Here is a 228988-nt window from a genome sequence, read left to right on the forward strand (position 1 = left end):
GCGGGATCAATATTTCCATGGAGGTTATGGTTCCGGCGATCCATGACCCGCTTGAACGCCCTATACTCATCGCGATTCGGGTCGACCCCTGCTCTGAAGTAGTTGCATTTCAAGTGCAGGTCAAAGACCCGCGTATCAATCGGCTGTCTGATATAGTGGTCATACTGCCTCGGATTGCGCTTTAGTTCGTCTTTACGACACGAGAATATTATAAAATTGATGAAAGACTCAGCCAGCACCGGCGTAATTAGATCAAGAGATAGAGATGCACTAAACACTCTATTCGCCCGATTCCTAATTTTCTTTATATGCTTGTGATAGCGCTTGATGCCCGCCTCGGATCTGCGCTTTCCCGGCGCGAAGTCCGGAGCATCTTGCTCGTCGATCAATACCTCGTGAAAGCCGGCACAGGTATCCGCGATCAAGGCAAATCGGTTCGAGATAATGCTCCATTTTTCGAATGTCGCGCCGGCTACTGCCATTTCTCGACCACAGCGAACAAAGTCACCCTTTAAAGCATTTGCGAATTTCACCCATTTCTTGGGCGACATATGTAATCCAAAAATCGCGACCTGAACGTCGCGGTTCCCACCTTGGATGTGAATCCACGCGTCGCCAGCTTTCAGCAGGTAGTCCCAATGAAAAAGGTTGTCGCTGTCGGGTGGCTTCTTCGCCATAGTTTGAAAACCATAGGGTTGGCCAAAGCGGGCAACGAGGTACTTGTAGACAGAGAGCGGTGAGAGTTGCTTACGAAAGACCAGAATACCGCCAGTGGCTTTCCCCGGCTTCTTTTTGCGATCCATGAAATCTAGCATCTCTCTTGGAGACGGCTTTTCCCATTGTTTGGGTTCAAAAATCATCGGTGCCCATCAGCTATTCACGCTCACTTATTTTCAATGAAGATATCCGACATCTGAATAGGTTGCAGTATCGGTCGATTCGGGCTCAAAGCCAACGTCGATCTGCCCGCGGCTGAAGCTGTGTTTGGGCCAGAAATCTGACCGAAAGCCAAGAACATCTGACAAACACCATGTTCGAAAGCCACGCCACATGAACCGATTCGACGTTGCCGGGCGCACATCGTAGCGTGACCCTGACTCACGCAAGCGTGACGAATCGGAGGGAGTTATTATGGCGACAGGGATCTGGATCAGTTTGATCCTCTATTTTGTGTTGATGCTGGGGATCGGGGTCTATGCGTGGCGCAAGTCCACCTCGAATTCCGAAGAATATGTGCTGGGTGGACGCAACCTGTCGCCCGGTGTGGCGGCGCTGTCGGCCGGCGCCTCGGATATGAGCGGCTGGCTGTTGATGGGCCTGCCCGGCGCACTTTATGCGGCCGGTCTGGTCGAGGCATGGATCGGCATCGGCCTTTTCGTCGGCGCCTTCCTGAACTGGATCATCGTCGCGCCACGCCTGCGCGAACAGACCGAGCGCTATGACAATTCGCTGACCATCCCGGCGTTTCTGGCCAATCGTTTTCCCAGCCGGGCGACGATGCTGCGGGTCACCTCGGCCATTATCATCGTGGTGTTCTTTGCGGTCTATACGGCCTCGGGTCTGGTGGCGGGCGGCAAGCTGTTCGAAAGCGCCTTTGGCGGCAGCTACATGACCGGCATCTGGCTGACCCTTGGCATCGTTCTGGCCTATACGGTGGTCGGGGGCTTTCTGGCCGTCAGCCTGACCGATTTCGTTCAGGGCGTGATCATGATGCTGGCGCTGGTCATCATGCCGCTGGTCATCCTGTACGGTCCCGGCGGCGGCGGGATCGCACAGGCGCGCGAAACGCTGTCCACCCTTGGCGATGATTACCTGTCGCTGACGACGGGGCTGACGCTGTTCGGCTTTCTGTCGGCGACCGCCTGGGGACTGGGCTATTTCGGCCAGCCCCATATCATCGTGCGCTTCATGGCCGTCCGCAGTGTCGAGGCCGTGCCCACCGCCCGCAATATCGGGATGAGCTGGATGGCGATCTCGCTGCTGGGGGCAATCGGCATCGGCATCTTCGGCCGCGCCTATGTGATGCGCAACGGGATCGAGGTGACGGACCCGGAAACCATTTTCATCGTGCTGGCCAATCTGCTGTTCCACCCGCTGATGACCGGCTTCCTTTATGCCGCGCTGCTGGCCGCGATCATGAGCACGATCTCCAGCCAGCTTCTGGTCGCCTCGTCCTCGCTGACCGAGGATTTCTATCACCTCTTCCTCAACCGCGAGGCCAGCGATGCGACGCTGGTGATGGTCGGTCGTTTCGCGGTTCTGGCGGTGGGCGTGGTGGCGGCGCTGATCGCGCAGAACCCAGATTCCAACGTGCTGGGTCTTGTGTCCAACGCCTGGGCCGGTTTCGGCGCCGCATTCGGGCCGCTGATCATCCTGTCGCTGACATGGTCGCGGATGACCGGCGCAGGGGCGGTGGCCGGGCTGATCGTCGGGGCGGTGACGGTGATCCTGTGGATCGCGCTTGGGCTGAACAGCAGCATCATGGGCGGGCCGGGCCTTTACGAGATCATCCCGGGTTTCATCCTGTCGATGATCGCGATTGTCGTGGTCAGCAACATGACGCAATCGGGCAACGAATTCCGCCCGCTCGGCTGACGCGGATCAGGATTCCAAATCAGAAGGGGCGACCCGTCACGGGTCGCCCTTTTTGCAATCCGGGCGCCGCCCGTCGCCTTTCGGGCGTGACATCGCCCGTGTTTTCGTGATCAATTCCGAACAGATCGGGGCATGGCGCGGGATATCGTCAGATCGCGCAGTATCCTGACATCGCATTGTTTTCCCCAAGGCCACTCTTCACGGCGACAACAGGCAGAGGTTCGGATGACACAGAACTTGGATCATAAATTCCTGGGCATCGCGCTGGCCGAGGCCGAAATGGGGCTGGCCGATGGCGGCCTGCCCATCGGCTCGGTCCTTGCGCGCAATGGCGAATTGGTGGCCAGCGGGCATAATCAGCGCGTCCAGCAGGGCGACCCGATCGCCCATGGAGAGATGGACTGCCTGCGCAAGGCCGGGCGCCAGCGCAGCTATCGCGATACGGTGCTTTATACCACGCTCAGCCCCTGCATGATGTGCAGCGGCACCATCGTCCAGTTCGGCATCCCCCGCGTCGTCATTGGCGAGGCCGAGACCTTCGCGGGCAATATCGATTTCCTGCGCCAGAACGGGGTCGAGGTGCTGCTGATGGATGATGAGGGCTGCAAGGATGTGATGCGCCGCTTCCTGTCCAGTCCCGAAAACAGGCAGATCTGGCTGGAAGATATCGCCGAGGATTAAGCCGCGAAAGGAACCCGAAGAATGCGACGATCCGCTGCCACCGAAGACCGACAGGATTTCCCTCTGTCCGAGGTGCCGCCCTCCGCGCGCAAAAGCTTTGCATCGCTCTGCGTCGTGCTTCTGGGCTTCACCTTCTTCACCGCGACCATGTTCGCGGGCGGGCGCATCGGCGTGGCCTTCCCGCTCTGGCCGGATCTGGTGCTGATCATCCTGACGGGCAACCTGCTTCTGGGCGCCTATGTGGCCATCCTCGGCCTGATCGGATACCGCACCGGGCTGAACACCGCGCTTCTCAGCCGCTTCAGCTTTGGCCGCATCGGCGCCAGGCTGCCCGATCTGGTGCTGGGCCTGACGCAGATCGGCTGGTACGGCTGGGGCACGGCGACCATGGCGGTGGTCCTGCTGCGCCTCATAGGCTTTGACCCGGAAGCCAATGCTGCCCTGACGACGATCCTGATCCTGTTCTTCGGCATGGCCTTCTGCTGGACCGCCTATATCGGCTATCGCGGGCTGGAAATCCTGTCGCGCATCTCGGTGCCGCTGATGGTGCTGCTGCTGGCCGTCTCGCTCTGGATCGCGATTGGCGATGCGGGCGGCATCGCCGGACTGTCCGCCATCGCGCCGACGGCGGCGATGGGCATCGGCACCGCCATCACCATCGTCTTCGGAACCTTCGTCTCGGGCGGAACCCAGGCCACCAACTGGACCCGCTTCGCACGCAGGCCCAGCCATGCCGTCTGGGGCGCGCTGGCCGCCTTTTTCATCGGCAACGGGCTGATGATCGCCACCGGTGCAATCGGCGCATTGGTCTATCAGCAACCCGATGTGGTCGATATCCTGGCGGCTCAGGGGCTCACCTTCCTGGGCATCATCATGCTGGTCCTGAACCTCTGGACTACCCAGGACAACACGATCTACAATTTTTCCGCCGTCGGATGCGCGGCACTGGAAACCGACCGGCGCCGACAGGTCACGCTGATCGGCGCGGTGATCGGCACGATCCTGGCGCTGATGCGGATCGACCTCTATCTGATCCCCTTCCTGCTGATGCTAGGCACCTTCATCCCACCGATCGGAGGCGTCATCATGGCCGATTACCTCTACAAACATCGCGGCAAATACCCGCTGCTCGCACAGGCCTCTATCCCCGCAATCAATATCCCCGGCCTCGCAGCCTATGTCCTCGGCTGCCTGACGGCATATCTGACGCCCGGCATCCCGCCGCTGAACGGCATTCTGGCCGCGATCATCGCCTATATCCTCGCCGACAAGATCCTCGCCCGCAGCACAGAGGCCAACTGATCCCATATCTTTTGTGCCGAAATATCCCGGGGGTCCGGGGGCAGCGCCCCCGGTGCCTATTCCGCCGCCCGCGCCATCGGGTTATTGGGATGCGTCGTCCAATTGGCATAGCTGCCACGCTTCAGCCCTGTCCTCGGATCCAACTCGCCCGGATCCAACTCGCGCATGGTGATGCAATCCTCGACCGGGCAGACATCGACACATAGATTGCAGGCCACGCATTCCTCTTCGATCACCTCGAAGACCCGGCCCGGCTTCATCGCAATGGCCTGATGGCTGGTATCCTCACAGGCGGCATAGCAGCGCCCGCATTTGATACAGGCCTCCTGATCGATCACCGCCTTGGTCACGTAGTTCAGGTTCAGCTGGTTCCAGTCGGTCACATTCGGCACCGCCCGCCCGATCAGATCGGAGAGCTGCATCTCATGACTGTCCAGATAGTCGCGCAGGCCCGAGATCATCTCCTGCACCACCTTGAACCCATAGGTCATGGCGGCGGTACAGACCTGCACATTGCCCGCGCCAAGCGCCATGAATTCGGCCGCATCGCGCCAGGTCGTGACCCCGCCGATGCCGCTGATCGGCAGTCCGCGCGTCTCGGGGCTGCGGGCGATCTCGGCCACCATGTTCAGCGCGATGGGCTTGACCGCAGGCCCGCAATAGCCGCCATGCGCGCCCTTGCCGTCAATGGTCGGCTGCGGCGCGAACAGATCCAGATCGACCGAGGTGATCGAGTTGATCGTATTGATCAGGCTGACCGCATCGGCCCCGCCGCGCCTGGCCGCCTCGGCCGGTTTGCGCACATCGGTGATATTGGGTGTCAGCTTCACGATACAGGGCATGCGGCTGTATTGCTTGACCCACCGGGTCACCATCTCGATATATTCGGGCACCTGACCGACGGCGCTGCCCATACCGCGCTCGCTCATCCCATGGGGGCAGCCGAAATTCAGCTCGACCCCGTCGGCGCCGGTATCCTCGATCTGTTTCAGGATGGTCTTCCAGCTTTCCTCATCGCAGGGCACCATCAGGCTGATGATCAGCGCGCGGTCGGGATAGTCGCGCTTGACCGACTTGATCTCGCGCAGGTTCACCTCCAGCGGGCGGTCGGTGATCAACTCGATATTGTTCAGCCCCAGAACCCGCCGGTCGGCCCCATGGACCACACCATAGCGCGGCCCGTTCACATTGACGACCGGAGGCCCCTCGGCGCCAAGCGTTTTCCAGACGACACCGCCCCAGCCGGCCTGAAAGGCGCGGCGGACGTTATATTCCTTATCCGTTGGCGGGGCAGAGGCCAGCCAGAAGGGATTGGGCGATGTGATCCCGATAAACTCACTGCGAAGATCCGCCATGGTTCAGTTCTCCTCCTCGATCTTGCGGGCGTCGGCAGGGCAGGGCGATCGGCCCGCCCGGCGTCACCGTGCAAGGCTATTGCCGCAAATTCTGGTCGATATCCTCGGCCGCGTCACGCCCTTGCGCCACGGCGGTGACGGTCAGATCGTCGCCGCCCGCCGTGCAGTCGCCACCCGCCCAGACCCCGTCCAGATTGGTGCGACCGGGACCGTTCACCGCGATCTTGCCACCCTCCAGCGCCAGTCCGGCGGGCATCAGGTCCAGTTTCTGCCCGATGGCGCGGAACAGTTGATCGGCCTTCAGGCGAAAACGCTGATCGGTGTCCAGCAGCCGACCTTCGACCTCTTCGGTATAGGCGAATTCGACCTCGGTCACGGCGCCATTGCCATGCACCTTCAGCGGCGCGGCGTTGTGAATGATCCGCACCCCGGCCGAGGTCGCGTGATCCTGTTCATGCGTGCTGGCCCCCATGCGGGACTGATCGCGGCGATAGACGATGGTGACGTTTTCCGCGCCCAGCAGGCGGGCCTGCACCGCCGCATCCACGGCTGTCATGCCGCCGCCGATAATGACCACATCGCGACCGACCGGCAGGGTGGTCAGATCCGCAGCCTGACGCAGATCGCGGATGAAGCTGACCGCGTCCAGCACATTCTCGCGATCCTCGCCCTCGGCGCGCAGGGCATTCACGCCGCCCAGACCCATGCCCAGAAACACCGCGTCATATTCGTCGCGCAGCGATTCAAGCGAGATATCCTTGCCCAGTTTCTGATCATAGCTGATCTGGATGCCGCCGATGCGCAGCAGCCATTCGACCTCGGCCTGCGCAAAGCCGTCCACGGCTTTGTAGCTGGCAATGCCGAATTCGTTCAGACCGCCGGGTTTCCGGCGTGCTTCGAAGATCGCCACGTCATGGCCCTTGGCGGCCAGCCGATGGGCCGCCGACAGACCGGCCGGGCCCGCGCCCACGACTGCGATACGCTTGCCGGTCGCCTCGCCGCGCCGGAAGGGATGGCCCGGCTGCGCCATCAGCCCATCGGTGGCATAGCGTTGCAGGGCGCCGATCTCGACCGGCAGGCCCTCGGCCTCCATCCGCACGCAGGCGCCTTCGCACAGGTTTTCGGTCGGGCAGACACGGGCGCACATGCCGCCAAGGATATTCGAATGAAAGATCGTCATCGCCGCCGCATCGGGCGTTCCCGTCGCGATCTGGCGGATGAACAAGGGAATGTCGATGCCGGTCGGACAGGCCGTGATGCAGGGCGCATCATGGCAGAAATAGCAGCGGTCGGCGGCGACATGGGCCTCGTGATCGTCAAGCGGCGGTGCCACATCGACGAAATTCGCGGCAAGTTCCTGACGGGTCAGACGACCGGGGGCGACCCCGGGCGCAAGTCTGGCTTGGGACATATTCCTGTCTCCTGGCTCACCTGTTGGTCATAATCAGGCTGGCACAGGTTCGATTTTTTATCAAACGGTAAAATCACGTCCCGCCGCGGGATCCGCGAATTTCAGGCCGGAAGGACCAGTTTTGCGGCCAGACCGCCCAGATCCGAACGCTCCAGCCGCAATTCGCCGCCATGCAGCGCGGCCAGATCCGCGACAATGGCCAGCCCAAGGCCCGAGCCAGAGGCTCCGTGTTCATCCAGCCGCCCGCCCCGGATCAGCGCACGCGGCCTGTCGGTTTCGGCCATGCCGGGGCCGTCATCCTCGATCACGATATGCAGGGCCTGATCGTCGCTGGTGACGGTAATGCGCAGGGCCTTGCGTCCCCATTTCACCGCATTTTCGGTCAGGTTGCCGATCATCTCTTCCAGATCCTGCCGCTCTCCGGCGAAGGCCGCGTCTTCGGGGCAGTCGATCTGCACCTGCATCTCCTTGTCCCGGATCGGCCAGCGCAGGACCAGCAGGATATCGTCGATCACCGGGCGCAGCGGGCTGCGTTGCCCCAGAAGGCGCGGGCCGGCGGTGCGGGCGCGGCGCAGATGCCAGCCGATCAGCCGGTCCATGCGGGCAATCAGCGCCTGCCCGTCATGGTCGGGCGGCAGCAGGTTGGACAGCGCCGCCAGAGGGGTTTTCAGCGAATGGGCCAGATTGCCCAGATGCTGACGCGCGCGTGCCAGCAGGCTGGCATTCTGATCCAGGCTGGCATTGATCTCGGCCGTCAGGGGCTGCAATTCGGTCACATCGGGCATGGTCAGGCGTTCCGCCGTGCCCGCCCGGACCTCCGACAGGTTGCGCCGCATCCGGTTCAGGCTGTTCAGCCCGGCCAGCACCTGCACCAGACTGGCCAGCGCAAGGCCCAGACCCAGCACCGCCAGAGAGATCGCCAGCGGTCGCCTGATCTTGGACAGGCTCAGATCAATCTCTTGCTGCGGGGCGGTGACGGTGACGGCGATCCGGGCATTGCTGAAGGGGATGCTCAGCTGGCGTCGCGTGACGCGCAGCGCGGCGCCATCCGCGCCGATGCCATGGCCGCCGGTGTAATCGCCCGTCGGGCCCTCCAGCTTGCCATCCAGCAGCGAGGCGGAGCGGGCGACCACGCGCCCATCCGCCCCCACCTGCCAATACCAGCCGGTAAAGGGCATGGCGAAGCGCGGATCGACGGGGCGGTCCTCCAGCTCGATCCGGTCGCCGTTCACCTTCAGGCTGGCAATGACGCCATCGGCCATGGCGCCGGTTTCCGCGTCGAAGCGGTCGGTCACGAAATCATTCAGCAGGGACGAGATGAACAGGAACGCCGCCAGCAAGGCCGCCGTGATCCAGACCGCCGCAAGCAGCAGAAGGCGCCCACGAATGGACCGCATCAGACGCTGTCCTGCAAGACATAACCCTCGCCCCGCCGCGTTTCGATGACGCCATTGCCGACCTTCTTGCGCAGGCGGCCGATGACAACCTCGATGGATTTGAAGTCACGATCGGTATCGGCCTCGTACAGATGTTCGGAGAGTTCGGTCCTGCTGACGACGCGGTTCTTGTGATGGATCAGATAGCTGAGGATGCGGTTCTCGAAGGCGGTCAGCTTCAGCGTGGTGCCGTCCAGCGTGATGACCCCAAGCTGGCCGTCCAGCTTCAGCATGCCCGCCTGAATGACCGGACGGGCATGGCCCGCCGCGCGCCGGATCAGGGTCTGGCAGCGCAGGACGACTTCATCCAGACGGAACGGCTTCACCGCGTAATCATCCGCGCCCGCCCGAAAGCCCGCCACCTTGTCTGTCCAGTCGCCCCGTGCGGTCAGGATCAGCACCGGCATGGTGACGTCATGTTCGCGCCATGCGGTCAGAACCTCGATCCCCGACATGCCCGGAAGCCCCAGATCGAGGATCGCCACATCATAGGTTTCGGTCGAGCCCAGAAACTCTCCCTCATCGCCATTCGCCGCACAGTCGGTCACGAAACCCGCATCCTGCATTGCCGAGACAAGCTGCTGCGACAAGACCGGGTCATCCTCGATGATCAAAGCCCGCATAGTTTAAATCCTGATTACTCTCTAAGTTAATTTTTACCGCGCCGCTTGCCTGGCTTTCGTTGCGCGGCAAGCTGTCCGCGCCCGCCGACGTCCAGAAAACGGCCATCGCGGGCATCCATCCGCACGATCAGCAGATTGCGCTGCGGCGTGACCAGCCGGAACTCATAGACCAGCGCGGCGCCCAGTTGATGTTCCTGTTCGGTCGGGGGCTGGATCTGCGCCGCGATCATGCGCCCGGCATAGCGCGCGCCGACCTTTCTGGCCATCTCGTGAAAGGGCAGGGGCCGGAACTGCTGGATCTCCTGCGGCACCGGCGACAGATCCTGCGCCGCAAGGGGCAGGGCCAGCATCGCCGGAATCAGCAGGAAGGAAAGGTATCTGCGCATTTGTCGTGACTACTACCGGGATCCCCAACGGAAACCAAACGGGCTGTTGCCGGTTCATTCGGTCTCTGGCAGGTAAAAGCGATTCGTCCGGTTGCGGCAAGTCTGCAACCCGTATCGAAGAAAGGTAGTCAAAGATGACCAAAGCAAAATTCACCAGCTCGGCCGCAATTCTGGCAATTGTCGCCAGCCTTGGCGTTGCGGCCCATGCGCAGACCGCCCCCGCCCAGACCACGCCCGCCACGGATGCCGGGTCGCTGCCGCAACCGCTGAGCGCGCTGAACCTTGGCGATCTGCAGATCGAGACCAAGCGCGACGGGCTGCGCGAAATCGAGGGCGTGACCGCAGATGGCGTCAAGATCGAAGCCATGATCGACATGGCGGGCAATGTGCTGGAGATCGAGGCCGATGACGGCGCCGTTCCGCAATCCCTGATCGAGGCCTATGTTCCGCAGGCGGCCCGCGATCACGCCTTCATGTCGAATTTCACCGAGGTCGAGGAAATCAACCTTCTGCCCGATCTCGTCGTCGTCAACGGCAATCGCGAAAACGGCGATGACGTCGAGGCCGTGTTCAACCGCGACAACCAGCTGGTCAAGGCCGATTTCGACGATTCAGCGCTGCCTGCCCAGATCATCGAAGAGATCGTGCCGCAGTCTGTGCGGCAGGGCGACATCTTTGCCCAATTTGCCAGCGTGAATGAGGTCGGCCAGATGCGCGACATTCTGGTGGTGAAGGGCCAGGATGCCGAGGGCAAGGGCATGGGCGCAGCCTTTGATCAGGATGGCCGCGTGCTGCGCTTTGGCCGGGCCGATGACGATCATCGTCGGCGCGGCGGCAAGGATCGCGGCGAACGCTTTGGCGACAAGGGTCCGCGCGGCGGTGACCACCGTGGCGGCGATCACGGCGATCATGGTCCCCGTGATGGTGGGCCCCGCGATGGTGGACCTCGGGGTCATGGGCCGGACGATCGCGGACCGGGCGGCAAGCATGGGCGCGATATGGGCCGTGACGGCGACCGCGGCGGTGATCGGGGCGGGGATCAAGCCCGCCTGTCGCCTGCCGCCCCCACAGGCTTTGACGCCGTTGCGGTGAACAAGGCGCTGAGCGATGCGGGCTATGGCAATTTCGGCTTCCTGCGCCCGCAGGGCGACACCGTGCTGATCGAGGCCACCAACCCGCAGGGCGAAGCGGTGCTGCTGGAACTTGGCGCCGATGGCGACGTGATGCGCGAAACCGCACGCTGATCTCGATTGGCAGGACAGTCGCGACGAAGGGGGCGGGCGACCGCCCCTTTTGCTTATTGAACGATATATCTGTCGCGGCGGTGATTGATGGCGATGGTCATGTTCAGCACGACCGCGCCAAGAAAGCTCCAGGCGATGGTCATGGGGTCGCGCAAGGTCAGCGCGATCAGGAACAATGCGGCGTCGAAGATCAGCTGCACCCAGCCTGCCTTGAAGCCCGTCGCGTCCTGAATATACAGCCCGACGATGCCGACCCCGCCCAGCGAGGATCCGTGCCGGAACAGCGCCAGAAGCCCGGCGCCGCACATGCAGCCGATCAGCGCCGCCGCCACCGCCGGATGGATCCTGCCGAACTCCAGATAATTCGGCAGGATGATGGTCATGGCCGACAGCATCGCCACCGCGACAAAGCTTTTGGCGACGAAACGCGTGCCAAAGCGTTTCCAGCCCAGCCAGTAGAAGGGGATGTTGATGACGAAGAAGACGAGGCCAAAGGACCAGCCGGTGGCATAGCTGATCAGCAGCGCCAGCCCCGCCGTCTGCCCGGTGACAAAGCCCATATGCGTCAACAGCAGCACGCCCACGCTGGACATGAAGCTGCCGAAGGTGATGCCCTGAAGGTCATCGACGAAACCATGCGTCTGTGTGGTGATGTCCGAATTCTGCATGGCCCTGCTGATGCCGCGTCGCGACCTTTCAGGCAAGAGGGAAAGGCCGCGAACCAGCCTTTCCCGTCGCGGCGTTATTCCACGGCGCGTTCGGTGACGACATGGCTGAATGCGCCTTCTGGCGCGGCCGAGATCACCGGGTCAGAGCCGCCCGACAGCAGCGTATCGACGGTGCGCTGGTAATCGGCCTCGTCCAAAGCGCCGGTGCTGCCCTCGGTCAGCTTGGCAATCTCTTGCACCATGCGCAGCTGGTGATCCATCGTCTGGGCGCCGGTTTCGTCGTTATCCAGCACGATCTCGGCCGCTTCCTCGGGGTTCTGGGCGGCATAGTCCCAGCCTTTCATGCTGGCGCGCACGAATTGCACCAGACTGTCCACCATGGCCGGATCCTCCAGCGTGCTTTCCAGCACATAAAGCCCGTCCTCCAGCGTGGCGACGCCCTGATCCTCGTATTTGAAGGTGACCAGATCCTCGGGCGTCAGACCGGCGTCCAGCACCTGCCCATATTCGTTATAGGTCATGGTGCTGATGCAGGCCGCCTGCTTTTGCAGCAGCGGATCGACGTTGAAGCCCTGTTTCAGCACGGTCACCCCTTCTGCACCGCCCTCGGTCGACAGGCCCAGATGGTTCATCCAGCTGAGGAAGGGATATTCATTGCCGGAAAACCAGACGCCCAGCGTCTTGCCCGCGAAATCGGTCTTGGGATCGGTGATGCCGCTTTCCTTCAGGCAGGTCAGCATCATGCCCGAGCGTTTGAAGGGCTGTGCGATATTGACCAGCGGCAGCCCCTTTTCCCGCGCGGCCAGCGCGGCGGGCATCCATTCGACAATCACATCCGCGCCGCCCCCGGCCAGCACCTGCGTGGGCGCAATGTCAGGCCCGCCGGGCAGAATCGTCACATCCAGCCCTTCCTCTTCATAAAAGCCCTTGTCCAGCGCGACGTAATAGCCCGCGAACTGGGCCTGCGTGACCCATTTCAACTGCAGGGTCAGTTCGCCCTCGGCCCAGGCGGCGCTGCCACACAGGGCGGCTGCTGCGGCTCCCAGTATCAGTCTTTTCATGTCGTCCTCTCCTGTTGGGCCGTGGCCCGGTTAAGCGCGCTGCGACGGGTGCCAGAATGTCACCTTCTTTTCGATCAGCGCGACAAGTCCGTAAAACAGCGATCCGGCAATGGCGGCGGCCAGGATCTCGGCCCAGACAAGGGGCAGATCCAGCCGCCCCACGGCGGTCGAGATGCGAAAGCCCATGCCCTTGGTCGGGCTGCCAAAGAATTCCGCCACGATGGCGCCGATCAGGGCCAGCGTCGTGGTGATCTTCAACCCGTTGAACAGAAAGGGCATGGCGGCGGGCATGCGCAGCTTCCACAGCGATTGCCAATAGGGCGCCGCCCAGGTCCGCATCAGATCGCGCTGCATCGGATCGGTCGCGGCCAGCCCGGCGACCATGTTCACCAGAATGGGAAAAAACACCATGACCACGACGACGGCGGCCTTGGATTGCCAGTCAAACCCGAACCACATGACCAGAATCGGCGCGATGCCGACGATCGGTAGGGCGGCGACGAAATTGCCGATGGGCAGCAGGCCGCGACGCAGGAAGGGGCTGCGGTCGATGGCGATGGCGGTGGCAATGGCGGCCAGCGCGCCGATGATCCAGCCGGTTAGCGCGCCCCTGAGGATGGTTTGGACGAAATCGGTCCACAGGATCGCGCGGTTTTCGACAAAGCTGGCGCCGATCTGGCTGGGCGCGGGCAGGATGACCGAGGGCACATCATAGATCCGGACGATCATCTCCCACAGGATCAGGATCGTCGCGCCAAAGATCAGCGCGACCAGCAGACGTGTCAGCCGGGTGTCGAACCGCGCCAGCCATGTATTCAGGCCCCAGGCCCCCAGCCAGACGATCAGGATCGGCGCGGCGGTCAGCATGCGGGCACCATCTGTCCTGCGTCCCGGATCATCGCGCCAATCCCATGCGCTGCAGGACCAGCCGCTCGATCAGCCCAATGACCATGACCAGCAGGGCGGCCAGGATCGCAGCGGCAAAGAGCGCCGCCCAGATCTGAACCGTCTGCCCGTAATAGCTGCCCGACAACAGCCGCGCGCCCAACCCCGCCGTGGCCCCTGCGGGCAGTTCCCCGACAATCGTGCCGACCAGCGCCGCCGCCACCGCGACCTTCAGGCTGGCGAAAAGATAGGGCAGCGACGCAGGCAGCCGCAGCCGCCAGAACACCTGCGCGGCCGAGGCATTCCAGGACCGCATCAGGTCAAGCTGCATCTGATCGGGCGTGCGCAGCCCCTTGACCATGCCCACCAGCACCGGAAAAAAGGACAGCCAGGCCGCGATGATCGCCTTTGGCAGCAATCCGGTCACGCCCGCGCTGGCAAAGACCACGATCACCATCGGCGCAATCGCCAGGATCGGCACGCTCTGGCTGGCCACCGCCCAAGGCATCACCGACTGATCCATGGCGCGGCTATGCACGATGCCGACAGCCAGCAGGATCCCGGCAAGGGTGCCGATGGCGAAACCCGCCATGGTCGCTGACAGGGTGATCCCGCCATGCCAGACAAGGCTGCGCTTCGAGGTGATCTTTTGTCCGAAAAGCCCCTCCCACAGGCCCAGGGCGACCTGATGCGGGGCAGGCAGCACCGGGCGGTCCTGCGTCAATGTCTGCCTGACCAATTCCGCATTGCTGAGCGTCACATCCGCCCGCGCCGCCTGATCCCGCGCCCATGTCGCGTTCATCGCCACCGCCGCGACATACCAGACAAGGATGATCGCCAGCAGAACGGTCAGGACGGGCAGGGCGGTCCTCATGGCATTGCCCCTACCGTCGGGGTCGGCACAGGTGGGCACCGCCTAGTCATGGCCGTGCCCCTCTCGCAGGCCCTCGCGGACCTCATGGGCCAGCGCGATGAATTCCGGCGTGTCGCGGATTTCCAGAGGTCGTTCGCGCGGAAGCGGGCTGTCGATTATCTTGGTAATGCGCCCGGGTCGCGGCGACATGACCACGATACGGGTTGAAAGATAGACGGCCTCTGGAATGGAATGTGTCACGAAACCAATGGTTTTTCCGGTTTTCCTCCAAAGTTCCAGTAATGCCTCATTCAGCTTGTCGCGGACGATTTCATCCAGGGCGCCAAAGGGCTCATCCATCAGCAGGATATCGGCGTCAAAGGCCAGCGCGCGGGCAATGCTGGCCCGCTGCTGCATCCCGCCCGACAATTGCCAGGGGTATTTCCCGCCGAACCCCGCCAGATCGACCAGATCCAGCACCTGGTCAATGCGGTCCCGCCTGTCTGACCTGGAAAATCCCATGATCTCAAGCGGCAAGGAGATATTCCTTGAAATCGTCCGCCACGGATAAAGGCCCGGCGCCTGAAAGACATAGCCATAGGCCCGCGCCCGCCGCGCCGCATCCGCGGTCATCCCATTGACGGTCAGACTGCCGCCCGTGGGCACTTCCAGCGCGGCAATCGTGCGCAGAAAAGTCGTTTTCCCGCAGCCGCTTGGACCGATAAAGCTGACAAAATCTCCGCGATCGATCGTCAGATCCACACCCTTCAGCGCATGGACCGGCCCATCCGCCGTCTGAAAGGTCAGGTCGATATTCCGGGCCTCTATCACGGGGACGGTCATGCGGATCTCGCGATGCCGCGCCAGACAGCAATCACCGCAATCTTCCTCATGCGCTAGACCCCGCTTGCCGGAATGCCCGAGCGCTCTACCGGCCTCGGCGCCGTCAACTCCTTCCATTGCGACAGCGCCCGGTTCACCTGACCGCGCGGTTCGCGCGCAACGAATTCGCCATGCCCCTCGCGGCTGTCCACCTCGCCCTCGCGCACTGCCACCACGCCGCGCGTCAGCGTATAGCGCGGCAGGCCCTTCACATGCTGTCCCTCGAAGACATTGTAATCAATGGAAGATTGCTGCGCACCTGCGGTGATCCTCTTCTCGGCCTCGGGGTCCCAGACCACCAGATCGGCATCGCTGCCCACCAGAACCGCGCCTTTCTTCGGATACATGTTCAGGATCTTGGCGATATTGGTCGAAGTCACCGCCACGAATTCATTCGGCGTCAGCCGCCCGGTATTCACGCCATGTGTCCATAACATCGGCATCCGGTCCTCAAGACCCCCGGTGCCGTTGGGTATCTTGGTGAAATCGCCGACGCCATAGCGTTTCTGCTCGGTTGTAAAGGCGCAGTGATCGGTGGCCACCACCGACAGGCTGCCCGATTGCAACCCGGCCCAGAGGCTGTCCTGATGCTGCTTGTTGCGGAAGGGCGGCGACATGACGCGGCGCGCGGCATGGTCCCAATCGGCGTTGAAATATTCGCTCTCATCCAGCGTCAGATGCTGGATCAGCGGCTCACCCCAGACCCGCTTGCCCTGCTGGCGCGCGCGCCGGATCGCCTCGTGACTGTCCTCGCAAGAGGTGTGAACCACATAAAGCGGCACGCCGGCCATATCGGCCACCATGATGGCGCGGTTCGTCGCCTCGCCCTCGACCTGAGGCGGGCGGGAATAGGCATGCGCCTCTGGCCCCGTATTCCCCTCGGCCAGCAGGCGCGCCGACAGTTCCGCCACCACATCGCCATTCTCGGCATGAACCAGCGCGATCCCACCCAGATCGCCCACCCGGCGGAAGCTGGCGAAGAGTTCGTCATCATTCACCATCAGCGCGCCCTTATAGGCCATGAAATGCTTGAAGCTGGTGATGCCGCGCCCGACCACCGCCTCCATCTCGTCAAAGACCTGCTCGCCCCACCAGGTGATCGCCATGTGATAGGAATAATCGCAATGCGCGCGCCCGGATTTGTTATCCCACATCTGCAACGCATCCAGCAGCCCCTGTCCGGGTGAGGGCAGGGCGAAATCCACCACCATCGTGGTGCCCCCGGCCAGCGCCGCGCGCGTCCCGCTTTCGAAATCATCGGCGGAATAGGTGCCCATGAAGGGCATCTCCAGATGCGTATGCGGATCGATCCCGCCCGGCATGATCAGGCAGCCGGAGGCGTCCAGCACCTCATCCCCGCTCAACCCCTCGCCAATCGCGGCAATACGCCCGCTCTCGATCAGCACGTCGGCCTTGTAGGTCAGATCGGCGGTGACGATGGTTCCGTTCCTGATAACCGTGCTCATGGCCCTCCCTTTCTTCTTTGTCCAAATATCCCGGGGGTCCGGGGGCCGCGCCCCCGGCCATCAACCGCCTCAGCGAACGACCTCCGCCGCTTCCAGCACCGCATGCAGCAGCACATCCGCGCCCGAGCTGGCCCATTCCGGGCTGATCTCTTCGGCCTCATTATGCGACAACCCGTCGACGCAGGGGCACATGATCATCACCGTGGGCGCGACGCGGTTGATCCAGCAGGCATCGTGACCCGCGCCCGACACAATATCCCTATGCGAATAGCCCAGACGATCCGCCGCATCGCGCAGGCTTTGCGCCAGATCCGCGTCAAAGGTCACCGGGTCGAAATGGCCGACCGGTTCGATCTCGATCCCAAGGCCAAGATCGGCCGCAATCTCCGTCGCCTCTGCCTCCAGCGCGCTCCGCATCGAGGTCAGTTTCTCAAGATCGGGGCTGCGAAAATCGATGGTGAAGACCGCCTTGCCGGGGATCACGTTGCGGCTGTTGGGATAGACATTCGCCTGACCGACCGCGCCGACGGCATTCGGCTGATGATCCATGGCGATGCGATGGACGGCCTCGGTGATCCGCGCCATGCCCAGACCCGCATTCACCCGCATATCCATGGGGGTCGATCCCGTATGCGCGTCCTTGCCGGTCAGGGTGACCTGCAGCCACCATAGCCCCTGACCATGGGTGACAACGCCGATCTGCCTGTCTTCGGCTTCGAGGATCGGGCCCTGTTCGATGTGATATTCGAACATGCAATGCATGGGCCGACCGCCCACATCCTCGGTCCCGCGCCAGCCGATGCGGTCCAGCTCATCCCCGAAACGCTTGCCCTCGGCATCCTCGCGGCTGTTGGCGTAATCCTCGTCATGCATCCCGGCATAGACGCCGCTGGCCAGCATGGCGGGGGCGAAACGGGTGCCTTCCTCATTGGTCCAGTTCACCACCACGATGGGGCGACGGGTCTGCAAACCCATATCCCTGATCGAGCGCACCACCTCCAGCCCGGCCAGCACGCCCAGCACGCCGTCATATTTGCCGCCCGTTGGCTGCGTATCCAGATGGCTGCCGATATAGACCGGGTCCAGATCGGGTTCCGATCCTTCGTGGCGCATGAACATATTGCCCATGCGGTCCAGACCCATGGTCATGCCGACCTCCTCGCACCAGCTTTTGAACAGGCTGCGGCCTTCGGCATCGGCATCGGTCAGGGTCTGGCGATTATTGCCACCGGCGACACCGGGACCGATCTTGGCCATCTCCATCAGGCTGTCCCACAGCCGGTCGCCATCGATCTTCATATTCGCGGCAGGGGAGGTCTCGCGGGTCACGCTCATTCTGTGTCCTTCCTGTCTGGCCATCCCGTCTTGACGCAGGATCGGCTGGATACGGCGCCCATGCGCCACCAGGCCGCCGCGCCTCAATCTCTGCAAGGTTGCATTTTAGCGACTGTTTACAGGACGCTATGCGGATGCCTATCATCCGGGGAACCTGACAGAATATTGACCGGACGGTCAAAGTCAGGCTAGCACGGACCAGAAACCAGTCAAGCGCTCTGGCTTGTCCAAGGCGACAGAAGTTCGCAATTGCCCGGATTTGAACCAGCATGGAACATGACAGCGTGATGCCCGAAGAGAACGAGCCGCGTTTCACACGCATTCAGCAGGAAAAACGCGATGTCATCCTGGGTGCGGCGCTGAATGTGTTTTCGGCAGGCGGGTTCCGGGGCTCGACCATCGACCAGATCGCCGAGGCTGCAGGCATGTCCAAGCCGAACGTGCTGTATTATTTTGCCTCGAAAGATGCGATCTATCGCAGCCTTCTGCAGCAATTGCTGGATACCTGGCTGGCGCCGTTGCGGCAATTGGATCCCGAGGGCGACCCGCTGGAGGAATTGCTGAAATATGTTCGTGTAAAGCTTTATATGTCCAGAGATTTCCCGCGCGAAAGCCGCTTGTTCGCGCATGAGATCCTGGAGGGCGCGCCGCAGCTTCGCGATGTGCTGGAGACCGAGTTGAAAGCCCTGATCGACGCGAAGGTCGCGATTCTGAACGACTGGATAGAACGCGGCGCGATTGCACGCAGCGACCCGCATCATCTGATCTTTTCGATCTGGGCGCTGACCCAGCATTACGCCGATTTCGAGACGCAGGTGGATGCCGTCCTTGGCGCGGGCCATGATCCCTTCGCCGAGGCTGAACTGTTCCTGGATAACCTGTATCGCCGGATGCTGGCCGTCAGAGAGTAGCCGTGCAGGGCTCTTCCAGCAGTTCGGATGAAGGGCCGATCATATCCAGATAACCGTCCACGGTGGTTACGAAATCCTCGACCACATGATGCGCCCAGTGCCGCATCGCCAAATTCGTTGCGGCGATGATGGAAGAAGAGAGCAGCTCGACCTGGACCTCATGCCCGGGCGGAAGGCGACGGCGCAGCAGGTCACACATCTCGGTTCGGCTCGCCAGGACAGAGGTGCTGCGAAGCGCTTCTAGCTTCGGGTCGTTCTCGGCCAGGGTCAGGACATGGCCAATCAGCTCGCGCTCATTTTCGAAGCGGCGGAAATGGGCGAAAATCATCGCCTTCAGATCCTCGATCAGCGGCCCGCGTGAGATCACGAATTTCTCGGATGCATCTCTGGGATAGCCCGGTGAAGGGCCCATGATCGCAGCTTCCTTATAGGGGTAATAGTTGAAGAAACTGCGCGTGCTGATGCCCGCCTCGCGGGCAATCGCTTCTGTCGTAGTGTGCGCCAGCCCGTCGCGTATCGCGAGCTGGACCGCCGTCTGCTGGATCTTTTTAGCCGTACGGTACCGCCTGGTAAGCACGGTGGGCATGGTCGTATTCCTGTTCTCATAGGCATCGCTTGGCCGATATGCCGGACGCCGAAATATCTTCGTCCGAAACAACGCAATCGGAACAATTGGATGATTTTTGGAAAACAGGTAACCGGATAAAACGGCTACGCCACCCGCTGTGAAGCGGGCAGCGTTGCAGGCACAGGTATTGCTTTACGCCAGGCCCGGGGTTAGGCGCCCCAGGTCCGAATCGGCCCACAATCCATATGGACAAAGTTCGAACGAGAGTATTTCCCGACGCCGCCAGCTTTGCAAGAGATAGCAGCCCTGTACATTTGCGCAACAGAGCGCGATTTCAGACGCAGATCGGCCGCTTTGCCGGTCATATGCAGCGAATTGCGCGCAACGCCCGAGGAACGGCGGCGCAGCATCGCATTGGTGCGCGGCGAGCGATAGCCAGACAGCATCATGTAGGGTTCATTGGTTTGCAGCAGCCGGTGCGATGCGGCGGCAACGTCAATGGCGCGCGGATCGATCCCGATCGTGTCGCCGCTGCGCCAGTCGCGCATGAAGACGTTGATTTCGTTCAAAGCTTCCCGGACGTATTTGCCGTCAACCCAGTAGACGGTATCGATGCTTTCGCCGGTTCTTCCGGAATACATGCGGATGCGCCGCACATCCCCGGCACCGCGGAGGAAGCCGAATGCATTTGCCATTACCGGCGCCGCAGCGACGGAGGTTGCCGCAAACACACCCAAAACACCCCGGCGGGAGAGAAGGTCAATTGTCATGTCAGATCGCCTGTCCTGCTTCGTTTTTTGTCGCCAATCAACGTGGCGAGACCGAATTTACCTTCGGCTGGTTAAGAATATGTCAAAAAGAATCTGAAGCAGAAATAGATTCTTCATCATTGTTCCTCTTGATGCTTGTAAGCGGCGAAATTTTGCCGATGACTTGAAACTGTGGCAGGATGGTCGCCGACTGTGATTTGCGGGACACAGCTGTGATTTCGCCGTCCTCCGGCCTCTGCCAGCGGTGGCGGCGGCGATGGCGGAATGTCATAGCGTGGCAGGATTTTGAGGTTTTTGAATGTTCACGACGAAAAAGGCCGCGGCATTTTTTCTGGCCGTGGCGCTGCCCTTTTCGGGCCCCGCTGTCGCGCAGCAGGCACAGTCGCTGACCACGGTTGCGGCCCCCCGGCTGGACTTCTCGGCCAAAGAGATGGCTCTGGCGCAGGCGGCCGCGCGCTTTCCCGATCTGGCGTCCTTTTATGGCGGCAATGATCTGAAGCCGATATTTGCGGGTGATCGAGGCGATCTGTTGCGGCAGGCGCTGTTGCAGGTGACCTCGATGGCGCCGACCCATGGCATTCCGGTGTCGCGCTATCGTCCCGAAGATCTGGCGCAGCCCGCCGATGATGCGCAGTCCGAAATCAGGCAGGCGCAGATCCTGTCGCTGTATCTGCGGGACATGACGGGCGGCGTGCTTCGCCCGACCTCTGTCGCGCCGACCATCAAGCGAGAGGTCCGTCGCCCGCGCATCGACGGCCTGATCGCGGGCTTTGCCCAAGCCCCGGATCCGGCGCGCTTTCTGGCGGATCTGGCGCCGCGGAACCCGGCCTATCTGGCGTTGCAGGACGCGCTGAACATCGATCAGGACCTGACGGTTCCCGCCGATCTGCCCCGCGCGCCCGAAGCGGTCTGGCGTATCGGTATGAAGGGTCCGGGCGTCCTGCCGCTGCGTGCGCGTCTGGACAGCATCGGCTTTGCCGCCCCCTCGGGCGATCCCGGCAGCTATGACGCGGCGCTGTCGCAGGCCGTCGCGCGTTATCAGGATGCGGTGGGCCTGCCCGCCGACGGGATCGCCGGGCCGAACACGATCCGCAGCCTGAATGGCGATCTGGGCGGTGACCGGCGCACGCGGGCCATCATCATCTCGCTGGAGCGGATGCGCTGGCTGGCGGGAGAGGATCTGAACGCGCGTCATGTCTGGGTGAATATCCCCGAATTTACCGCGCAGATCATGGATCAGGGGCAAGAGGTCTTTCGCACCCGCGCCGTAGTCGGCAATCTGGGCCCGGATTACGAAACGCCCGAGTTTTCGGATCAGATGGAATATGTCGTGGTCAATCCACGCTGGAATGTGCCCCGCTCGATGACGGTGCGCGACTATTTGCCACGGCTGAAAGCCAATCGAAATGCGGTCTCGCATCTGGATGTGGTCGATGGCAGGGGGCGGGTCATTCCGCGCGATCAGATCGATTTCTCACGCTATAATGCCTCTAATTTTCCTTATCGGCTGCGACAGAAATCCGGCGACGATAACGCGCTTGGGCTGGTGAAATTCATCTTTCCGAACAGCTGGAATATCTATTTGCACGATACGCCGACCAAACATCTGTTCGGTCAGCGTAATCGGGCGCTGTCCAATGGCTGTATCCGCATCAGCGATCCCTTCGATCTGGCCTATGCGCTGCTTTCCCGGCAGACAGATAATCCGCAGGCCATGTTTCAGCGCGCGCTGGACAGTGACAAGGAAACCTGGCTGGCGCTGAAACCGAACGTGCCCGTGCATCTGGTCTATTTCACCGCCTTCCCCGATGCCTCGGGCCGGATCCGGACCTTCAACGATGTTTATGGCCGTGACGATCTTGTTTGGGCCGCGCTGCAGAAGGCGGGGTGGAATTGATCCGGCGGAAGCACTAGATCCTGTTCCGGACAAGGGGAATGACGATGGCTGACAATGGAATGGTGAGCGTGGGCGATCTGGCGCGGGCGCTGGATGCGCGAAGTTGGGGCGATACCGCCCTGCGCGTGACCGGCGCGGCCGAGCCTGCCGCAACCCAGCCCGTCAGCGCCGGGGGCGGCACCATCGCCATGGCCATGGCCCCGAAATATGCCGAGGCGCTGAAGCCCGGCAGCATGGCCATTCTGGCCGAGGGGATGGACCCCGAGGCTTATGGGCTGAAGGCCGCGATCTTTGCGCCGCGCCCGCGCCTGCTGATGGCGGGGCTGACAAAGGCCTTCGATCCGGGGCCGGACATTCCGGCGGGCATTCATGCGACGGCGGTGATCGACGCTTCGGCCAGGATCGGACCGGGCGCGGCCATCGGGCCTTTCGTGGTCATCGGACCGGATGTGATGATCGGCGCCAATGCCCGGATCGCGTCGCATGTGTCGATCGGGCGTGGCTCGGTTCTGGGCGACGATATCGTCCTGCATCCCGGCGCGCGGATTGCACATGGCGTGCGGGCGGGACACCGGCTGATCCTGCAGCCGGGCGCATCGGTGGGCGGCGACGGGTTTTCTTTCGTCACGCCCGAGGAATCGGGGATCGAGGAGATCCGCCGTACACTTGGCAGCCGCGAGGATATCCGTCAGCAGCATTACACCCGCATCCATTCACTGGGCGGGGTCGAGATCGGCGACGATGTCGAGGTCGGCGCCAATGCCACCATCGACCGGGGCACGATTCGCGCCACCAGGATCGGCTCGGGCACCAAGATCGATAATCTGGTTCAGGTCGGCCATAATTGCATTGTCGGCGATGATTGCCTGCTCTGCGGGCTGGTCGGGATTGCCGGCTCTTCCAAGATCGGCAATCGCGTGGTTCTGGCCGGGCAGGTCGGCGTGTCCGACAATATCGAGATCGGGGATGACGTAATTGCCGGCGGGGCCTCGAAAATCTTTACGCGCGTGCCCGCCGGGCGCGTCATTCTGGGCCATCCCGCCGTGAAGATGGAAACCCAGATGGAGATCCAGAAGGCCATGCGCCGCCTGCCGCGTTTCGCACAACAACTGGCAAAACTTCAGGAAACTGTTACACGGCTGTTGGACAAGACTGGAAAAGACGCTTGAGGGTAATATGACGGTCAGGACACGCATCAAGGAAATCATTGCCGAACAGGCCATGTTAGAGCCAGATCAGGTGACCGATGACGCCACCCCGCAGGATCTGGGCATCGACAGTCTGGGGCTGGTCGATTCCATTTTCGCCATCGAGGAAGAGTTCGACATCTCGATCCCGTTCAATGCGAACGAACCCGGCAAATCGGATTTCGACATCACGAATATGGGCACGATCATCTCTGCCGTCGAACGGCTGGTGGCCCAGAAAGCCGCATGAGTCCGAAGAAGTCAAAGACGTCACCGTCCGGAAAAGCTGCCTCGGTCACGACGCCTTCGGGCCTGCGTCGGGTGGTGATTACCGGCGCGGGCACGATCAACGCCCTGGGCCATGACGTCGCCACCACCTTCGAGGCATTTCGCGAGGGCCGCTGCGGGATCAGCCAGCTTGATTTCCGTGATGTCGACCGGCTGTCGATCCAGATCGGCGCCCAGGTCCATAACTGGCGGGCCGAGGATTACTTCAACCGCCAGCAGATCCTGCTTTACGACAAGTTCACGCAATTCACCCTTCTGGCGGCGAAACAGGCCGTGGCGCAGGCCGGGCTTGATTTTCAGGGCGCGCTTGGCCTGTCCTCGGGCGTCGTGCTGGGCACGGCGGCGGGCGGGCTGAATACCTGGGATGAGAATTATCGCACCGTTTATGAAGAGGGGAAGAACCGCGTCCACCCCTTCGTGGTGCCGAAGCTGATGAACAATGCGGCCGCCAGCCATGTCTCGATGGAATACGGGCTGCGGGGTCCGGCATTCACCGTGGCGACGGCCTGCGCCAGCAGCAATCACGCCATGGGGCTGGCCTTCCAGATGGTGCGGTCGGGCGCGACCAAGGTGATGCTCACTGGCGGGTCCGAGGCGATGCTGTGCTTTGGCGGCGTGAAGGCCTGGGAAGGGCTGCGCGTCATGTCCAAGGATGCCTGCCGCCCCTTCAGTGCCAATCGCAACGGCATGGTGCAGGGCGAGGGCGCCGGCGTCTTCGTCTTCGAGGATTACGAACATGCCCGCGCACGGGGTGCCAATATTCTGGCCGAGGTGGTGGGATTCGCCATGTCCTCGGACGCGCAGGATATCGTCATGCCCTCGGCTCAGGGGGCGGAACGCGCGATCCGCGCCGCCATGCAGGATGCGGGCCTGAACCCGGAACAGATCGACTATATCAACGCCCATGGCACCGGCACCGCCGCGAATGACAAGACGGAATGCGCCGCCGTGGCCCATGCCTTTGGCCATCACGCCGACAGGCTGATGATCTCATCCACCAAGGCCATGCATGGCCATATCATCGGCGGAACGGGAGCGGTCGAATTGCTGGCCTGCATCATGGCACTGCAGGACGGGATCATCGCGCCGACCATCGGCTATGAAGAACAGGACCCGGAATGCGCGCTGGACGTGGTGCCCAATGACGCCAGAGAGGCGAATGTGGACGCGGTCATGTCAAACGCCTTCGCCTTTGGCGGGTTGAACGCGGTGATCGCTCTGCGTCGTATATAAAGCGTTTCGGGTTGGCCGATAAGAAAGGACCGCGCGGTGATCGCGCGGTCTTTTTTGTCTTGATGTCGGCATGTCTGAGTGCCGGAGCAGATCAGTTCGCCGGGGCGGGTTCCGCATCGGCGGCCGGGGCCGGGGCCGCAGCATAGGTCTGCAATTCATCAAATGCGGCGGTGAAGCCTGCCAGCGACAGTTGCAGCTGAACCGGCTCATCGGTGTTCGCGCCAAAGGGGCGCAGCGAGACTTTGGCGACATTGCCGCGCTTCAGCGATGACAGCTCGCCCGCGGTAAAGCCGATCCGCGCGACACAGCCGACCGGCGCGCAGAAGCTGAACGGATAGGCGCGCGCCTGTGCGTTGTCGATGCCCAGACCAAGGCCCTGGATCAGATCGGTTTCCAGCGGGGCGATCAGCGTGGCACCGGCGGCGATCTCGCCGTTCTTCAGCGGGATCAGCGTGATTTCCGCGACCGAGTTGCCCTCATTGTCTTTCATCAGCTGATACAGTTCGCAGGGATCCTTGCCCTGACCGGCGCGGATGCAGCGGGTCGTCCAGTCGCCATTGGTCGATTTGGCGTAATATTGCCCGACCTGCGATTCCCCGGCGCTGGCGGCGGTGTCACCTGCCTCTGCGGGCGCCTCCGCCGCAGGAGCGGCCCCGGCCTCTGCTTCGGCGGGGGCGGCCTCGGTCGCGGTTTCAGCGGCTTGCGTCTCTGCCTCGGCGGCGGGCTGTTCGGCGGGTGCCTCGGCCTGCGCTTCGGCCGGGGCTTCTGCCGGGGCCTGTTCCGGCGTTGCATCCTGGGCGAATGCGGGGGCTGCAATCAGGGCGAGCGCCGCAATAAGCGCCTGCGAATGTTTGATTGGCATGGTTGTTTCTTCCCTTTGCTCAATGCGTTGAGGCGGCCTAGCACGTCCTGTCGGCTTTGTCAGGCGGCATTGGCAGCAACCGTCTTCACCTTGGCTTGACGTGTTTGACAGACGGCAGTGTTTCGCTGGTTTTCGGGATAATCAAGCGGCTCTGCGCAAAGCGTCGGCTTAATTTTCACGACATTCCATTTGTCTAAATTAATAAATGTGTATAAAAAGGGCCGCAGCAGTGCTGCGACCCTTCGTGACGCAATGAAGCGTCCTCTCCCTGCCGGACTGGCCGGTCTTCATTGCCGGCACGCTAATCGCGCTGTCGTGATCCGTCAACTGTTCAATTGGACAGTTGCGATCACATTCGCTGTGGTGATGGATTCCCCCGGGGAAAAAAGTCGCGCCCGAAGGCGCGACAGTCCAACAGGGAGGAAGGTCCGCCGGTCGCGATAGCGACCCTTGGACGATTCGAAGACTGACACAGATATGTTAACATTGTATTTTCATGCCGCACGCAGCAGGGTGCTGCACAGAAAAACGATGCAGGGGACAGGGCATGGCCAAGGTGCTTGATGATGCGGCGAACACGATTTTCGTCGGGGGCGGCGGTGCGGATTACGCGACGGCGCAGAACATGCTGCTGAAATATGCCAATCGTCACGGTCTGATTGCGGGCGCGACCGGGACCGGCAAGACGGTCACCCTGCAGACGCTGGCCGAAAGCCTGTCACTGGCCGGGGTGCCGGTCTTTCTGTCGGATGTGAAGGGCGATCTTGCCGGTCTGTCGCAGCCGGGCGGCGATAATCCGAAACTGGCCGAGCCGTTTCAGAGGCGCGCCGGGCAGATCGGCGTTGATCTGGATTATCAGGCCTTCCCGGTGACCTTCTGGGATGTCTGGGGCGAAAAGGGGCATCCCGTGCGCACCACCCCGGCCGAGATGGGGCCGCTGTTGCTGTCGCGCCTGCTGGAACTGACCGATGCGCAAGAGGGGGTGATGAACATCGCCTTCCGCGTCGCCGATGAAGAGGGGCTGGCGCTGCTGGATCTGAAGGATCTGCAATCCATGCTGGTCTGGGTCGGGCAGAATGCCGGGGATCTGTCGCTGAAATATGGCAATGTCAGCGCCGCCAGCGTGGGGGCGATCCAGCGTGCCCTGCTGGTTCTGGAAAATCAGGGCGGTAAGAACCTGTTCGGGGAACCGGCGCTGGAACTGGCGGATCTGATGCGCACGGACGGGTCGGGCCGGGGGATGATCAATATCCTGGCCTCGGACCGGCTGATGCAATCGCCGCGCCTTTACGCAACCTTCCTGTTATGGCTGCTGTCCGAACTGTTCGAACAATTGCCCGAAGTCGGCGATCCCGACCGCCCGCGCATGGCCTTCTTTTTCGATGAGGCGCATCTGCTGTTCGATGATGCACCCAAGGCCCTGGTCGATAAGGTCGAGCAGGTCGCGCGGCTGATCCGTTCGAAAGGGGTCAGCGTCTGGTTCATCAGCCAGAATCCGGCGGATATTCCCGAAGATATTCTAGGCCAGCTTGGCAATCGCGTGCAGCACGCCCTGCGCGCCTTTACCGCCAAGGATCAGAAGGCGTTGCGGATGGCGGCGGAAAACTATCGCCCGAACCCGGAATTCGACACGGCCGATGCGATCCAGCAGGTCGGCACGGGCGAGGCGGTGACCTCTCTTCTGGAAAACAAGGGGGTTCCGGGCGTGGTCCAGCGCACGTTGATCCGTCCGCCCTACAGCCGTCTGGGGCCGGTCACCGATGCCGAACGGGGCGCGGTGATGACGGCCTCGGCCATGGGCGCGAAATATCAGCAGGTGCTGGATCGCGAATCGGCAATGGAGATCCTGACGAAGCGGGCCGAGGATGCGGCGCGGCAAACGGCGCAGGCCGAGGAAAAGGCCAAGGCCGATGACGCGCTGTTCGACCTTAGCCGCGACGAATATAAAAGCGCCCGCCGTTACGAGCCGCGCAAGGAAGCCAAGCCAAAGCGCAGCAGCCGCAGCGACACGATCGTGGAAACCTTTGGCAAAAGCCTTGCCCGTCAGTTGGGAACCAAATCCGGGCAGGCTCTGGTCAGGGGTGTTCTGGGCTCGCTGTTCCGAGGGCGATAGCGCCGCTGGCGCGCAGGGCCGCGTTCTGCGCGCCCTGGCGCAGCCGTTCCACGCCGGTGACCGGGGCGGCCACGGCCGCACGCATTTCGGCCAGAATGGCGATCATCAGAAGAACATGGCGATTCATGTCGTAATCCGCCCGCCGTTCCAGCCGGGCGGCGTTCAGCATATCCTCTTCGGCCCGCAGGCGTTTCAGGCAGGCACCGGGCTGCGGACAGCGGTCGCTGCGCAGCAGACGCGGCAGATCGCGTTCGCGCCGCCAGCGCGACTGACCCTCGCGCGCGGCGCGGATCAGGATTCGGGGACGACGCAAACCGGCTTCGGCGATGCGAGGCTGGAACTGGATGATATTGGGCATGTAGCTCATCTGGGATATCTCCGTTCTGGGTTGTGAACACAGCTTCACACAACCCAAGCGGGTGTTGCCTGATATCGCCCAGCAGCGTGCGCCGCCCCAAGGAATCTTTAGGATTTGTTAGTGAATGTTGTCCCTATGTGAAGAAATTGTCCGGGAATTAACCGGAGTTAAGCAACCCAGGTGGCGGTCTTCCACTGGACTGCCCAAGGCTCACGAGGGAACACTTATGACGATACTGACCGGTGATTTCGCGACTGACAGCTGCCTCGCGGATCGCTGTGGCAAAACGCAGCAGCTGAATCGTGACCTGATGCCCGAAGATGCAAAGCTGTACCTGAGGCATGTCGAAGATGGCGAGTCGATCCGCGCCCTGGCCCGCGAGGCCGGGTGCCACCCCTCGACGATCCTGCGCCGCATTCGCCGCTTCGAGGCCCGTCGCGACGACCCGCTGGTTGACCGCGCGATCGCCCAGGCGCAGCGCAGCAAACCCGAATTCGATGACAGGCAGGGCATGCGCGTGCTGCGCCGTCTGGCCGAACCCTCGGCGATGATGGTGGTGGTCGAGGCCATGCCCAAGGCCATCATCACCCGAAACGATATCCGCACCGCCGTGCTGGAGCGGGAACTGGCCGAATCCATCGCGCTGAAAGGCTGGGTGATCCTTGTGCCGGGGACCTCCCGTTACCGGCGCTATGTCATCTCGACCGCGGGGCGGGCGGCGCTGCGCGATATGTTGCAGCCTTCCCATAAACGCGGGGCAATGCCGAATCCGGCGGATTTCAGCGATGCCGAACCCGTCGCGGATACCAACGGCTTCGCCGAACAGCATCGCGTCTGGCAGCATAAGGTGCTGAGCGACCCCGAGGATGGTCAGCGCCGCCGGATGCGCGTCAATATCGCCGAAAGCCCGCTGCTGCTGCTGGCGCGGCGCAAGAACAGCAAGGGTGAGGCTTTCCTGACCCCGGATATGGTCGCGGCGGGCGAACGTCTGCGCGAAGATTTCGAGCTGGCCCAGATGGGGGCGCGCGTGACCCAGAACTGGGACGGGTTCATGACGGCGGGCATCAGCACCAGCCGCCACGGCGACGGCTACGGCGGCGGATCCGAAAAGGCGCGCGACCGCGTTGCCGTGGCCTTGCGCGAGCTTGGCCCCGGCATGGGCGATATCGTGCTGCGCGTCTGCTGCTTCCTTGAGGGGATAGAGATGACCGAGCGGCGTCTGGGCTGGTCGGCGCGATCCGGCAAGATCGTGCTGCGCCTGGCCCTGATGCGGCTGGAGCGGCATTATCAGGACACTTATGGCAGCGGATCCCGGCTGATCGGATAGTGATCGGGCCAGTTCGGAACGACAGAGGCGCTTCGGCGCCTCTTTGTTTGCGTGCGTCCAGGGTATAAAGAATATACATTTGAATTTGTCGCCGAGCGTGGTTACAACGCGCTCAGCCTGGACATTCAGATTTATACGTATAAATTTTATTGTTATTATTTAGTAAAGACGATAATTAATGTTTATGAATATTACTTTGCGACAGCTTCGTTATTTCCTGGCCTTGGCCGAACAAAGACATTTCACCCGCGCCGCCGAGGTGATCCACGTCACCCAACCCGCCCTGTCCATGCAGATACGCGCGCTGGAAGAGAGCGTGGGCGTGAAACTGGTCGAGCGCACCACCTCGGGGGTTGTGCTGACGCCGCAGGGTCGTGCGCTGGAACATCACGCGCGTCAAGTCATGGCCGCCATGGCCGGGCTGGATCAGGGGCTGCGCCGTCCGGGGCAGGGCGGTCGGCTGATGCTGGGGATGATTCCCACCGTCGCACCCTATCTGCTGCCCGGCGCCTTGCCGGTGCTGCGCGCCAGCGATATCGGCCGCGATCTGCACCTGCGCGAGGCGCAGACCGAACGGCTGCTGGATGAACTGGCCGCGGGACGGCTGGACGCGGCTGTCATCGCCTCGCCCCCTGACAGCAATGACCTCATCGCAGCGCCGCTGTTTCGCGATCGCTTCCTGCTGGCGGGCAGCGAATCCCGAATTGATCAGCTGCGCGATCGCGCCTTGCAGCCCGATGATCTGGATCCGGGCACGCTGCTGTTGCTGGATGAAGGGCATTGCCTGGGCGATCAGGCGCTGGAGGTCTGCGGACTGAACCGGCGCAGCAGCAGGCTGGATCTGGGCGCGGCCTCGCTGTCCACGCTGTGCCGACTTGCGGCGCAAGGCATGGGGCTGACCTTCCTGCCCGAGATCGCCATGCGCCAGGAAACCGCCGCCGCCCCCGGTCTGACCGCCATCCGCTTTCCCAATCCGCAACCGGCCCGAGAAGTTTTGCTGGTTCGTCGTGCCTCGACCGAAACCAGTGGCTGGTTTGATGAGTTGGTCGAGGTGCTGCGCCGCACGGGACGCGAACTGATCAAGGGCTGAAGGCCCCGGTGTCCTGTTCCGGCGTGATTGCGCATCACCGACCGGATCACATATGGCTGTGATCACCTCAACGTGGACAAGGACGAATGGACAATATTCTTGCGCTGATGAACGACCCGGCCGCCTGGGTCGCTCTGGCAACTCTGGTGGTGATGGAGGTCGTGCTGGGCATCGACAACCTGATCTTCATCTCGATTCTGACCAACAAGCTGCCCGAACATCAGCGAGAACGCGCCCGCCGTATCGGCATCGGCCTGGCCCTGATCATGCGGCTTGCGCTGCTGGCCACGGTGGCCTGGATCGTACAGCTGACAGAGCCTGTCTTTACCGTCATGGGCAACGAATTCTCGTGGAAGGATATCATCCTGATCGCGGGCGGGCTGTTCCTTGTCTGGAAGGCGACCAAGGAAATTCACCACCATGTCGATCCCGACGATCACGAGGACACGATGGTGGGCGCAGCGACGACGACCTTCGCGGGCACGATTGCGCAGATCCTGGTGCTGGATCTGGTCTTTTCCATCGACAGCATCATCACTGCCGTCGGCATGACACCGCATGTCGAGATCATGGTCGTGGCCGTGGTCGCGGCGGTGACCGTGATGCTTGTGGCCGCAACGCCGCTGGCGAATTTCATCGAAAAGAACCCCACCATCGTGATGCTGGCTTTGTCCTTCCTGCTGCTGATCGGCACGACGCTGATCGCGGAAGGCTTTGGCGTGCATGTGCCCAAAGGATATATCTATGCTGCGATGGCCTTCTCGGCGCTGGTCGAGGCGCTGAACATGTGGGCGCGCAACTCTCGTCAGCGCAAGAAGGGGCAGGAATAGCCCTGCACCGGGCGGCGCGCTGCCATGCGTGGCGCGCCGCCCGGAGCGCGTTGCCTTAACGTCAGATATTGTTTAGGTTTGCCTGAACCGCGACCGAAAGGAAGTCACCTTGCGCGATCTTCGGATTCCAGACCAGAGACACCCGGAAAAGGCCCATCGTCCGGATCAGGAACAGCCCAAGAAGCCGTCCTGGATTCGCGTCAAGGCGCCGACCTCCGAAGGCTATAAAAGAACCCGCGACATCATGCGCGAAAACCGCCTGTCGACGGTCTGCGAAGAGGCGGGCTGCCCGAATGTGGGTGAATGCTGGTCGCAGGGCCATGCGACGATGATGATCATGGGGGAAATCTGCACCCGTGGCTGTACCTTCTGCAATGTCGCCACCGGCCGCCCGGATGCGCTGGATGTGTTCGAACCGGGCCGCGTTGCCCATGCGGTGCAGAAACTGGACCTGAAACATGTCGTCATCACCTCGGTCGACCGTGACGATCTGGACGATGGCGGGGCCGAACATTTCGCTCAGACGATCCGCGCGATTCGCCACCGCTCGCCCGCATCGACCATCGAAGTGCTGACGCCCGATTTCCTGAAATCCAAGCCCGGCGCGCTGGAAGTGGTGGTCGAGGCCCGTCCCGATGTCTTCAACCACAACCTTGAAACCATCCCCGGTCTTTATCCGACGGTCCGGCCCGGCGCGCGCTATTTCCACAGCCTGCGCCTGCTGCAGAAGGTCAAGGAACTGGACCCGACCATGTTCACCAAATCCGGCATCATGGTCGGCCTGGGTGAGGATCGCCAAAGCGTGCTGCAGGTCATGGATGACATGCGCGCCGCCGATATCGATTTCATGACCATCGGCCAATATCTGCAACCCACGCCCAAGCATCATGCGGTTGACCGGTTCGTCACCCCGGAAGAGTTCGCCAGCTACGAAAAAGCCGCGTTTGGCAAGGGTTTCCTGATGGTTTCGGCGACGCCGCTGACCCGCTCGTCCTATCACGCAGGCGACGATTTCGCGCGACTGCGCGATGCGCGCATGGCCAAGCTGGGGCGCGCCTAGAAGCGCGCGGGACGGCTGATCGCGAATTTCCGGCAGGGGCGATAACAGAGCTTGCCCAAGCCGGAATTCCCCGATATGCCATCCGACGTTGCCCGAGTGGCGGAATGGTAGACGCAGCGGATTCAAAATCCGCCGCCGCAAGGCATGCCGGTTCGAGTCCGGCCTCGGGTACCAGCCTTCAGAATGAATGATCTGACAGGGATCGGCCTTTGTGCCGGTCTTTCGGCGCCACAGGCGAATCGATTCGCCCTGCGCGACCGGATATTTATGTTCGGTTTTTCAGCGGCTTCCCCGCCGATTCGGGCAGGATCGGATCAGCACCGGCGCCAAACGCCGCCTTGCGCTACTTAGAAGCGGTCTCGGCCTCTTGCAGCACCTTGCGGGCGGCGCGGAAACATTCAAGCGCCTGCGGGACACCGCAATAGATCGCAACGACATGGATGATCGCGCGGATCTCTTCCTGGCTGACACCATTCCGGATCGCGCCCCGGCAATGCAATTCCCATTCCTGCATCTTGCCAAGCGCGCCGATCATGGCGAGGTTCATCATCGACCGCGTTTTGGGGTCGATCACATCATCGCCCCAGCCAAAGCCCCAACACCAGGCGGTCATCGCCTCCTGAAAGGGGCGGCTGAAATCATCGGCGGCGGCAAGGTTGCCTTCGACATATTCCGCCCCAAGGGTTGCCTTGCGCTGTTCCAGCCCTTTCAGGAAAAGATCTTCGTCGAAAATGCTCATATGCTGGCTCTTTGATGATTGGTCGGGTGTAGGGGTTACCGGATGCCTTCGACGATGAAGACCTCGGCCCGGCAGGCGTTCTGACGGTGTTCGCGGGCCGCGCGATATTCCTCTGACTCGTAGCAGGCATATGCATCGGCCAGGCTGTCAAACTCGATCACCACATGCCGTTCCCAGATGCTGCCCTCGCAGATCCGTGTCTCGCCGCCGCGCGCCAGAAAGCGGCAGTTGTATTTCGCGAAGGCCTGCGGCGCCAGCGACTGATACCCGGCATAAGCCGCGGGGTCGGTGATCGTGACGCGGGCGATCCAATAGGCCTTGGGCTGCGTCGTCATGTCGGGGTGCCTTCCTGCGCCAACAGCTTCTTGGCAACGGCGGTCGCATCGGTCAGATGGTTTTCCACGGCGCGAAAGGCTGCGCGTGGATCGCGGGCAATGATCGCCTCGCAGATCATGCGCATATGGGCGGGGCCCGAAATCTCGCGGTCGTTGCAGGTCAGGGTCATGATCCGCAGCCGCGAGATACGACCGTTCAGACGCTGCACGACCTCCCAGGCGATGTCATGGCCGGCACCTTCGAAGATGACGCCGTAAAATCGGGTCGATGCCTTGAACAGCGCGCCCGGTTCGCGCGCCTTGCTGGCGGATTCCAGATCGGCAAGGGCGGCGCGCAGGCGGCGTTCCAGATCGGTTGTCATATTCGCGGCACAGGCCATCGCCGCATCGGTTTCAAGCTTGCGGCGTATATCATAGATCTGTCGCGCCTCGGCCCATGTCATCCGCGCGACAATGGGCCCACGATGCGGCACATGCTCCACCAGCCCCTCGGCGTCCAGATAGCGCAGGGTTTCGCGTACCACGGTCCGGCTGACGCCCAGCTGTTCACACAGCACGCGTTCGACCAGCCGGTCCCCCGGCTTGAAGATACCATCGATGATCGCATCACGCAGTCGGTCCAGCACGACATCTCTCAATGTCGCGGGCTGCTGATCTATCCTGCTGAGTCCGGCTTGTTCCATGGCGTTTGATTATCAGGGCGGCCCCGCCGCAGCAAGATTGATTGTAGGATTGTATTACGGTACACCATAATCCCATAAGACGAATCATCCGAGAGGGGGGGCGGAATGCCGGCTGAAATCCGCAAGACATTGCTGCATGTCGAAGAGACATTGATCGAGGGCGGGAAGGCCGCGCCGGTGCCGCTGAAGATGATCGCGGCCGTCGCCGTGATCAAAAATCCCTGGGCCGGTCAGGGCTTTGTCGAGGATCTGCGCCCGGCCATCCTGGATTGCGCCCCCGGCCTTGGCGCCCTGCTGACAGAGATGATCCTGAAGGCTGCAGGCGGCGGTGAGCATGTCGAGGGTTACGGGAAATCGGCCATCGTCGGGACGGATGGCGAGGTCGAGCATGCCTCGGCGCTGATCCACACGCTGCGTTTCGGCAATCATTACCGCGAGGCTGTCGGCGCCAGATCGTATCTGGCCTTCTGCAACACGCGCGGCCCGGCCAATGCGCCCCTGCTGATCCCTCTGATGGACAAGAACGATGCCGGCAGGCGCAGCCATTACCTGACGATCCAGCTCTCGGTGGCCGATGCGCCCGCAGCGGATGAGATCGTGATCGCGCTTGGCGCCTCGATCGGCGGGCGGCCGCATCACCGCATCGGCGACCGTTACCAGGATCTGAAAGAGCTTGGCCATGACGTTGAAAACCCTGCCGCTGTCTGATCCCTATGGCTCGGTCGCCTATCGGGCGGCGGGTCAGGGTGAGCCGGTCGTGCTGATCCACGGCGTCGGCATGCAATCCGCCGCATGGGGCCCCCAGATCAAGGCGCTGTCGCAGACCCACCGGGTGATTGCGCTGGATATGCCCGGCCATGGCGGCAGCAGCGCCCTGCCACAGGGCAGCACGCTGACCGATTACGTCGCCTGGCTTCATGCGGTGTTGGTTGCGGCTGATGTGGACAGGGTCAGTCTGGCAGGGCATTCCATGGGGGCGCTGATCGCGGGTGGCTTCGCGGCCAGCCATCCCGGGATGGTCAGCCGTGTGGCGCTGCTGAATGGCGTCTTTCGCCGCGACGCCCCGATGCGCGCAGCCGTCGAGGCGCGGGCAGCCGCGATCCGCGCGGGGCGGCTTGATACCGAAACGCCCTTGCAGCGCTGGTTTGGCGACAGCGATCTTGAGGCATCGGCACGCAGGCAGGTCGCCCAATGGCTGAACGCCGTGGACCCGGTCGGCTATGCGACGGCCTATACTGCCTTTGCCGGTGGCGACTCGACCTATGCCGAACGTTTCGGCGCCATTTCCTGCCCCTTGCTGGCGATCACCGGCGACAACGATCCCAATTCTACCCCGGCCATGGCCCGCGCCATGGCCGACGCCGCACCGCAGGGCAGGGCCGTCATCGTCGAAGGGCACCGGCACATGGTCAACCTGACCGCGCCGGAGCTGATCAATGCCGAACTGCGCCGCTGGCTGGAAACCGATTGCACCCTGGAGGAGACGTCATGACGCAACACGACCCGCGCGCCCTGCGCAACGCTTTTGGCACCTTCATGACAGGTGTCACCGTCGTGACTGGCAAGACCGCCGATGGCACGCCGATCGGATTTACCGCCAATTCCTTCACCTCGGTGTCGCTTGATCCGCCGCTTGTGTTGGTCTGCCTTGCCAACAGATCCAGCAATTTCGACCATTTCGCGGCGGCCGGGGGCTTTGCGGTGAATGTCCTGTCAGAGGAACAGAAAGACATTTCCAACACCTTCGCACGCCCGGTCGAGGATCGTTTCGCAGCCGTTGACTGGCGCGACGGGCCGCATGGCGCGCCGGTGATCGAGGGGGTGTCGGCCTGGTTCGATTGTTCGATGCACGATACCGTCAACGCTGGCGATCATCTCATCCTGATCGGTCGGGTCGAGGCGTTCGATACCAGCCCGGCGCCCGGTCTTGGCTATGCGCGCGGCGCCTATGTCACGCCTGCGTTGGAGAAGGCGGCGCTGGAACAGGGCGTGGATGTGGTTCTGGCCGCCCTGATCCGGCGCGAGCACAAGGTGCTTTTGGTCGAGGGCCGCGATGGTGCCCTGACCCTGCCCGAGGCGCGCGTCGGCAAGGTCGGCGTCTCGGGCACCCTGGCCGCGCTGCTGGAACGCACAGGCCTGAGCGCCGAGCCGGGCTTCATCTATTCGGTTTACGACGATGCCATTCGCGGATGTCAGCAGATCACCTTCCAATGCGCCGCCGAACAGGGCGCGCCGGGCATGGGCGCATTCACCGAACTTGACCCGGCAATGCTCGGCCGCGTCGCCGATCCCGCGATGCGGCAGATGCTGACGCGCTTTGCCGAGGAAACGCGGATCGGAAATTTCGGCATCTATTACGGAAATCAGGACAGCGGCCAGGTTCGCAGGGTTTCGGCAGGGGGCTGATGGCATGAAATTCTCACTCTTCGCGCATATGGAGCGGATCTCGGCCGAACAGGATCAGCGGCGGATCTATGACGAATTTCTGGCGCTGTGCCGGATTGCCGACGAAGGCGGCATGCATGCCATCTGGACAGGTGAACATCACGGCATGAATTTCACCATCGCTCCGAATCCGCTGATCAGCCTTGTCGATATTGCCCGACAGACAAGAAATCTGCGGCTTGGCACCGGCACCGTGATCGCGCCCTTCTGGCATCCGATCCGTCTGGCGGGCGAAGCTGCGATGGTCGACATCATCACCGATGGTCGGCTTGAACTAGGCATCGCGCGCGGGGCCTATAATTTCGAATATGAGCGGCTGCTGCCGGGCCTTGACGCCTGGGGCGCGGGCCAGCGCATGCGCGAGCTGATCCCGGCGGTAAAGGCGCTGTGGAAGGGCGATTATACCCATGAGGGCGAATTTTATACCTTCCCCAAGACCACCTCGGCCCCGCAGCCCGTGCAACCGGGCGGCCCGCCGATCTGGGTCGCGGCGCGCGATCCCAACAGCCATGAATTTGCCGTCTCGCAAGGGTGCAATGTGCAGGTCACGCCACTGTGGAAGGGCGAAGAGGAAATCGCCTTCCTCATGGAGACGTTCAAGGCCGCCTGCCAGAAATATCCAGACCAGCCCCGTCCCAGGATCATGCTGTTGCAGCACACCTATGTCGCGGACAGCCCGGCGGATGTGAAGGTCGCCGCGCAAGAGCTGAACCGCTTCTACTGCTATTTCGGCGCGTGGTTCATGAACAAGCGCGAGATCGAACAGGGCCTGATCGCGCCGCTGAGCGATGCGGAAATCGCCGCCCATCCCTTCTATTCGCCCGAGGCGATGGAGCGCGATCTGGTCATTGGCGAGCCGCAGGACGTGATCCGCCGGCTGAAGCATTACGAGGCGCTTGGCTATGACGAATATGCCTTCTGGATCGATTCCAGCATGACATTCGCGCGCAAGAAAGCCTCGCTTCAACGCTTCATCGCCGAGGTCATGCCCGCCTTTCAGTAAGAGGTCACAATGCAGCGCTTTCAGCACTATATCGACGGCGAATTCTTGGACGGATCGGCGCAGTTCGAAAGCCTCGATCCGGCGACCGGTCAGCCCTGGGCGCTGATGCCAGAGGCGCGGCGCGACGATGTGAACCGCGCGGTCGATGCCGCCGCGCGGGCGTTCAATGCGCCCGAATGGGCCGACATGACGGCCAGCCAGCGCGGCAGGCTGCTGATGCGGCTGGCCGATCTGCTGGCCGAAAACGCGCCGCGACTGGCGGCGCTGGAAACCCGCGATACCGGCAAGATCATCCGCGAAACCAGCGCGCAGATCGCCTATGTCGCGGAATATTACCGTTACTATGCAGGTCTTGCCGACAAGATCGAAGGCGCGCATCTGCCCATCGACAAGCCCGATATGGAGGTCTGGCTGCGGCGCGAACCGATTGGCGTGGTGGCGGCCATCGTGCCCTGGAATTCGCAGCTGTTCCTGTCGGCGGTCAAAATCGGCCCGGCCCTTGCCGCGGGCTGCACCGTGGTGCTGAAAGCCTCGGAAGAGGCGCCGGCGCCGCTGCTGGAATTCGCGCGGATCTTTGATCAGGCGGGCTTCCCCAAAGGCGTGCTGAACGTGATCACCGGCTTTGGTGCGGAATGCGGCGCGGTGCTGACAAGCCATCCCAAGGTGGCCCATGTCGCCTTCACCGGCGGTCCGGACACGGCGCGGCATATCCTGCGCAACTCGGCCGAAAATCTGGCCTCGACCTCGCTGGAACTTGGCGGCAAATCGCCCTTCATCGTCTTTGGCGATGCGGATATCGACAGCGCCGTGAATGCGCAGGTGTCGGGCATCTTCGCGGCGACCGGGCAAAGCTGCGTGGCCGGGTCGCGTCTGATCGTCCAGAATTCGATCAGGGATGCCTTTCTGGATGCGCTGCGCCGCAAGGCCGAAAGCGCGGTGATCGGACCCCCGGACGAGATGGCGACCGAGATCGGACCGCTCTGCACCCTGCGTCAGCGCGAGCATGCCATCGGGTTGATCGAACGTTCCGTTGAACAGGGCGCGCGGCTGATCACCGGCGGGCGGGCGCTGGATCGCGAGGGCTTCTATTTCCCGCCCACGATCCTTGATTGTTCGGCGACGCCCGATGCGCCCTGCGTCACGCAGGAATTCTTTGGCCCGGTGCTGTCGGTCGTCGGCTTCGATACCGAAGACGAAGCGGTCGGGATCGCCAATGCGACGGAATTCGGTCTGGCGTCTGGGGTCTTTACCCGCGACCTGGCCCGCGCGCATCGCCTGATCCGCCGTATCCGGGCGGGGATCGTCTGGGTCAACACCTATCGCGCCGTCAGCCCGATCGCGCCTTTCGGGGGCTATGGATTATCCGGACATGGCCGCGAAGGGGGGATCGCGGCGGCGCTGGATTACACGACGGTCAAGGCCGTCTGGCTCAGGACAAGCGAGGATCCGATCCCGGATCCATTCGTCATGCGCTGAGCGGGAATGAACGTCAGGGAGGAGCAAATGACGTCTATCAAACCACCTGTAACGGATCTTGATATCCCGACCGAAGAGAAAGGTTTCTACGAAGGCTTCTCGAAGGCGGTGACGCTTGGATCCAAGGCCTTGATCGGTATCCTGATCGTCTGGGCCATCGCCGTGCCAGAGAATGCCGGCGCGGTCCTGAGCGGCATCCGTTCGACCATAGATGCCAATACCGGCAGCTGGTACATGTATGCCATGGCCTTTTACCTGATCGTGTCGATCGCATTGGCCGCCTTGCCCGCAACCGGCCGCATCCGTCTGGGCGGTGCAGAAAGCAGGCCTGAATTTTCCGCATTTTCATGGATCTCGATGATGATCGGCGCGGGAACCGGCATCGGGATGCTGACATATTCCAGCGCCGAGCCCCTGTTCCATCTGGCCTCCAACCCCGAAGTGATTATGGGCGAAGCCACCGCCATGGCAGCGGATAATGTGCGCAACGCGATGAAATGGTCCTTCTTCCACTGGGGCCTGTCGGCATGGGGATGCTATGCCATGATCGGGCTGGCCCTGGCCTTCTTTGCCTATGTGCGGGGCTTGCCACTGACGATCCGCTCGGCGCTGACGCCGCTCTTCGGGCGCTCGCTTGAAGGTCCGCTGGGGCATCTGTTCGACATCCTGTCGGTGATCGCCACGGTTCTGGGCGTCGCAGTCACATTGGGCTATGGCGTGTCGCAATTTGCCGCCGGGGTCCACAATATCACCGGCATGGGCTGGCTGATGAATGACGAGGGCACGCCCACCGTAACGGCGATGCTGGTCGCGCTGCTGATCGTCATGGGCCTGTCGACAGTGTCCGCGCTGTCAGGGGTCGGCAAGGGCATCAAATGGCTGTCGAATATCAATATGGGCCTGTCCTTTTTCGTCCTGGCCTTCCTGCTGATCTTCGGTTCGACAATCTTCGCGCTGAAATCGCTGTTCTTGGGGATTTGGGATTATGTCATCGCCATGCCCGGCATGGTGACAACCATCTGGCGCCCGGACGGTGTCGAGGGCAGCGTGGCCACCCAGCTTGCCGAATGGCAGGGCGCCTGGACGATTTTCTACTGGGCCTGGTGGATCGCCTTCGCCCCCTTTGTCGGGCTGTTTCTGGCCCGCATCTCGCGCGGGCGGACGATCCGCGAATATGTGCTGGGCGCCATGATCGTCCCGACGATCATCCATTGCGTCTGGTTTTCCTTCGCCGGCGGCACGGCCATCGACCTGACCCTGAATGGCGGGGCGGGCGATCAGATCACCGGGGCCGGTATCAGCTCGCAACTGTTCGAAATCATCAATTATCTGCTGACGCCGGTGCTGGCCAAGATGATGTCCGCCCTGATCGTGGTGCTGTTGCTGACATATCTGGTCACCTCGGCGGATTCGGCGGTGCTGATCGTCAACACGATCTCGGCCGCGGGCGATGAAAGCCCCAAGGGCCGGATCCACATCCTGACATGGGGCGCGATCTTCACGCTGGTGATCGGCGGGCTTCTGGTGGCCGGCGGGCTTGATGCGATCAATACCGCGATGATTATCGGCGCGCTGCCCTTTTCGGTGGTGATGGTGTTGATGGGGGTTTCCCTGATCAAGGCGCTGATCCGCGACGGCATGCGCAGGCGGCGGGGCGAGGCCGTCAAACCAGAACTTGCGGAATAAGGGTCACCCGCATCCTGCCGCCAGATGAGGGGCAGCCATGTTGCGGCACCTCACCGACCATCGACAAAGCGGCAGGCGCCGCTTTGTCGCACAGAAGACGGCGATGGCGCGCCTGTCGGGGAACCAGCCCGACACCTTATCCAAGGTCCAGATCAAGCCGAAAGGCGGGGGCGAAGGTCAGCCCCTTGTCGGCTTCTGCCACATCGGTATAGGGCGCCATGCAAAGCAGCCTGTTCGCCTGATTCTCGTGCCGCAGCACCGTCATGCCGAACAGGAAATCCAGCCCCGTCAATTCGCTGCCCTTGTTGCCGCAGGGCTGCCATGGTCCGTCGACTGAGGCAGAGCGGTAGATGCGCATCATCTTTTCCACCTCGGAATCGGGTTGGTTCTCGTGGCGGCGGCTGCAGGTGGATCCGATAAGGATATAGTTGCCCAGTGTCGCGTCCCGGTAGATCTTGGGCAATTCGAACTGGGTGAACTGCGCGCTGTCGGGCAGGGGGATCGGCGGGAACAGCCTGTCCAGCTGAAAACCGTCACCCTCTGGTCGCAGCGTCGCGCGGCCCATCGCGCCTGTCGTGGGATCTGTCTTTGCGCTGAAGAACAGGTTTATCACGCCCTCGTGATCGATGAAGATGAACGGATCGCGCCATGCCATGATCGGTCCGCCCGCCTCACCAGAGCTGTGGCCCAAAGCCTCGCGATCGGCCAGATAATAGCCCGCCTGCGTGATCATGTCCCAATCGCGGCGCGGGCAAAGCACCGGTGTGGACGCGCGCCAGGTCACCTTGTCACCATCGGTCAGCGCCAGCATGAGGTTTTGCAGAAAGCACTGCTCGGGGCCAAGCTCGTAAAGCCCGGTATAGGCCAGAAGAATCCTGCCATCGGGCAATGGCGCGATCGAGCCGCTCCAGATCGTGCGCGCGTCGGGCGATTCCGGATCGCTGCGCGGCTCCAGCAGGCTTCCCCGATCCGCCCAGCTTGCCCCGTCATCGGTCGAGGTGAAATGGCGGATGTGAAAGGGAAAGCTGTTGCGCTCGGCCGGGGTCAGGCGCGATCCGTCGGCCTTGGTCCGGCTGACGGCCAGCGAATAAAGGTGGATGTCACCTTCTGGCGCGACAAAGGACCACGCATCCCACAGGTAAAGATCGGGATGCCGGATTCCGTCGGTAAAGTGTTCCGCGACGGGCGGGGGAATGGTTACGGGCATTGTTCGGTCTCCGCGAAAAGTCTTAAGGCGAAATGTCTGACATGCGCGCCCGTCTGAAATCCGGGCGTGAAAGGGCGACCGGGGCCGCCCTTCGCGGTTCGCCCTCAGGCCTCGCCGCGGCGCTGAAGCAGATCGGCCTCGACCTTGTCCATCGTCGGACCGTCCAGCCGGTAGAAAACCATCAGAATGGCGGCGCCAAGGAAGAAGAAGGCGGGGATGATGTTCCACATCATGCCGATGCCCGACAGCGCCTGTTCGGTCTGCTGCTGATCCTTCACGAAGCCATAGTAGCCCAGCACGAATCCGGGAACCGCGCTGCCCACGGCAGAGCCGAATTTCAGCGCGAACATGGATGCCGACACGGTCAGCCCGGCGCTGTTGTGACCCGACACCCACTCCCCGTATTCGGCGCAATCCGTATACATCGAAAAGACCAGCGTGATGATGATCCCGAAGGCGAAGATCCCCACCGCGTAAAGCAGCATGGTCGGCATGAACATGGTGGGCGGGATCATGTAGGTGGCAAAGATCGACGCGGCGAACAGCAGGTTGCTGCCGATCATCAGCTGACGCTTATCCGCCCATTTCAGCAGCGATGGCGTGACCAACGCGCCCAGAAGCTGCGCGACGAAACCGCCGGTGATGATCAGCGTCGTGGAATCCATCCACCACAAGGTCTTTTCGGTTCCCAGCGACATATTGTATTTGGTGAAGAAGGCGGTCGACGAAATCCGCGCGACCAGGCCGACCACGATCAGGATGCTGCACAGCGCAAGGATGATCCAGGACGTGTTGTTGCGCAGGACCGTCAGATCCTCCTTGATGCTGGTGTCATGCTTTTTGGGGCGCACCCGCTCGGTCGTGGTGAAGAAGGTGAACAGGAACAGGATGACGGTCAGCGTTGCGAATACCAGCACCGCGCCGCGGAAGCCCAGCAGCTCGTCCCCGCCGCCGATCCAGTCAACCAGCGGCTTGGCCGTCGCGCCAATGATGATCGTGCCCATCGAGGCCATGACAAAGCGGTATTGCGTGGCCTTGGTCCGCTCGGCCGAGACCGGAGAGATCACCGCCAGAAGGGCAGAATAGGGCACGTTGATCAGGGTATAGCCCAGCATGATCAGCGAATAAGAGACATAGGCAAAGATCAGCTTGCCCGCCGAGGGAAAGTCGGGACCAAGAAACAGCAGATAACCCAGGGCGGCATAGGGAACCGCGCCCCACAGAAGATATGGCCGGTATTTGCCCCAACGGGTATCCGTCCGGTCCGCGATGATCCCCATGGCCGGATCGCTGATCGCATCGATCACCTTGGTGACCAGAAACATCGTCGCCACGCCGGTCGGCGACACGCCCCAGACATCCACATAATAATACAGCAGGAAGATGTTGAAGAATCCCATGTAGAACTGGGATGCCATGTCGCCGCTGCCATATCCCACCTTTTCCAGGAAGGATAACGGGGCAGTTGCGCTGCCCTTGCGTGGCACGGCGGCCGCGCTTTGATCATTAGCGGTAATACTCACGGTCAAATATCTCCTGTAAATCTGGGTTACATCGAAGGCAGTTCGTCGTGGCTTGTCAGGGTGGCTTCCGGCATCCGAGTTCCGCGCGGAGGTTGCGGCTTCCCTTTTAGTTGCGCCCCGATAAGGGGCATGGATGGTGGTTGGATCGGCAAAATCCGTCCCCGGCCAGCGCCTTTGAATGCGCTGACCCTGGCCCGGATCCGGGCCCGAAATCCTGAAATGAATGGCTCCCCCTCAACCGGCGCCGCATCGCGGTCGAGCACCGCCCCCTCCCAAAGGCGTGGTCTTTCGGCATGATCCAGAGGACGGATGCCGAACTGTTGATTTGTCGAAGGTTAATGATTTATGACATCGGTGTCAATGCTTGACTGAACCAGCGGGATTGCGTCGAGTAGGAACAGCGAGGGAAGCGATTGCCAACGATTTACGATGTAGCCCGCACGGCCGGAGTGTCGCCCAAGACCGTATCGCGCGTGATCAACCGCGATGCGCTGGTGCGCGACGAGACGCGCGAGCGGGTTGAAAAGGTGATCGACGAGTTGGGCTATACGCCCTCGCGCGCGGCACGCAGCATGCGGTCCAGCCAGTCCGGGCTGGTCGGCATCCTGACCGGCGCCATCAATGGCCGCCATTCCGAAGGCGCGGCAAGCGGTCTGCCCGCCTTTCTGATCGTGCAGAAGATCCAAAGCACCCTGGCCGAGCATGGCATCACGGCCCTGATCTCTGACATCGGGGCGCAGACCGACAAGATCCCGCGGTTCCTGCGCGATCTGGGCGAACACCGGGTCGAGGGCATATTCTATATCGCGCCGCATCATCAACGCGTCGCCCTGCCACAGGGCAGCGGCAGCCCTGTCGTGCTGGTCAATGCATTCGACGATCTTGGCACGCCCTGCATCCTGCCCGACGATGCCACCGGCCAATATGAATTGACTGCCGCCCTGATCGCGCAGGGGCACCGCCAGATCGGCTATCTGACCCTGCCCGAGGATTTCGTCGCGCAGAAATTGCGGCTGGACGGTCACAACCGCGCGCTGCGCGAGGCCGGGATCGCCCCGGATCCGGGCCTGATCATCATCGGCGATGAAGAAAGCGCCATATCGGAACGCGACCACCTGGCCGAGGCCATCGACCGGCTGCTTGCCCGGCAGGATCCGCCGAGCGTGCTGTGCTGTGCGAATGACAGGCTGGCCATTGCCGTATTCGGCATGCTGCGCGCGCGCGGCGTGTCCGTGCCGGGACAGATGTCGGTCGCGGGCTATGACGATTACCGGGTGATATCGGAAACCCTCTATCCCCAGTTGACCACGATGGAACTGCCCTATCAGAGCATGGGCGAGGCCGCCGCGCGGTTGATGCTGGGCCAGTTGCGCGGTGAAGAGCCGCTGACACCGGGCACGCGGATCGAGGTGAAGGGGCAGCTTCGCTGGCGCGCCTCGGTGATCCCCGGCCCGCACAGGTGACCATCCCCGCAATGCGCCCTTATCCGCAGCCCTGACGCAGACACCGTTGTGCCAGTCCCGGCGGCTGTCCATCGACAGCGCGCAATATCCTTCCCGCCACGCCACTCAACAGGAGCCTTCATGACAATCGCCTTGGAACATAAATGGATCTGGGACAGCTGGTATATCCGCGATGGCAAGACCTGGCATGCCTATTTCCTGCAGGCCGACAAGTCGCTGGTCGATCCCGATCTGCGCCATTTCAATGCGACGCAGGGGCATGCGACCAGCACCGATCTGGTCAACTGGACCCATCACGGCACCTCGTTCGGACCGGCCGAGGGCCCCGCATGGGACGATTACACGACCTGGACAGGCTCGGTGGTCAAGGGCGATGACGGGCTGTGGCATCTGTTCTATACCGGATCCTGCCGGGCGGAAAACGGGCTGAAACAGCGGATCGGCCATGCGACCAGCCGCGATCTGCACCATTGGGAGCGGGTGGGCGACGGTCTGGCGCTGGATATCGACCATCGCTACGAGGAATTGACGCCCGCGCATTGGCCCGATCGCGCGATGCGCGACCCCTGGGTCATGCGCGATCCGTCGGGCGAGGGCTGGTTGATGTATTTCACCGCCCGCGTCCCGAATGTGGCCGAGCCGAATGCCGGGGGTGCCATCGGCTTCGCGACCTCGCCTGACCTGAAGGTCTGGACCCTGCAGGACCCGGTATTCGCGGGCGGGCTGTTCGGCCAGATGGAGGTGCCGCAGGTGTTTTCGGCCGAGGGCCGTTGGTATTGCCTGTTCTGCACCGATGTTCAGCATTATTCGGCGGGCTACGCGGCCTCTTATCCCGGTGCGCCCGTGCGCGGGATGCATTATCTGGTGGCCGACGATCCGCGCGGCCCCTGGCAGATTGCGCCCGGCCCGTTTCTGGACGGCGACCCCGCGCTTGACCGATACGCCGCCCGCATTCTCGATACCGGCGACGGTCTGGCGCTGATGGGGTTTCTGCACAATCCCGGCGGCGGCAGCTTTGTGGGTGAGATCGCCGACCCGGCCCCGGTCGCAATTGATGCCGATGGCTGGCTGCGGCTTGACGATCCCGCGCTGGCCGTGCCCCGGACAGCGTCGTTCGCGTGATGGAACGCGCCGTCATGCGCTGACGCGGTGCAGCGCGTGACGGCCGCTTTCACCAGGTCAACATGCTGCTGCGGGCTGACCCGGTGGGGGCAGTTGATCAATCCGTGAATTGAATGAATGTGGTCGTATCATTACCATATAGGCGAATATTCGGAATCCGAGGGGTCATGATTCTCCGCTGGATAGGTTCAGTGTTGATTTTTCTGATCGCCGCAGGCGGCATGATGCAGCATGGCCAGACGGCAGAGGCGGGAAACATGCCCGATATGCATATCGTCGTCTCGATGGCCAAGGCGGTCAGTCCCGACGCGCAGGATGACCGTACCGCGCATCAGTCGCCCTCGACTGGGATGTCCGATCTTTGCGCGATCATCTGCCTTGGAACACCGACCCATTGGCTGACGGCGGCGCCATTCGCGCCCGTCGAGACGGAACGATCACTGAAGCGCCAATTCGCGGCGGTGACGCATGAGGGCCGCCTTGTCGGGCCGGGATATCGCCCTCCAAGATCCATCTGAACATCGGCTTTGCCGCACCGTCCGACGGTGCACGACCTTGTTCGCCCCACGGGGCATGATGGATAAATCAGATGACACACAGACCGACACGCCGTGGTTTTATGGCCGCATCGGCCGCCACGGCGGCGATCTTTGCGATGCCGCGCCGAAATATGGCTCAAAGCGCCGCCCTGACCCTTCGCGCGACGACCCGCACGCTGGATGTGGACGGGCGCGCCGCCACCGTCTTTGGCCTGACAGACGGCGCAGGATCCCCCGGCCTGACGCTGCAGCCGGGCCAGCCCTTCCGCCTTGATCTGAAGAACGATCTGGCCGAACCCACGATCATTCACTGGCACGGGCAGATCCCGCCCAATGTGCAGGATGGCGTGCCCGACCTGCCAATGCCGCCGCTGCAACCCGGCGAGACGCGATCCTATGACTATCAGCCCGCAGCGGGAACGCATTGGATGCACAGCCACATTCCGTTGCAGGAAATGCGCCAGCTGGCCGCGCCGCTGATCGTCCTTCGGCCCGAGGATCTGCGGGCGGACCGGCAGGAGGTGGTGATGTTCCTGCATGATTTCTCATTCCGCTCACCCGAGGAGGTTCTGGCAGAGATCGGGTCGGGCAAGGGGCATGGCGACGCCGATGGCATGGTCGATGGCGCGATGAGCGCGCAGGGCGGCGGGCATGATATGGCCGCGATGGGCGCGCCGACCGGGGACGGCATGTCGATGGCGGGCATGCAGATGGATCTGAACGATTTCGATTTCGACGCCTATCTGACGAATGATCGCACCCTGAACGACCCGGATATCCAGCGGGTTGAAAAGGGCGGTCGCATCCTGCTGCGCGTCATCAATGCCGCCGCCGCGACCGTCTTCTGGATCGACAGCGGAGAGCTGGCCGGTCGGCTTGTCGCCGTGGATGGCCAGCCGATCCGGCCTGTGCCGGGGACACGCTTTGGCCTTGCCATGGGCCAGCGTCTGGACATCGCGCTTGATCTGCCGGACGGGCAGGGCGCCTGGCCGATCCTTGCGCTGAGAGAGGGAGCCCGCGAACGCACCGGCCTGATCCTGGCGACCGCCGGGGCAGAGGTGCCGAAGATATCGGATATGGCGGATCAACCGGCCCCGGCCTTCGATCTCGATCTGACGCAGGAAGCTGCCCTGCAGGCCGTGACGCCCCTGCCGGATCGCGCCGCCGACACCACGCCCATGCTGATGCTGGGCGGACAGATGCAGCCCTATCGCTGGACCATCAACGATCGCGTTTTCGCGGACCGGGTGCCGGTCGCCGCAGTCTCGGGCCAGCGGGTGGAGATGACGTTCCATAACATGTCGATGATGGGACACCCGATGCACCTGAATGGTCACCATTTTCAGGTCGTCGCGATCAATGGCACTCGCCTTGCCGGTGCGCTGCGCGACACGGTCTATGTGCCGCCCATGGCCCGCGTGACCGTGGCGCTGGATGCGGGCGAGGCGGCAGAATGGATGCTGCATTGCCATCACATGCCGCATATGGCCAGCGGCATGATGACCACCCTCGCGGTCGCGGCCTAGATGACCGCCATGCAGGAAACCCCGTCATGCGGCCCGGAAAATCCACCTGCGGGATGCCTGTTTGGGACGATGCCCAAGCGCCGCGCACAAATGACATGCCGAACACTCAAGGGTCGCAACCCTTGGATTATCTGATCAAAACACGTAAGGAGTAGCACCATGCTAACACGTAGACATTTTATCCGAACGACGACCGCGCTGTTCTCGGCGGCCGCCGCGACCCCGGTCTTTGCCTCATCATGGCCCGATGCCGCCCAGAAGGCGGCCTGGGATGCCGAGGTGACGCCGTCCTATCCCAACCCCTGGGGGCTGCATCCGCGCTTTCTGCCGCAGCGGGTTCTGGCCAATGACGGGCTGGTGCCGGGCGACGTCCATGTCGATGCGGTGGCCCGATATCTCTATCACATCGAGGAAGGCGGCACCGCGATGCGCTATGGCGTCGCGATTGGCCGGGATGATCTGTACGAGCCGGGCACCTACAAGATCAAGCGCAAGGTCGAATGGCCGCACTGGACGCCGACGCAGAACATGATCGACCGCGAGCCAGAGATTTACGCGCAATATGCCAACGGCATGGAGCCGGGACCGAAAAACGCCCTGGGTTCGCGGGCGCTGTATCTTTATGTCGGCGACCGTGACACCTATCTGCGCATCCACGGCACGCCATTCCCGACATCCATCGGCAGCCGCGCCAGCTCTGGCTGTGTGCGCATGGTCATGGCGCATATCAACCAGCTTTATCCGCTGGTGAAGCTGGGCTCGACCGCCTATCTGTATTCGCCGGAAGGCAGCGTCACTGCGATGAGCTGATCGCAGCCCTCCGACGGCGGCCCGATCAGCTTGGTCGGGCGTTGCAGATCTGGTTGCCGTTCGCCGCGCGCAGCGGCACCAGCGTCGTCTCGACCGGGCCTGCGTGATAGTACCAGTAGCAATCGTCCGAGGGATCCAGCCGCGCCGTTGTCAGGTCCTGATTGGGACCGGCAATGGCGACGACCTCATTCGGGATCGGATAGGGCGATTCCGCATCGGCGGCCTTTTGCGTGGTGGGTGCGGTACAGCCTGCGGCGATCAGCAGCGTCAGGGCGATGGCGGCGGTTCTTTTCTGCATGAAGTTCAATCCTCTGATTGGTTCTTGGGTTGGGCGGGCAGCATTCGATCGGCGCTGGCCGCTGTGAAGTGGTGCAGGATTGCGCGGCCCCGACCGGGCCATTGGTGATGCGATTAGGGCCAGACCCGGCCCCGCAAAGCAAGCAGGCGATCCGACCCGCATCTGCGTCAGCTTTCAAAAGCGAAGGGGTGCGCCGCCCCGGCCGTCCCGCCCCAGGCGGTGACGCGGGCTGTCGCATCGACCCCGCCACCCATTCCGGGGGATCCGTCGGGCATGCCCGGAACCGCGATTCCGGTGATGTCGGGCCGCTGGTCCAGCAGGTGACGGATCGCGGCAAAGGGCACATGCCCTTCGATCACATAGCCGCCGATCCTTGCCGTGTGGCAGGACCAAAGCGCCTCTGGTACATTCGCGGCGCGTTTCATACCGCCGTAGTCGCTGGTTTCGCTCACCTCGATATCAAAGCCTGCCTCAACCGCAAGCTCGGCCCAGGTGACGCAGCAGCCGCAATTCGGATCCTTGACGATGCGAAGAAGATTTGGTGCGGCCGCCTGACCGCTGGCCGCCAGCGAGGCCCCGGATGTCGTGGCCAGAATTGTGGCAAGGCCCAACATGGTCTGACGACGCGAAAGCTGTCGAATACTCATATCTGCTTTCCTGTTCAAAACATCGCGCCACTGTCGGTGTGCCACCGGAAAGGCGCGGGTGAAATCTTTCGGCCCAAGGGGCGACTGGCGGAATCAGGCTCCGGCAGATCGGGGAGGAGGCAGCGGCAAACGCTGGAAGGCCGTTCGGACCGGTCGCGACGGTCGCTCATAGCGGATCACGCGCGGTAGCGCGATCACCTGGGGCTTTGCGTTGGCAAGATCCAAGGCGGCACAGGCATTGCAGTCACCGTGAAAACTGCCCTGCGGCCCGGTGCAGCAGGCATGTTGCTCGTTCAGATCTGCCATCATGCTTACCTGCGCCTCTGCCGCCGATGCTGTGCCGGCCGAAGCCATGGGCATCGCAACAGCCAGCAGCAGCGCCAGCGCGAATGACAGCAGCGCAGGCATCATTCACGCACCTTTTCCAGCAGCCCGACCACCTCGCGGAACATGATCCGCTGACGGTCCTGATCGCCGGACTGGATAGCGTCTTCCATGCAGTTTCTGGCGTGGTTTTCGATCAGCAGACGTTCGACCGCCCGCAGGGCAGAGCGGATGGCGGCGGTCTGGTTCAGGACATCGATGCAATCGCGCCCGTCCTCGACCATGCGCGACACGCCCTGGACCTGCCCGTTCAATCGCGACAGGCGCTTCAGGATCGCATCCCTGTTCTGCATGCCGCGCGCCAATGCCTGCCCCTTCGCCGGATATCCAAGATTTTTGCTATACCCAGACGGGGTATATGGCAACCGGATTGTGGATGCGCTGTCTTTGGGGATGAAGGCGGCTGAGCCGGGATCGCCAAGGGTCCGCGCAGCCGGTCGCAATGCTTCGCTTTGCCACCCTTCACCGTAGCCCGGTAATTTCGTTTGACTATGTACAGTATACTGACTAGATATGCAGTATACGCACAAATATGGAAGGGGAGCCATATGTCGTTCATGTCGAAATTTGCATGGGGAAGCGTTGCCGTTCTTCTGGGGGCCGGTGGCGCATTGGCGCAAGAGGTGTCGCTGCGGATCGGTCATGTGGAATCGCCACATTCGACCACGCAGGTCCTGCTGGAGCGGCTGTCAGAGAAGGTCGGCGAAAAGACCGGCGGCGCAGTCAGCTTTCAGATCTATCCGCAAAGCCAGCTTGGCGGACAGCGCGAAATGACCGAGGCCGTGCAGTTCGGCGCGCTGGATGCGACGGCGGGGCCTGTCGCCTTCATGGGCGGGTTCAATCCGCTGGCCTCGATCATGGATATCCCGTTTCTTTATCCCGGCGATCCGCAGCAGGCGCAGGCCGTGCGCGACAGCGGATTTGCCGATGCCTTCTGCGACAGCTTCAATCTGCGCGGCGTGACCTGCATCGGACTGTACCCGAACGGCACCAAGCAGTTCACCTCTGACCGGCCGATTTCGACCCTTGAAGAGTTCTCTGGCCAGAAGTTCCGGGTGATGGAGTCCGCGGTGCTGGTCGAATCCTTCAAGCCCGTCGGCGTGACGGCGGTGCCCATTCCGTTCAGCGAGCTTTACACCGCATTGCAGACCGGGATCGTCGACGGCGAGGAAAACCCGCTGGACACGATCTTCAACATGAAATTCTTCGAGGTTCAGGACTATCTGACGCTGTCGGGGCATGGCGCCATCGAGAATGTCATCCTGTTCAACCCGGCCGTCTGGGACAGGCTGAGCGACGATCAGCGTCTGGCGATCACAAGTTCCTTCGACGAGGTGATCCCCGAGATGATCGCCCATAAGACCGCCGCCGCCGAAACCTCGCTGGCCGCGATCCGCGAGGCCGGATTGACCGTCACCGAACTGACCGATGATCAGCGCGCGCGCTTTCGCGATGCCATGTTCCCGGCGGCCCGCGACGCCTTTCTGAAGCAGGCAGGATCCGAGGGTCAGGCTTTGTTCGACGCTTATCAGGCGGCCTATGACACGGTCATGAACTAGACCTCCGGACACCAGACAAGCACCTGATATCAGATGAAACAGTTACTCTCGATCATTCGGATGTTCGAGCGGACCAGCCTTGTCGTGCTGCTGTTCGCGATGACCGGGCTTTTCGCCTTCAATGTGCTGATCCGCCTGTGGGGCGGGTCGGCCGCCACCAGCTTCGGCTGGATCGACAAGGTCGTGCGCACCATGAACATCTTTCTGGTGTTCCTTGCCGCAGGGCTTGCGCTGGAACTGGGCAAGCAGGTGGCGGTCGACAGCTGGCGCCAGCGCATCGCCGCCCGCACCGGCCTGCCGCTGACCCGGATCATAGATGCGACGGGTCTGGCCTTCTCGCTCTATATGGCCTGGCAATCCTGGAATATGGCGCAGTTTGTCTTTGCCTCGGGGCAGGTCAGCGCGACCATGGGGATTGCCATCGGCTGGATCTATGTCGCGCCCTGCATCGGCTTTCTGCTGCTGGCCCTGCGCTATGGCTGCAGCCTTTTCGGCCTCATCGACCGCTTCAACACAGCATCGGAGGCAGGCCAATGATCCTGGGTATCGGTATCGGGTTTCTGGCGCTGATCCTGCTGATCTGCGGTTTTGAAATGCTGATGGTGCTGGGGATCCCGACCCTGGCGGTAAAGGCGGGGCTGTTTGCGAACCTGCCCCAGATCATCGTGCCGCAGCGCATGACCAGCGGCATCAACCAGTCGCTGCTTCTGGCGATCCCGTTCTTTCTGTTTGCGGCCGAACTGATGGGGCAGGGGCAGATCGCCAAACGGCTGACCGGGCTGGTCCGGGCATTGGTCGGCCATGCGCGCGGCGGCATCGGCTATACGACCATCGGCGGCGCCATGGGCTTTGGCTCGGTCTCGGGCTCGGCCCCGGCGACGGTCGCGGCCATGGGCAAGATCCTGTATCCGGAATTGCGGCGGGTGAAATTCACCGACCGATTTTCGCTTGGGCTGATCGTCTCCAGCGCCGAAACCGCGCTGCTGATCCCGCCCTCGATCACCTTGATCGTCTATGGCTGGATCACCGGCACCTCGATCGCGGCGCTGTTTGCGGCGGGCCTGTCGGTCGGCGCGGTTCTGGGCCTTGCCTTCGCGGTGCTGACCGCCATCGAGGCGCGGCGGACCGGCGTTCAGGGCGATCCGCGCGCCAGCCTGTCCCAGATCTGGCAGGCCTTTCGCGATGCCGGCTGGGCCTTGGGCATGCCGGTGCTGATCCTGGGCGGCATCTATAGCGGCCTGTTTACCCCGACCGAGGCGGCGGTGATGAGCGTCGTCTATGCCATCCTTGTCGAGGGTTTCATCTATCGCAGCCTCGATCTCCGCGCCTTCGTCGCGATTGCCGAAAGATCGGCGATCCAGAACGCGGTGATCTTCCTGCTGCTGGCCCTGGGCACGGCGCTGTCCTATTTCATCGCCATGGCGCAGATCCCGAACGCGCTGATCAATGCGCTGGCCTATTTTCAGGTCGGGCCGGTCGTCTTTCTGATGGTGGTGAACATCACCTTCATCATTGCAGGCATGTTCATCGACCCGAACTCGATCCAGCTGATCCTGGTGCCCGCGCTGTTCCCGGTGGCGGTCAGCCTGGGCGTCGATCCGGTGCATTTCGGCATGATCGTTGCCGTGAACATCGCCCTTGGCATGGTGTCGCCGCCCTTTGGTCTGGACCTCTTCGTGGCCTCATCGACGCTGCAAAAGCCGGTGACCGAGATCATCGCCGGGGTCTGGCCCTTCATCATCGTGAACCTGATCGTGCTGCTGCTGGTCACCTATGTGCCGGGAATCGCGACGCTGGTTCCTGATCTGCTGTTCTGAAAGGATTTTTCGTTTCGGTCACTGATGTGACCCTATGTCTGACACCGCGGTATTGCTGTCATAATAAATACAGTATACTGCATTAATAAGCGGCCCACGAGTCGCATAAGGAGGATACATGACGCCGAAAATCACCTTCGAGGAGCATTTCCTTGCGCCCGGCTTTGAACGGCATTCCGAGGCGTTCCTGAAGCTGATCCCGACGGATCAGGCCCAGACATTGCGTCGGCGGCTGGTCGATTTCGACGGCGAACGGATCGAGGCGATGGACCGTGACGGCATCACCCATTCGGTGCTGTCGCTGACCGGTCCCGGTGCGCAGGGCGAGCCGGTCGAAACCGCTGTCCATATGGCGCAGCGGGCGAATGATTTCCTGGCCGACAAGATCGCGCCGCGCCGTGACCGGCTGTCGGGCCTGGCCGCCCTGCCGATGCATGACCCGGATGCGGCGGCTGCCGAATTGCGGCGCGCGGTGGACGATCTGGGTTTTCGCGGCTGTCTGGTGAACGGGCATAGCCAGGGCAGCTATTACGACGATCCGAAATACGATGTCTTCTGGGCCGAGTTGGAACGGCTGCAGGTTCCCTTCTACCTTCATCCCGGCAATGCCTTTGCCACGCCCCATGTGCTTGAGGGCCAGCCGGTGTTGCATGGCGCGGTCTGGGGATGGGGCGTCGAAACCGGCAGCCACGCCCTGCGGCTGCTGTTTGGCGGTGTGTTCGACCGCTATCCCGGTGTCAGGCTGGTTCTGGGCCATATGGGCGAGGCGCTGCCCTTCCTGCGCTGGCGCTTTGATTCCCGGTTCAATGCCTATCCCACCGGCATCGATCTGCAACGCGCGCCATCCGACTATTTCACCCGGAATATCCTGATCACCACATCCGGGGTGAACTCGCATGCGGCGCTGATGGGCGCCCTGGGCGAGATGGGACCGGATGGCGTGATGTTCTCGATCGATTATCCCTACGAGGACAGCGCCGAAGCGACCGCATTCATCGAAACCGCGCCCTTGGACGCGGCCACGAAACGCAAGGTCTGCCACGACACGGCCGCCCGACTTCTGGGTCTGCCGCTGCTGGCAGACGGTAGCTGAGGAGTTCCCATGACCTGGCATCCATCCATTCCCGCCGCCGAGGTTCACGCCAAAGGCTCGGTCGGCGTCGAAGTTGACGGGCTGCGGCTGGCGCTGTTCTCGCTGGAGGGCGAGATCCACGCCACCGGCAATATCTGCACCCATGCTTTCGCGCTTCTGACCGAGGGCCATGTCGAGAATGGCTGCGTCGAATGTCCGCTGCATCAGGGCCTGTTCGACATCCGCAGCGGCAAGGCGCTGTCGGCGCCCGTGACCCGAGACATTGCCACCTATGACGCGAAGGTCGAGGACGGCATCGTCTGGATCGATACCGAGGCGCGCGTGCCCGAGGTCTCGGACTGCCCGCAGAAGATCGCCAGCGGCAGTCCCGATTTCCGTCGGCTGGTCATCGTCGGCGCCGGGCAGGCCGGGGCCGAGACCGCAAGGGCGGCGCGGGCACATGGCTTTGGCGGCAAGATCACCATGTTGGGCGAAGAGGCGCATCCGCCCTACGAGCGCCCGCCCTTGTCCAAGGATCTTCTGCTGGGACAAAAGACGCTGGCCGAGGCGCATGTCCTGACCGGGGACGAACTGGCGCAAATGCAGGTCGATCTGCGGCTGCAAGCCTGCGTCACCGCCATTGACCGTCAGGCCCGGACGGTGACACTGGCCGATGGCGAGGCCGTTCCCTATGACATGCTGGTGCTGGCCACCGGCGCTGCGGCGCGCAGGATCGCGCTGCCCGGCGATGACCGGGTGACGCTGCATTACCTGCGCGACGTGGCCGATTCCCGCGCGCTTGGGGCGGCGCTGGCGCAGGCCGACCGCGTGGCGGTGATCGGCGGCGGTTTCATCGGTCTGGAACTGGCCTCTGCCGCGCGCAAGCTGGGCAAGGCGGCCACGGTGATCGAGGCGCAGGACCGGCTGCTGAAGCGGCTTTTGCCCGACGAGGCCGGCAATTTCCTGGCCTGGGTTGCGCAGCAGAACGATGTGGCGCTGGAGATCGGCAGCGGCGTCCGGTCCGTCGCGCCCGAGGGCGTCACCCTGACCGATGGCCGGGTGATCAAGGCCGATTGCATTATCGTGGGCGTCGGCGCGGTGCCGAATGACGGGCTGGCCAAAGCCGCCGGGATCGAGACGGCGGCGGCGGGCGGTATCGTGGTCAATGCGCGCAACCAAAGCTCGGATTTCTCGGTCTATGCGGTGGGCGATGTCGCGGTGACGCGCGATGAGATCTCGGGCCAGGAAACGCGCGTCGAAAGCTGGCAGAACGCCCGTCTCTCGGCCGACCGCGTGGCGCGCGCCATCGCCGGTCAAGAGCCGGTGGAACAGGAACAGCCCTGGTTCTGGTCCGACCTCTTTGGCGGCACGATGCAGATCGTCGGCCAGCCCGGTCCCGATCTGCGCACCGTGCGGCGCGACGGTGCGGCCCCGGTCTTCTTCTGCCTTGACCAGACCGACCGCGTCACCGCCTGCATTGATTTCGGCGATGCCGCCACGCTTCGCGCCGCGCGCGGGCTGATTGCTGCGGGCATGCCGGTCGATCCGGCCGCGCTTGCCGATCCCTCAACCGACCTTTCCAAGCTAGAGGACGAAGATATGAAGATGTTGCCTGTCGAAAAGCGTTTCGTCTGGCCGGCATCCGGTCTGGACCGGGTTCCGGACTGGGTCTACACCAGCCAGGAAATCCACGAACGCGAGATCGAGAAGATATTCCACGGCAAGACGTGGAACTATGTCGGCCTTGAGGCCGAGGTCGAGAATGCCGGCGATTTCGTCCGCTCTTTCGTCGGGCCGACGCCGGTGGTGATGGTCCGCGACCACGAGGGCGGGATCAATGTCTTTGAAAACCGCTGCGCCCATCGCGCCGCAGAATTCTGCCGCGAATTGCGGGGCAATGCCGAGGAATTCGTCTGCCCCTATCACCAGTGGAGCTATGACCTGAAAGGCAATCTTGCCGGTGTGCCCTTCCGCCGTGGCGTCGATGGCAAAGGGGGCATGGGCCCCGACTTCCGCCCCGAAAACCACGGCATCAAGAGGCTGAACGTCGCCCGCCGCAATGGCGCGGTCTTTGCCTCTTTCAGCCAGGATATGATGTCGCTGGAGGATTATCTGGGCGAGGAGATGCTGAAGGATTTCGACACGGTGTTTTCCGGTCGCAACCTGAAGGTTCTGGGCCATTACCGCCACACCCTGATGGGCAATTGGAAGCTGTATCCCGAAAACCTCAAGGATCCCTATCACGCCACCCTGCTGCACACTTTTCTGGTGACCTTCGGCCTTCTGGTGGCGGGCAACAAATCGGCCATGATCGTCGATCCCAAGGGCTGCCATTCCACCATGGCCTCGGCCAAGAGCGAGAACACCGTGTCCGAGGAAAACAAGGCAGAGATGCGGGCCTATCGCGACGGCATGGTGCTTGAGGATCCACGGCTGATGGATTTCATTCCCGAATTCGACAGCCCCTGGTCGGTGACGATGCAGGTGGTCTGGCCGGGCCTGATCGTTCAGCGAGAGATGAACACGCTGGGCGTGCGCCAGATCGTGCCCAATGGGCCGAACGAATTCACCATGATCTGGACCATGTTCGGCTATGCCGATGATGACGAGGACATGACGCGCCACCGCCTGCGTCAGGGCAATCTGATGGGGCCTGCGGGCTTTCTTGGCCTGGAAGATAACGAGGCGATCAAATTCGTGCAGGATGGCATGCTGAATTCCACCGGCGGCTCGCATCTGGTGGCGTTGGATCCAAAGGTGCCTGCGGGAACTTCGGACACGCTGATTTCGGAAGCGGCCATCCGGGCCATGTACAAATACTGGCGCAAGGAGATGGAACTGTGACCCAGATGCGCAATCAATTCGTCCCCGCATCCGCGCTTGACACCCCCGCCGCGCGCCGCGAGGCCCGGCTGGCAATCGAAGAGTTCAACGCCGATTACTGCGCGGTGCTGGATGATGGCGATCTGATGGACTGGCCGTCCTTCTTTGCCGATGAGACCTTCTATACCATCACCAGCCGCGAGAACTGGGATGACAACAAGCCGGTGGGCCTGATCTATTGCGAGGGCCTGCCGATGGTCAAGGACCGCGCATTGGCCATCGCCAAGACCTCGATGTTCGGGCCGCGCTATCTGCGTCATTACATGACCAATACGCGCGTTCACGGGATCGAGGCCGATGGCACCATTCTGGCCGGGGCGAATTACATCCTGATCGAGACGCTGGCCGAACTGCCCGAGGGGCGACTGCATCAGGCGGGGCGGATGGTGGACCGCTTCCAGCCGCAGCCGGACGGGCGGCTTCTGCTCAGTTCCCGTATCGCCATCTATGACACCTTGCTGGTTCCCAACGCCCTGGTTCTGCCGGTCTAAACAAGGGGCAAGGGAAAGGAAGGCCCGCCATTGGCAACAGTGGCGGGTTTTTCTTGTGGCGCGCGCGGGGGGCGTTTTCCGATGCCGGCAGGATCTGCGATTGCCACGGTGCCGGGCCAGCGACGGAGCGCGGAGTTCTTGACGCCGGAATGTCGCCCGATATTCACCTGTCCGGTTTTGACCAGTCGGCGCCCGGGACATTGCGGCGCTGCAGCCGGAGCGCCAGTCCAAAGGCCACACCGACGCCGATGGCGAAGGTAAGGTCAGCCAGCACCGTCAGGATCATCGTCACGGCGATCAGGAACACATCCGACCTCCGCTCTTGAAGATGGGTGCGCCATTTGTGCGGCTCGCTCATGTTCCACGCGGTCAGGATCAGTAGCCCGGCCAGGGCGGGCATGGCGATATATCCGACAAGACGCGAGGCCAGCAGCATGACCAGAAGCAGCGCAAGCGCATGCACGATCCCCGCCACCGGTGTCTTGCCGCCCGCCCGAATATTGGTCGCCGTGCGGGCAATCGCGCCGGTTGCGGGCAGCCCGCCGAAAAGCGCGGACCCGATATTGGCCGCGCCCTGTGCCAGAAGCTCGGCATTCGGGCGGTGGTGGCCCTGGATCATCCGGTCGGCGACCATCGCCGAAAGCAGGGATTCGACACCCGCCAGAAAGGCAATGATCAGCGCGGAGGGCAGCAGTTCCGCGAACCTGTCCAGCGACAAGGCGGGCACAGCAGGCCAGGGCAATCTGTCCGGCAGATCGCCGAATTGCGCATGGATCGTCGCCACGGGCAAATGCAGGACCGACACCAGGACAGAGGTAATCGCGACGGCGACGATCAATCCCGGTGCCCTTGGCGCGGCGCGACGAAACACCACGATCATCGCCATGGTCCCGATGCCGACCAGCGCCGAGGGCAGAGAGAAGCTCGCCCGCGCGGCCCACAACGCCTCGATCTTGGCGATGAATTCGGCGGGCACGGTCGTCATCTGCAGGCCAAGCAAGTCCTTCAACTGGCTTGCCGCGATGATGACCGCGATGCCGATGGTAAAGCCGTTGATGACCGGTTCGGGCACCAGTCTGATCAGCTTGCCCGCCTGCAGATAGCCGGCGATCAGCAGGATGATCCCGGCCATGAAGGTCGCCATGACCAGCCCGTCATAGCCATGATCGGCGATCACGCCGAACACGACGACGATAAAGGCGCCGGTCGGGCCGCCGATCTGAACCCGGCTTCCGCCCAGAAGGGAAATCAGAAAACCCGCGACAATCGCTGTGACAAGACCGGTTGCCGGGTCGGCGCCCGAGGCGATGGCGATGGCAAGGCTGAGGGGCAGGGCAACCATCGCGACGCTGATACCCGCAAGCAGGTCCTGCAGGAAAAGAGCGGATGAATAGTCAGCGAGTGTCGTGAGAATCTTGGGCCGCATGTGCAAGTCTTAAAACGACAAAACACGTCTGTCATTTCAGAAAACGGCCCGCTGAAAACCTGCCTTAGCCGTCAGCGTCGCGCCCGGTCCGATCACGCGTCAGCCTTTGCGCCGAAAGAACCCCATGATCACCGCACGCAGCACCGCCCAGGCACTGACGCCCTTGCTTTCGCGGATCTCGCCGCCCGAAAGCACGGCATTACAATTCGCCACGAATTCGCCAAGGATGTAATCGACCAGCCCGTTGACCAGTTCGGGGCGGTTGAACTGTCCCAGCACGCCCTCGATCCGGAAGCGGAAAGAGACGTCAACCTGCGAGGTGGCGGGCGTTTCGCCCTCGTGGACCGTGAAGGCCAGTTGCCCTTCGACATTGGATTGGCCGCCGCGATCCTTGCCGCGTCCGGTGACCTGTCCGCTTTGCGTGGCGTCATCGGCGGTGAATTCGCCCGCCCCCTCGAACCGGGCCGAGATCGGGCCAAAGCGCACGCCCACATGGCCCGCGAATGTCTTGCCATCGGTCTCGGACAGATCCGCGCCGGGCAGGCAGCGGGCGACGCTGGGCAGATCGCGGAAATGCGTCCAGACGGCCTTGGGCGGGTGATCCAGCGTCACCTTGCGGCGCACGATGGTCCAGCCATTCTCGCTTGTGGTTTCGCCAAGGGCTGCGGGCGCGGCGCTGGCGACCTCATCGGCGCGGGCGGTGAAGGGGGCAAAACCCTGCGCCGCGATGCGCGGCAGGGCAGGGGGCGATTTCGGCGGGATGCGCAGGGCATCGCGTTCCTCGATGACCTCGCGGATCGCGCCGACGATGCCGACATAGCCCGTGCAGCGACAGAGATTGCCGGACAGCTCGTTCCGGATGCGGGCCTCGTCCGGGGTGTCCAGCCGCTCGACCAGATCGCGGGCGGTCGCCAGCATGCCCGGCGTGCAGAAGCCGCATTGCAGCGCGTGATTGCGGGTGAAGGCCGCCCGCAGCCGGTCCATCAACTCGTCCCCCTGCCAGCCTTCCAGCGTTTCGACCTCGATACCGTCGCAATCGGCGGCAAAGGTCAGGCAAGAGCGGACCGGCCTGCCATCCACCATGACCGTGCAGGCGCCGCAGACGCCCTGCTCGCAGGCCAGATGCGTGGCGGTCAGGTGCAACCGGTCGCGCAGGAGCTCGGCAAGCTGCGTGCGGGGCGGAACCAGATGGTCGCTGATCTCGCCATTGACGGTCAGGCGGATCGGCAATGGCTTGATCGCGTCGGCGTCGTTCCGGGTGATCTGGCGATGGGCGGTCATGCGGGAATTACCTTCTGGATGCAGCGATCAAGCGCCGTTGTCATAAGATGCAGCTTTACCGGATCAAGCCCCGGCAGATTGGTGCCAAGCGCGTCGCGGATTGCCTGTTCGCGCGGGCGCTGCGCGCTGGCGGCGATTTCGGCGCCAAGCTGGGTCAGGATCAGCGGTTGCGCCCCGGTCGCGCCGGCGACAAGCCGGATAAAGCGCGAGGAGGGGTGGATCACCAGCGCGCCGATGGCGTCGGCGAATTCGCCCACCTTGCGGCAGATCTTGTAATAGCCCCAATGCGCGTCGCGCATCTGAGACCGGATTTCGACGCTGGTGATGATCTCGCCGGGTGCAAGCTGCGTGCGGTATGCGCCCAGCATGAAGCCCGCGACCGCGATCCGGCGCTGCTTGCCTGCGCCATCCTGCAGCACCAGTTCCGCATCCAGTGCGGTCATGGCGCTGATCCAGTCGGCGGCCGGGTCGGCATGGGCGATGGACCCGCCCACCGTGCCCCGGTTCCTGACCGCGCGATAGGCGATGCCGCGCGCCACATGGCGCAGCATCGGCGGCAGGTCGATGGCGCAATCGTTATCTTCGATCCTGGCATGCGTGACGCCCGCGCCCAGAATGATCTTGCCCCGCTCTTCGCGGATATCGGTCATCCCCGGAATGGCCGAGAGGCCGACCACGCTGTCCGGGCGGGCCAGGCGCAGGTTCAGCATCGGGCCCAGCGACTGACCGCCGCCCATGGCCTTGCCGCCCATGGCCAGCGCCTTCAGCGCATCCTGCGTGGTGGTGGGGTGAAGATGGTCGAAAATGGCGGGCTTCATGCGGCGGCCTCTTTTCTGGCGCGGGCTTCGCCGATCGCGGCAATCACGCGATGCGGCGTTGCGGGAACGCGGTTCAGTTCCACCCCCATCGGGGCCAGCGCATTGTTGATGGCATTGACGATGGCCCCGGCCGGTGCAATGGCCGCGCCTTCGCCGACACCCTTGATGCCGTGGCGGGAATAGGGCGACAGGGTCTCGGAATGGCCCAGCCGGAAATGCGGCAATTCGGCAGGTCCCGGCAGGATGTAATCCGCCAATGTCGAGGTCAGCGGCTGGGCAGAGCCGTCATAGATGGCTTCTTCGAACAGCGCCGTGCCGATGCCCTGCGCCGCGCCGCCATAGGCCTGCCCGTCAAGGATCAGCGGATTCACCCGGCGGCCGCAATCCTCGAAGATGACGTAATCCAGAATTTCGGTGCGACCGGTGCCGGGATCGACCTCGACGATACAGGCATGGGTGGCATAGGTGAACAGCCCGGTGTCGATATCGGGCTTGTAGCCCTCGGTCACCTCAAGCCCGGTGGTCTCGACATCCTCGGCCAGCCGGTCGGGGTGCAGATACCAGGCGCCTGCGATCTCGGCCAATGAGACCGAGGCCTCGCCGTGACAGGCCGATCCGTCGCGCAGCTCGACCCGGGAAGGCTCGCATTGCAGCAGATGGGCGGCGTGGATGCGGATGCGGCGGGCCAGTTCCTCGGCCGCCTTGGACACCGCGCCACCCGCCATGACCATCCCGCGCGAGGCATAGGCGCCGGTGGAATAGGGGGTGCGTCCGGTATCGCCCATCAGCACCTTGACCTGCGAGATATCGGTTTTCAGCCATTCGCAGGCGACCTGCGCCAGCGTCGTCTCCAGCCCCTGTCCAAAGCTGTGATTGCCCGAATGCAGTTCCACCCGCCCCGACGGTGCCAGCCGGATCGTCGCCTGTTCATATCCGGGCACCAGTGCCAGCCCCCAGGATGCAAAGACCTTGGTGTTATGGGCCGATTGTTCGGTGAAACAGGCATAGCCAAGACCGATATACCGGCCCTCGGCGGCGGCGGCCTGCTGACGGGCGCGGAAGCTGTCGGCGTCGATCATCCGGCCCGCCTCGCGCGCGGCGGTCGGGTAATCGCCGGAATCGTAGAATTTGCCGGTGACATTGGTATAGGGCATGGCCGCCGCGGGCACGAGGTTCAGACAGCGCACCTCCAGTGGATCGCGGTTCACGGCGCGGGCCACGGCATCGATGATCAGCTCCATCGCGAAGCACACCCCGGGGCGGGCGACGCCGCGATAGGGGGTGAAGGCTGGCTTGTTGGTGGCCACCGAGTAGGTGCGGCAGCAATAGGCGGGCAGGTGATAGGGACCGGGCAGGTTGCCACCGGCCTGCGCCGCCTCCAGACAGGCGGTGAAGGGCCAGACCGAATAGGCGCCGATATCGACCCAGATATCCGCATCCAGCCCCAGCAGCCGCCCGTCATCATCGGCATAGGCCGTGATCTTGTAGCTGTGCTGACGGGTATTGGCGCCCGCTGTCAGATGTTCGCGCCGGTCCTCGGTCCAGCGGATCGGACGGCCGGTCTTGCGCGCCACCCAGGACACCGACAGCTCTTCGGGCTGCAGCACGCATTTATAGCCAAAGCCGCCGCCGACATCTGGGGCAATGACGCGCACATCCGCCTGATCCAGACCCAGGCATTCGGAAAGCCCGGTGCGGATCAGATGCGGCACCTGTGTCGAGGTATGGACGACCAGCGATTCCGTCTTGCCGTCCCAATGGGCCAGCACGCCTTTCCCCTCCATCGGGTTCATCGCCTGACGCGCGGTTTCGAATTCCCGCTCGATCACGACCGTCGCCCTGGCCTTGGCCTCGGTCAGATCGCCGTCATGGCGGGTTTTCAGGAACAGGTTGTCGCCCCAATCCTCATGCAGCAGCGGCGGGGTGTCGGACAGGGCGGTGGCGATGTCGGGGACCGGCGGCAGCGGGTCAAGATCGACCAGCACGGCCTCGGCCAGATCCTCGGCTTCGGCGCGGGTCGGGGCGATGCAGATGGCGATGCATTCGCCGACATAGCGCACCTTGTCGCGCGCCAGCGCCGGATAATCCGACATGCGATAGCTTGGCAGCGTGGATTCGGCCCGGATCGGGCGCAGATCGGCCATGTCCTCGGCAGTGAAAACGCGGTTTTCCGCGCCCTTGGGCTTGGTGATCCCCCGCAGCCGCGCATGGGCCAGCGGGCTGCGGACAAAGGCGGCCTCCCACCCGCCGGCCAGTTTGATATCTCCGACGAATTGTGCCTTGCCAAGCAGATGTCTTGCATCCTCCCTGCGCGGCACCCGCGCGCCGATCCCCGAGCCCATTCTACCCCTCCCCCTGTGGTTGACTTGACCGTGTGGCTGCGGCATTTTGCCTCCCCCGCTTGCGGCCGGATAATTGGGAGTATACTGTCTAATTTGATTGTTGCAAGAGCGCGGTTCATGCCGGGGGCATGATGCCCTGTGCCTGGCTATATGAGCGTGCCGATCACTGAGATGATATTGATATGACCAAACAAAATGCAGGCACTGCCGAAGAGGAAAGCCCGTTCGGACAGGAAAAATACGACGACCTCTGGGGGCGGCCGGGCTATCTGATCCGCAGACTTCATCAGATCCATGTCGGTCTGTTCAGCGAGGCCTGCGGCGGGCTGGATCTGACGGCGGTGCAATATGCGATGCTGTCGGTGCTGTTCTCGGGCGGGGGGAAATTCGACCAGCTTTCGCTGTCCAAGGCCGTGGGCGTGGACCGCACCAGCGGCGCGGATGTGATCAAGCGGCTTGAGCGTCGCGGTCTGATCGCGCGCGAACCGTCGACCGAGGATCGCCGGGCGTTCGTCGTCAGCATCACCGAGCAGGGGAAAGAGGTCGTGCGGCAGGTCCGGCCGATGATGGAGGCGGCGCAGGACCGTCTGGTTTCACCCCTGACCAGCCGCGAGCGTGACACGTTCACCCGTCTGCTGCGCAAGATGATCGAGGCGAATAACGACGCCTCGCGCGCGCCCATGGCCTGACCTGCCACGGGCGCCATGCCAGCGGTCCTGCCGCTGGCCACGAAATCCCGACATCACCGATCATTCGTCAGCACCGCGCCAGGCAGAGCGGCGCAGGCGGCGGCGTTGATCCGCAGGACCATCGCGGGACGCTCACCTGCGCCGGATCCGCATGCAGAAACAAGTTCCGCACGCTTTTCTGGCGATCATCTGCACCCGCGCGGATGATCCTCCGGGGATTGCCAGGCTGCAGATGACAGCGCCGCCGCCTGCTCTGGTTGCGACGGAGTCCCCCGTATTTCTCGGAACATCCTGTTGACGAATGATCAGTATACCTCTTAATATCTGCAGTACACAGCCTAAAAGATTCGCTGATCAAGCGACCTGAAATGTTGTGATGGGAGGAGTATCACTTTGAAAAGACGTAACTTTCTGACAAAGGCCGCAGGCATGGCCGGGGTTGGCGTTCTGGCCGCGCCCGCAATCGCACAGGCGCAGGATGTGGTGCGCTGGCGCATGTCGGCCAGTTGGCCGAAGACGCTGGATGTCATGTACGGATCGGCCGAACAACTGGCCGAACGGGTCAGGGAACTGTCCGGCGGGCGCTTCGAGATCCGCGTGTTCCCGGCGGGCGAAATCGTTCCGGCGCCGCAGAATCTGGATGCGGTCGCCAATGGCTCGGTCGAATGCTGCCACACGCTCAGCTCGTTCCATCTGGGCAAAGAGCCCGCGCTGGCCTTCGATGCCGGGATGGCCTTTGGCCTGAACGCGCGCCAGCAGATCGCCTGGCTGGTCCAGGGCGGCGGGCAAGAGCAGTTGCGCGATCTTTACAAGAGTTTCGGCACCGTGAACTTCAACTGCGGCAATACCGGCGTCCAGATGGGCGGCTGGTTCCGCAAAGAGATCAAATCGGTCGATGACATCAAAGGTCTGACCATGCGCATCGGCGGCATTGGCGGCATGGTGCTGTCTAGGCTGGGCGCGATCCCGCAGCAGATTGCCGCGGGCGATATCTATCCCTCGCTGGAAAAGGGGGCCATCGACGCCGCCGAATGGATCGGCCCGCATGACGATTACCGCCTTGGGCTGCACCGCGTCGCGCCCTATTACTATGCGCCCGGGTGGTGGGAAGGCAGCGCCGCCATCACCTGCCTTGTCGGCGAGAAAGCCTGGACCGACCTGCCGCCAGACCTGCAGGCGATCTTCACCGTCGCCTGTAACGAGCAATCGCGCAACATGCTGGCGCGCTATGACGCGCTGAACCCGGTCGCGCTGCGCAAACTGATCGCCGAGGGGGCGAAAGTATCCTATTTCCCGCGCGATCTGATGGATGCGGCCTATGCCGCAGCGCAGGAGCTGTGGGTGGAACTGTCCGATACCAGCCCGCATTTCGCCGCGATCTATCCGCAGTGGAAAGCCTTCCAGGAAGAGGAAGTCCTGTGGTTCCGCATCGCTGAAAGCGCGCTGGACGGCTATACCAACCGCGTCGTCGGCCAGACCGGCTAATCTGCCAGCCCAAAAGGGAAAGCAAGGAACGTCAGGCGCTGCACCGCGTGCAGGGCCTGGCCCTCTGCACCCTTTCAAGAGAGCGAGCGTATGACCGCATTCCTATCCCTTTCCCGCGCGATCGACGGCCTGAACCTGATGGTCGGCCGGGTCCTGTCCTGGGCCGTGATCGTCGTCGTCGTCATCAGCACCGCCAATGCGCTAAGCCGGAAATTCCTTCATATCGGTTCGAATGCCTGGCTGGAGGCGCAGCTTTACCTGTTCGGGGCGCTGTTCCTGCTTCCGGCAGGCTATACGCTGCTGAAAAACAGCCATGTGCGCGTCGATATCCTGTCGTCGCGTCTGCCCAAGCGGACCCAGATCGGGATCGAGATCTTCGGCGTGCTGTTCCTGATGTTTCCGCCCGTGCTGCTGGTCGAATATTACGCCCTGCCGATGTTCCTGAACTCGTTCGACAGCGGCGAGCGTTCCGCCAATGCGGGCGGGTTGCTGCTTTGGCCGGGCAAGCTGCTGGTGCTGCTGGGCTTTGGCCTGCTGTTTCTGGCGGGCGTGTCGCATCTGATCAAATGCGTGGGCTTTCTGCGCGGTCTCTGTCCCGATCCGACGGCCCGCGATTGCGTCACCGAAGAGGACCAGCTGGTCAAGGACCTGATGGCCGAAATCGACACACCCGATGACGACATGCGGAGGAAACCATGACCGCGTTTCTGATCGCAAATATCGCCCCGATCATGTTCTGCAGCCTCATCCTGTTGATGCTGCTGGGCTTTCCGGTCGCCTTCGCCCTTGCGGCCAATGGCATCCTTTTCGCGCTGATCGGCATGGAACTGGGCCTGCTGTCGCCGTCGCTGCTGCAGGTGCTGCCACAGCGCATCTTTGGCATCATGATGAATGACGTCTTGCTGGCGCTGCCCTTCTTTACCTTCATGGGCCTGCTGCTGGAACGATCCGGCATGGCCGAGGATCTGCTGGAGACGATCGGCCAGCTTTTCGGCCCGATCCGGGGCGGATTGGCCTTTGCCGTGGTCGCGGTGGGCGCGCTGCTGGCGGCGACGACGGGGGTTGTCTCGGCCTCGGTCATTTCGATGGGGCTGATCTCGCTGCCGATCATGCTGCGCTATGGCTATGACCGCAGCGTGGCCACCGGCGTCATCGCCGCGTCGGGAACGCTGTCGCAGATCATTCCGCCCTCGCTGACGCTGATCATTCTGGCCGACCAGCTTGGCCGCCCGGTGGGCGACATGTATCAGGGCGCGATCCTGCCCGGGCTGGTGCTGACCGGGATGTATATGGCCTATGTCGCCTATATCGCGATCATCCGCCCGTCCCGCGCGCCGGCGCTGCCGCCCGATGTGCTGGTCCACCGCGAGGCGAATGGCCGCTCGGGCGCGCTGTCGCTGGTGGTGGTCTTTGTCGGCGCGGTGGCGATCACCTGGATCTGCATCCAGATGCTGATGTCGCCCGACGCCGCGCGGGACGAGCGTATCGTGACCGGCTTCGCGATCTGGAGCGTGCTGGTCTTCGCCGTGGCGGTGCTGGACAAGATGCTGAAGCTGGGGATGCTGTCGAAAATCGCCAGCCGGACGATCTTTGCCATGGTGCCGCCGCTGGCGCTGATCTTTCTGGTCCTGGGCACGATCTTCATCGGTGTCGCCACCCCGACCGAGGGCGGCGCGATGGGCGCGATGGGGGCCCTGCTGCTGGCGCTGCTGAAGGGTCGGCTGACGTTGCAGCGGTTCGAGCAGTCGATGGAATCCACCATGCGGCTGACCAGCTTCGCCATCTTCATCCTTGTCGGCTCGACCATATTCGCGCTGACCTTCCGGGCGGTGAACGGTGATCTTTGGGTCGAACATCTGCTGGCGACGCTGCCGGGCGGGGAATGGGGTTTCCTGATCTTTGTCTGCATCTTCGTCTTCATCGCGGCCTTCTTTCTGGATTTCTTCGAACTGGCCTTCATCGTCATCCCGCTGCTTGGCCCGGTGGCCGAGTCCATGGGCATCGACATGGTCTGGTTCGGGGTCATCATCGCGGTGAACATGCAGACCAGCTTCATGCATCCGCCCTTCGGTCTGGCGCTGTTCTATCTGCGATCGGTGGCGCCGCATTCCGATTACAAGGATGCGGTCACCGGGCAGACGGTGGCCAAGGTCACGACCGGCCAGATCTATCGCGGCTCGATCCCGTTCATCTGCATCCAGATCGCCATGGTCGCGCTGGTGCTGGCCGTCCCGCAGATGGTCACCCATTACAAGGCCTCGCATGACGCCGATGTGGACCCCGCCACGGTCGAGATCCGCTTTGACGGACCGGATTACGGCGCGGACAGCCCGTTCAACTGACGGCATCTGGCGGGTCTGGCAGACAGGGCCGGACCCGCCAGATGCAGGCGGCGCGAACCCACCACGCCGCATAGCCAAGACATCTCACAGGCGCGCCCGGGACATGCCCCAGGGCCCGCATCAGACAGCAGAAGGACAACAGACATGCGCTCTTACCGCATCGGGCAGATCGTGCCCTCTTCCAATATCACCATGGAGACCGAGATCCCGGCCTTGCTGAGATCGCGCGAACTGGTCGCGCCCGAGCGGTTCACTTTTCATTCGTCACGCATGCGGATGAAGCATGTGACCAAGGACGAACTGGCCCGGATGGATGCCGACAGCGACCGTTGTGCGCTGGAACTGTCGGATGCCCGCGTCGATGTGATGGGCTATGCCTGCCTGGTGGCGATCATGTCGATGGGCCTTGGCTATCACCGCCATTCGCAGGAGCGGCTGGGGCAGGTGACGCGCGACAATGATGCCGAGGCCCCCGTCGTGACCTCGGCCGGGGCGCTGATCGAGGGGCTGCAGGCGATGGGCGCGAAGAAGATCGCAGTCGTCGCCCCCTATATGAAGCCCTTGACCGAGATGGTCGTGAATTACATCCGCAACGAAGGCTTCGAGGTCGTCGATTATCGCGCGCTGGAGATTCAGGATAATCTGGCCGTCGCCGCCCATGACCCGATGAACCTGCCGGGCATCGTCGCCGGGATGAATACGGCCGAGGCCGATGTGATCGTGCTGTCTGCCTGTGTGCAGATGCCCTCTTTGCCCGCCGTCACCACGGTCGAGGCGCAAAGCGGCAAGCCGGTCCTGACCGCTGCCGTGGCGACCACATGGCAGATGCTGCGCGCGCTTGATTTGCCGACCCGTGTTCCGGGCGGCGGCGCGCTGCTGTCTGGCGCTTATTAAGGGGGACTGTGATGGCACGCGGTTATCACCTTCACGCCAATGGCATTCGCCAGCATCTGATCCATTACCCGGGGCCGGGCAGGCAGATGTTGCTGATCCCCGGCATCACCTCGCCCGCGATCACCTGGGGCTTCGTGGCCCAGCGGCTGGCGGAACGCTTTGACGTGCATGTTCTGGACGTGCGCGGGCGCGGCCTCAGCCAGGGCGGCGATCTGGACTATACGCTGGATGCCATGGCGCAGGACGCCGTCGCGCTGGCGCAAGAGATGGATCAGCCCATCGTGTTGGGCCATTCGATGGGCGCGCGCATCGCCATCCGTGCGAATGCGCTGGACCCGGACCCTTTTGGTGGCTTCCTGCTGGTCGATCCGCCGATGTCGGGGCCGAACCGGCGCGCCTATCCGTCGCAATGGCCGTGGTATGGCGATTCCATCCGCATGGCCGAGACGGGCTGCTCGGCCGAGGACATGCGGGCCTTTTGCCCAAGCTGGAGCGAGGAGCAGCTGCAGTTGCGCGCCGAGTGGCTGCATAGCTGCAACTGGGGCGCCGTCCGCATGGCCTTTGACGGCTTTCACACCGACGACATCCACGTCGATATTCCGAAAATCGCCAAGCCCGCGCGTCTGGTGATCGCAGGCGGGGCCACGGTGGTCGATGCCGATGATCAGGCCGAGATCGCGGCCCTGAACCCTGCCATCGAACACCGCATCGTCGAGGGCGCCGGGCACATGATCCCCTGGGACGATCTGCAGGGCTTTCTGGATGCCGTCATGGATTTCAACACCGAACCGAAAGGGACATGAGAATGGACCATACGAGCTTTACCGAGATCTGCCTGCATCAGCTGAAGATGTCGGGCGTGCATGAGGGCGAAAAGCTGATCGTCCTGACACAGGGCAATGACCGGCTGGCCTATGCCGATGCCTTCATGGCGGCGGGCCAGAGGCTTGGGGCAAAAATGTATCACATGCGCCTGCCCGCGCCGCTGCCCAGCGATGGCTGGGCGGTGGGCGTGACCGGTCTGGCATCGATGCCCGAAGCGGTCGAGGCGCTGAAGCAATGCGACATGCTGATCGACTGCGTGTTCCTGCTGTTCTCGCCCGAACAATTTGCCATTCAGGCCGCAGGCACGCGCATTCTGACCGCGGTCGAGCCGCCCGAACTGCTGGCGCGGATGCTGCCCACGCGGGAGCTGCGCGAAAAGGTCGAGATCGCGGCAGAGATCCTTGATCGGGCCAAGGTCATGCGCATTACCTCGCCCCACGGGACCGATGTGACCTACAAGCTGAACACCTATCCGACCGTGCCGGAATATGCCTGCACCGACACGCCCGGCCGCTGGGATCACTGGCCGTCGGGCTTTGTCTTTACGGGCGGGGATGATGATGGCGTCGATGGCACCATCGTCGTGGCGCCGGGCGATATCCTGCTGCCGCAGAACATCATGACGCGCGAGCCGATCACCTACACCATCGAAAAGGGCTGGATCACCGATATTCGCGGCGGGCTGGAGGCGCAGATCGTCCGTTCCTACATGGACAGCTTCAACGACCGGCGCGGCTTCGGGATGAGCCATGTCGGCTGGGGCATGAACCCCGATGCCAAATGGCACAATTTCGTGCCGGGCGAATTTCCCGGTGGCATGGGGATGGAGCCGCGCAGCTTCTATGGCAATGTGATGTTTTCGACCGGCCCCAATAATGAGCTGGGCGGCCCGAATGACACCGCCTGCCATCTGGATATCCCGATGCGGAACTGCTCGCTCTTCCTCGATGACGAAGCAATCGTCATCGATGGCGATATCGTCGTGAAAGAGATCCAGCTTGCGCGCGACTAAGCCGCAATCGCCTTGCCCCTGCCGGTCAGTGACCGGCGGGGTTTTCAATGAATGAGGATGAGCATGTCTCAGGAACAGATCTACAAGGATGCGGGCTTCGGTGCGCCGGTTCTGCGCGGTCGGCGGCCGGCCATCGTCGTGGTCGATTTCAGCTATGGTTTCACCGACCGGCGCTATCCGACCGCCTCGGATGCAGCGGCGCAGATGGCGGCGACGCGCAAGCTGACCGATCTGGCGCGCGCCAGAGGCTATCCGGTCATCTACACCACGATTGCCTATCATCCCGGCGAATTGGACAGGCTGGCCTGGCTGAAAAAGGCCACCGGCATGAGGGCGCTGGTCGAGGGGTCGCGTCTGGTCCAGATCGACGCGGCCACCGGCATCCGTCCCGAAGATGTCGTGCTGGTCAAGAAGGGGGCGTCGGCCTTTGCCGGAACGCAACTGGCGGCGCTGCTGACCGGGGCAGGGGTCGACACGCTGATCGTGACCGGTGCCACCACCTCGGGCTGCGTCCGCGCCACATGCGTCGATGCGGTGACTGCGGGTTTCACCGTGCTGGTTCCTGCCGATTGCTGCGCCGACCGCGCGCAGGCGCCGCATGACGCCAATCTTTACGATATCGCGCAGAAATACGGCGACGTCACCGACAGCGCCGACATCCTCGGCTGGCTGGAAAACCTGGGCAATTGCAGCACCTGCGTCGCAAGGGCGCGGTAAGGCGCGACCCGCAGGTGCAGGCATCGCGGTCGCCGTTCGGACAGGCGGCTGATGGGTCGGCCTTCGCCAGCGCCCCGGTGTTCTTTCTAGGGCAACACAAGGTTGCAAACTTGCGTCTTGTCGGGATCGCTCGATGCGGTGCACTCTTGGGGGATGATCAAGGCTTTGGGCTGACATGAACATCAATCCCCTGACCGGCAGCTTGCTGACATCGGTGCGCAATCTGTTTGCGGCGGAACCCGAACTTGCCGATCTGTTTCGGTATGATCCCCGGCAGGTGGCAAGCCTGCCGGACCTCTTGGCATCTGTGCTGGCGTCCTGCCTGCCGCAGGGCGCGCCGCAAAGCCGGATTCGCAAGATCGCAGGCGAGGTCTTTGCGCAGGATCCAGACGCGGTCGGGATGGCGCTGGACGATCTTCTGGTCACGGCGGCGCGGGATCAGGATCCGGGCGGCGCCGCACATGTTCTGCATTTTGGCCATGGCTATCACGTGCTGCTGTCCTATCGCCTGACCCATGCCCTTTGGATGGCCGGGCGCAGGACGCTTGCGCTGGCGGTAAAGGGGCACTTCACCCGCGCCCTGTCGGCCGAAATATGGCCGCAGGCACGCATTGGCAGGGGAATCTGGCTGGATCACGGGTTGGGGGTCGTGATCGGCCAGACCGCCGTGATCGAGGATGATGTCAGCCTTTGGCACGGCGTCACCCTGGGCTCGAACTTCGTCGATATGGGCGAGGGGCGGCATCCGGTTCTGCGGCGCGGTGCGGTGATCGGGGCTGGCGCCCTGATCCTTGGCCCGGTCGAGATCGGCGCGGGCGCAACGGTTGCCGCCGGTGCCGTCGTCACGCGTGACGTACCCGCAGGCCATGTCGTTACCGGTCCGCGCGCTGCGGATCGCGGGCCGGGCCGGTTTTCGGGTTTCTTGACACTGCAGGATGTGAAAGGGGGCTAGGCGATGGCACTGGGCATTGATCACCCGCTTGTCTGTGTCCGCGATATCGACCGCGCGCGCGACACCTATATGCAGCTTGGCTTCCGGATGCGGCCGCCCGGTCGGCATCCGTGGGGAACCTCGACCGCGCTGGTGATTTTCCGCGATCAGTTGCTGGAACTGGTCGGCATCTATGACGAAAACCTGCTGGACAGCTACCCCGCAGGCGGCTTTCTGTTCGGGCGTCACATCCAGCGCTGGCTGAAACAGCGTGAGGGCGTCTCGATCAGCGCCTTGCATTCGACGGATGCGGCGGCAGATGCGGCGGCGGTGATCGGGCGGGGCGGCCATTGTGACGGCACCATCGAATTCGGGCGCGACGTGATACGGGATGACGGCACCGCCGACCGGACCGCGACGACGCTGAAGGTCTTTACCCGCGCAGGGCTGCCACGGCTGACGATGTTCGCCTGCCAGCAGCACCGGCGCGACCTGATCGAATTTCCCGAATGGATGGACCATCCGAACAGCGCCTTCGGATTTGCCTCGGCCACGATCATGGCCGAGCCGGCCGATCAACCCGCGGTCCGCGACTGGATGGCGGCGCTTTACGGGCCGGGCGCGCTGCGCGACACCCATTGGGGCTTTTCGGTGGCAACCGGTAATGGCGACTGGCGCGTCGTCAGCCGGGCATCCGCCGCTGACCTGTTGGGCCCGCTGCCACCCGATCTGGCGGCAGATGGCGCGCCCTCGGTCATCGCGCTAGGGATCAAATGCCGCTCGCTTGCTAGGCTTAGGCCATTTGTCGAAACGGGCGGATTTGCCCATCAATACTGCGGTGACACGCTGGTGCTGCCCCAGATCGGGCGTCTGGGCGGGGTCATGCTTGGCTTTCGTGAAGTCGCCGACAGTCAGGGGGGATAGATGTTCGACCGGACCGAGATAGATGAGGCCATCGCCTGGCGGCGGGATCTGCACCGTCACCCCGAACTGGGATTTGAGGAGCATCGCACATCGCAGATGATCGCCGGATTGCTGACAGGCTGGGGCTGGCGCGTTCATCGCGGTCTGGCTGGCACCGGCATCGTGGCGCAGATGGGGCAGGGCGGCCTAAGTATCGGCCTGCGCGCCGATATCGACGCCTTGCCGATCGCCGAGGCGACGGGGCTGCCCTATGCCTCGGTCAACCCCGGCAAGATGCATGCCTGCGGCCATGATGGTCACACCGCGATGCTGCTGCTGGCGGCGCGACAGATCGCGCGCGATGGCGTGGAGGGCGGCACGGTGACGCTGATCTTTCAGCCGGCCGAGGAAAATGACGGCGGCGCGCGGGTGATGATGGAAGAGGGCCTGTTCCGTGACTTTCCGGTGGATCGGGTGTTCGGCATCCATAACTGGCCGGGTCTGGCACCGGGACGGATGGTGGCGCGGGATGGCAGGATGATGGCCGCCTTTGCCGTGTTCGAGATCGAAATTTCCGGGCGCGGCGGACATGCGGCGATGCCCGAACAATCGGACGGGGTGATGGCCGCCGCAGGCGCCATGGTCGGCGCGCTGCAGGAAATTCCGGCCCGGGCGCTGTCTCCGCTGGAACCGGGCGTCGTGTCGGTGACGCAGATCCATTCCGGCTCTGCCTGGAATGTCTGCCCCGACAAGGCAGTGCTGCGGGGCACGGCGCGCTGGTTCGATGCGGGGGCGGGCGATGTGCTGCAGCAGCGGATCCACCGCGTTGCCCAAGCCGTTGCGGATGCGCAGGGGTGCACGGTCCGCGTCGATTATCAGCGCCGCTACCCTGCCACGATCAACGCCCCGGCCGAGGCCGGACTGGCGCGGGATGCTGCCCGGGAACAGGGGCTGGATACGGCCGATGCCGCGCCCAGCATGGCCTCGGAGGATTTCGCCTTCATGCTGCAGGCGGTGCCCGGCGCCTATCTGTGGCTTGGTGCCGCGCGCGACGGCGACAACCCCGGCCTGCATTCCCCGCGCTTCGATTTCAACGATGCGCTGCTGCCTGTCGGCGCAGAGCTTTGGGTGCGGCTGGTCCGCCGCTGTCTGGCCGCATGAAGGACGCGCTGGACAGCCGCTTTCTGCGCGAATTTCTGGCGGTGGCACATCTGGGGTCGATCCGGCGCGCGGCCGAGCGGTTGAATCTCGCGCCATCGGCGATCTCGCGCAAGATCACGGCCGCCGAGGCGCGCTTGGGCGTCGCATTGTTCGAGCGCAGTTCGAAAGGCGTCGTGCTGAGCGAGGCAGGAGAGCTGCTGCGCGAACATGCCCAGCATTTGCAGGACGAACAGACCTATCTTCTTGACCAGATTGGTCATTACCGCGACGGTCGCAGCCAGCTGGTGCGGATTGCGACGGGTGAGGGGTTCACCTCTGATCTGATGGCCAATGGCCTGTTGGAACTGACGCGCGCGCATCCGGACCTGCGCTTCGCCATCGACCATGCCGGGACCGAGGAGTTGCAGCGCCGCGTGGTCGAGGGAGAGGCCGATATCGGCATCGCCTATAACACCACCCTGACCGAGACCGCGCGCTCTTTGGCGCATGCGCGTCAGCCGCTCTGCGGCATCGTGCCCGTCAATTCGCCGCTGGCCACGCGCAAAAGCGTGACCTTGGCCGAGATGCTGGATCAGCCGCTGGCAATGCTGAATGCGGCGCATGGCATCCGGCATCTTGTCGGACAGGCGGCCGCAGATCGTGGTCTGGCGCTGCGGGTGCAGATTGAAACCGCATCGATTGCGCTGCTGCTACGCTATGTCTGTGTCGGGGTCGGTGTCAGCTTCCTGCCCCGGTTCTCTGTCGCCAGTCAGGCCGAACGCGGTGATCTGGTCGTGCTGGATATCGAGGAAGAGTCGCTGCAGCGGGTCAGCACCCATCTGCTTGTCCGCGCCCGCCGCCGCCTGCCCCGATCGATTGAACTGGTCGCGAACATCCTGTCGCAACGGATGGTCGCCTTTCGGGACTAGCGTTGCTGTTACGGCAACGCATCGTGCGCAAAGAGGCGGCTTCCTGCGGCTGCCGGGCTGCGGATAGCCTTGGTCCGAAGCGCGTCGAAACGGACGCGACGACACGGGGTTCACTCGATGGCAGAAACAGATGAAGTGACAGTCGGGGTGATCGGCCTTGGCGCCATGGGATTGGGGATGGGGCTTAGCCTTGTCAAAGCGGGGTTCACCGTCACCGGCTACGATCCCGCCGATGGTGCCCGCCGCCGCGCCGAGGCCGAGGGGATCGCGCCGCTGGCAAGCGCGGCGGCGGTGTTCGGGGTGGCCGATGTGATCGTCCTGTCGCTGCCCACCGCGCAGCATGTCGAAACGGTGATCGCGGAGGCAACCGAGGCTGGCTGGCTGGCAGAGGGGATCGCGCCGAAGGTGGTGATCGACACCTCGACCTCCGAGGCTGCCGTCAGCCGCAGGCTCTCTGCGACGTTGGACGCCCACGGCCACGGCTTTCTGGATGCGCCGGTCAGCGGCGGGCCGTCCGGCGCAGCCTCGGGCCAGCTTTCCGTCATGCTGGGCGGGGATCCGCGATGGGTGGCGCAGGGCATGCCCGCGCTGAAGGCGATGGCGGCAAGGATCATCCATGTCGGCCCCAGCGGTTCGGGGAATGTCGCCAAGCTGGTCAATAACATGCTGGTGGCCAGCCATATGGTCACGACGGTCGAAGCGCTGCGTCTGGCGCAGGCATCTGGCGTCGAACCGGAAGATGCGCTGCGGGTGATCAACGCTGCCACCGGGCGCAGCGCGCTGTCGGAAATCCACTTTCCGACCTGGGTATTGCCGCGCAGCTTCAACAGCGGCTTCTCGACCGGATTGATGCGCAAGGATCTGCGGCTGGCGCGCGCCCTGGCCGCCGAGGTCGGGATCGCGACGCCGATGGCCGACCGTGCCGCCGCGCTGTGGGATGAGGCGAATTCCGGCCTGTCCGATGGCGATGATTTCATGCTGATGGGCGATCCGGCGGTCGACCGCCTGACGGAAAAGGAGAAACCGTGATGGTGAAGGATATGACCGACATCTCTGGCAGGGTGGCAGAGCTGTTGACGGAACTGACCGGCTCGGCCGAGGTGCAGTCCTGGGTCGGTGGCGAACTGACGGCCGGCACCGGCAGCGAACTGGAACTGACCGATCCGGCAACGGGTCAGGTCTTTGCGCGTTACCGCGACGCCGGGCCGGATGTCGTGGCACGCGCCGCCGAAGCTGCGACCGCCGCGCAACGGGAATGGTTTTCAAAGACCGCGTCAGAGCGTGGCCGGATCATGTTCGAGATCGGCCGACAGATCCGCGCCCATGCACAGCCGCTGGCCGAGCTTGAGGCGCTGTCGGCCGGGCGCCCGATCCGCGACACCACGGGCGAACCGGCGCGCATGGCCGAGATGTTCGAATATTACGCGGGCTGGTGCGACAAGATCACCGGCGACGTGATTGCCGTGCCCTCCACCCATCTGAACTATACGCGGCAGGAACCTTTGGGCGTCGTGGCACAGATCACACCGTGGAACGCGCCGCTGTTCACCTGCTGCTGGCAGGTCGCGCCGGCGATCTGCGCGGGCAATGCGGTGATGATCAAGCCATCGGAACTGACGCCGCTAAGCTCTGTCGTCATCGGCATGCTTTGCGAAAAGGCGGGTGTCCCCAAGGGGCTCGTTAACGTCATCGCCGGAGATGGACCGGGATCGGGGCAGGCCATGATCGACCGGCCGGAAACCGCGCTGGTGGTCTTTGTCGGCTCGGCCCAGGCGGGCAGCGTGATCGCGGCGGCCGCGGCCAGACGCCTTATCCCGGCTGTTCTGGAACTTGGCGGCAAATCGGCCAATATCGTCTTTGCGGATGCCGATCTTGACCGCGCGGTCATCGGCGCTCAGGCGGCGATCTTTGCCTCATGCGGGCAAAGCTGCGTGGCCGGATCGCGGCTGCTGGTTCACCGCTCGATCCATGCCGAATTCGTCGACAGGCTGGCGTCCGCCGCCGCCCGCATCCCGGTCGGTGTGCCGATGGACCCGGACACGCAGATCGGGCCGGTCAACAATCTGCGCCAATGGTCCAAGATCGACACGATGGTGCAGGACGCCGTGGCTCAGGGGGCCAGCATCGCCAGCGGCGGCGCCTGTCCGGCGGAGCTTGGCAAGACCGGGGGCTTTTTCTATGCGCCGACCGTGGTGGATGCGGTGGACCCCGGCATGACCATCGCCAAGGAAGAGGTGTTCGGGCCGGTCGTCGCCGTTCTTCCCTTTGATGACGAAGACCACGCCGCCGCGCTGGCCAATGCGACACCCTATGGGCTGGCGGGCGCGGTCTGGACGCGGGATGTGGGCCGCGCGCACCGGATGGCCGCCAGGGTCAGGGCGGGCACATTCTGGGTCAACAGCTATAAAACCATCAATGTCATGTCGCCCTTTGGTGGCTTCGGCAAATCCGGCTATGGCCGCTCATCGGGCCGAGAGGCGCTGGCGGCCTATACCCAGACCAAATCCATCTGGGTGGAAACGGCTGAAAACCCGGTTCAGGGTTTCGGCTATGCGCCGGGATGACCCAATAACACCAACAGAGAGGGAACTTATGCAGATCAAGGAAATCCTGTTTGACTGGCGGCTGCATCTGGCCGTGCTGATCATCACCGTCATTGCCGAGATGATCGGCATCATCAGCCTGCCGATCGGGATCGGTTCCATCCTGCTGCTGCCCTTGCTTTACGCCTTCGTCATGGGCCTGCTGATCAATCCGAACGTCATCCCCGCCGCCCGCGCGATCATGACCGAACGCGAGGTCAGGGCCGCGACCCCGATGATCGTGATCGCGATCATGCCCTTCATTGCGAAATTCGGCACCATCATCGGCCCGTCGATGCAGACGATCATCGATGCTGGCCCCGCTTTGATCCTGCAGGAGCTTGGCAATCTGGGCACGGTCGTGCTGGCCTTTCCGGTGGCGGTGCTGCTGCTGAAGATGGGGCGCGAATCCATCGGTGCGACCTTTTCCGTCGCGAGAGAGCCGAATATCGCCATCATCGCCGACAAATACGGGTTGAAAAGCCAGGAAGGGGCCGGCGTCATGGGCGTCTATGTGATCGGCACGCTGTTCGGCACCTTCATTTTCGCCATTCTCGCCTCGGTCCTTGCCACCACCGGCCTGTTCTCGATCGAGGCGCTGGCCATGGCCTGCGGCATTGGCTCGGGGTCGATGATGGCGGCATGTTCGGGCGCATTGGCCAGCGCAGTTCCCGAAATGAAGGACCAGATCCTGGCCCTTGCCGGGGCCAGCAACCTGCTGACCTACGCGACGGGCATGTATCTGTGCGTCTTCGTGTCGCTGCCGCTGACCGAAAAACTTTACGACTGGCTGGCCCCCAAGACCCCTGCAGGAGAGTGACCATGAGCGACGCAGAAACCTTTGAAGAGCCGACCACCGACGGGAAATTCGGTCTGGCGGAACATGGCGCGGCGCTGATCGTCGTCAGTCTGATCGCGTTGGTCGGCAATACCGTGGCGACAGAAAACACGCTTCCGCAGGGGCTGGTCGGGCTGATCATCCTGTGGGTGATGTGCATGATCGGCCTGCTGATGACTGAATATATCCCGCTGAAACTGCCCTCCGTGGCGTGGATTTCGCTGGTCGGCATCCTGGCAACCCTGCCCTGGATGCCCGGCAGCGCGTGGATCGTGGACAAGGTCAGCCATGTGAATTTCCTGACGCTCGCGACACCCTGTCTGGCCTATGCCGGGATCGCGATTTCCAGGCGAGAGATCGACATCGCCAAGACATCCGGCTGGAAGATCGCGGTCGTCGCGGTGCTGGTCATGACCGGCACCTATGTCGGATCGGCACTGGTGGCGCAGATGTTCCTGTAGAGAAAGGCTTCGGAAACTGCGCTTTCCGCCTGTTGATTTTCTTCCCTTCGACCGTTCAGGTCGTGGGGGTGACAGGCGGTATCCGTGCGGCGTTCCTTGAGATCCCGGTCGCCATCATGCGCAAAACCGAACCTCATCGGTCCGTCGCACGAGTTATTTCCCAGTGATGCCGACAGCAGGCGCAAAATTTCCGGGCTGATCGGGACAGCGGCGCGAAATCCGCTGTCGGCGATCACATCACCACCACGACAGAGCCGCGTTTGTGCCCGTTTTCGGCAAGGGCATGTGCCTTTTCGATATGCTCAAGCGCGAATGTCGCGCCGATAACCGGGCGCAGCGCGCCGCGTGAATGAAGATCAAGCACTCTTCGCATCGCATCGGACCCGTCGGCCGAGGATGTCCCGCTGACCCGGCGACCATCCCGGCGTTTGGGTCGCAGCATTGCGCCGATCATGGTGCCAAGGGATGCCGTCACCGGCAACAGCATCCCGCCGGGTGCCAGCAGGGCCTCTGCCTGCCGCCAGGGCAGGGTCCCGGCAATATCCATGATTACGTCCCATTGCCCCTTCGGTGCGCCGTCGCGGTAATCATGCAGATGATGGGCGCCCAGATCGCGGGCAAGATCGTGGTTCTGTGCACGACAGACCGCCGTGATCTTGGCCCCGCAAAACCGAGCAATCTGAATTGCGGCGCAACCGACCTCTCCGGTCGCGCCATTGATCAGCAGCCTTGCACCCGGTCCGATCCCGGCCTTGTCGATCAGAAAATCGGCGGCTGTAAGCCCGCCAAAGAACAGGGCTGCGGCTTCGGTATCGCCAAGGCCGTCCGGTATCGGCAGGATGCGTTCGGGCTTGATGATCAGCGCTTCCGCATGCGCCGCCATCGCCATGCCGGTATTGCCGAAGACGCGCGCATCTTGGGGCAAACTCAAGGCCGCCTCAGTGAGCCTGCCACTGAAGAACATGCCCAATACCGGCTGCCTTGGTCGCCGAAGCCCAAAGGCAAGGCGCAAACCCGCCGAAAGCCCCGGAGGCGCATCGGCCGCCCTGATCCGGGCATCGCCCCGCGTCACCGCCGCGGCCTTGACGGTGATACCGACCAACCCCTTGCGCGGCACCGGCGCGGGCAGCGTCTCTATCCTGACGACGTCTGGACCACCATAGGCGCGGATGACAGCGGCTCTCATTCCTTTTCCGACCTCCGCTCCGCTGACAGGTTCGACTCTCTGTCTGCAGGCGATTCTGTTTTGCGTCGCGATGAATATATCCGTCAGGGCGTCAATCGTCGCATTCTTCGTTCGGCCACGAAGCTGCCGCTTCGACACTCGGCAACGCAGCGGCAGGAAACGGAGGAACGCCAAGTTTCGGTGCCCTTGGCCTGCAAACGCCTCGCCTTGCCAAAAACCACGTTTCGCGGAGAACCTCGATATTGCCCGTCGACTGCTCGGGATTGCGCGAACACCGCACTGGCCCTTCCGTCGCAAAGCAACGCGAAGGGTTAGACGTGGCGCGTGATCGTATCTGCCTCAATCGCCCGATTGCAGCCTTTGTCGCTCGATCATCGCCAGCAATTCGCTTTTCGCGCGCGCGATATGTCGGGTCAGCAGGGTGGCGCCGCCCGATGCATCGCCTTGCCGGGCGAATTCCAGCAGCTTGCGGTGCTCTTCCTTGGCCGGTTCGCGCTGTTCCATGACGCTCAGGTGGATGCGCACGTAGCGATCCGAATGCAGGTGCAGACGTTCAAGGAACTCCATCGACATGCGCCGATCTGCGGCCGCGTAGAGGGCCATGTGATAGGCAGAGTTATATTCGCCCCAAGTGCTGACATCTTCGGTTTCATAGGCTTCGTCCATCCGCGCCAGAAGGCGCTCGCAGCTGTCGAAATCGCGTTCGGTCATCACGGGGATGGCGCGGCGAAGCAGGTCCACCTCGATCAGGATGCGCAGATCAAAAATCTCGGCGATTTCCGGCAGCGAGTGCCTGACCACCGAGCCGCCGCGGTTGTTTTCCCATTGCAGAAGGCCCTCGGCAGCGAGCCGTTTTAACGCTTCGCGCACCGGCATGCGCGAGACGTCATATTCCTGAGCCAGAAGCTCTTGGCGGATCGCCTCACCCTCGGCCAGTTCGCCGCTGAGGATCCGTTGCCGCAGGTCGCTGGCGATCATTTCGGGCAGACTTTCCTTTTTGACCGCGCGTCTTCCAGCCATGCCACTCCTCGGATGTATATTGGATGCGAAATGTCGAACACATTGGATTATAGGACAATGTCCGGGCGTTCAGAAGGCGAAATCTGTTTTGGAACGCGGTCATGCCGATCGGGTCCAGCATGTGCAACCGCGTCAGATCGAGCCGCGCATATAGAAATATCGCGGTCTGCCAAACGGCTGCCGTGACGCACAGGGTCGGCGGCGGGCGGAGGCGCGGCGCGGGCAGTTGCTGCGCGCCGCGACCTGCCTTGCGTCACGCGCCCCAGGTGTCGGACAGGCGGTAGCCGCCCGGCCAGGGATCATCCGGGTCCAGCATGTGCTGATGGATGCCGGTGATCCAGCCGCGACCGCTGATTTCGGGCCGGATCGCGGGCCGGTCGCCGACCGTCGTGGTGCCCAGAATGCGACCGGTAAAGCGAGAGCCGATGATCGAGACCGCCTCGAAGCTTTCGCCCACGCGCAACTCTTTGCGCGCGGCCATCAATGCCATGCGCGCCGAGACGGCAGTTCCGGTGGGCGAACGGTCGACCTTGCCGGGCTGGATGGCAACGGCGGATTTCCCGGTGACGCCCGTCTCGGTCGCTGTCAGTGGCCCGCAGAAGGCACAGAAAGAGATATGGTCCCAGTCGGGATTTTCCGGATGGCGGAAGCCAAGCTGCCTGTTCGCGGCATCGGTGATCCGCACGCCCAGTCGGGCGATGTCCTTGGCTTCGCGTTCGGTGATTTCGAAGCCGAGCGATTGCGCGTCGACCACCACGAAGCTGTCGCCGCCATAGGCGGTGTCGACGGTGATCGTGCCCAGCCCCTCGACCTCAAGCGGTACGGCGATCTTGTCGGCAAAGCTTGGCAGGTTCTCGACAAAGATCCGCTGCGCCTTGCCATTGCTGCATTCGGCACGCACCCGCACCAGCCCGCCCGGAGCCTCGATCACCATATGTGTCTCGGGCTCTTGCATCGGGACCAGCCCGCCATCCAGCAGCACGGTCGAGACGCAGATCGAGTTCGAGCCGGACATGGGCGGGGTATCTTCGGGCTCCATGATGATCCAGGCGGCCACCGCCTCGGGATGTTTTGGCGGGACCAGCAGATTGACATGGCGAAAGACACCGCCGCGCGGCTCGTTCAGGACGAATTGGCGCAAGGTCTGATCTTCGGCGATAAATTTTCGTTGCTGCCAGATCGTCTCGCCCGGGGGCGGCAAGACGCCACCGACAATGACATCGCCCACCTCGCCCTCGGCATGGGCGGAAATCACGTGGATCGTCTTGATGCTGCGCATCTGAATCTCCTTCTCAGAAACGGTCGGGCCGATAGGGGGCAAGGGGGATCGCGCTGTCACGGCCCTGCACCAGATCGCTGATCAGCTCGGCGGTGGCGGCGGATTGCGTCAGCCCCAGATGGCCGTGCCCGAAGGCGTAGATGACATTGCGGGCCTGCGGCGATGGGCCGATCACCGGCAGCGTGTCGGGAAGTGAGGGCCTGAAGCCCATCCATTGCGTGCCGCCCGATGTGTTCAACCCCGGCAGAAAGGATGCAGCCTTGTCCAGCAGCACCTCGGCCCGGCGATAATTCGGCGGCAGGACAGGCCGCCAAGTTCGACCGCGCCACCGATGCGCAGGCCGCCATTGATCCGGCTGACGACAAAGCCGTGTCCCCCGAAGGTCAGATGGGTGCGAAGATCAAAGGCGCCACTGGGCAGCGTCGTGTTATAGCCGCGTTCGGTTTCCAGCGGGATGCGATCGCCCAGGCGGCGGGCCAGATGATGCGACCAGGCACCGCAGGCCAGGATTGCCTTGTCGGCTGACATCCGGCCCTCGGCATGGGTGATCTGAACCCGGCTGCCATCCGGCGCCAGTTCGCGCACATCGGCGCGCAGGATCTGGCCGCCCTGCTGCCGAAAGGCCGCCGCAAGGTGCAGCGTCCAGGCCATGGGGTCGGTCGTATTGATCCAGTCGGGGGTAAAGCCTGCATGGGTAAAGCGAGGTGACAGGCCCGGCTGGATTTCGGCGATCTCCTGGGGGCGCGTCAGCAGGTCGTAGCGGATGCCGTGGCGGCGGCGCAATTTCCACCCCGGAAGCGCATCGCGAAACTGCGCCTCACCTTCGTAGAGCTGCAATTGCCCGTCGCGCTGGATCAGCGCCTCGCCATCCGTGGCCGCGATCTGCCGCTCCAGCGCCTCACGCGCCAGCCCCATCATTGCCGCCTGTGCGCTGACCGAAGCAGAATGACGATCCCGCCAGCTTGCACGCCAGAAGCGCAGCATCCAGGGCGCGATATGCAGCGCATAGCGCGGCGGGATCGACAAGGGCCCCAGGGGATCAAGCAGCCATCCGGGCGCCTTGCGCATGATCCCCGGCGCGGCCAGCGGCATGACGTCGGCAAAGGCAAATGCGCCCGCGTTGCCCTGAGATGTCTCTGCCGCGACGCCCTTGCGGTCCAGCACACGCACGACATGACCCTGCCGGACCAGTTCCAGCGCGATGCTGATGCCAATGATACCCGCGCCGATGACGACAATAACCTGCGACATATGCCTGGCCTCTTGATTGACGGGAAGGGCAGGGGCGCCCGACGGAAAAGATATCAGAGAATGCCGTCCCGGAAGGGGTCGGCGGGATCGAAGACAAGGGTGCTTTCAGCCATGACATGCGCCTGACCGGTGATCCGGGGGATCACGCCGCCGGTCGGGCCGGGCTGATAGGACAGGCGATAGGCGCTGCCGATCACGCTTTCCAGCGTGATGTCTTCGCCCGGCGCCAGGGCGCCCGACGCGGCAAGGCAGGCGATCAGTGCCGAACTGCCGGTCCCACAGGGTGAGCGGTCATATTCGTCATCTGGACACAGCACAAAGTTCCGCCGCAGCGTCGCGGGGTTGGGACTGTGCCCGGTCAGGATGACGTGATCGACCTGCTGACCCTCTGACCCGGCAAGGTTCGAGAGGTGGCAGGCCGTGCGGATGGCGATGGCCAGCTGCGTCAGCGCCGGAATATTCGCTGTCGTGACCGGTATCGGGCTGTCTGTGATGAAAAACCAGTTGCCGCCATAGGCCATATCGCCGGTCACATCGCCATGTCCCGGCACCTGCAGGGTGACCGAGCCGTGGATGCGGCGGCTTTCGATATTCGTGACAGAGACGGTCTGTGGATCATGCAGTTGAACGGTCACAACGCCGGCAGGGGTCTCTACCCGATGGACGCCCTGCGCCATGCGGCCCAGACGGGCCAGCGTCACCGCAAGCCCGATGGTGCCATGACCGCACATGCCCAGTACCGCGTCGGCGTCGAAATAGATGACCCCGGCGATGCAGGTTGGATCCTGCGGCGGCACCAGCAGCGCAGCGACCATTCCGGCCTGCCCGCGCGGCTCTTTCAATATGCCGGTGCGAAAGGCCGCGTGATCGCTGGCCAGCATCAGCGCGCGTTGCGAGAGCGGACCCGTGCCCAGGTCGAGGCCACCATCCAGGATCACCCGCGTGGGCATCCCGCCGGTATGGCTGTCGATCACATGCATTCAGCGATCATCCCGCCCTGGCGTGACCAATCGGCGAACCAGGTGCGAAACAGATGGTATTGCTGTTCGCAGTAATTTCGCTGCGCGTCGGTCAGTTCATCGGTTTCATTGAAGTGCAGGCGGTATTCCTCTTCACCGTTCAGCACCAGCAGGTATTTGTAGTAAAGGACCAGATCAGTGCCCTCATCGAAGCTGGCCAGAACGCCAAAGGCCTCTTCCAACTCACGCGCCCGCATCCGCGCCTCGGCATGACCTCCGGCTGCTTTCTGTGCCAACGCCGCCAGCAACAGCGCCTCTTTCGGCAATGCGGTGCCGATGCCCGTGATCGAGCCTGTCGCGCCACAATTGACAAATCCGTGGTAGACTTCGGTATCGACCCCGACCATCAGCGTCACCTGATCGTCCTTGCTGGTGATATGCTCTGCCGCATAGCGCAGGTCGTCCTTGCCGCCGAACTCCTTGAAGCCGATCAGGTTCGGGTGTTCGGCGCGCAGGGCGAAGAACAGATCGGCGCGGGTGGCAAAGCCATAGACCGGGCTGTTGTAGATGATCGCAGGCACGTCCGGCGCGGCGGAAAGGATCGTCTTGAAATGGTTTCGCTGTGCGATCACCGAGGTTCCGCGTGACAAGACGCGCGGAATCACCATAAGTCCTGCGGCCCCGACCTCTTGCGCATGGGTAGCCAGCGCCACGGCCGAGCGAGAGTTGATGGCGCCGGTGCCGACCACCGTCGGCACCCCGGCCTCGATCAGCCGCGCCACGCCAGTCATGCGGTCCTGATCGCTGAGAAGCGGCCAGTCCCCCATCGATCCGCAATAGACCACGGCGGACATGCCGACCTCGATCATCTCTTTGCCCTTTCTCACAAGGGCGTCGAAATCCGGGCTGCGGTCGGCTGTGCAAGGCGTCATCAGGGCAGGCATGGTGCCGCTGAAAATGTTCTGGGACATGGGGGCTCCTGTCTGGATCTGTGGCTGGTCCGTCTGGTCGGGCGAACATGGCCTCTGGAATTCTAAGTAATCTCGTAGCGTATTTTGTATCCAAAATCCAATTATATTTGATGGGTGCGACTGTCCTGAACTGCGGTGCTTGTGATGTCAGATCGGCGGGACTGCGGATCTTGCAATGGCCGAACCGACAAGCGGCATCGCTTGCATGCCGCCCCGTCGACGGGACGGGACGGCATGCTGGTCTTTGCGGATCAGGCGCAATCGGGCAGCTTGTCCAGCCATGCTTTCGCATTCGCGCTTAGCAGGTCGCCAAGCGTCCTGCGCAGCGTGTCGTGATAGCTGGCCAGCCAGGCCCGTTCCGCCTCGGTCATCTGTTCCGGTATCAGCATATCTGTCTGAATCGGCGCATAGGTCATATTGCGAAAGCCCAGAAAGCCATCGTCCAGCTCTACGATCTCGACGATATTCTCGATGCGGATGCCGTAAAGCCCGGCCTCGTAGTAGCCAGGCTCGATCGAGACGACCATGCCGGGCACCAGATCGACCGGATTATAGGGTCGGCCCAGTCGTTGCGGATGTTCGTGAACCGACAGGCGATGGCCGATGCCGTGGCCGGTGCCGTGATCGTAATCCAGCCCCAGATCCCACAGCGGACGACGGCAGATTGCGTCGATGTGATGGCCCTGCGTTCCCTTTGGAAATCGCAGCGTGGACATGGTGTAAAGCGCCTTGAACACCGCCGTATAGGCGCGATCATAGCCGTCAGGGCGCGGGCCGAAGGCAAAGCTGCGCGTGGCATCGGTCGTCCCCGTCTCGTATTGCCCGCCACTGTCTAGAAGATAGGGGCTTTCGGGCAGAATGGGCGCATTCCGGTTGCCGGTCGCGGCATAATGGCACATGGCCGCATTCCCGCCGGCGGCCGAAATCGACTGAAAGCTGGCCGTCAGAAAGCCGGGACGGGTTTTCCGCAGGCTCAGGATATAGTCCTGTGCCTCTTGCTCGGTGACGGGATCGCCGGATGCGGCGCGTTGCGGTACAGATGTCATCAGCCAGGCGGTGAATTCCGTCCAGGCCACGCCATCCTGCAGGTGGCAATCGCGCAAGCCTGCAAGCTCGACCGCGTTCTTGACGGCCTTGCTGCGCGTGATCGGGCTTGGCAAGGGCTTGGCCGTGCCGCCCCCGGCCTCGACGGTCTGGCGGATGGCCACGGCCGAGAAATCGGGATCGAATCCGACGGTCATCCCGGCAGTCACCTGCGCGCCCAGAACCGGCAGAAGCGCCTCCATCGGGTGCGCGCTCACGCAGTCGGGCAGGGTGCCGCGCAGGGCGTCGTCCAGCTTTCGGGGATCGACGAACCAGCTGATCTCGCCCGATTTCGTGGCGATCAGGAAGGATTGCGGCATCGGGTTGAAGGCGATGTCATCGCCGCGAACATTCAGCAGCCAGGCGATATTGTCGATCTGGGTTTCGACGAACAGATCCAGTCCCTTGTCCGATAGTTGCTGGGCCAGCGCCGCGCATTTGTCAGCGGCGGTCCGGCCCGCGAATTCAGGTGGGAAAGGGGTGACAGCGCCCAGCGGCGGGGCCGGTTGATCATCCCAGATCTCATCCACGGGATTGGTGGAGGTGGGCACCATCTCTGCACCACGCAGATCGCAGGCGGCGGAAAAGCGGTCGTACCACGAGGGCGGCAGATGCATCGGGTCATAGCCGATGCGCCATCCGCGTTGGGCATTCTGCGTCAACCAGCGCTCGGGCGGGGCGTCCAGCAGGTGATGATGGCTGAAATCCGCCCCGGGACATTGATTGCCAAGCTGCACGCTGTAGCGCCCATCGACGAAGATGGCGACGTTGCCGGGGGCGATAATCGCCATTCCGGCAGAGCCGGTAAAGCCGGTGACATGGGCCAGGCGTTCGTCATGCGGTGCGACATATTCCCCCTGATGGGCATCGAAGCGCGGCAGGATGAACGCATCCAGCCCGCGCGCGGTCAGTGTCTGACGCAATTTTTCAATGATCCCGGTTCGGGCGGACAGGGCAGTTTCAGCCATTTCTGTTGATCTCTTCAGCTAGGTGGCAGGCGACTTCGCCAGCATATCCCACCGGGCGCAGCACGGGCACGTCCCGTTTGCAGATTTCGGCGGCATAGGGGCAGCGGACATGAAAGGGGCAGCCCGGAGGGATATTCAGCGGTGACGGCAACTCCCCCTGCAGGTGGACGGCCTGACCCTTGTCATCCGGGTCAAGCGATGGTGCCGCACTCAGCAAGGCCTGCGAATAGGGATGCGCGGGGTTCGCGAACAGGGTTTCGCTGTCACCGATCTCGACAATGCGACCCAGATAGATCACCGCCACCCGATGCGACACATGACGCACCAGCCGCAGATCATGGGCTACGAAAAGGATCGTCAGGCCAAGGCGTTCCTGCAATTCCAGAAGCAGGTTCACGACCTGCGCCTGCACCGACACATCCAGTGCCGAGACCAATTCATCCGCGATCAGCACGTCCGGCTCGACAGCCAGGGCACGTGCGATGGCGATGCGCTGGCGCTGTCCACCGGAAAACTGGTGCGGCAGCTTCTGCGCCGCATCCTGCGGCAGACGGACAAGGTCCAGCAACTCGGCCACACGGCCGGGCACCTCGGCGGGTGGGCGCATCTTGTGCACGCTCAGCGCCTCGGACAGGATCTGGCCGCAGGTCATCCGCGGATTGAGCGAGGAATACGGATCCTGAAACATCATCTGCACAAGGCGGTTGAACTCTCGGTCGCTGCGACGAAGGTCTGTGAAAATATCCCGCCCGCGATACCGGATCTCGCCCGATTGAGGTTCGTAAAGCCGCACTATGCAGCGCGCCAGCGTGGATTTGCCGCAGCCGGATTCCCCGACCACGCCAAGCGTCTCACCCTCTCGCAGATCAAGGCTGATCCCGTTCAGCGCGCGCACGGCCCGGCCTTTGCGTCTGGCAAGGACGTCGGCAATGGTGCGCTGCAGATGGAAGGTCAGGCCAAGATCCCTGATCTCCATCACGCTGGTATCAGAGACCGTGTGGTTCGAAACAGCGGCTGTCATGCGGGGCGCCTTTCGGAAATGGGCTCCGGGTTGAAGCATGCGGCGCGGCGGCCCGGTGCGATATCATCCAGGGTGGGGCGGGCGGTCAGGCAGTGATCGATGCAGGAAGCGCAGCGGAGCGCATATGCACAGCCGGGGGGCAGCGCCAGCAGGCTGGGCGGTGTGCCGGGCACGGAATAAAGCGGTGTACGCGCGGGCACGTCCTGCGGGACCGAGCGCATCAGGCCCGTGGTATAGGGATGGCCCGGCGCATGCAGAACCTGCCGGACCGGGCCCTGTTCGACGATGCGACCCGCATACATGACAGCCACGCTTTCGCAGGTCTGCGCAACGACGCCCAGATCATGCGTCACCAGAATGACCCCCATGTTCAGTTCGTCTGACAGTCGCAGGATCAGGTCAAGGATCTGGGCCTGTATGGTCACATCCAGTGCGGTGGTCGGCTCATCTGCCAGCAACAGCTCGGGCTCGGCCGCCAGTGCGATCGCGATCATCACCCGCTGACGCATGCCGCCCGAAAACTGATGCGGATAATCCTCAAGTCGTGAGGCCGCCGATGGTATTCCGACATGTTCCAGCATCTCGATGGCGCGGGCGCGTCTGCCCGCGCGGCCAAGATCGGTATGCGCCTTCAGCGTTTCGGTCAGTTGCAGGCCGACGGTCAGCAAGGGGTTCAGCGAGGTCATCGGCTCTTGAAAGATCATCGCGATCTCGCCGCCCCGGATCGGGCGCAGCGCGCGCTCCGACAGGTTCGAAATGTCGCGCCCCTTCCAGCGGACGGCGCCGGTCACCTGACCATATCTGCGGCTGAGCCCCAGAATGGATCGCAGCGTGACGCTTTTGCCCGATCCGCTTTCACCGACAAGTCCCAGTACCTCGCCCCGTCTGACCGCGAACGTGACGTCGCGCACGGCCGGGATCCGGGCCTTCGTGCCGAAATAGGTGCAAAGCTTGTCAACTTCCAGGATTGGCTGTGTCTGGCCCATCTGCATCTCCTTCGCTGTCAGCCGCGGGGCCGGAGCAGATCGGCCAGTCCGTCGCCGATCAGGGAAAACCCGATGCCGGTGACGACAATGGCGATGCCCGGCATCAGGCTGAGCCACCATGCGGTGGTGATGAAATTGCGACCCTCGGCAATCAGTACGCCCCATTCTGCCTGCGGGGGTTGAGCGCCCAGGCCCAGATAGCCCAGCGATGAGCCCAGAAGGATCGCCAGCGCCATATCTGTCATCCAATAGACGATGACCGGCGTGATGGCGTTTGGCAGCAGGTGGCGAAAGATGATGCGACGGTCGCTATAGCCCATGACGATGCCCGCCGCCGCATAGTCATTGCCCATCTGTGCAATCACCTCGGCCCGCATGAGGCGCGCGTAATAGACCCAGTTCACCAGCGTGATCGCGATATACATGTTCACCAGCCCCGGCCCCAGAACCGCGACGACGGCGATCACCAGAACCAGAAAGGGAAAGGTGATGATCGCATCCACGAAGCGGCCGAAGATGACATCGGCGATGCCACGGTAATAGCCGACCAGCGCGCCGACCGTGACCCCGATCAGCATGGCAAAGACCGTGGCCAGAACAGCCATCTGCATATTGACGGTATAGGCGGCGATCACCCGGCTCAGACTATCGCGGCCCAGCATATCGGTGCCAAAGGGATGCGCCCAGCTTGGCGGTTGCCGCACGGCGTTGTAGTCGATGAAATTTGGATCATAAGGTGAGAAGACATCGGGTGCGATGGCCAGCACGGTCGAAAATCCGATGATGAACAGCCCCAGCATCAGGCCCGGTTTTTCCAGAATGACACGCAGGTGGCCAAGCCGCCGGGTGGCTGGTTTGATGACGGAAAGCTGGCTCATGTCAGACGCATCCTTGGATCAAGCATACTCTGGACAAGGTCTGTCAGCAGAAAGACGACCGAGACCAGCAGCGCAAAGGTCAGTGTTAGACCCTGGATCAGGGGATAGTCGCGGGCAAAGATCGCCTCCAGCATCAGCCGCCCGACGCCGGGCACGGCAAAGACCGTCTCGGTCACCAGCGTGCCGCTCATCAGGTTGCCGATGGACAGGCCCAGCAGCGTCACCGTGGAAATCAGCGCATTGCGCAACACGTGGCGGCCCAGGATCTGCCGGGTCGGCAACCCCTTGGCGCGGGCGAATTGCACATATTCCGCATCCACCACCTCTATAATCGCCGAACGCAGGTTCCGCATGATGATGGCCGATGTATATAGCGCGACCGCGACGGCAGGCAGGAACAGGTGATACAGGCGTTCGCCGAATGTCTCGCCATAACCGCCTACCGGGAACCAGCGCAGCTGCGCGGCAAGGAAGGTCAGCAGGATCAGCCCGATGTAAAAGACCGGCATCGACAGTCCGATCTGAAAGACGGTGCGGATCAGCGCATCCGGCCAGCGCCCGCGGTTCAGCGCGGCGACAAAGGCCAGCGGCCCGGCGATCAGCAGCGACAGAAGGACCGCGTAGATGGTCAGAAACAGCGTTGTCGGCAGCCGGTTTGAAATGACCTCGATCACCGGCGCGCGCATCAGGATAGAGCGTCCCAGATCGCCCTGCAGCGTATTCGACACGAATTGCCAGAACTGTACCCACAGCGATTGGTTCAGCCCAAGCCGTTCGCGAATGGCGGCCAGATCGGCGTCAGAGGCGCGATCGCCCGCGATGGCGATGGCCGGATCGCCGGGCAACAGGCGAACCAGCATGAAGATGATGATCATGACCAGCAGAAAGGTCGGGATCATCAGCAATAATCGCTTCAGGATATACTGCAACGTCGCCATTCACGCCTCCGTTTTCCGGGCACCGCCAGCCCGCGTGACGGGCGGCGCTTTTTGGTCTCTGGCAAATCGGACAGCCCCGCGCTGATCAGCGCGAGACGGTCGCCTCGTCGAACTGATTGTTGCCCAAAGGTGTCTGGACATAGCCTTCCACCGCATCGGACACCGCGACCGCGAAGGGTGTTTCATACAAGAACAGAAGCGGCGCGGCCTCGGCATAGATCTGTTGCATCTGCGCATATTGGTCTGCGCGGGTCTCGGGGTTCATCTCTGACGCGGACGCCTCGAACAGGGAATTGAATGTGGCGTCTTCCCAGCCTGTCCCGACAGCATTGGCCGTGGGGGTATAGCCCAGCCATCCGACGACCTGGCTGGGATCGTTCACATCATTCACCCAGCCGTAAGTATGGATATCGAACTCTCCCGAGCGGTTCTTGGCGCCGCGTGTGGCATTGTCTACCTGCTCCACCGACAGCTTGATACCCAACGGTGCCCACATCTGTTGCAGCGCCGCGAAGATGGTGCCGTCATCGGCCGAGCCGGCAAGGGTCGTGAAGGTGATTTCGGTGCCAGGCGCCAGTCCGGCTTCCTCGACCAGCGCCTTTGCCTTTTCGATGTCATAGCCGTAAAGCGGGTCGGTCTGCGTCGAAAGCTGCGTGGCTGCGGCCATCAGCGGCGAGGTCATGGGCTTGCCCGCGCCTTGCAGAACCAGACCGATCAGCGCCTCTTTGTTGGTGGCATAGTTCAGCGCCTGACGAACCTTGGGATCTGTCAGAGGATTGGGGCTGCCATCGGCACGTGTGGCGCGAGAGTTGATCGGCGCATAGATGATCCGGGTCGAGGGGAACAGGTTCATGTTGATCGTCGGATCGGCCTCAAGCTCGGCTACGCGTGAGAACGGGATGAACTCGGCGGCATCCACCTCGCCCGCTTGCAGCTTCAGGACGCGGGTTGCGTCGTCGGGGATGATCTCGAAATGCACGCCCTCCAGATAGGGCAGCGGCGCGCCGTCGGCCCCGTCGCGCCAGTAATGCGTGTTGGCGCAGAAATCCATCGAGGTGCCCTGCTCGAAGCCGCACAGGTAGAACGGGCCCGAACCGACGCCTGCACTGGCCTGCGCAAAGATTGCCGCCGATTTTTCCTGATCGCTGTCACCCGCTGCGGCGTCGAAGGCCGCCTTGGACACGATGCCGGTGGTGAAGGTTGCCAGCATCGACAGGATCGTCGGGTCCGGCGCCTTCATCGCCAGGGTGATCCTGTTGCCGTCATGGGTGACGCTGTCAATATTGCCCAGCAGACCTGCCCACGGGCTCAGATCCGGATTTCGGGCGCGATCAAGCGAGAAGGCGACATCCTCAGGCGTCAGCGCAGTGCCATCGGAAAATGTCAGCCCCTCGCGAAGCGTCAATGTGACCGCGCTGCCATCTTCTGCAGCTTCGAAGCTTTCGGCCAGTCCCGGCACGATCGTCCGACCGTCCGCGTCAATGCGCAGCAGGGTGTCAAACAGGCTGCTGACCATCCAGATATCGGGATTACGCTCTGCATAGATCGGATCGATCAGGTTGGATCCGTCATAGCGGGCAAAATTCAGGATGCCACCGCGTTCCTGGCCGATTGCGGGCAGTGCTGTGGCAGTGGCCAGAAGGGCCGCTGCGAAAGTCATCTTCCTTGTCATTTTTGCGGTACTCCGGTGGTGATTCTTATCCCTGTCTGTCCGAAGCGTACCTTAAATCTTGCAGTATTGCTAAAATTAATTTTAGTAATGCTATATTTTAAAATGTCACCCTGCGGCCTTCTTTTGCATCGGCATGGTGCTGATCCACAGCTCGACGGATTCCTCTTTACTGGTCACGATGGAATGATGCGGCGTCGAGGTGTCGTGATGGATCGTATCGCCGGCCTGCATCTGGTGGATCTCATCGCCCAGATAATAATCGAGCGTACCGGACATCAGATAGCAAAACACCTCGCCGGGGTGGCACATCTGCTCCGAGACATGGCCCGGCGGACGGTGGATGATCGAGGGGTAGCACAGCGCACCCGGAAATCCGGGGCCCAGCTTTTCATAGCTGCGACCTTTGACCCCCAGAGCATAGGTTTGGCGCTGATCCTTCGGGATAAACGCGCGGTAGCCGTTGTCGACACTCAGAAATTCCTCGACACTGCTTTGCAGCGTGGCGGCAATGGCCATCAGTGACGACAAAGAGGGTGAACTGATCCCACGCTCGACCTGAGAGATGAACCCGGTGGTCAGCCCGGCCTCTTCTGCGACCTGAACAAGCGTCATGCCAAGCGCCTTGCGCCGACGCCGGATGGCCTTGCCAAGCTGCAACGGATCGTCCCGGCGTTTCGTCTTGTTGCCATCAGTCACGCTATCCATCCCGCACCCCCGGACCTGTTTCACCACATGACCTCCGGTCCGAAGATCGGCGGCCACGCCTATGCTAATATGCTAAAACTAATTTTAGCAACGCTGCAGCCGCACCAATTCCTCACGCTGCCGGTGGCTGACGCAAGTGCAGCTTCACAATTCGTTAGCTCTCAACGATCAGGATCTGTCCGCCGCATGGACCAGCGCCTGTATCGCGGCAGAGCGGGCGCCGGATCGCCGGAAGAGGATGCCAACCTCGCGCCAGGTGCTTGTCGGCAGCACCTGTTTGCGCAGGCGCAAGCCCTCGGGCCAGGGCGGCGCCCAATCGGGCACGATCGAAACGCCCAGGCCGCGATCGACCATCGCGGCAATCGCATCCAGAGCGTCCAGTTCCAGGATCTCTCTCACGGTTATGCCGTGATCATGAAGATATTTTTCGACGATATGCCCACCCCATTGACTGCGGTCATAGCGGATGAAGGGCATGTGCCGCAGCAGGTCATGGGGTTCAGAGATCGCCATATCGGCCGGCGCCAGCAGGACCAGCGGCTCTTGCCGCAATGTCAGCCAGTCGGTCGATTTCGGGATGGCGAATTGCGGTCTGACGATCAACGCGGCATCAAGCTCGCCGGTGATGACGCGATGGTACAGGTCGGCCGATGCGCCGGGCTGCACGAAATATTCGATGTCGGGATGCTGCCTGTGCAACGTCGCGATCAGGCCCGGCAGCACCCCCGTCAGGGCCGTTGCCGTCGCGCCAAGGCGCAACTGTCCGGCGGGCTCTCCGTTCGCGGCGATGGCGCGCAGGTCGCGGGCATTGCTGATCAGGTCGCGCGCGGCATCAAGAACCGCCAGCCCCGCAATCGTCGGCTGCATCGTCCGGCCCGAACGCGCGACCAGCGTTTTCCCCAGATCCTGTTCAACCGCGCGCAGACGCTGGGTCAGCGCCGCCGGGGTCAGATTCATCCGCCGCGCGGCCTCGGCGACCGAGCCGCATTCGACCACGGCAATGAAGCTTTCCAGAAAGCGAATATCCATAAGTTGGTTTTTCTATCATTTAAATTCACAAAAAAAATCTTTTTTTATGGTTTTGGCCATGCGATCCCCGATCCGGCATCAAGGAGAATGACATGTCGGTTGTCGAAAAATTCGCGAAACTGGGAACGGATAACGCACCGGGGCAAGAGGGGCGGCAAGAGGTATCAAGCCTGCAGGCGCGTCTGGTCGGCGACAGGCTGGAGGGGCGGCTGGTCGATTTCTCGCATGGCGATGTCGATGCGCATGAGCCCACGCCGGGTTCTTTCCAGACCTTCGCCGAGGGCGTCGCCCGGGGCGGGGCGCAGGCCTATACCGAATATCGCGGCGATCTGGAAATTCGTGAGGGCGTTGCCCAGCGGCTGGCCGCGTTCACCGGCGCGCCGGTCGATGCGCGCGACGGGCTGATCGTGACGCCGGGCACGCAGGGCGCGCTGTTTCTTGCGGTCGCGGCCACCGTCACGCGCGGCGACAAGATCGCAATCGTCCAGCCCGATTATTTCGCCAACCGGAAGCTGGCCGAGTTCTTCGAGGCCGAGATCCTTCCGGTGCAGATGGCCTATGTCGAGGCTAAGGCGGGGCAGGCCGGGCTTGATCTGGGCCAGCTTGAACAGGCGTTCAGGGACGGGGCGCGGGTGTTCCTGTTCTCGAACCCGAACAATCCCAGTGGCGTCGTCTATTCCGCCGAGGAAATCGCCCGCATTGCGGAACTGGCCCAAGGATATGGCGCCACGGTGATCGTGGATCAGCTTTATTCCCGGCTGCGCTATGAAGGTGTCAGCTACACACATCTGCGCGCCGCCGATATTGACGCGGAAAACGTGGTCACGATCATGGGCCCGTCCAAGACAGAGTCGCTGAGCGGCTATCGTCTGGGCGTGGCTTTCGGCTCCAGGGCGATCATCGCGCGGATGGAGAAGCTTCAGGCGATCGTTTCGCTGCGGGCGGCGGGATATTCGCAGGCGGTCCTGAGAACCTGGTTCAACGAGCCCGAGGGGTGGATGAATGACCGCATCGCCGCGCATCAGGCGATCCGCGACGATCTGCTGACGGTCATTCGCGGCACCGAAGGCTGTTTCGCGCGCACGCCGCAGGCGGGCAGCTATCTGTTCCCGAAACTGCCCGCCCTGACGATATCGCCCGGCGATTTCGTAAAGGCGCTGCGGCTGCAGGCAGGCGTGGTGGTGACACCGGGGACCGAGTTCAGCCCCCATACCGGTGACAGCGTGCGGCTTAATTTCTCGCAGGATCACCGGGCGGCCGTCGCTGCCGTTCGACGGATGTGCGAGTTGGTCGAGCGCTACCGCGCCTGAGGCCATTTCGTCGCGCGCGCCGTCATGGCCGAGATGAACAGCGAGGCCAGCTTTGACGGAGCCTTGGTGCGCGAGCGATAAAGAAACGCCGGAACGGCCAGTTCCGGCACGAACGGCAATTGCACCATGCCCTGCATATCGGTGTGATAGGTCACATATTCATCGACCAGCGCCAGACCGATCCCCGCCCGCACGAAGGTACAGGCCGAGGCGCTGTAGGGCGTTTCGATAAACCAGTCCAGCGGCTGCCTTTCCGCCTTGAAGGCCGAGGCGATCAGCGTGCCCAGGGGCGACCCCCGGGTCATGATGATCAGCCTGTGGCCGCGAAAATCGGCGGGGGTGACGAAGTCGCGCGAGGTCAGCGGATGGCCGACCGGCGCGACACAGACGATGCGACCGCCGCCAAGGGGGGTGGAAACCAGATCCGGCGCGTCCGTCGGCATCAGCCCAAGCCCCAGCTCACTGGCATTGGTTCGCACCAGTTGCAGCACGTTTTCCCGGCGGCGGATATCCAGCGAGATCTTGCTGTCGGGGCGGCGTTTCAGCACGTCGGAAATCGCGTCCGGGATCATTGAATGGGCCAGCCCCGGAGTCGCCGCGATCCGCAGCACGCCGGTCCGCCCCTCGCGCAGATCGACCACATGTTCGCGGATCGCCGCAAGCGAGGCGACGACCGGCGCGATCTCTTCGAACAACTGCTCTGCATGTTCTGTCGCGACAAGTCTGCGACCGATCCTTTCAAACAGCTTCAGCCCAAGCTCGGCCTCGGCGGCGCGGATCATCCGGCTGATGGCAGGCTGGGTCACGCCCAAAGCCTCGGCCGCGTTCACGACACCGCCGCGTTCAATCACAGCGTGAATCACCTCAAGATGACGCGCGTTCAAAGCATATCTTTCTGTTATATATAAATCCTAAATATCATATGAAATTATGAATTTCCACATCTATTCTTCCTTCTTAAATCAAATCAATGGATGGGCTTATGCGCTCTACAGACAAGGAAATCACAGTGGCGGTTGCGGGGCTTGGGGCTGCCGGTCTGCCGGTGGCGCGCTGGCTGGATCGCGGGGTGCCGGGGCTGCGACTGACGGCGGTCGCGGCCTCTTCCCCTGACCGCGCCAGAACCCTGACGCAGGACTTTGAGGTGGCGCCATTGGCGGTGCCGCTGGCCGATCTGCCGCGCCATGCCGATGTGATTGTCGAGGCTTTGCCGCCCGCCCGCTTTCGCGATGTTGCCGACCCCGCGATCGAGGCCGGGCGGACCCTGATCATCCTGTCGCTGACGCAGCTTCTGGCACATATGCAACTGATCGACCGCGCGCGGGAAACCGGGGCGCGGATTATCGCGGCCTCGGGTGCGATTGCCGGGCTGGACGCTGTCAGGGCTGCCGCGATGGGCGGTGCGGGTCGGGCGGTGCTGCAGACGCGCAAGCCGCCGGCCAGCCTTGCCAATGCGCCTTTCGTCCGCGAGGCCGGGCTTGATCTGGCTGGCCTGTCCGAACCGCTATGCCTGTTTTCGGGCAATGTCGCAGAGGCGGCGCAGAAATTCCCGGCAAATGTCAATGTCGCGGTTGCGGTGGCGCTGGCCGGATGGGGCGCCGAGCAGACAGGTTACGAGATCTGGGCCGATCCCGGGATCACCCGCAACACCCACAAGATCATGATCGAATCGGATGCGGTCCGTCTTGAGATCGCGGTGGCCAATGTGCCCAGCGAGGAAAATCCGGCGACGGGTCGGATGACGCCGCTCTCGGTCATGGCGACGCTGCAGCGGCTGACGGCCGTCTCAATCATAGGAAGCTGAACGTGAACAAGATGACCCCCTTCGGGCCGCCCCCGGATTTTGCCGATGTGCTGTCGGCGGCACGTCGAATTTCGGGATATGCTGTCCATACGCCGCTGATCGAATGCCCGGCATTGAACCAGCTGACCGGCGGGCGGGTGTTCCTGAAACTGGAAAACCTGCAACGCACCGGCGCCTTCAAGTTTCGCGGCGCGGTTGCGCGTCTGTCGCAGCTTGCCCAGCAGGGCAAGACCGATGTTATCGCCTATTCGACTGGCAATCATGGCCAGGCCATTGCGACGGCGGCGCGTATCTTCGGGCTGAAGGCCACCATTGTCATGCCCGCCGATGCGCCCAGATCGAAGGTCGCGCGGGCGGAAGAGGCGGGGGCGACCATCCGCTTCTATGACCGCCGCCACGAATCGCGCGAAGAGATCGCCGCAGAGCTTTGCGCCCGGCAGGGTGGGGTGATCGTGCCGCCGGGCGACGATCCCGTGATCATTGCGGGGCAGGGGACCGCCGCGCTGGAGGCCGTGCGCGACCTGCATGAACTGGGGTTGGTGCCGGATGTCTTCGTGACGCCCTGCGGCGGCGGTGGACTTGCCGCCGGCTGCGCGACGGTCCTGCGCGAGATCTCTCCGGCGACGGCGCTTTATGCCGCGGAGCCCGCGCTTTACAACGATACCGAAATGTCGCTGGCAGCTGGGGAACGCGTACCCGTTGCGGATCGCAACGCCCGCTCGATCTGCGATGCGCTGCTGGCACCGATCCCGGCCGAATTGCCCTTCAGCATCAATGGCGACGCGCTTCGCGGTGTCGTCACGGCGACGGACGAGCAGGTGCTGCGCGCGATGCGCTTTGCACTGGATGAGATGAAGGTCCTGATCGAACCGGGCGGCGCCGTGGCGCTGGCGGCGGTGCTGGAGGGGCGTCCTGTTCTGAAGGGCAAATCCGCGATCGTGCTGTGCACCGGCGGAAATGTCGATCCCGAGATCGTGGCACGAATTTTCGATTGATTACGACTTTTCAGGGGCAGAGCGCCCCTGGCTGAACATCAAAAGAGGAAGCAGACAGAATGAGCAGAATTCTTACCGTCGGTGGCGCGCAGCTTGGCCCGATTGCCCCGGATGAAAGCCGCGAAAGCGCCGTGGCCCGCATGATCGAATTGCTGCACGAGGCCAAGGCCCGGGGATGCGGGCTGGTGGTCTTTCCCGAGATGGCGCTGAGCACCTTTTTCCCCAGATATTACGAAGAAGATATCTCGAAAATGGATCGCTTCTACGAACGCGAGATGCCGAATGACGCTGTGCGCCCGCTGTTCGAAGCTGCCGAAAAGGCGGATATCGCCTTCTATCTGGGCTATTGCGAACTGACGCCCGACGGCCATCGCTTCAACACCGCCATTCTGGTGGATAAGGGCAAGATCGTCGGAAAATATCGCAAGGTGCATCTGCCGGGACATGCGGAATATGATCCGAACCGACCCTGGCAGCATCTGGAAAAGCGCTATTTCGAACCGGGCGATCTGGGCTGGCCTGTCTGGCGCTGCCGTGACGGCGTGATGGGCATGGGTCTGTGCAATGACAGGCGCTGGCCGGAAACCTATCGCGTGATGGCGCTGAAGGGCGTTGAACTGACGATGTTCGGGTATAACACGCCCGACCGCAACACCGCCGCACCCGAGCCGAACCATCTGCGCATGTATCACAACCATCTGGTGATGCAGGCCGGTGCCTATCAGAATTCCTGCTTCGTCGTGGGCGTTGCCAAGGCCGGGATCGAGGATGGCTGCATGCTGATCGGTGGATCCTGCATCGTGCAGCCCTCGGGTGAAATCATCGCTTTGGCATCGACGCTTGAGGATGAACTGATCGTCGCGAATTGCGACCTGGATCTGGCGAAAATGGGCAAGGAAACCGTCTTCAATTTCGCCAAGCACCGCCGGATTGAACATTACGGCATCATCAGCAGCCAGACCGGCGTGGTGTTGCCCGAAGGTGTTTGATCGCGGGCGTTTCAAACAAGAACAGCAACAGGGGAGGAAGAAAATGAAACCGATGAAGATGATCGCGCGGACGCTGATCACCGGTGCGGCGCTTGCCGCGGCAGTGGGGATGGCGTCGGCGGAAACCATGAAATATTCCGATCACGACGCGACAGGCGGCATGCGGACAGATTTCGTGAATGACGTCTGGTTGCCCGAGATCGAGAAACAGACCGGTGGCGAGATAAAGGTACGCCCCTTCTTTGGCGGTGTGCTGCTGGGCTCGAAAGAGGTTCTGGGCGGTGTCGGGGACAATGTCGCCCAGCTGGGCTTCGCCTTTCCCGGCCATTATCCCAACCAGATGGTCGCGCATTCGGTTTTCGCCATGTTCCCGACCGGGCCGGTCAAGTTCGAAAACCAGGTATGGCTTTATCATCAGGCCTATGCCGAGATCCCCGAACTGAAGGCCGAGCTGGAAAAAGCTGGCGTCGTGCCGCTGATGATCACGGCGGGCCTGCCGGGGGCGTTTTTCGGCAAGAAACCGATGGACGGACTTGACGGCATTCAGGGCGACAAATGGCGGGCAGGGGGCAAATGGCTGCTGCGCTATCTGGAATCGGCGGGCGCGCAGCCGGTCTCGGTGCCCTGGGGCGATGTCTATGTTGCCTTGCAGACGGGCACGATCGACGGTGTCTTTGCCAATTACGACGGCATGCATCTGATGAAATTCGACGAGGTCGCGCAGAATATCCTGATCTCGAAAAAGCTGTGGTATGCGACACCCTTCGTCCATTTCATCAACAAGGATGTCTATGAAGGTCTGTCCGAAGAGACCCGCGCGCAGCTGCATGAAGCCTCACGCATCTCGGAAGAGAAATTCGGCGCGGTCTATGACGCTGCCTTCGATCAGGTGCGCAGCGAACAAGAGGCATCGGGCTATACGATCAATGAACTGTCCGATGACGATATCGCCACATGGTCCGATACCGACAAGCTGACCGTGCTTCAGGATGCCTGGGTCGCCGAGGCCAAAGAGGCGGGCCTGGCAAATGCGGATGAGGTCATGGCGAAAATGCGCGAGTTGCATGCGCAGGCCATGCTGCGCTGATCCCGGCGTCGGGACGCGGATCCCTGCGTCCCGCCCAGTGACCACAGTCTAAGGAGAAGTGACGATGCAACGCCTGGTTTCCGTTGCCAATTCCGCGCTGTCCGCGTTTTCGGGTTGGCTGATGCTGCTGATGATGCTGATCCTTGTCGCGGATTTTGTCGCGCGTCTGTTTGGCTTTCCCTTGCAGGACATGGCGCAGATATCGGTCTTCGTGATGATGATCGTCATCTATCTGGGCTTTTCCGGATGCGAAGAGAACCGCGAACATGTGGCGCTGGAATTCGTGACCAATGCGCTGCCGGACAGGTTACGGCGCAAGGTCCTGATCTTCGCGCAATGCCTGGCCGTGATCGCCGTGGCGATCCTGCTTTACGCGGTGACGGTGAATGCGCTGAAGGCCTATCGCACCAATGAAGCCATCGCCGGCGCAATGCAGATTCCCACCTGGCCGACAAAGTTCCTGATGGTTCTGGGCATGGTGGTCTTTCTGCTGCAGGCGATCCTGAACGTTGCCCGACCCGTCGAACGGGGCGAGGGCGGCGGCGTGGGCGACAAGATCTAGCCGCGATTGGCAACACTATCCCGAAAATGGAGGGGAAGGGATTATGGATTTTTTGACAGCGGGCATTCTGTGCATCGCCCTGCTTCTGGTGTTGATGGCCATCGGCCTGCAGATCGGACTGGCCTTTCTGCTCAGCGGGTTCATCGTCTCGTTTCTGCTGCTGGGGTTTGACGGGACCATCTCCCTGTTGGGGCAGACCTCTTACTTTTCGATCGCCTCACCGACATGGGCCGCGATCCCGCTGTTCATTCTGATGGGGGCCTTCGCCTCGAATGGCGGGCTGGCGCGGCGGGCCTATGACGGGATCCATGCCCTTGCCCATCGCCTGCCCGGATCGCTGATGATCGCGACCTGTTTCAGCTGTGGCATCTTCGGCGCCATCTCGGGGTCCTCCATCGCGACATCCGCGATTTTCGGGCGCATCGCGCTGCCCGAGATGAACCGGCTGGGCTATAATAACGCGCTGTCGGTGGGGGTGATCGCCTCGGCCGGGACCTTTGCCTCGATGATCCCGCCATCGATGATGATGATCATCTATGCGCTGTTCACGCAGCAATCCATCGGCAAGCTGTTCGCGGCAGGTATCCTGCCCGGCATCATCACCGCCTTTGCCTATGCGGCGCTGATCGTCATCATGGTCAAGCGCAACCCGTCGCTGGCCCCGGATCTGCAGCGCACCGCGGAAGAGATCCGCAAAAGCCGCCGTACCGAGGTCGCACGGATGTGGCCTGTCATGACCATCGCCTTCGTGGTTCTGGGGGGCCTGTATTCGGGCGCCTTCACACCGACGGAATCGGCGGCGGCCGGGTCGCTGATCTCGCTGTTCTTTGCGTGGTACCTGAAATCCTTCACCAAGCTGTCCGACGTCACCGGCTCCATGCGCGAGGCGGCCAGCATCACCGCCATGCTGTTTCTGATCAATATCGGCGCCCTGTTCTACAGTCGCGTGCTGGCCGTGACCGGGCTGCCCTCGGAACTGACCATGATGCTGCAGAATACCGCGCTGCCGCCTTTCGTGATCCTGATGGGTGTCACGCTGATCTTTCTGCTGCTGGGCATGATCATGGTGCCGGTCGGCATCTACGCGCTGACATTGCCCATCGTCCTGCCGATCCTGACCGGGCTTGGATATGACCCGATCTGGTTCGGCGTCATTGCCCTGAAACTGACCGAGATAGGGGCCATCACGCCGCCGGTGGGGCTGAATGTTTTCGCCATCAAGGGGTCGATCCCCAAGGATATCAAGATATCGGTCGAGCAGGTCTACAAGGGCTGCATGCCCTTCCTGTTCTGCGATGTGGTCGTGCTGTTCCTGCTGATCGCCTTTCCGGCCATCAGCCTGTGGCTGCCGAACCTGCTGTTGAACTGACATAGAGGGAAATAATCAGATGTCGAATTTCGATCTGATCGTCACCGGCGCCACGATCGCCACCGCAAGCGATACCTTTCAGGCCGATATCGGCATCCGGGATGGCCGCATCGCGGCGCTTGGCAGCGATCTGGGCAAGGCCGCCCGCGTGATCGACGCCACCGGCCTGCTGGCCCTGCCGGGCGGGATCGACGCGCATTGCCATATCGAACAGGAATCCTCGACCAAATTGATGACGGCGGATGATTTCTATTCCGGCAGCGTCTCGGCCGCGCATGGGGGAACCACCACGATCATACCCTTTGCCGCGCAGCATAAGGGGCAAAGCCTGCGCGAGGTGGTTCGCATCGCACATGAGCGTGCCGGCCCGAAATCGGTGATCGACTACGCCTTTCACCTGATCATTTCGGACCCCTCGCCGCAGGTCATGGGGCAGGAATTGCCGGCCCTGATCAAGGACGGCTATTGTTCCTTCAAGGTCTATATGACCTATGAATTGCTCAAGATCGACGACCGGCAGATGCTTGATGTGCTGTCACTGGCCCGCGAACATGGCGCGATGACCATGGTTCATGCCGAAAATAACGATGTGATCAACTGGATCAGCGAAAGGTTGCTGTCCCAGGGGCATGTCGCCCCAAAATTCCACGCCGTCAGCCATAATGCCATTGCCGAAAGCGAGGCCTCTCGCCGCGCCATCGATCTGGCACGGCTGGTGGATGCGCCGCTTCTGATCGTCCATGTCTCGACCCCCGAGGCGACGGCGGCGATCCGCGACGCGCGCAACAAGGGCCTGCGCATCTATGGCGAAACCTGCCCGCAATATCTGTTCCTGACCAAGGAGGATCTGGACCGGGAAGGGATGGAGGGTGCCAAATTCTGCTGCTCGCCCCCGCCGCGCGACAAGGCCGCGCAAGAGGCGATCTGGCTGGGCCTGAAGAATGGCAGCTTCGAGGTGTTTTCCTCTGACCATGCGCCCTATCGCTTTGATGACAGCGGCAAGCTGAATGCCGGGCCGAACCCCAGCTTCAAGAAGATCGCCAATGGCGTGCCGGGGTTAGAGATCCGCCTGCCGCTGTTATATTCCGAAGGGGTCAGGACCGGCCGCCTGACGCTGAACGAATTCGTCGCGCTGACCTCGACCAACGCGGCGAAGCTTTACGGGCTTCACCCGCGCAAGGGCACGATTGCCATTGGTTCCGACGCCGATCTGGTGCTGTTCGATCCTGAATGGAAACGCAGGATCACCACCGACATGCTGCACGACAATGTCGATTACACGCCCTATGAGGGCCGCGAATGTACCGGCTGGCCGCGGATGGTGCTGAGCCGCGGGCGCGTGGTGATCGAAGAGGGCGAATTGCAGGTCGAACGCGGCTCTGGCGCCTTTCTGGAGCGTGAACCTTCGCCGCCTGCGGATACCACTGCCAGTGCCGATACGCCCCTGGACCCCGCCGCCAATTTTGGCGCGAATATTCTGTGAGGTCGGACGATGATGCCGCTGATCCGCGTGATCAATCCGAATTCCAATTCCACAATCACCGCCCGCATGGCCGAGGCTCTGGCCCCGATGGCGCAAGCGGGTGGTCCGGCAATAGATTGCATCACCCTGGACGACGGGCCGGTTGGGGTTGCAAGCGACGCCGATATCGCGACCGCCGCGCCCTTGCTGCGCGATCATGTGGCCAATGACCGGGAGGCGTCGGCCTTTGTCATTGCCTGCTACAGCGATCCGGGGCTGTCCCTGGCACGCGAGGTCACGGATCGCCCCGTTTTGGGCATTGGTGAGGCCGCCGTGGCGACCGCGCTGACGCTTGGACAGAAATTCGGGGTGATCTCTGTCTCGGACTGGTCGGTTGACCGGCACGCGCGGGATATGACGCAGCGCGGCCTTGCTGCGCGCTGTACGGGCGATCGGCCCTTGCGGCTCAGCGTGCCCGACACCGCGACGCCAGAAGCCTTTTCCCGGATCCGCGAGGTTGCCTTGAATTTGCGCGATCAGGACGGCGCCGATGTCCTGATCACGGCCTGCGCGGGCCTGTCGCGCCATATGGCGCGGCTGGAGGCCGAGACCGGCCTGCCCGTTGTCGATCCCGTCCGGGCGGCCGTGGCCATCGCAATCGGTGTCCTGAACAGCCGCAGGGCCGCGCCATGACCAAGACGAAAATCCTGATCATCCAGGACGATCCGAAAGACAGCCTGCCGCAACTGGCCGCGGCCTTTCCCGATTGCGATTTTCACGCCTGCGCTGCCGATGAGACGGTCGAAGATGCGCTTGGCCGGGTCGGTCCCCAGATCGTTTTCGGCCTGCATGGCCTGCGCTTTCCGGCCCATACCCATGCCGCCGCGCTGAACTGCCCCACGGTGCGCTGGCTGCATAATGGCGGTGCCGGTGTGGACCATCTGCCGCCCTGGGATCCCCGGAAGGTGGTGGTCACAAACAGCGCCGGCGTCTCCAGCCGCTTCATGGCGGAAACCGTGACCGGCGCAATCCTGATGATGAATTTCGGCTTTCCCGCCTATCTGCGGCAGCAAGAGGCACATATCTGGCGCAAGCTGCCCTGGACCAGCCTGTCCGAAAAAACCGTCCTGATCGTCGGTCTGGGCGGGATCGGATCGGCGGTGGCCGAGCGTCTGCGGATGTTCGGCGCGCATGTGATCGGGGCGCGTCGGGGCAGCTCGGTCTGCCCGCATGTGGATGAACAGATCCCGATGGAACATCTGGCCAACGCCCTGCCGCGGGCGGATTACGTCTGCATCCATGTGCCCAATACCGCCGCGACGCATCATCTGGTTGACGCGGATTTCCTGTCGCGAATGCGGCCGGGCGCGATCCTCGTCAATACTTCGCGCGGCGCCCAGGTGGACGAGGTCGCCCTGATTTCCGCGCTTCAAGCTGGTCACCTGGGCGGCGCCTATCTCGACGTCTTCGCGACCGAGCCCTTGCCGCAGGATTCGGCGCTGTGGGATATGCCCAACGTCGTCATCTCACCGCATCACGCCGATGCGGCGCTTGGCTGGCAATCCGGCTCGGTCGCCTTCTTCACGGAAAATCTGAGGCGATATCTTGCCGGCCAGAGGATGACAAATATCTGCGATCCCCATCGGGGTTATTGAGCGTCGCCTGTTGACGTCTGCCCACCCGTTAAAACTGCCCTCGCGCATCCCAACCTCGAATTGTCAGGGGCGGGCGCGAGGGCGGGCTTTGCGGTCAGTCGCAGTTCCAGTACATGCGCGAGAAGTCGAAATCCCAGCTTTGCATGGGAACCCATTCATATCCCTTCAGGCAGGTGTTGACCGAAAAGCGGCGCTCTTGTGCCAGCAGCCAGACCGAGCGCTGATCCGCCACCAGTTTGCTGTAGATATCCTGATAGATCGCATTACGCGCATCGGTGTCCGTTTCGGCGCGTGAGGCATCAATCATCGCATCAATCTCGGGGTCCTGTACCCAATCCATACTGGCCCAGGTCCCGGCGCTTTTGCTGGAATATTGTACATAATAGACCGAATCCGGCGAAGGGTAGGTCGGTCCGAAGAAGACCTGGGTGGAATGCGGCGTCGTTTCGACCGAGCTGGCCAGTTCGGTGATGCGGTTCCATGGCTCAGGCTGGATCGTCACATCGAAGCCAATGGAGTCCAGCGTTGCCTTGAAGAGCAGGGCGATCTCTTCCTCGAAGGCGGTTTTCGAAACATAGGTATGCACCAGCGGGATCGGGCCCTGAGCGGCATATTTCGATTTCGCCAGCTCTTCTTGCGCGGCCTGCAAGTCAAAGACGGGCTCGGTCGCGCCTTCCGGCACCGCGGCCGAGAACACATCCGCAAGCGGGCCTTTCAGCGGCGCCCCGGGATAGATCACCTCGCGGATGGTGGCGTAATCCATGGCCATCGCAATGGCGCGGCGGACATGGATGTCATCCGTGGGCGCGGTCTGATTGTTCAGCTTGATGTAAAATCCCGTGGCCGAGGGCACGGCCAGCGTCTCGTAACCTTCCAGCTTGGCAATGCCATCATAGGTTTCGCTGGCCTGATATTGCGAGGAGATGCCCAACTCGCCCCGCTGCGCCAAAGCGCGCACCGTCGCCTCATCCCGCGTGACGACAAAGCGCAATTCGTCGATCGGCGCTGCATTCGGCCAGCCTGCGTGATAGTTTTCGTAACGCGCCATGGTCATCTGAGCGCCGCGATCCCAGCTTGCGAGGTTGTAGGGTCCCGCACCCTCGGGATTGTCAGCCAGATGTGCCTGACCCCAATCGTCGCCTTCAGGGATCGCGCCTTCATTCACCACCAGAAGCAGCGGCGTGATCGAGATGAACGGGGCATAGACCTTGGACAGGGTGAATTCCACGGTTCGGGAATCCGTGGCCTTGACCGCATCGGCCGAGATCACGTCGCTGAAGAGGTTCGCCGGGCCTTCATTCAGCTCCAGCAGGCGTTGAACCGAATAGACGACATCCGATGCCTCGACCGGGCTGCCATCCTGAAAGGTGGCGCCCTCTTTCAGCGTGAAGCGATAGGTCAGGCCGTCATCCGAGATGGTCCAGCTTTCAGCAAGCTGCGGGATGATCGTGCCGGTGCCATCCACCGTGGTCAGCGCGTCGTAAAGGTTCACGACCGCCATATACTCTGTGTAATCGTTGATCTTTGCGGGGTCGATGGTGCCAAAGATCTGGACCGTGTTCACGGTGATGGCGACCTTGTCGTCCTGCGCTGCCGCAGGCAATGCAGCCAGCATGGTCAGCGCAGTGGCGGAAAGCAGTTTCTTCATCTCTATCGTCTCCTGTCCTACCTGTTGGGTTAGCGGTTATTGGTTGCCGGATTGAGCTTTTCGAGCGGTGAAAATTCGTGTTGATAACCGAAATAGGCGGGACCGCTGAGGTCCAGCCCGGCCGGGCTGCGCCATTGCGGATCGGCGGGAAGGCCGATCAGCCGCAGCGCAAGCCCAAAGCGCAGCGTTTCTGTCGTGACGGGCAGCCCGCCATCAGCGTCCAGCGCGCAGATCAGATCCGGGGTCAACGCCAGCGGTTCGCCTTTGCCATCTTCGAGACAGAGAAACTCGTTCTGGAAGGACAGCGCGAAATCGCGACCCGCATCGGCCTCGACACCGCGCAGGATCGCCTTGCCACGGGCAAAGCCGCCGACCGTATTGCGTTCGATATCGACGACCCGCGCGGTGCACAGATCGAAGCCGCCGCATCGCTGGATCAATGCGTCGGCCGGGTGCCGGTTGGCGCGCCTTTCTCGGGCGATGGTCAGACCAAGTTCCCGGACCAGTCCAAGCGTGCCATGCAGCAACCCGGCTTTCATCTGTGCGCCACTCATCGGATAAAGCGCGACCAGCGCCGCGCCGCCCATTTCCACCGTCTGGGCGCGGGCCAGGCGCTCGGTCCAGATGTTAGAGATGGCGTTCAGAACCGAGGTGTTTCCCTTTTCATCCGCAATCACCATGGGCGTGGCGGCGATATCGTGCATCGTCATCGTCACCATCTGCAATTCGGGGAATGCCCGGCCCATGCCGTCACCGTCGATCAGGGGCAAGCCGGTGGCGGCTGCTACCGCGAAAGGAATGGTCGAATTCAGCCCGCCCGCCTCGATGCAGATCAGATAATCTGCCTTGCGCCCCAGATAGGCCTCCAGCGCGGCAAGGGCCGACAGCGCCTCGTTCCCATTGGGCAGCTTTTCCAGCATCACCGTGGGCGCGCCCATCATGCAAACCGGCACGCAGAGCGCATCGTCGGGCACATCGGCGGCGTCTACGACCTGCACCCGACCCTCTGCGCCCATGGCCGCCCGTGCCATCAGCTTGCCGATATAGGGATCACCCCCGCCACCTGTGCCCAGAAAGGCACCGCCAAGGGCGATGGCGTCCATGTCCCGGGACGTTACCTCGAAACCCATCAGACTGCCTCCGTCATGGGACGATAAGCAAGGTCCGGGTATCCGAAGGCCGCCGGTCCCACCACCTCAAGCGCCTGCGCCGAGCGCAGCAATTCGTGACACGGCAGCGCCAGCACGGCGATGCGCTGGCCATAGCGCAGCACTTCGGTGGTCAGCGGCAACCCCGTGTCCAGATCCAGAACCACGACCAGATCGGGCACGCAGACCTGCATCTCGCCATCGCGGCGGAAGATCAGAAATTCGTTCTGAATGGTGATTTCGCCCAGCGAGCCGCGGCAGTTGTCCAGCCCCTCGATGCTGGCGATGCCGACATTGAAGCCGCGCGCGAAATGCCGCTTCAGGTCGCTGATCTTGCCCGAGAAGATATGCCGCCCGCCTTCGCGTTCGCAAATGGCGGCAATGGGGTCGTCATGCTGGGCACGCGCGGTCATCACCGCCCGGCCCAGCCCGATGGCCTGGGTATAGCTGTGCGGGATGGCGTGGCGTTTGAAGAACGCGCCGCTCATCGGGGCCGAGGCCAGAACCGAGGCGCCGCCTTGCGAGATCACGCAGGCCCGCGCCATGGTCTCGTGCCATTTTTCAGAAATCGCGTGTTCGAAGCAGACCGCATTCCCATGGGGGTCGCACATCACCGACGGCGTCGAGCGATGGCCGTAAATCGCGTAGGTCGTCATCTGCATTTCGGGAAAGGCGCGACCCATCCCGTCGCCATCCACCACCGGCAGGTCGGCATAGCCTGCGGTGATCAACGGTTCCATCGAGTTCTGCCCCCCGATTTCCTCGCATCCCACGGCATCGGCCTTGAAGCCAAGCCGATCCTCCAGCGCGCGCAGGCAGCGCAGCCCCTCGCGCCCTTCCTTCAGCCGTTCGAAAGAAACCAGCGGCGCGCCAATGCCGCCCAGCGGCACCACGCGAGCCTCATCATCCAGCGCCTCGATGGGCAGGATCGACAGGCGATAACCCTCGCGCAGCGACTGGCGCGCGCGCAGCTTGCCGATATAGGGATTGCCGCCGCCGCCGGTGCCCAGGATGCCCGAGCCGATTTCCAGCGCGTCGATATCCTCTTCGGTGAGGTGCCAGAGCTTATCCTTGAAGTCAGACATTCAGATCACCCATATCGCCGACGACCTTCAGGTGAATTCGGGTGGCATTGCCGGGCAGATAGGCCAGCGGCACATCCTCGCGTTCGATCACGGTCAGCGTGTCGGCGCGCGCACCCGCCGCAATCGCGGTCTCGCGCGCTTCGGTTTCGGCGGCGGACAGACACTGATCGCGCGTCGTGCCCTCCAGCGCGAAAATGCGGTCCACTTCGCCCGAGATCTGCGCGATGGCTGCGCCCACGGCGTTGGCCACGGCAAAGTTTTCGGGGCGGATGACATCCAGATCGCCGATCCTTTCCGGCGCCAGGATCGAGCCGCCACCGACGGCGATCACCGGGATAGGGTCGGGGCTGATCCGGCTGCGCTCCACAGCCATTTCCAGCATCTCGGCAATCCTGGCCTTCGCGGCGTCTACCAGTGCCGGGTCGATGGACTGGACCTTGGACGCGTCGCCGACCTCGGCCATTCCCGCGCGCACGGCAATATCCGTGGTTGTCAGTGTATCGCCGCCAAAGCACAGCGCCTCTGTCGTCAGGCGGTAGCCCACCGATTTCGGGCCGACCGTCAGATCATCGGGCCCGCCCGTGACGATGGTCCCGCCGCCGAGCCCGATGGAAAACACATCCGGCATGCGGAAGTTGGTGCGCACCCCGCCCACATCGACCACGGTCGCCGCCTGCCGTGGAAAGCCATGCTGCAAGGCGCCGACATCGGTGGTGGTGCCGCCAATGTCGATGACGATGGCATCCTTGACCCCGGTCAGGAAGGCCGCGCCGCGCATGGAATTCGTCGGCCCCGAGGCAAAGGTCAGCACCGGGAAACGCCGCACCGTATCGGCCGCCATCAGCGTGCCGTCGTTCTGGGTCACGAAGAAGGGGCAGTTCAGGCCGGATTCTCGCAGGGCGCGTCCGAATGCCTCGACCGTGTGATCCGACAGGCTCAGCAGCGAGGCATTCATGATCGCCGCGCTCTCGCGTTCCAGCAGACCGATGCGGCCGATCTCGCTGGAAAGCACGACCGACAGGCCGGGGCAATGCTGCAGCAGCAGGTCGCGGGCGCGCTCTTCCATATCGCGGTTGATCGGAGAAAAGACCGACGAGATCGCCGCCGCCTTGATACCAAGGTCGGTGATTTCGCCGGCAATGCGGATCAGTTCATCCTCATCCAGCGGGGCGATCTCGCGGCCGTCGAACTCATAGCCGCCGCGCAGCATGTAGCGATGGCCGCCGACCATTTCGACCAGATCCTCGGGCCAGTCGACCATCGGCGGCAGGCAGGCCGTGGCGGGCAGGCCCAGTCGGATCGCGGCGACCGGGTCCAGATGGCGCCGCTCGATCACCGCATTGGTGAAATGGGTGGTGCCGATCATCGTGACGTCGATGGCATCGCGGGCCACGCCGGCCTTTGCAATCACGGCTTCCAGCGCGGCGCTGATGCCGCTCATCACATCTTCGGTGGTCGAACTTTTCACCCCGGCCAGGACCTCGCGGTCGCGCAGGATCACCGCGTCGGTATTAGTTCCACCAACGTCGATACCAAGTCTCAGAACCATGTCGCCTCCTTTTATCTCATGCCGCCGAGGACACGAGGAACCTTTGTTTTTCAGCTTCTGTTACATGCGGTTTCGCGGCTTCCTCGGCATCGGTAATGACCGGGATCGCGGCGATCAGCGCGCGGGTATAGGGGTGTTGCGGGTCGGCAAAGACATCCGCGGGACGACCCTGTTCGACAATCTCGCCCTTCAGCATGATCGCAATGCGCGAGCAGAAATTGCGCATCAGCGACAAGTCGTGGCTGATGAAAAGATAGGTCAGGCCCAGATCGTCGCGCAATTCTTCCAGCAGCGCGATCACCCGTTTCTGGACCGAGACATCCAGCGCCGAGGTGGGCTCATCCAGCACGATCAGGCGCGGATTGGCGGCCAGGGCGCGGGCAATGGCGACGCGCTGTTTCTGCCCGCCCGACAACTCGTGCGGATAGCGCGACAGGAAATGGCGTGGCAGATCGACGCGTTCCAGCAGTTCTTCCATGCGGCGGGTCTGATCACGCGCCGCCATGCCGGTGAATTTCAGCGGCACCGACAGCGTCTGCGACACCGTGCGCTTGGGGTTCAGCGAGGTGCCGGGGTTCTGATAGACGATCTGCGCCATGGCCCGGTCAGCCCGGCCCCCGACCATCGTGGACAGGTTCACCCCATCAAGCAGAACCTGCCCCCGGCTGGGCTGCATGATGCCCATGACCATGCGGGCCACGGTGGTCTTGCCCGATCCGCTTTCCCCGGCCAGCCCGAAGATCTCGCCGCTGCGAATGTCCAGATCGACGCCCTTCACGGCCTCGGTCACGCGATTGGGCCGCAGCAGGCGCTTTTCGGTAAAGCTCTTGCCGACACCTTCCAGCCGGACCAGGCTTTGCCCGCTGGTTTCGGGCTGATCCTTGACCAGCGGCCCGTAAAGCGGCGGGATCGCCCCGATCAATTCGCGCGCATAATCGGTCTGCGGTGCTTCGAAGATCCGCTGCAAGGGGCCATGTTCGACGATCTCGCCCTTGCACATGACATAGACGTAATCCGCCGTCATCCGCACCACGCCAAGGTTATGCGTGATCATCAGCAGCGACAGCCCGTCTTTTCTCACCAGTTCATTGATCAGATGCAGGATTTCGTCCTGCGTGGTCACGTCCAGCGCGGTGCCGGGCTCATCGGCGATCAGCAGGGCAGGGCGGTTCATCAGGGCCAGTGCAATCAGCACCCGCTGCCGCATGCCGCCGGAAAGCTGCGATGGATAGGCGGCCATGACGCGGTCCGGCTCGCCCAGTTGCACCTTCAGCAGGGTTTCGCGGATGCGCGCCTGCCGTTCCGCGCGGCTGGATCTTTTGCCAGCCCGCCGGTCGGCCCAATACATCACATCCTCAAGATGACGGCCGATGGTGAAGACCGGGTTGAACGAGGACAACGGGTCCTGCATGACCACGCTCATCTCGATGCCTTTCAGCGCCTCACGCGCGGCATCGCTTTTGGTCAGCAGATCCTCGCCCCGCCACAGGATCTGACCCCCATCGACCGAGGCATTGCCCGGCAACGTGTTCAGCACCGCCTTCGACGTGACGGATTTCCCCGAACCGGTTTCCCCGATCAACGCGACCCGCTGACCCTGCGCAATCTTCAGAGAGATATCGCGCAGCACATGCGCCCGTTGTCCATAGCTGGCGAAAGAGAGGTTCAGATTTCGGATTTCAAGCAGATCCACGGTTCAGACCTCCACGTCGAACATGTCGCGCAGCCCGTCACCCAAAAGGTTGAACCCAAGCGTCGCGTAAAAGATGGCCAGACCCGGTGCCAGCACGCCCCACCAGTTTTCCGGCAGGAACTGGCGGCCATCGGCGACCATCGTGCCCAGATCCGGCGTCGGCGGCTGCACACCCAGCCCCAGAAAGGACAGGGTCGCACCGAAGAGGATGATGAAGGCGGCATCCAGCGTCGTCTTGACCGAGATGACCGAGACGCAATTGGGCAGGATCTCTTTCGTCAGGATGTGCCAGTGTGAAGCGCCCGACAGGCGTGCGGCCTCGATGAAATCCTCGGTCGCGACGGATTTCGACACGCGATAGACAAGCCGCGCATGCCAGGTCCACCACAGCATGGCGATGGCGATCATCGCGTTGGTCAGGCTGGGCGTCAGCACATTGCCCACGGCCAGCGCCATGACCAGTGGCGGGATCGCCAGCATGACATTTGTAAAGCCCGCGATCAGCGTCTCGACCCTGCCCGAGAAATAGCCCGCCAGCAGACCAAGTGCGCCGCCGATCGGGACCGCGATCGCCAACACGCCCACAACCAGCAGCAGCGAGACCCGAAAGCCGAACAGAACACGGCTCAGAATGTCGCGGCCCACCTTGTCGGCGCCCAGCAGATAGGTGGCGTCAGGGGCGTGATGCTTGTTCCGGAAATCGATCACCGCGCCGGCATGATCCGGAAAGGGCGCGATCCAGGGCGCAAGCAAGGCCGCCAGCAGGACCGAGATCACCATCAGCGCGCCGATGATCGCGACGGGGTTTGCGCGAAACCGCATCCAGGCCATCTGGCGCGCGGTCAGCACCGTGATATCGTCATTATCCATTGCAGACATCAGCGGCTCTCCTTCAGGCGCAGCCGTGGGTCTATCAGGCCGATGACCAGATCGATCAGCAGATTGGCGATCACGAAGAAGCAGCCCGAGACCAGCACCACGGCCATAACCGTGTTCAGATCTTTTTGCAGGATCGCCTCTAACCCGGCCGAGGCGAAGCCACCCCAGGAAAACACCATCTCGACCACGAAGGCATTGCCGATCAGCGAGGCGAATTCCAGGCCCATGATGGTCAGCGGTGCGATGGCCGACAGCTTCAGCAGATAGCGAAAGGTAACCACCCGGCCCGGCACGCCAAAGCTGCGCAGCGTTTGTACATGGTCACGCCGCTGATGTTCGATCATCGCAGACCGTGTGATCCGCATGATCTGCCCGATGCCCGACAGCGAAAGTGCCAGCGCGGGAAAAAGCAGATGTCTCAACGCATCCAGCGACACCTGAAGCTGACCCGTCAGCACGCCGTCCAGCACCAGCAGGCCGGTCGGCCCCTGAAAGCCCGAATATTCCTGCGACAGCCGCCCCAGAATAGGCCAATCGGTCAGATAAAACGCCGCGCCCAGCTGAAACAGGATCGCGACCAGAAAGCTTGGCATGGTCACCCCGACCAGCGAGACCAGGCGCAGGATCGTGTCGGGCCAGCCATTGCGATAGCGCGCCGCCAGAACGCCAAGCGGCAGCCCCAGCAACAGCATGAAGACAAGCGACAGCAGCACCAGTTCCAGCGTCGCAGGCAGCAGCGCGGCCAGCTCTTGCGCCACGGGCTTGCCCGAGATCAGCGAATTTCCGAAATCGCCCTGAACCGCGCCTGTCAGGAAATGCCAGAACTGAACGGGTAGCGGATCGTCCAGCCCCATCTCGACGCGCAGCTCTGCCACCTGCGCTTCGCTGGCCGTCGGCCCCAATGCGATCCGCGCCGGATCGCCGGGAACCACGCGCGCCAGGACAAAAATCATCAGCGCCAGGACCAGCAACACACCCGCGAACCCTACGATTCGCCTGAGCAGGAATTCGGCAAAGCCGGATGTCATCGAGCTACCTCCCTGTTGTCGATGCAGACAAGGCTGTCAGGACGATGCGCGCCGCGATAGATGTTCGTGGGCTAGGTTTTCAGCTAACTGGGATAGGTTTTGCGCGTCAGGAGGCCAGCAGCGCCCGTTCCCGCGCCTCGGCAAGCGCGGTTCTTCGATCCGTGGCGCCCAGCTTGCGATAGATATTGCGCAGGTGAAACTTCACCGTTGGCAGGCTCAATTCCATCTCTCGCGCGATATCCTTGTTCGAGCATCCCTCGGACAACAGCAGCAGCGTGCGCCACTCCTGACGCGACAGCGGCCCGCTGCCAACCGCCTGCAGGGCACCGCGGCGCAGGTTGCGGGGCAGGGGGGCGTTACGCATCTCGCCCTGCATGATCTGCGGATCGTCCAGCAAGGGCATCAGAAAGCCACGCTCTTCCATCAGCGGGGCGGCCGTATTGCGGTCAGCACAGCGGGCCAGAAGACGCAGCAGCGCGGTTCGGGCGGGCTTCACGCGCCCCTGACGACGCTCGGCCCAGACCTGCCAGACCGCCAGACAAAGCTGCTGACGCGGCGTGACCGATGCGTTCTTTTCGATGGCGCGAAGACGCAGCAGCAGATCAGGATGGCGGGGTGTCTCGAATGTCTGCTGGCGCAGCCATAGCAAGGCCTGTGCGACATCCTCGCCATCGCGCAGATCGGCAAGGTTTTCGCCCGATGCCTGCATCCAGTTGCGCCCGATCCGCAGGGCCATGTCTTCCAGCCGCAACCGGGCCTCGCGCCAGCGTCTTGCGCTTTGCAGCGTGGCGATTTCGCGCTGCTCGATCAGCACCTGAAAGCGCCGCGTGCGCCAGGCCGGTACTTTCCAGCCGTCGATATAGGCCATGGCCGCAGGCACGCCGCGCAATTGCAGCAGGGCTTCGGCCCCATAGGCCAGCGCCATGGTCGCGATCGACGGCCATAATTCACCATAGAGGAAGGTCTCAAAGGCTGTTTCGGCGAAATCCACCATGGGTTGCGGATCGCCGGTTTCATAGGCGGCGATGGCGCGCAGCAGCGCAATGAAGCCGTGATCCTGGCTGCTGGCGAAAGGCACCTTGGCCAACGACGCCCCGGCCGCCTCAAGATGCGGCTGCGCCTGTCCCGCTGCGCTGCAATGCAAGGCAATCACCGTGCGATGCAGATGGATGAAAAAGGACAGGTAATGCGCGCCTGCAGCCTTGTAATGGCGAATGGCGCGGCGCGCGGCATCGTCAGCCTCGCCATAGCGGGCGGCGCGGATATGCAGCTCCAGCACGGCATTATAGACCGCCCCGCGCATCAATTGCCGTTCCGGCGGAATGCGCGACAGCAATGCGGCGCCTTCGTCCAGAAAGCGCTGACGACTGACGTCGCTGCGATAGATCGCCAGCATGATGCGGCAAAAGCGCAAAGCCAGCGGCACGCTATCGGGGTTCTTCAGCGGCCTGCCCAGATCGATCAGCGCACCACCCGCGGCATTGGCCAGGATCACGCTGGCGCGTTGCGTATCGCCGCTTTTCGCTGCCATGAAGAATTCGAGGCCGACGACCTCGGGGTCAGAAGCGTCACGAAAGGCGTCACGCAACCGGGCGGCTGCGTCGAAGCCATGCAGATGGCCATAAAGATGTCCGCCAGCTTCGTGAAACGCATCTAAGGCGCGTCGGTGCTGCCCCTGGGCCAGATGGCCCAGGATCAGATCTGTGGGCGTGGCGGCGGCAGTCATATCGCCGGACCATGCGCGACCAGCGCGAGTCAGCCACGCCGCCAATCTTTGGTTGTGAACGAACCATTTGCCGCTGCGATAGCTGGCCAGAGGGACAAGTTGCAGCAGCGCGGCACGTTCCGCCGCGCGGATATGCGCATCATCTGTTCCCTCTTCGTTATGCGCCAACCGCAGCAACATGTGCCGAAGTGGTGGTTCCATGGCAGAGAGCAAGCCATGCAGCAGCGTAACCGGATCCTTCTCGTCTTCAAGGCAGGCCGACAGCGCGGGCCACCCGGCAGATTGCGCGTAATGCGGATCCTCGAAGGCGCTGTTGAACAACTCCAGATTGGTGATCAACTGCATGTCGGGACTGGCTGCGACATGCAGGGTGATCCCCTTGTCACCTAGCACCTGGCGCAAAGCCTCCCGCCCGCAACCGGGCAGCGCTATCACCGCGATGTCGCGCACGCCATCCAGATGCAGCCGATCCGCCCAGGCAGCAAGTTCCTCAATGTTCGGCATATTATCCGTGATCTCTGAGGGCGCTGATGATGAACCCGGCATTCACGCAAGTCAACGTCGCGTGCGTTATGGTGAACCGACACGATGTCAGGTCGTTAAAGCCTCCGGCCCGAAGTCTGCATCATGGTGTTTTCCAGATGGTTTGGTTTGAGGTTCATCCTGTTTGGTAGGATGGCCGATATGTAGGCGTTGTCTGGCGATCACCGGGCTTTCAACTTGACGGCTGAAAGTTCCATGGGGCAGGTGGTCGATGCGTTTTTGCGGGTGGCGCGCCGCGATCGTGGCGGCCTCGATCAGGGGCGCGGATTTAAGGCGCTTGAGGACGAGAACAGGCGTCTGCGAGAGATCGTGACCGGGATATGCGTCGACTGGGGCGTGTCGATCCGGAAGGCTTGCGGGGACATCTGCTTTGACACGTCCAGCTGCCACGACAAGTCCCGGCGGACGGATCAGGCTGCCTTCGAAAGATGGATCAAAGAATTTGCGAGATACACGTGCGTTATGGCGATGGCTCATGCTTCATGACGGGTGTCGAGGACCGAATTTTCATTAGCCTGCGGGTCTGTCGACACATCTGAGAAGCTCTCTTCCTGAATTTTGAAAAAATATCTTTGACAAATGTCAGGATCAATATATTTTCCTATGTCAGTCGCTGTCTGACATCTGGCGTTTCGCCACCGGCAGAGGCGACCTAAGGGGAGGGTAGGATGCAGCAACCACTGCTCGTGGCTGATGGCTTCAAGAAGGCGTTCAACGGCGTGCCTGCGCTTAAGGAAGGCCGGTTTACGCTGGAGCCTGGCTCTGTTCATGCACTCTGCGGTGGTAATGGTGCGGGCAAATCGACCTTTCTGAAGATACTTATGGGGATTCATCAGCGCGATGCCGGGACGCTGACACGGAACGGTTCCAAGGTGGTGTTTCACGAACCTTCCGAAGCGCTGGCCAATGGCATTTCGATCATCGAACAGGAACTCAGCCCCGTGCCCGCCATGACAGTGGCGGAGAACATCTATCTGGGGCGCGAGCCGGTCGGGTTTCTGGGCCTTGTCGATTTCCGCAAGATGAACGCCGATGCCCAGAAGCTTCTGGACGGTTTCCAGTTCGGCATTCGCGCCGACACGATGATGATGGATCTGACCGTGGCGCAGACACAGCTGGTCGAGATCGCCAAGGCGCTGAGTTATGACGCCGAGGTCATCATCATGGACGAACCCACCTCTGCCCTGGGCGAGGCAGAGGCCGATCAGCTGTTCGAGGCGGTGCGCACGCTCAAGGCCCGTGGCAAGGGCGTGATCTATGTCAGCCACCGCCTGTCCGAGATTTTTACCATCTGCGACCGCTACACGGTGTTCCGTGACGGGAGCTTTGTCGAAGATGGCGCGCTGGCCGATATCGACAAGGACCGCCTGATCAACCTGATCGTCGGCCGCCCCCTGGCCGAGGAATTCGTCAAGGAAAACACGCCCGGCACTGAAGAGGTGCTGCGCGTCAGCAACCTCTCTGCCGATCATGGCGTGGCCGAGGTCGATTTCTCGGTCCGGCGCGGTGAGATTCTGGCGCTTTACGGGCTGCTGGGTTCGGGGCGTTCGGAAATCTTCGACCGGCTGTTTGGCCTGTCATCGGCAACCGCCGGTGAGATCCTGATCGACGGCAAAGCGGTGCGGATCAGCACGCCAAGGCAGGCGATCGATGCGGGTCTGGCCTATGTGACCGAAGACCGGAAGGGATCGGGCCTCGTGCTGACCGGCGATGTGCGCGAGAACCTGTGCCTTGCCACGCTGGACGCCATGTCGCCGCATGGGGTGATGAACACCCGCGCCGAAGCGGAAGCCTCGGAGCAGATGATTTCGACGCTGAACATCAAGACGGCGACGGACCGGCTGGGCGTGTCGAACCTGTCGGGGGGCAACCAGCAAAAGGTGGTTCTGGGCAAATGGTTCCTGACCAAGCCCCGCATTCTGCTTCTGGATGAACCTACGCGTGGTGTCGACGTGGGCGCCAAGCGCGAAATCTATCGCGTCATGTCCGACTTCGCCCGCGGCGGTGGCACGATCATCATGGTGTCATCGGAAACGGATGAAGTGCTGGGCATGGCGGACCGGGCCGTGGTCATGCGCGACGGCCGCGTGGCCGGAGAACTGAACAGGGCTGAAATGTCGGCCGAAAGATTGCTGCATCTCGCCGTCTGATGCGCCGTCGCGGCGACGCCGCGCGGATCCGCGCAACAGATGAGACGCAAACTCAACAGGGAGGAATGATGTGGAAGAGCAGATGAAGGCCAAGGTTCCTGCGGGGGCCGGCACCGAGCAAAAGCCGACGCTGACTGACCGGGTTGGCCCGATTGCGCAGCGCTATGGCATTCTGATTGCACTGGTCGTGCTTTGCGTGGCTCTGGCGCTGGTCAGCGAGAATTTCCTGACCTCGCGCAACATCATCAACGTGCTCCGGCAGACCTCGATCAACGGGATCCTTGCCATTGGCATGACCTTCGTGATCCTGACCCGGGGAATCGATCTGTCCGTCGGGTCGGTGGTGGCGCTGACCGGTGTGGTCGCGGCCAGTTTCGCGACCACCTCCTCATCGGGGTTCATCCCCGGCGCGCCTTATATCGCCATCGTGCCGCTGATCATCGGTGTGCTGACCGGCATGGCCGTCGGGGCGATCTCGGGTGTGGCGGTCGCGCATTACGCGGTGCCTGCCTTTGTGGCGACGCTGGGGATGCTGTCGGCAGCCCGTGGCCTGACCCTGATCTATTCCGACGGCCGCCCGATTCCGGCGCTGACCGATGGCTTCCGCTGGATCGGGACAGGCGACATCGCGGGCATTCCGATGCCAATCATCCTGTTCGGGCTGGTCTTTGCCGTATCGCATTTCGTTCTGACCCGCACGCGCTTCGGGCGTCATGTCTATGCGGCAGGGGGTAACCCGCATGCGACCAAGGTGTCCGGCATCTCGGTCAACCGCATCCGGTTTTCGGTCTATGTCATCTCGGGCGCGCTTGCCGGGATTGCGGGCATGATCCTTGCGGCGCGGACGGGCTCGGCGCTGCCGCAGGCCGGCATCGCCTATGAGCTTGACGCCATTGCGGCGGTCGTCATCGGGGGCACCAGCCTTGCGGGTGGGATCGGCCGCGTCAGTGGCACGGTGATCGGCGCCCTGCTGATCGGCGTCATGAATAACGGCCTCGATCTGCTGGGGGTGGAATCCTATTATCAGCAGGTCATCAAGGGCGCGCTGATCGTCGCGGCGGTCATGCTTGACCGATCCCGCAAGACCGAAGCCTGACGCCCCGCAGCCTTCGCGAAAATTCCCCGGACATGCAGCGGCATCGCCACCAAACAAAGAAGGCGTGTCCGGGCAACTACAAGATCGTCACCAGAGGAGGAAAACCACATGACGTTCAAGACTTTCGCAACCACTGCCAGTGCATTGGCGCTGACCGTATCGCTGGCAACCGGCGCAACTGCCCAGGAAGAGCCGCTGAAAATCGGTGCAGCCGTCTATGGCCTGAATGCCGAGTTCATGCAGCTTTGGGCCGCCGCCGCCGAACAGCACCCCGCCGTGACCTCGGGGCTTGTCGATCTGACGGTTTTTGACGGCCGCTATGATGCGCTGGTCCAGCAGGATCAGTTCGAGACGATGATCACCCAGGGCTATGACGCGATCGTCTTTGTGCCGATCGATGTCGAGGCCGGGGCGACCGCCGTGCAACTGGCCGCCGATGCGGATATTCCCGTCGTGGGGTCCAATACCAGGGTCAACAGCGACCTGCTGAAGGCCTATGTGGGGTCGGACGATGTGCAGGCAGGGTATATGGAGGCCAAGTCTGTTCTTGATGACATGAATTGCGAAGGCGCCGTGGTCATTATCGAAGGCCCCATCGGTCAGTCCGCCCAGATCCAGCGCGGCGAAGGCAACGAAAAGGCACTGGCGGAATGCGACGGCGTCGAGGTGCTTGAGAAACAGACCGCCAACTGGTCCCGCGCCGAGGCGCAAAGCCTGATGGAAAACTGGCTGACCTCGCATGGTGGCGACATCAAGGGCGTGATCGCGCAGAATGACGAAATGGCACTGGGTGCGATCGAGGCCATCAAGGCCGCTGGCATGAACGTGGATGATTTTGCCATTGCCGGTGTCGATGGCGTGACCGATGCGCTGATGGCCGTCAAGGCAGGCAGCATGGCCTCGATCCTGCAGGATGGCGCGGCACAGGCGCAGGGCGCCATCGACGTGGCGGTCAAGGCGGTGAAGCCCGACTATGAGCCGATGTCCGAGATCTGGAAAAAATATCCCGACATGGCGTGGGAGAACGGCGAAAACGCTGAATACAGCGTGCCCTGGACCCAGGTGACGCTGGATAATGTCGACGCGCTGCTGGCAGAGCGTCAGTGATCTCGATCTGACCCACTCGACGCCGGCACCCGACGTGCCGGCGTCCCGAAACCTTCGCCCTCTCGCGCCCGCGACAGGCTGCGGGAACCACCCTGAAAGGAACGATCATGGCCGGATCCTATGACTTTTCACTGGCGGGCAAGACCGCCATCGTTACCGGCGCGGCCTCTGGCATCGGAGCCGCCATCGCCGAGGCCTTTGTCGCATGCGGCGCGCGGGTCGCGCTTTTGGACATGAACATCGACGCGGTTCAGGCCAGGGCCGATGGGCTGGGCGGTGATGCGCGGGCCTTTGCCTGCAACGTGACCGATGCCGATGATATCGCGGCGGCGGTGTCGGCGGTGACGGCGGCCTTTGACGGCATCGACATTCTGGTGAACTCTGCCGGGATCGTGGATCTTGCCCCCGCCGAAGATCTGTCGGCTGCGGCATGGTCGCGCACCATCGATGTGAACCTGACCGGCAGTTTCCTGATGGCGCAGGCCGTGGGCCGGGCGATGATCGCTGCGGGCAATGGCGGGCGCATCATCAACCTTGCCAGCCAGGCCGGATCGGTCGCCATCGACGGCCATGTCGCCTATTGCGCGTCCAAATTCGGCATTATCGGCGTGACAAAGACCCTGGCGCTGGAATGGGGCCATCATGGCATTACGGTCAATTCGATCTCTCCCACGGTGGTGCTGACCGAACTGGGCAAGAAGGCATGGGATGGCCCCAAGGGCGATGCCATGAAGGCGCAGATTCCCACGGGCCGCTTTGCCGAACCCGAGGAAATCGCGGCATCAGCAGTCTTTCTCGCCTCCGGTTCGGCGGCGATGATCAACGGGGCCGACCTTCTGGTCGATGGCGGATATACGGTAAAATGACAGAGGATCGGAAAACGGTGCCCTCGGCGGGCAAGGAAATGCAGCGTTTCATCAATGACCCGGATGATCTGGTGGATGAAACCATCGCGGGTTTCGTCAAGGCCCACCCTGATCTTGTACGGAAGGACCCGATGAATGCCCGCGTGGTGACATCGCGCTTTGCCCCGCAAAAGGACAAGGTCGGGATCGTCACCGGCGGCGGATCCGGCCATGAACCCGCCTTTGTCGGCTATGTCGGCCGCAATATGGTGGATGCCGTTGCGGTGGGGGAGCTGTTTTCCTCGCCCACGGCCAAAAGCTTTGCCGATGCGATCCGTGCCGCGGATGGCGGCGCGGGGGTCGCGGTGCTTTATGGCAATTACGCGGGCGACAACATGAACGTCCGCATGGCCGCAGAGATGGTTGCCGCCGAGGGCATCGAGGTATCGACCGTGGTGGCCAATGACGATGTCTGTTCCGCGCCGTTGTCGGATCGCGAAAAGCGGCGCGGCGTGGCCGGCGAAATCTTCATGTGGAAGATCGGCGGCGCAAAGGCCGCACTTGGCGGTTCGCTGGAACAGGTGATCTCGGTGTCGCAAAAGGCCGTGGACGCGACCCGTTCGGTGGGTGTGGGCCTTGGACCATGCACCCTGCCGGCCGTGGGACATCCGAATTTCCAGATCGAGCCCGGCACCATGGAGGTCGGCATCGGCCATCATGGCGAACCCGGCGCGCGGGTCGAGGCGCTGAAGACCGCCGATGACGTGGCCGACGACATGCTGAAGATCGTGCTGGACGATCACGACCTGCCCGAGGGCACCGAAGTTGCCGTGCTGGTATCGGGGCTGGGTGCCACGCCGGTGAATGAGCTTTACGTCCTCTACGACCGGCTTGAAACCGGGCTGGAGGCGGCAGGGCTGCGGGTATATCGTGCCTTCGTCGGCAATTATTTCACCTCGCTGGAAATGATCGGGGCGACCCTGTCGGTGATGGCGCTGGATGACGAGTTGAAGACGCTGCTTGACGTCGAATGCGTCTCGCCCGGCATGGCAGTAGCCGGTGCGCCGACCGTGCCGGTGGGCCAGATCATCCGGCGCGAGCGCAAGGCCGCCACCGGGTCTGCATCGGCCAATGTGCCGCGCGCGCCCGAACCGACCAGAACGCCGATCCTGCCACTGTCCGAGGCATCCGGCATGGTCGAGGAAATTGCCGCCGTTATCGTCGCCAACAAGGCGCATCTGTCGGAAATCGACGGCCTGATCGGCGATGGCGATCATGGGATCAACATGTCCAAGGGTTTTGGCCGCGCCGCCGAACGCATCGCCGGACAGGTCATGCCGCTTGATCAGGCGCTGGAACAGCTGTCCGATGTGTTGATGTCGGAAATCGGCGGCTCCATGGGACCGCTTTACGGGTTCATGTTCCACAACATGGCGCAGAGCATTGCCGGGCGTGATGCCATCGATGTGGACGGGTTCGCGGTCATGATGCAGGCGGGGCTTGCCGGGGTGCGCGCCACCGGATCGGCACAGGTCGGAGACAAGACCCTGATCGACTGTTTCGTGCCTGCGGTCGATGCCTTCGAGGCCGCAAAGGACGACGGCTTTGCCACCGCGCTGACCGCAATGGGAAAGGCTGCCGAGGCAGGCCGCGACAGCACCGTGGACATGGTCGCCAAGCTGGGCAGGGCCGCGCGTCTGGGCGAACGGTCGCGCGGGGTGCCGGATGCCGGGGCCACATCCTGCAGCCTGATCCTGAATGAACTGGCTGCAGCCGCTGCGCGGCGGCTGACGGCAACATGAAGCCCCTTGCGGTCCCGGCCCTTCCGGGACCGCATTGCTTGCCTTGTCCTCGGGCTGTATGCACAGGATACCGACCTGTAATCCCTGCAGATGGAAGCCTTTGACCCGGAACATGCCGCATGTCCAGCTTTACACGATCCGACCTGACCGACCTGTTCCGCGCCTTTGCCATGCGCATGGCCGCTGATCGGGCCCTGCTGGGGGAACTGGACGGCGAAATCGGCGATGCCGATCACGGCGTCGCCATGGCGGACGGGTTCGAAGCGGCCGCCCGCGCCCTGGCAGAAGCCGAGGACGCCGACCAGACGCTTGGAGACGGGTTCACCCTGGCAGCGCAGGTTCTGCTGAACAAGGTCGGCGCAACGACCGGGCCGCTTTATTCCAGCGCCCTGTTGCGGGCCGCAAAAACCTTTGGCACCGAGAGGCAGATTTCCTTTGACCGCTTGCCCGAAATGATTTCAGCGATGTTCGAAGGCATCGAAACACGCGGCCATGGAAAACCGGGTGACAAGACCATGCTGGATGCGTGGTGGCCTGCGGCCCATGTCGTCACGCACGATGACACGGATGCCACCGACACGGTCACGCGCCTGCGCAATGCCGCGCAGGCCGCCGCCAAGGGGGCCGAGGATACCCGCGCCATGATGGCCTCACGGGGGCGGGCTGCCCGGCTTGGTCCCCGCAGCATCGGCCATCTGGATCCCGGCGCGGTCTCTGCCGCCGCGCTGCTGGAAGTCTTGGCCGATTGGGCCACCCGTCACGAAGGGGCCTCCTGATGGGGGCGCGCGGTCGCACACGCGATGCCGCTGCCCCGTCGGACAAGCGCCCTCCTACCCGATTTGGTGAAGACACGCTGCTATGGGCGGCCTGGCTTTACTATGAAGAGGGTCTGACGCAGGCGGAGATCGCGACGCGGATGGGGGTGTCCCGGCCTTCGGTCAATGCCTATCTTGCGGATGCCCGCACGCGTGACATCGTCTCGATTGAAATCGACCCGGCCCGGTTTCGCGCGCTGACGCTGGCGCAGGCCATGCAGGATCATTTCGGTCTGAACGACTGCCTGGTCATCCCGTCCGAGGGCAATGACAGCCCGCTGATCGACCGGCTGGGCGCGGCGGCGGCACAGCTGCTGGGGCGTCTGACCAAATCGGGTGAAACCATCTCCGTGACCTGGGGGCGGACCATGCTGGCCATGGCAACCCGGGTGAGCAACGGGGCGCTGCGCGACGTCCGCGTCGTCCAGGCCACGGGCAGCACCACGGCCAAGATCCCGTGGACCCCCGAAGCCTGCGCCACGCGTCTGGCCGAAAATCTGGGGGCACGCTGCATTCCGCTGTCTGCCCCGGCAATCGTATCGGCGCCCCAGGTGCGCGACATGCTGCTGCGCGAACCGGTCCTTGCCGAACAGATGGCTGTGCTGGCACAGGCGGACCGCATCGTTTTCGGGGTTTCCTCGCTCAGGCCGGAAAGCACGATCCATACCAGCGGCTTTTTCGATGCAGTCTCAATTCGCGATCATTACCACGCGGCGGTGGGCAGCATCGCGGGTCGGATGATTTCGGCCACCGGCGCCCGGGTGGATGGCCCGCTGGAAGAGCGCACCATCGGCATGGATCTTGATACCATCCGCAAGGTGCCCGAACGCTTGGCCGTTGCGGGCGGCATGGACAAGGTGCAGGCCATTCTGGCGGCGCTGCGCGGCGGATATGTCACCGCGCTTGTGACCGATGCCGATACGGCCCGCGCGATCCTGAACTCTGAAGGCTATGAGGATCGTCCGATGCGCGGGCCCGAACGCCCGACCGAGGCATTGCCCGAACGCACCCGGGTCAAGAAATTCCTCAACCGGCCCCGCGATGCCGTTGACGAGGCCATCGCAGGCGCGCTTCTGGCGCATGAAGACAGGCTGGTCGCGGTCGATGGCGTGCCTCGCGCGATCCGCGCCCGGCAGGCGCCCCGCCCGGGCAAGGTCGGGCTGGTGATCGGCGGCGGATCCGGCCATGAACCGGGATTTCTGGGTTATGTCGGACAGGGCATGGCCGATGCCGTCGCGGTGGGCAATGTCTTTGCCGCGCCGCCGCCGGATCCCATCCTGGCCGCCACCATCGCCGCCGATGGAGGCGCAGGCGTGCTGCATATCTTCGGCAACTTCTCGGGCGATCTCATGAATTTCGAGATGGCCGCAGAAATGGCCGAAGCCAAGGGCATTCCCGTCCGCACCGTCGTGACCACGGATGATATCGCCTCGGCCCCGCTGGACGCACGCAGTGCAAGGCGCGGGGTCGCGGGCAATGTCTTTGTCTTCAAGATCGCGGGCGCGGCCTGCAACCGGATGCTGTCCCTGGACAGATGCGCCGACCTGGCGTCGCGCGCGGCCGAGCGTTGCATGACCATGGGCGTTGCACTTGAACCCGGCGCGTCTATCGACACCGGCCGCCCCAGTTTCAGTCTGGGCCCCGACGCCATGGAAATCGGTGTCGGTGTGCACGGCGAACCGGGCGTCACGCGAACCGAGGTGAAGTCCGCCGATGAAACCGCCGACCTGATCGTTGACCGCATATTGGACGAAATCGACCTGGCCAATGGCACCGAAGTCGCCTTGCTGGTCAATTCCCTGGGCAGCACACCGCAGATGGAACTGTATATCCTGAACAGAAGGCTCAGACGGCGGCTGCACGCACACGACATTTCCGTACATGTTACGCTTCTTGGACATTACTATACGTCACTCGACATGGTGGGCGTCTCGGTCACGCTGATGCAGCTTGATCCCGAACTGAAGGAATTGCTGGACGATCCCTGCGACAGCCCGGCATGGACCCAGATCTGAATCCTGTGTCTGGCTGGCGGTATAAACTTGATGAATTTGCCACCTTGGACTTGTCTCGCGAAAGTGCCGGGTTCTTGAGAACATGAGAGCGATCAAGGAGACGGGCAATGACGCACACTGGACCTGCGCCGGTTCTGTTCCGGTCTTCTGAGAGCGATGCTCTTGAAAGGAGACTGGATATGACAGCGATACACAGCGATGCATTCAAGCAGGATGCGGTTTGTATTGCGCTCACCAGCGGTCTGATACGGCGTCAGGTTGCGTCCGATCTGGAGATCGGGCTTTCGACGCTCGGGAAGTGGATCCGGGCGATTTCCGATGAGGCGAAGGTTCCCGAACGCGATGCCGCTCTGCTGCGCGAGAATGAACGGCTGCGGAAGGAGAACCGGATCCTGAAGGATTTGAGCCGGATCAAGGAAACAGTCCGTGGAACTGTTTCCCCGGCGAATGTAGGGAAGTCTTAAAAAAGGCAGCTCAGTTCTTCGCGGCTCAAAAGCCATGAGGTTTCATCTCATTGCCAACTATCGCGGGGACCTGCCTCGCAGTCGCCTGTGCCGCTTGATGGGCGTAACGGATCGCGGTCTGCGGGCATGGAGGCGCCGGCCGCCATCGCAGCGTCAGCGTCGCGACATGCTGATCCTTGCCGATATCCGAGAGCAACACCGGCTAAGCCTGGGCAGCTATGGCAGGCCGCGCATGACCGAGGAACTGAACAAGTTGGGCCTGCGTGTCGGCCGCGTTCGTCGGAAAAATGGCATCCGGGTTCTGCGCAGCCGCAAGTTCGAGCGCACCACTGACAGCGATCACAGCTTCACCATCGTGCCGAACCTCCCGCAGCAGGATTTTACGGCGAGCGCCCCGAACCAGACGTGGGTCGGCGAGATTACTATGTCTGGACGCGGGAGGGCTGGGTTTACCTTGCCGTGATCATCGACCTCTATTCACGGCGCGTGATTGGCTGGGCGATCAACAGCCGCATGAAGCAGGATCTGGCGATCAGGGCGCTGAACATGGCGATCGCCCTGCGCAGGCCGCCGCCTGGCTGCATTCATCACAGCGACCGCAGATCGCAATATTGCGCCCACGACGATCAGAAGCTGCTGCGTCAGCACGGCTTCAAGGTGTCGATGAGCGGCAAAGGCAATTGCTGTGATCGTTCGGCTGTCGAGAGCTTTTTCAAATCATTGAAGGCACAGCTGGTCTGGCGGCGGGAGGGAGTGTCTGAAACTCTGTGTATCTGATGTGGCCCATGCGGTTTTCAGATACGTTCAGGCGTCGAAGCGCCCTGCGAACATTATGGCCAGCTGATTGCGGGCCGCAACCCATTCCCGGACCGCGCGGCCGCCCTTTTCGAAGTTGCGGATGGCGAGGAAGATCAGCTTCGTTGCGGCCTCCTCGGTTGGGAACGAGCCCTTGGTCTTCAGCGTTTTCCGCAGCACGCGGTTCAGCGATTCCACCGCATTCGTGGTGTAGATGATCTTCCGGATCGCCGCGCTGAAGGCGTAGAACGGGGTCACTTCCGCCCATGCCCGGCGCCAGGCCGGGGCGATGGATGGGTATTTCCCGGCCCATTTCTCCTCGAAGGCACCCAGTTGGCGGGCGGCCTGCTCAGCGGTGGGGGCCTCGTAAATCGGGCGCAGGTCGGCCGCCACGGCCTTGCGGTCCTTCCAGCTGCAGAAGTTCATCGAATGCCGGATCAGGTGAACGATGCAGGTCTGGACCGTGGTCTCGGGGAAGGCCGCAGTGATGGCCTCGGGGAAGCCCTTCAGCCCGTCCACGACCGCGATCAGGATGTCCTGAACGCCCCGGTTGCGCAGCTCATTCATCACCGACAGCCAGAACTTCGCGCCCTCGTTGTCGGCGATCCAGAGCCCCAGAACCTCGCGATCCCCTTCCCGGGTGACGCCCAAGGCGATGTAAACGGCCTTGTTTTTGACCATCCGGCTGTCAGCATCGCGGATCTTCACGCGCAGGGCATCGAAAATGACGATCGGATACATCCGGTCCAGCGCCCGGTGCTGCCACTCGCGGACCTCGTCCAGCACGGCATCCGTGACGCGGCTGATCAGGTCGGGCGAAACCCGCAGGCCGTAAAGATCTTCCAGGTGGGCCTGGATGTCCCGAACCGACAGCCCAGCAGCGTAAAGCCCGATGATCTTGTCATCCACCCCATCGATCCGGGTCTGGCCCTTCTTCACCAGCTCGGGCTCGAAGCTGCCCTCCCGGTCTCGCGGCACCGAAAGCGGCACCTCGCCGTCCGAGCCCTTCACCCTCTTCGTCGCGATCCCGTTCCGGCGGTTGGTCTGCTCAGCCGGCGGCTCCGCACCAGCCTCATAGCCCAGATGTGCCGTCAACTCGGCCCCGAGCATCCGCTCCATCAGCCGGATCTTCAGTTCCTTCATCAGCCCGGCGTCGCCCAGCAGATCCTCAGGCCGCTTGCAGCCTTTCAGCAGCTCGTCCAGCAGTTCGTTCGAAATCGTCATGGTCCTTGCTCCTCTCAGGAAGCATGGACCCAATCAGCCATCCACAGAAGACCGGACACTCTCCGGCGGGATTGGCAAACTCGTCGCGCGGTTGAGGTCGCCCTCTTCGAATACATAAACGGCTTCTACAACCCCCACCGCAAACACTCAGCACTCGGCTGGAAATCACCCGTGGCCTTCGAACACACGGCCGCCTAACATGAGCATCCGACCTGAACAAAACCGGTGCAGGTCCAAAGCACCAACTCTTCATAGAGCACGGTTGGTCCATCAGCCCCGTGAGATTCGCCGCGAGCTTGCACCCAGCAACCGCTCGACCCGCTGCGCGAGATGACAGCTCCGCGCGCCTAGCGATTGCTCAACCCGCGTCAACTGGCGTTAACGCAAGCCGGGCTCAAGTCGCCGCTGGATTAATGTTCAGCGGCAGATCAGTAGTGTTCGCTTGGAAAAGCATGTGGCAGCGCGGCCTCAGATCGTCCGGGCGAGGTAGCGGAGGTGATTGCCGACCTCGGCATTTGCGGCTTCGGGATCACGTCGCGATATCGCATCAAGGATCTTTTGGTGCTGTTCGACCAGCATGGAGATCACGGCAGGGCTGTGGGTTTCCTCGCGCCTTTCCCGCCAGCCCGCTTCGCGCCGCATTTCGCGGATCAGGTCATAGATTTCCAGGAAAAGAGGGTTCTTGGCCAGTTCCGCGATCCGGTAATGGAAGACCTCATCGGCAAGATCGTAGTCGCGCGGGGTCTTGGCCTCGCGCGTCTTCCGCATCAGGATCGCCAGTTGCGCGAACTCTGCCTCGGTCCCGTTGATGGCCGCCAGTTCGGCGAGGCGCGGCTCGATCTGAAGGCGCACATCCATGAGTTGCCCAAGCGCGATCTTGCCCGCCAGCATCCGGTGTCGGCCCCGGTCGGGATGCGGTGGCGGGGCAACGAAGGTGCCTTGCCCATGCCTTCGGAAGATCTTGCCCCGCTGCTGAAGCTCATTCAGGGCCAGCCGCAGTCGCCGCCGCGGTACGCCCAGTTGTTCGGCCAGATCGCGTTCGGCCGGCAGACGGGTATCACCCTCGCGCGAGGCGGAGGCGAGCAGAGGTTCCAGCGCTTTCAGAACCTCTTGCAGGTCGTCCGCAGCGGGTTCCATCGTTTATCCTTTCATCAGATCGATAAACATCCGCACAGAGGTCACCAACAAAAACGCCCCAAAGGAAAGTCGCAGGGCCCGGCGTGGGATCGAATGGGCCAGCTTGACGCCGACTTGCGAAAATACGGTCGTCAGCGGGACGATCACTGCCGCCGCAGCCAGGTTTACGTAACCAAGCGACAGCGGTGGCAAGCCCTCGGCACCCAGGCCTGTGGCGGCATAAATGAGCGCGCCGGGTAAGCCGATGATGAAGCCAATCGCCGCCGACGTGCCGACGGCGCGGCGGATATCGTAACCCAGAAAGTTCAGCAGCGGGACACAAATCGTACCGCCGCCGATGCCCATCATCGCGCTGAGCGCCCCTGCGATCACGCCGAAGAGCGCCCAGACACGTCGAGAAAAGCCGCGGGGCTGCGGATCGGCGCGGCCTTTGCGGAAGATCATATCGGCCGCAACCACAAGTGCGACTGTCGCAAAAACCGCGACCAGTACCTTGCCCGAGACATAGGCGCCCAACAGGCTGCCGCCGACGACGCCGACAAGGATCGACGGCGCCCAGAGCTTCAGCAGATCGGTATCGATGGCGCCCCGACGGTAATGGCCCAGGCTGGATGAAAGCGAGGTAAAGACGATCGTGGCAAGCGATGTTCCCACTGCCATTTTCATGGTCAGGTCAGGGGGCATTCCCGTCATGGTCAGCGCGAAATACAGCGCCGGCACGATGACGATTCCGCCACCGACGCCAAGAAGGCCGGCAAGGATCCCGCCGACGACCCCTGCGCCGATGGCGATGGCGGCCAGTTCAAACAGTGCAGAAGCGGAAAGCTCGACCACGGATCAATCCTTCGAAGTGGCAAAAGAGGCGGTGGGACGACCTGTCCGAGCGCGCGCGTCATCCGCCTCGGCAATGCGCTGGTCGATGTCGCGGCGGTCGGGCAGCCCGGAAAACCGCGTCTCGGTTGGGATCGCCTCGGCCATGATCAGATAGCGCTCTGCGGCAACGGCAAGCAGGCGACGCAGTTCGGCAAGCGGATCGGCGTGATCGTCGGCGCGCATGTCAAGCCAGGGATGAGCGGTGCAGCGATGGATGCGCAGAGCTGCAGCCTGTCGGCCGCGCTTGTCCCCGCCGGCGGCTTCGCCCGCTTCCATTGCGGTCAGCATACGTTCGGGCAGGGGCAGATCTTCGCACGCGGCATAGACCCTGGCGGTCTCGGCGATCACGTCGGGTCCGGCCAGCATATTGCCAGCGACCGAGTGATCCTTGCCCGTCAGATGGCCCGCCCATTCGATACAGTCGCTGCCCGTATGCGCGACAAAATGGCCTTCAGCATCCAGCAGATGCGCCTGCCGCTGCGCCGCGCCATGATCGCGGGACACCAGGTCGTGAAGGACCGAGCGCGCATCTTCACCTGCTTCCATCCTGCGAAGCCCTTCGGTTCCCCAGACCGGGTTTACAAAAGCCTGCGTGGCGACCGCGCTTCGCCGCCCGATGTAGGGCACCAAGGATCCGCAGGCGAAAAACCGACTGGCCACGGCGATACCTATGGTGCCGTCGCGGTCCCGCGCAATTAGCGACCAGGTCATATCTCAGCGCCCAATCGCATAGGCCTGCATCAGGCGCGGGGTGGCTGCTGCTGTCAGCATCCCATCCGGGTCGCGCTGCGCGGCGGTCAGTCGGCCAATGGTCCAGGGCTCCGATACAATGACGTCATGGCCGCGGCGGCGCAGCTCTTCAATGACCGCATCGCCGAACTGTGGTTCCAGCATCAGCGCGCCCGGCTTTGCATCGCGGGGATAGAAACTGGCCTGGAAATGCATGCTGTGGAACAGCGGCGAATCCATGCCCTGCTGCATCGGGATGCCGTGGTTGACATAGCGCAGGAACCAGATGAGTTGCCACTGATCCTGCTGATCGCCGCCCGGTGTTCCAAAGGCGATGCGGGTGCCGTCCTTTTCAGCCATCGAGGGCGTCAGCGTCGTGCGTGGCCGCGATCCGGGGCGCAGCGTGCCGGGCAGGTTTTCGCGCAGCCAGAACATCTGGGCCCGGCTGTTCAGCGGGAAGCCAAGTCCCGGAATCACCGGATTGGATTGCAGCCACCCGCCCGAGGGCGTGGCGCTGACCATATTGCCCCATCGGTCCACGATATCGAGATGCACGGTATCGCCGCGTCGTTCGGTCAGATGCGCCATGGTCGGCTCTCCGGCGCTGTCACCGCGCAGGGCGTTGAAATCGGTAGCCGCGCGAAGGATCGCGTCCTGCGCCAGATGTTCCATACCCGCTACGTGGCCCGGCCGCTGTTCAAGACTGGCTTCTGGCCCGATAAGCTTCGCGCGTGCTGCGGCGTAATCATCGCTGAGCAGATAGTCGATGGGAATATCGAAGAAGTCCGGATCGCCATAATAGGCTTCCCGGTCAGCATAGGCGAGCTTCATAGCCTCGACCACGGTATGGACGAAATCGGCGCCCATCGGGTCCATCGCCGCAAGATCGACATGTTTCAAGATCTGAAGCGCCTGAAGCAGAACCGGACCCTGCGACCAGCTTTGGGTCTTGTGGATCGTCCAGCCTTTATATTCGACGCTCAGCGGGGTTTCCCAGCTTGCCCTCCACCGCGCCAGATCGGCACGCGCCAGAACGCCCGAATGCGCGGATCTCGATACGTCCATCACGCAGGCATCGGACAGGTAGTCGCAGATGGCGTCGGCAACGAAGCCTTCCGCCCAGATCCGGCGCGCATCGTCGATCCGGGCCGTGCGGTCCGCGCCCTGGGCCTCATCGCAGATGCGGTGATAAGTTGCGGCAAGATCGGGATTTCGAAACAGCGACCATGCAGCCGGTGCTGCGCCTCCGGGCAGCCAGGTGTCGAAGCTGGAGGGCCATTCATCGCGGAAGAAATCGGCCAGCGAGGCAATCGTGTTGGCGACGCGCGGCAAGACCGGGTGGCCGTCACGGGCATAGGCGATTGCAGGGGCAAGCACTTCGGCCAGTTCCATCGTGCCATGATCGCGCAGCATCAGCATCCAGCCATCGAAGGCACCAGGGACGACTGTCGCCAGAAGACCGGAGCCGGGGATCAGACCATCGCCGAACTGGGCGCGGTAATGTTCCATCGTTGCGCCCTGGGGCGCCACGCCCTGGGCACAAAGCACCCGCGTCTGCCCGGATCCGGCGTCATGGATGATGGCAGGCATATCGCCTGCCGGGCCGTTCAGGTGCGGTTCGACCACCTGCAGGGTCAGGCCGGTCGCGACGGCGGCATCGAAGGCATTGCCGCCCTTTTCCAGAATGGCCATTCCCACCGCCGAGGCGATCCAATGGGTCGTGGTCACGGCGCCGAATGTGCCGCGAATATCGGGGCGGGTGGTAAAGTCGTTCATGTCGTCCTCTCAGTCTTCGCGCGGGTCAAGCGCGTCGCGCAGTCCGTCGCCCAGAAGGTTGAAACCAAGCACCACAAGGAAGATCGCGATCCCCGGCCAAAGCGCCATCCAGGGCGCCTGAACCATGAAGCCCTTGGCGGTGTTCAGCATTGCGCCCCAGCTTGGCGCTGGCGGCTGTTGGCCCAGTCCCAGAAAGGACAGCGAGGCCTCGGCGATGATCGCGCTTGCGACGGTCAGGGTGGACTGGACCAGCACCGGCGGCAGAATATTGGGGAAAATATAGCGGCGAAGGATCACCGGGGTCGAAAGCCCTATGGCATTGGCGCTTTCCACATAATCCTCTGCAACGACATTCAGCGTCTGGCCGCGTGTCAGCCGGATGAAAACAGGGGTGGCTGCGATGCCGATAGCGATCATCGCATTGGTCAGAGACGGCCCCAGAAACGAGGCGAGCGCAATGGCGAGGATCAGGAAAGGGATCGAGAGCAACGCTTCGGTGCAGCGAGAGATCACCGCGTCGATCCAGCCGCCGAAATAACCGGCAAGCATCCCCAGGGGCACCCCGACAAGCAGCGCAATGGCCACCGAGACGACACCGGCCAGCAGCGAGGCACGCGCCCCCCAGATCATCCGCGAGAACTGGTCGCGCCCAAGTTCGTCCGTGCCAAGCCAATGCGCGGCTGAAGGCGCCTGCCGAACAGCGCCCCAATCGGTCGCGCTTGGGTCGGCAATGGGAAGGATCGATGCCGTCAGCGCCAGAAAGGCAAACAGCGCCACCAGAACCGCACCGAACATTGCGCTTCGATGAGAGCGAAGCTTGCGCCAGACACGGCTTTTGGCGCGCGGCAGGACAGGAGCGGCAATCTCGGCCATCAGCTCAGCCTCAAACGGGGGTTGAGAAGGACATTCGCTGCGTCAGCGACCAGGTTCATCAGGATGAAGCCGATGGCGGTGACAAGGACCACCGCCTGTACCACCGCATAGTCGCGGCTGAAGACCGCATCCACAACCATTTTTCCGAAGCCGGGAATGGTGAAGATCTGTTCTGTCAGGACGGCCCCTGCGATCAGTTCGCCAAACAGCAGGGCGATCAGGGTCACCACCGGGGTCAGCGCATTGCGGAAGGCGTGGCGCAGGATCACGCGGCGCTCGGCAAGGCCCTTGGCGCGGGCGGTACGCACATAATCCTGCCGCATTACCCCCAGCATGGCCGAGCGCGTATGCCGCATCAGTGAGGCGGCCAGCCCGGTGCCCAGAACGAAGGCGGGCATGAGCATGGTGCGCAGCGATTGAACAGGATCCTCGGTCAGCGGTACATAGCCAGAAGCGGGCAGAAGCTGCCACTTTACCGAGACCAGCAGGATCAGCATGATCCCAAGCCAGAAGTTCGGAATGGACAGGCCGGACAGCGCGACGACATTCGCGGCGTAATCTGTGGCCGTGCCTTTGCGCACGGCCGACAGGATCCCCGCGGGAATGCCGATCACGATGGCGAAGATCATCGACATCACGGCAAGCTGAATGGTGACGGGCAGTTTTGACAGGATCATGTCGCTGACCGGAAGCCCCGTGCGGATCGAAACGCCCAGATCACCCTGAACGACGCCCTTGGCCCAAAGCAGATATTGCATCCAGACCGGCTTGTTGAGGTTATAGAGTTCGCGCAGCCGGTCCAGAGTCTCGGGGTCGCGATCCTCTCCGGCCAGGGCCAGAACGGGATCGCCGGGCAGCATCTTTTGCAGCGTGAAGACGAAGACCGAGATCAGGATCAGCGTCGGGATCGAGATCAGCAAGCGTCGTGCCAGATATGAAAGCATGGTCCCCCCAAGGGATCGTCAGACAGGGTGCCGGGCGACGAGATGCCGCCCGGCCCGGTTCGCGGATCACTGCTTCAGTTCGATATTTTCCAGTCGGATCATGCCGTCCGAATATGCGGTGAAGCCCGCCACCTTGTCCGAGACGCCGTAAAGCCAGGCCTCGTTGTAAAGGTAGAACAGCGGCTGTTCCTCGTTCAGGATCACATTGGCCTCGTGATAAAGTGCCTTGCGCTTTTCCACATCGCTCTCGGCGCGGGCTTCGGCCAGGATCCTGTCGATCTCGGCGTTGGAATAGCCGCCATCGTTGAACCCGCCGCCGGTCGAGACAAAGCCGGTGATATTGCCGTCAGGGTCGATCCGTCCCGACCAGCCGACCTGGCTGGCCTGGAAGTCGCCCGATTTCTGATCGGTCAGCATGGTCGCGAATTCCTTCGCGCTCAGGCTGATATTGATCCCGGCCTCGGCCGCCATCGCCTGGATCATCTGAACGACCTGCTGGCTTTCCGGCCGGTTGGGAAACTGCAGCTCCAACTCAAGCGGGGTCGAGACACCTGCCTCGGCAATCAGAGCCTTTGCCTTTTCGATGTCGCGGGCCGGTACCGGGAAGGCCGGGTCGAAATAGGGGCTTGCGGTCGATACGAACTGGCTGGCCGGAGCGTTCAGCCCGGCAAAGACGACCTGGTTGATCGCCGCGCGGTCGATGCTCAGCGACAGCGCATCGCGCAGGCGGGCGTCCTTGCCGAAGGGATTATCCGCTTTGGCGCCGTTCATGATGTTGAAGGTAATGCCCTGATAGCCCAACCCTTCCGCCTTGGCAAAGACGAGGTTCCCGGCATTTTCAACGGTTTGAGCATCCGTCGCGGCCAGACGGTTGATCAGATCCAGATCGCCCGATTGCAGATTGGCCAGTCTTACGGTGCTGTCGGGGATCGGCAGATAGGTCACGCGATCAATCTTGATCGCATCGGCATTCCAATAATCGCCGAATTTCTCCAGCTCTATCTTGTCCTGAGCGACCCGGCTGACGAATTTGAATGGCCCCGAGCAGACCGGGTTCGCTGCGACGTCGCTGTCAAAACTTGACGGAGACAGCATGATCCCCGCGCGGTCTGCAAGCTGCGCCAATAGCGGTGCATCCGGGGCAGAGAGGTTCAACCGGACATGTGTCGCATCCAGCACCTCGACCGATTCCACCGAACTCAATTCGGTCTTGCGTACGCTGTCATCCAGCGTCTTCGAACGCTCGATATTGGCCTTGACGGCCGCCGCATCGAAGGGGGTGCCATCATGAAACACGACGCCCTCGCGCAGCGTCATGTCAAGCGCCTTGCCGTCCTCGCTGAAGCTCCATTCCGTGGCAAGCTGCGGGATCAGCGACAAGTCCGCGCCCACATCGATCAGCTTGTCGCACAGCGCGGTAAAGACAATGCGGCCGACAAAGGTTCGACTGCGGTCAGGATCCAGCGCATCGGGATCGCTTTCCAGCCCGATTCGCAAGGTCTGCGCCTGTGCGGCAAGAGCCGAGCTGCTCAGCAACGCGGCAAGAAGGACGGTTTGAGTGAGTTTCATCGATTGTTCCCCTGTTGGCTGTTGTTTTCGGTTTGACCCATGGCGTCGCGGTAAAGCCGGAACCTTGCCTCTGCGGCGGCACTGCGTTTGGGTGCGACTGGCATCACATCGGTTGCCTCGCCGATGTCGCGCCAACGCAGGCAGGCGACCTCGCTCATCTCGCCGGTGGGTTCCGCGGGCGGACGTGTGCGGGCGCATTCATCTCGGGCGAATTCGCAGCGGGTGCGGAAATGGCAGCCCGTTGGCGGGTCGATGGGGCTGGGCGTCTCGCCGGCTAGTCCGGCGCCGCCGCCGCCATCAGGTCCGGGAATCGCGGCCAGAAGCGCGCGAGTATAAGGATGGCGCGGGCGCTCGAAGATTGCATCTGTCGGACCCGTCTCGACGATCCGGCCAAGATACATGACAGCCACCCGGTCGCTCATCTGGCGGATCACAGCCAGATCATGCGCAATGACGATCAGGGTCAGGCCAAGACTGTCGCGCAGGTCCGACAGCAGGTTGATCACCTGTGCCTGCACCGAGACATCCAGCGCGCTGACCGGCTCATCCCCGATCAGAACCCTGGGGCCAGAGGCCAGGGCTCGCGCAATTCCGATCCGCTGGCGCTGACCACCGGAAAATTCATGCGGAAAGCGATCCATATGTTCCGGTCGCAGCCCGACCTGTGACAACAACCTTGCGACCTCTGCCCGGCGCTGGCTTGCGGTCATTTCGGGCCTGTGCGCCTCAAGCGGTTCGGCCACCAGCTTCGCGACCGTCAGGCGCGGGTTGAGCGATGAGAACGGGTCCTGGAAAATGAACTGTACATCTCGGCGCAATTGGCGCAGATCGGCGCCCGCAATATCGGAAATATCGTGCCCCTCTATGGTGATCCGGCCCGAACTCGGTGTCAGCAGCCGCATCAGAAGGCGCGCCAGTGTCGATTTTCCGCAGCCCGATTCGCCAACGATCGCGAAAGTCTCGCCCTTGTTGACCGATAGCGAGACACCATCGACGGCGTGAAGCAGCCGGGACGGTTTCAGAAATCCGCCACCCACGTCAAAGCGCTTGGAAAGGTCTGCGGCTTCGATCATGGGGCGGTTCATGCGGCGCCTTTCAGCTTGTGTTCCAGCGGGGCGAAGTGGCAGGCCGCGAAATGGCGCATTGCAAGTTCCTGCAACGGTGGCGTCTGGCGGCATTCGCTGCGCGCAAAGGGGCAACGCGTGGAGAAGCGGCACCCCTCCGGCATGGTCTCGATCGAGGGTACGATACCGGGCACCGTCGCCAGCCTTTCCCGAGGTCCGCGCAAGGGCGGGATCGAGGACATGAGGCCGATGGTATAGGGATGCTGTGGATCGGTGAAAATCGCTTCGACCGGGCCGGTTTCGACGATCCGCCCGGCATACATGACCGCCACCCGCGTCGCGACCTCGGCCACGACACCAAGATCATGTGTGATCAGGATCGTGCCCATGTGACGCTCGGTCTGGAGGCGGGCGATCAGCCGCAGGATCTGCGCCTGAATGGTCACATCCAGCGCGGTGGTCGGCTCGTCCGCGATCAGCAGCGCCGGATTGTTGACCAGCGCCATGGCAATCATCACCCGCTGCCGCATCCCGCCAGAAAGCTGATGCGGATAGTCGCGAAGCCGCCTCTCGGCTGCTGGTATTCCAACCAGACGCAGCATCTCCAGCGCCTGATCCATCCCGTCGCCCGGATTATGCTGACGCCAGGCTTCCGCGATCTGGTCGCCGATGCGATAGGCCGGGTTCAGGCTGGACATAGGTTCCTGAAAGATCATCCCGATCCGGCTGCCGCGTAGGCGTTTCAGCGAGGCAAGATCGCGCAGATCGATATCCTGGCCGTCGAACTCCATGCTGCCCCGTAATCCCGCGCTCAGCGCGGGCGCCAGAAGCCCCATGATCGAAAGCGAGGTCAGACTTTTACCGCAACCCGACTCGCCCACAACACAGAGGGTTTCCCCGCGTGACACCGAAAACGAAACGCCGTCCAACAAGGGTGCGGCATGGCCCCGGACATTCAGGGACACATCCCGCAGGCTGAGAAGGTTGTCGTTGTCGTCGGTCAGAGCTGTCACCATCTCTCGAACCAATATATGATTGGTTCAAGTTAGACGATTCTTCAAATCTGTCAACTGCGCTGAACGGTACAACCTATCCTGAGCGAAATGCCGTCCTGTTTGCCTGCGGAATGTATCGCGTAAAGCAAGACGGCGAGCTGTTTGATCTCACGGCTTGATAGTGGGATCCTTTCTCTGGGATGTGAGGATGCCCTAAGGATTCAGCGCCGTGAGGGCTGTCTGAGATTACAGTCCAGCAGGACCGCTTAGCGGCCAGGGACACGGGCGGCTGCTGCCTTTACCGTTGGAGTGAATGGTGCGGGGTTCATTCATCGCCTGTCTCTCGCGACAAATGGCCTCATGCACGGCGTTTTAGACTATGTTCACATCCTTAAAGCCTTCTACAGAAAGGATGATTGGTGCGGTGATCGCCGATATGACACAGCTGCGAATAGTGCTGCGATGTTTCAAAGTGCCTCCCGCCAATAAAAAAGAAAATCCAGGACACCGACACATAGGTCCGCGACCAGATGCGCATTACGGCTATCTTGATGAGGGCTAGGAAGCTGGCATCGTCTTTATCGTATCTTGCGGCGAAGGGCCGACGGTCTTCAGCTTGTCATCATAGAAGAAAAGCAGCTCCACCTTTCGCGACCCGTAGTCGGACTGATTTTTTCAGAGCGTATAGACCATGATCGCAAGACAAGGATTGCCAAACCCTAAAATACTTTTTCTCTTCAATTCTTTGGCGGGTGATTTTGGCTAATTATAAACTGGCGGAGGCGGTGAGATTCGAACTCACGGTGGGCTTCCACCCACGTCGGTTTTCAAGACCGGTGCATTAAACCACTCTGCCACGCCTCCGACGAGCGCGGCTTACCTGCTTGCGCAGGGCCGCGCAAGCGCCCTTAGCGACGAATTGTCACCACATTTCCCGCGCCGGTGATCTCGATGGACGACAGCCGCGCAAGCTGGATATGCGACAGCGACATTGAGACCGTGATCGTGTCCGTGACCGGGTTCGACGGCAGCCGCGCCTGCTGGCTGTCGGGCCGGGGCGGCAGGCCGACAAGGCGCAGCCGCAGCACGCCATCCGCATCCGGGCTGATCCGGCCCGGCGGTTGCGGCCGCATCGTGACCAGGTCAACGGCGGAATAGCCCTTGGTCGGCGCCACGGCCGTGACCACCAGCAGGCGGCCTTCGTTCAAAGGCTCCCATCTGGCGCCGGTGATCTGGGCGACGGAAGGGCGCTGATCGCCGGTCGAGGCATAGCCGCCCTCGGGTTCAAGGGTGCTTGGGCCCTGACTGCCACCCGATCCCCAGGAAAGCGGGTTCCAGCCGCTGTCGCTGAAGCGGCCTCCGCAACCGGCAAGCGCCAGGGTCGCGATCAGCAGGGGTGCGGTCAGTTTCGTCATGTCACCATCCCATTGGTTTTGACCAAAGTGTTAGGCCAAATCGCGGGCTGGATAAAGGCTCTTTGACCTTTGGCCGCGCAGGCTCTAACTGCAGGGGGCAGGACAGAGGGAAAGATCATGGCCACCGAAGCCTTTGAAGATATCGCCGAGACCTTCGAATTTCTGGACGATTGGGAAGACCGCTATCGTCATGTGATCGAATTGGGCAAGGCGATGCCGCCGATGGAAGAGGCGCTGAAGGTGCCCGCCACCAAGGTCGAGGGCTGTGCCAGTCAGGTCTGGATCATGCCTGCGATCAGCGATGGCCGCTTTGACTTTCACGGCGACAGCGACGCAATGATCGTGCGCGGGCTGATCGCGGTTCTGCACGCGCTTTACGCCGGGGTTCCGGTTCAGCAGATCGGCCGGATCGACGCGCCTGCCGAACTGGCCCGGCTGGGCCTGGACGAGCATCTGTCCTCGCAGCGGTCGAACGGGCTGCGGGCCATGGTCGAGCGGATCAGGCTGCTGGCCGCCGACGCAGGCTGATCCAGCCGCCGCCCAGCACCCGCGTGCTGTCGGTTTCATAAAAGACGCAGGCCTGACCGGGGCTGACGCCCTCTTCCGGGTCCAGCAATTCGACCTCGGCCCGGTTGGCAGCCGTCGGCCGCAGGATCGCCGGACGCGGCGGTCGGGTCGAGCGGATGCGCACCATGCAGGGGATCTCTCCCTCGAAGGGGGTGTCGCCCAGCCAGTTCACCTCGGTCACAGCAACGATGCGCGTCGCCAGCGCGGCTTTGGGACCGACCACCACGCGGCGGGTTTCGGGATCCAGCCGGATGACATAAAGCGGATCACCCAGACCACCGATGCCAAGCCCGCGGCGCTGGCCGATGGTGTAGTGGATCACGCCGCGATGCTGGCCCAGCACATTGCCTTGCTGATCCACGATCTCGCCCGGATCGGCCGCCCCCGGGCGCAGCTTTTCGATGACCGAGGCGTAATCGCCATTGGGCACGAAGCAGATATCCTGACTGTCAGGCTTGTCCGCGACCGACAGCCCGTATTCCGCCGCCAAAGCGCGGGTTTCGGCCTTGCTTTCCAGATGGCCCAGCGGGAAGCGCAGGAAGTTCAGCTGCTCTTGCGTGGTCGAGAACAGGAAATAGCTTTGATCGCGATTGGCGTCGGCGGCCATATGCAGCTCGGCCTGCGCGGCGCCGTCCTTGCGCTGGATGTAATGCCCCGTCGCCATGCAATCGGCATCCAGATCGCGCGCGGTTTCCAGCAGGTCGCGGAATTTCACCCGCTCATTGCAGCGGATGCAGGGCACCGGGGTCGCGCCCGCCAGATAGGCATCGGCGAATTCGTCGATCACCGCCTCGCGGAACTTGTTTTCGTAATCCAGCACGTAATGGGGAAAGCCCATGCGCTCGGCCACGCGGCGGGCATCGTGGATATCCTGACCGGCGCAGCAGGCGCCTTTTTTCGCCAGCGCCGCCCCGTGATCGTAAAGCTGCAGCGTCACGCCGATCACGTCATAGCCTTCGCTTTTCAGCTTGGCCGCCACGACCGAACTGTCGACCCCGCCTGACATCGCCACCACGACACGCGTCTGCGACGGTGCCTTGGCGAAGCCCAGGGAATTCAATTCGGTGCCGCGTGCATCTGCACGGGCAGGGGGGTGATAGGTCATGACGGGATCTCAACGAAAGGCGGATGCGTCGAAATATAGGCAAATGCTATCTATTCTCAACCCGCAAGGGCGGCAAAATCCGTGTTCGCCTAACCGCGGGTTAAATCTCGGACGCTATCTGTTGATGCAGAATATCAAGGGCAGCGTCATGTATGTGAAAAAAACCTCTTCCCCGCGAACGGTGACCCTGGCCGATGGCAGCATCCTGACCATTGCCGACTTGCCTCCTTCGACCACCCGATGGGTCGCGCGGCGGAAGGAAATCGTTATCAATGCAGTTACTTATGGGCTTATCTCGCGGGATGAGGCGCTGCGCAGATACGATCTGACGGATGAAGAATTCGATGCCTGGCTGACGGCGGTGCGGCAGCATGGGCCCCGGGCATTGAAAGTCACCAGCCTGCAGCGCTTCAGGCAACCTCAGATTGAAAACTGAAAACAATTCATTATAAGTAAGAACATATTAACCTTCTCCGGGCAGGTTAACGCTTAGGACGAGGTGAATCGGGGACAGAACCAAATATGCGAATTCTTCTGGTAGAGGATGACCCAGGCACGGCGCGCGCGATCGAGCTGATGCTGTCGGCGGCAAGTTTCAACGTCTTTCGCACCGATATGGGTGAAGAGGGCATCGATCTGGCCAAGCTGTATGACTATGATCTGATCCTGCTGGATCTGGATCTGCCTGACATGCACGGGATGGAGGTGCTGCGCCACCTGCGCATGGCCCGGGTGAATACGCCGATCCTGATCCTGACGGGATCGGACGATACGGAAAGCAAGCTGAAAGGCTTTGGCTTCGGGGCTGACGACTATATGACCAAGCCCTTCAACCGGGAAGAGCTGCAGGCCCGCATTCAGGCGATCATCCGCCGCTCGAAAGGGCATAGCCATGCGATTATCCAGACCGGTGATATCGTGGTCAATCTGGATGCACGCACGGTCGAAGTCCGGGGCGCGCCGGTCAACCTGACCGGCAAGGAATATCAGATCCTGGAATTGCTGAGTTTGCGAAAAGGCACCACGCTGACAAAAGAAATGTTCTTGAATCACCTCTATGGTGGTATGGATGAACCTGAGCTGAAGATTATCGATGTTTTCATCTGTAAACTTCGGAAAAAGCTGTCGGAAGCCCTGGGCGGCGACAGCTATATCGAAACGGTCTGGGGACGCGGCTATGTTCTGCGTGAGCCCAGCCAGAATGAGGGCAGGTTGGCTATAGGGGCCTAACCGACCTGCCTTTGCCAGGCGAGCCGGGGGTTTTCACCCTCGGTTCGTTTGCATTTCAATGGGACCGTTACGGGCGATTTTCTGGCGCTGCCCTCTGTCAAAATCAGGACCGGACGTCGTATAGATTGCCCGAAGGACAGGCAGGGAAGACGTGAATGGCGCGCAGTGACGACGAATCCGGGGCATGGCAGGAAACAGCGACCGGTGATGGTGCCGGGACCGATGCGCTGACCGAACGGCAGGCCGCCGATGAAATCGCGGATCTGTCGCTGCGGCTGTCTCAGGCCAATGAGGCTTATCACACCAATGACGCGCCTGACATTTCGGATGCCGATTACGATGCGATGAAATCGCGCCTGCAGCAGCTTGAGCAGGCGTTCCCGCAACTCGCCAGCCCGGACAGCCCGACTCGCAAAGTCGGCGGCGCGCTGGCCGAAGGTTTTGGTAAGATCGAACATGCGCAGCGGATGATGTCGCTGGCCAATGCCTTTTCGGAAGAGGATGTGACCGATTTCACCGCCCGCATCCGAAGTTTCCTTGGCTTGGCCGCCGAGGCACCGCTGAATTTCACCGCCGAGCCGAAGATCGACGGGCTGTCCCTGTCGCTGCGCTACGAATCCGGCAAGCTGATGCAGGCGGCGACACGCGGCGATGGCAGCGTGGGCGAAAACGTGACCGCCAATGCCCGCACCATAGACGATATCCCCCAGCAACTGACCGGCGACGTGCCCGAGATTCTGGAGGTTCGGGGTGAGGTCTACATGACCCATCAGGATTTCGAAGCGCTGAACGCCTCCGACAGTGGCCGGGTCTTCGCCAATCCGCGCAATGCCGCGGCGGGGTCCTTGCGCCAGTTGGACCCACGGATCACCGCCGCACGCCCGCTGCGCTTTTTTGCCTATAGCTGGGGCGAATTATCCGCGCCTCTGGCCGCGACGCAGATGCAGGCGGTCGAGCGGCTGGCCGAACTTGGCTTTCAGACCAACCCGCTGACCACGCTTTGCGATGACGCGGCGCAGATGGTCGAGGCCTGGCGCCAGATCGAACAGCAGCGCGCGACGCTGGGCTATGATATCGACGGGGTCGTCTACAAGGTGAACGATCTGTCCTATCAGGCAAGGCTGGGCTTTCGCGCGACCACCCCGCGTTGGGCGCTGGCGCATAAATTCCCGGCGGAAACCGCATGGACCCGGTTGCAGCGGATCGAGATACAGGTCGGCCGCACCGGAGCGCTGTCCCCCGTGGCGCGGCTGGAGCCGGTGACGGTCGGCGGCGTCGTCGTCTCGAACGCGACCCTGCATAACGAGGATTACATTCAGGGCCGCGACAGCCATGGTCAGCAGATCCGCGAAGGCCGCGACATCCGCGAGGGGGATTGGGTGCAGATCTATCGCGCGGGCGACGTGATCCCGAAGATCGCCGATGTCGATCTGTCCCGCCGACCCGAAACCAGCGCGCCCTATGATTTTCCAACGACCTGTCCTGAATGCGGCTCGGATGCGATCCGCGAGCCGGGCGATTCGGTGCGCCGCTGTACAGGCGGGATGATCTGTCCCGCGCAGGCCGTTGAAAAGCTGAAGCATTTCGTCGGACGCGCAGCCTTTGACATCGACGGTCTGGGCGCCCGGCAGATCGAGATGTTCTTTGCCGACAAGACCCTGCCGATCCGCGAGCCCGCCGATATCTTCACCCTGCAACAGCGCGACGCCGCCAACCTGACCAAGCTGAAGAACCGCGATGGTTTCGGCGAACGCTCGGCCCAGAAGCTGTTCGCGGCGATTGATGAGGCGCGGCAGGTCGAACTGAAACGGCTGATCTTCGCGCTTGGCATCCGCCATGTGGGCGAGGTCGCCTCGGCCACGCTGGCACGGCATTTCGGCAGTTGGCAGGCGCTGGTCGATGCCATCGATGCAGCGGCCCGCGAACCTGCCTTCACGGCAGAGGATGACAAGGCCCGCCGTGCTGTTCTGGCCGAAAGCCCGAACTGGTCGGAACTGACCGGGATTGACGGGGTCGGCGCGGTTCTGGTGCAATCGCTGATCACCACCTTCGCTCAGCCGGCCGAGCGCGAGGGCATCGACCGGCTGGTGCAGCAGCTTGATATTCAGAGCGATGACAGCCCGGCGCAGTCCGACAGCGAAATCAGCGGCAAGACGCTGGTCTTTACCGGCACGCTGGAGAAGATGTCCCGCGCCGAGGCCAAGGCCCGGGCCGAGACGATGGGCGCCAAGGTTGCGGGATCTGTCAGCGCCAAGACCGATCTGCTGATCGCCGGACCAGGGGCGGGCTCCAAGGCCAGGAAGGCGGCGGAACTGGGCATTGCCGTCATTGACGAGGATGAATGGCTGCGGATCGCGGGACAATGACGGCACCGCAGGGCCGTCCTCCGGCGCTGTTTCCGCTTTTTGCGGGGATCGACACCCTGCCGGGGATCGGCCCCAAAGGCCGCGCCGCGCTGGCCCAGATGGGGATCGAGACACCGCGCGATCTGGTGATGACCCTGCCTGCCAGCGGCGTGACGCGCCGCCGCATCGACCGCCTGACCGAGGCGCAACCGCCCGAAACCGTGACCATTTCCGTGACCGTGGGCCGGCATCATCCGCCGACCTCGCGCGGCAGGCCGTGGCGGGTGCATTGCAGCGATGGCGTGAATGATCTGACGCTGGTGTTTTTCCATCCGCGCAAGGACTGGATCGAAAAGCAATTGCCCACCGGCGCCCGGCGCGTGGTCAGCGGCAAGCTGGAACTGTTCGACGGGCTGGCGCAGATGGTGCATCCGGACCATATCCTGACCCCGGACGACCCATTGCCCGCCAGTTTCGAACCGGTCTATCCGCTGAGCGCGGGTCTGACGCAGAAGATGATGGGCAGGGCCGTCGAGGCCGCGATGGAACGCCTGCCCGTGCTGGACGAATGGATTGATCCCCAATTGCTGGTCCAAAGGGGCTGGCCGTCCTTTCACGAAGCGCTGCGCGTCGCGCATGCGCCCAAGGCCGCGAAGGATCTGTCGCCGGATAGTCCCGCGCGGGCGCGGCTGGCCTATGATGAATTTCTGGCCCATCAGATGACGCTGGCCCTCGTGCGCCGCGATCGGCGGCGCAAGCGCGGGCGGGCCAGCGTCGGCGACGGGCGGCTGCGTCAGACGATACTGGACAGCCTGCCCTGGCCCGCGACCGGGGCGCAGCAACGCGCCGTGGCCGAAATCGCGGCGGATATGGCCAGCGAACGCCGCATGAACCGGCTGTTGCAGGGCGATGTCGGCTCGGGCAAGACGCTGGTGGCGATGCTCTCGGCGCTGATCGCGGTCGAGGCGGGGGGGCAGGCGGTGCTGATGGCGCCGACCGAAATTCTGGCCCGGCAGCATGCCCGCGCGCTGGAACCGCTGGCGCGGGCGGCGAATGTGCGGCTGGCCGCATTGACGGGTCGCGACAAGGGCGAGGGACGGCAGCAGATCCTTGAGGATCTGGCAGCGGGCCGGATCGACATTCTGGTCGGCACCCATGCGGTGTTTCAGAAGGACGTGCAGTTTCACGACCTTCGGCTGGCGATTATCGACGAACAGCACCGCTTTGGCGTGGCGCAGCGGCTGGAACTGTCGGCCAAGGGTCAGATCCCGCCCGATATGCTGATCATGACCGCCACGCCGATACCGCGATCGCTGGCGCTGACGCAATATGGCGATCTGGACCTGTCGGTGCTGGATGAAAAGCCGCCGGGACGCCAGCCGATCACGACAGTGATGATCAGCGATCAGCGGCTGGATGAGGTGACCGCCCGACTGCGCAAGGTGATCGAACAGGGCGCGCGCGCCTATTGGGTCTGTCCGCTGGTCGAGGAAAGCGAGGTCAGCGACCTGACCGCCGCCGAGGCCCGGTTTCAGGCCCTGCGCGCGCAATTCGGCGAACGGGTGCGGCTGGTTCACGGCCAGATGGCCGCCGATGCGCGCGATGCGGCCATGGCTGATTTCGCGCAGGGCCGGGCGCAGATCCTTGTCGCGACAACGGTGATCGAGGTCGGCGTGGACGTGCCCGAGGCCACGATCATGGTGATCGAGCGCGCCGAAAGTTTCGGGCTGGCGCAGCTGCACCAGCTGCGCGGGCGCGTGGGCCGGGGGCAGGGCGCCTCGACCTGCGTTCTGATGTATCACGCGCCGCTGGGCGAGACGGGGGCGAAACGGCTGACCACATTGCGCGACACCGAGGATGGTTTTCGGATCGCCGAGGTGGATATGGAGATGCGCGGCGCGGGCGATGTGATCGGCACGGCGCAATCGGGTCTGCCGCGTTTTCGAATCGGCGATCTGGAACATCAGGCCGGGCTGATGGCGACCGCCCGGCAGGACGCGCGCGCGCTGCTGGAAAGCGACCCGGATCTTGCTGGTCCACGCGGCCGCGCGCTGCGGTCGCTGATGTGGTTTATGAAGCAAGATCAAGCCATTAGGCTGATATCTGTCGGCTGACGGAACGGGGCAGCATAAATGTTCTCAAAAAGTTCTTTACTTATGGTTAGGAAAGTGAGAACAAAGTAGCAACAGACAGGAGTTGCCATGATGTCCCGTGAATTTATCGCTGATCTGCTGGGTGTTACCGCTTTGGCCCTTACCACGGGGATCGTGCTGTGGCTGCCCGCCATTCTGCAAGCCTGATTGCCTTCGATTGTCTCTCTGCCCCGCGTTGCTTTCTGACGGCGCCACGCCTGTGCGCCGATCTTGTCCCCTGCACGCGCAACTTGACCGGCCCCTTTGCGGGCCGGTTTTTTCATGCGCTGCCGTTGGCCTGATCCAGCGCCTCCAGCGTGGCATCCCATGCCAGCAGGATCGAGGCATGCCGGTTCGGATAGTCGCGCGCGGGCATCAGGCTTTCCAGTTCGGCAAAGGGGGCGGCAGGGGGATCGCCCGCCTGCTTCAACATTGCGTGCAGCCTGTCGCGGGTTTCCGCGATCTCGTTCCGGCTGCGCCCGATCACCGCACTGCCCAGGACCGAGGCCGAGGCCTGCCCAAGCGCGCAGGCCCGGATTTCTTGCGCGAAATCGGTGATGCGCCCGTCCCTCTGCGTCAGGAACACCGTCACCGAGGAACCGCATTGGGGCGAGCGGCGCATCGCCGTTCCGTCAAACACCTCTAACCGGCCCTGATGGGGGATGGTGGTCGTCAGCGCCAGAATTCGGCGCGAATAAAGCTGCATCATATCGCTGTCTGACATCGGCCTTTTCCCCGTCACCGCTTCCCCCTAGATAGGAAGCCGGAACCAGAAAGGAAACCCGATGTTTGATCCGGCCAGACTGACCTATGACGCCAGGGGGCTGATCCCGGCCATCGCGCAGGATGCCGAGACGGCTGAGGTGCTGATGATGGCCTGGATGAATGCCGAGGCGGTGGCCCGCACGCTGGCGACCGGGCGCGTCACCTATTGGTCGCGGTCGCGGCAATCCTTCTGGATCAAGGGCGAGAGTTCGGGTCACATCCAGGAACTGGTCGAGATGCGCGTGGATTGCGATGGGGACGCGCTTCTGGTGCTGCTGCGGCAGACGGGTCCGGCCTGCCACACCAACCGGCGCAGTTGCTTCTATACCGCGATCCGCGAGGGCGAAGAGGTCGAGATCATGGATCCGATGGCCTGAAACCCAGCATCTGCCGGATGTCGGCGGGTGTGGCGCCGTCCTGACGGTAATGGCGGAGGGCGCGGGCATCGTCGCGTTTGGCCAGACGCTTGCCAGCATCGTCGCGGATCAGGCGGTGGTGGTGATAGAGCGGCGTCGGCAGCTGCAGCAGTTTCTGAAGAATGACGTGTATCCACGTTGAATCAAATAAATCTTTTCCGCGCGTCACGAGTGAAATCCCTTGTGCGGAATCATCCACCACCACAGCCAGATGATAGGATGTTCCCATGCCCCGCCGCGACAGAATGACATCGCCGATGCCGTCCAGAAATTCGTCCCTGCTGATCCTGTGCGGCTGACCGGGCAGGATGATCTCATCCCGGAATTCCAGTTGCGCCACGCCAATCGCATCAAAAGCGCGGCGCGCGTCCAGGCGGATCACGTCATCGGCGCCCAGATCGGTCATGGAACGATGGCGGCAGGTGCCGGGGTAGATCAGCCCGTCGGGGCCTGCGGGCAACGCGCCCTCTTGCGGCGCAGAGAGGGCCGTGCGGATATCGCCGCGACGGCAGCGGCAGGGATAGCAAAGCGGTTCCAGACGCCGCAGCGCGTCCTGATAGGCGGGCATCCGGTCCGATTGGCGCAGCGCCGGTTGTGTCCAGTCCAGACCCAGCCAGTGCAGATCCTCATGGATCGCGGCCTCGTAATCGGGGCGACAGCGCTCGCGATCGATATCCTCGATCCGCAGCAGAAACGCGCCCGGATCGGCCTGTTCGGCGGCCACAAGCGCCGCATAGGCATGGCCCAGATGCAGCAGCCCCGTGGGCGATGGCGCGAAGCGCGTGCGCCTTATTGCGCGGCCAGCCATGCCGAAAAATCGTCCTTGGCGCGCTGCGTATAGGCCGGATAACGATCCTTGCGCCCGCGCCTGCCACCGCGCATCTGATCCAGCGGCGGGAACAGGCCGAAATTCACGTTCATCGGCTGGAAGGTCTTGGCCTCGGCCCCGCCGGTGATGTGGTTGACCAGCGCGCCCATGGCCGTGGTGAAGGGCGGCGGGGCCAGATCCTGCCCCTTGGCCTGCGCCGCGGCCATGCGTCCCGCCAGCAGTCCCATGGCCGCGCTTTCGACATAGCCTTCGACCCCGGTGACCTGCCCGGCAAAGCGCAGATTGGGCCGGGGCCGCAGGCGCATGCGATCATCCAGAAGCGTTGGCGAGTTCAGGAAGGAATTGCGATGGATCCCGCCCAGACGCGCGAAGCCCGCATGTTCAAGCCCGGGGATCATGCGGAACACCTCGGTCTGGGCGCCATATTTCATCTTGGTCTGAAAGCCGACGATATTATACAGCGTGCCCAAGGCGTTATCGCGGCGAAGCTGAACCACCGCATAGGCTTTTTCTTCGGGGCGATGCGCATTGGTCAGGCCGACCGGCTTCATCGGGCCGTGGCGCAAGGTTTCCCGGCCACGCTCGGCCATGACCTCGATGGGCAGGCAGCCGTCGAAATAGCCGGCCGTCTCGCCCTCGTGGAACTCGGTCTTGTCGGCGGCCAGAAGCGCGTCGATGAAGGCCTCGTACTGATCACGGGTCATCGGGCAGTTGATATAGGCGCGACGCTCTGCCTCGGTCTCGCCCTTGTCATAGCGGCTTTGTTCCCAGGCGACGTCCATATTGATGGTGTCGGCATGGACGATCGGGGCGATGGCGTCGAAAAAGGCCAGCGCATCCGTGCCGGTCACGCGGCGGATCGCGGTGGCCAGCTTGTCCGAGGTCAGCGGCCCGGTTGCCACGATCCAGTTTCCCTCTTCGGGCAGATCGTCGATCTCGGCCGACCGGATCTCGATCAGGGGATCGGCCCGCAGCGCGTCGGTCACCGCTTCGGCAAAAGCGTCCCGGTCAACGGCCAGCGCGCCGCCCGCGGGCAGGCGGTGGCGGTCGGCCATGGCCATGATCAGCCCGCCGGCCGCGCGCATTTCCCAATGCAACTGGCCGACGGCATTCATCACATCGTCATCCGAGCGGAAAGAGTTCGAGCAGACCATTTCCGCGCAATTGCCGGTCTTGTGGGCGAAGGTTTCGACCTGCGGGCGCATTTCGTGAAGCACGACGGGCACACCCGCGCGGGCGATCTGCCAGGCGGCCTCTGATCCGGCAAGGCCGGCACCGATAATATTCACGGGCTGCATCGTCATCTCCTGCAATCGCGGTTCGGGCTAGCAAAGCCCCCGGAAAAAGGAAAGGGCGGCGCCGATGGCACCGCCCGGAAACAGGTCAGCGACCGGAAGATCACTCTTCGGCGGCTGCTTCTTCTGCATCACCGGCTTCGGCCTCGGCCTCGCCTGCGTCATCATCGCTGGAACGCAGGGCCGAGGGGGCGGCCAGGTTGGCGATCACGAAGTTGCGGTCGATGGTCGGCTTGGCGCCGGCCGGCAGTTTGACGTCCTGAATGTGAATGCTGTCGCCAACTTCCAGGCCTTCCAGATCGACGGTGATCTGGCTGGGGATGTCGCCTGCGGTCACGATCAGTTCGACTTCGTTGCGAACCGTCACCAGCGTGCCGCCCTTTTTCAGGCCGGGGCACTTGTCTTCATTGATGAATTCGACCGGGATGAACAGGTTCACCTTCGAGGTGCGGCGCAGGCGCATGAAGTCGATATGGACCGGCAGGTCCTTGACGACATCTTTCTGAACCGCGCGGCAGATCACGCGAACGTCTTCCTGACCGTCCACCTTCAGGTTCCACAGCGTGGACATGAAGCGGCCGGCGCGCAGCGTGGTCAGCAGCTTGTTGAAGTCGAATTGAATAGCGACCGGGTCTTTGTGGTCGCCATATACGATACCGGGCACCTTGCCTTCACGGCGAGCTTGACGGGCGGCCCCCTTGCCTGTCCCCGTGCGTGCCTCGGCCACCAGATCAGGGATCTCTTTGGCCATGATGTCATTCCTATCAATTTGGTTGGTGCTGCCACCCTCCAAGGGTGCGTGACAGCAGGCCGGGCCTATAGCGCAGGATCGGCGGCTTGTGAAGGGTTATTTGCGGGTCACGCGCCGTATTCGGTCAGGAAACCCTCGGGCAGCAGCAGATTCTGGCGACCCAGATCCTGCACCCTGCGTTCGCCGCAAAGCGCCATGGTCGTGTCCAGTTCCTTGTGGATGATCTCCAGCGCCTTGCTGACGCCTTCCTCGCCCATCGCGCCAAGCCCGTGGATGAAGGCGCGGCCGATCCAGGTCGAATGCGCGCCAAGCGCCAGCGCCTTCAGGACGTCCTGACCGCTGCGGATGCCGCTGTCCATATGGATCTCGACCTGATCGCCGACGGCATCGACGATATGGGGCAGCATCCGGATCGAGGACAGCGCGCCATCCAGCTGCCGCCCGCCGTGATTCGAGACGATGATCGCATCCGCCCCGAAATCGGCGGCGATCTGGGCATCTTCCGGGTCCAGAATCCCCTTCAGGATCAGCTTGCCGCCCCACATTTCGCGGATCTTTGCGATCTTGTCCCAATCCAGACGCTCGTCGAATTGCTCGGCCGTCCAGCTTGACAGGGACGAGGTGTCGCCCACGCCCTTGGCATGGCCGACGATATTGCCAAAGAAGCGCCGCTTGGTCCCCATCATGCCCATGCCCCATCGCCAGCGGGTTGCCAGATCCAGCAGGGTGGGCAGGGTGAATTTCGGTGGCGCGGACAGGCCGTTCTTCAGATCCTTGTGCCTCTGGCCAAGGATCTGCAGGTCCAGCGTCAGCACCAGCGCGCTGCATTTGGCGGCCTTGGCGCGTTCGATGATCGCGGCCAGAAAATCCTGATCCTTCATCACGTAAAGCTGAAACATGAAGGGCGCCGAGGTATGTTCGGCGACGTCCTCGATGGAACAGATCGACATGGTGGACAGACAGAAGGGCACGCCGAATTTCTGTGCCGCGCGGGCCGCCAGAATTTCGCCATCTGCGTGTTGCATCCCGGTCAGCCCGACCGGCGCCAGTGCCACGGGCATGGCCGCGGGCATGCCGATGATATCGGTCGCGGTGCTGCGGTTCGACATGTCGACCGCAACCTTCTGCCGCAATCTGATCTGGGAAAAATCCGTCGTATTTTCGTGGAAGGTCTGTTCCGTGTAGCTGCCCGATTCAGCGTAATCATAGAACATCTTCGGGGTGCGCGCCTTATGCAGGCGCTTGAGATCTTCGATGCAGGTCACGACAGGCATAAGGCTTCCCCTATAATTGGTAAGTTTTCATTACCGCTTTTGCTGCGACATGGCAATCACTGGTTTTGCTGCATCCTTGCGCGGATCGACGGCTCGATCACGGGTTTCTTCAATGCCTCGGCCCGACGGCGCAGGGCATCGGCCCGGGCACCCGCCTGCGCATCGACGGTTTCGGGGGATGCGACGGCCTCGGCGCTGTGATCGGGCAGCGTGGGTTCGGCCAGGATCTGCGCCGTGGGCAGCAGGTCGGGATAGGCGTCCGCCTGCGGATTGCAGGCGGCCAGCGTCACAAGGCCGAAGATCGGGAACAGGGTGCGTTTCATGCCCGCAGGTTACGGCGCAGCACGGGCGACAGCAACGGGCTTTCAACTGGCGGGACGGCTGTCTATGAAGGGGCATGGCACGCACCCAAGGCTCTCGATCAGACGTTACCGGCCCGCTTATCCGCGATGTGGCACGGGGCCTGTTCGCGCGTCAGGGCTATGCCGCCGTCTCGATGCGCCAGATCGCGGCCGAGGTCGGCGTGCAGGCCGGCGCGCTTTACGCCTATATCCCCGACAAGCAGGCCCTGCTGTTCGATCTGCTGGAAAGCCATATGCAAGAGACGCTGTCCTCGTGGCAGGATGACCCGACCCGCGATCCGCTGGTCCGGCTGGAGGCTTTCGTGCGCTATCACATCGGTTTCAGCCTTGATCATACCGATGCCGTCTTTCTGTCCTATATGGAGCTGCGCAACCTGACGCCCGCGAATTTTCAGCGGATCGCGCAGTTGCGCGGGCGTTACGAGGCCGCGTTAGAGGCGATTTTGCGCGATGGGCTGAAGGCCAAGGTGATGCAGTTTCAGGATGTGAAGCTGACCGCGCTGGCGCTGATCGCGATGCTGACCGGGGTGACGAACTGGTATCGCGAAGGCGGGCGTCTTGATCGCGGGCGGATCGGCGATATCTATTGGGGGCTCGCCCGTGGGGCGGTCGGTGCCAATTGACCTGCGCGCCGGACGCCGCCACATAATGCGGGCTTGCCGCAACCCGATCCCGAACCGATAATCGCCCCATGAGTCTGCCACCCGGCTTCCTTGATGAATTGCGCAATCGCGTCCCGATCAGCCGTGTGATCGGGCGCAAGGTGGTGTGGGATCTGCGCAAGTCCAATCAGGCCAAGGGCGACTGGTGGGCGCCATGCCCGTTCCATCAGGAAAAATCGGCCAGCTTTCATTGCGACGATCAGAAAGGCTTCTACTATTGCTTCGGCTGCCATGCCAAAGGCGATGCGCTGACCTTTCTGAAAGAGGCCGACGGGCTTGAATTCATCGAAGCCGTAAAGGTGCTGGCGGCCGAAGCGGGCATGCAGATGCCCGAGCCCGACCCGCGTGCCCGCGAGCGCAGCGATCGCCGCAGCCGCCTGTTCGAGGTGACAGAGGCCGCCTGCCGCTGGTTCCGCCTGCAATTGCAGACCGGCGCCGCCGCCGAAGCCCGCGACTATCTGGCGCGTCGCGGGCTGGATCAGGCCGCGGAAGAGCGGTTCGAAATCGGCTTTGCCCCCGATCAGCGCTACGCCCTTGGTCAGGCGCTGCGCGAGAAGGGCTTCGATGAAGGCCTGATCGTCGAGGCGGGCATCTCGGCCCGGCCCGAGGGCGGCGGGCAGGTTTATGACCGGTTCCGGGGTCGGATCATCTTTCCAATCCGCGACGGGCAGGGGCGCTGCATCGGCTTTGGCGGCCGGGCTATGGATCCGAATGCGCGGGCGAAATACCTCAACAGCCCGGAAACGCCGCTCTTCGACAAGGGGCGCAACCTCTATCACATGGGGCCTGCGCGTTCGGCCGTGGCCAAGGGCAAGGCGCTGATCGTGGCCGAAGGCTATATGGATGTGATCGCGCTGGCCCGCGCGGGCTTTGACGGGGCGGTCGCGCCGCTGGGCACGGCGATCACCGAGGATCAGCTGCGGCTGATGTGGCGCATCAGCCCCGAACCGATCATTGCGCTGGATGGTGACGCCGCCGGGCAGCGGGCCGCGCAACGGCTGATCGACCTGGCCTTGCCGATGACCGGGCCGGGGCAGGCGCTGCGCTTTGTCATCCTGCCTGCCGGACAGGATCCGGACGATCTGATCAAAGCCTCGGGTGCGGCGGCCATGGGCGCGCTGCTGGACAGGGCCCGCCCGCTGGTCGATCTGCTGTGGTCGCGCGAGATCGAGGGGCAGGTCTTTGACAGCCCCGAGCGCAAGGCCGCGCTGGACAAGCGGCTGGCCGATGCCATCGGCAGGATCCCGGATGAGGCCACGCGCCGCCATTACGACCGCGAGTTGGGCCAGAAGAAATGGGCGTTGTTCGGGGGCGGCGGGCGACGCCCGGGCAAGCCGGGGCAGGGTGGGCGCAAACCCGGTGCCGCCCGCGTCGTCGCCATGGACAGCAGCCTTCCGGGCGAGGATCTGCTGGAAGGCGCCAGCCTGCTGATCTGTGCGCTGCGCCCGGAACTGATCGCGGCGGTCGAAGGCAGGATCGAACGCCTGACACCGCGCGATGAAAACCGGGCCGCGCTGCTGTTCGATCTTTTGTCCCACAGCGACAGCCCGGCCGGGCAACGGGGCCTTGAAACGCTGCGCGCCGACGCCCATCTGGGCCTTACTCCCAGTGTGATCTCTTCGCAGGATGCCGACGCGGTTGCCGCAATCCTGAACAATCTTCTGGATCGACTGGAGGCGCAGCGCGCCGCAGGGGCCGAACTGGCCCGGGCCGAGGCGGAAATACAGGGCGAGGCCGATGAAGGACTGACTTGGAGGATGCAACAGATCGCGCGGGCGCGTCACCGGGCGGAACGTCCCGAATTGGAAAGCAGCGGCGATCTGAATGAGGATCGCGATGCGCTGTCTGCACAGCTTTCGGGATGGCTCAGCGAAGAGATCTGGCGCAAACCGCCACGACGTTGACGGAAAGTTAACGCTAAACTGCGCGAATCAGGTCAGACGAATCGGCTCGTGAGGTTGCAAATCATTGGGTGATGCTGTCTTTTTATTCGTAGGCAGAGCAGGTTAAAAAGCAGAAAAATTGCGCTGATTCGTCTGATTCGCGAATCGCCGCACCGAGAAGGAGCCTTCGATGGCCGTGAAGGACGAAGAGACCGACAAGACGGAAAAAGACGACAACGCGCATTCGCTGGACATGAGCCAGGCTGCGGTCAAACGCATGATCGCCGAAGCGCGTGAGCGTGGCTATATCACCTATGATCAGCTGAACGCCGTGCTGCCCCCCGATCAGGTCGGCAGCGAGCAGATCGAGGACGTCATGTCGATGCTGTCCGAAATGGGCATCAATGTCATCGAGGACGAGGACGAGGCGGAAGAACAAGAGGGCGGCGCGGTCGCCACCACCGGCTCTGGCTCTCGCGAGGTGGCCATCGCCTCCAGCGAGACCGAAAAGCTGGATCGCACCGACGATCCGGTGCGCATGTATCTGCGCGAGATGGGCAGCGTCGAGCTGTTGTCACGCGAAGGCGAAATCGCGATCGCCAAGCGGATCGAGGCCGGCCGCAACACCATGATCGCCGGTCTGTGCGAAAGCCCGCTGACCTTCAAGGCCATCATCATGTGGCATCAGGAACTTCTGGAAGAGGAAATCCTGCTGCGCGACGTGATCGATCTAGAGACGACCTTCGGGCAGTCGATGGATGAGGAAGGCGAGGATGACGAGGAACTGACCACCCAGTCCGACAGTTCCGACACGACGCAGAAGCGCGAGGAACTGGATGCCGATGGCAACCCGATGCGCAGCGACGATGACGAGGACGAGGATGAGGGCGCCAATCTATCGCTGGCCGCGATGGAAGCCAGCCTGAAGCCCAAGGTTCTGGAAACGCTGGAAGAAATCGCCTACGATTACGAACAGCTTGCCGATATGCAGGATCAGCGCATGTCGGCCACGCTGAACGAGGATAGCAGCTTCTCGGTCGCGGCGGAAACCGCCTATCAGCAGCTGCGCAGCAAGATCGTTGCGCTGGTCAACGAATTGCACCTGAACAACAGCCGGATCGAGGCGCTGGTCGATCAGCTTTACGGCATCAACCGCCGGATCGTGACCATCGACAGCGGCATGGTGAAGCTGGCCGATGCCGCGCGCATCAACCGTCGCGAATTCATCGACGCCTATCGCGGCAGCGAACTGGATCCCGGCTGGGTTGACCGCATGTCGGAAAATTCCGGCCGCGGCTGGCAGGCGCTGTTCGACCGTTCGCGCGACAAGGTCGAAACTCTGCGCACTGAAATGGCGCAGGTCGGCCAATATGTCGGCGTCGATATCGAGGAATTCCGCCGCATCGTCAGCCAGGTCCAGCGCGGCGAAAAGGAAGCCCGTCAGGCCAAGAAGGAAATGGTCGAGGCGAACCTGCGGCTGGTGATCTCGATTGCCAAGAAATACACCAATCGCGGCCTGCAATTCCTTGATCTCATTCAGGAAGGCAATATCGGCCTGATGAAGGCCGTGGATAAATTCGAATATCGCCGCGGCTACAAGTTCAGCACCTATGCGACCTGGTGGATCCGTCAGGCGATCACCCGCTCGATCGCCGATCAGGCCCGCACTATCCGTATCCCGGTCCATATGATCGAGACGATCAACAAGCTGGTCCGGACCGGCCGCCAGATGCTGCATGAAATCGGCCGCGAGCCGACGCCCGAGGAACTGGCCGAAAAGCTGCAGATGCCGCTGGAAAAGGTTCGCAAGGTGATGAAGATCGCCAAGGAGCCGATCAGCCTTGAAACCCCCATCGGGGATGAGGAAGACAGCCAGCTTGGCGATTTCATCGAGGACAAGAATGCCGTCCTGCCGCTGGACAGCGCCATTCAGGAAAATCTCAAGGAAACCACGACCCGCGTTCTGGCCAGCCTGACCCCGCGTGAGGAACGTGTTCTGCGGATGCGCTTTGGCATCGGCATGAATACCGATCACACGCTGGAAGAGGTGGGGCAGCAATTCAGCGTCACCCGCGAACGGATCCGTCAGATCGAGGCCAAGGCGCTGCGCAAATTGAAGCATCCGTCACGCAGTCGGAAGCTGCGGTCCTTCCTTGACCAATGAACTGACCCATATCGACGGTCTGGCCTATGTGATCTATCGCAGCTCGGCCGTCGATCATCTCAGGGATGAAGACCTCGACGACATCCTGATCTCGGCCCGGGCCCGTAACGAAGAAAAATTCGTCACGGGCTGTCTTCACTATGAAGACGGGATGTTCTTTCAATGGATCGAAGGCCCGGCGGAACAGCTGCGGCAGATCATCGACCTGATCCTCAAGGATGAGCGGCACCGCGACATCGCCGTTCTTGGCGTCGGCGCGCTTGAGGTGCGCCGCTTTCAGGACTGGCGCATGCGGTTTTCCGACCGCAAGAATGGCTCGCTGATGGATTGGTTCGCCTGCAGCGAGATCTCGACCTTCGACCGCAAGGAATATATCGGCGGGGTCGTGACCTTCCTGGCATCGCTGAAGGTTTAGGCCGACAGGGCTTGCAGGTTTGGCACAAAAAGTGAACACTGCGCCGCAAGGTGACTTGGAGTGTCTATGCAACAGGCGATAAACGCGATCCAGCGCGCGTTTGGCGACGTGCAGATCTTGCAGCTTTCTTTGGCAATCGGCGCGATCCTGTTGATCGTGCTGATCTTCATGCTTTTATCCGCGCGCCGCACGCTTCGCGACAATCAGCAGGGGCAGCAGGTCGCGCAGGATCGGATCCGCGATCTTGAGGCGCGGGAAAAAACGCTGTCAGATCAGGCGCATGGGCTGGAATTGCGGCTGGGCCAGCACGAGGCCAGGCTGGAGGGGCAGGCCACGCGGCTTGGCGAAATCGCCGAAGAGCGTGATGATCTGACCGATGCGCTGCATCAGGCGCGTCAGGACCATGCCAAGCTGCAGACCGAACTGGCCGAGGCGCAATTGCGCGCCGAGAAAGACCGCGAGGCCGCCGCGCGCGAGATCCAGACCCTGCGTGAACTGCGCGAGGAAATGTCGGGTCAGTTCAAGCTGCTGGCCGCCGAAACCTTGCGCGTCCAGCAAAGCGATATGCAAAAGGCGCAGGGCGATCAACTGACCGCGCTGCTGACGCCCTTCCGCGATCAGGTCCATCGCTTCCAGACGGAATTACAGCATAGAAACAAGGTGCTGGACGAAGAAGGTGCAAGATTGCGCGAACAGATCGCGTTTCTGCACAAACGCTCTGAAGATATCTCGCGCGAGGCGGTGAACCTGACCCGCGCCCTGAAGGGTGAGAAGCAAAGGCAAGGGGCCTGGGGCGAGATGGTGCTGGAACGCCTGCTGGAGGAATCCGGTCTTCAGGCGGGCACCCATTACGAGATGCAGTCAAGCTGGCGCGATGATGATGGCAAGATGTGGCGGCCCGATGTCGTGATCCGCATGCCGCGCGGCAAGGTGATGGTGATCGACAGCAAGGTCTCTCTGAACGATTACGAGGCGGCGGTGAATGCCGAAGACCCCGCCGAGGCCGAGGCCGCCCTGCGCCGCCATGTCGCCGCCATCCGCAATCACATCACGACGCTGGGCGACAAGGGCTATCACCGGATGGATGATGCCTCGGTCGATTATGTGCTGATGTTCATCCCCATCGAGGGCGCCTTTTCCGAAGCCCTGCGCGCCGATCCCACCCTTGCCAGTTTCGCGATGGACCGGCGCGTCGGGCTGACCACGCCGACCACGCTGATGCTGACCCTGCGCACGGTAGAGCATATCTGGGCGGTCGAGCGGCGCGAAACCAATGCGCTGGAAATCGCGAAGCGCGCTGGCCAGCTTTACGACAAGGTGGCGGGTTTCGTCGACTCGATGGAGGTCGTGGGCAAATCGCTGGATGCTGCCAGCCGCGCGCATGGGCAGGCCATCGACCGGCTGTCGCGCGGACCCGGCAATGTCATCCGTCAGGTCGAGATGCTGCGTGAACTTGGCGCGCGGGCGCAGAAGAAAATCGCGCTCAGCCATGATGGCGAGGACGCGCCCGCGCTGGATCCGCCCGCATCGCGCGACGGGCCAGAGGCGGCCGAGTGAATACAGTTTTCACGATCCACACCACAGGACCGGCCTGCCATGATTTTACCCATCAGGTCGCTGCATGGCTGCGCGATCTGGGCGCGCAGGAGGGCGTGGTGACGCTGCTGGTCCGGCATACCTCTTGCAGCCTGTTGATCCAGGAAAACGCCGATCCCGATGTGCAGACCGATCTGCTGGGCTGGCTGGACCGGATCGCGCCGCCGGGCGATCACCCCTCGATGACCTGGCTGACCCATGTGCTGGAGGGGCCGGATGACATGCCCGCGCATCTGAAGGCCGCGATCCTGCCGGTCAGCCTGCAGATCCCGGTCGGGGATGGGCGCATGATGCTGGGCACGTGGCAGGGGATCTATCTGGTCGAACATCGCCGCGCGCCGCATCGGCGCCAAATCGCGGCGGTGTTTCAGGCGTCCTGATGGCGCCATCGACCATCACGCTCGCGGCATTCGCGCCACAGGTTGCGCGATCTGCATATAGTGGCCTGTGGATAACACTACCCAACCCTTACCAAGCGTCCTATAGTTGCAGGGGGTTTCGGGATAAGGGATCAATACATGCGCTGTCCGTTTTGCGGAAATGTCGATACGCAGGTCAAGGATTCACGCCCGGCCGAGGACAATGTCGCGATACGTCGCCGCCGTTTCTGTCCCGCCTGCAGCGGGCGCTTTACCACCTATGAACGGGTCCAGTTGCGCGATCTGATCGTGGTCAAGACGAATGGCAAACGCGAGGATTTCGACCGCGACAAGATGGCCCGGTCGATCCGGATCGCGATGCAGAAACGCCCGGTCGAGCCTGAGCGGATCGAACAGATGATCTCGGGGATCGTGCGGCGGCTGGAAAGCACCGGCGAAACCGACGTGGCGTCGAAGATGATCGGTGAGATCGTGATGGAGGCGCTGTCGCGCATCGACAATGTCGCCTATGTCCGTTTTGCCAGCGTTTACAAGAACTTCCAGGATGCCGACGATTTCGACAAATTCGTGGCAGAGCTGCGCCCCGGCCCGATTGCCGATTAAGGCGTGAGCGGCGAGGGTGATCTGCGCCACATGGCCCATGCGCTGCGCCTGTCGCGGCGCGGGCTGGGCAATGTCTGGCCCAATCCGGCGGTTGGCTGCGTGCTGCTGCGCGATGGCCGGATCGTCGGGCGCGGCTGGACGCAGCCCGGCGGTCGCCCCCATGCCGAGCGGATGGCGCTGGATCAGGCAGGCCCGCTTGCGCGCGGCGCCACGGCCTATGTCACGCTGGAACCCTGCGCCCATCACGGCCGCACCCCGCCATGCGCGCAGGCCCTGATCGATGCGGGCATCGCCCGCGTGGTCAGCGCGATGACCGATCCCGATCCGCGCGTCTCTGGTCGCGGCCATACGATGCTGCGTCAGGCGGGGATCGCGGTGGAAGAGGTGCTGATGGAGGCCGATGCCCGCAACATCCAGGCGGGTTTCCTGTCGCGCGCGCTGCGCGGGCGGCCCTTCCTGACGCTGAAACTGGCGACCAGCTTTGACGGTCGGATCGCGACGGCGGGCGGCGAAAGCCAGTGGATCACCGGCCCGCAGGCGCGCCTGCATGTGCATGCGATGCGGGCGCAGCATGACGCGATCATGGTGGGCGGCGGCACAGCGCGGGCGGATATGCCTTCACTGAATGTGCGGGATCTGCGGACGCCTCGGCAGCCGGTGCGGATCGTCGTTTCATCGCGCGCGCTGCCGGATTTGCCACCAGAAGGACCTGATCATGGTCCGCTTTGGCAGGTGTCGGGGGATCCGGGTCAGATCATGGTCGATCTGGCGGATCGCGGCGTGACACGGGTTTTCTGCGAAGGCGGGGGCGGTCTTGCCGCGTCGCTTTTGCGTGCCGGGCTGGTCGATCAGATCATCGGCTATACGGCCGGCCTGGTGATCGGTGGCGATGGCCGCGCGGCAACCGGGCCGCTGGATCTGCAGTATCTGGCGCAGGCGCCGCGATTTGCACTGGCCGAAACCTGTCCGATCGGGCCGGACCTGTTTCACCGCTGGCGCCGCGCCGACTAGCGCCGCCACAGCCAGGCGTGCCCGGCCAGCGCGCCCTGCAATTTGGCCAAAAGCCGCAGCGCCGGTGGTCGGGGCGTGATGCCTTCTGCCAATCGTTGCACGGCGAGTTCGGCCGGGCAGGGCAGACCGGTTTTCGGATCGCGGTAACGCGGATAGGCGATCAGGCAGGCATGGGTCAGCGCAGCCAGATCGGGCCGCGCCCTGCGCCGCGCGGGCATGGGGCCCAGATCGCGCGTCAGCCCCCAGCCGGCATAGAACGGCGCGCCCAGGACGGTGACGGGAACATCGCGCAGCAGCGCCTCGAACCCCAGGGTCGAGGTGATGGTCCAGACCTCATCCACCTGATCCAGCAGGGCAATCGGTTCGCTGGCGCGGGCGACATGATCGGCCAGATCCTGCAGATCCGCCGCCGCGATCGCCCCGGGCCGCAATCCGGCCTCGACATCCGGATGCGGCTTGTAGATCAGAAAGGCATCGGGATTGTCCTGCCTGACACGCGCCAGAAGCTGCAGATTTGTCCTTTCCACGCCCGCGCCCAGCCGGATCGAGGCGTCATCCTCGACCTGACCCGGAACAAGAATGCGGCGCTTTCCGTCGCGGGCTGGCAGGTCCGGCGGTGCGGCGGACAGGTTATATTTCGACAACCCGGCCTTTCTGATCTGCGCCAGCAGGTCCGTCGCGCGGCGCCCGCCCCTCGGCGGCAGGGGGGCGGCGATCAGACGCTCTAACCGGCTTTCGCGGGTCGGGTCGTAATAGATCCCAAGATCATCGGCGATCAGCGATAGCGGCGGCGTCAGCGCCGCGCCGAGCCCGCGAGAGCGCAGAAACCCGTCCTCGACCCGGATCGCCTGCGGCACTTCCCCGGCCTTTCCGGCCCAGGCCAGCGTGACCTGATCCGACGGCGTGTCGGTAAAGCGCAGCGCCCTTCCATCGCCGAAAAACCGCGATATTGCGCCGCGTTTCCACAGCCGCATGCCATAGGCCAGATACCCGTCGCGATCCTGCCGCCAGGCCTTCACCTCGGCCTCCAACTGGTCCACGGCGCCATCGAAATCGGTCAGCTGATCGCGGCAGGGATCGTACCAGGACGGCGCCAGAAGATGACTGGCCGCGAACAGATCCTCTTTGCTGGCGCGACCGCGTCGGTCCGGGGGCAGGGCGGTTTCATCCGCGCTCAGCCCCCAGCCAAGATAAAAGGGCGTGCCAAAGATCCGGGGGCGATGCCCGGCCAGAATCGCCTCATATCCAAGCTGGGACGAGATCGCATAGACCGCATCGGCATTTTCCAGCAGTCGCCAGGGTGAGATATCGGCATCGCAGAGCGCATCGCCGGGGCGCAGATCCTGTTCCGTGAAATGACCCGCACGCAATCCGCGCGCGGTTTCCGGATGGCTGCGGATCACAATGCGCCTGCCGGGGTTTTCGTCGCGCGCGGCCGCCAGCATCGCCAGAAATTCCGCCCGCCCCGCGCCGCGCAGCGAGGCATCGCCGCTGGTCTGGTCGATCACCAGCACATAGCCGGGTTTCGGCGGGGCGCTGTCCGGTCTGTGCGCATTGTATTTCGACAGATCCAGCGCCCTCAGCCGTTCGATCCCCCGACCCGCCTGATCCCGCAGCGCGGCGGTGGCGCCAGAGGAAATCAGCGTTTCGATCAGCGAGGGCGTTTCGGGATCGAAATGCAGGCCAAGCGGGTCGATCAGCAGGCCGATGGGGCCGCGCCGCGCCACATGCCCCGAGGCCCGCCCGGGCAGGATCGAACGTAAAAAGGCATCCTCGACCGTCAGCAGGGATGCTCCGCGCCGTTGCGCAATGGCGCGCCCGCGCCAGGCTGTCGGGCTGGCGCCCCAGATGCCCACGACATCCTCGCGTGAGGGCAATCCGGCCGCGATATCCCAACCGGACAGTTGCAGGATCCGGCGCAGGCGCGGCTGGGTCCAGAACCCGCCATTAAAGACGAAAAGCCGCCGGGGATCTGTCCCGGCGGCTTTGTTGTCTGTCGGCATGATGCGGATCAGTTGCCGATACTTGCCAGCGCGTCGGCAGAAACCGCGGTGCCGGTGATCGACAGCAGCCGCTTGCGCCACTGCACATAGGGGGCTTCGGTCACATAGACGGTATCGCCGTCGCGGATCAGGAAATCGCGCGCCAGGAACAGCCCGTTCGGCCGGGTCATGTCCAGCACATAGGCCATGCGCTGCGTGCCATAGACCGATTTGCCCAGCACGCGCGAGGCCACCGATTCCGGTTCGTCGCGCAGGATGAACACACCGGTCGGATCGGCCAGATCAGAGGACAAACCGCCCACCATGGCGACCGCCTCGACCGCGCTGATCACCTCATTGCCCAGCGGCACGCGGGTTTGCCCGCCAAGCGCACCAAGCGCGGTGAAGCTGCGCTGATCCTCTTCCACCAGCACGATATCGCCGGGGCGCAGCGCAATGTCGTTCTGGCCGGTATAAAGATCGGTCAGCCAGACCTTGCCCCGGTCGGTGCCGCGCTTGACGGTCACGACGGCGATTTCAGGCTCGATGGCAACGCCGCCGGCCCGGGCCAGCATGGCTGACAGCGTGCGGGTCGGGCGTTCGATCGGATAGACGCCCTGCGCGCCGACCTTGCCCATGACCGAAACCGTGGCCCCGTCGCCCGCGACACGCGCGACCGTGACCTGCGGGTCGGGGGTCTGAGAGCTGAGCCGGTCGGTGATGATCTGACGCAGCTGATCGGGCGTGTTGCCCGCAGCGCGCAGGCGGCCCGCATAGGGCACGAAGATATAGCCACGGCTGTCGACCTGAATTTCCTGCAGGTTCGTCGAGCTGCTGCCCAGCGAGGTCAGCAACCCGTCATCCACGTTTTCCCAGATCGACAGACCCAGCACGTCGCCCGCGCGGATCTCATCCGCGCCGACGGCACCCGCATTGCGGAAACTGCTGGAAAAACCATAGCTTGGCACGAAATTCGTGGCGCGGTTGACGTGATCATTGACGAAAATCACATGGGCATTGCCGCCTTTTTCGACAGCACCGGAATAAATTTCTTTCTTGCTGGGGCCGGAACGTGGCAGCGTGCAGGCCGCCAGCAGAACCATCGTCGCCAGCATGGCCAAGCGAACCGCCGCAGTTCGGGAGGGAATGACTGTCACCTCAGGAAACTCCTGTTTTCTAGATCCGGCCTTTATGGCCAGTTTCTACGTAATCTAGCGTGTGATGGCGCTGGATACCACAATTTACTGTGATCTAATCTACAAGATCGTCAATTTGTTGCCGTTGCAGCGCGTGGCCCATCTCCAGCGCCTCATAGGGGTCATACGGCGACAGGATCATGTCTGCAATCAGTCGCAGCGTATGGGCGCGCGACTGTTTGGCGTAAAATCCTCCGGGGATCTGGCTGGTTTGCAGCAGATAGTCGCGGAAGATGCGATAGGAGGTGGGATCGGGCGGGATCGGGCTGGCGAAGAAGTCGTCCAGCCCTTGGTCAGAGACCAGCCCCGGCTTGCTATAGACCGCCCGGCCCATCGCCTTGACCGGCAGACCGCGCCACAGCGCCTGCTGCGCGGCGGTGGAATTCACGGTGACGATCGAGCGCGCATAGCGCAGCATATCGGCCAGCTTGCCGCCCCTGAAATAATGCACGCGCCCCTGCACCCCATATGCGGCGGCGGCCTTGCGGATCGCATCGCGATTGCGGGCGCGGCCATCTTCCAGCGGATGTGCCTTGAACAGCAGATGATGGTGCCGCGGGGCCGAGCGGGCGAAGGAGGCGATAACCTCGTCCACGAAATCGCGGTTCCGGGGATATTTTGAATGTCGCAGAAAGCTGGAATCATGTTCCAGCTGCATCAGCACAAGGGAATAGGGATTCCCGGACCGCTTGAACCTGTGCCATTGCACCGCGCGGACCAGGTTCACCACCGGTGACATCAGCAGGCGGCGCAGGTTCAGCCGGAATTCTTCCAGCACGCTCAGCGCGCGGTGACTGCGATAGCCCGGATATTTGCGGTTCGCCGCGACGATCAGGAAATGATACAGCGCGCCATAGAATTTGTGCTGGCGCATATCGCCCCAATGCGCGGGCGGGCGGCGGATTTCCAGGTCCGACTGTCGCAGCGTCGCATGCATATGGGGCAGGTCGATCTCCAGCAGCGCCGAATGCCCGTTCGAGCCGTTCCGCTCATAGGTGACCCAATAGGGGCGCAGATAGCCCTCTTCGAAGACATGCAGCGTGATGCCCCGCGCCTCGGCGGCCATTCGGGCGGTGGCGTGGATCGGCCTGACATCGCCATAAAGCACGATATCGGTGACGCCATTCCGGGTCAGGATCTGGTCAAGATGCGCGGGCCATTCGTTCGGATTGCCGCTGTGTCGGATCAGGCTGTCCTTGTCGGACCAGAAGAATTCGTCGCCCGCATTGAAGACGCAGCGCCAGACCGTGGACCCCGCCGCACGCAACAGCCGCGCCAGCCCGTCGAAAAACGGGCCATGCGGCCCCTGCAGCAGCAGGAAAACCCGCCCCTCGGGCATCTGTCTGGGATGCAGGCGGCAGGCAGTGGTCAAACGCCATTCCACGATCTGATCTTTTGGCATTCTGCCCCGGTGTAAATTTCTGCATCGACAAGATTGCACCCGCTTTTACACGAGTTGCTCTGTAAATGCATTATAGCTTGTTGGTTAAGTTAGGATTAGCGGCATGGCGGCGGGTTGAAAGCTGCGCGGGCATTCACTAGCTCTGTGCTAGGAATGCGAGGGCAGGATGTTTACAGGGATCATCACCGATATTGGCGATGTCCGCACGGTGGAAATGCGCGGGGACATGCGCGCGCGCATCGCCTGCGGCTATGAGATGGCGGGCGTTGATCTGGGCGCCTCGATCGCCTGCGACGGTGTCTGCCTGACCGTGATCGCCAAGGGCGAGGACTGGTTCGATGTCGATATCTCGGCCGAGACCCTGTCCAAGACGAATATTGGCGCGAATGGCTGGCAGCAGGGCAAGCGCCTGAATCTTGAACGCGCCTTGCGCGTGGGCGACGAATTGGGCGGTCATATCGTCAGCGGCCATGTCGATGGCGTGACCCGGATCGTCGGGATCGCGGATGAGGGCGACAGCCTGCGCGTTACCTTCGAGGCGTCGGCGGAACTGGCGAAATTCATCGCGCCCAAGGGATCGGTCGCGCTGAACGGCACCTCGCTGACGGTGAATGAGGTCTTGGGCAATCGTTTCGGCATCAACCTGATCCCGCATACGCAGGGCGTCACCACCTGGGGCGAGATTGCCGAGGGCGACGCGGTCAATCTGGAGATCGACACCCTGGCCCGCTATGTCGCGCGTCTGGCCGAGGCGCAGGCGGGCAGCGCATAACGCAGGCTGCCCGGCAATGCCGCGCCGACGCCTGCCCTTGCGCAAGCAGATGCCTGCGCAAGATGCCCCGGGCCATGCGGGTGCCGCCGTCCCGACGATAACAACCGCGCCACCCGATCGCCGCGTCAGACGCAAAGGGTCTTGACGCCCTGACCGTTTCCCGCCATGTCGCGCCTCTTGTTTCACCCTGCAGGAACTTCTGCCAGAATGGGCATATGGCGCAGCCGCGTTGTTATGTCTAAAGAAGTTCAGCGCGGCACCGGGCCGCAAGACAGGACGTACAGGCAGTTTGGACGGAAAGGGCCGGGCATGAGCACCGCCGATGATAACGCCAGGGCAAAATCGCAGACCCGTCGCGCCAAAAGCAGCGGCGCGCGGCTTTATGCGGTGCAGGCCCTGTTCCAGATGGAGGCAGGAGGTCAATCCGCCGACCGCGTGATGACCGAATTCCAGAATTGGCGCCTTGAAGCCGAGGATGAAGACGGCCGCTATATCGAGGCGGATGACAAGCTGTTCACCCGCATCATCGACGATGTCGTGACCTGGCAGTCGAAGATCGATCAGGCGACGGATCGCGGTCTGGTCGCGAAATGGCCCATTGATCGCATCGACCCGGTGCTGCGCGCGCTGTTCCGCGCCGCAGGCGCCGAACTCGTCTCGCCCAAGGCACCGCCCAAGGTCGTCATTACCGAATATGTCCGGCTGGCCGAGGCCTTCTTTCCCGATGGCAAAGAGCCGAAATTCGTGAATGCGGTGCTGGATCACATGGCGCGGGACCTGCGCCCGGACGCATTTTAACAAGATTTCGCCGTCTGCTTGGCAAAGGCCCGGGTCATCCCGGGCCTTTTTTCTTTACCTAGGGGTCATCGCCGTGCTTCTATCGCCGACAATATGCAGTTGCATACCGTGGTGAAGGGGCGCGACGGGCTGAGTCGCCGTCCCGGCGGGGCACGAAATTGAGGCTCATTCAAGAACGAACAAGATGCCATCGTGTCGAATGTGCAACATCTGCAAGACCCGTTCACCGATATTTGTCTGCTCAATTTTCCGGCAGTAACGCTTAGATTTCATCTTATGATAACAAGGCAAACAGAACGAACTGTTTCGATATTCTGTTTTTGTTAGCGTTCTCATGCGCTTGACCTGTGCCGAAAAAAGTTCCTGCTTACCTGTTCACGGTTGTATGTCAGCGGTTTTCCGCCGGTCGCATCGGCACTGACAATACCTCACGTTTTCGGGAATTCCTGCGATTTCGTCACCCCCTTTGAACCTTCGGCGGGCCAGTTTAATTGACCCCCAGCAGACATGCTCTGGTGCCCATCACAGTGCCAGGACAACGAAACTCAGCTCGTGAGGAACACTAAGATGAAAAAAGTTACGCTGCTGACCGGCACCGCCGCTCTCGTGGCCGCACTGTCGGCTCCGGCATTCGCGCAAACCGAAATCTCGACCGGCGCCAACGCCGCTGGCCTGAGCGAAATCGACGATCAGATCACTGACATCCAGGACGACGTTCAGGACGACTTCGACCGTTCGAACGACCCCGAGCGTTTCGGTCCCGCTGACCGCCGTCAGGGCCTGTTCGGCTCCATGTCGCTGACCTATGCAGGCAGCGATGGCAACGACGAAAGCCAGGACTTCGCTCTGGGTGGCCGCGTGTCGTACAACCAGGGTCCCTGGGCGCAAACCGTTGGTATGCTGCTGGAATTCGGTGAAGACGAAAACGGCGACAAAGACAAAGAAGACGTCTCGGTCATCTATGATGCCCAGTACTACTTCAACGATCGCTTCTATGCCTTCGCTCTGGGCCGCTTCGAAATCGACGGTCTGGCTGACGGCGAAGCCAACAGCGACTCCAGCACCCAGCAGGACCTGGTCGAAGAACTGGGCGACTTCCGTCGCGACGGCTTCATCGGCGTTGGCCCGGGTTACCGCGTCATCAACACCGAACAGACCGCATGGCGCGTTCAGGGTGGTATCGGCTACCGCTACACCCAGACCGGTGCTCAGCACGCCGGCTACGACCTGGTCGAGAACGCCGCTGGCGGCTATGACCGCGTTGCCGTCGACGATTCGTCGGATAACGGCATCGGCTACATCGTGTCGTCGCGCTTCTACCACCGCTTCAACGACATGGTCTTCCTGACCAACGACACCGACTTCCTGTCTTCGGATGACTCGGATGACGTGATCACCAACCAGCTGGGCGTCAACTTCAAGATGAGCGACCAACTGGCGACCCGCGTGAGCTACACCACCGAGTACCAGGAAAACCGTCCGATCCGCACCGACAATACTCTGGGTGTTTCGATCGTGTACGGCTTCTGATCCATCCCTCGGATCAGTCTCTCTGGAAGGGCGGCCATCTGGCCGCCCTTTTTCGTTTCAGTTGCGCGGATATGAAAAAACCGCCGCTGCCGGGGCAGGGCGGTTTTCAGGTGGCGGGAACCGCAGCGACCGCGGCAGCGCGAGATTTCCCGAAAGCCTGGAGTACCAGGTGGGCGCCGGGTAACGAGACCAGGGTCACGCCAGAGCCAGCTCCCTCGGAAAAGTTATAGGCCAGTGGAAAAATGGCCGCACGCGAGAAGAGCAGAAGCCCGCCGGATCCGCAGATATGCAGCGCGGCGCGCGCTTTCAAGAGTGAAGTTTCGCGGGGCAGGGCGCTTGCGGAATGTTTCCTTTTCGTTCTAATATGTCCAGATGGATCAGCCTATGGAATACCTGCCCGCCATGCCCGGCCAGCGCCTTGCGCGCGGCGTGGCGCGGCTGTTGCGCAGCATGGATCATGCGGTGCTGACGGAATTCGTGCCGGTGCGGGGGCTGCGGGTCGATCTGATCAGCCTGTCGCCCAAGGGCGATTTCTGGATCGTCGAATGCAAAAGCTGCCGCAATGATTTCGCCAGCGACAGGAAATGGCAGGGCTATCTGGATTGGTGCGACCGCTATTTCTGGGCCGTGGATGGCGATTTTCCGTCCGAATTGCTGCCCGCTGAAACCGGGCTGATCACAGCCGATGCCTATGGGGCCGAAATTCAGCGCATGCCGCCCGAAACCCGGCTGGCGGGGGCGCGCCGGACCAGGGTATTGCGCGATTTCGCGCGGGCAGGGGCCCTGCGGCTGCAGGGCCTGACCGATCCCGAATCGCTTACTTCTTCGGCTTTTTAGCGCCGCCCTTTTTCGCCATGGACCGGGCGGCCTCGACCGCCGCCATCAGCTCTTCGGCGATTTCGGCCGCCTCTTCCGGGTCGAAATCCAGCGGCAGATCGATTCCATCGCCCTCGACATAGATCCGCACCATGCCCTGATCCGTCGGGCCGACCTGCAAATTCGCGGCGATGTTGCTCTGGCTGTTAATGCTCACGGCGGTTTCCTCAATTTGGCTGTCGCTTTCTGTAACGCGAGGACGATTTCGCGGCAAGACGGGCTTGCAACTGACCCCGACCAGCGTTACAGAACGCATCCGTGCCGCCTTAGCTCAGTTGGTTAGAGCGCTAGATTGTGGATCTAGAGGTCCCCCGTTCAAGCCGGGGAGGCGGTACCACTTTCCAAACAAAAATTAAGATGAAATCCGGGTGCTTGTCATATCGCCTCTGGAACAATGATCTCTGCCATGTGTTGTTGAGGTGACAAATCACATGACATCCTGAGGGGACATTATCATGGCTGATGCAAAGCAAACCGTAGAAGGCGTCTCGCAAGACGTGAAGCAGGCCGCCAATGAGGCGAAAGAGGATATCCGTCGTGGCGCCCGCGAGGTTGCCGACGACGTGCGCGACACCGCGGACCGTCTGCAGGACAATGGCGGCGTGGATCGCCTGAAAGAGCGTGGCGCCGATTTCGCCAATGCCGCCGCTGAAACCGGCCGCGAATATGCCGAGCGCGCCCGTCAGGCGGGCGAAGACTATGCCAACCGCGCCCGCGCCGAGGCAGAGCATCTGTACGAACGCGGTCAGCAGGCGGCCAAGGAAGTCTCTCACTACGCCGAAGAGCGTTACGACGAGGTCTCCGAAATGGTGCGCCGTCATCCCGCCCAGGCGCTTGGCATTGCCGCAGGCGTGGGCTTTCTGGTCGGCCTGATCCTGGCGCGTCGCTGAGGCCGCGATGTTTGACTATGCGCAGAAGCTGCAGCTTGCGCTGACCGACAAGGCCCGCCGCGCCGGCATGAAGGCGGCGGCGGGCACCGTCGCGGCCATCGGCGTCGCGTTTCTGCTGGCGGCGCTGTGGATCTGGCTGGCCTATGAGATGGATCTGGGCGCCATGATCGCCTCGGTCGTGCTTGGCGTCTTCTTCCTTGTCGTGGCACTGATCGTGCTGCTGATGGGCGGCAGCACGCGCCATGACATGCCCACGACCGACGAGTTGCGCCAGGAGGTCGAAACGCAGCTGATGATGGTGGCTGATGCGGCGTCGAACCGCGCACGGATGGAGGCCGGTCGCGTCGTCGATATGGCCGGGCGCAAGGTCTCATCCGTGGTAGGCAGCGCGACGGATCGCGTCAGCCAGGTCGCCGACAAGGCTTACGGCGTCGCGCAATCGGTGGGCTTCACGCCCGAGAATGTCGACCGGACGATCGACAAGGCCGGTGACGTCAAGGACAAGGTGGTCGAGGCCAGCAACACCAATGCAGGCAGCATGGCAAAATTGCTGGGTGCCTTTGCCATCGGCGTAACGCTGGCCAGCCGGTTTCGGAAATCGCGTGATGATGATGACGATTATTATCACGACGAGGACGATTATTACGACGACGACCGCTACTACCGGTGATGCGAAGGTCGCCTGACAGAAAGGGCTGCGGAAGATCCCTTCCGCAGCCCTTTTCGATGCGATGGCGGCCTGATCAGGCGTTGGCTTCGCGGATCTTGTCGGCAGCTTCCTTGTTATAGGCGATGTCCTTCTGGTCCAGAAGCTGGTCCAGCTCGCCCGACAGGGTCATTTCGGTGATGATGTCGCAGCCACCGATGAACTCGCCCTTGACATAAAGCTGCGGGATCGTCGGCCATTCCGAGAAATCCTTGATGCCCTGGCGGATGGCATCATCGGCCAGCACGTTCACGTCGCGATAATCCACGCCCATATAGTTCAGCACCCCGGCCACGCGGCTGGAAAACCCGCATTGCGGCATTTCCTTGGTGCCTTTCATGAACAGCACGACATCGCTGTTATCGACCATTTCCTGAATTTGCGCGTTCACTTCGCTCATAGCGTCAGTCCTTGTCAGTGGCGACCCGTCCGTTCCGGGCCGTGTCCGAATTTCGTGGGCGACCTTAATCGGGTGCCTTCGTCGTCAGCGCCAGGGCGTGCAATTCGCCCGCATTGCCATCCATTCTGCCCTGCAGGGCGGCATAGACGGCGCGCTGCTGCTGGACCCGGTTCTGACCGCGGAAGCTTTCGTCGATCACCTCGGCGGAATAGTGGTTCCCGTCGCCCGCCAGATCGGTGATCGTGATCTGCGCGTCCGGGAATGCCGCGCGAATGAGGGCTTCGATTTCATGGGCTTCCATTGCCATGGTTTTGTCCTTCTTGCCGTTATAGCGAGATGTAGGGGATCGCGCGGTGCCTCGCAAGGCCGGGCGGGGAAAGGACCGGGAAAGACGGGAAATTAAGCGCTGTCAGGCGTCCATCTCGCGGCGCAGCAGATAGCAATCCATGATCCAGCCATGCCGCGCCCGCGCCTGTTCGCGCAGGGCCACGATCTGCGGCCCCGCAATGTCCAGCGGACCCGAGGCCAGCAACTGTTCCGGCATCCCCAGAAAGCCGCCCCACCAGATCCGCAGCCCGGCCGGATCGAGGCGCTGGAAACTGCATGCACCATCCAGCATCACCGCCACGGTCTGCGCGCCGTCGGGCCAGCCGTGCTCGCGCAGCCTGCGCCCGGTGGTGACGGTCACCGCGCCGTTCAGCGTGTTAAAGGGGATCGCATGGGCCGCTGTCAGCGCCTGCAGGGCGGTGATACCGGGGATCACTCGCAGGTCGGGTTGCGGCTGCAGCCGTGCCGCGATCCGCAGCGTAGAATCGTAAAGCCCCGGATCGCCCCAGACCAGCAGCGCCACCGGCCCGCTTGGCTGCGCGCGCTCGATCGCTCCGGCCCAGATGGCGGCGATCTGATCGTGCCACAGGCGCACGCGCTGCAGATAGGGCAGGCGCTCGTCTCGCTGCGGCATGTCGAATTCGATCACCTGCGCGCGGCTGTCGCAATCGCGCAGGATGGCGTGGCGCAGTTCCGCCAGATCGGCCTTGTCCGGCCCCTTGCGCGGCAGCAGGATCAGCGCGGCCTCGCGCAGCGCCTGAACGGCTTCCAGCGTCACATGTCGGGGATTGCCGGTGCCGATCCCGATCAGCCAAAGCCGGATCACAGGATCGCGCCGGGGCAGGGGAACCGGCCACGGGATCGCGACCGGTTCGGATCGGGGCAGATCACGCCTGATACAGCCGACGGTTCAGCAACGAACCCTGACCGCCCGCGCGCAGGCTTTTGGCGATGGCCAGCGCCGCCAGATCGGCAATCGGCTCGACCAGCACGACGACCACATAGGCGGCGGCAAAGCTGGCAATGGAGGCGAGATTGTCCGCGCCCATGCCCTGACCGTACAGCGCCCAGAAGGCGACCCAGGCGACAACACCGCCCTGATAGACCAGCGACATCTTCAGCACGTCCAGATATGTCAGATCGACATAGGCCGTCGCCGCCGGGATCACCCGCTTGGCCAGCGCATCGATGGCAAATAGCGGCCAGAGGAGGGTCGAGACATTGACGAAATACATGGGCATATCGGTCGGCGCAAAGAACATGCCCTGAATCAGCAGCCCAAGTGCCAGCCCGATGGCCGAGGGCGCGGCCCCCAGGATCAGGAACAGCGTCGTGCCCAGAATGAAATGCACCTCGGAAATGCCGACGGCGAAATGGGGCAGCACCTCAAAGGAAACAAAGACGCCGATCACGGCAATCGCCGTGCGCAGCAGGAATGAGGCCGGGCTATGTGTGCGCAGGTCGTCGGCCGCCAGCTTGACGGTATAGGCCGCGGCGGCGGCGGCGGTGCCATAGGCAAGGCCCATCTTGGGGCCGGCCACGATTCCGGGTTCGATATGCATATTCAGGTCCTTCCATAAGCCACCCCACCGGCGGCGGTTTGGGCCGCATGTCGCGGCGTCTGGTTGCTGACGGCAGGTCTCCTGACTTGCGGGTCGCGGCGTGTTCGGGCCTTCCCAGCCGATCTTCTGGCCAGTGGCGTTCCGACACGCTCTCCGCTTACAGTTGCGGGGGCAGTGCGGGATTTTCACCCGCTTCCCTATTCACCGCGATATCGCGCGGCACCGTCGAAATCGTTATCGGACAGCCACGTCCGGCATGCAAGCGCGATGTCCCTTTCTTCAGTGCTCCGCCGCGATCAGGTGAAAGAACGTGCCCGTCACCTGCCCGCGCCGCGACCCGGTTTCGGCCACCGCCGTGCCATCGGCATCGCTGACATGGGCCAGCGGCTGGTCGGGCTGATCGAGGATGGTGGAATAATGGAACTCATGCCCGCGCAGGCGGTCGCCCGTGCCATGACCGGGCAGGGGCGCCTGCAGCAAGGCCCGGCGATAACCCAGATGCAGCCTGCGCTTTTCATAAGAGGTCGCCAGCCCCAGCAGCCCCGCCATCTGATGAGCCTGCCCGTTCTTGTCCGTCAGCGACTGGCCCAGCACCATATATCCGCCGCATTCGCCATGGACCGGCCCGGTCTTGGCAAAGCGGCGCAGCCCCTGCATGAAATGCGAGGCTGCGGACAGGGCGCCCGCGTGAAGCTCGGGATAGCCGCCCGGCAGCCAGACCAGATCGGCCGAGGGGTCCGGCTCCTCATCCGCAAGCGGCGAAAAGGGCAGGATCTGCGCGCCCGCATCGCGCCAGCCCTTCAGGATATGCGGATAGGTAAAGGAAAAGGCCGCATCCTGCGCCAGCGCGATCCGCTGGGCCGGGGGCGGGGGCAGCGCGCCCGCAGCCTGCAGGGGGTTCCCGGTTGCCGCGTCGCGGATCGCGGCCAGATCGACATGTTCGCGCAGGAATGCCGCATATCCGGCGATGGCGGCGTCCAGATCGGGATGCTCGACCGCCTGGATCAGGCCCAGATGACGCTCTGGCAGGGTCAGATCGCCACGGCGCGGCAATGCGCCCAGAACCCGCAGCCCGGCCCGCGTCATCCCCTCTTGCGTCAGGCGCAGATGGCGGGGGCTGGCCACGCGGTTCAGGATCACCCCGGCAATCGGCAGATCGGGGTCATAGCGCGCAAAGCCAAGCGCCGTGGCCGCCGCCGATTGCGCCTGACCGCTGACATCCAGCACCAGAATGACCGGCCAGCCCATCGCCCGCGCCGTTTCCGCGCTGGCGCCAAATCCGATCCGGCCCCGCGTCGCCACCCCGTCAAACAGCCCCATCGAGCCCTCGGCCACGCAGATATCGGCGCCGCGCGCCATCGCGGCGATGCTGCCGAACAGCCCCTGATCCATCGCCCAGCTGTCAAGGTTGTAAGAGGCCCGCCCGCAGGCCGCCTGATGAAAGGCGGGGTCGATATAATCCGGCCCGGATTTGAAGGGCTGCACGGCCAGCCCGTCCTCGGCCAAGGCGCGCAGCAGGCCCAGCATCACCGTGGTCTTGCCCGTGCCAGAGGACGGGGCCGAGATCATCAGCCCCGGCGGGTTGCCATCGCGCTCAGTCATCGGCGGGGCTCCACCCGGCCCATTCGCTTTCGGCCGATTGCGGGCGATAGCGGCGGTCGTAATCGGCGGAATAGAGGCAGCTTTCGGCAAAGCCATCGGCTGCCAGCGCGTCGCCCACAAGGATCAGGGCCGTACGCGCGATCCCGTCCGGCATCTGCGACGGGATCCCGGCCAGCGTGGCGCGGATGATGCGCTGATCGGGCCAGCTTGCCCGCCAGACCACCGCGACGGGGCAATCGGGGCCGTAATGGGGCAACAACTGGGCCACGACCTGCGCAAGCTGCTGCACCGACAGATGCAGCGCCAGCGTGGCGCCGGTCGCGCCGAAGGCGGCAAGCGTCTCGCGCGGAGGCATGGCCGAGGCACGGCCCCCCATGCGCGTCAGCACCACCGATTGCGCCACGCCGGGCAGGGTCAGTTCGGCCCCAAGCGCGGCGGCGGCAGCAGCGAAAGAGGGCACACCCGGCGTCACCGTATAGGGAATGCCCTCGGCGCGCAGGCGGCGCAATTGTTCGCCCATCGCAGACCAGACCGACAGATCGCCCGAATGCAGACGCGCCACATCCTGACCTGCGCGATGGGCTTGCAGGCATTCCTGCATGATCGCCTGCAGATCCAGCGGCGCGGTATTCACGATCCGCGCGCCCGGCGGGCAATGCTGCAGGATGGCGTCGGGCACCAGCGACCCGGCATAAAGGCAGACCGGGCATGATGCGATCAGATCGCGGCCACGCAGGGTCAGCAGATCGGGCGCACCGGGACCTGCGCCGATGAAGTGAACGGTCATAGGGCGGTTCCCAGGGCCAGCGCACAGGTGGCCATGCCATCATGCGAGATCACCCGCGCCGCCAGCAGCCTTGCGCCCGGACCGGCGGCGGCCAGGGCCGCAGCCTCGGCCAGGCTGCCAATGCCGCGTGCCGCCAGGGCGGCGATGGATTGCGTCATCGTGGTCTGGGCGGTCAATGTGGCCTGATCGATCCCCTGCGCGGCGATCCGCAGATGCGTCGACAGCATCTGAAAGACCTCGGCCTCGGCCTTGTCATCGGCGGTGGCGATACGCTGAAAGGCGCGGCCTTCCGGATTGGCACATGCCAGCGCGTCCAGCAGGCTCTGGATCGTCGCGCCGCTTCTGAAACCGAACCCTGCTGCAATCATAGCACCACCCGCCATTGCGTGACCGGATAAGCCGCTGTCCAGCCTCGTTTTCGGCCAAGCGGCGTTATTCGGGATAGCGCGATTCGCATCAGATCGCCACCGATACGTGCCGACCATTCGGTCAGCAGAGCCTCGGATTCCAGCGTCACCGCATGGGCGACCAGCCGCGTGCCCGCGGGCAGCCGCGCCGAGAGATCGGTCAGAAGCGCGTCGGACAGGCCGCCGCCGATAAAGACCGCCTGCGGCAGGGGCAGGCCGTCCAGCGCCCCGGGCGCCGCGCCGTCGATCACCTGAAGCCGGTCGGCCCCCAAACGGTCCGCATTGGTCCTGATCCGGGCGGCACGATCCGCGCGCGGTTCGATGCTGATGGCCTGACAGGCGGGATGGGTCAGGCACCATTCGATCCCCACCGATCCCGATCCGCCGCCGATATCCCACAGCAATTCGCCCGCCCGGGGCGCCAGCGCCGACAGCGCCAGCGCGCGTATCGGGCGCTTGGTGATCTGGCCGTCACTGTCGAAAAAACCGTCGCCGATGCCGCTGCTGCGGGGCAGGGCCAGACCCTTGCCCGCCACGGCGATCGCCACGGCGACGGGATGGGAAAATTCCGTTGGGGGCAGGGCCTGCGCCAGCGCCTCGGTGATCCGTTCGCGGGAACCGCCAAGCGCCTCCAGCACCCAAAGCCGGCTGTCGCCAAAGCCAAGCTCGTGCAAAAAGCGGGCCAGTTCCGCCACCGCCGCACCGTCGCGCAGCAGGACGATGATCCGCTGTCCCTCGGCCAGATGCGGGCGCAGCCGCGTCAGCGGCGCGGCATGCAGCGCAAGGCATTCCACGCTGTCAAGCGGCCAGCCCAGCCGGTTGGCAGCCAGTGAGAAGGTCGAGATGCCCGGCAAGGACCGCCACTCCCCGGCTGCAAACTCGCGTGCAATCACGCGGCCAGCGCCGTGGCAAAAGGGATCGCCCGAGGCCAGAACCACCACCCGCTGCCCCCGCAATCCGTGAAGGATCGGCAGACCATCCGCGAAAGGCACCGGCCAGTCGATCCGCCGGGCAGGAACCTCGCCCAGCAGCGCCAGATGCCGCGCCGGGCCCATCACGACCTGCGCCTGCCGCAGCGCGTCACGGCTTGCGCCGGACAGCCCCTCTGGTCCATCTTCGCCCAATCCGATGATCGTCAGCCAAGGTGTTTCAGCCATGCGCCCCAACCTTCTGATTCTGGGCGGCACATCCGAGGCCAGCGCCCTGGCGCAATTGCTTGCGACGCAGGGCATCGCGGGCACCCTGTCGCTGGCCGGTCGGGTCAGCCGCCCGCGCGCGCAACCGCTGCCGATGCGACTGGGCGGTTTCGGCGGCGCTGCGGGGCTGGCCGACTGGCTGCGTCAGCATGGCATCACGCATGTGATCGACGCGACCCATCCCTTTGCCGCGCAGATCAGCCGCAATGCTGTCAGTGCCTGCGCCAAGGCCGATGTGCCCCTGCTGGCGCTGACGCGTCCCGCATGGCAGCCGGTCGCGGGCGATGATTGGCGGCACGTGGCCGATCTGGATCAGGCCGCCGCTGCGCTGGACCGGCCCGCGATGCGGGTCATGCTTGCCATTGGCCGGATGCATCTGGACCGTTTCGCCGCCCATCCGCAGCACAGCTATCTGTTGCGACTTGTCGATGCGCCCGACGGCCCGTTGCCCTTGCCGGAAAGCACGGTCATCCTGGATCGCGGCCCCTTTACCATGCAGGCGGATCTGGCGCTGTTGCAGCGCCACGATATCCAGCTTGTCGTCGCCAAGAATGCGGGCGGAGACGGCGCCTATGCCAAGATCGCCGCCGCGCGGGCGCTTGGCCTGCCGGTGCTGATGATCGACCGGCCCGCCCTGCCTGCGCGGCCAGAGACACATGATCCGGCCGAGGTGTTGCGCTTCATCGCTCATACAGGCGCCGATCTGGGGGTATAGACGAAGGGCGTTCCCGGACGTTCGATCAGCCGCGTCGCGGAAGATCCGATCAGCACCACGGTGCGCATATCGGCCATCTCGGGTCGGGCATCCCGCAGCGGCACGACGCGCAGATTTTCGTCCGGGGTCGAGACGGCGCGGGCAAAGATCAGCAGCCGCCCCGCCTCGCAGGTCTGCTGCAAGAGGCTCAGGCAGCGCGCAAAGCCCTGCGGACGCGATTTCGAGCGCGGGTTATACAGCGCGATGGCGAAATCCGCCTGCACGGCCAGTCGCAGGCGATGTTCGATCAGATCCCAGGGCTTGAGGTTGTCGGACAGGTTGATGGCGCAGAAATCATGGCCCAGCGGCGCGCCGATCCGGGCCGCCGCCGCCAGCATCGCGGTAATCCCCGGCAGCACCCGGACATCCAGCATCCGCCAGTCGGGCGGCCCCGCCTCGATCGCCTCGAACACGGCTGCGGCCATGGCAAAGACCCCCGGATCGCCGGAACTGGCGACAACCACGCGATGCCCCGCCTGCGCCAGCTCCAATGCATGCCGCGCGCGGTGAAGCTCTTCCCGGTTATCGGTTTCGTGCCGCGCAAGGCCGGGCCGGTCCGGCACGCGCCGCACATAGGGCGCATAGCCGATCAGATCGGTCGCATCGCTCAGGGCCTGGCTGACCTGTGGCGTCATCAGCGCGTCATCGCCCGGGCCCAGTCCGGCAATCGCGATCCAGCCCGTCATGGCCTGCGCCCGTTGCCATGGACGATGACGATCGAGAAATAGGGCACCGCCCCGTCCCCCGCCTGCGCCAGCGGCACCACGCGTTGCTGATCCATGCTGGCGCATTCGATCAGCCATGCCCGGTCCAGCTTGCCCGATTGGGTGATCGCCTGCCGCACCTTGGCCAGATTGCGGCCCACCTTCATCACCACCAGCGCATCCGCCTGCTCCATATGCCGCGTCAGATCCGCTACCGGCATGGTGCCCAGCAGCACGCTCATCACATCATCGCCCCAGGTGATCGGGATGCCCGTCGCCGTCCAGGCTGCCGACATGCCGGTGATCGCCGGCACGACCGAGATCGGCGTCACATCCTTCAGCCGCGTATAGATATGCATGAACGAGCCGTAGAAGAACGGATCGCCCTCGCACAGGACCACGACGTCCTGACCCTGCCGGCTGAGGCCCGCAAGCTGCTGCGTGATCCGCGTATAGAAGCCCGAGAGGCAGTCGTTATAGGCCGGATCGTCCAGCCGGATTTCGGTCGTCACCGGATATTCCATCGCGATTTCCACCACATCGGGACGCAGCATCCCCTCGACGATGCGGCGCGCGCGGCCGGGGCGTCCGGCCTTGCGGAAATAGGCGATGTGACGGGCCGCGCGTACCAGCCGGTCGGCCCTCACGCTCATCAATTCGGGGTCTCCGGGCCCAAGGCCCACACCGATGATTTCACCCGCGCTCATTCCGCGCGGCTCGCGATGGCGTTGATGGCGGCGACGGTGATGGCGCTGCCGCCCAGACGACCCTCGACGATCAGGCAGGGGACGGGCTGCACCTGCCACAGCGCGGCCTTGGATTCGGCGGCACCGACAAAGCCGACCGGACAGCCGATGATCGCGGCGGGGCGGGGGCAGGCGGGGTCCTCCAGCATCTCCAGCAGGTGAAACAGTGCCGTCGGCGCATTGCCGATGGCGACCAGCGCCCCGGCCAGATGCGGGCGCCACAGTTCCAGCGCCGCGGCGGATCGGGTGGTGCCCAGCCGCGCGGCCAGATCCGGGACGTCAGGATGGCGCAGGTTGCAGACTACCGGGTTCATCGCGGGCAGACGCGTGCGGGTCACGCCCTCGCTGACCATATGCGCATCGCAAAGGATCGGCGCGCCGGATGTCAGCGCCCGCCGCGCCGCCGCGACCATGCCGGGGGAAAAGCGCAGATGCGCCTCAAGCCCGACCATCCCGGCCGCATGGATCATCCGCACGGCGACCTGTTCCTCATCCGGGGCGAAACGGGCAAGCTGGGCCTCGGCCCGGATGGTGGCGAAGCTTTCGGCATAGATCGCCGCGCCATCGGTTTCATAGGAATATGGCATGGTTACCTGTTCATAAGATCGGGCACCGCATCCGGCGCGATTGAGCGTGTTTCGGGTGTATCGCGGACGGTGCCGTGGCGCAGCAGGTCGAAGCGACCATCCCGCCCGATCAGCGTCAGATCGGCGGCGCTTTGGCGCGCGCAGCCCTTGGCGCAGCCTGAGACATGCAGCGAGGATCCCGGCGGTATGATCCCGGCCAGCCTGCGGGCAAGGGGTCGCGTCTGGACCGTGGCCTGCGGGCAGGAAGGCGCACCGGGACAGGCATCGACGCGCAGCAGCGGATCACCGGGATCCGCGATCAGGCCGGATGCCTGCGCGCGTTCGGGCAGGTGGCGCAGGCCCGGCAGAAAGATCATGCGCCACGGGGTGATCCGCAAGTAAGGCGCGCCAAGTCTGGCCAGATACCGCAGATCGTCGGGTGTGAGTTGCCCGAAAGGCGCGGCAAGGCAAAAGCCGTCTGGTCGCGCGCCGGGCAAGGGGGCAGGGGCCGCCGGGTTCGGCAGCAGATCGCCGCGCAGATCGGGCGGAGGCAGATGGCCCGCCGCGATATGCCGCGCCATGCGCCCGCGACCCTGCGCATCGACGCCACCGCGGGTCAGGAACCAGCGCATCATGCGCAGGGCCTGCTCCACCGCCTCTGCGGGGCTGGCGACACGGCATCCACGATTGCAGCCATCGGCGCGCAGGATCAGCGTATCATCCGCGGATTCGATGCGCAGGTCGCCACTGATCCCGTCCATATGCCGCAAGGGGCCGGGATCCAGAACAAGGCCGAATTTCGCCGGAAGCGCCGCGAATTCCGCAGCCTGCAGCGCCTTTGACAGCGCCTGCGCGATCTGGCGCTGCCTGCGGTCGTCATCCGGCGGGGCAAAGGGCGACAGGATGATCCCCGGTCCCTCGGCATGGCTGTCCGGTGGCACCAGACCCGATGCGGCAAGCTCCGCGATCAGGGCGGCGTGATCGGCCTCGGCCACGCCCCGGATCTGAAGATTGGCGCGATTGGTCAGGTCGAGCGTGCCATTGCCGTGACGCTCTGCCAGATCGGCCAGCGCAAGGGTTTGGGCCGGGGTCAACTCGCCCATGGGCGGGCGCAGGCGCAGGACCAGCCCATCGCCGGATGCCATCGGGCGATAGGCGCCCGGGCACCATCCTTTCACAAGCGGGACGCTCATGGTGCAGGCTCCAGCGCGGCGACGATGGCATTGCGCCGGGTGCGCCACAGCCCGGCCTCATGCAGTTTGCGAAAGCGTTCGCGCATGGCGGCAAGCGCCTGTGGATTGGCGTCTGACAGGAAGGCGACCACGTGGTCGCGGCCCAGAGTCTCGTCCCAGAACTGGTCGAACAGGTGATCGGGCACCACATCGGCCAGATGCGCGAATAAAGCCATGTTTTCCAGCGTTGCGGCGATTTCGGCCGCGCCGCGAAAACCGTGGCGCATCATGCCCGCGATCCAGCCGGGATGGGCGGCGCGGAACTGCACGACGCGGGCGATTTCCTCGGTCAGGGGGCGGGTGCGCGGGCGGTCGGGATCGGTATTGTCCAGATGATACAGCGCCGCCTTGCCTCCGGTGATCTGCTGGGCTGCGGCAAAGCCCGCCTCGTGGCTGGCATAATCCTCGGCCAGCAGCAGATCGGTTTCCGGCAGATCCTGCGGATGGACAAAGGCATCCGCCCCGGCCACGCGCTGGCGCAATCCCTGTTCGTCGCGCACTGCCCGCGATCCATCCAGCGCCCAGGCAGAGGCCGCCAGCCATGCCTTGCCCGCCGCCTGCCGCGCATCGGCGGAATAGCTGTCCGGACCGGCCCCCATGCCCAGTCCGAAACTGCCCGGTTGCGGGCCATAGACGCGCGGTGTTTCAACACCGACAAAGGGGTTCCAATCCGGTGCCTCATCCCGGGCGGACAAGGCGCGTATCGCCTGCTGAAACAGCGCCGACAGCGTCGGGAAGACATCCCGAAACAGGCCCGAGACGCGCAAGGTCACGTCGATCCGGGGGCGATCAAGCTCTGCAATCGGGGTGATCTCGATCCCCGACACGCGCTCGGACCCGTCATCCCAGACCGGCTTCACGCCCAAGAGCGCCAGCGCCATGGCAAATTCCTCGCCCGCCGTGCGCATCGTCGCCGAGCCCCAGAGGTCCAGCATCACGCCACGCGGCCAGTCGCCCTCATCCTGCAGATGGCGCTGGATGAAATCATCGGCCAGTCGGGCGCCCTGCCGCCAGGCCGCCCTCGTCGGCACGCTGCGGGGATCGGTGGTAAAAAGATTGCGGCCCGTGGGCAGAACATCACCCCGTCCGCGATAGGGAGAGCCCGACGGGCCGGGCGCGATCCAGCGACCCGCCAGCGCATCCAGAAGCGATTGCCGTTCGGCCTCTGCGCAATGCGGATCGAAGCTGCTGCCCGGATCCGCGCGGCCCCAGACATGCAGCCCGTCGCCGAACTGGCTGTCCTTCACGTCGCAGACAAAGCGGTCGATGCGCGCAATCGCCTGGGCGGGGCAAGAGGCGCCGTCAATGGCCAGATCACGTTCGACGCCGATGGCGCGGGCCTCATCGCGGATATCGCCCATCAGCCGGTCGCGGCGCTTGGGGTCCAGCCCGTCGGCATTGGAAAACTCGTCCAGCAACGCCTCCAGCCGGGCCAGACGTTCGGGCGTGCCGGATCTGCGCAGCGGCGGCGGGACATGGCCCAGCGTGACGGCCCCGATGCGGCGCTTGGCCTGTGCGGCCTCGCCGGGATCGTTGACGATGAAGGGATAGATGACGGGCAGATCACCCACCAGCGCCTCGGGCCAGCAATCCTGCGACAGGGCGACGGATTTGCCGGGCAACCATTCCAGCGTGCCATGCGCCCCGATATGGACCAGCGCATCGGCCTGTTCGCGCAGCCACAGGTAAAAGGCGACATAGGCGTGGCGCGGCACCCGCGTCAGATCGTGATATTCGGCAGCCCGGTCCGGCGCGATGCCGCGTTCGGGCTGCAGTGCGATCAGCGCATTGCCGCGATGGGTGACCGCAAAGCGAAAGCCTGCGGGCGTGACATCAGGATCCTGTTCCGGCGCGCCCCAGGCGGCCTGCAGATCGCTTTGCAATTTCTGCGGCAATCGCGCCAGCGCGCGGCGATAGTGGTCCAGCGGCCAGTGGATCTCCTGCCGGGACAGGCTGCGTGGCAGGTCGTCGCCCGGATCGACCCGATAGCCCGCATCCCGCAGATCGCCCAGCATCGCCTCGGCCGAGGCGATGGCATCCAGACCGACCGCATGGGCGATGTTCCACACTCGCCCCGGATAGGTCGACAGGATCAGCGCGACGCGTTTCTGCGGGGCAGGGGTGGTGGCCAGCCTGTGCCATGCGGCCACGCGATCGGCGATGGCATCGATGCGATCCGGCACGGGGCGATGTACCTGTCGCGCGAATTCCAGCGCGGCATCGGGCGTCCCGGTTTCCTTGAACGAGGCAACGCCCGCGAAAATGCGGCCATCAACCTCGGGCAGGACCACATGCATGGCCAGATCGGCGGGCGACAATCCGCGTTCCGACCCGGCCCAGGCCTTTTGCGCGCAGGTGGCCAGCGCGATCTGAAAGACGGGCACGCCGGCCGCATCCAGCGGCGATCCGTCCCGATCACCGCGGGCCGAAAAGGCGGTCGCGTTCAGGATCGCGGCGGGGCGCAATTCCGCAAGGTTGCGCCGGATCCAGCGTGCCGCCTCGGGCGCCTTCAGCGATGGCACGAAAAGGCCCAACGCCGCGAAACCGCGCGAACGCAGCGCCTCAAAGAGCGCCGTCATCGGCGCCAGATCCGCCGAGACAAGATGCGAGCGATAAAAGATCAGCACCGCAAGGGGGCGGTCCTGCGTTACCGACTGCAGGGCCGTCTGCGGGCCCGCCTCTGGCGTCCAGAAGCCGGTATCGGGCAATGGCCGGGCCGCCTCGCCGCCCGCCACAGGCAGCCCGGCGGCCTGACCAAGCCGCAGCAGCGCCAGTCGCGCCGCATCGCCGCCGCCCTGATCGCAGAGCCGCGCCAGATCGCGCAGCACGGGTTCCGGCAGGGTCGAGACCTGATCCAGCCGCGGATCCGGGCGGCCATCGGCGGGCAGAACCGCCAGCGCGATCCCGCGCTTTTGCGCCAATTGCCGGATCTGCGCGATGCCATAGGGCCAATAGGCAATCCCGCCGATCAGCCGGATCAGAATGGCACGCGCCGCGCCCAGCGTCTGGTCCAGATAGGTATCGACCGACAACGGATGTTTCAGCCGCGCGATATTGGCCAGCCGCAGTGTCGGCAGGCCCGGGCCGCGATGCCAGGCTTCGGCGAAAGCCGCCAGATCGCTGTCGGAGAAGGACAGCACCACCATATCGGCCGGGCTGTGGCCCAGATCGACAGGGGTGTCGGCCTCATCCAGACCGTGGCTTTCGCGAAAGATGACGTGCATCGCGCTGGCGTTTCCTTAGCCGACAGGGGCCGGGGCAGGGGTCAGCACGGCGCGGATCGCGGCCTCGTCGATATCGTCATGTTCGGCAATCACGACCAGACGCCCCTGACGCGGCTCATCACCTTTCCACGGGCGGTCATATTGATGCCGCACCCGCGCGCCGACCGCCTGCACCAGCAGCCGCATCGGCTTGCCGGTAATGGCGGCATAGCCCTTGACCCGCAGGATATTCTGACGCTGCGCCAGTTCAGTGACGCGGGCGACCAGTTCGGCGGGATCCGTAAGTTCGGGAATGGCGATCACGACACTTTCGAAATCGTCGTGCTCGTGATCCTCGGCCCCGTCGTGATGCGAGGGTCGCGCGGCCAGGTCATCCTCGGCCGCCGCGCCAAGGCCCAGGATGACACGGGGATCGACCGTGCCCTCGGCCACCTCGATGATCGGCAACGGGCGGGGCAGTTCGGCATTGATCAGCGCCTTGGCCTGCGCCACGCCATCCGCGCCCGCCAGATCGGGCTTGGTCAGCAGGATGATATCGGCGCAGGCGATCTGATCCTCGAACACCTCGGACAGCGGGGTTTCGTGATCAAGACTGTCGTCCGCCAGCCGCTGCCGGTCCACCGCCGCCACGTCGGGCGCGAAACGGCCCGCCGCCACCGCCTCGGCATCGGCCAGCGCAATGACGCCATCGACCGTGATCCGGCTGCGGATATCGGGCCAGTCAAAGGCCTTGAGCAGCGGTTTCGGCAGCGCCAGCCCCGAGGTCTCGATCAGGATGTGATCGGGGCGCGGATCCAGCGCCATCAGCGCTTCGATCGTGGGAATGAATTCATCGGCAACAGTGCAGCAGATACAGCCATTGGCCAGTTCGACGATGTTCTCCTCGGGGCAGCCGGGGATGGCGCAGCCCTTCAGGATATCGCCGTCCACGCCGACATCGCCGAATTCATTGACCACGACCGCCAGCCGCTTGCCGCCGGGATTTTGCATCAGCTTGCCGATCAGGGTCGTCTTGCCCGATCCCAGAAATCCGGTGATGACGGTGACGGGGATCTTTTCGAGATTGCTCATTCAGGTGCTCTCCATCGGGGGAATTCGGGCGATACAGTTCTTGCGGAAATGTTCGGGGCGTTCGCGCCAGGGGACCAGCCCGTCAGGTGCCGCGCGATAGGCGGCAGCGCCCTGACAGATTGTCTGCAGATGGGCATCGGCATCAAGATCGCCGTAGATATAGGTCCAGCGGCCCGCGCCGCGCAGCGCCACCGTGCAGCCGCGCGCGCAATTCGACATGCATTCGACCGGCGTGATCGTCACGCCCGGCAGCGACACCTGTCGCAGAGCCTGCATCAGCAGATTGCCCGGGCGATCCGCCGCGCCGTCGTCACCTTCGCCATGACGACAACGGGTGCAGACCAGCAATTCGACCTGTGATTGCGCCGTTGTCACGCAAACCCCATCACTTCGGGGGCAGGGGGTGGCAAGGCGAATGCGCGGCCAGAACGCCACGCGCCCGACACCGGATCACCCCGCCCGGTTTCATTCGTCGCGCTGGCAGGTCTCCCGGCTTGCGGATATCAAGGCACAGCCTTGGCGGTCATCCTTCCTTCCCAGCCTGTTCGGGCCAGTGGGTTCCTGGATGACCTTTCCGGTCACGGTCGCGGGGGCGGCTGCAATTCGGCGCGGGCCGTGGCACGAACCTCTTGCATTCCCTTTTCACCTGTTGACACAGGCACCAGCTGCGCCGATATGGTCAGCCCGCGCCAAGCCTGTCAAGCCGAAAGGAAACCGGAATGGATGAGGCCGCCCGTCGTCACAATGAAAAGATGAAACGCATCAAGGCGGCGCGCGACCGGATGATGCAGGACAAGACCGAGGAAAAAGGTCTGATCATCGTTCATACCGGGGCGGGGAAGGGCAAGTCATCCTCTGGTTTCGGGATGATCATGCGCTGCATCGCCCATCGGATGCCCTGCGCGGTGGTGCAGTTCATCAAGGGCACCTGGCAGACCGGCGAGCGGCAATTGCTGGAAGAAAAATTCGCCGACGAGTGCCGGTTTTTTGTATCTGGAGAAGGGTTTACATGGGAAACCCAGGATCGCGACCGCGATATCGCCGCAGCCCGCCACGGCTGGGAGCTTGCCAAGGCGCAGATCCGCGATCCTGCCATCCGCTTCGTGTTGCTGGACGAAATCAATATCGCGCTGCGCTATGATTATCTGGATATCGAGGAGGTCGTCGATGTCCTGCTGACCGAAAAGCCGCCGATGACGCATGTCTGCCTGACCGGGCGCAATGCAAAACAGGAGCTGATCGAGGCCGCGGATCTGGTGACCGAGATGAGCCTGATCAAACATCCGTTCCGCGACGGCATCAAGGCGCAGCAGGGCGTGGAATTCTGATCCATCCAAAACCGCAATAATCAGTATTATGGAACATAAATCCAAAATGCGTCCCGATACTTGCGCCTGTGGCGGCTTTCCCCGACAGTCCGGCGCATGGAACGACATGGAGGCATGTAATGGCTGTATCGCCGCCCGTTTGCGATTTTGGCGCGCCCTGGCATGATTTCGCGCTGCCGGGCACCGATGGCCGGATCTATCGGCTTGAGGATGTCACGGGTCCGCGTGGCACGCTGGTGATGTTCATCTGCAATCACTGTCCCTATGTGCAGTCGATCATCGACCGCATTGTCCGCGACGCGGCGCAGATGCAGCGCGCCGGTATCGGCGTGGTGGCAATCTCGGCCAATGATGTGGCGGATTATCCGCAGGACGGCCCGCAGCAGATGAAGACCGAGGCCGCGCGCCACGGCTTTACCTTTCCGTATCTTTATGACGAGACGCAGGACGTGGCCAAAGCCTATGGCGCGGAATGCACGCCGGATTTCTTTGGCTATAACGCGGATGGTGAACTCCAATATCGCGGCCGCTTCGACGCCTCGGCCAGACGCGCCGGACCCGCGGATGCGCGGCCCGAACTGCTGCAAGCGATGCTGCGCATTGCGGAAACCGGTAATGGACCAGAAAATCAAATACCGTCAATGGGTTGTTCGATAAAATGGAAAACGACATGAATGTCTGTGCGGCACCCTGCCCGGTCGTCTTTGACCTTGACGGCACGCTGATCGACAGCGCGCCCGACATTCATGCCAGCGTCAATATCGCGCTGCGGGACCATCATCAGCCTCTGCTGACGCTGCTTCAGGTGCGCGGATTTATTGGAGGTGGTGTCGAGGTTTTATGGCGCAACATATGGAACGCATTGGAAATTTCAGATTCCGGTTTGCAGAAGGATCTGATGACGGCCTTTATGGCGCGATATGAGGATGCAACCCGGCTGACGCAGCTTTATCCCGGTGTTCGCACGGCGCTGGAGACACTGGCAGATCGCGGGCATCCGCTGGGCATCTGCACGAACAAGCCCCTGACACCGACACTTAACGTGCTGGCGCATTTCGGCATGGACCAGGTCTTCGGCACCGTGATCGGCGGCGACTCTCTGCCACAGAAAAAGCCCGATCCCGCGCCCCTGCTTCGGGCGCTGACCGATCTGGGCAGCCATCCCGACCAGCCGCGCGGCATCTTTGTCGGCGACAGCGAATTCGACGCGGCCACGGCGGCGGCAGTGCCGGTGCCGCTGATGCTGTTCACCCAGGGCTATCGCCATACGCCGGTCGAAGATCTGCCGCATCGCGCTGCCTTCGATGATTTCGCCGATCTTCCCGCGCTGGTTGAAATGGCGCAAGGCGTCTGATTTAAGGCGATCTGGACGCAAAGGGCTGGCATCAGCGGCCCGCGCGTGACATTTCTGCGTATCAGACGTTGTTTACTATTCGCAAAGGGCCCGTCATGGATCTTCGTCAACTCAGCCCCGATCTTGCCGTTTCCCCCCAGATCCTGCCCGAGGATGTGCCGCTGCTGGCCGAGGCCGGGTTCAAGACGCTGATCAACAACCGCCCCGATGATGAGGTCGATGCGACCATCGATCACCAGCGGATGCAGGCCGCCGCCGCAGAGGCCGGGATGGAGTATCACTATCTGCCCTTCTCGCCCGGGCAGGTGACGCCGGAACTGATCGAGGGCTATGCCAAGGCGCTGACCGGTGCGCGCCCGGTCGTGGCCTATTGTCGTTCGGGCAACCGCTCGACGGTGCTGTGGGCGCTGGCAAATGCCGGTCGTCTGCCACAGGACGACCTGCTCAAGACCGCTGCCGAGGCCGGATATGATCTGACCCCGGTGCTGCCGCTGATCGCCTCATTGGCGAACCGATAGGCGCGGATCAGGCGGGCACGTCCAAAGCGCGTTTGACATTGGAGGTCCAGCCCAGCAGGCGCTGATCCCCGGCAATGATCGCGGGACGCTTCATCACGCTGGGCTTTTCCCCCATCATCGCGACCGGATCGGCGGCGCGTTCCTGGTCCGACATGCCGCGCCAGGTCAGGCTGGCCCGATTGATGATCTTTTCCCCGAATTCATCGGCCAGCTGCTGACGTTCCTCGCCCGTCAGGGGCTCTTTCTGGACATCGCGGAAATCCACGCTCCAGCCATGTTCCTCCAGCGCCTTTTGCGCCTTCTGACAGGTCGAGCAATGCGCAAGACCGAACATTTTCAAATTCTTCGCCATAATATCCTCGAATATTTCTATATCAGATGAACGGCACCAGCGGCACACCGCAGGCAGAGAGGGTCAGCAGCGCGGCAAGGGCAAGGAACAGTCGCATCGGATTTCCTGTGGATGGGATTCTGCGTGATCCTGTCCGTTATCCAGACCCCTGCCCCCATGCACAAGTCAGAAATCGGCATCCGGCGCGTGGCGATGCAGGCGCTTGCGGATCTGGCGCATCGACCACCAGACCGCCAGCACCACCAGCGGGGTCAGACCGGCGATCAGATAGGATTTATCCACCGACAGCCTGGCCGCCAGCGGATAGAGCGCATAGGACAGCAGCCCGACCGCGTAATAGCTGATCGCCACAACCGACAGCCCTTCGACCGTGTGTTGCAGGCGCAATTGCAGATCGGCGCGGCGATCCATGCGGGTCATCAATTCCTGATTCTGCGCGGATCGTTCCACATCGACCCGCGTGCGCAGCAGTTCTGCCGCCCGCGTCGTGCGTTCCAGCATCGACCGCAGACGCGCCTCGGCCGAAGCTGTCGTCCGCATCGCGGGCAGATAGCGGCGGCGCATGAATTCGGTCAGCATCTGGCGGCCCATGAAGCGGGTTTCGCGCAGCGCCTCGATCCGGTCGGTGACGATGGCCTGATAGGCCGCCGTGGCCCCGAAGCGAAATGAATGCTGCACCGCCTGCGCCTCCAATTGGGCCGAGACTGACAGCAGATCGTGCAGCACGGCCTCTCCGGGGCGGGTTTCGTCATTCATCCCCTCGACGATGGCGGTCAGCCTGACCTCCAGCTCATTCAGGCGGCGGGTCAGTTCGCGCGCGCGGCCAAGGCCCAGCATGGACATGGCGCGATAGGTCTCCAACTCGACCAGCCGGTGCACCAGCCTGCCTGTCCGGCCCGGACCGACGCCCGGACGCACGAACATGGCAAAGCGCATCCAGCCATTGGCGTCGATGCGAAAATCGGTGGCGATCATCGCTGCCTCTTCCAGCACCCAGACGGCGGTCAGGCTGTCGGGCGCGAACCAGTCGGCGATCTGGGCCAGCGCATCGGCAGGATCGTCGGGCAGCAGATCGACCTGCACCATCACCGCCGCGACCCGCTTCCCCGGCGCCTGCAATTGCCATTCCTTGGGAAAGATCGCCGCCGCACTGGGATCGAAGGGCCGGATCGGCAGGCCCGAGGTCGTCGCCATATAGGTCACGAATTCGGTGTGGCTTTCCCATTTCAGCGCGTGCCTGCCCAGTTGGCCCTGATAATGGCTGTCATCGGGGTCGGGGCGCGGCCCGCCATGCCGCGTGGTCAGTTCCGACAGATGCGCCATATCGTGGCTGTGGGCGCGGTTCGCCGCGCCGCGCAATTCCTTGAAAGCCACGAAAACGGTGGTGGATGGCGCAGAGATACGCGGCGAGGGCCGCGCATGCAGTTCGTTCACCAGCTCATAGCGCTGCGGATGTTCGGTGGCTGGTCCCACGCCTTCCCCCTGTCAGTGACGTTTTGTAAAGCTGATATACAGCACGCCGCCCAGTACCGCACCTATCAGCCAGCCGAAACCCGACAGCGCCTGCAGGGCGGGCAGCCAGACCGTGCCGACCGAAAACAGCGCCGCCAGACCGACGGCCAGAAGCGCGCGCTTGTTCCAGCCCTGTTCATAGTGATACCGGCCCTGCGGGTCGGCGCTGAACAGATCCGGCAGGGCCAGCTCGCGTTTCTGCACGATGTAGTAATCGGCGATCAGGATGCCGTAAAGCGGCGCCAGGATCGCGCCCAGCGTATCGACAAATCCCGCGATCCCGATTTTCGAGATCAGCGAGACCCACAGCGCCCCGATCACGAAGGCAATGGCGGCGGTGATCAGCCCGCCCTGCTTGGCCGAGATCCGGTCAGGCGCCATATTGCTGATATCATAGGCGGCGGGGATGAAATTGGCGACCAGATTGATCCCGACCGTCGCCGCGAAAAAGGTCAGCGCGGCCAGCAGCGTCAGACCCAGATTATCGACGCGGGCGACGATCTGGGTCGGATCGGTCAGACGCTCTCCGAACAGCACCACGGCGCCTGCGGTGATGAACAGCGCGATGAAGGAAAAGAACGCCATCGAAACCGGCAGCCCCCAGAAATTCCCCTTGCGCATCTGCGCCTCGGTTTTCACGAAGCGAGAGAAATCGCCGAAATTGATCACCACCGCCGCGAAATAGGCGACCATGGTGCCGACCACGGCGACAAAGCCCGCGATCGTGCTGCGATCGCTGTCGCCGCCCTGAAAGATGGTCCCGATCTCGGTCCAGATGCCATTCCCGGCCTGCCACCAGATCATCAGCGCCAGCGCGATCATCACCAGATAGACGAAGGGTCCGGCCCAGTTCAGGAATTTGCCGACCCATTCGATGCCCATCAGGAACAGGCCGATCTGAAAGCCCGCGACGATGATATAGGCGATCCAGTCAACCCCGCCGAGGCCCAGAAAGCCGCCTGCCCCGTCGCCGGTCATCTCGATCCCGAACAGCGCCCGCAGCGCCAGCGCCACGGCGGTCGAGGCGAAATAGGTCTGCACCCCGTACCAGAAGATCGCGACGATGCCCCGGATCAGCGCCGGAAACCGCGCCCCCCGCACCCCCATCGAGGCCCGCGCCATCACCGCATAGGGAATGCCATAGCGGACCGAGGGGCGCCCCGACAGGTTCACCAGCCACATCACCAGAACGCCCGACAGCACGATGGCGGCAAAGGTCAGCCAGCCATTCAGCCCGTAGGACAGAAACAGCGATGCCGCCAGCGTATAGCCGAACAGGCTTTGGATGTCGTTGTTCCAGACGTTGAAGATCTCGAAAGCGCCCCAACTTCGCTTTTCTTGCGGGATCGGTGCCAGATCTTCGTTGTAAAGCGAGGAATCGCCGCCAGTGACCTGGCCGGTGTGAGGTGGTTGCATGGCTGTCTGTCCCTGAAAATATCCCTGTCGATGTCAGCCTGTCCTGTTGCCCGTGACAAGATTTCGGCAGTGAAACAGTCGGTTGCGGCGCGGATCGTGGCGGTTTCGATGACAAGAATGGCTTACTGCCGCTTTTGCAGGCAAGCCCAAAATGAAACGGGGCCGCATAGTGGCGGCCCCGTTCCCGATCCTGTCGCAGGCCTTAATCGACCATCGGCAGCAGCTTGTTGACGCTGTCCTTGGCATCGCCATAGAACATGCGCGTATTCTCTTTGAAGAACAGCGGGTTCTCGATGCCCGAATAGCCGGTGCCCTGCCCGCGCTTGCTGACGAAGACCTGCTTGGCTTTCCAGACTTCCAGAACCGGCATCCCGGCAATCGGGCTGTTCGGATCGTCCTGCGCGGCCGGGTTCACGATGTCGTTCGAGCCGATGATGATGACCACATCCGTATTCGGGAAATCGTCGTTGATCTCATCCATTTCCAGCACGATGTCATAGGGCACCTTGGCTTCGGCCAGCAGCACGTTCATGTGGCCCGGCAGACGTCCGGCGACCGGATGAATGGCAAAGCGCACCTCTTTCCCGGCGGCGCGCAGCTTGCGCACCAGTTCGCTGACGGCCTGCTGCGCCTGCGCCACGGCCATGCCATAGCCCGGCACGATGATGACGCTGTCGGCCTCGTTCAGCGCGGTGGCCACGCCATCGGCGTCGATGGCGACCTGTTCGCCCTCGATCTCGGCCGCAGGGCCGGTTTCACCGCCAAAGCCGCCAAGGATCACCGAAACGAAGTTCCGGTTCATCGCCTTGCACATGATATAGGACAGGATCGCACCGGAAGAGCCGACCAGCGCGCCGGTCACGATCAGCAGATCGTTGGACAGCGTGAAACCGATCATCGCCGCGGCCCAGCCGGAATAGCTGTTCAGCATGGACACCACGACCGGCATATCCGCCCCGCCAATGCCCATGATCAGGTGATAGCCGATGAAGAAGGCCAGCAGCGTGATCAGGATCAGCCACAGGATCGCCGGACCGACGCCCGTGCAGTACAGGATGCCCAGCAGCACCGACAGCGCCAGCGCGCCTGCATTCAGCATATGGCCGCCCGGCAGCTTCTTGGGCTTGCCATCGACCCTGCCCGCCAGTTTGCCAAAGGCCACGACCGAGCCGGTAAAGGTTACAGCGCCGATGAAGATGCCCAGGAAGACCTCGATCTTCAGCATGGCGATCTCGGCCGGGGTCTTATGCGCCAGGATGGCGGCAAAGCCGGTGAATTCCTGCACGACGCCCTCGGCGCGGGCACGCATCACGCGGCCCAGTTCGATCTGGGCGTTGAAGCCGACAAAGACGGCTGCCAGACCGACAAGGCTGTGCATGGCCGCGACAAGCTGCGGCATCTCGGTCATCTGGACGCGCTTGGCCACGACCCAGCCGATGGCGCCGCCAATGGCGATCATCACGACCGACAGCAGCCAGTTGCCCGCGCCCGGTCCGAACAGCGTTGCCAGCACGGCCAGCGCCATCCCGACGATACCGTACCAGATGGCGCGCTTGGCGCTTTCCTGTCCCGAAAGTCCACCCAGAGACAGGATGAACAGGACCGAGGCGACCACATAGGCCGCAGTGGTAAATCCGTATTCCATCACCCTCTCCTTTTACGACTTCTGGAACATTGCCAGCATGCGGCGGGTGACCAGGAAGCCACCAAAGATATTCACCGAGGCCATCAGCACGGCCAGCGCGGCCAGCAACACCACCCAGAAAGAGCCCGAGCCGATCTGGATCAGCGCGCCCAGAATGATGATCGAGCTGATCGCATTGGTGATCGCCATCAGCGGCGTATGCAGCGAATGGGCGACGTTCCAGATCACCCGGAAGCCGACGAAACAGGCCAGAACGAAGACGATGAAATGCGACATGAAGCTGGCCGGGGCGACCAGACCGATCAGCAGAAGCAGCAGACCGCCGACACCCAGCATCAGGAATTGCTGCCTGGTTTCGGCCTTGAAGGCAGCGACCTCCTGCGCCTTGCGTTCCTCGGGCGTCAGCTCTTTCTTCTTTTCCTTCGGCTTTTGCGCCGCGATGGCCGCGACCTTTGGCGGCGGCGGCGGGAAGGTGACCGCCTTGTCATGGGTCACGGTCGCGCCACGGATCACGTCATCTTCCATGTTATGCTCGATGACGCCGTCCTTCTTGGGCGTCAGATCGGCCATGAAATGGCGGATGTTATTGCCGTAAAGCTCGGATGCCTGGGCGCCCATGCGCGATGCAAAATCGGTATAGCCGATGATGATGACGCCGTTTTCGGTCACGAAACGCTCATCCGGGATGGTCAATTCGCAATTGCCGCCCTTTTCGGCGGCCAGATCCACGATGACGCTGCCGGGCTTCATCGCCTCGACCATGTCCTTGGTCCACAGCTTGGGCGCGTCGCGGCCCGGGATCAGCGCGGTGGTGATGACCACATCCATCTGCGGGGCCAGCTCGCGGAATTTCTCCAGCTGCTTTTCGCGGAATTCGGGGCTGGAGGGGGCCGCATAGCCGCCCGTGGCCGCGCCATCCTGCGATTGCTCTTCGAAATCCAGATAGACGAATTCCGCGCCCATCGATTCGATCTGCTCGGCCACTTCGGGCCGCACGTCAAAGGCATAGACCTGCGCGCCCAGGCTGGTTGCCGTGCCGATCGCGGCCAGACCGGCCACACCCGCACCCACGACCAGAACCTTGGCCGGCGGCACCTTGCCCGCGGCAGTCACCTGACCGGTAAAGAAACGCCCGAAATTATTCGCGGCCTCGATCACCGAGCGATAGCCCGCGATATTGGCCATCGAGGACAGCGCGTCCATCTTCTGCGCACGGCTGATGCGGGGCACCATGTCCATGGCAACGGCGGTGACGCCCTGATCCTTGGCGACTTCCAGCAATTCGGCGCTTTGGGCCGGATAGAAGAACGAGATCAGCGTCTGGCCGTCGCGCATCTGGCGCAGCTCATCCTCGGATGGCTGGCGCACCTTGGCGACCACATCCGTATTGGCGATCAGATCCGCCGCCGAGCCCTCGACCGTTACGCCGGCCTTGCGATAATCCTCATCCGAGAAGCCGGATTTTTCGCCGGCGCCGCTTTCGACAAAGACCTCGTGCCCAAGTTTCTGAAGATGCCCGGCAGACGAGGGCGTAATCGCGACCCGCGCTTCGCCGTCATAGCTTTCCTTCAATGCGCCAATCTTCATGGCCCAATTGTCCCCCATTTTGCTGTTCAGCCGCTGGATGCATAGCACCGCGCAATAATCTTTCACAAGTCCATGTCAAAAAAGAAACGGATCAATCGCGCGGTTTGACGCGGCGACATAAGAAAACCGCCCGGAGCCTGCGCCCCGGGCGGTTCATGTCATTGTCCGATCAGTGGATCAGTTGGCCGGTGCGGTGGTGTTTTCACCTTCGACCGAGATCGCGCTGTCCAGGGATTCTGCGGCATCGTTGACCGCATTGCCAACCGCATCAGCGGCATCCGAGGCGGCTTCGGTGGCGGCATCGGCCGCGTTCGAGGCTGCGGTGCCAACGGCATCGGCGACCGAACCTGCGGTTTCGGCGGCGCTGTCCATGGCGTTCTCGGTGGCGGTGCCGGCGTCTGACGCGGCCTCGGCGGCGCTGTCAACGGCGCTCTCGGTCGCGGCTGCGGCGTCGTCGGCTGCATCCTGCGCGGTTTCGGCGGCCGAGTCAGCGGCAGCTTCGGCTTCGGTGGCAACGCTGTCGGCGGCGGCTTCGGCGTCGTTCATCGCCTCTTCGGCAGCGGCTTCGACTTCCGCGGTGGCGTCTTCGGTCGCGGCTTCTGCATCGGCGGCGGCATTCTCGGCTGCGGCCTCTGCTTCTGCTGCGGTGCTTTCGACGGCGGCTTCGGCGTCAGCGGCAGTTTCCTCGGCGGCGTTTTCGACGTCGGCGGCAGCTTCTTCTGCTTCGGTGGTGGTGGTCACGGTGGTGGTATCACCTTCGACCGCGACCTCATCGTCATTCCCCATGAAGCGGGTCAGGGCGAAATAGGCCAGCGCCAGGGCCAGCAGGATCCCGATGATCAGCGGCAGGGGGGACGAACGGCGCTCGACCGGCTCGACATAGGTTTCCTTCGGCGCAGCCGGATCCTGCTCGGCAGGTTTGGTGCGGTTCGGATCGTTCGGATCATAGGTCATTTCTGCCCTCCAAATATTCGTTCTCAGACGCCGGTTTAGCATCGTTTTCGAAGCAATCCAGCCCCGTAGCACGCAGAAACAGCGGCCAGGTCACAACTGAACGGCCCGTCTTGCGACCCGGCTCTCACGCGACTAACACTCCTTAACAGTTCGGGTTCCTTGATCCGAACAGGTTTTTTCCGCCGGAGGACGACATGACCCAGGAGACCCGTCAGATTGTGCAATATCTTGCCGATTACCGACCCTATCCCTTCCTTCTGTCCGAGACCCGGCTGGATTTCACGCTGATCCCCGATGCAACCCGCGTGAAGGCGGTTCTGTCGCTGGCCCCGCGCGACCCCGACACCCCCGAGGATCTGGTGCTGGATGGCGGTGCCGGGCTGAAGCTGATCGCGCTGACGGTGAACGGGCAGAAGCCCGATCCGGCCCATGTCAGCCGCGAAGAGGAACGCCTTGTCATCGCCGCCGCCGCCCTGCCCCGCAGCGCCTTCACGCTGGAAACCGAGGTGCAGATCGACCCGGCCGCGAATACCACATTCGAGGGGCTTTACATGTCGGGCGGCATGTTCTGCACCCAATGCGAGGCCGAAGGCTTTCGCCACATTACCTTCTATCCCGACCGCCCCGATGTCATGGCCACCTTCCGCGTCACCATCCGCAGCGATCGCAAGGTGCTGCTGTCGAACGGCAACCCGGTCGGACAGGCGCAGGGTATGGCCGAATGGCACGACCCCTGGCCCAAACCCTCATATCTGTTCGCGCTGGTCGCGGGCGATCTGGTGTCGATCAGCGACAGCTTTACCACCATGTCGGGCCGCAAGGTCGATCTGAACATCTGGGTTCGTCCCGGCGATCAGGATCGCGCGGATTACGCCATGGAATCGCTGATCCGCTCGATGAAATGGGACGAAGAGGTCTATGGCCGCGAATATGATCTGGATGTGTTCAACATCGTCGCGGTCGATGATTTCAACATGGGTGCGATGGAAAACAAGGGGTTGAACATCTTCAACTCGAAGCTGGTCCTGGCCTCGCCCGAGACGGCGACCGATACGGATTACGAGCGGATCGAAGGCGTGATCGCGCATGAATATTTCCACAACTGGACGGGCAACCGGATCACCTGCCGCGACTGGTTCCAACTATGCCTGAAAGAGGGGCTGACCGTCTTTCGCGATCAGCAATTCACCAGCGACATGCGCAGCGCCCCGGTCAAGCGGATCGAGGATGTGCAGGCCCTGCGCGCCCGCCAGTTCCGCGAGGATGCAGGCCCGCTGGCCCATCCGCCGCGCCCCGATCATTACGAGGAAATCAACAATTTCTACACCGCCACCGTCTATGAAAAAGGGGCCGAGGTCATCGGCATGCTGAAACGGCTGGTGGGCGATGCGGGCTATGCCAAGGCGCTGGATCTGTATTTTGACCGCCACGACGGCGATGCCGCCACGATCGAGGACTGGTTACAGGTCTTCGAAGATGCGACCGGCCGCGATCTGGCGCAGTTCAAGCGGTGGTATGTCGATGCGGGCACGCCCCATCTGGATATGGTCGAGCAATGGTCCGCCGATGATGCGGGCGGCCGCCTGACCCTGACCTTCACCCAAGAGACCGCGCCGACGCCCGGCCAGCCCGACAAGCCCGCCCGCGTCATCCCGATTGCTGTCGGCCTGATCGGCCCCAATGGCGATGAGGTTCTGCCGACCCGGATCCTGGAAATGACGCAGCCGCAGCAAAGCTTCGATTTCGAGGGGTTGGGCGCGCGTCCCGTGGTCTCGGCACTGCGCGACTTCTCGGCCCCGGTGATCCTGACGCGACGGATCGACGATGCGACCCGCGCCTTTCTGCTGGCCCATGACACCGACCCCTTCGCCCGGTGGGAGGCCGGCCGGGAACTGGCCATGACCGCGCTGGTGTCGCTGTCGCAGGGGCAGCCCGGCGGCGATGATTACGTCACCGCCATTGGCGAGCTGATCGCCGATGACAGCGCCGATCCGGCCTTCCGGGCGCTGTGCCTGAACCTGCCCGGCGACGAAGAGATCGCCACCCGCGTCTTTTCGCTTGGGCTGACCCCGGATCCCGATGCGATCCATGCCGCGCGTCAGGATCTGGCGCGGCGGATCGCCCAGACGCATCAGGATCTGCTGGCGCGGATCTATGACCGGATGCAGGTCACGGGCCCCTATGCGCCCGATGCCGAGGGCTCGGCCCGCCGCGCGTTGCGGATCGCGGCGCTTGGTCTGCTGAACCGCATCGACGGTGGCCAGCGTGCGCAGGTGCTGTTCGGCACCGCCGGCAACATGACCGAGCGGATGGCCGCCCTTGCCTGCCTGATCCGCCTTGGTCTGGGCGACGACGCGCTGGCGATCCTGCATCAGGAATTTCAGGATAACCGGCTGGTCATGGACAAGTGGTTCTCGGTCCAGCCGATGGCGGCGCCACCCGACAGCGCGGTGGCGATTGCGCGCGATCTGGCGGCGCGACCGGATTTCGAATGGAAGAACCCGAACCGGTTCCGCGCCCTGATCGGCGGTTTCGCGGCCAATCACGCGGCCTTTCACGCCAAGGACGGGGCGGGCTATGATTTCGTCGCCGACTGGATCATGCGGATGGATCCGGTCAATCCGCAGATCGCGGCGCGGATGTCCTCGCTGTTCGAAACCTGGCCGCGTTATGACGCCGCACGCCGGGAAAAGGCGCTGGCGGCGCTGGAACGGATCGCCGCGCTTGACGGGCTCAGCCGCAACACCCGCGAGATGGTCTCGCGGATGATTGCCGCAGGCGCATAAGCCGCTTGAGCTTGTCCGGGGCGCAGGGCAGGATCGAGCCGATGAACAGCAAGACCGAAGATGCCAGGGCCGAAATGCAGGCCAGACTGGACCCGCTGATCGCCGAGCGGGCGCCCTGGCTGTTTTCCGGCAAATTGCACCATCGCCTTGCGCGTCAGGTGATGATGCGGCTGCTGCGCTATCCGCGCACGCTGGACCTGGGCGCCGAGGTGAAGGACCTGCCCACGTCCGAGATCATGCGCCGGATCTCGGACCTGATGGTGCGCGACGTGCGGGTCGAGGGGATGGAACATATCCCGGCCTCCGGTCCCGCGCTGATCGTGTCGAACCATCCGACCGGCATTGCCGATGGCATCGTCATGCACACGCTGGTGTCGGAATTGCGCGACGATCTGTTCATCTATGCCAATCACGACATGATCCGCGTCCTGCCTCAAACGGCGGAACTGATTGCCGGGGTGGAATGGCGCCTTGAAAAGCGCAGCCATGCCAAGACGCGCGCGACGATGGATTACACGAAAGAGGCGCTTGGCGCGGGCCGGATCGGGCTGATCTTTCCGGCTGGCCGACTGGCCAAGCGGCGGGGGCTGAAATTGCATGAACGCCCCTGGATGGCCAGCGCGGCGATGATCGCGCGCAAATTCGGGGTGCCGGTCATCCCGCTGCATATCCGTGCGCGCAATTCGGCGCTGTTCTATGCGCTGGATGCGATCCATCCGACCCTGCGCGATGTGACGCTGTTCAATGAGGTTCTGAACAAGCACCGCCAGCCCTATAGGATCACCATCGGGCAGCCCATCGACCCGACCTCGCTGCCCAGAAGCAGCGAAGAGGCCATCGCCCTGCTGCGCGACAGGACGCTGGCCCTGCCCGCGCCCGGACCCGATGCCGCCCGCCTGACCCGCAGCCGTTCCGGCCCAAGGCTGGTGCCGGGGGCAAAGAAAATCGCCTGAGGCGTCTTCGCGGGCCGATCAGCCTCCGCTGCGGTCCAGATGGCCCAGCGGGCGATCCGGGGCGATCCTGTCGCGAATGGTCTGTTTCAGCACGCGGATCTCGGGGAAGCCGCCATCGGTTTTGCGGTCCCAGATCTGCACCCCTTCCAGCGCGATCCGGAAGACGCCGCCGGAATCGTCGGGGATCAGCGTCACGCGAAGATCGCTGCCGAAGGTGGACAGGCATTCCTGTGCGTACCAGCCCGCCCGCAACAGCCAGTTGCAGCCGGTGCAGTAGGTGATGTCCAGATGATGGGCCATGTCAGACCGCCATATCGTCGCGATGAACCAGCGCGGCACGGCCGGCATAGCCCAGAATGGTTTCGATTTCGGCCGAGTGATGGCCCGCGATCCGGCGCGCCTCGGCGCCGGTATAGCGGCTGAGACCCGTGGCCAGTGTCTCACCCTGCGGGCCGATGATGGCCACCGGATCGCCGCGCCCGAAATCGCCGGTCACCTGACGCACCCCCGCAGGCAACAGCGATTTCCCACGCTGCAGGGCATGGGCCGCGCCCTCATCCACGACCAGATTGCCCTTGGGCTTCATCGCGGCGATCCAGCGCTTGCGCGCAAGCTGCGGATCGCTTTCGGGCAGGAACCAGCTGCTGCGCGCGCCATTGGCCACCGCCGAGAGCGGCCGCAGGACCGAGCCTTCGGCAATGGCCATGGCGCAGCCCCCGGCGACGGCCGTGCGTGCCGCCATCAGCTTGGTCTTCATCCCGCCCTTGCTGAGACCCGAGACCGGATCCCCGCCCATCGCCTCGATCTGCGGGGTCAGCTGCGCGATCACGGGCAGGTGCTGCGCTGTCGGGTCGGTCTTGGGATTGGCGGTATACAGCCCGTCCACATCCGACAGCAGCAGCAACTGATCGGCGCCGCAGGTCACGGCGATCTGCGCCGCAAGCCGGTCATTGTCGCCATAGCGGATCTCATCCGTGGCGACGGTGTCATTTTCATTGACGATCGGCACGGTGCCAAGCGCCAGCAGGGTCTGCATGGTCGCGCGGCTGTTCAGATAGCGGCGGCGGTCGGCGCTGTCTTCCAGTGTCAGCAGAACCTGCGCGGTGGTGACGCCATGCGGGGTCAGCGCCTCTTCATAGGCGCGCGCCAGCCGGATCTGCCCGACCGCCGCCGCAGCCTGCGCCTGTTCCAGCGGCAAAGCGCCCTCGGGAAGGCCCAGCACCCGGCGGCCAAGCGCGATCGAGCCGGAGGACACCAGAACCACATCGGTCCCACCCTTGCGCCAGTCCGCCACATCGTCGCACAGCGCCTGCAGCCAGTCGCGCCGCAACCCGTCGGCATCGACCAGCAGGGCCGAGCCGATCTTGATGACCAGCCGCCGCGCGCGGGTCAGATCGGGGGCTAGGGCTGCCATGGGGTATCGGCTGCCTTGTCGTCGATGATACGCCGCGTCGGCTCGATCTTGGACCAGAGCGCGCGCAACACCTCGGTCACGCCCTGTTTCGCAACGCCGGACATCAGAAGCACGGGGGTGCCGATCTCGGCCTCCAGCGCGGCCTGACGTTCGGCGATGGTGTCGTCGTCCAGCGCGTCGATCTTGTTCAGCGCGGTAATGCGCGGCTTGGACATCAGGACCGGCGAATAGGCGGCCAGTTCGGTCAGCACCGTGCGGGCATCGCCCGCCACATCCTCGGACGTGCCGTCAATCAGGTGCAGCAGCACCGCGCAGCGTTCGATATGGCCCAGAAAGCGGTCCCCGATCCCCCTGCCCTCGCTGGCCCCTTCGATCAGGCCCGGAATATCGGCCAGCACGAATTCATGCCCGTCAACGCCGACGACGCCCAGATTGGGATGCAGGGTGGTAAAGGGATAATCCGCGATCTTGGGCCGCGCATTCGACACCGCCGCAAGGAAGGTGGACTTGCCGGCATTGGGCAGGCCCAGCAACCCGCCATCGGCGATCAGCTTCAGCCGCAGCCAGATCGTCCGTTCCACCCCCGGCTGCCCGGGATTGGCATTGCGCGGCGCGCGATTGGTCGAGGATTTGAAATGCAGGTTGCCCCAGCCGCCATTGCCGCCACGCGCCAGCAGGACACGCTGTCCGGCCTCGGTCAGATCGGCGATGACGGTCTCTTCATCCTCTTCCAGGATTTCCGTGCCGACCGGTACTTTCAGAACGATATCGTCGCCCGATTTCCCGGTCATCTGGCTGCCCATGCCATGCTGCCCGGATTTCGCGAAGAAATGCTGCTGATAGCGGAAGTCGATCAGCGTGTTCAGCCCCTCGACCGCCTCGGCCCAGACATCGCCGCCCTTGCCGCCATCGCCGCCATCGGGGCCGCCATATTCGATGAATTTCTCGCGCCGGAACGAGACAGAGCCGGCCCCTCCTCCGCCCGAGCGGATATAGACTTTGGCGAGGTCAAGAAATTTCATCGGGGCGGCTCCTTTTAAAGGGATGCGATACGCGTCACGGGGCAAATTCGCAAGGGCGGGGCATGTGCTGAAATCCGCCCATCGGGGGGCGATTCTAAACATTTGATTGCCAGATCCGTCAAAACGGGGTCATTGCCGCGATCACGGGCATGTTACGCCCGCCGTTATTAGGAGTATTCTGTATGTCCAGCAAGGCAATGGCCGAATTCATCGGCACATTCATTCTGGTTTTCTTCGGTGTTGGTTCAGCCGTTCTGATGGGCGCCGAGATCGGCTTCCACGGGATCGCCCTGGCCTTCGGGCTGTCCATCGTCGCCGCCGCCTACGGCTTTGGCGTGATCTCGGGCGCGCAGCTGAACCCGGCAGTGTCGCTGGGCTTTCTGACCTCGGGCCGGCTGAGCATGGCCGAGTTCCTGGTCTACTGTGTCGCACAAATCCTGGGGGCCATCGCGGCCGCCGGCGTCATCTATGTCATCGCATCCGGCAAGGCCGACTATTCGCTGGTCGAAAACGGTCTGGGCCAGAATGGCTGGGGCGCGGGTTACAATGGCGGCTACAACCTGAATTCGGCGCTGATCTTCGAATTCGTCGCCACCTTCCTGTTCGTCACCGTGATCCTTGGTGCCACGCAAAGCGATGCGCCGCTGGGCTTTGGCGGTCTGGCCATCGGTCTGACGCTGACCGGCATCCATCTGGTCGGCATCGATGTGACCGGCGTGTCGGTGAACCCGGCCCGTTCGATCGCGCCGGCGCTGTTCGTGGGCGGTCAGGCGATGGAGCAGTTGTGGCTGTTCATCGCCGCCCCGCTGGCGGGCGGGCTGCTGGCCGGCGTGCTGCATGGCGCGGGCATCACCCGCTCTCCGCACGTCCGCTAAAACCGGCGCTTTGCGTCCGGGCCGCGCCCTTCTGGGGGCGCGGCCCTTTTACAATGCGGCCCGCGCCCCTAGATGAATGGGCAGGAGGCCGCCATGATCCAATTCGACAACAGCTATGCCCGCCTGCCCGAAGGTTTCTTCGCCCGCGTCACCCCCACCCCGGTTGCCGAGCCGCATCTGCTGGCGCTGAATGCGCCGCTGGCCACGCGATTGGGGCTGGATGCCGACTGGCTGCAAAGCCCCGAGGGTGTCGCGATGCTGTCAGGCAATGGCCTGCCCGAAGGCGCCGATCCCATTGCTCAGGCCTATGCCGGCCACCAGTTCGGCGGCTTCGTGCCGCAACTGGGCGATGGCCGCGCCGTTCTGCTGGGAGAGGTGATCGCCCCCGACCGCGCGCGCTTCGATATCCAGTTGAAGGGCAGCGGCCCGACCCCGTTTTCGCGTCGGGGCGACGGGCGCGCCTGGATGGGGCCTGTGCTGCGCGAATATCTGGTCAGCGAATTCATGCATGCCATGGGCGTCCCGACGACACGCGCGCTGGCTGCCGTGTCGACCGGCGAAACCGTCTGGCGCGAAAACCGCCTGCCCGGCGCGGTGCTGACCCGCGTGGCCGCCAGCCATATCCGCGTCGGCACATTCCAGTATTTCGCCGTACGCGGCAATGAACAGGCGCTGCGGGAGTTGACGGATTATGTCATCCAGCGGCATTATCCCGCCGCGAATGGTCCGCTGTCTCTTCTGGATCACGTGGTCGCGCGGCAGGCGGAAACCATCGCGCAATGGATGGCGCTTGGCTTTATCCACGGGGTGATGAACACCGATAATATGGCGATCTCGGGCGAGACGATCGATTACGGGCCTTGTGCCTTCATGGATGGCTATCACCCGAACAAGGTGTTTTCCTCGATCGACGTAAAGGGACGCTATGCCTGGGCGCAGCAGCCGCAGATCGCGGTCTGGAACCTGGCGCAATTCGCCACCTGCCTGATCCCGCTGATGGGCGAACATAATGCCGCGGTCGAGGCCGCGACGAAATCCGTGCATCATTTCGCGCCGCTTTATCAGGCCGCGTGGCTGCGCCGCTTTGGCGAAAAGCTGGGTCTGGCCGGATCCGACAGGATCCTGCCCATGTCCGAGGCGCTGCTGACGCTGATGGCGCAGCAGGATGCCGATTTCACCCGCGTCTTTGCGGGCTTGTCGGATGGCAGCGCGCGCGATGAATTCCGCGACCCGGCGGCCTTTGACAGCTGGGCAACGGATTGGCGGGCGCTGAACCCCGATCCGGAACTGCTGGCCCATGCCAACCCCGTGCGCATCCCGCGCAACCACCGGATCGAAGAGATCATCGCCTCGGCCGTGGCGGGGGATCTCGCGCCCTTCAACCGGCTGTTCGCGGCGGTGACACATCCGCGTGAGGCGTTGGCCGAATGGGATGATCTGGCTCAGCCTCCGAAACCGGATGAGGTTGTCAGACAGACATTTTGCGGGACATAAAGCCTAAGGCGGCGATCTGACCGCCACGCCGTTGACCGCAAGGATTGCCGACTGACCCGATGCTGAAAATCGCCAGCTATAATCTGCATAAATGCCGCGGGATGACAGGTCCGCATGCACCGAAACGCAATCTGGAGGTCATCGCCGCGCTGGCCCCCGACATCATCGCCCTGCAAGAGGTCGATTTTCGTCTGGGCGCGCGCCCCGAGGCCCTGCCCCGCGGGCTGATTGCCGAGGCGACGGGACTGGTGCCCGCCGATATCGTCGGGACCACCAGCCAGAATTCGCTGGGCTGGCATGGCCAGACGATCCTGATGCGCCCGGAACTGGCCGAGGCGGCGACCGTGCGTCGGATGCCCCTGCCGGGGATCGAGCCGCGCGGCGCCATCGCCCTGCGCCTGCCGAAGCTGACCATCATCGGCCTGCATCTGGGGCTGGCCCGGTCGTCGCGGCGGGCACAGCTGGCGCGGATCACCGCGCAGGCCTCGCGCATCGCGGAAGACAACATCGTCATGCTGGGCGATTTCAACGAATGGCGCGACGATCGCGGGCTGGAATCGCTGGCCGGTTTTCGCGTGATCGCGCCCGGCCCCTCTTACCCCGCGCCGATGCCGCGCTTTGCGCTGGACCGGATCGCCATGTCGCATCATCTGGAATTGCTGGGACATGGCGTGTTTTCGGGCGCGAATGCGCGCGAGGCCTCGGATCACCTGCCGATCTGGGCCGAAATCCGGTATCCCTAACATTTGGCGCTTTCGGCTGCGGCTGTCCCTAGGTAAAACAACCGTGACCTGATTTAACGGAGGGGTTCATGACCGCCATTATCGATATTTACGCACGTGAGATTCTGGACAGCCGGGGCAATCCGACGGTCGAGGTGGATGTCACGCTGGAAGACGGCACCATGGGCCGCGCGGCGGTTCCCTCGGGTGCCTCGACCGGCGCGCATGAGGCGGTCGAAAAGCGCGACGGCGACAAGTCCCGTTACATGGGCAAGGGCGTGCTGGAAGCGGTCGCCGCCGTGAATGGCGAGATCGCGGAAAATCTGGTCGGCGAAGACGCGACCGATCAGCGCGCCGTCGATGAGATCATGATCGAACTGGACGGCACCCCGAACAAGGGCCGTCTGGGCGCGAATGCGATCCTGGGCGTGTCGCTGGCCGTGGCCAAGGCCGCGGCCGATGCCTGCGCCCTGCCGCTTTACCGCTATGTGGGTGGCGCCTCGGCCCATATCCTGCCGGTGCCGATGATGAATATCATCAATGGCGGCGAACATGCTGACAACCCCATCGACATTCAGGAATTCATGATCATGCCGGTCAGCGCGGAGAACATCCGCGAGGCCGTTCGCATGGGGTCCGAGGTCTTTCACACGCTGAAGAAAGAACTGTCGGCGGCGGGTCTTTCGACCGGGATCGGCGATGAGGGCGGCTTTGCCCCGAACCTGTCCAGCACCCGCGACGCGCTGGATTTCATCCTGAAGGCGGTGGAAAAGGCCGGCTACACGCCCGGCGACGATATCATGCTGGCGCTGGATTGCGCGTCGACCGAATATTTCAGGGACGGCAAATATGACATGAAGGGCGAAGGCAAGGTCCTGACCCCGGCCGAAAATGTCGATTACCTTGCCGCGCTTTGTGGCGACTATCCGATCCTGTCGATCGAGGATGGCTGCGCCGAGGATGACTGGGACGGCTGGAAACTGCTGACCGACAAGCTGGGCGAGAAGGTGCAGCTGGTGGGCGACGATCTGTTCGTGACCAACCCCGCACGTCTGGAAGAGGGGATCAAGCGCGGCTGCGGCAATTCGCTGCTGGTCAAGGTCAACCAGATCGGCACCCTGTCGGAAACGCTGGACGCCGTGCGCATGGCCGACCGCGCCCGCTATACCAGCGTGATGTCGCACCGCTCGGGCGAGACCGAGGACGCCACCATCGCGGATCTGGCCGTCGCCACCAATTGCGGCCAGATCAAGACCGGTTCGCTGGCACGCTCGGACCGGCTGGCGAAATATAACCAGCTGATCCGCATCGAGGAAATGCTGGGCGCCTCGGCCGTCTATGCAGGCACATCCATCCTGCGCTGATCCGCAGGTCATCTCTTTCCCGCCCGGCGCGAACCGGGCGGGATTTTTCATGCATGGCACCGCCAAAAGTGCATACCTTTCCCCGATTAAGTGCAGGTTATTGCGTGATTTCCCGCCCGGTTACCGCAGTCTCGGCCAGGCCGCGGAAAATATCGCAAGCTTGCGGAAATTGCCCCCTCGACACATGGCATTCACGGGCTAAACTGCCTCCATCTTGAAGGCCGGGACCTGTCCGGGGCGGTCGTCCCACCCGGTCTGATCGGAGGAGATATATGACAGATTCCAAATCCCTGGACCGCCGGTCCTTTCTGACCCGCGCATCGGTTGGCGGCGCCGCCGCAGCCGCAGGTGCGACGCTGGCAGCACCGGCCATCGCCCAGGAAGCCCCAAGCGTCAATTGGCGCATGGCCTCTTCTTTCCCGAAATCGCTGGACACGATCTATGGCGGCGGCGAGGAACTGGCGGCCCGTGTCAAGGAAGCGACCGACGGCAAGTTCAACATTCAGGTGTTCTCGGCCGGTGAGATCGTGCCCGGTCTGGACGCGATCAATGCGGCCACCGACGGCACCGTCGAATGCGCCCATTCGGTCGGCTATTACAACTGGGGCAAGGATGCGGCTTTCGCCTGCGGCGCCGACCTGCCCTTCACCTTCTCGGCCCGCGCCAAGGCGGCCTATAATTACCAGGGCGGCGGCATCGACAATTACAATGCCTTCCTGGAAAAATACAATCTGGTCAGCTATCCGGGCGGCAATACCGGCGTGCAGATGGGCGGCTGGTATCGTAAGGAAATCAACACGCTGCAGGACCTGAAGGGCCTGAAGATGCGGATTTCGGGCCTGGCAGGCCGGGTGATGGAAAAGCTGGGCGTTGTGCCGCAGCAGATCGCCGGCGGCGATATCTATCCCTCGCTTGAAAAGGGCACCATCGACGCCGCCGAATGGGTCGGCCCCTATGACGACAACAAGCTGGGCTTCCAGAAAGTCGCGCCCTACTACTACTATCCCGGTTTCTGGGAAGGCGGCCCGACGGTCGGCTTCTTCATGAACAAGGGCAAGTTCGACGAACTGCCCGACAGCTACAAATCGCTGTTGCGGACCTGCTGTCAGGCCACGGACCAGAACATGCTGGCCAAATATGACATGAAGAACCCGACTGCGCTGAAAGAGCTGGTCGGCGGTGGCGCGCAGCTGCGTCCGTTCAGCGAAGAGATCCTGACCGCCGCATTCGCCGCCGCGAATGAGGTCTATGCCGAGATCTCGGCCGAGAACGAGGCCTTCAAGACGCAATATGAAGCCATGCTGCAATATCGCGACGACTGGTATCTCTATGCGCAGACGGCGGAATACACCTATGACACCTTCATGATGATCCAGCAGCGCAATGGCGCGCTGGCCCCGGGTGGCGGGCAGTAATCTGCGCGAGTGACTGAAACGGAAAACCGCCGCGATCCCGTCGCGGCGGTTTTTTGTCAGGCCCGTCGCTCAGCAGCGTCCGTCGGTGAACTGCACCAGATCCCACAGATTACCGTAAAGATCCCGAAACACGGCGACGATGCCGTAATCGGCCTGTTTCGGCGCGCGCGTGAAGTCGATGCCCCGCTCGCGATAGATCTCATAATCGCGCCAGAAATCATCTGTTTGCAGGAACAAAAACACCCTGCCGCCGGCTTGATCGCCGATATACCGGGCCTGATGGCTGTCCGAGGCCCGCGCCAGCAGGATCGAACAGCCCGCACCGCCCGCAGGACGGACGACGACCCACCGTTTGTCTTGTTCCGGCTGATAGCTGTCCTCGACCAGATCGAAACCCAGCTTTTGCGTGAAAAACGCGATCGCCTCGTCGTAATCGCGGATCACCAGCGCGATATGGGCCAGCATTTGCGCCATGATACCCCCTCTTGCCTGCCAAGAATAAGGCCGGGATGGGACCCGGCCTTTTCCAATCAGTTGCTGCCACCAAGACCGGGCGGCGGACCGCCCAGATCAAGTCCGCCCGGTGCGGCGGGCTGCGATTCTGCCGGGGGTTCGGGCGGGGTGTCTGCCGGGGCTTCGGGCGCTGCACCGCCAAGGCCGGGGGGCGTCCCCAGACCCGAGCCAAGGCCGCCACCCAAGCCGCCACCCAAGCCGCTGCCGCCCGATCCGCCACCCGGCGCCGCCGGTTGCCCGAAGGGAGAGCCGCCAAGACTGCCCAGCCCGCCAAAGCCACCGCCGCTGCCGGCTGTCGGGATCTCGATCTTGATGTTCGAGGTGTCCACCACCGGCCCCTTGTAATGCATCACCATCTGCGGGAACAGGATCACCAGCGCGATCATCAGCACCTGCAGACCGACAAAGGGCACCGCCCCGCGATAGATATCCGCGGTCGAGACCGCAGGCATATCCTTGCCCGTGACCTCATCCGAATAGCTTTCGCGCGGCGCGACCGAGCGCAGATAGAACAGCGCAAAACCCACCGGCGGCGTCAGGAAGGATGTCTGCATCGTCGCGGCCAGAATGACCCCGAACCAGATCAGGTCGATGCCCAGCGTATTCGCCGCCGGGATCAGCAGCGGCACGATCACGAAGGCCAGTTCGAAGAAATCGAGGAAGAAGGCCAGAAAGAAGATGATCGCGCAGACCGCAATCAGGAAGCCATATTCGCCGCCCGGCAGCGCGGTCAGCAATTCCTCGACCCAGACATGGCCGTTGATCGAATAATAGGTCAGCGAAAAGACCGTCGCACCGATCAGGATGAACATCACGAAAGAGGACAGGCGGGCTGTCGCCTGCAGCGCCTCATTCACGACATTCAGGCTCAGACGGCGCTTCATCCCGGCAAGGATCAGCGCGCCGACCGCGCCCATGGCGCCGCCTTCGGTCGGGGTTGCGATGCCCAGAAAGATCGTGCCCAGCACCAGAAAGACCAGCGCCAGCGGCGGGATCATCACCATGATCACCTGCCGCGTCATCCGCGACAGAAGGCCCAGCCCCAGCATCTGATCCAGAACCGAGACGCCCATCAGCGCAAGGATGGTGATGCTGGCCGCCCAGATACCGGCATCATCGCCGTAATCGGCCGCCAGCCATTGTTTCGCCAGCAGAAAGACCGCGACACCAAGGGCGATCATCGCGGGCATGGACCAGCCCACCGGCCCAAGGGTACGCGCCTCGGCCGGCAGGGCAGGCATGGATCGCGGGCGGATGACCGACATGACCGCGACATAGCCCATATAGATCCCGGTCAGTGCCAGGGCCGGAATCATCGCGGCCTTGTACATGTCGCCGACCGAACGCCCCAACTGGTCTGCCAGAACGATCAGCACCAGCGATGGCGGGATGATCTGCGCCAGCGTCCCCGAGGCCGCGATCACCCCGGTCGCCAGCTTCCGGTCATAGCCATAGCGCATCATGATCGGCAATGAGATCAGCCCCATCGAGATGACCGAGGCCGCCACCACGCCCGTCGTCGCCGCCAGCAGCGCCCCAACCAGCACCACCGCATAGGCCAGACCGCCCCTGACAGGCCCGAAAAGCTGCCCGATCGTGTCCAGCAGATCCTCGGCCATGCGCGATCGTTCCAGCACGATGCCCATGAAGGTAAAGAAGGGAATGGCCAGCAGCGTGTCATTGCGCATCACGCCAAAGACCCGGTCGCCAAGCGCGCTGAGAAGGTTCCAGCCGACATTGACCTGATCGCTGAGCGGGGTCAGGAACACGCCGATCAGAAAGAACAACAGACCGTTCGCCGCCAGCGCGAAAGAGATCGGATAGCCGATCAGAAGGAATGCGACCATCGACAGGAACATGATGGGCGCAAGATTGTGGGCAATTAAGTCGATCACGCGCGATCCTCGTGCTTTTTGGTGGCGGTGTCATGCGTGTGGGCATGCTCTTCATGCGGATGGCCCATCATCAGCTCGGCCTCGCGCAGCGCGGCCTCATGGGGTGAGATATGGGCATGTTCATCCGGCACGATGCCTTTCAGGATCGCGACATTGCGGATCAGTTCGGAAATTCCCTGCAAAAACAGCAGCACAAAGCCCGCCAGCAGCACGGCCTTGGCCGGCCAGATGGTCAGCCCGCCCGCATTCATCGACACCTCGCCGGTGCGATAGGAAATCATCAGCGAGTGATAGACCAGATTGATCATCAGCCCGGTAAAGGGCAGCAGAAAGAACAAGGTCCCGAAGATATCGATCTTGATCTGCGTGCGCCGCGACCAGCGGCTGTAGATGATGTCGATGCGGATATGTTCGTTTTGCAGCAGCGTATAGGCGGCGGCAAGCATGAACGCCCCGCCATAGAGATACCACTGCAGTTCAAGCCAGGCATTTGACGAGATGCTGAAGACCTTGCGAACGACGGCATTGGTGGCGCTGACGATGACCGCCAGCAGGATCAGCCAGGCAGCGCTGCGGCCGATAACGGTATTCATGCGGTCGATGCCGCGCGATAGGGCCAAAAGGCCGCCCATAGGTCGTTCCTCCCTCTCATCGGTGACCACTTCCGGGTCGCGGCCGTTCTCGGATGACGGCCTTTTCAACATGGGGTATGCGCGAAGCCCCTCGACCGGTCAAGGATTTCAGCTATGGGCCAGTTGCGCAACCGTGGCCAGGACCGACAGGACTGCGACCTCGGCAATGACCGAGGCGCTGCCCAGCACATCGCCGGTCTGGCCACCGATCCAGCTACTGGCGCGCCAGATCACCCACCCCGTGCCGATCAGAGCGGCAATCAGTGCGAGAAAGCCCGGAAAACCCAGCAGCATCAGCGGAAAGGCCCCGAAAATCAGCGCCAGCGCCAGATTGCCTGCATCCGGCCTGCCCGCTGATTTGCCCAACCCCTCTTGTCGTGCGGCAGGCAGGGCGGCCATCACAAGCACGATGGCAGCCCGGCCCGCCGCCGCCGCCGCGATCACAGCCATGGGGGTAAGCTGCGAGATGGCCGTGATGCGCAGCGCGGTGGACAGAATCAAGGCCATCACCCCATAGCTGCCGATCGCGGAATCGCGCATAATGCGCAGCCGGTCTTCCCGCGTGCGCCCGCCCGCCGCATCGGTGAAATCGGCCAGCGCGTCTTCATGCAGCGCGCCGGTCAGCAGCACCGCCAGCGTGACCGACAGCGCGGCCGGAAACAGCCCCGGCCCCATCATCCACAGGGGCAGCGCGGCGATGGCGCCGATCAGCATCCCGGCCAGCGGAAAGGCCCAGAGGCTTTGCGACAGGGGCAGAATCGTCGCAGGCAGCAGGCGCCCCAGCGGCAGACGGGTCAGAAAGACCAGCGCCAGCAGAAACTGGTTCAGCCTAGCCAATCCCGGCCTCGGCAAAGGTCGCCATATCGGCATGGCAGGCAATCGCGCCGCGCAGCACCATCAGCGCCACCGCTGCGCCCGAACCCTCGCCCAGCCGCATGTCCAGCGACAGGATCGGCGACATTTTCAGCGCATCCAGCATCCGGCGATGCCCGGGCTCGGTGCTTTGATGCCCGATCAGGCAATGTTCCAGCGCCTCGGCATTGTCCAGCGTCAGGACCGCCGCCGCCGCCGTGCAGATGAACCCGTCCAGAATGACCGGCAGGTTCAACTCTCGCGCCCTCAGGATCGCGCCGCAAATGGCGGCCTGCTCACGCCCGCCAAAGGCCGACAGCACCGCCGTCGTGCCGCCGCCCTGATGGCGCGCAAGCCCCTCATCCACGGCGCGGCGCTTATTGTCCATCTCTTCGCTGTTCGCGCCGGTGCCGGGGCCGACCCAATCGGCCCCCGTGCCGCCAAGGACCGCCGCCGCCTGCACCGCTGCCACCGTCGAATTGCCGATGCCCATTTCGCCCAGAAGCAGCACATCCGCATCCGCATCCACCGCCGAGGCGCCGGTTTCCATCGCCGCTGCGACCTCGGCTTCGGCCATGGCCGGGCCTTGGGTGAAATCCCCGGTCGGGCGGTCAAGATCCAATGGCACGACCGACAGATGCGCCCCGGCCACCTTGCAAAGCTGATTGATCGCCGCCCCGCCAGTGCGGAAGTTATCGACCATCAGCGCGGTGACCTGCTGGGGAAAGGGGTTCACGCCCTGCGCCACGATGCCGTGATTGCCCGCAAAGACCACCGCCTGCGCCCGGTTCAGGACGGGAACGGCGCGCCCCTGCCAGCCGGCCATGAAAATCGCCAGCTCTTCCAGCCGACCCAATGATCCCGGCGGTTTGGTCAGGATATCCTGCCGCTCTCTGGCGGCATCGGCCGAGGCGTGATCAAACGGCTTCATCGGGATCGTCTCCTCTTGGCTTCAGGCGCAGCGGCATGCCAGACACGGCCATCCAGACCTCATCCGCAATCTGTGCCACGGCCTGATTCATCCAGCCATGCTGGTCGCGAAAGGCACGCGCCATCTGGTTGCCGGGCACGATACCCTGACCCAGCTCATTTGTAACCAGCACAACCGGCGCGTTTTGTTCGCGCAGCACCCGGCAAAGCCGATCCACATCCGCCCGGCCTTCGCAATTCGACATCCACAGCGTCAGGCAATCGACCAGCCGCACCCCCTGCCCGTCGGTCTTTCGCAAGGCGCCCGCCAGATCGACAGGCTCCTCGACCGTGATCCATCCCGCGCCCCGACTGCGGCGATGTCGTGCAATTCTTTCGGCCATTTCAGCATCCCCCGCCTGTGCGGTGGCGATATAGATCGCGGCCTGGCCATGACGCCTGACCAGACGTTCAGCCAGTGCCGACTTGCCCGAGCGTGCGCCGCCCGTAACCATGGTGATATGACCGAATCGCTGCATTGGTTGCAATCTGTTCCACAGCACGTCAGGCAAGAAAAGCTGGAATTCCACTTTACCTGAACGAGCGTTTAATTAATTAAGCAGCCCATTACGGGTGGCGGTGCCATCCACCAACTTGGAGGAGTTGACAAATGACAAAGCTGTTTACCACGACGGCGCTGATTGCCGCATTGGCCATGCCCGCCTTTGCAGCAAAACCCGGCGAAGGAGAGACGCTGGCCGAAAATCAGACGCTGAATTTCTGGATCCTGGACGCGTTCAAATCGCTGGACCCGCAACTGACATCCTCGCGCACCGATTCTGACATGATCCGTCAGCTGTTCGAGGGTCTCTTGAACGAGGATGAGACCGGCGCCATGGTGCCGGGCGTCGCCGAAAGCTGGGAGGTCAGCGATGACGGGCTGACCTATACCTTCAACCTGCGCGACGCGAAATGGTCGAATGGCGAACCGGTGACGGCCGGCGATTTCGTCTATGCCTGGCGTCGGGCGGTCAATCCGGAAACCGGCTCGGAATATGCCTGGTTCATGGAATTGATGAACATCGCCAATGCCGCAGAGATCATCAAGGGCGACGTGGCCCCGGAAGAGCTGGGCGTGACCGCGCTGGATGACAAGACGCTGCAGGTTCAGCTGATCAAGCCGACCCCCTATTTCCTGAAAACGCTGTCGCATTCCACCACCTATCCGGTGCCGCAAAGCGTGGTCGAAGCCGAAGGCGATGGCTGGACCCAGCCGGGCAAGATGGTCGGCAACGGCGCTTACGTGCTGAAAAGCCACGATCTTGGCGTCGAGGCCGTGGCCGTCAAGAATGACGAATACTGGGATGCCGAGAACACGATCCTCGACGAGGTGAAATTCATCACCGTCAACGATCAGAATATCGGCCTGACCCGCTATCTGGCCGGTGAGATCGACTGGATGAACACCCTGCCCGCAGGCCGTCTGCCGCAGATGCAGGCCGAATATCCCGATGAGGCGATCAGCGCGCCGTGGGCCTGTTCCTATGGCTATCTGTTCAACCTGTCCGACAAGGGCCCCGAGGCGCTGAAGGATCTTCGCGTGCGCCAGGCGCTGTCCTATGCCATCGACCGCGACATCATCGTGGACCGGGTGCTGCAGGGCGGCCAGCGCCCGGCCTATAACTGGACCCATTGGGCCATGGAAGGCTATGAGATCCCCGAGGTGGACTGGGCCGATTGGAGCCAGGCCGAGCGGATGGAAAAGGCCAAGGAACTGCTGGCCGAGGCCGGTTATGGCCCCGACAATCCGCTGAACCTGACGATCCAGTACAACACCTCCGAGGATCACAAGAAGCTGGCCATTGCCGTCCAGCAGTTCTGGAAGGCCATCGGCGTGAATGTGACGCTGAACAATTACGAATGGAAAGTGCATATCGACCGCCTGAACAATCAGGATTTCGAGGTCGCGCGCTATGCCTGGTGCGGCGATTACAACGAAGCGTCAACCTTCCTCGATTATTTCCGCTCGGGCGGGTATAATCAGGGGAAATGGGAAAACGCCGATTATGACAAGCTGCTGGCCGAGGCCGCCACGGCCGAAGATCCGAACGTGCTGTATCGTCAGGCGGAAGAGATCTGGGGTCAGGAACTGCCCATGGCGCCTGTCTATCACTATGCCATGGCGCAGATGATCAAGCCCGATATCCGCGGTGTCCCGCTGGAGAACGTGATGTCGGCCTGGTACGCCAAGGACATGTATCGCGTGGCCGAATAAGACCGCACATCCCGCGACGGAAGGGATTGTCCTTCCGTCGCATCTGACCACATGACGTCTGTCCCTGCAGGGAGGCACAGCCGATGTTCGCATATATTCTGCGACGACTGGCGGTGGCGATACCTACGTTGCTGCTGCTGATTATCTTTTCCTTCATATTGATGCATCTTGCCCCCGGTGGCCCCTTCTCGCAGGAACGGGAACTTCCGCAGCAGGTTCTGGACAATCTGAACGCCAAATACGGACTGGATCTGCCGCTGTGGCAGCAGATCTGGAATTACCTTTACGGCATCGTGGTCCATTTCGATTTCGGACCCAGCTTCGTCTATCCCGACCGCACGGTGAATGACATCATCGCATCCGGGTTCCCGGTGACGCTGACCTATGGCACGCTGTCCTTTATCGCGGCGGTGGTCTTCGGGGTCGCCCTGGGCGTCGTGGCCGCGATCTGGCACAACAGTTGGCTGGATTATCTGGCGGTCGGCATTTCCATCGGGGCGCAGGTGCTGCCCAACTTCGTGATGGCGCCGATCCTTGTGCTGCTCTTCACGCTGACATGGCGCATGCTGCCCGGCGGCGGCTGGAGCTTCAGCGATCCCAGCTTCTGGATCATGCCGATCATCGCGCTGGCGACCAGCTACATGGCCTCGATCGCGCGGATCACGCGCTCCTCGATGCTGGAGGTGCTGGGCAGCAACCATATCCGCACCGCCCGCGCCAAGGGCATGCCCGAATATCGCGTCATCCTGCGCCACGCGCTGAAGCCCGCCATGCTGCCGGTGATCAGCTATCTGGGCCCGGTCTTCGTCTCGATGATCACCGGCTCGGTGGTGATCGACATGTATTTCTCGACCGGCGGCATCGGCAAGGCCTTTGTCGATAGCGCGCTGAACCGGGATTACGCGGTGATGATGGGCATTACCATTCTGGTCGGCACGCTGACCATCCTGTTCAACCTGGCCGTCGATATCCTCTATGCGTGGATCGACCCGAAGATCCGGTATTAAGCCATGGTTATTCAACAAGATAAAATGGAATCTCTGGCCAATCGCATGACCGAGCACGAGGTCAAGGGCCGCAGCCCCTGGGCCGATGCGCGCAAGCGGTTCCTGCGCAACAAGGCAGCAATGTTCGGGCTGCTGATCCTGATTCTGGTGCTGCTGTTCGCGATCTTCGGCAATGCCTTCGCCGCCTGGTCCAATGAAGAGCTGGATTTCAGCGTCATGGGTCAGGTCGCGACGATGGGCCAGCCCTCGATCGAAAACGGCCATTATTTCGGCACCGACGATCTGGGCCGCGATCTTTACGCCCGCACCGTGCAGGGCACCCAGATCAGCCTGATGGTGGGCGTCGTGGGCGCGGCCATCGCGGTGATCGTCGGCACGCTTTACGGCGCAACGGCGGGCTATGTCGGCGGGCGGGTCGATCAGCTGATGATGCGCACCGTCGATATCCTGATGTCGATCCCCTACATGTTCGTGCTGATCCTGCTGCTGGTAATGTTCGGCCGGTCCATCGCCATGCTGTTTCTGGGCATCGGGCTGATTTCATGGCTGGATATGTCGCGGATCGTGCGCGGCCAGACGCTGTCGCTGAAAAACCGCGAATTCATCGAGGCCGCCCGCGCCACCGGCGTCTCCAGCTGGAAGATCATCATGCGCCATATCGTGCCCAACCTGCTGGGCGTCGTCGCGGTCTATGCCACGCTGCTGGTGCCGCTGATGATCCTGACCGAAAGCTTCATCAGCTTTCTGGGTCTGGGCGTGCAGGAACCGCTGACCTCATGGGGCGCGCTGATTTCCGAAGGCGCGGGCACGATGAATTACGGCACGTTGTGGCAACTGGCCTTCCCGCTGTTTTTCTTTGTCATCACGCTGTTCGGTTTCTTCTTTGTCGGTGACGGGCTGCGCGACGCGCTGGACCCGAAGGAGCGCTGATCATGGCTTTGCTGCAGATCACGGACCTGAATGTCCGCTTCCAGACCAATGATGGCGAGGTTCATGCCGTCAACAATGTCGATCTGTCGGTCGAGGCGGGCGAGCCCCTGGGCATCGTCGGCGAATCCGGCAGCGGCAAGTCGCAGCTGTCCTTCGCGCTGATGGGCCTGCTGGCGCGCAATGGCCGCGCCACCGGCAGCGTCGTCTTTGACGGGCAAGAGATCCTGAACGCGCCGCCCAAGCTGCTGAACCGCATCCGGGCCGAAAAGATCGCGATGATCTTTCAGGATCCGATGACCTCGCTGAACCCTTACATGCGCGTCTCGGACCAGATGGCCGAGGTGCTGACCCTGCATAAGGGCCTGTCGAAACGCGACGCGGTGACCGAGGCGGTGCAGATGCTGGATGCCGTGAAGATCCCCGATGCCAAGGGGCGGGTGCGGCTTTATCCGCATGAGTTCTCGGGCGGGATGCGGCAGCGGGTGATGATCGCCATGGCGCTGCTGTGCCGGCCAAAGCTGCTGATCGCGGATGAGCCGACCACGGCGCTGGATGTGACGGTGCAGGCGCAGATCATGACGCTGCTGGCCGATCTTCAGCGCGAATTCGGCATGGCGATGATCCTGATCACCCATGATCTGGGCGTCGTTGCCGGATCCTGCGACCGCGTCGCGGTGATGTATGGCGGCCGGATCCGCGAAATGGGCGATGTCGGCCCCTTGTTCAAGGAACCTGCCCACCCCTACACGCAGGGCCTTCTGGCGGCGATCCCTCGCGTCGATCACGAGGATGACGAGTTATCCGCAATTCCCGGCGCGCCGCCCAATATGTCGAACCCGCCGCCCGGCTGCGCCTTCGAGCCGCGCTGCGCCTATCGCCACCCGCGTTGCGCCGAGCAGCGCCCGCAGCTGGAGGAATTCGCCCCCGGCCGGTCCCGCGCCTGCTTTGCACCGCTTGAAGATGTTCTGGCGCATCGCGAAACCGCCACCCCCGCAGAAGAAGAGGCAGCCCAGCCATGACCAGACCGCTTCTTGACGTCCATGACCTTCGCGTCACCTTTTCGCTGGGCTCCGGCGGGCTTCTGCCCTGGAGCAAACCCCGGCTTCTGCATGCGGTGAACGGTGTCGATTTCACCCTGCAACCCGGTGAGACGCTTGGCATTGTCGGCGAATCCGGCAGCGGGAAATCCACGCTGGCCCGCGCCCTGATCGGCCTTGTCGATGCGCAGGGCAGCGCCGAATGGGTCGATGGCAAGGATCTGATCGGCCTGTCGCCGGGCCAGATGATGGCCTATCGCAACGATATCCAGATGGTGTTTCAGGATCCGCTGGCCAGCCTCAACCCCCGCATGACCGTGGGCCAGATCATCGCCGAACCGCTGGTCACCCATCACCCCGGCCTGTCGCGGGCCGAGGTCAAGACCCGCGTCAAGGCGATGATGGAAAAGGTCGGGCTGCTCTCCAACCAGATCAACCGCTATCCGCATGAATTCAGCGGCGGTCAGTGCCAGCGCATCGGCATCGCCCGCGCGCTGATCGTGGAGCCGAAGCTGATCATCTGCGATGAGCCGGTCTCGGCTCTGGATGTCTCGATCCAGGCGCAGGTGATCAACCTCTTGATCCGGCTGCAGCAGGAACTGGGCCTGTCGCTGATCTTCATCGCCCATGACCTGTCGGTGGTGAAACATATCAGCGACCGGGTGCTGGTGATGTATCTGGGCAAGGTAATGGAAATCGCGCCCTCGGCCGATCTTTATGCCGATCCGCAGCACCCCTATACGCAGGCGCTGCTGTCGGCGGTGCCGGTGCCGGACCCGGATTTCGATCCCGCCACCAGCGTGGTGCCGCTGCATGGGGAACTGCCCTCGCCCTCGAACCCGCCATCGGGCTGCGTCTTCCGCACCCGCTGCCCGCGGGCGCAGGCGCGCTGCGCGTCCGAGGTGCCGGTACTGCAGGGTCAGGCGCACCAGACCGCCTGCCACTTCCCCGGCCCCTTCACCGAGGCCGAAATCGCCAAGGCCCGCAGCACCGAGGCCGCCTGAATGGCAAGGCCCGGCACGGCCGATCCCAGGGCCTATGCCGAACGCTGGTCCGCGCTGAAGAACATCCCGCCCTTCCTGGCGATGATCTGGCGCGCCAGCCCCGGCCTGACCGCGATCATGGTGGCGCTGCGCCTGATCCGCGCGCTGGTGCCGGTGGCCATGCTGTGGATCGGCAAGCTGATCATTGATGAGGTCGTCCGCCTGACCGGCCTGCCCGATGCCCCGACCTCGCTGACGGGCTGGTGGTCCAGCGGTCTTGCCCAGCCCCTGATCTGGCTGGTCACGGCCGAACTGGCGCTGGCGCTTGGCTCGGACATCATCGGGCGGCTGGTCAGCTATACCGACAGCATGTTGCAGGAAAAGCTGGTCATCTTCCTGTCGCTGCGGCTGATGGATCATGCCGCCAGCCTGGATCTGGCCACATTCGAGGACCCCGCCTTTCAGGACCGTCTGGACCGCGCACGCAGGCAGACAACGGGGCGGATCCCGATCCTCAGCCAGGTGATGCAGCAATTGCAGGACAGCGTCACGGTGATCAGCTTCGGCATCGGCCTGATCGCCTATAATCCCTGGCTGGTCCTGCTGCTTCTGATCGCCATGATCCCCGCCTTTCTGGGCGAGATGTATTTCAACAGCCAGCTTTACGCCCTGAACTGGCGCCGCGCCTCTGACCGGCGCGAACGCGACTACCTGCGCCGCATCGCCAGCAGCGCCGATTCCGCCAAAGAGATCAAGATTTTCGGCCTGAACGGCTTTCTGCGCGACCGCTACCGCCTGCTGGCCGAACGCTTCTACCGGGAAAACCGCGCCATTTCGCGGCGTCAGCTGACAGCCATGGCGCTGCTGACCGCACTTGGCACGCTTTGCTATTATGCGGCCTATCTGTGGATCATCGGACGCACCCTGACGGGCACGCTCAGCCTCGGCGATCTGACTTTCCTGTCGGGCAGCTTCCTGCGCCTGCGGGGCCTGATCGAAGGCCTGCTGACCACCTTCTCGAATATGGCGGGCCAGGCGCTCTATCTCGACGATCTCTACAGGTTCTTCCACGAACGCCCCCACATCACCGCAGGCCCCGCCCCCCTGCCCGTCCCCGACCCGATCCGTCAGGGCGTGGTCTTCGAGAATGTCGGCTTCCGCTACCCGGGCACCGACCGCTGGGCGCTGCGGGGCCTGTCCTTCACCCTGCAGGCGGGCGAGACGCTCGCGCTGGTGGGCGAAAACGGCGCAGGCAAGACAACGATCGTCAAGCTTCTGACCCGGCTCTATGACCCGACCGAGGGGCGCATCCTCCTGGATGGCCGCGACCTGCGCGACTACGATCCAGAGGCCTTGCGGTCCGCCATCGGCGTGATCTTTCAGGACTTCGTCCGCTACGCCATGAGCGCCGCGGACAATATCGCGACGGGCCGCATCTCGGCCCGCGATGACCGCCCGCGCATCACCGCCGCAGCAGATCGCGCCGCAGCGCAGGCGGTGATCGACAGGCTGCCCGCAGGCTATGACCAGATGCTGGGCCGCAGCTTCGCCCGCGGGGTGGAGCTCTCAGGCGGCGAATGGCAGAAACTGGCCATCGCCCGCGCCTATATGCGCGACGCCCAGATCCTGATCCTGGACGAACCGACCGCCGCCCTCGACGCCCGCGCCGAATTCGAGGTGTTTCAGCGCTTCCACGACCTCTCCTCCGCCCGCACCGCCCTGCTGATCTCGCACCGTTTCAGCAGCCTCCGCATGGCTGACCGAATCCTCGTGCTGGAACATGGCAGGGTGCAGGCGCAGGGCACCCATGCCGAGCTTCTGGCCCAAAAGGGCCGCTACCGCGACCTCTTCGAACTCCAGGCAAGGGGTTATCGCTAAGCCCATCTTTTGTGCCCAAATATCCCCGCCGGAGGCGAAATCCGCGACCGCTCGCCCCTCAGCGCAGACGCAGCTGGCCCGCGCCCTCTTCCGCATGCCCGATCACCGCCGCCTCTGAAAATCCGTGCTCGGCAAAAATCGCCAGCGCCTCACCGGCCGCCTTGGGCGCCACCGCCACCAGCAGACCGCCGCTGGTCTGGGGATCGGTCAGAATGGCGCGATCCACATCGCCCACTCCCTCGCCCAACTGGACATCCGCACCATAGCTGGCCCAGTTCCGACCCGAGGCGCCGGTCACATATCCGGCCCCGGCCAGATCGCGCACCCCGTCCAGCAAGGGGACGGCGGACCAGTCCAGCACCAGATCGCAGCCCGATCCGCGTGCCATTTCCAGCATATGCCCGGCCAGACCAAAGCCGGTCACATCCGTCATCGCCCGCACAGCCTCCAGCCGCGCCAGATCCGGCCCCGCACTGTTCAGCCGCGTCGTCGCGCCGATCATCCGCGCGTAACCGGCCTCGTCCAACGCGCCCTTCTTCAGCGCCGCCGACATGATGCCGACGCCCAGCGGCTTGCCCAGGATCAGCAGATCGCCCGGCCTCGCCCCCGCATTGCGCTTCACGTGATCCGGATCGATGATCCCAAGCGCGACCAGCCCATAGATCGCCTCGACCGAATCGATGGTATGACCGCCCGCAATCGGAATGCCCGCATCGCGGCAGGCCATCGCCCCGCCCTCCAGAATGCGGGAAATCGTCTCGGGCGACAGCGTGTTGATCGGCATCCCCACCAGCGACAGCGCCATGATCGGCGTCGCGCCCATGGCATAGACATCGCTGATCGCATTGGTCGCCGCGATCTGTCCGAAATGCCGCGGATCATCGACAATGGGCATGAAGAAATCCGTCGTCGCCACCAGCGCCTGACGATCGTTCAGCTTATAGACCGCCGCATCGTCCGAGGTCTCGATCCCGACCAGCAGCTCATCCGGCACCGGCAGCATCTTCGTGCCGCGCAGCAGCCCGGTCAACACGCCCGGCGCGATCTTGCAGCCACATCCGCCGCCATGGGACAGCGAGGTGAGGCGGGGCTCTGTGGGGCGGGGATCATCCATCTGCGGACCTTTCGACAAGGGCGACCCTCACAGAGTCGCGCGATTTTCGCCCAACATAGCATCTGCGCGGGGCGCAGCAATGCGACCGCGCCCGGGCTTGGCTTGCAAATCGCGACGGACCGGCATTCAACTGTGGCACGAAACAGGGCGCCGAACGGAGAGGGAAGAGGGCAGATGAACGCATATGAGGACGGGCTGCTGCGGACGCCCGCAAATCACCAGCCGATGACGCCGATCTCGTTTCTGGAACGCGCAGCCCGCGTCCATCCTGATCACCCGGCCATCATCCACGGCACCTTTCGGTGCAGCTATCGCCAGATGTGGGACGATTGCAGGCGGCTTGCCTCGGCTCTGGACGGACAGGGGATCGGGCGCGGCGATACGGTGGCGGTGATGCTGTCCAACACGCCGCCGATGATCCTGGCCCATTACGGCGTGCCGATGGCCAATGGCGCGGTGCTGCTGTCGCTGAACACCCGTCTGGATCCGGCCATGCTGGCCTTTCAGCTGGATCATGCCCAGGTCGGACTGGTGATCGTGGACCGGGAGTTTTCCGCCGTCATGGCCGAGGCGCTGGCGATGACGCACAACCGGCCGATCGTGGTGGATTTCGACGATCCCGAATATCCCGATGATGCGCCGGTGCCAAAGGGCGCGGGCATCGGCACGCTGGATTTCGCGGAATTTCTGGCCAGCGGCGATCCGGAATTCGCCTATGCCCTGCCGCAGGATGAATGGGATGCGATCACGCTGAACTATACCTCGGGGACGACGGGCAATCCCAAGGGCGTGGTCTATCACCATCGCGGCGCCGCGCTGATGTGTCTCAGCAATACCATCCATGCCCAGATGGGTCGGCATCCGGTCTATCTGTGGACGCTGCCCATGTTTCACTGCAATGGCTGGTGCTACCCCTGGACCCTGTCTGTGCAGGCGGGGACGCATGTCTGCCTTCGCTGGGTGCGGGCCGGGGCGATCTATCAGGCAATCGCCGATCACGGCGTCACCCATCTGTGCGGCGCGCCCATCGTCATGTCCACGCTGCTGTCCTGTCCCGCCGATCAGAAACGCGCCCTGCCCCATCGGGTGAATTTCAACACCGCCGCGGCCCCGCCGCCGGAACCGGTGCTGCTGGCCATGGCCCAGGAAGGTTTCGACGTCACCCATGTCTATGGCCTGACCGAGACCTATGGCCCCAGTGTCGTCAATGACTGGAACAGCGATTGGGACAGCCGCAGCGCCTCGGAACAGGCGGCGCTGAAGGCGCGTCAGGGGGTCAGCTATCTTTCGCTGTCCGATCTTGCGGTTCTGGACCCCGAAACGATGCAGCCCGTGCCCGCCGATGGCACTACCCTGGGCGAGGTGATGATGCGCGGCAATATCGTCATGAAAGGCTATCTGAAAAATCCGCAGGCGACGGAACAGGCTTTTGCCGGTGGCTGGTTCCATTCCGGCGATCTGGGCGTGATCCATCCCGACGGCTATGTCCAGCTGAAGGACAGATCCAAGGATATCATCATCTCTGGCGGCGAGAATATTTCCTCGATCGAGGTGGAAGAGGCGCTGTATCGCCACCCTTCCGTGGCGCTCTGCGCCGTCGTTGCCATGCCCGATCCGAAATGGGGCGAACGGCCCTGCGCCTTTGTCGAACTGCGCGCGGGCCAGCCCGGGGACGAGGCCGCGCTGATCGCGCATTGCCGCGACCTGCTGGCGGGCTACAAGCTGCCGGCCCGGATCGTTTTTCAGGAATTGCCCAAGACTTCGACCGGGAAAATCCAGAAATTCATGCTGCGCCAACGGGCAGCCCTGATCGCCCAGGGGCAATGATCTCGGCAATGTGATCCGCGACCCGGCATTTAGTTGCGAATTATTCGCATCTCTGTTGACTTTCTGCGAACGGTTCGCATTTATTCTGCCAAACCAGTATGAGGCAGGGGACAGGATGACGCAGATGAGGTCGGGTTTCTGGAGCGTGGCGGCGGTGTCACTTCTGGCGGCGGGCGCGGCACAGGCGCAGGACCGGCTGAAGGTCGTGACGACCTTCACCGTCCTGGCGGATATGGCGCAGAATGTGGCGGGGGATGTGGCGGATGTGGTCTCGATCACCAAGCCCGGCGCTGAAATTCACGGGTATCAGCCAACGCCGCGCGATCTGGTCCGCGCGCAGGGCGCGGATCTGATCCTGTGGAACGGCATGAATCTGGAACTGTGGTTCGAACAGTTCCTGTCCAACCTGCGCAATGTCCCCGAGGCGACCCTGACCGACAATATCGAACCGATTGCGATTGCGGGCGGCAGCTATGAGGGCAAACCCAACCCGCATGCCTGGATGGGTCTGGAAAACGCCCAGATCTATATCGACAATATCGAAAGAGCCTTTTCCGAGGCGGATCCCGCCAATGCCGCCACCTATGCCCGGAATGCGGCGGATTATAAGGAAGAGCTGCGCCAGACGATAGAACCCTTGCGTCAGGAAATCCTTGAGATCCCGGAAGAAAAGCGATGGCTGGTGTCCTGCGAAGGGGCATTCAGCTATCTGGCGCGCGATTTCGGGATGAAAGAGCTTTACCTGTGGCCGATCAATGCCGATCAGATGGGCACGCCGAAACAGATCCGCAACGTGATCGACGGCATCCGCCAGAATGACATTCCCGCCGTCTTCTGCGAAAGCACCGTCAATACCAGCCCCGCCGAACAGGTCGCGCGCGAAACCGGCTCTTACTACGGTGGCGTGCTTTATGTGGACAGCCTGTCGGAACCCGATGGGCCGGTGCCGACCTATCTGGACCTGCTGCGGGTGACGGCACAGACCATCTCGGATGGGCTGCGCGACGGCATGGCGCAGGAGGACTGAGATGGCGCGTGAAACCCTGACCCGGCCTGCCTCGGACAAGGATACAGGCAGCGGCATCATGGCCGATGATGTCACCGTCACCTATCGCAACGGCATGACCGCGCTGCGCAATGCCAGCTTTGAAATCCCGCGCGGCACGGTCACGGCGCTGGTGGGCGTCAATGGCGCGGGAAAATCGACGCTGTTCAAGGCGATCATGGGCTTTGTCCCGACCGCCAAGGGCCAGATCCGGCTGCTGGGCCGCTCGGTGAACGAGGCGCTGCGCAGCAATCTGGTCGCCTATGTCCCGCAGGCGGAAGAGGTCGACTGGTCCTTTCCGGTGCTGGTCGAGGATGTCGTGATGATGGGCCGCTATGGCAAGATGGGGCTGCTGCGCCGCCCCTCGGCCGCGGATCACAAGGCGGTGGAAGAGGCGCTTGGCCGCGTCAATATGCTGGATTACCGCCACCGCCAGATCGGGGAACTGTCGGGCGGGCAGAAAAAGCGGGTCTTTCTGGCCCGCGCGCTGGCACAGGACGGTCAGGTCATCCTGCTGGACGAACCCTTTACCGGCGTCGATGTGAAGACCGAGGAACAGATCATCCGGCTGCTGGGCGAATTGCGCGATGAAGGCCGGGTCATGCTGGTATCCACCCATAATCTTGGTTCGGTGCCCGAATTCTGTGACCGGGTGGTGCTGGTGAAGGGAACCGTGCTGGCCTATGGGCCGACGGAAAC

Annotated in this window: 212 protein-coding genes, 3 tRNA genes, 3 pseudogenes and 2 riboswitches (2 of these 220 only partly in view); of the genes and pseudogenes, 109 read left to right on the forward strand and 109 right to left on the reverse strand. The window is 63.2% G+C overall.

Annotated features, from left to right (window positions below; all coding sequences use genetic code 11):
- On the reverse strand, positions 1 to 860 hold the 5' portion of the coding sequence (locus JHX87_RS02620) for a hypothetical protein (RefSeq protein ID WP_271886259.1). It extends 331 nt beyond the left edge of the window; 860 of the gene's 1191 nt are visible here — the first part of the coding sequence; its start codon is at positions 858 to 860; its stop codon lies off the left edge, out of view.
- Positions 861 to 1131: 271 nt separating this feature from the next.
- Here JHX87_RS02620 and putP point away from each other — a divergent pair, with 271 nt between their 5' ends.
- From putP to codB, 3 genes are all read left to right on the forward strand, one after another.
- Entirely contained in the window at positions 1132 to 2595 is a 1464-nt protein-coding gene (putP, locus tag JHX87_RS02625; protein ID WP_271886260.1) for a sodium/proline symporter PutP, read from the forward strand.
- Between the two features lie 225 nt (positions 2596 to 2820).
- Positions 2821 to 3276, forward strand: a complete 456-nt coding sequence (locus tag JHX87_RS02630) for a nucleoside deaminase (protein ID WP_271886261.1) — start codon at positions 2821 to 2823, stop codon at positions 3274 to 3276.
- Positions 3277 to 3297: 21 nt separating this feature from the next.
- Positions 3298 to 4578, forward strand: coding sequence for a cytosine permease (codB, locus tag JHX87_RS02635; RefSeq protein ID WP_271886262.1), 1281 nt, complete (start codon positions 3298 to 3300; stop codon positions 4576 to 4578).
- A gap of 56 nt (positions 4579 to 4634) precedes the next feature.
- On the opposite strand, the gene preA is transcribed toward codB, so the two are convergent.
- The 5 genes from preA to JHX87_RS02660 form a co-directional block, all read right to left on the reverse strand.
- Complete coding sequence (preA, locus tag JHX87_RS02640) at positions 4635 to 5933, reverse strand: NAD-dependent dihydropyrimidine dehydrogenase subunit PreA (protein WP_271886263.1); 1299 nt, start codon at positions 5931 to 5933, stop codon at positions 4635 to 4637.
- 76 nt (positions 5934 to 6009) lie between these two features.
- Positions 6010 to 7344, reverse strand: a complete 1335-nt coding sequence (locus JHX87_RS02645) for an NAD(P)-dependent oxidoreductase (protein WP_271886264.1) — start codon at positions 7342 to 7344, stop codon at positions 6010 to 6012.
- Between the two features lie 101 nt (positions 7345 to 7445).
- Positions 7446 to 8741, reverse strand: coding sequence for a sensor histidine kinase (locus JHX87_RS02650; RefSeq protein ID WP_271886265.1), 1296 nt, complete (start codon positions 8739 to 8741; stop codon positions 7446 to 7448).
- On the reverse strand, positions 8741 to 9403 hold the full coding sequence (locus JHX87_RS02655) for a response regulator transcription factor (protein ID WP_271886266.1): 663 nt from the start codon (positions 9401 to 9403) through the stop codon (positions 8741 to 8743). Before JHX87_RS02655 ends, JHX87_RS02650 begins: the two co-directional genes overlap by 1 nt.
- Positions 9404 to 9429: 26 nt before the next feature.
- Complete coding sequence (locus tag JHX87_RS02660; protein ID WP_271886267.1) at positions 9430 to 9789, reverse strand: PepSY domain-containing protein; 360 nt, start codon at positions 9787 to 9789, stop codon at positions 9430 to 9432.
- A 134-nt stretch (positions 9790 to 9923) separates the two neighbouring features.
- Here JHX87_RS02660 and JHX87_RS02665 point away from each other — a divergent pair, with 134 nt between their 5' ends.
- Positions 9924 to 11033: a hypothetical protein gene (locus JHX87_RS02665; protein ID WP_271886268.1), complete on the forward strand. Its 1110-nt coding sequence runs from the start codon at positions 9924 to 9926 to the stop codon at positions 11031 to 11033.
- Between the two features lie 53 nt (positions 11034 to 11086).
- On the opposite strand, the gene JHX87_RS02670 is transcribed toward JHX87_RS02665, so the two are convergent.
- The 7 genes from JHX87_RS02670 to JHX87_RS02700 form a co-directional block, all read right to left on the reverse strand.
- Complete coding sequence (locus JHX87_RS02670) at positions 11087 to 11701, reverse strand: YitT family protein (RefSeq protein ID WP_271886270.1); 615 nt, start codon at positions 11699 to 11701, stop codon at positions 11087 to 11089.
- 74 nt (positions 11702 to 11775) lie between these two features.
- Positions 11776 to 12762 carry an ABC transporter substrate-binding protein gene (locus tag JHX87_RS02675; RefSeq protein WP_271886273.1) on the reverse strand — a complete coding sequence of 329 codons (987 nt, stop codon included), beginning with the start codon at positions 12760 to 12762 and terminating at the stop codon, positions 11776 to 11778.
- Positions 12763 to 12792: 30 nt separating this feature from the next.
- On the reverse strand, positions 12793 to 13629 hold the full coding sequence (locus tag JHX87_RS02680) for an ABC transporter permease (RefSeq protein WP_271886275.1): 837 nt from the start codon (positions 13627 to 13629) through the stop codon (positions 12793 to 12795).
- 28 nt (positions 13630 to 13657) lie between these two features.
- The gene (locus tag JHX87_RS02685) at positions 13658 to 14521 is read right to left on the reverse strand and encodes an ABC transporter permease (RefSeq protein WP_271886277.1); all 864 of its coding nucleotides are present in this window, start codon (positions 14519 to 14521) and stop codon (positions 13658 to 13660) included.
- A gap of 42 nt (positions 14522 to 14563) precedes the next feature.
- On the reverse strand, positions 14564 to 15343 hold the full coding sequence (locus JHX87_RS02690) for an ABC transporter ATP-binding protein (protein ID WP_271886278.1): 780 nt from the start codon (positions 15341 to 15343) through the stop codon (positions 14564 to 14566).
- Positions 15344 to 15396: 53 nt separating this feature from the next.
- Positions 15397 to 16848 (reverse strand): dihydropyrimidinase, encoded by a 1452-nt coding sequence (gene hydA / locus JHX87_RS02695; RefSeq protein ID WP_271886280.1) that lies wholly within the window; start codon positions 16846 to 16848, stop codon positions 15397 to 15399.
- A 69-nt stretch (positions 16849 to 16917) separates the two neighbouring features.
- A complete protein-coding gene (locus tag JHX87_RS02700) occupies positions 16918 to 18183 on the reverse strand; it encodes a Zn-dependent hydrolase (protein WP_271886282.1) in 1266 nt (421 codons plus the stop codon).
- A gap of 269 nt (positions 18184 to 18452) precedes the next feature.
- On the opposite strand from JHX87_RS02700, the gene JHX87_RS02705 reads away from it, so the two are divergent.
- On the forward strand, positions 18453 to 19094 hold the full coding sequence (locus tag JHX87_RS02705) for a TetR family transcriptional regulator C-terminal domain-containing protein (RefSeq protein ID WP_271886284.1): 642 nt from the start codon (positions 18453 to 18455) through the stop codon (positions 19092 to 19094).
- Here the strand turns inward: JHX87_RS02705 and JHX87_RS02710 are convergent.
- Together JHX87_RS02710 and mepK are read right to left on the reverse strand one after the other, a co-directional pair.
- Positions 19084 to 19680: a TetR/AcrR family transcriptional regulator gene (locus tag JHX87_RS02710; protein ID WP_271886285.1), complete on the reverse strand. Its 597-nt coding sequence runs from the start codon at positions 19678 to 19680 to the stop codon at positions 19084 to 19086. The two genes, JHX87_RS02705 and JHX87_RS02710, sit on opposite strands and share 11 nt — an antisense overlap.
- 191 nt (positions 19681 to 19871) lie before the next feature.
- Positions 19872 to 20432, reverse strand: coding sequence for a peptidoglycan L,D-endopeptidase MepK (gene mepK, locus JHX87_RS02715; protein WP_271886287.1), 561 nt, complete (start codon positions 20430 to 20432; stop codon positions 19872 to 19874).
- Positions 20433 to 20730: 298 nt separating this feature from the next.
- On the opposite strand from mepK, the gene JHX87_RS02720 reads away from it, so the two are divergent.
- The 4 genes from JHX87_RS02720 to JHX87_RS02735 all read left to right on the forward strand — a co-directional run bounded on the left by JHX87_RS02720 (position 20731) and on the right by JHX87_RS02735 (position 25037).
- Positions 20731 to 22329: a L,D-transpeptidase family protein gene (locus JHX87_RS02720; RefSeq protein WP_271886289.1), complete on the forward strand. Its 1599-nt coding sequence runs from the start codon at positions 20731 to 20733 to the stop codon at positions 22327 to 22329.
- A 44-nt stretch (positions 22330 to 22373) separates the two neighbouring features.
- Positions 22374 to 23498, forward strand: a complete 1125-nt coding sequence (locus JHX87_RS02725; RefSeq protein WP_271886291.1) for a UDP-3-O-(3-hydroxymyristoyl)glucosamine N-acyltransferase — start codon at positions 22374 to 22376, stop codon at positions 23496 to 23498.
- Positions 23499 to 23505: 7 nt separating this feature from the next.
- Positions 23506 to 23766: an acyl carrier protein gene (locus tag JHX87_RS02730; protein ID WP_271886293.1), complete on the forward strand. Its 261-nt coding sequence runs from the start codon at positions 23506 to 23508 to the stop codon at positions 23764 to 23766.
- Positions 23767 to 23828: 62 nt separating this feature from the next.
- Positions 23829 to 25037, forward strand: a complete 1209-nt coding sequence (locus tag JHX87_RS02735) for a beta-ketoacyl-[acyl-carrier-protein] synthase family protein (protein WP_271886406.1) — start codon at positions 23829 to 23831, stop codon at positions 25035 to 25037.
- 91 nt (positions 25038 to 25128) lie between these two features.
- Here JHX87_RS02735 and JHX87_RS02740 read toward each other — a convergent pair whose 3' ends face one another.
- Positions 25129 to 25899: an invasion associated locus B family protein gene (locus JHX87_RS02740; RefSeq protein ID WP_271886295.1), complete on the reverse strand. Its 771-nt coding sequence runs from the start codon at positions 25897 to 25899 to the stop codon at positions 25129 to 25131.
- Between the two features lie 547 nt (positions 25900 to 26446).
- Between JHX87_RS02740 and JHX87_RS02745 the strand changes: the two genes are divergently transcribed.
- Positions 26447 to 28012, forward strand: coding sequence for a helicase HerA-like domain-containing protein (locus JHX87_RS02745; protein WP_271886297.1), 1566 nt, complete (start codon positions 26447 to 26449; stop codon positions 28010 to 28012).
- Here JHX87_RS02745 and JHX87_RS02750 read toward each other — a convergent pair.
- Positions 27975 to 28379 carry a DUF6477 family protein gene (locus tag JHX87_RS02750; RefSeq protein ID WP_271886299.1) on the reverse strand — a complete coding sequence of 135 codons (405 nt, stop codon included), beginning with the start codon at positions 28377 to 28379 and terminating at the stop codon, positions 27975 to 27977. The genes JHX87_RS02745 and JHX87_RS02750 overlap by 38 nt on opposite strands.
- Positions 28380 to 28596: 217 nt before the next feature.
- On the opposite strand from JHX87_RS02750, the gene JHX87_RS02755 reads away from it, so the two are divergent.
- The 5 genes from JHX87_RS02755 to JHX87_RS02775 all read left to right on the forward strand — a co-directional run bounded on the left by JHX87_RS02755 (position 28597) and on the right by JHX87_RS02775 (position 32851).
- Positions 28597 to 29697: a DUF6456 domain-containing protein gene (locus tag JHX87_RS02755; RefSeq protein ID WP_271886302.1), complete on the forward strand. Its 1101-nt coding sequence runs from the start codon at positions 28597 to 28599 to the stop codon at positions 29695 to 29697.
- Between the two features lie 184 nt (positions 29698 to 29881).
- Positions 29882 to 30787 carry a hydrogen peroxide-inducible genes activator gene (locus JHX87_RS02760; protein ID WP_271886407.1) on the forward strand — a complete coding sequence of 302 codons (906 nt, stop codon included), beginning with the start codon at positions 29882 to 29884 and terminating at the stop codon, positions 30785 to 30787.
- Positions 30788 to 30873: 86 nt separating this feature from the next.
- A complete protein-coding gene (locus JHX87_RS02765) occupies positions 30874 to 31617 on the forward strand; it encodes a TerC family protein (RefSeq protein ID WP_271886304.1) in 744 nt (247 codons plus the stop codon).
- A gap of 109 nt (positions 31618 to 31726) precedes the next feature.
- Positions 31727 to 32677, forward strand: coding sequence for a lipoyl synthase (lipA, locus tag JHX87_RS02770; protein ID WP_271886306.1), 951 nt, complete (start codon positions 31727 to 31729; stop codon positions 32675 to 32677).
- A gap of 90 nt (positions 32678 to 32767) precedes the next feature.
- Positions 32768 to 32851 (forward strand) — tRNA-Leu (locus JHX87_RS02775).
- A 169-nt stretch (positions 32852 to 33020) separates the two neighbouring features.
- On the opposite strand, the gene JHX87_RS02780 is transcribed toward JHX87_RS02775, so the two are convergent.
- The 3 genes from JHX87_RS02780 to JHX87_RS02790 are packed head-to-tail and all read right to left on the reverse strand — an operon-like array spanning position 33021 to position 34434.
- Positions 33021 to 33416 carry a carboxymuconolactone decarboxylase family protein gene (locus JHX87_RS02780; RefSeq protein WP_271886308.1) on the reverse strand — a complete coding sequence of 132 codons (396 nt, stop codon included), beginning with the start codon at positions 33414 to 33416 and terminating at the stop codon, positions 33021 to 33023.
- Positions 33417 to 33451: 35 nt separating this feature from the next.
- Complete coding sequence (locus tag JHX87_RS02785; RefSeq protein ID WP_271886310.1) at positions 33452 to 33751, reverse strand: DUF1330 domain-containing protein; 300 nt, start codon at positions 33749 to 33751, stop codon at positions 33452 to 33454.
- The gene (locus JHX87_RS02790) at positions 33748 to 34434 is read right to left on the reverse strand and encodes a GntR family transcriptional regulator (protein ID WP_271886312.1); all 687 of its coding nucleotides are present in this window, start codon (positions 34432 to 34434) and stop codon (positions 33748 to 33750) included. Before JHX87_RS02790 ends, JHX87_RS02785 begins: the two co-directional genes overlap by 4 nt.
- 105 nt (positions 34435 to 34539) lie before the next feature.
- Here JHX87_RS02790 and JHX87_RS02795 point away from each other — a divergent pair, with 105 nt between their 5' ends.
- From JHX87_RS02795 to JHX87_RS02820, 6 genes are read left to right on the forward strand one after another with little or no spacing between them, the layout of a single operon-like run.
- Positions 34540 to 35142, forward strand: coding sequence for an amino acid synthesis family protein (locus JHX87_RS02795; RefSeq protein ID WP_271886313.1), 603 nt, complete (start codon positions 34540 to 34542; stop codon positions 35140 to 35142).
- Complete coding sequence (locus JHX87_RS02800; protein WP_271886315.1) at positions 35114 to 35926, forward strand: alpha/beta fold hydrolase; 813 nt, start codon at positions 35114 to 35116, stop codon at positions 35924 to 35926. The genes JHX87_RS02795 and JHX87_RS02800 overlap by 29 nt, the downstream gene beginning before the upstream one ends.
- Positions 35923 to 36840 carry a flavin reductase gene (locus tag JHX87_RS02805; RefSeq protein WP_271886317.1) on the forward strand — a complete coding sequence of 306 codons (918 nt, stop codon included), beginning with the start codon at positions 35923 to 35925 and terminating at the stop codon, positions 36838 to 36840. The genes JHX87_RS02800 and JHX87_RS02805 overlap by 4 nt, the downstream gene beginning before the upstream one ends.
- 4 nt (positions 36841 to 36844) lie before the next feature.
- Entirely contained in the window at positions 36845 to 37882 is a 1038-nt protein-coding gene (locus JHX87_RS02810) for an LLM class flavin-dependent oxidoreductase (RefSeq protein ID WP_271886319.1), read from the forward strand.
- Between the two features lie 9 nt (positions 37883 to 37891).
- On the forward strand, positions 37892 to 39358 hold the full coding sequence (locus tag JHX87_RS02815; RefSeq protein WP_271886322.1) for an aldehyde dehydrogenase: 1467 nt from the start codon (positions 37892 to 37894) through the stop codon (positions 39356 to 39358).
- A gap of 27 nt (positions 39359 to 39385) precedes the next feature.
- Positions 39386 to 41044, forward strand: coding sequence for a BCCT family transporter (locus tag JHX87_RS02820; protein WP_271886324.1), 1659 nt, complete (start codon positions 39386 to 39388; stop codon positions 41042 to 41044).
- Positions 41045 to 41180: 136 nt separating this feature from the next.
- Here JHX87_RS02820 and JHX87_RS02825 read toward each other — a convergent pair whose 3' ends face one another.
- On the reverse strand, positions 41181 to 42251 hold the full coding sequence (locus JHX87_RS02825; RefSeq protein ID WP_271886326.1) for a glycoside hydrolase family protein: 1071 nt from the start codon (positions 42249 to 42251) through the stop codon (positions 41181 to 41183).
- 104 nt (positions 42252 to 42355) lie between these two features.
- Positions 42356 to 43774 (reverse strand): MFS transporter, encoded by a 1419-nt coding sequence (locus JHX87_RS02830; RefSeq protein ID WP_271886328.1) that lies wholly within the window; start codon positions 43772 to 43774, stop codon positions 42356 to 42358.
- Between the two features lie 413 nt (positions 43775 to 44187).
- Here JHX87_RS02830 and JHX87_RS02835 point away from each other — a divergent pair, with 413 nt between their 5' ends.
- From JHX87_RS02835 to JHX87_RS02855, 5 genes are all read left to right on the forward strand, one after another.
- Positions 44188 to 45237: a LacI family DNA-binding transcriptional regulator gene (locus JHX87_RS02835; RefSeq protein ID WP_271886330.1), complete on the forward strand. Its 1050-nt coding sequence runs from the start codon at positions 44188 to 44190 to the stop codon at positions 45235 to 45237.
- 120 nt (positions 45238 to 45357) lie between these two features.
- Positions 45358 to 46359, forward strand: a complete 1002-nt coding sequence (locus JHX87_RS02840) for a glycoside hydrolase family protein (RefSeq protein WP_271886332.1) — start codon at positions 45358 to 45360, stop codon at positions 46357 to 46359.
- Between the two features lie 191 nt (positions 46360 to 46550).
- Complete coding sequence (locus tag JHX87_RS02845; RefSeq protein WP_271886333.1) at positions 46551 to 46877, forward strand: hypothetical protein; 327 nt, start codon at positions 46551 to 46553, stop codon at positions 46875 to 46877.
- Between the two features lie 71 nt (positions 46878 to 46948).
- Positions 46949 to 48424: a multicopper oxidase family protein gene (locus JHX87_RS02850; RefSeq protein WP_271886334.1), complete on the forward strand. Its 1476-nt coding sequence runs from the start codon at positions 46949 to 46951 to the stop codon at positions 48422 to 48424.
- Positions 48425 to 48583: 159 nt separating this feature from the next.
- Complete coding sequence (locus JHX87_RS02855; protein WP_271886335.1) at positions 48584 to 49234, forward strand: L,D-transpeptidase; 651 nt, start codon at positions 48584 to 48586, stop codon at positions 49232 to 49234.
- A gap of 25 nt (positions 49235 to 49259) precedes the next feature.
- On the opposite strand, the gene JHX87_RS02860 is transcribed toward JHX87_RS02855, so the two are convergent.
- The 4 genes from JHX87_RS02860 to JHX87_RS02875 form a co-directional block, all read right to left on the reverse strand.
- On the reverse strand, positions 49260 to 49532 hold the full coding sequence (locus JHX87_RS02860; RefSeq protein ID WP_271886336.1) for a hypothetical protein: 273 nt from the start codon (positions 49530 to 49532) through the stop codon (positions 49260 to 49262).
- A 167-nt stretch (positions 49533 to 49699) separates the two neighbouring features.
- Positions 49700 to 50179, reverse strand: a complete 480-nt coding sequence (locus tag JHX87_RS02865; protein ID WP_271886337.1) for a DUF411 domain-containing protein — start codon at positions 50177 to 50179, stop codon at positions 49700 to 49702.
- Between the two features lie 93 nt (positions 50180 to 50272).
- Complete coding sequence (locus tag JHX87_RS02870) at positions 50273 to 50590, reverse strand: hypothetical protein (RefSeq protein ID WP_271886338.1); 318 nt, start codon at positions 50588 to 50590, stop codon at positions 50273 to 50275.
- Positions 50587 to 50856: a metal-sensitive transcriptional regulator gene (locus JHX87_RS02875; protein ID WP_271886339.1), complete on the reverse strand. Its 270-nt coding sequence runs from the start codon at positions 50854 to 50856 to the stop codon at positions 50587 to 50589. The genes JHX87_RS02870 and JHX87_RS02875 overlap by 4 nt, the downstream gene beginning before the upstream one ends.
- A 264-nt stretch (positions 50857 to 51120) precedes the next feature.
- Between JHX87_RS02875 and JHX87_RS02880 the strand changes: the two genes are divergently transcribed.
- From JHX87_RS02880 to JHX87_RS02905, 6 genes are all read left to right on the forward strand, one after another.
- Positions 51121 to 52122, forward strand: a complete 1002-nt coding sequence (locus JHX87_RS02880) for a TRAP transporter substrate-binding protein (RefSeq protein ID WP_271886340.1) — start codon at positions 51121 to 51123, stop codon at positions 52120 to 52122.
- A 33-nt stretch (positions 52123 to 52155) separates the two neighbouring features.
- Positions 52156 to 52659 (forward strand): TRAP transporter small permease, encoded by a 504-nt coding sequence (locus JHX87_RS02885; protein WP_271886341.1) that lies wholly within the window; start codon positions 52156 to 52158, stop codon positions 52657 to 52659.
- Positions 52656 to 53939, forward strand: coding sequence for a TRAP transporter large permease (locus JHX87_RS02890; protein ID WP_271886342.1), 1284 nt, complete (start codon positions 52656 to 52658; stop codon positions 53937 to 53939). The genes JHX87_RS02885 and JHX87_RS02890 overlap by 4 nt, the downstream gene beginning before the upstream one ends.
- A gap of 118 nt (positions 53940 to 54057) precedes the next feature.
- Positions 54058 to 55032, forward strand: coding sequence for an amidohydrolase family protein (locus tag JHX87_RS02895; RefSeq protein ID WP_271886343.1), 975 nt, complete (start codon positions 54058 to 54060; stop codon positions 55030 to 55032).
- A gap of 9 nt (positions 55033 to 55041) precedes the next feature.
- Complete coding sequence (locus JHX87_RS02900) at positions 55042 to 57855, forward strand: FAD-dependent oxidoreductase (protein ID WP_271886344.1); 2814 nt, start codon at positions 55042 to 55044, stop codon at positions 57853 to 57855.
- Positions 57856 to 57860: 5 nt separating this feature from the next.
- A complete protein-coding gene (locus JHX87_RS02905; RefSeq protein ID WP_271886408.1) occupies positions 57861 to 58385 on the forward strand; it encodes an aromatic-ring-hydroxylating dioxygenase subunit beta in 525 nt (174 codons plus the stop codon).
- Between the two features lie 163 nt (positions 58386 to 58548).
- On the opposite strand, the gene JHX87_RS02910 is transcribed toward JHX87_RS02905, so the two are convergent.
- From JHX87_RS02910 to JHX87_RS02925, 4 genes are all read right to left on the reverse strand, one after another.
- Positions 58549 to 59727 carry a SulP family inorganic anion transporter gene (locus tag JHX87_RS02910; RefSeq protein ID WP_336391085.1) on the reverse strand — a complete coding sequence of 393 codons (1179 nt, stop codon included), beginning with the start codon at positions 59725 to 59727 and terminating at the stop codon, positions 58549 to 58551.
- A gap of 183 nt (positions 59728 to 59910) precedes the next feature.
- The gene (locus JHX87_RS02915) at positions 59911 to 61092 is read right to left on the reverse strand and encodes a 2Fe-2S iron-sulfur cluster-binding protein (protein ID WP_271886346.1); all 1182 of its coding nucleotides are present in this window, start codon (positions 61090 to 61092) and stop codon (positions 59911 to 59913) included.
- Complete coding sequence (locus JHX87_RS02920) at positions 61089 to 61910, reverse strand: FAD binding domain-containing protein (RefSeq protein WP_271886347.1); 822 nt, start codon at positions 61908 to 61910, stop codon at positions 61089 to 61091. The genes JHX87_RS02915 and JHX87_RS02920 overlap by 4 nt, the downstream gene beginning before the upstream one ends.
- Positions 61907 to 64252 carry a xanthine dehydrogenase family protein molybdopterin-binding subunit gene (locus JHX87_RS02925; protein WP_271886348.1) on the reverse strand — a complete coding sequence of 782 codons (2346 nt, stop codon included), beginning with the start codon at positions 64250 to 64252 and terminating at the stop codon, positions 61907 to 61909. The genes JHX87_RS02920 and JHX87_RS02925 overlap by 4 nt, the downstream gene beginning before the upstream one ends.
- Positions 64253 to 64434: 182 nt before the next feature.
- Here JHX87_RS02925 and JHX87_RS02930 point away from each other — a divergent pair, with 182 nt between their 5' ends.
- The 16 genes from JHX87_RS02930 (at position 64435) to JHX87_RS03005 (ending at position 80000) form a co-directional block, all read left to right on the forward strand.
- Positions 64435 to 64941: a MarR family winged helix-turn-helix transcriptional regulator gene (locus JHX87_RS02930; RefSeq protein WP_271886349.1), complete on the forward strand. Its 507-nt coding sequence runs from the start codon at positions 64435 to 64437 to the stop codon at positions 64939 to 64941.
- 393 nt (positions 64942 to 65334) lie between these two features.
- Positions 65335 to 66426, forward strand: a complete 1092-nt coding sequence (locus JHX87_RS02935; RefSeq protein WP_271886350.1) for a TRAP transporter substrate-binding protein — start codon at positions 65335 to 65337, stop codon at positions 66424 to 66426.
- 90 nt (positions 66427 to 66516) lie between these two features.
- On the forward strand, positions 66517 to 67125 hold the full coding sequence (locus tag JHX87_RS02940) for a TRAP transporter small permease subunit (RefSeq protein WP_271886351.1): 609 nt from the start codon (positions 66517 to 66519) through the stop codon (positions 67123 to 67125).
- On the forward strand, positions 67122 to 68768 hold the full coding sequence (locus JHX87_RS02945) for a TRAP transporter large permease (RefSeq protein WP_271886352.1): 1647 nt from the start codon (positions 67122 to 67124) through the stop codon (positions 68766 to 68768). The genes JHX87_RS02940 and JHX87_RS02945 overlap by 4 nt, the downstream gene beginning before the upstream one ends.
- A gap of 144 nt (positions 68769 to 68912) precedes the next feature.
- Entirely contained in the window at positions 68913 to 69662 is a 750-nt protein-coding gene (locus JHX87_RS02950; RefSeq protein ID WP_452460512.1) for a maleate cis-trans isomerase family protein, read from the forward strand.
- Positions 69663 to 69673: 11 nt separating this feature from the next.
- Positions 69674 to 70465: an alpha/beta fold hydrolase gene (locus JHX87_RS02955; protein ID WP_271886353.1), complete on the forward strand. Its 792-nt coding sequence runs from the start codon at positions 69674 to 69676 to the stop codon at positions 70463 to 70465.
- Between the two features lie 2 nt (positions 70466 to 70467).
- Positions 70468 to 71499: a 2,5-dihydroxypyridine 5,6-dioxygenase NicX family protein gene (locus JHX87_RS02960; protein WP_271886354.1), complete on the forward strand. Its 1032-nt coding sequence runs from the start codon at positions 70468 to 70470 to the stop codon at positions 71497 to 71499.
- Between the two features lie 63 nt (positions 71500 to 71562).
- Positions 71563 to 72216: an isochorismatase family protein gene (locus tag JHX87_RS02965; protein WP_272833822.1), complete on the forward strand. Its 654-nt coding sequence runs from the start codon at positions 71563 to 71565 to the stop codon at positions 72214 to 72216.
- A gap of 175 nt (positions 72217 to 72391) precedes the next feature.
- Positions 72392 to 73168 carry a serine acetyltransferase domain-containing protein gene (locus JHX87_RS02970; RefSeq protein ID WP_271886356.1) on the forward strand — a complete coding sequence of 259 codons (777 nt, stop codon included), beginning with the start codon at positions 72392 to 72394 and terminating at the stop codon, positions 73166 to 73168.
- A gap of 3 nt (positions 73169 to 73171) precedes the next feature.
- Positions 73172 to 74071, forward strand: a complete 900-nt coding sequence (locus JHX87_RS02975) for a VOC family protein (RefSeq protein WP_271886357.1) — start codon at positions 73172 to 73174, stop codon at positions 74069 to 74071.
- Positions 74072 to 75211, forward strand: coding sequence for a M20 aminoacylase family protein (locus JHX87_RS02980; RefSeq protein WP_271886358.1), 1140 nt, complete (start codon positions 74072 to 74074; stop codon positions 75209 to 75211). It abuts the gene before it with no gap.
- Positions 75208 to 76119: a LysR family transcriptional regulator gene (locus JHX87_RS02985; protein ID WP_271886359.1), complete on the forward strand. Its 912-nt coding sequence runs from the start codon at positions 75208 to 75210 to the stop codon at positions 76117 to 76119. The genes JHX87_RS02980 and JHX87_RS02985 overlap by 4 nt, the downstream gene beginning before the upstream one ends.
- A 117-nt stretch (positions 76120 to 76236) precedes the next feature.
- The gene (locus tag JHX87_RS02990; protein ID WP_272833824.1) at positions 76237 to 77148 is read left to right on the forward strand and encodes an NAD(P)-dependent oxidoreductase; all 912 of its coding nucleotides are present in this window, start codon (positions 76237 to 76239) and stop codon (positions 77146 to 77148) included.
- Positions 77148 to 78683, forward strand: a complete 1536-nt coding sequence (locus JHX87_RS02995; protein WP_271886361.1) for an aldehyde dehydrogenase family protein — start codon at positions 77148 to 77150, stop codon at positions 78681 to 78683. Before JHX87_RS02990 ends, JHX87_RS02995 begins: the two co-directional genes overlap by 1 nt.
- Positions 78684 to 78711: 28 nt before the next feature.
- Positions 78712 to 79521 carry a DUF3100 domain-containing protein gene (locus JHX87_RS03000; protein ID WP_271886362.1) on the forward strand — a complete coding sequence of 270 codons (810 nt, stop codon included), beginning with the start codon at positions 78712 to 78714 and terminating at the stop codon, positions 79519 to 79521.
- Positions 79522 to 79523: 2 nt separating this feature from the next.
- The gene (locus tag JHX87_RS03005) at positions 79524 to 80000 is read left to right on the forward strand and encodes a hypothetical protein (protein WP_271886363.1); all 477 of its coding nucleotides are present in this window, start codon (positions 79524 to 79526) and stop codon (positions 79998 to 80000) included.
- On the opposite strand, the gene JHX87_RS03010 is transcribed toward JHX87_RS03005, so the two are convergent.
- The 15 genes and pseudogenes from JHX87_RS03010 to JHX87_RS03080 form a co-directional block, all read right to left on the reverse strand.
- Complete coding sequence (locus tag JHX87_RS03010) at positions 79961 to 80236, reverse strand: hypothetical protein (RefSeq protein WP_271886364.1); 276 nt, start codon at positions 80234 to 80236, stop codon at positions 79961 to 79963. The two genes, JHX87_RS03005 and JHX87_RS03010, sit on opposite strands and share 40 nt — an antisense overlap.
- Entirely contained in the window at positions 80233 to 81186 is a 954-nt protein-coding gene (locus tag JHX87_RS03015; RefSeq protein ID WP_271886365.1) for an NAD(P)-dependent alcohol dehydrogenase, read from the reverse strand. Before JHX87_RS03015 ends, JHX87_RS03010 begins: the two co-directional genes overlap by 4 nt.
- Before the next feature lie 339 nt (positions 81187 to 81525).
- On the reverse strand, positions 81526 to 82206 hold the full coding sequence (locus JHX87_RS03020; protein ID WP_271886366.1) for a GntR family transcriptional regulator: 681 nt from the start codon (positions 82204 to 82206) through the stop codon (positions 81526 to 81528).
- Positions 82207 to 82459: 253 nt separating this feature from the next.
- Positions 82460 to 83485 carry a trans-3-hydroxy-L-proline dehydratase gene (locus tag JHX87_RS03025; RefSeq protein ID WP_271886367.1) on the reverse strand — a complete coding sequence of 342 codons (1026 nt, stop codon included), beginning with the start codon at positions 83483 to 83485 and terminating at the stop codon, positions 82460 to 82462.
- Positions 83486 to 83498: 13 nt separating this feature from the next.
- Positions 83499 to 84736: pseudogene (locus JHX87_RS03030) on the reverse strand (NAD(P)/FAD-dependent oxidoreductase).
- A gap of 53 nt (positions 84737 to 84789) precedes the next feature.
- Positions 84790 to 85716 (reverse strand): 4-hydroxyproline epimerase, encoded by a 927-nt coding sequence (locus JHX87_RS03035; protein WP_271886368.1) that lies wholly within the window; start codon positions 85714 to 85716, stop codon positions 84790 to 84792.
- Positions 85707 to 86666, reverse strand: a complete 960-nt coding sequence (locus JHX87_RS03040; protein ID WP_271886369.1) for a dihydrodipicolinate synthase family protein — start codon at positions 86664 to 86666, stop codon at positions 85707 to 85709. The genes JHX87_RS03035 and JHX87_RS03040 overlap by 10 nt, the downstream gene beginning before the upstream one ends.
- 251 nt (positions 86667 to 86917) lie before the next feature.
- Positions 86918 to 88717: an aminopeptidase P family protein gene (locus tag JHX87_RS03045; RefSeq protein WP_271886370.1), complete on the reverse strand. Its 1800-nt coding sequence runs from the start codon at positions 88715 to 88717 to the stop codon at positions 86918 to 86920.
- Complete coding sequence (locus tag JHX87_RS03050) at positions 88710 to 89738, reverse strand: ABC transporter ATP-binding protein (RefSeq protein WP_271886371.1); 1029 nt, start codon at positions 89736 to 89738, stop codon at positions 88710 to 88712. Before JHX87_RS03050 ends, JHX87_RS03045 begins: the two co-directional genes overlap by 8 nt.
- The gene (locus tag JHX87_RS03055) at positions 89735 to 90724 is read right to left on the reverse strand and encodes an ABC transporter ATP-binding protein (protein WP_271886372.1); all 990 of its coding nucleotides are present in this window, start codon (positions 90722 to 90724) and stop codon (positions 89735 to 89737) included. The genes JHX87_RS03050 and JHX87_RS03055 overlap by 4 nt, the downstream gene beginning before the upstream one ends.
- Before the next feature lie 17 nt (positions 90725 to 90741).
- On the reverse strand, positions 90742 to 91602 hold the full coding sequence (locus JHX87_RS03060) for an ABC transporter permease (protein WP_271886373.1): 861 nt from the start codon (positions 91600 to 91602) through the stop codon (positions 90742 to 90744).
- Entirely contained in the window at positions 91599 to 92540 is a 942-nt protein-coding gene (locus tag JHX87_RS03065) for an ABC transporter permease (protein ID WP_271886374.1), read from the reverse strand. Before JHX87_RS03065 ends, JHX87_RS03060 begins: the two co-directional genes overlap by 4 nt.
- An 85-nt stretch (positions 92541 to 92625) precedes the next feature.
- Positions 92626 to 94200, reverse strand: a complete 1575-nt coding sequence (locus JHX87_RS03070) for an ABC transporter substrate-binding protein (protein WP_271886375.1) — start codon at positions 94198 to 94200, stop codon at positions 92626 to 92628.
- Positions 94201 to 94317: 117 nt separating this feature from the next.
- On the reverse strand, positions 94318 to 94917 hold the full coding sequence (locus tag JHX87_RS03075; RefSeq protein WP_271886376.1) for a helix-turn-helix domain-containing protein: 600 nt from the start codon (positions 94915 to 94917) through the stop codon (positions 94318 to 94320).
- 168 nt (positions 94918 to 95085) lie between these two features.
- A complete protein-coding gene (locus JHX87_RS03080; RefSeq protein WP_271886377.1) occupies positions 95086 to 95946 on the reverse strand; it encodes a LysR family transcriptional regulator in 861 nt (286 codons plus the stop codon).
- A 92-nt stretch (positions 95947 to 96038) separates the two neighbouring features.
- Here JHX87_RS03080 and JHX87_RS03085 point away from each other — a divergent pair, with 92 nt between their 5' ends.
- Positions 96039 to 97256: a pyridoxal phosphate-dependent aminotransferase gene (locus tag JHX87_RS03085; RefSeq protein WP_271886378.1), complete on the forward strand. Its 1218-nt coding sequence runs from the start codon at positions 96039 to 96041 to the stop codon at positions 97254 to 97256.
- Here the strand turns inward: JHX87_RS03085 and JHX87_RS03090 are convergent.
- Positions 97244 to 98140, reverse strand: a complete 897-nt coding sequence (locus JHX87_RS03090; RefSeq protein WP_271886379.1) for a LysR family transcriptional regulator — start codon at positions 98138 to 98140, stop codon at positions 97244 to 97246. The two genes, JHX87_RS03085 and JHX87_RS03090, sit on opposite strands and share 13 nt — an antisense overlap.
- A 98-nt stretch (positions 98141 to 98238) precedes the next feature.
- Here JHX87_RS03090 and JHX87_RS03095 point away from each other — a divergent pair, with 98 nt between their 5' ends.
- The 9 genes from JHX87_RS03095 to JHX87_RS03135 all read left to right on the forward strand — a co-directional run bounded on the left by JHX87_RS03095 (position 98239) and on the right by JHX87_RS03135 (position 107179).
- Complete coding sequence (locus JHX87_RS03095) at positions 98239 to 99060, forward strand: aspartate dehydrogenase (protein WP_271886380.1); 822 nt, start codon at positions 98239 to 98241, stop codon at positions 99058 to 99060.
- 11 nt (positions 99061 to 99071) lie between these two features.
- Positions 99072 to 100055 carry a threonine ammonia-lyase gene (locus JHX87_RS03100; protein WP_271886410.1) on the forward strand — a complete coding sequence of 328 codons (984 nt, stop codon included), beginning with the start codon at positions 99072 to 99074 and terminating at the stop codon, positions 100053 to 100055.
- Positions 100056 to 100114: 59 nt separating this feature from the next.
- On the forward strand, positions 100115 to 101044 hold the full coding sequence (locus tag JHX87_RS03105; RefSeq protein WP_271886381.1) for an N-carbamoyl-D-amino-acid hydrolase: 930 nt from the start codon (positions 100115 to 100117) through the stop codon (positions 101042 to 101044).
- Between the two features lie 43 nt (positions 101045 to 101087).
- On the forward strand, positions 101088 to 102131 hold the full coding sequence (gene dctP / locus JHX87_RS03110) for a TRAP transporter substrate-binding protein DctP (RefSeq protein WP_271886382.1): 1044 nt from the start codon (positions 101088 to 101090) through the stop codon (positions 102129 to 102131).
- A gap of 64 nt (positions 102132 to 102195) precedes the next feature.
- Positions 102196 to 102693 carry a TRAP transporter small permease gene (locus JHX87_RS03115; protein ID WP_271886383.1) on the forward strand — a complete coding sequence of 166 codons (498 nt, stop codon included), beginning with the start codon at positions 102196 to 102198 and terminating at the stop codon, positions 102691 to 102693.
- A 43-nt stretch (positions 102694 to 102736) separates the two neighbouring features.
- Positions 102737 to 104062: a TRAP transporter large permease gene (locus JHX87_RS03120; RefSeq protein WP_271886384.1), complete on the forward strand. Its 1326-nt coding sequence runs from the start codon at positions 102737 to 102739 to the stop codon at positions 104060 to 104062.
- Positions 104063 to 104081: 19 nt separating this feature from the next.
- Positions 104082 to 105545 carry a dihydropyrimidinase gene (hydA, locus tag JHX87_RS03125; RefSeq protein ID WP_271886385.1) on the forward strand — a complete coding sequence of 488 codons (1464 nt, stop codon included), beginning with the start codon at positions 104082 to 104084 and terminating at the stop codon, positions 105543 to 105545.
- A 9-nt stretch (positions 105546 to 105554) separates the two neighbouring features.
- Complete coding sequence (locus JHX87_RS03130; RefSeq protein ID WP_271886386.1) at positions 105555 to 106217, forward strand: aspartate/glutamate racemase family protein; 663 nt, start codon at positions 105555 to 105557, stop codon at positions 106215 to 106217.
- Positions 106214 to 107179, forward strand: coding sequence for a D-2-hydroxyacid dehydrogenase (locus JHX87_RS03135; protein ID WP_271886387.1), 966 nt, complete (start codon positions 106214 to 106216; stop codon positions 107177 to 107179). The genes JHX87_RS03130 and JHX87_RS03135 overlap by 4 nt, the downstream gene beginning before the upstream one ends.
- Before the next feature lie 94 nt (positions 107180 to 107273).
- Here the strand turns inward: JHX87_RS03135 and JHX87_RS03140 are convergent, their stop codons facing one another.
- The 9 genes from JHX87_RS03140 to JHX87_RS18510 all read right to left on the reverse strand — a co-directional run bounded on the left by JHX87_RS03140 (position 107274) and on the right by JHX87_RS18510 (position 118955).
- Positions 107274 to 108827 carry an ABC transporter substrate-binding protein gene (locus JHX87_RS03140; protein WP_271886388.1) on the reverse strand — a complete coding sequence of 518 codons (1554 nt, stop codon included), beginning with the start codon at positions 108825 to 108827 and terminating at the stop codon, positions 107274 to 107276.
- A 29-nt stretch (positions 108828 to 108856) separates the two neighbouring features.
- Positions 108857 to 109957 carry a DUF917 domain-containing protein gene (locus JHX87_RS03145; RefSeq protein WP_271886389.1) on the reverse strand — a complete coding sequence of 367 codons (1101 nt, stop codon included), beginning with the start codon at positions 109955 to 109957 and terminating at the stop codon, positions 108857 to 108859.
- Positions 109957 to 111060: a DUF917 domain-containing protein gene (locus JHX87_RS03150; protein WP_271886390.1), complete on the reverse strand. Its 1104-nt coding sequence runs from the start codon at positions 111058 to 111060 to the stop codon at positions 109957 to 109959. Before JHX87_RS03150 ends, JHX87_RS03145 begins: the two co-directional genes overlap by 1 nt.
- Entirely contained in the window at positions 111053 to 112609 is a 1557-nt protein-coding gene (locus tag JHX87_RS03155; protein WP_271886391.1) for a hydantoinase/oxoprolinase family protein, read from the reverse strand. Before JHX87_RS03155 ends, JHX87_RS03150 begins: the two co-directional genes overlap by 8 nt.
- Before the next feature lie 16 nt (positions 112610 to 112625).
- Positions 112626 to 114302, reverse strand: coding sequence for a dipeptide ABC transporter ATP-binding protein (locus JHX87_RS03160; RefSeq protein ID WP_271886392.1), 1677 nt, complete (start codon positions 114300 to 114302; stop codon positions 112626 to 112628).
- A 3-nt stretch (positions 114303 to 114305) separates the two neighbouring features.
- A complete protein-coding gene (locus JHX87_RS03165) occupies positions 114306 to 115181 on the reverse strand; it encodes an ABC transporter permease (protein WP_271886393.1) in 876 nt (291 codons plus the stop codon).
- Entirely contained in the window at positions 115181 to 116209 is a 1029-nt protein-coding gene (locus JHX87_RS03170; RefSeq protein ID WP_271886394.1) for an ABC transporter permease, read from the reverse strand. Before JHX87_RS03170 ends, JHX87_RS03165 begins: the two co-directional genes overlap by 1 nt.
- Before the next feature lie 106 nt (positions 116210 to 116315).
- Complete coding sequence (locus tag JHX87_RS03175; protein WP_271886395.1) at positions 116316 to 118439, reverse strand: helix-turn-helix transcriptional regulator; 2124 nt, start codon at positions 118437 to 118439, stop codon at positions 116316 to 116318.
- A gap of 87 nt (positions 118440 to 118526) precedes the next feature.
- Positions 118527 to 118955, reverse strand: a complete 429-nt coding sequence (locus tag JHX87_RS18510; RefSeq protein WP_377776086.1) for a hypothetical protein — start codon at positions 118953 to 118955, stop codon at positions 118527 to 118529.
- 191 nt (positions 118956 to 119146) lie between these two features.
- Here JHX87_RS18510 and JHX87_RS03185 point away from each other — a divergent pair, with 191 nt between their 5' ends.
- From JHX87_RS03185 to JHX87_RS03220, 8 genes and pseudogenes are all read left to right on the forward strand, one after another.
- On the forward strand, positions 119147 to 120628 hold the full coding sequence (locus JHX87_RS03185; RefSeq protein ID WP_271886396.1) for a sugar ABC transporter ATP-binding protein: 1482 nt from the start codon (positions 119147 to 119149) through the stop codon (positions 120626 to 120628).
- Positions 120629 to 120710: 82 nt separating this feature from the next.
- Entirely contained in the window at positions 120711 to 121724 is a 1014-nt protein-coding gene (locus tag JHX87_RS03190; RefSeq protein WP_271886397.1) for an ABC transporter permease, read from the forward strand.
- A 108-nt stretch (positions 121725 to 121832) separates the two neighbouring features.
- A complete protein-coding gene (locus JHX87_RS03195) occupies positions 121833 to 122831 on the forward strand; it encodes a substrate-binding domain-containing protein (protein WP_271886398.1) in 999 nt (332 codons plus the stop codon).
- A gap of 107 nt (positions 122832 to 122938) precedes the next feature.
- Positions 122939 to 123697, forward strand: coding sequence for a GolD/DthD family dehydrogenase (locus JHX87_RS03200; protein ID WP_271886399.1), 759 nt, complete (start codon positions 122939 to 122941; stop codon positions 123695 to 123697).
- Entirely contained in the window at positions 123694 to 125478 is a 1785-nt protein-coding gene (gene dhaL, locus JHX87_RS03205) for a dihydroxyacetone kinase subunit DhaL (RefSeq protein WP_271886400.1), read from the forward strand. The genes JHX87_RS03200 and dhaL (JHX87_RS03205) overlap by 4 nt, the downstream gene beginning before the upstream one ends.
- Before the next feature lie 119 nt (positions 125479 to 125597).
- Positions 125598 to 126254, forward strand: a complete 657-nt coding sequence (dhaL, locus tag JHX87_RS03210; RefSeq protein ID WP_271886401.1) for a dihydroxyacetone kinase subunit DhaL — start codon at positions 125598 to 125600, stop codon at positions 126252 to 126254.
- Positions 126254 to 128308 carry a bifunctional sugar-binding transcriptional regulator/dihydroxyacetone kinase subunit DhaK gene (locus JHX87_RS03215; protein WP_271886402.1) on the forward strand — a complete coding sequence of 685 codons (2055 nt, stop codon included), beginning with the start codon at positions 126254 to 126256 and terminating at the stop codon, positions 128306 to 128308. Before dhaL (JHX87_RS03210) ends, JHX87_RS03215 begins: the two co-directional genes overlap by 1 nt.
- Positions 128309 to 128487: 179 nt before the next feature.
- A pseudogene (locus tag JHX87_RS03220) lies at positions 128488 to 129516 on the forward strand (IS3 family transposase); the annotation flags it as partial.
- A gap of 60 nt (positions 129517 to 129576) precedes the next feature.
- Here the strand turns inward: JHX87_RS03220 and JHX87_RS03225 are convergent.
- Positions 129577 to 130791: an IS256 family transposase gene (locus JHX87_RS03225; RefSeq protein ID WP_272833674.1), complete on the reverse strand. Its 1215-nt coding sequence runs from the start codon at positions 130789 to 130791 to the stop codon at positions 129577 to 129579.
- 63 nt (positions 130792 to 130854) lie between these two features.
- On the opposite strand from JHX87_RS03225, the pseudogene JHX87_RS03230 reads away from it, so the two are divergent.
- Positions 130855 to 130989, forward strand: a pseudogene (locus tag JHX87_RS03230) (IS3-like element IS1133 family transposase); the annotation flags it as partial.
- A gap of 270 nt (positions 130990 to 131259) precedes the next feature.
- Here the strand turns inward: JHX87_RS03230 and JHX87_RS03240 are convergent.
- The 11 genes from JHX87_RS03240 to JHX87_RS03290 form a co-directional block, all read right to left on the reverse strand.
- A complete protein-coding gene (locus JHX87_RS03240; protein WP_271882300.1) occupies positions 131260 to 131928 on the reverse strand; it encodes a FadR/GntR family transcriptional regulator in 669 nt (222 codons plus the stop codon).
- Between the two features lie 3 nt (positions 131929 to 131931).
- On the reverse strand, positions 131932 to 132762 hold the full coding sequence (locus JHX87_RS03245; protein ID WP_271882302.1) for a sulfite exporter TauE/SafE family protein: 831 nt from the start codon (positions 132760 to 132762) through the stop codon (positions 131932 to 131934).
- 3 nt (positions 132763 to 132765) lie between these two features.
- Positions 132766 to 133512, reverse strand: coding sequence for a DUF1028 domain-containing protein (locus JHX87_RS03250; RefSeq protein WP_271882304.1), 747 nt, complete (start codon positions 133510 to 133512; stop codon positions 132766 to 132768).
- Positions 133513 to 133515: 3 nt separating this feature from the next.
- Positions 133516 to 135306 (reverse strand): gamma-glutamyltransferase family protein, encoded by a 1791-nt coding sequence (locus JHX87_RS03255; RefSeq protein ID WP_271882306.1) that lies wholly within the window; start codon positions 135304 to 135306, stop codon positions 133516 to 133518.
- A 9-nt stretch (positions 135307 to 135315) separates the two neighbouring features.
- On the reverse strand, positions 135316 to 136179 hold the full coding sequence (locus tag JHX87_RS03260) for an ABC transporter permease (RefSeq protein ID WP_271882308.1): 864 nt from the start codon (positions 136177 to 136179) through the stop codon (positions 135316 to 135318).
- Positions 136179 to 137123: an ABC transporter permease gene (locus tag JHX87_RS03265; RefSeq protein ID WP_271882310.1), complete on the reverse strand. Its 945-nt coding sequence runs from the start codon at positions 137121 to 137123 to the stop codon at positions 136179 to 136181. The genes JHX87_RS03260 and JHX87_RS03265 overlap by 1 nt, the downstream gene beginning before the upstream one ends.
- Positions 137124 to 137189: 66 nt before the next feature.
- The gene (locus JHX87_RS03270; protein ID WP_271882312.1) at positions 137190 to 138692 is read right to left on the reverse strand and encodes an ABC transporter substrate-binding protein; all 1503 of its coding nucleotides are present in this window, start codon (positions 138690 to 138692) and stop codon (positions 137190 to 137192) included.
- Positions 138689 to 139765, reverse strand: a complete 1077-nt coding sequence (locus tag JHX87_RS03275; protein WP_271882313.1) for an ABC transporter ATP-binding protein — start codon at positions 139763 to 139765, stop codon at positions 138689 to 138691. Before JHX87_RS03275 ends, JHX87_RS03270 begins: the two co-directional genes overlap by 4 nt.
- Before the next feature lie 8 nt (positions 139766 to 139773).
- Complete coding sequence (locus JHX87_RS03280) at positions 139774 to 140772, reverse strand: ABC transporter ATP-binding protein (protein WP_271882315.1); 999 nt, start codon at positions 140770 to 140772, stop codon at positions 139774 to 139776.
- A gap of 753 nt (positions 140773 to 141525) precedes the next feature.
- Positions 141526 to 141615 (reverse strand) — tRNA-Ser (locus tag JHX87_RS03285).
- A 44-nt stretch (positions 141616 to 141659) separates the two neighbouring features.
- Positions 141660 to 142166 (reverse strand): hypothetical protein, encoded by a 507-nt coding sequence (locus JHX87_RS03290; protein WP_271882317.1) that lies wholly within the window; start codon positions 142164 to 142166, stop codon positions 141660 to 141662.
- Positions 142167 to 142283: 117 nt separating this feature from the next.
- Between JHX87_RS03290 and JHX87_RS03295 the strand changes: the two genes are divergently transcribed.
- The gene (locus JHX87_RS03295; RefSeq protein ID WP_271882318.1) at positions 142284 to 142694 is read left to right on the forward strand and encodes a SufE family protein; all 411 of its coding nucleotides are present in this window, start codon (positions 142284 to 142286) and stop codon (positions 142692 to 142694) included.
- On the opposite strand, the gene mnmA is transcribed toward JHX87_RS03295, so the two are convergent.
- Positions 142666 to 143838 (reverse strand): tRNA 2-thiouridine(34) synthase MnmA, encoded by a 1173-nt coding sequence (mnmA, locus tag JHX87_RS03300; RefSeq protein ID WP_271882319.1) that lies wholly within the window; start codon positions 143836 to 143838, stop codon positions 142666 to 142668. The genes JHX87_RS03295 and mnmA overlap by 29 nt on opposite strands.
- On the opposite strand from mnmA, the gene sciP reads away from it, so the two are divergent.
- The 4 genes from sciP to recG all read left to right on the forward strand — a co-directional run bounded on the left by sciP (position 143837) and on the right by recG (position 149527).
- Positions 143837 to 144274, forward strand: a complete 438-nt coding sequence (gene sciP / locus JHX87_RS03305) for a CtrA inhibitor SciP (RefSeq protein WP_334220867.1) — start codon at positions 143837 to 143839, stop codon at positions 144272 to 144274. The two genes, mnmA and sciP, sit on opposite strands and share 2 nt — an antisense overlap.
- Before the next feature lie 86 nt (positions 144275 to 144360).
- Entirely contained in the window at positions 144361 to 145068 is a 708-nt protein-coding gene (ctrA, locus tag JHX87_RS03310; protein WP_271882321.1) for a response regulator transcription factor CtrA, read from the forward strand.
- Positions 145069 to 145223: 155 nt separating this feature from the next.
- A complete protein-coding gene (gene ligA, locus JHX87_RS03315; protein WP_271882322.1) occupies positions 145224 to 147434 on the forward strand; it encodes an NAD-dependent DNA ligase LigA in 2211 nt (736 codons plus the stop codon).
- Positions 147410 to 149527 (forward strand): ATP-dependent DNA helicase RecG, encoded by a 2118-nt coding sequence (gene recG / locus JHX87_RS03320; protein WP_271882324.1) that lies wholly within the window; start codon positions 147410 to 147412, stop codon positions 149525 to 149527. Before ligA ends, recG begins: the two co-directional genes overlap by 25 nt.
- Positions 149528 to 149825: 298 nt before the next feature.
- Here recG and JHX87_RS03325 read toward each other — a convergent pair whose 3' ends face one another.
- Positions 149826 to 150269 carry an iron-sulfur cluster assembly scaffold protein gene (locus JHX87_RS03325; protein WP_271882326.1) on the reverse strand — a complete coding sequence of 148 codons (444 nt, stop codon included), beginning with the start codon at positions 150267 to 150269 and terminating at the stop codon, positions 149826 to 149828.
- Positions 150270 to 150330: 61 nt separating this feature from the next.
- On the opposite strand from JHX87_RS03325, the gene hisI reads away from it, so the two are divergent.
- On the forward strand, positions 150331 to 150687 hold the full coding sequence (gene hisI, locus JHX87_RS03330) for a phosphoribosyl-AMP cyclohydrolase (protein ID WP_271882328.1): 357 nt from the start codon (positions 150331 to 150333) through the stop codon (positions 150685 to 150687).
- On the opposite strand, the gene gluQRS is transcribed toward hisI, so the two are convergent.
- The 5 genes from gluQRS to JHX87_RS03355 all read right to left on the reverse strand — a co-directional run bounded on the left by gluQRS (position 150668) and on the right by JHX87_RS03355 (position 155198).
- Entirely contained in the window at positions 150668 to 151534 is an 867-nt protein-coding gene (gene gluQRS, locus JHX87_RS03335) for a tRNA glutamyl-Q(34) synthetase GluQRS (protein WP_271882330.1), read from the reverse strand. The genes hisI and gluQRS overlap by 20 nt on opposite strands.
- The gene (gene trmFO, locus JHX87_RS03340) at positions 151516 to 152853 is read right to left on the reverse strand and encodes a methylenetetrahydrofolate--tRNA-(uracil(54)-C(5))-methyltransferase (FADH(2)-oxidizing) TrmFO (RefSeq protein ID WP_271882332.1); all 1338 of its coding nucleotides are present in this window, start codon (positions 152851 to 152853) and stop codon (positions 151516 to 151518) included. The genes gluQRS and trmFO overlap by 19 nt, the downstream gene beginning before the upstream one ends.
- Positions 152854 to 152953: 100 nt before the next feature.
- Entirely contained in the window at positions 152954 to 153601 is a 648-nt protein-coding gene (locus tag JHX87_RS03345) for a 50S ribosomal protein L25/general stress protein Ctc (RefSeq protein WP_271883450.1), read from the reverse strand.
- Positions 153602 to 153708: 107 nt separating this feature from the next.
- Positions 153709 to 154875: an alpha-hydroxy acid oxidase gene (locus JHX87_RS03350; protein ID WP_271882334.1), complete on the reverse strand. Its 1167-nt coding sequence runs from the start codon at positions 154873 to 154875 to the stop codon at positions 153709 to 153711.
- Positions 154876 to 154931: 56 nt separating this feature from the next.
- Positions 154932 to 155198 (reverse strand): lipoprotein, encoded by a 267-nt coding sequence (locus JHX87_RS03355; protein WP_271882336.1) that lies wholly within the window; start codon positions 155196 to 155198, stop codon positions 154932 to 154934.
- 74 nt (positions 155199 to 155272) lie between these two features.
- Here JHX87_RS03355 and JHX87_RS03360 point away from each other — a divergent pair, with 74 nt between their 5' ends.
- From JHX87_RS03360 to ribD, 8 genes are all read left to right on the forward strand, one after another.
- Positions 155273 to 155860 carry a TetR/AcrR family transcriptional regulator gene (locus tag JHX87_RS03360; protein ID WP_271882338.1) on the forward strand — a complete coding sequence of 196 codons (588 nt, stop codon included), beginning with the start codon at positions 155273 to 155275 and terminating at the stop codon, positions 155858 to 155860.
- A 68-nt stretch (positions 155861 to 155928) separates the two neighbouring features.
- Positions 155929 to 157803: a DNA primase gene (gene dnaG / locus JHX87_RS03365; protein WP_271882340.1), complete on the forward strand. Its 1875-nt coding sequence runs from the start codon at positions 155929 to 155931 to the stop codon at positions 157801 to 157803.
- 169 nt (positions 157804 to 157972) lie between these two features.
- On the forward strand, positions 157973 to 159946 hold the full coding sequence (gene rpoD, locus JHX87_RS03370; RefSeq protein ID WP_271882341.1) for an RNA polymerase sigma factor RpoD: 1974 nt from the start codon (positions 157973 to 157975) through the stop codon (positions 159944 to 159946).
- A complete protein-coding gene (locus tag JHX87_RS03375) occupies positions 159936 to 160361 on the forward strand; it encodes a BLUF domain-containing protein (RefSeq protein WP_271882344.1) in 426 nt (141 codons plus the stop codon). Before rpoD ends, JHX87_RS03375 begins: the two co-directional genes overlap by 11 nt.
- 66 nt (positions 160362 to 160427) lie before the next feature.
- Positions 160428 to 161918, forward strand: a complete 1491-nt coding sequence (locus JHX87_RS03380; protein WP_271882346.1) for a DNA recombination protein RmuC — start codon at positions 160428 to 160430, stop codon at positions 161916 to 161918.
- A complete protein-coding gene (locus JHX87_RS03385; protein ID WP_271882348.1) occupies positions 161915 to 162337 on the forward strand; it encodes a secondary thiamine-phosphate synthase enzyme YjbQ in 423 nt (140 codons plus the stop codon). Before JHX87_RS03380 ends, JHX87_RS03385 begins: the two co-directional genes overlap by 4 nt.
- A 138-nt stretch (positions 162338 to 162475) precedes the next feature.
- Positions 162476 to 162940, forward strand: a complete 465-nt coding sequence (gene nrdR, locus JHX87_RS03390; RefSeq protein WP_271882350.1) for a transcriptional regulator NrdR — start codon at positions 162476 to 162478, stop codon at positions 162938 to 162940.
- 30 nt (positions 162941 to 162970) lie between these two features.
- The gene (ribD, locus tag JHX87_RS03395) at positions 162971 to 163951 is read left to right on the forward strand and encodes a bifunctional diaminohydroxyphosphoribosylaminopyrimidine deaminase/5-amino-6-(5-phosphoribosylamino)uracil reductase RibD (protein ID WP_271883451.1); all 981 of its coding nucleotides are present in this window, start codon (positions 162971 to 162973) and stop codon (positions 163949 to 163951) included.
- On the opposite strand, the gene JHX87_RS03400 is transcribed toward ribD, so the two are convergent.
- From JHX87_RS03400 to JHX87_RS03410, 3 genes are all read right to left on the reverse strand, one after another.
- Complete coding sequence (locus JHX87_RS03400) at positions 163948 to 165954, reverse strand: capsular polysaccharide biosynthesis protein (RefSeq protein ID WP_271882351.1); 2007 nt, start codon at positions 165952 to 165954, stop codon at positions 163948 to 163950. The genes ribD and JHX87_RS03400 overlap by 4 nt on opposite strands.
- Before the next feature lie 8 nt (positions 165955 to 165962).
- Positions 165963 to 167048: a polysaccharide biosynthesis/export family protein gene (locus JHX87_RS03405; protein ID WP_465119507.1), complete on the reverse strand. Its 1086-nt coding sequence runs from the start codon at positions 167046 to 167048 to the stop codon at positions 165963 to 165965.
- 136 nt (positions 167049 to 167184) lie between these two features.
- Positions 167185 to 168468 carry a capsule biosynthesis protein gene (locus JHX87_RS03410; RefSeq protein WP_271883453.1) on the reverse strand — a complete coding sequence of 428 codons (1284 nt, stop codon included), beginning with the start codon at positions 168466 to 168468 and terminating at the stop codon, positions 167185 to 167187.
- Between the two features lie 229 nt (positions 168469 to 168697).
- Here JHX87_RS03410 and JHX87_RS03415 point away from each other — a divergent pair, with 229 nt between their 5' ends.
- The 4 genes from JHX87_RS03415 (at position 168698) to JHX87_RS03430 (ending at position 172468) form a co-directional block, all read left to right on the forward strand.
- Positions 168698 to 169303, forward strand: a complete 606-nt coding sequence (locus JHX87_RS03415) for a riboflavin synthase (RefSeq protein WP_271882352.1) — start codon at positions 168698 to 168700, stop codon at positions 169301 to 169303.
- A 309-nt stretch (positions 169304 to 169612) separates the two neighbouring features.
- Positions 169613 to 170101 (forward strand): transcription antitermination factor NusB, encoded by a 489-nt coding sequence (gene nusB / locus JHX87_RS03420; protein WP_271882354.1) that lies wholly within the window; start codon positions 169613 to 169615, stop codon positions 170099 to 170101.
- A gap of 567 nt (positions 170102 to 170668) precedes the next feature.
- Positions 170669 to 171631, forward strand: coding sequence for a DUF481 domain-containing protein (locus JHX87_RS03425; RefSeq protein ID WP_271882355.1), 963 nt, complete (start codon positions 170669 to 170671; stop codon positions 171629 to 171631).
- Positions 171632 to 172003: 372 nt separating this feature from the next.
- Positions 172004 to 172468, forward strand: coding sequence for an MmcB family DNA repair protein (locus JHX87_RS03430; protein WP_272833826.1), 465 nt, complete (start codon positions 172004 to 172006; stop codon positions 172466 to 172468).
- Here the strand turns inward: JHX87_RS03430 and JHX87_RS03435 are convergent.
- A complete protein-coding gene (locus JHX87_RS03435) occupies positions 172449 to 172664 on the reverse strand; it encodes a DUF6324 family protein (protein ID WP_271882359.1) in 216 nt (71 codons plus the stop codon). The two genes, JHX87_RS03430 and JHX87_RS03435, sit on opposite strands and share 20 nt — an antisense overlap.
- A gap of 103 nt (positions 172665 to 172767) precedes the next feature.
- Here JHX87_RS03435 and JHX87_RS03440 point away from each other — a divergent pair.
- The 3 genes from JHX87_RS03440 (at position 172768) to JHX87_RS03450 (ending at position 174067) form a co-directional block, all read left to right on the forward strand.
- Positions 172768 to 172844: transfer RNA gene (locus JHX87_RS03440), tRNA-His, on the forward strand.
- Positions 172845 to 172962: 118 nt separating this feature from the next.
- On the forward strand, positions 172963 to 173397 hold the full coding sequence (locus tag JHX87_RS03445; RefSeq protein ID WP_271882361.1) for an ElaB/YgaM/YqjD family protein: 435 nt from the start codon (positions 172963 to 172965) through the stop codon (positions 173395 to 173397).
- A gap of 7 nt (positions 173398 to 173404) precedes the next feature.
- Positions 173405 to 174067, forward strand: coding sequence for a phage holin family protein (locus JHX87_RS03450; protein WP_271882363.1), 663 nt, complete (start codon positions 173405 to 173407; stop codon positions 174065 to 174067).
- 73 nt (positions 174068 to 174140) lie between these two features.
- Here the strand turns inward: JHX87_RS03450 and grxD are convergent, their stop codons facing one another.
- From grxD to cbiE, 8 genes are all read right to left on the reverse strand, one after another.
- Complete coding sequence (grxD, locus tag JHX87_RS03455; protein WP_271882365.1) at positions 174141 to 174503, reverse strand: Grx4 family monothiol glutaredoxin; 363 nt, start codon at positions 174501 to 174503, stop codon at positions 174141 to 174143.
- Positions 174504 to 174567: 64 nt separating this feature from the next.
- Entirely contained in the window at positions 174568 to 174810 is a 243-nt protein-coding gene (locus JHX87_RS03460) for a BolA family transcriptional regulator (RefSeq protein WP_271882367.1), read from the reverse strand.
- A 102-nt stretch (positions 174811 to 174912) separates the two neighbouring features.
- Entirely contained in the window at positions 174913 to 175656 is a 744-nt protein-coding gene (gene cobF / locus JHX87_RS03465) for a precorrin-6A synthase (deacetylating) (RefSeq protein WP_271882369.1), read from the reverse strand.
- Positions 175657 to 175717: 61 nt separating this feature from the next.
- The gene (locus tag JHX87_RS03470) at positions 175718 to 176392 is read right to left on the reverse strand and encodes an energy-coupling factor ABC transporter permease (RefSeq protein WP_271882371.1); all 675 of its coding nucleotides are present in this window, start codon (positions 176390 to 176392) and stop codon (positions 175718 to 175720) included.
- 54 nt (positions 176393 to 176446) lie between these two features.
- Positions 176447 to 176634: riboswitch (cobalamin riboswitch) on the reverse strand.
- Positions 176635 to 176671: 37 nt separating this feature from the next.
- Complete coding sequence (locus JHX87_RS03475) at positions 176672 to 177994, reverse strand: cobyrinic acid a,c-diamide synthase CobB (protein ID WP_271882373.1); 1323 nt, start codon at positions 177992 to 177994, stop codon at positions 176672 to 176674.
- A complete protein-coding gene (gene cobM / locus JHX87_RS03480; protein ID WP_271882375.1) occupies positions 177987 to 178781 on the reverse strand; it encodes a precorrin-4 C(11)-methyltransferase in 795 nt (264 codons plus the stop codon). Before cobM ends, JHX87_RS03475 begins: the two co-directional genes overlap by 8 nt.
- Positions 178778 to 179149, reverse strand: coding sequence for a cobalamin biosynthesis protein (locus JHX87_RS03485; protein WP_271882377.1), 372 nt, complete (start codon positions 179147 to 179149; stop codon positions 178778 to 178780). Before JHX87_RS03485 ends, cobM begins: the two co-directional genes overlap by 4 nt.
- Complete coding sequence (gene cbiE / locus JHX87_RS03490; RefSeq protein ID WP_271882379.1) at positions 179146 to 180345, reverse strand: precorrin-6y C5,15-methyltransferase (decarboxylating) subunit CbiE; 1200 nt, start codon at positions 180343 to 180345, stop codon at positions 179146 to 179148. The genes JHX87_RS03485 and cbiE overlap by 4 nt, the downstream gene beginning before the upstream one ends.
- Between cbiE and JHX87_RS03495 the strand changes: the two genes are divergently transcribed.
- Positions 180344 to 181099: a cobalt-precorrin-6A reductase gene (locus JHX87_RS03495; RefSeq protein WP_271882381.1), complete on the forward strand. Its 756-nt coding sequence runs from the start codon at positions 180344 to 180346 to the stop codon at positions 181097 to 181099. The genes cbiE and JHX87_RS03495 overlap by 2 nt on opposite strands.
- Here JHX87_RS03495 and cobJ read toward each other — a convergent pair.
- Genes cobJ through JHX87_RS03530 form a run of 7 tightly spaced genes read right to left on the reverse strand, consistent with a single transcriptional unit; the run spans position 181072 to position 189056 of the window.
- A complete protein-coding gene (gene cobJ / locus JHX87_RS03500; RefSeq protein WP_271882383.1) occupies positions 181072 to 181824 on the reverse strand; it encodes a precorrin-3B C(17)-methyltransferase in 753 nt (250 codons plus the stop codon). The two genes, JHX87_RS03495 and cobJ, sit on opposite strands and share 28 nt — an antisense overlap.
- The gene (locus JHX87_RS03505; protein WP_271882385.1) at positions 181821 to 182549 is read right to left on the reverse strand and encodes a precorrin-2 C(20)-methyltransferase; all 729 of its coding nucleotides are present in this window, start codon (positions 182547 to 182549) and stop codon (positions 181821 to 181823) included. The genes cobJ and JHX87_RS03505 overlap by 4 nt, the downstream gene beginning before the upstream one ends.
- Positions 182546 to 183175, reverse strand: a complete 630-nt coding sequence (locus JHX87_RS03510; protein WP_271882387.1) for a precorrin-8X methylmutase — start codon at positions 183173 to 183175, stop codon at positions 182546 to 182548. Before JHX87_RS03510 ends, JHX87_RS03505 begins: the two co-directional genes overlap by 4 nt.
- A 2-nt stretch (positions 183176 to 183177) precedes the next feature.
- The gene (cobG, locus tag JHX87_RS03515) at positions 183178 to 184347 is read right to left on the reverse strand and encodes a precorrin-3B synthase (protein WP_271882389.1); all 1170 of its coding nucleotides are present in this window, start codon (positions 184345 to 184347) and stop codon (positions 183178 to 183180) included.
- Positions 184344 to 187610 carry a cobaltochelatase subunit CobN gene (cobN, locus tag JHX87_RS03520; protein WP_271882391.1) on the reverse strand — a complete coding sequence of 1089 codons (3267 nt, stop codon included), beginning with the start codon at positions 187608 to 187610 and terminating at the stop codon, positions 184344 to 184346. Before cobN ends, cobG begins: the two co-directional genes overlap by 4 nt.
- 15 nt (positions 187611 to 187625) lie before the next feature.
- The gene (gene cobW / locus JHX87_RS03525) at positions 187626 to 188681 is read right to left on the reverse strand and encodes a cobalamin biosynthesis protein CobW (protein ID WP_271882393.1); all 1056 of its coding nucleotides are present in this window, start codon (positions 188679 to 188681) and stop codon (positions 187626 to 187628) included.
- Entirely contained in the window at positions 188682 to 189056 is a 375-nt protein-coding gene (locus JHX87_RS03530; protein ID WP_271882395.1) for a DUF1636 domain-containing protein, read from the reverse strand. It abuts the gene before it with no gap.
- An 87-nt stretch (positions 189057 to 189143) separates the two neighbouring features.
- Positions 189144 to 189363: riboswitch (cobalamin riboswitch) on the reverse strand.
- A 37-nt stretch (positions 189364 to 189400) separates the two neighbouring features.
- Here JHX87_RS03530 and cobO point away from each other — a divergent pair.
- The 4 genes from cobO (at position 189401) to JHX87_RS03550 (ending at position 191881) form a co-directional block, all read left to right on the forward strand.
- Positions 189401 to 190009 (forward strand): cob(I)yrinic acid a,c-diamide adenosyltransferase, encoded by a 609-nt coding sequence (gene cobO, locus JHX87_RS03535; RefSeq protein WP_271882397.1) that lies wholly within the window; start codon positions 189401 to 189403, stop codon positions 190007 to 190009.
- A 119-nt stretch (positions 190010 to 190128) separates the two neighbouring features.
- The gene (locus JHX87_RS03540) at positions 190129 to 190683 is read left to right on the forward strand and encodes a thioredoxin family protein (protein ID WP_271882399.1); all 555 of its coding nucleotides are present in this window, start codon (positions 190129 to 190131) and stop codon (positions 190681 to 190683) included.
- Positions 190680 to 191363, forward strand: coding sequence for a phosphoglycolate phosphatase (gene gph / locus JHX87_RS03545; RefSeq protein ID WP_271882401.1), 684 nt, complete (start codon positions 190680 to 190682; stop codon positions 191361 to 191363). Before JHX87_RS03540 ends, gph begins: the two co-directional genes overlap by 4 nt.
- A gap of 95 nt (positions 191364 to 191458) precedes the next feature.
- A complete protein-coding gene (locus JHX87_RS03550; protein WP_271882403.1) occupies positions 191459 to 191881 on the forward strand; it encodes a protein tyrosine phosphatase family protein in 423 nt (140 codons plus the stop codon).
- Positions 191882 to 191888: 7 nt separating this feature from the next.
- Here JHX87_RS03550 and JHX87_RS03555 read toward each other — a convergent pair whose 3' ends face one another.
- The 6 genes from JHX87_RS03555 to JHX87_RS03580 all read right to left on the reverse strand — a co-directional run bounded on the left by JHX87_RS03555 (position 191889) and on the right by JHX87_RS03580 (position 199347).
- The gene (locus tag JHX87_RS03555; RefSeq protein WP_271882405.1) at positions 191889 to 192233 is read right to left on the reverse strand and encodes an arsenate reductase family protein; all 345 of its coding nucleotides are present in this window, start codon (positions 192231 to 192233) and stop codon (positions 191889 to 191891) included.
- Between the two features lie 165 nt (positions 192234 to 192398).
- Positions 192399 to 193706: a DUF3422 family protein gene (locus JHX87_RS03560; protein WP_271882407.1), complete on the reverse strand. Its 1308-nt coding sequence runs from the start codon at positions 193704 to 193706 to the stop codon at positions 192399 to 192401.
- 12 nt (positions 193707 to 193718) lie between these two features.
- On the reverse strand, positions 193719 to 195161 hold the full coding sequence (locus JHX87_RS03565; RefSeq protein ID WP_271882409.1) for an NCS1 family nucleobase:cation symporter-1: 1443 nt from the start codon (positions 195159 to 195161) through the stop codon (positions 193719 to 193721).
- Between the two features lie 202 nt (positions 195162 to 195363).
- A complete protein-coding gene (locus tag JHX87_RS03570) occupies positions 195364 to 196806 on the reverse strand; it encodes an NAD(P)(+) transhydrogenase (Re/Si-specific) subunit beta (RefSeq protein WP_271882411.1) in 1443 nt (480 codons plus the stop codon).
- A gap of 12 nt (positions 196807 to 196818) precedes the next feature.
- Complete coding sequence (locus JHX87_RS03575; RefSeq protein ID WP_271882412.1) at positions 196819 to 198393, reverse strand: Re/Si-specific NAD(P)(+) transhydrogenase subunit alpha; 1575 nt, start codon at positions 198391 to 198393, stop codon at positions 196819 to 196821.
- A 177-nt stretch (positions 198394 to 198570) separates the two neighbouring features.
- A complete protein-coding gene (locus JHX87_RS03580; RefSeq protein WP_271882413.1) occupies positions 198571 to 199347 on the reverse strand; it encodes a hypothetical protein in 777 nt (258 codons plus the stop codon).
- Between the two features lie 194 nt (positions 199348 to 199541).
- Here JHX87_RS03580 and pepN point away from each other — a divergent pair, with 194 nt between their 5' ends.
- Both pepN and JHX87_RS03590 read left to right on the forward strand, forming a co-directional pair.
- The gene (gene pepN / locus JHX87_RS03585; RefSeq protein WP_271882415.1) at positions 199542 to 202133 is read left to right on the forward strand and encodes an aminopeptidase N; all 2592 of its coding nucleotides are present in this window, start codon (positions 199542 to 199544) and stop codon (positions 202131 to 202133) included.
- A 41-nt stretch (positions 202134 to 202174) separates the two neighbouring features.
- Positions 202175 to 203086 carry a lysophospholipid acyltransferase family protein gene (locus JHX87_RS03590; RefSeq protein WP_271882416.1) on the forward strand — a complete coding sequence of 304 codons (912 nt, stop codon included), beginning with the start codon at positions 202175 to 202177 and terminating at the stop codon, positions 203084 to 203086.
- Between the two features lie 18 nt (positions 203087 to 203104).
- Here JHX87_RS03590 and JHX87_RS03595 read toward each other — a convergent pair whose 3' ends face one another.
- From JHX87_RS03595 to obgE, 3 genes are read right to left on the reverse strand one after another with little or no spacing between them, the layout of a single operon-like run.
- Positions 203105 to 203386: an Rdx family protein gene (locus tag JHX87_RS03595; protein ID WP_271882417.1), complete on the reverse strand. Its 282-nt coding sequence runs from the start codon at positions 203384 to 203386 to the stop codon at positions 203105 to 203107.
- Position 203387: 1 nt separating this feature from the next.
- On the reverse strand, positions 203388 to 204500 hold the full coding sequence (gene proB, locus JHX87_RS03600) for a glutamate 5-kinase (RefSeq protein ID WP_271882419.1): 1113 nt from the start codon (positions 204498 to 204500) through the stop codon (positions 203388 to 203390).
- Positions 204488 to 205522 (reverse strand): GTPase ObgE, encoded by a 1035-nt coding sequence (gene obgE, locus JHX87_RS03605; RefSeq protein ID WP_271882421.1) that lies wholly within the window; start codon positions 205520 to 205522, stop codon positions 204488 to 204490. The genes proB and obgE overlap by 13 nt, the downstream gene beginning before the upstream one ends.
- Positions 205523 to 205704: 182 nt before the next feature.
- Between obgE and JHX87_RS03610 the strand changes: the two genes are divergently transcribed.
- The 5 genes from JHX87_RS03610 to JHX87_RS03630 all read left to right on the forward strand — a co-directional run bounded on the left by JHX87_RS03610 (position 205705) and on the right by JHX87_RS03630 (position 211392).
- Positions 205705 to 206397, forward strand: coding sequence for an aquaporin (locus JHX87_RS03610; protein WP_271882423.1), 693 nt, complete (start codon positions 205705 to 205707; stop codon positions 206395 to 206397).
- Between the two features lie 93 nt (positions 206398 to 206490).
- Positions 206491 to 207891 carry a protein adenylyltransferase SelO gene (locus tag JHX87_RS03615; RefSeq protein WP_271882425.1) on the forward strand — a complete coding sequence of 467 codons (1401 nt, stop codon included), beginning with the start codon at positions 206491 to 206493 and terminating at the stop codon, positions 207889 to 207891.
- A 59-nt stretch (positions 207892 to 207950) separates the two neighbouring features.
- Complete coding sequence (locus JHX87_RS03620; RefSeq protein WP_271882427.1) at positions 207951 to 208634, forward strand: endonuclease/exonuclease/phosphatase family protein; 684 nt, start codon at positions 207951 to 207953, stop codon at positions 208632 to 208634.
- Between the two features lie 68 nt (positions 208635 to 208702).
- Complete coding sequence (gene eno / locus JHX87_RS03625; protein WP_271882429.1) at positions 208703 to 209977, forward strand: phosphopyruvate hydratase; 1275 nt, start codon at positions 208703 to 208705, stop codon at positions 209975 to 209977.
- Between the two features lie 290 nt (positions 209978 to 210267).
- Positions 210268 to 211392 carry a TRAP transporter substrate-binding protein gene (locus JHX87_RS03630; RefSeq protein WP_271883454.1) on the forward strand — a complete coding sequence of 375 codons (1125 nt, stop codon included), beginning with the start codon at positions 210268 to 210270 and terminating at the stop codon, positions 211390 to 211392.
- Positions 211393 to 211461: 69 nt separating this feature from the next.
- Here the strand turns inward: JHX87_RS03630 and JHX87_RS03635 are convergent, their stop codons facing one another.
- The 6 genes from JHX87_RS03635 to cobU form a co-directional block, all read right to left on the reverse strand.
- Positions 211462 to 211866 carry a VOC family protein gene (locus tag JHX87_RS03635; protein WP_271882432.1) on the reverse strand — a complete coding sequence of 135 codons (405 nt, stop codon included), beginning with the start codon at positions 211864 to 211866 and terminating at the stop codon, positions 211462 to 211464.
- Positions 211867 to 211922: 56 nt separating this feature from the next.
- Entirely contained in the window at positions 211923 to 213800 is a 1878-nt protein-coding gene (locus JHX87_RS03640) for a TRAP transporter large permease (RefSeq protein ID WP_271882433.1), read from the reverse strand.
- The gene (locus JHX87_RS03645) at positions 213797 to 214432 is read right to left on the reverse strand and encodes a TRAP transporter small permease subunit (RefSeq protein ID WP_271882434.1); all 636 of its coding nucleotides are present in this window, start codon (positions 214430 to 214432) and stop codon (positions 213797 to 213799) included. The genes JHX87_RS03640 and JHX87_RS03645 overlap by 4 nt, the downstream gene beginning before the upstream one ends.
- A 108-nt stretch (positions 214433 to 214540) precedes the next feature.
- On the reverse strand, positions 214541 to 215269 hold the full coding sequence (cobS, locus tag JHX87_RS03650; RefSeq protein WP_271882435.1) for an adenosylcobinamide-GDP ribazoletransferase: 729 nt from the start codon (positions 215267 to 215269) through the stop codon (positions 214541 to 214543).
- Positions 215262 to 216215 carry a nicotinate-nucleotide--dimethylbenzimidazole phosphoribosyltransferase gene (gene cobT, locus JHX87_RS03655; protein WP_271882436.1) on the reverse strand — a complete coding sequence of 318 codons (954 nt, stop codon included), beginning with the start codon at positions 216213 to 216215 and terminating at the stop codon, positions 215262 to 215264. Before cobT ends, cobS begins: the two co-directional genes overlap by 8 nt.
- Positions 216202 to 216732 carry a bifunctional adenosylcobinamide kinase/adenosylcobinamide-phosphate guanylyltransferase gene (gene cobU, locus JHX87_RS03660; protein ID WP_271882437.1) on the reverse strand — a complete coding sequence of 177 codons (531 nt, stop codon included), beginning with the start codon at positions 216730 to 216732 and terminating at the stop codon, positions 216202 to 216204. The genes cobT and cobU overlap by 14 nt, the downstream gene beginning before the upstream one ends.
- 131 nt (positions 216733 to 216863) lie before the next feature.
- Between cobU and JHX87_RS03665 the strand changes: the two genes are divergently transcribed.
- From JHX87_RS03665 to JHX87_RS03690, 6 genes are all read left to right on the forward strand, one after another.
- Positions 216864 to 218468 (forward strand): peptide ABC transporter substrate-binding protein, encoded by a 1605-nt coding sequence (locus tag JHX87_RS03665; RefSeq protein ID WP_271882438.1) that lies wholly within the window; start codon positions 216864 to 216866, stop codon positions 218466 to 218468.
- A gap of 83 nt (positions 218469 to 218551) precedes the next feature.
- Complete coding sequence (gene oppB, locus JHX87_RS03670; RefSeq protein WP_271882439.1) at positions 218552 to 219475, forward strand: oligopeptide ABC transporter permease OppB; 924 nt, start codon at positions 218552 to 218554, stop codon at positions 219473 to 219475.
- Positions 219476 to 219499: 24 nt separating this feature from the next.
- Complete coding sequence (locus tag JHX87_RS03675) at positions 219500 to 220405, forward strand: ABC transporter permease subunit (protein ID WP_272833829.1); 906 nt, start codon at positions 219500 to 219502, stop codon at positions 220403 to 220405.
- A gap of 2 nt (positions 220406 to 220407) precedes the next feature.
- A complete protein-coding gene (locus JHX87_RS03680) occupies positions 220408 to 221424 on the forward strand; it encodes an oligopeptide/dipeptide ABC transporter ATP-binding protein (RefSeq protein ID WP_271882443.1) in 1017 nt (338 codons plus the stop codon).
- A complete protein-coding gene (locus JHX87_RS03685; protein ID WP_271882444.1) occupies positions 221421 to 222446 on the forward strand; it encodes an oligopeptide/dipeptide ABC transporter ATP-binding protein in 1026 nt (341 codons plus the stop codon). Before JHX87_RS03680 ends, JHX87_RS03685 begins: the two co-directional genes overlap by 4 nt.
- On the forward strand, positions 222447 to 224303 hold the full coding sequence (locus JHX87_RS03690) for an ABC transporter ATP-binding protein (RefSeq protein WP_271882445.1): 1857 nt from the start codon (positions 222447 to 222449) through the stop codon (positions 224301 to 224303).
- Between the two features lie 58 nt (positions 224304 to 224361).
- Here JHX87_RS03690 and selD read toward each other — a convergent pair whose 3' ends face one another.
- Positions 224362 to 225417 carry a selenide, water dikinase SelD gene (gene selD / locus JHX87_RS03695; RefSeq protein WP_271882446.1) on the reverse strand — a complete coding sequence of 352 codons (1056 nt, stop codon included), beginning with the start codon at positions 225415 to 225417 and terminating at the stop codon, positions 224362 to 224364.
- 174 nt (positions 225418 to 225591) lie between these two features.
- On the opposite strand from selD, the gene JHX87_RS03700 reads away from it, so the two are divergent.
- The 3 genes from JHX87_RS03700 to JHX87_RS03710 form a co-directional block, all read left to right on the forward strand.
- Positions 225592 to 227244 (forward strand): acyl-CoA synthetase, encoded by a 1653-nt coding sequence (locus JHX87_RS03700; RefSeq protein ID WP_271882448.1) that lies wholly within the window; start codon positions 225592 to 225594, stop codon positions 227242 to 227244.
- Between the two features lie 124 nt (positions 227245 to 227368).
- Complete coding sequence (locus tag JHX87_RS03705; RefSeq protein ID WP_272833830.1) at positions 227369 to 228271, forward strand: metal ABC transporter substrate-binding protein; 903 nt, start codon at positions 227369 to 227371, stop codon at positions 228269 to 228271.
- A gap of 1 nt (position 228272) precedes the next feature.
- Positions 228273 to 228988, forward strand: partial view of a manganese/iron ABC transporter ATP-binding protein gene (locus JHX87_RS03710; protein WP_271882450.1) — the 5' portion only. It continues 193 nt past the right edge of the window; only the first 716 of its 909 coding nucleotides appear in the window; its start codon is at positions 228273 to 228275; its stop codon lies beyond the right edge, outside the window.

This window comes from Paracoccus fistulariae, from assembly GCF_028553785.1.
Lineage (GTDB): Bacteria > Pseudomonadota > Alphaproteobacteria > Rhodobacterales > Rhodobacteraceae > Paracoccus > Paracoccus fistulariae.

Coding starts and splice junctions, on each gene's coding strand:
- putP (WP_271886260.1), top strand. CDS start 1,132: ATGGCGACAGGGATCTGGATCAGTTTGATCCTCTATTTTGTGTTGATG.
- JHX87_RS02630 (WP_271886261.1), top strand. CDS start 2,821: ATGACACAGAACTTGGATCATAAATTCCTGGGCATCGCGCTGGCCGAG.
- codB (WP_271886262.1), top strand. CDS start 3,298: ATGCGACGATCCGCTGCCACCGAAGACCGACAGGATTTCCCTCTGTCC.
- preA (WP_271886263.1), bottom strand. CDS start 5,933: ATGGCGGATCTTCGCAGTGAGTTTATCGGGATCACATCGCCCAATCCC.
- JHX87_RS02645 (WP_271886264.1), bottom strand. CDS start 7,344: ATGTCCCAAGCCAGACTTGCGCCCGGGGTCGCCCCCGGTCGTCTGACC.
- JHX87_RS02650 (WP_271886265.1), bottom strand. CDS start 8,741: ATGCGGTCCATTCGTGGGCGCCTTCTGCTGCTTGCGGCGGTCTGGATC.
- JHX87_RS02655 (WP_271886266.1), bottom strand. CDS start 9,403: ATGCGGGCTTTGATCATCGAGGATGACCCGGTCTTGTCGCAGCAGCTT.
- JHX87_RS02660 (WP_271886267.1), bottom strand. CDS start 9,789: ATGCGCAGATACCTTTCCTTCCTGCTGATTCCGGCGATGCTGGCCCTG.
- JHX87_RS02665 (WP_271886268.1), top strand. CDS start 9,924: ATGACCAAAGCAAAATTCACCAGCTCGGCCGCAATTCTGGCAATTGTC.
- JHX87_RS02670 (WP_271886270.1), bottom strand. CDS start 11,701: ATGCAGAATTCGGACATCACCACACAGACGCATGGTTTCGTCGATGAC.
- JHX87_RS02675 (WP_271886273.1), bottom strand. CDS start 12,762: ATGAAAAGACTGATACTGGGAGCCGCAGCAGCCGCCCTGTGTGGCAGC.
- JHX87_RS02680 (WP_271886275.1), bottom strand. CDS start 13,629: ATGCTGACCGCCGCGCCGATCCTGATCGTCTGGCTGGGGGCCTGGGGC.
- JHX87_RS02685 (WP_271886277.1), bottom strand. CDS start 14,521: ATGAGGACCGCCCTGCCCGTCCTGACCGTTCTGCTGGCGATCATCCTT.
- JHX87_RS02690 (WP_271886278.1), bottom strand. CDS start 15,343: ATGACCGTCCCCGTGATAGAGGCCCGGAATATCGACCTGACCTTTCAG.
- hydA (WP_271886280.1), bottom strand. CDS start 16,848: ATGAGCACGGTTATCAGGAACGGAACCATCGTCACCGCCGATCTGACC.
- JHX87_RS02700 (WP_271886282.1), bottom strand. CDS start 18,183: ATGAGCGTGACCCGCGAGACCTCCCCTGCCGCGAATATGAAGATCGAT.
- JHX87_RS02705 (WP_271886284.1), top strand. CDS start 18,453: ATGGAACATGACAGCGTGATGCCCGAAGAGAACGAGCCGCGTTTCACA.
- JHX87_RS02710 (WP_271886285.1), bottom strand. CDS start 19,680: ATGCCCACCGTGCTTACCAGGCGGTACCGTACGGCTAAAAAGATCCAG.
- mepK (WP_271886287.1), bottom strand. CDS start 20,432: ATGACAATTGACCTTCTCTCCCGCCGGGGTGTTTTGGGTGTGTTTGCG.
- JHX87_RS02720 (WP_271886289.1), top strand. CDS start 20,731: ATGTTCACGACGAAAAAGGCCGCGGCATTTTTTCTGGCCGTGGCGCTG.
- JHX87_RS02725 (WP_271886291.1), top strand. CDS start 22,374: ATGGCTGACAATGGAATGGTGAGCGTGGGCGATCTGGCGCGGGCGCTG.
- JHX87_RS02730 (WP_271886293.1), top strand. CDS start 23,506: ATGACGGTCAGGACACGCATCAAGGAAATCATTGCCGAACAGGCCATG.
- JHX87_RS02740 (WP_271886295.1), bottom strand. CDS start 25,899: ATGCCAATCAAACATTCGCAGGCGCTTATTGCGGCGCTCGCCCTGATT.
- JHX87_RS02745 (WP_271886297.1), top strand. CDS start 26,447: ATGGCCAAGGTGCTTGATGATGCGGCGAACACGATTTTCGTCGGGGGC.
- JHX87_RS02750 (WP_271886299.1), bottom strand. CDS start 28,379: ATGAGCTACATGCCCAATATCATCCAGTTCCAGCCTCGCATCGCCGAA.
- JHX87_RS02755 (WP_271886302.1), top strand. CDS start 28,597: ATGACGATACTGACCGGTGATTTCGCGACTGACAGCTGCCTCGCGGAT.
- JHX87_RS02760 (WP_271886407.1), top strand. CDS start 29,882: ATGAATATTACTTTGCGACAGCTTCGTTATTTCCTGGCCTTGGCCGAA.
- JHX87_RS02765 (WP_271886304.1), top strand. CDS start 30,874: ATGGACAATATTCTTGCGCTGATGAACGACCCGGCCGCCTGGGTCGCT.
- JHX87_RS02780 (WP_271886308.1), bottom strand. CDS start 33,416: ATGAGCATTTTCGACGAAGATCTTTTCCTGAAAGGGCTGGAACAGCGC.
- JHX87_RS02785 (WP_271886310.1), bottom strand. CDS start 33,751: ATGACGACGCAGCCCAAGGCCTATTGGATCGCCCGCGTCACGATCACC.
- JHX87_RS02790 (WP_271886312.1), bottom strand. CDS start 34,434: ATGGAACAAGCCGGACTCAGCAGGATAGATCAGCAGCCCGCGACATTG.
- JHX87_RS02795 (WP_271886313.1), top strand. CDS start 34,540: ATGCCGGCTGAAATCCGCAAGACATTGCTGCATGTCGAAGAGACATTG.
- JHX87_RS02800 (WP_271886315.1), top strand. CDS start 35,114: ATGACGTTGAAAACCCTGCCGCTGTCTGATCCCTATGGCTCGGTCGCC.
- JHX87_RS02805 (WP_271886317.1), top strand. CDS start 35,923: ATGACGCAACACGACCCGCGCGCCCTGCGCAACGCTTTTGGCACCTTC.
- JHX87_RS02810 (WP_271886319.1), top strand. CDS start 36,845: ATGAAATTCTCACTCTTCGCGCATATGGAGCGGATCTCGGCCGAACAG.
- JHX87_RS02815 (WP_271886322.1), top strand. CDS start 37,892: ATGCAGCGCTTTCAGCACTATATCGACGGCGAATTCTTGGACGGATCG.
- JHX87_RS02820 (WP_271886324.1), top strand. CDS start 39,386: ATGACGTCTATCAAACCACCTGTAACGGATCTTGATATCCCGACCGAA.
- JHX87_RS02825 (WP_271886326.1), bottom strand. CDS start 42,251: ATGCCCGTAACCATTCCCCCGCCCGTCGCGGAACACTTTACCGACGGA.
- JHX87_RS02840 (WP_271886332.1), top strand. CDS start 45,358: ATGACAATCGCCTTGGAACATAAATGGATCTGGGACAGCTGGTATATC.
- JHX87_RS02850 (WP_271886334.1), top strand. CDS start 46,949: ATGACACACAGACCGACACGCCGTGGTTTTATGGCCGCATCGGCCGCC.
- JHX87_RS02855 (WP_271886335.1), top strand. CDS start 48,584: ATGCTAACACGTAGACATTTTATCCGAACGACGACCGCGCTGTTCTCG.
- JHX87_RS02860 (WP_271886336.1), bottom strand. CDS start 49,532: ATGCAGAAAAGAACCGCCGCCATCGCCCTGACGCTGCTGATCGCCGCA.
- JHX87_RS02865 (WP_271886337.1), bottom strand. CDS start 50,179: ATGAGTATTCGACAGCTTTCGCGTCGTCAGACCATGTTGGGCCTTGCC.
- JHX87_RS02870 (WP_271886338.1), bottom strand. CDS start 50,590: ATGATGCCTGCGCTGCTGTCATTCGCGCTGGCGCTGCTGCTGGCTGTT.
- JHX87_RS02875 (WP_271886339.1), bottom strand. CDS start 50,856: ATGCAGAACAGGGATGCGATCCTGAAGCGCCTGTCGCGATTGAACGGG.
- JHX87_RS02880 (WP_271886340.1), top strand. CDS start 51,121: ATGTCGAAATTTGCATGGGGAAGCGTTGCCGTTCTTCTGGGGGCCGGT.
- JHX87_RS02885 (WP_271886341.1), top strand. CDS start 52,156: ATGAAACAGTTACTCTCGATCATTCGGATGTTCGAGCGGACCAGCCTT.
- JHX87_RS02890 (WP_271886342.1), top strand. CDS start 52,656: ATGATCCTGGGTATCGGTATCGGGTTTCTGGCGCTGATCCTGCTGATC.
- JHX87_RS02895 (WP_271886343.1), top strand. CDS start 54,058: ATGACGCCGAAAATCACCTTCGAGGAGCATTTCCTTGCGCCCGGCTTT.
- JHX87_RS02900 (WP_271886344.1), top strand. CDS start 55,042: ATGACCTGGCATCCATCCATTCCCGCCGCCGAGGTTCACGCCAAAGGC.
- JHX87_RS02905 (WP_271886408.1), top strand. CDS start 57,861: ATGCGCAATCAATTCGTCCCCGCATCCGCGCTTGACACCCCCGCCGCG.
- JHX87_RS02910 (WP_336391085.1), bottom strand. CDS start 59,727: ATGGTTGCCCTGCCCCTCAGCCTTGCCATCGCCATCGCCTCGGGCGCC.
- JHX87_RS02915 (WP_271886346.1), bottom strand. CDS start 61,092: ATGACCGCCCATCGCCAGATCACCCGGAACGACGCCGACGCGATCAAG.
- JHX87_RS02920 (WP_271886347.1), bottom strand. CDS start 61,910: ATGAAGCCCGCCATTTTCGACCATCTTCACCCCACCACCACGCAGGAT.
- JHX87_RS02925 (WP_271886348.1), bottom strand. CDS start 64,252: ATGGGCTCGGGGATCGGCGCGCGGGTGCCGCGCAGGGAGGATGCAAGA.
- JHX87_RS02930 (WP_271886349.1), top strand. CDS start 64,435: ATGACCAAACAAAATGCAGGCACTGCCGAAGAGGAAAGCCCGTTCGGA.
- JHX87_RS02940 (WP_271886351.1), top strand. CDS start 66,517: ATGACCGCATTCCTATCCCTTTCCCGCGCGATCGACGGCCTGAACCTG.
- JHX87_RS02945 (WP_271886352.1), top strand. CDS start 67,122: ATGACCGCGTTTCTGATCGCAAATATCGCCCCGATCATGTTCTGCAGC.
- JHX87_RS02950 (WP_452460512.1), top strand. CDS start 68,913: ATGCGCTCTTACCGCATCGGGCAGATCGTGCCCTCTTCCAATATCACC.
- JHX87_RS02955 (WP_271886353.1), top strand. CDS start 69,674: ATGGCACGCGGTTATCACCTTCACGCCAATGGCATTCGCCAGCATCTG.
- JHX87_RS02960 (WP_271886354.1), top strand. CDS start 70,468: ATGGACCATACGAGCTTTACCGAGATCTGCCTGCATCAGCTGAAGATG.
- JHX87_RS02965 (WP_272833822.1), top strand. CDS start 71,563: ATGTCTCAGGAACAGATCTACAAGGATGCGGGCTTCGGTGCGCCGGTT.
- JHX87_RS02970 (WP_271886356.1), top strand. CDS start 72,392: ATGAACATCAATCCCCTGACCGGCAGCTTGCTGACATCGGTGCGCAAT.
- JHX87_RS02975 (WP_271886357.1), top strand. CDS start 73,172: ATGGCACTGGGCATTGATCACCCGCTTGTCTGTGTCCGCGATATCGAC.
- JHX87_RS02980 (WP_271886358.1), top strand. CDS start 74,072: ATGTTCGACCGGACCGAGATAGATGAGGCCATCGCCTGGCGGCGGGAT.
- JHX87_RS02985 (WP_271886359.1), top strand. CDS start 75,208: ATGAAGGACGCGCTGGACAGCCGCTTTCTGCGCGAATTTCTGGCGGTG.
- JHX87_RS02990 (WP_272833824.1), top strand. CDS start 76,237: ATGGCAGAAACAGATGAAGTGACAGTCGGGGTGATCGGCCTTGGCGCC.
- JHX87_RS02995 (WP_271886361.1), top strand. CDS start 77,148: ATGGTGAAGGATATGACCGACATCTCTGGCAGGGTGGCAGAGCTGTTG.
- JHX87_RS03000 (WP_271886362.1), top strand. CDS start 78,712: ATGCAGATCAAGGAAATCCTGTTTGACTGGCGGCTGCATCTGGCCGTG.
- JHX87_RS03005 (WP_271886363.1), top strand. CDS start 79,524: ATGAGCGACGCAGAAACCTTTGAAGAGCCGACCACCGACGGGAAATTC.
- JHX87_RS03015 (WP_271886365.1), bottom strand. CDS start 81,186: ATGAGAGCCGCTGTCATCCGCGCCTATGGTGGTCCAGACGTCGTCAGG.
- JHX87_RS03020 (WP_271886366.1), bottom strand. CDS start 82,206: ATGGCTGGAAGACGCGCGGTCAAAAAGGAAAGTCTGCCCGAAATGATC.
- JHX87_RS03025 (WP_271886367.1), bottom strand. CDS start 83,485: ATGCGCAGCATCAAGACGATCCACGTGATTTCCGCCCATGCCGAGGGC.
- JHX87_RS03035 (WP_271886368.1), bottom strand. CDS start 85,716: ATGCATGTGATCGACAGCCATACCGGCGGGATGCCCACGCGGGTGATC.
- JHX87_RS03040 (WP_271886369.1), bottom strand. CDS start 86,666: ATGTCCCAGAACATTTTCAGCGGCACCATGCCTGCCCTGATGACGCCT.
- JHX87_RS03045 (WP_271886370.1), bottom strand. CDS start 88,717: ATGGCTGAAACTGCCCTGTCCGCCCGAACCGGGATCATTGAAAAATTG.
- JHX87_RS03050 (WP_271886371.1), bottom strand. CDS start 89,738: ATGACAGCCGCTGTTTCGAACCACACGGTCTCTGATACCAGCGTGATG.
- JHX87_RS03055 (WP_271886372.1), bottom strand. CDS start 90,724: ATGGGCCAGACACAGCCAATCCTGGAAGTTGACAAGCTTTGCACCTAT.
- JHX87_RS03060 (WP_271886373.1), bottom strand. CDS start 91,602: ATGAGCCAGCTTTCCGTCATCAAACCAGCCACCCGGCGGCTTGGCCAC.
- JHX87_RS03065 (WP_271886374.1), bottom strand. CDS start 92,540: ATGGCGACGTTGCAGTATATCCTGAAGCGATTATTGCTGATGATCCCG.
- JHX87_RS03070 (WP_271886375.1), bottom strand. CDS start 94,200: ATGACTTTCGCAGCGGCCCTTCTGGCCACTGCCACAGCACTGCCCGCA.
- JHX87_RS03075 (WP_271886376.1), bottom strand. CDS start 94,917: ATGGATAGCGTGACTGATGGCAACAAGACGAAACGCCGGGACGATCCG.
- JHX87_RS03080 (WP_271886377.1), bottom strand. CDS start 95,946: ATGGATATTCGCTTTCTGGAAAGCTTCATTGCCGTGGTCGAATGCGGC.
- JHX87_RS03085 (WP_271886378.1), top strand. CDS start 96,039: ATGTCGGTTGTCGAAAAATTCGCGAAACTGGGAACGGATAACGCACCG.
- JHX87_RS03095 (WP_271886380.1), top strand. CDS start 98,239: ATGCGCTCTACAGACAAGGAAATCACAGTGGCGGTTGCGGGGCTTGGG.
- JHX87_RS03100 (WP_271886410.1), top strand. CDS start 99,072: ATGACCCCCTTCGGGCCGCCCCCGGATTTTGCCGATGTGCTGTCGGCG.
- JHX87_RS03105 (WP_271886381.1), top strand. CDS start 100,115: ATGAGCAGAATTCTTACCGTCGGTGGCGCGCAGCTTGGCCCGATTGCC.
- dctP (WP_271886382.1), top strand. CDS start 101,088: ATGAAACCGATGAAGATGATCGCGCGGACGCTGATCACCGGTGCGGCG.
- JHX87_RS03115 (WP_271886383.1), top strand. CDS start 102,196: ATGCAACGCCTGGTTTCCGTTGCCAATTCCGCGCTGTCCGCGTTTTCG.
- JHX87_RS03120 (WP_271886384.1), top strand. CDS start 102,737: ATGGATTTTTTGACAGCGGGCATTCTGTGCATCGCCCTGCTTCTGGTG.
- hydA (WP_271886385.1), top strand. CDS start 104,082: ATGTCGAATTTCGATCTGATCGTCACCGGCGCCACGATCGCCACCGCA.
- JHX87_RS03130 (WP_271886386.1), top strand. CDS start 105,555: ATGATGCCGCTGATCCGCGTGATCAATCCGAATTCCAATTCCACAATC.
- JHX87_RS03135 (WP_271886387.1), top strand. CDS start 106,214: ATGACCAAGACGAAAATCCTGATCATCCAGGACGATCCGAAAGACAGC.
- JHX87_RS03140 (WP_271886388.1), bottom strand. CDS start 108,827: ATGAAGAAACTGCTTTCCGCCACTGCGCTGACCATGCTGGCTGCATTG.
- JHX87_RS03145 (WP_271886389.1), bottom strand. CDS start 109,957: ATGGGTTTCGAGGTAACGTCCCGGGACATGGACGCCATCGCCCTTGGC.
- JHX87_RS03150 (WP_271886390.1), bottom strand. CDS start 111,060: ATGTCTGACTTCAAGGATAAGCTCTGGCACCTCACCGAAGAGGATATC.
- JHX87_RS03155 (WP_271886391.1), bottom strand. CDS start 112,609: ATGGTTCTGAGACTTGGTATCGACGTTGGTGGAACTAATACCGACGCG.
- JHX87_RS03165 (WP_271886393.1), bottom strand. CDS start 115,181: ATGTCTGCAATGGATAATGACGATATCACGGTGCTGACCGCGCGCCAG.
- JHX87_RS03170 (WP_271886394.1), bottom strand. CDS start 116,209: ATGACATCCGGCTTTGCCGAATTCCTGCTCAGGCGAATCGTAGGGTTC.
- JHX87_RS03175 (WP_271886395.1), bottom strand. CDS start 118,439: ATGCCGAACATTGAGGAACTTGCTGCCTGGGCGGATCGGCTGCATCTG.
- JHX87_RS18510 (WP_377776086.1), bottom strand. CDS start 118,955: ATGAGCCATCGCCATAACGCACGTGTATCTCGCAAATTCTTTGATCCA.
- JHX87_RS03185 (WP_271886396.1), top strand. CDS start 119,147: ATGCAGCAACCACTGCTCGTGGCTGATGGCTTCAAGAAGGCGTTCAAC.
- JHX87_RS03190 (WP_271886397.1), top strand. CDS start 120,711: ATGAAGGCCAAGGTTCCTGCGGGGGCCGGCACCGAGCAAAAGCCGACG.
- JHX87_RS03195 (WP_271886398.1), top strand. CDS start 121,833: ATGACGTTCAAGACTTTCGCAACCACTGCCAGTGCATTGGCGCTGACC.
- JHX87_RS03200 (WP_271886399.1), top strand. CDS start 122,939: ATGGCCGGATCCTATGACTTTTCACTGGCGGGCAAGACCGCCATCGTT.
- dhaL (WP_271886400.1), top strand. CDS start 123,694: ATGACAGAGGATCGGAAAACGGTGCCCTCGGCGGGCAAGGAAATGCAG.
- dhaL (WP_271886401.1), top strand. CDS start 125,598: ATGTCCAGCTTTACACGATCCGACCTGACCGACCTGTTCCGCGCCTTT.
- JHX87_RS03215 (WP_271886402.1), top strand. CDS start 126,254: ATGGGGGCGCGCGGTCGCACACGCGATGCCGCTGCCCCGTCGGACAAG.
- JHX87_RS03225 (WP_272833674.1), bottom strand. CDS start 130,791: ATGACGATTTCGAACGAACTGCTGGACGAGCTGCTGAAAGGCTGCAAG.
- JHX87_RS03240 (WP_271882300.1), bottom strand. CDS start 131,928: ATGGAACCCGCTGCGGACGACCTGCAAGAGGTTCTGAAAGCGCTGGAA.
- JHX87_RS03250 (WP_271882304.1), bottom strand. CDS start 133,512: ATGACCTGGTCGCTAATTGCGCGGGACCGCGACGGCACCATAGGTATC.
- JHX87_RS03255 (WP_271882306.1), bottom strand. CDS start 135,306: ATGAACGACTTTACCACCCGCCCCGATATTCGCGGCACATTCGGCGCC.
- JHX87_RS03260 (WP_271882308.1), bottom strand. CDS start 136,179: ATGGCCGAGATTGCCGCTCCTGTCCTGCCGCGCGCCAAAAGCCGTGTC.
- JHX87_RS03265 (WP_271882310.1), bottom strand. CDS start 137,123: ATGCTTTCATATCTGGCACGACGCTTGCTGATCTCGATCCCGACGCTG.
- JHX87_RS03270 (WP_271882312.1), bottom strand. CDS start 138,692: ATGAAACTCACTCAAACCGTCCTTCTTGCCGCGTTGCTGAGCAGCTCG.
- JHX87_RS03275 (WP_271882313.1), bottom strand. CDS start 139,765: ATGATCGAAGCCGCAGACCTTTCCAAGCGCTTTGACGTGGGTGGCGGA.
- JHX87_RS03280 (WP_271882315.1), bottom strand. CDS start 140,772: ATGGTGACAGCTCTGACCGACGACAACGACAACCTTCTCAGCCTGCGG.
- JHX87_RS03290 (WP_271882317.1), bottom strand. CDS start 142,166: ATGACGAAACTGACCGCACCCCTGCTGATCGCGACCCTGGCGCTTGCC.
- JHX87_RS03295 (WP_271882318.1), top strand. CDS start 142,284: ATGGCCACCGAAGCCTTTGAAGATATCGCCGAGACCTTCGAATTTCTG.
- sciP (WP_334220867.1), top strand. CDS start 143,837: ATGACGGGATCTCAACGAAAGGCGGATGCGTCGAAATATAGGCAAATG.
- mnmA (WP_271882319.1), bottom strand. CDS start 143,838: ATGACCTATCACCCCCCTGCCCGTGCAGATGCACGCGGCACCGAATTG.
- ctrA (WP_271882321.1), top strand. CDS start 144,361: ATGCGAATTCTTCTGGTAGAGGATGACCCAGGCACGGCGCGCGCGATC.
- ligA (WP_271882322.1), top strand. CDS start 145,224: ATGGCGCGCAGTGACGACGAATCCGGGGCATGGCAGGAAACAGCGACC.
- recG (WP_271882324.1), top strand. CDS start 147,410: ATGGCTGCGGATCGCGGGACAATGACGGCACCGCAGGGCCGTCCTCCG.
- JHX87_RS03325 (WP_271882326.1), bottom strand. CDS start 150,269: ATGTCAGACAGCGATATGATGCAGCTTTATTCGCGCCGAATTCTGGCG.
- hisI (WP_271882328.1), top strand. CDS start 150,331: ATGTTTGATCCGGCCAGACTGACCTATGACGCCAGGGGGCTGATCCCG.
- gluQRS (WP_271882330.1), bottom strand. CDS start 151,534: ATGGCTGGCCGCGCAATAAGGCGCACGCGCTTCGCGCCATCGCCCACG.
- trmFO (WP_271882332.1), bottom strand. CDS start 152,853: ATGCAGCCCGTGAATATTATCGGTGCCGGCCTTGCCGGATCAGAGGCC.
- JHX87_RS03345 (WP_271883450.1), bottom strand. CDS start 153,601: ATGGCCAAAGAGATCCCTGATCTGGTGGCCGAGGCACGCACGGGGACA.
- JHX87_RS03350 (WP_271882334.1), bottom strand. CDS start 154,875: ATGCCTGTCGTGACCTGCATCGAAGATCTCAAGCGCCTGCATAAGGCG.
- JHX87_RS03355 (WP_271882336.1), bottom strand. CDS start 155,198: ATGAAACGCACCCTGTTCCCGATCTTCGGCCTTGTGACGCTGGCCGCC.
- JHX87_RS03360 (WP_271882338.1), top strand. CDS start 155,273: ATGGCACGCACCCAAGGCTCTCGATCAGACGTTACCGGCCCGCTTATC.
- dnaG (WP_271882340.1), top strand. CDS start 155,929: ATGAGTCTGCCACCCGGCTTCCTTGATGAATTGCGCAATCGCGTCCCG.
- rpoD (WP_271882341.1), top strand. CDS start 157,973: ATGGCCGTGAAGGACGAAGAGACCGACAAGACGGAAAAAGACGACAAC.
- JHX87_RS03380 (WP_271882346.1), top strand. CDS start 160,428: ATGCAACAGGCGATAAACGCGATCCAGCGCGCGTTTGGCGACGTGCAG.
- nrdR (WP_271882350.1), top strand. CDS start 162,476: ATGCGCTGTCCGTTTTGCGGAAATGTCGATACGCAGGTCAAGGATTCA.
- ribD (WP_271883451.1), top strand. CDS start 162,971: ATGGCCCATGCGCTGCGCCTGTCGCGGCGCGGGCTGGGCAATGTCTGG.
- JHX87_RS03400 (WP_271882351.1), bottom strand. CDS start 165,954: ATGCCGACAGACAACAAAGCCGCCGGGACAGATCCCCGGCGGCTTTTC.
- JHX87_RS03405 (WP_465119507.1), bottom strand. CDS start 167,048: ATGCTGGCGACGATGGTTCTGCTGGCGGCCTGCACGCTGCCACGTTCC.
- JHX87_RS03410 (WP_271883453.1), bottom strand. CDS start 168,468: ATGCCCGAGGGGCGGGTTTTCCTGCTGCTGCAGGGGCCGCATGGCCCG.
- JHX87_RS03415 (WP_271882352.1), top strand. CDS start 168,698: ATGTTTACAGGGATCATCACCGATATTGGCGATGTCCGCACGGTGGAA.
- nusB (WP_271882354.1), top strand. CDS start 169,613: ATGAGCACCGCCGATGATAACGCCAGGGCAAAATCGCAGACCCGTCGC.
- JHX87_RS03425 (WP_271882355.1), top strand. CDS start 170,669: ATGAAAAAAGTTACGCTGCTGACCGGCACCGCCGCTCTCGTGGCCGCA.
- JHX87_RS03430 (WP_272833826.1), top strand. CDS start 172,004: ATGGATCAGCCTATGGAATACCTGCCCGCCATGCCCGGCCAGCGCCTT.
- JHX87_RS03445 (WP_271882361.1), top strand. CDS start 172,963: ATGGCTGATGCAAAGCAAACCGTAGAAGGCGTCTCGCAAGACGTGAAG.
- JHX87_RS03450 (WP_271882363.1), top strand. CDS start 173,405: ATGTTTGACTATGCGCAGAAGCTGCAGCTTGCGCTGACCGACAAGGCC.
- grxD (WP_271882365.1), bottom strand. CDS start 174,503: ATGAGCGAAGTGAACGCGCAAATTCAGGAAATGGTCGATAACAGCGAT.
- JHX87_RS03460 (WP_271882367.1), bottom strand. CDS start 174,810: ATGGCAATGGAAGCCCATGAAATCGAAGCCCTCATTCGCGCGGCATTC.
- JHX87_RS03470 (WP_271882371.1), bottom strand. CDS start 176,392: ATGCATATCGAACCCGGAATCGTGGCCGGCCCCAAGATGGGCCTTGCC.
- JHX87_RS03475 (WP_271882373.1), bottom strand. CDS start 177,994: ATGACTGAGCGCGATGGCAACCCGCCGGGGCTGATGATCTCGGCCCCG.
- cobM (WP_271882375.1), bottom strand. CDS start 178,781: ATGACCGTTCACTTCATCGGCGCAGGTCCCGGTGCGCCCGATCTGCTG.
- JHX87_RS03485 (WP_271882377.1), bottom strand. CDS start 179,149: ATGATTGCAGCAGGGTTCGGTTTCAGAAGCGGCGCGACGATCCAGAGC.
- JHX87_RS03495 (WP_271882381.1), top strand. CDS start 180,344: ATGCGCCCCAACCTTCTGATTCTGGGCGGCACATCCGAGGCCAGCGCC.
- cbiE (WP_271882379.1), bottom strand. CDS start 180,345: ATGGCTGAAACACCTTGGCTGACGATCATCGGATTGGGCGAAGATGGA.
- cobJ (WP_271882383.1), bottom strand. CDS start 181,824: ATGACGGGCTGGATCGCGATTGCCGGACTGGGCCCGGGCGATGACGCG.
- JHX87_RS03505 (WP_271882385.1), bottom strand. CDS start 182,549: ATGAGCGCGGGTGAAATCATCGGTGTGGGCCTTGGGCCCGGAGACCCC.
- JHX87_RS03510 (WP_271882387.1), bottom strand. CDS start 183,175: ATGCCATATTCCTATGAAACCGATGGCGCGGCGATCTATGCCGAAAGC.
- cobG (WP_271882389.1), bottom strand. CDS start 184,347: ATGAGCGTCCCGCTTGTGAAAGGATGGTGCCCGGGCGCCTATCGCCCG.
- cobN (WP_271882391.1), bottom strand. CDS start 187,610: ATGCACGTCATCTTTCGCGAAAGCCACGGTCTGGATGAGGCCGACACC.
- cobW (WP_271882393.1), bottom strand. CDS start 188,681: ATGAGCAATCTCGAAAAGATCCCCGTCACCGTCATCACCGGATTTCTG.
- cobO (WP_271882397.1), top strand. CDS start 189,401: ATGGATGAGGCCGCCCGTCGTCACAATGAAAAGATGAAACGCATCAAG.
- JHX87_RS03540 (WP_271882399.1), top strand. CDS start 190,129: ATGGCTGTATCGCCGCCCGTTTGCGATTTTGGCGCGCCCTGGCATGAT.
- gph (WP_271882401.1), top strand. CDS start 190,680: ATGAATGTCTGTGCGGCACCCTGCCCGGTCGTCTTTGACCTTGACGGC.
- JHX87_RS03550 (WP_271882403.1), top strand. CDS start 191,459: ATGGATCTTCGTCAACTCAGCCCCGATCTTGCCGTTTCCCCCCAGATC.
- JHX87_RS03555 (WP_271882405.1), bottom strand. CDS start 192,233: ATGGCGAAGAATTTGAAAATGTTCGGTCTTGCGCATTGCTCGACCTGT.
- JHX87_RS03565 (WP_271882409.1), bottom strand. CDS start 195,161: ATGCAACCACCTCACACCGGCCAGGTCACTGGCGGCGATTCCTCGCTT.
- JHX87_RS03570 (WP_271882411.1), bottom strand. CDS start 196,806: ATGGAATACGGATTTACCACTGCGGCCTATGTGGTCGCCTCGGTCCTG.
- JHX87_RS03575 (WP_271882412.1), bottom strand. CDS start 198,393: ATGAAGATTGGCGCATTGAAGGAAAGCTATGACGGCGAAGCGCGGGTC.
- JHX87_RS03580 (WP_271882413.1), bottom strand. CDS start 199,347: ATGACCTATGATCCGAACGATCCGAACCGCACCAAACCTGCCGAGCAG.
- pepN (WP_271882415.1), top strand. CDS start 199,542: ATGACCCAGGAGACCCGTCAGATTGTGCAATATCTTGCCGATTACCGA.
- JHX87_RS03590 (WP_271882416.1), top strand. CDS start 202,175: ATGAACAGCAAGACCGAAGATGCCAGGGCCGAAATGCAGGCCAGACTG.
- JHX87_RS03595 (WP_271882417.1), bottom strand. CDS start 203,386: ATGGCCCATCATCTGGACATCACCTACTGCACCGGCTGCAACTGGCTG.
- proB (WP_271882419.1), bottom strand. CDS start 204,500: ATGGCAGCCCTAGCCCCCGATCTGACCCGCGCGCGGCGGCTGGTCATC.
- obgE (WP_271882421.1), bottom strand. CDS start 205,522: ATGAAATTTCTTGACCTCGCCAAAGTCTATATCCGCTCGGGCGGAGGA.
- JHX87_RS03610 (WP_271882423.1), top strand. CDS start 205,705: ATGTCCAGCAAGGCAATGGCCGAATTCATCGGCACATTCATTCTGGTT.
- JHX87_RS03615 (WP_271882425.1), top strand. CDS start 206,491: ATGATCCAATTCGACAACAGCTATGCCCGCCTGCCCGAAGGTTTCTTC.
- JHX87_RS03620 (WP_271882427.1), top strand. CDS start 207,951: ATGCTGAAAATCGCCAGCTATAATCTGCATAAATGCCGCGGGATGACA.
- eno (WP_271882429.1), top strand. CDS start 208,703: ATGACCGCCATTATCGATATTTACGCACGTGAGATTCTGGACAGCCGG.
- JHX87_RS03635 (WP_271882432.1), bottom strand. CDS start 211,866: ATGGCGCAAATGCTGGCCCATATCGCGCTGGTGATCCGCGATTACGAC.
- JHX87_RS03645 (WP_271882434.1), bottom strand. CDS start 214,432: ATGGGCGGCCTTTTGGCCCTATCGCGCGGCATCGACCGCATGAATACC.
- cobT (WP_271882436.1), bottom strand. CDS start 216,215: ATGAAGCCGTTTGATCACGCCTCGGCCGATGCCGCCAGAGAGCGGCAG.
- cobU (WP_271882437.1), bottom strand. CDS start 216,732: ATGCAGCGATTCGGTCATATCACCATGGTTACGGGCGGCGCACGCTCG.
- JHX87_RS03665 (WP_271882438.1), top strand. CDS start 216,864: ATGACAAAGCTGTTTACCACGACGGCGCTGATTGCCGCATTGGCCATG.
- oppB (WP_271882439.1), top strand. CDS start 218,552: ATGTTCGCATATATTCTGCGACGACTGGCGGTGGCGATACCTACGTTG.
- JHX87_RS03675 (WP_272833829.1), top strand. CDS start 219,500: ATGGAATCTCTGGCCAATCGCATGACCGAGCACGAGGTCAAGGGCCGC.
- JHX87_RS03680 (WP_271882443.1), top strand. CDS start 220,408: ATGGCTTTGCTGCAGATCACGGACCTGAATGTCCGCTTCCAGACCAAT.
- JHX87_RS03685 (WP_271882444.1), top strand. CDS start 221,421: ATGACCAGACCGCTTCTTGACGTCCATGACCTTCGCGTCACCTTTTCG.
- JHX87_RS03690 (WP_271882445.1), top strand. CDS start 222,447: ATGGCAAGGCCCGGCACGGCCGATCCCAGGGCCTATGCCGAACGCTGG.
- selD (WP_271882446.1), bottom strand. CDS start 225,417: ATGGATGATCCCCGCCCCACAGAGCCCCGCCTCACCTCGCTGTCCCAT.
- JHX87_RS03700 (WP_271882448.1), top strand. CDS start 225,592: ATGAACGCATATGAGGACGGGCTGCTGCGGACGCCCGCAAATCACCAG.
- JHX87_RS03705 (WP_272833830.1), top strand. CDS start 227,369: ATGAGGTCGGGTTTCTGGAGCGTGGCGGCGGTGTCACTTCTGGCGGCG.